The following is a 227,202-nucleotide window of genomic DNA, read 5'->3' as shown; positions in this document are numbered from 1 at the left end:
CGTGGCCGCTATCCGCAGCAAGCACCAGCAGCAGCTGGCGGCAGTGATTGCCGAAGTGAAAAAAGCCAGTCCCAGCAAGGGCATCATTCGTGCCGATTTCGATCCGGCCGCGATCGCCCGCAGCTACGAGGCTGCCGGTGCCGCCTGCCTGTCGGTGCTGACCGACGCGCCCTACTTCCAGGGGCACGAGGACTACCTGATCGCCGCCCGCGCCGCCTGCAGCCTGCCGGTGCTGCGCAAGGATTTCATGGTCGATCCGTACCAGATCTACGAAGCGCGCGCCATCGGCGCCGACTGCATCCTGCTGATCGCGGCGGCGCTGAGCCTGTCGCAGATGCAGGATTTCGAGGCGCTGGCCCATGAGCTGGGCATGGCGGTGCTGGTGGAAGTGCACGACGCGGCGGAGCTGGAAGCGGCGCTGCAACTGCGCACGCCGCTGGTCGGCGTCAACAACCGCAACCTGCGCACCTTCGAGGTCAATCTCGACACCACGCTGCAATTGCTGCCGATGATCGGTAATGACCGCATCGCCGTCACCGAGAGTGGCATCGTCACCCGTGACGACGTGCAGCGCATGCGCGACCACGAGGTGCACACCTTCCTGGTCGGCGAGGCCTTCATGCGCGAAAGCGACCCCGGCGCCGCGTTGCAGCAGCTGTTCGCCTGAAGCGCAGCACGACACCAAAAACCGGCTCCACGAGAGCCGGTTTTTTTATGGCGTGTTGCCCGGAGTCGGTGGCTGTGCCGATGGATGCCGCCCCCGAGTCCTGGCGGTGGCTCCTGTCCACGCAAACCATGGCGAGAAGCGGGCGCGCTGCCGGTCGGTTCTTTCTGGCGTTGCCGACATTACTTTCGACGCATGCCGTGACTTGCGGCCAACGTTGGCCGCAGACTCATGAGTTGCCGGATGGCGCGGCGGCCTCGTCCGTGCCTGCCTCTGCCCCGCCATCGGTCTCCGTTGCAGGGGCTGGCTCCTCGCCCGCCGTAACCGCCGGTGCCGCACTGGCTTGCTGCAATAGCTGCCACACCTCTTCGCGACTGCTGACCGCCTGCTCCAGGCGTTCGTTCAGCACAGCCAGCAAGCGCTCTTGCTCCACCACCCTTGCCTGCAACCCTGCCATGATCTGTGCCTGCCGTGCCTGTTCCTGCTCCTGCTGTCGCAGGGCGCGACTGGCGGCCAGCAACTCGGCGCCGGTGCGGGCGCTGTCCTGATACAGCCGCGTCAGCTCGTCCTGCTTGACGATCAACGTCTGGCCAAGGGTACGCAGCTCGGCTTGCAATTGTTGCACCTGCTGTTCGTGGCGGCGCTGCTCCTGATCGCGCTGCTCCTTCACCGACTGGCGGTAGTGCTCCAGCGCTTCGCGCGCGTGTTGGTGCTTTTCCTCCAGTGACGCGCGGTGCGCCTGGTTTTCTGCCAGCCGTTCCTGCAGGCCGATGATCTGCTGTTGCTGCTGGCCGTCTCGCAGTTGCGCCGCCTGCAGTGCTTCGCGGGCGGCGGCGTGCTGCTGCTGTTCGGCTGCCAGGGTCTGGCTCAGCTGCTGCAGCTGCTGCTGGCTGTTCTGTGCTTCCAAGGTGATCTGTGCCAGCTGCTCGCGACATTGCGCCAGCTGCGCGGCCGATTCCGCCGCCATTGCGGCAATGCGCTCATCGGCCTCTTCGTGCAGCTGGGCGGCCAGCCGGCCGACCAGCTCCTGAATCGCCTCGCTGACGGCGATCTTCGCGCCGCTGCCGGCGCCCTCTTCCTCTTCCAGCTCTTTCAGGTAGCGATGAATGGTGGTCTTTGAGCCGGTGTTGCCAAGCTCGGCGCGGATGGCGTCAATCGACGGATTGCGTCCCTGTGCCAGCAGATTGTCCCGTGCCCGCAGGACTTCCGATTTGTAGATTCCGCTTCTGGCCATGTTGTGCTCCGCTGAAATTTGATACGTATTACGTACTATGATAATACATACCAATTAACAAATTAATACTTTCAACTTTGTAAAAATAAAAAGCGTGATAATCACGAATTATCACGCCTTGAAGTTGCTGTGCTGCCAGAGTCAGCCGAATGGCGTACGTTTCACTACCGGACCACCTGTACAGCCAAAATTGCCTCAAAAAAATGCACCACGCGTCCGGCGGCAAAGCTGGTCATCCATCGGGTCATTACCACCTGCGGCCAACCCTTGCGCAGCCACAGCCGGCAGCGCTGCTATAATTCGCAGCCGGCCCCGGTTGCCGCGTCAACCGCACTTGCACCCAAGCAGCAACAGCCTGTCATTTCCCGAGCCCGTCGTTACCATGGAAAAAATCGCCCACTATCTCGCCGCCGCCACCCGCGACAACACGCGGCGCAGCTATGCGGCTGCCATTCGTCATTTCGAGGTGGAATGGGGTGGTTTTCTGCCGGCCACCGCCGATAGCATGGCGCGCTATCTGGTGGACCATGCCGAGACGCTATCTGTGAGCACGCTGAAGCAAAGGTTGGCCGCACTGGCGCAGTGGCACCAGCAACAGGGCTTTCCCGACCCGACCAAGGCGCCGGTAGTACGCCAAGTGCTGAAGGGCATTCGCGCGCTGCATCCGGCACAGCAGAAACAGGCGCTGCCGCTGCAAATCCGGCAGCTGGAACAGCTGGTTGCCTGGCTGGATGCCGGCATCGAACAGGCGGCGCTGCAGCAGGATCACGCAGCCAGCCTGCGCTACCGCCGCGACAAGGCCTTGCTGCTGCTCGGTTTCTGGCGTGGGTTTCGTGGAGACGAATTGCTGCGGCTGCAGATTGAAAACATCGAGCTTGTCGCCGGCGAAGGGATGAACTGCTTCCTCGCACAATCGAAGAGCGACCGCCAGTTGCAGGGGCGCGTGTTCCGGGTGCCGCAGCTATCGCGGCTATGCCCAGTCAGCGCCTACGGCGAGTGGCTGGCCGACAGCGGGCTGCGCGAGGGTGCGGTGTTTCGCGGCATCAGCCGCTGGGGCATGATCGGTGAGGACGGCCTGCACATCAACAGCCTGATCCCGTTGCTGCGCCGCCTGTTTGCCGCCGCCGGACTGGCGGAGGCGACACGCTTCAGCGGCCACTCCTTCCGCCGCGGCTTTGCCAACTGGGCCAGTGCCAGCGGCTGGGATCTCAAGACACTAATGGCCTACGTCGGCTGGAAGGATATCCAGTCGGCGATGCGCTATATCGACGCCGCCGATCCGTTTGCACGGCAACGCATCGAAAACAGCCTGCCGTCACCGCTGACTTTGCCACCACAAGCAGACTGAGCCGGCGCGCAGGTAAGAAAAAAGCGGACACCTCGGTGTCCGCTTTTTGCTGTGGCTGCCGTGTTGCTCAGCGCGATTTCACGAACGGCACGCCGATCGCCTTCGGTGCCACCGCCTTGCCCATGAAGCCGGCCAGCAGTACCACGGTCAACACGTACGGAATCGCCTGGATAAAGGCGTCCGGGATGCTGCCGATCAGCGGCAGCGCCGAGCCTTGCAGCCGGATCTGGATCGCGTCGGTAAAGGCGAACAGCAGGCAGCCGGAGACCGCCGCCCACGGGCGCCACTTGCCGAAGATCAGCGCCGCCAGCGCAAGATAGCCCTTGCCGGCAGTCATATCCTGGATGAAGGCACCGGTCTGCGCCAGCACCAGATAGGCACCGGCCACGCCGCACAGGGCGCCGCTGATGCTCTGCGCCAGATAGCGCACCAGCTTGACGTTGATGCCGGCGGCGTCGGCGGCGTGCGGGTTTTCACCCACCGCGCGCAGGCGCAGGCCGAAGCGGCTCTTGTACACCACCCAGCTCACCACCACGATCACCAGCACGGCCAGATAGACCAGGATGTTGTGGCCGAACAGCGCCTTCAATGGCGCCGAGGCGGCAATGGCATCGGCAAACGGCAGCTCGATGCTGCGAAAGCGCGCCGCGTCGTCCAGCGTCGGGGTGCGGCCGCCCTGCTGGAACCAGGCCAGCGCCAGCACCGGGGTGAGGCCGGACACCATCATGTTGAGCGCGACACCGGAAATCAGCTGGTTGCCGTTATAGCCGATCGACACGATGCCGTGCAGCAAGGCCACCATCACACCGGCGGCCATGCCGGCGGCAAGACCGGCCCACGGCGACTGCATCATGTAGGCAACGCAGGCAGCGGCAAACGCGGCGGCCAGCATCTTGCCTTCCAGCGCCAGATCGACGATACCGGAGCGCTCGGAAAACAGGCCGGCCAGCGCCGCCAGCACCAGCGGGGTGGCGACGCGGATGGTGGCGTCCAGCACACTGAAAAAGCTATCCATGTCAGTGTCTCCTTATCGTTTCGTCATCTGTTTGAACGCCAGCGCCAGCGGGGTCTGGAACAGGTTTTCCAGCGCGCCGCAGAACAGGATGATCAGACCTTGGGTCAGGATGATCATCTCGTGGGTGATCGCTGGTTTCTCGAAGGACAGGTCCAAGCCGCCCTGGGTCAGCGCGCCGAACAGCAGTGCCGACAGCAGGATGCCGAACGGGTGGTTGCGCCCCATCAGCGCCACCGCGATGCCGACAAAACCGATGCCGTTGGTGAACGCCAGGTTCATGCGGTGGGTGGAGCCGAGCAGCTCGTTGACCGCGGCGAGGCCGGCCAGCGCGCCGGAGAAGCACATCGCCACGATGATCACCTTGGACACTGGCATGCCGGCATAGCGCGCCGCTTTCTCGTTGAGGCCGACGGTGCGCAGCGCATAGCCCCAGCGGCTGCGCCACACCATCAGGTAGAACACCACCAGCGAAATCAGCGCCAGGAAGAAGGTCGCGTTCAGCGGCGTCTGCGGCAGCTCGATGCCAAGGTTGGCCGCAAGCTCGTGCAGCATCGGGATCCACGCCGATTCGGCGAACAGCCGCGTCGCCGGTGTCTGCGAACCGGGCATGATCAGCTTGTCGACCAGCAGCCAGGTCATCAGCGCGCTGGCGATGAAGTTGAACATGATGGTGGTGACCACGATGTGGCTGCCACGCTTGGCCTGCAGGTAGCCGGGGATGAACGCCCACGCCGCGCCAAACACCATCGACGCCAGCAGCGCCAGCGGGATCACCACCCAGCCGGGCAGGAAATCCAGCCCCAGGCAGACCAGCGTCACGCCGAGGCCGGCGAGATACATCTGCCCCTCGCCGCCGATGTTGAACAGGCCGGCGTGGAACGCCGCCGCCACCGCCAGGCCGGTAAAGATGAAGCTGGTGGTGTAGAACAGCGTATAGCCGATGCCTTCCGGATAGCCGAAGGCGCCGTTGATCATCAATTGCAGACACTCGACCGGATCTTCGCCGATCAGCGTGATCACCAGCCCGGACACCAACAGTGCCGCGAACAGGTTGAGTACCGGCATCAGCCACAAGGTGGCCCAGCGCGGCAGGTTACTTGGCTGGCTCATTTATGCCCCCCCATCAACAGGCCCAGTTCGGTGGCCGTGGCTTGCGCCGCCGGCAGCTCGCCACTGACGCGACCGGCGTTCATCACGATGATGCGGTCGCTCAGCGCCAGAATCTCGTCCAGCTCCACCGAAACCAGCAGCAACGCCTTGCCGGCATTGCGCAGGGCCATGAGTCGTTTGTGTATGAATTCGATGGCGCCGATGTCGACGCCCCGTGTCGGCTGGCCGATCAGCATCAGCTGCGGATCGCTGTCGATCTCGCGCGCCAGGATCACCTTCTGCTGGTTGCCGCCGGAGAACAGGCCACTGCGGCGAAAGGCGTTGGCCGGGCGCACGTCGAACTCGCTGATGAAACGGCGGCAGCGCTCGATGATGGCCTTGCGGTTGAACAACAGTCCGCGCTGGATCGCCGGCTGGTCGTGATAGCCGAGAATTGCATTTTCAAAGGTGGAAAAATCCTTGACCAACCCTTCGCGCGAACGGTCTTCCGGCACATGGGCGATGCCGAGGCGACGATACGCGGCCGCCTTCGGCTCGCGCGTTGGCAGCGTGGTCAGCTCGGTGCCGTTGTAGCGCACCGAGCCGGCGCTGGCCTCGCGCATGCCGGACAGGATTTCCAGTAGCTCGGACTGGCCGTTGCCGGAAACGCCGGCAATACCGACGATCTCGCCCTCGCGCAGCTCGAAGCTGACGTCGTCCAGCAGCTTGACGCCACGCGCGTCGGTCAGCGACAGATTGCTCACCTGCAGCACCGTCTTGCCCGGCGTGGCCGGCGTCTTGTCCAGCTGCAGGTTGACCTTGCGGCCAACCATCAGGTCGGCGAGGTCTTCCTTGCCCACTTCGGCGGTGACGACATTACCGACGATCTCGCCGGCACGCATCACGGTGACGGCGTCGGTGATGTCCAGCACTTCGCGCAGCTTGTGGGTGATCAGCAGCACCGTCTTGCCCTGCGCCTTGAGCAGGCCGAGGATGCGGAACAGGTCGTCCGCTTCCTGCGGCGTCAGCACCGCGGTCGGTTCGTCGAGAATCAGCACGTCGGCGCCGCGGTACAGCGCCTTGAGGATTTCCACGCGCTGCTGCTCGCCCACGCCCAGCTCGCCGACGATGGCGTCCGGATCGACCTGCAGGCCGTAGTCGCGGTTCAGCGTGGCCAGGTGCGCGCGGGCGGCCAGCAGGCTTTGCTTCAGCGCCAGCCCCTGCTCGGCGCCGAGCACGATGTTTTCCAGCACAGTAAAGGTGTCCACCAGCATGAAGTGCTGATGCACCATGCCGATGCCGCGGGCGATGGCGTCGTGGCTGTTACGGATACGCACTTCCTGTCCGTTCAGGCGGATGCTGCCGGAGTCGGCCTGGTAGTAGCCGTACAGGATGCTCATCAGCGTCGACTTGCCGGCCCCGTTTTCGCCGATGATGCCGTGGATGCTGCCCTTGGCGACGGCGAAGGAGATGTTCTTGTTGGCGTGGACTTCGCCAAAATACTTGTTGACGCCAGTCAGCTCGATAGCGAGTTCGGCCATATTGATTCAGCTCTCGATCAACACTCATCCCGGCATGGCCTGCAAAACGGCAGCACACGAAAGAGCGCGGCAAGCAGGAAACCTGCTTGCCGCGCGGGTCGTCCGGGATTCAGACGATTAATAACGAATGGTTACTGTACCGGGCAGCTGTTGCCAGCACGGTAGTCGACCACCTTGATCTTGCCAGCCACGATGTCTTTCTTGGCCTGGGTGATCTTGGCTTCCATGTCCTTGGAGATCAGCTTGCGGTTGTTGGCATCCACCGCCCAATCCACGCCGCCTTCCTTCAGGCCCATGGTCACCAGACCCGGCTTCCAGCTGTTGTTCTTGCCGGACATCATGATGTCGTAAACGGCATTGTCAACGCGCTTCAGCATCGAGGTCAGCACGAAGCCCGGGAACAGGTGGTTCTGGTTGGAATCCACACCGATACCCAGCTTGTTCTTGTCCTTGGCCGCCTGCAGCACGCCCATGCCGGTGCCGCCGGCTGCGTGGAAGACCACGTCGACGCCACGGTCAAACTGGCTGCGTGCCAGCTCGCCGCCGCGTGCTGGATCGTTGAACGCCTGCGGCGTGGTGCCGGTCATGTTGGAGACCACTTCCACCTTTTTGTTGGCCGCCTTGGCGCCCTGGGTGTAGCCGCAACCGAAGGCACGGATCAGCGGTACGTCCATACCGCCGATGAAGCCGACCTTCTTCGACTTGGAGGCCATGCTGGCCGCCATGCCGACGAGGTAGGAGCCTTCCTGTTCCTTGAACACGATCGACTGCACGTTGGCGCCCTTGGCCACGTCGTCCACGATGGTGAACTTCACTTTCGGGAACTCGGCGGCAACGGTCTGCACCGCCTGGGTAAAGGAGAAACCCACGGCCACGATCAGGTCGACATTGCGACGCGCCAGGTTGCGCAGCACCTGTTCTTTTTGCGCTTCGTTGGCGATCTGGGCTTCGCGGTAGGCGATGCCGGTGGCCTTCTTGAAGCGTTCGGCGCCGGTGTAGGCTGCTTCGTTGAAGCTCTTGTCAAACTTGCCGGCCTGGTCGTAAACCACGGCCGGTACAAATGCCCAGCTTGCGGATGCCGTCATCAGCATGACAGCAGCGGCAATACCCCGTTTTTTGGAAATTTGCATGAGATGTTTCCCTCAATGTGCGTGTAGTTACAACGAACGGGCCATGGTAACCATAATTGGTTCGGCATGTGCGCGCCATTCGTTGTGCATGTCGGCGAGCGGAGGCGCCGGTGTCGGCCGGCCGCTGCCCGATTTGCGACAGGGGCGTGATTATAAGCACAGTCACAAAAAGTTATTAGCAAAAAAACGGCCACCGCGGGCAGATTACGCGCAATGCGTAAAACGGCGCGGCCGGCACGCCACATTCACAACGCCAATTGCGCGCAAAGTGTAGACAGCGCGCTGCACACCGACTGCTGGCGGATGGCGGCGCGATCGCCGGCAAAGTGTTGCGTGTACGTCAGTGGCTGCGGCAACGCCAGCCCGGCCAGTGCAAAACAGACGGTACCGACCGGCTTGTCGGCGCTGCCGCCGTTGGGGCCGGCAATGCCGCTGACCGCCAGTGCCCAGTGGCAATCGGCCAGCCGTAGTGCACCGCTGGCCATCGCCGCCGCTACCGGCTCGCTGACCGCGCCGTGCTGCAGCAACAGCTGCGGCGGCACCCCCAGCAGGCGCTGCTTGGCGTCATTGCTGTAGCTGACGATGGCCATGTCGAACCAGCCGGAACTGCCGGCGATGGCGGTAATCGCCTGCGCGATGCCGCCGCCGGTGCAGGACTCGGCGGCGGTCACCTTTTCGTCGCGCGCCAGCAACAGCTCGCCAAGACGGGCCGCCAGCTGTAATTCATCCATGAAAGCGCTCCTGGAAATGTCGCATCAGTCCGCTGGTGGAGGCGTCATGGGGGGCGGAGGCCTTGCCGTCCATCTCCGCCAGCAGCTGTGCCGCCAACTGTTTGCCGTACTCCACGCCCCACTGGTCGAAGGAGTTGACCCCCCAGATCACGCCCTGCACGAACACCTTGTGCTCGTACAGCGCCAGCAGCATGCCTAGTGTATAGGGGGTGAGCTGGTCCAGCGCCAGGGTGTTGGACGGCTGGTTGCCGGGAAACAGCTTCTGCGGCAGCAGCATGTCCAGTTCGTCGCCCGGCAGGTGGGCCAGCTCGCGCAGCACCTCGGCCTCGCTCTTGCCGCGCATCAGTGCCTCGGTCTGCGCCAGACAGTTGGCAACCAGCACCCGATGCTGGTCGCCCTGCGGGTAGTGCGAATTCAGCGGCAGGATGAAGTCGCAAGGCACCAGGCGCGTGCCCTGATGCAACAGCTGGAAGAAGGCATGCTGGCTGTTGACGCCCTCCTCGCCCCAGATTACCGGGCCGGTGTCGAAATCCAGCCGCTCGCCGCAACGACCGACGCGCTTGCCGTTGGATTCCATGTCCAGCTGCTGCAGATGCGCCGGCAGGCGGCGCAGACCGTGGTCGTAGGGCATGATGGCGTGGGTATGCGCACCATAGAAGGTGTTGTACCAGATGCCGAGCAGCGCCAGCAGCACCGGCATGTTGCGCGCGAAAGGCGCGCTGAAGAAGTGTTCGTCCATCGCCGCGCCGCCGGCCAGAAACTGGCGGAACTGCTCCGGCCCGATCGCCAGCATCACCGGCAGCCCGATCGCCGACCACACCGAGTAGCGACCGCCGACCCAGTCCCAGAAGCCGAACATGTTGGCCGCATCGATGCCGAACGCCTGCACCGCCGGACGGTTGGTCGAAATCGCCACGAAGTGCCGCGCCACCGCCGCGTCGCCACCGGCCGCCACCAGCCAGCGGCGGGCGGCATGGGCGTTGAGCAGCGTTTCCGGGGTGGTGAACGATTTGGAGGCGATGATGAACAGCGTGGTCGCCGGCTGGCACTGTTCCAGCGTTTGCGCCAGGTGCTGGCCGTCGACATTGGACACGAAGTGGACGTTCAGCCCCGCCTGGCAGTACGGGCGCAGTGCCTCGTGCACCATCAACGGGCCAAGATCGGAGCCGCCGATACCGATGTTGACCACGTCGCGGATAGCCTGGCCGTCATGGCCGCGCCAGACGCCGCCGCGCACCTGCTCGGCAAAGCGGCTGCACGCCGCCAGCACCTGCTGCACCTCATCCACCACGTTGACGCCGTCCAGCAGCACGCTGTTGCCGGCAGGCTGGCGCAGCGCGGTGTGCAGCACCGCACGGCCCTCGCTGACATTGATGCGCTCGCCGTCGCGCATCCACTGCAGCCACTGCTTGAGGTTGGCCGCATCGGCCAACTCCAGCAGCAGCTCGACGGTGCGATCGGTGATGCGGTTCTTGGAGTAGTCCAGCAGCAGGCCGTCCAGCTCCAGCGAATAGCGGTGAAAGCGCTGCGCATCCTGCTCGAACAGCTCGCGCATGTGCACGTGGCGGGTGGCGCGCTGGTGCTGGTGCAGGCGCGCCCACACCGGTGTGCTGTTGATCGCGGCATGGCGCTGCTGCGCCATCTGTTCGAGGAAACTGCTCATTCCGGCCATCGCCTTACACTTTGAGGAAGTGTTCGCGGTAATAGCGCAGTTCCTCGATCGATTCGAGGATGTCCGCCAGCGCTTCGTGCTTGCCCTTCTTCACCACGCCCTTGGCGATGTCCGGGCGCCAGCGCTTGCACAGCTCTTTCAGCGTCGACACGTCGAGGTTGCGATAATGGAAGTAGCGCTCCAGCTCCGGCATCCAGCGTGCCATGAAGCGGCGATCCTGACCGATGGAGTTGCCGCACATCGGCGACACGCCCTTGGCGATGTGTTCCTGCAGGAAGGCCAGCAGCTGCTGCTCGGCCTCGGCCTCGCTCAGCGTCGACGCCTTGACGCGGGCGGTGAGCCCGGTCTTGCCGTGAGTATTGGTGTTCCACTCGTCCATTGCGGCCAACGTTTCGTCGCTCTGGTGCACGACCAGCACCGGCGATTCGGCGACCACGTTCAGCTGGCTGTCGGTGACCACCATCGCGATTTCGATGATGCGGTCGGTGTCTGGTTCCAGCCCGGTCATTTCCATGTCCAGCCAGATGAGATGCTTGGGATCTTGCGGCATAATGCTCGTCTCTAACGAAGATGCAGGCATTTTCCTTTAATAACCGCCCTTGGGCAAACCCGGCTCGCCATGAATCTATTCACCTGGTCTTTCCTGCTCGCCGTGCTGCTGTCGCTGGCGCTGCGGCTCTACCTGTCGCAACGCCAGATCCGCCATGTGCAGCAGCATGCGGCCGAGGTGCCGGCCGCCTTCCGTGACCGCATCACGTTGCAGCAGCACCAGCTGGCCGCCGACTATTGCGTGGCGCGGCAACGCCCCGGGCAGTGGCAGGCGGTCGCCGACAGCGCGCTGCTGCTGGCGCTGACACTGGGCGGCGGCCTGCAGTGGTTGTGGCAGCTGCTGGCCGAGCGCGGTCTGGGTGGTGTGTGGCAGGGCGTGGCGCTGATCGGCGTGCTGGCGCTGCTCAGCAGCGTGCTCAGCCTGCCGTTCAGCCTGTATCGCACCTTTGTTACCGAGAAACGCTTCGGCTTCAACCGCACCAGCTGGCCGCTCTATGTCGCAGACATGGCCAAGGGCGGTGCACTGGCCGCCATCGTCGGTGCGCCGCTGGTTACGCTGATCCTGTGGCTGCTGCACGCCGCCGGCGACTGGGCGTGGCTGTGGGTGTGGTGCAGCTGGACGCTGTTCAGCCTGGCGATGCTGTGGGCGTACCCGACACTGATCGCGCCGCGTTTCAACCGTTTTACGCCGCTGGCCGATCCGGCGCTGCGCCAGCGCATCGACGACCTGCTGGCGCGCACCGGCTTTCACAGTGACGGCGTGTTCGTGATGGACGGCTCGCGTCGCTCCAGCCACGGCAACGCCTACTTCACCGGTTTTGGCAAAACCAAGCGCATCGTGTTCTTCGACACCCTGCTCACCCAGCTGGACGAGGGTGAGGTGGAGGCGGTGCTGGCGCACGAACTGGGCCACTTCAAGCACGGCCACATCCGTCAGCGCATCGCCACCACCTTCTTGCTGTCCTTCCTCAGCCTCTACCTGCTCGGCTGGCTGCTGACGCTGCCGGCGTTCTACAGCGGCCTGGGCGTTGCCGATACCGCGCCGGCGCTGGGGCTGGTGCTGTTCATGCTGGCGGCGCCGGCGTACACCTTCCCGCTGACGCCGCTGTTCAGCCAGCTGTCGCGGCGTCACGAATACCAGGCTGACGACTTCGCCGCCCGCCACAGCAGCGCCAGCGAACTGATCAGCGCGCTGGTCAAGCTGTACCGTGACAATGCCAGCACACTGACGCCAGACCCGCTACACTCGCGCTTTTACGATTCCCATCCACCGGCGAGCCTGCGCATCGCCCACCTGGAAAGGCAAGCACAATGAATCTGCAACACATGCACTGCGAGGCCCAGCACGGCCTGCACTCCCTCAGCGAACAGACCCGCGCCGAGCTGCTGGCCCACCTCGACGGCTGGGCGGTAGAGGGCATCGAACTGGTCAAGACCTTCCGCTTCGACGACTACTACCGCACCATGGCCTTCGTCAACGCGCTGGCCTTCATCGCCCACCAGCAGGATCACCATCCCGACCTGTCGGTACACTACAACCGCACCGTGGTCCGCTTCAGCACCCACGACGCCGGCGGCCTGACCCTCAACGATTTCATCTGTGCCGCCAAGACCGAAGCACTGGCGGCCGGCAAATGAAGCAGCAAGGTCAGATCATCCGCAGTTACGGCCGCCGCTTCATCGTCGAGTGCGACGGCCAGCAATACGATTGCACCACCCGCGGCAAGCGCGTCGATTACGCCTGTGGCGATCACGTCGAACTGTCGATCATCAACGGCGAACAGGCGGTGATCGAAAAGGCCTGCGAACGCAAGAGCCTGCTCTACCGCCAGGACGACTGGCGCACCAAGCTGATTGCGGCCAACGTCACGCGCATCGTGTTCGTCACCGCCGCGGTGCCCTCGCCCAACGAAGAGCTGCTCAACCGCTGCCTGCTGGCCGCCGAGGCCGCCGACATCGAGCCGATCATCCTCGTCAACAAGTGCGACCTGCCGGAAACCGCCGACTGGCTGGCCAAGCTGCAGCCGTACCGCGAACTGGGTTACACCCTGGTCACCGTCAGCGCCCTGCACGACATCAACGAGCTGCTGCCGCTGGTCAAGGGCCAAACCTCGGTTTTTGTCGGACAGTCCGGCATGGGCAAGTCGACACTAACCAATGCACTACTCCCCGCCGCCGAGGCGCGCGTCGGTGATATTTCCATCGCGCTGGATGCCGGCCGCCACACCACCACCCATGCCGCGCTCTACCATCTGGACGAAGACAGCCACCTCATCGATTCGCCCGGCCTGCAGGAATTCGGCCTCAGCCACCTAGCAGCCACCGAGCTTGCCGGCCTGTTTCCGGAAATGCGCCCCTATATCGGCCACTGCCGCTTCCACAACTGCACCCACCGCGCCGAGCCAAACTGCGCGATCAAGGGCGCCTGTGATGAAGGCCGCATACGCCCGGCCCGACTGGCTTTGCTGCAGAAACTGACGAATCAGCTAGTTAATGCCTAACGAATAAAATTTTCGCGTAACAAGCCGTTTACATTTCCTGGTGATGACCCTAATCTGTCATGAAATGACAACAAGGGGGCGCTAGCATCCCCCTCATTCCGACAAAAAGACAAGGAGTCAGCATCATGAGCAAGCGAATCGCGTTGGTTACCGGGGGCATGGGCGGTATTGGCACCGCCATCTGCAAGGCACTGGCCGACAGCGGCCACATCGTGGCCACCACCTACAGCAAGCCGGGCAAGGATCAGGCCTGGCTGGCGGACATGAAGGGCCAGGGTTACGACTTCCACGCCTTCCAGTGTGATGTCAGCGATTTTGATTCGTGCCAGCAGGCGGTTGCCGCCATCACCGAGCGGCTTGGCCCGGTGGACGTGCTGGTCAACAACGCCGGCATTACCCGCGACGCCAGCTTCCGCAAGCTGGGCAAGGCCGACTGGGACGCGGTAATCAGCACCAACCTCGATTCCGTATTCAACGTGTGCAAGCCGGTAGTGGAATCGATGCTGGAGCGCGGTTTCGGTCGCGTGATCAACATCTCGTCGATCAACGGCCAAAAAGGCCAGTTCGGCCAGACCAACTACTCCGCCGCCAAGGCCGGCATGCACGGTTTCACCATGGCGCTGGCACAGGAAGTGGCTCGCAAGGGCGTGACCGTCAACACCATCAGCCCGGGTTACATCGGCACCGACATGGTGATGGCGGTACCGGAAGACGTGCGCAACAAGATCATCGCGCAGATCCCGGTCGGCCGCCTGGGCCAGCCGGAAGAAATCGCCGGTCTGGTCAACTACCTGGCCTCCGATCTGGCCGGTTTCATGACCGGTGCCGACTTCGCCATCAACGGCGGTCAGCACATGATGTAAGCGCGTCCGCCGCAAGGTTGGCCGCACGCAAAAAGCCGGGATGCATTCCCGGCTTTTTTGCTATGCTGCGTTCCCCTTTTTACACTGATGGAGTCCTGCCATGGCAGAACAGCTGCTGATCGCCGAAGGCTCGCGCGAGGCGCAATACCAGGCCCTGTTACCACAGGTGCTGGCACTGATCGAATCCGAGAGCGACATCGTCGCCGCCATGGCCAACTGCAGCGCCGCGATCCAGCAGACCTTCAACTGGCTGTGGACCGGCTTTTATCTGGTCAAGGACGAACAGCTGGTGCTGGGGCCGTTCCAGGGGCCGATCGCCTGCACCCGGATCCCGAAGGGCCGCGGCGTGTGCGGCAGCGCCTGGGCGCAGGCACGGACGCTGATCGTGCCGGACGTGGACGCCTTCCCCGGCCACATCGCCTGCTCGTCGGCGGCGCGCTCCGAGATCGTGCTGCCGGTGTGCGATGCCGCCGGCACGGTGGTGGCGGTGCTGGACATCGACGCCAGCGAACTGGCGCAGTTCAGCGACCTTGACCAGCGCTACCTGGCGCCGGTGTGCGCCGCGCTGGGCAAGCTGTTCAGCCAGCCAGCAAGCGCCTGACCTGCTCCGCCAGCTGCGGCGCCGGCATCGCGCCCAGCTGTGCCTGCTCGGCCTGCAGCCACAGCAGCAGGTGCGGCAGGCGGTGCTGCAGCAGTAGCGCCTGCTCCTGCTGCAGTTGCTGCAGCGCCGTGCTGTGCTGCTGCTCGGTGGCGGCCAGTTCGGCGTGACGTTGCTGCCACTGCTGCCGCAGCGTGTCGCTGTCCGCCAGCTGCCCCTGCACCGCCGCCAGTTCTGCGGCCAACCTGCCATTCTCCTGCGCCCGTTGCGCCAGCTGCTGCTGGCTGCTGTCGCGCAGCGCCGCCAGTTGCTGGGCCAGCTGTTGCCGTTCCGCCTGCCACTGTTGCTCGCGCTGGCGCAGCAGCGTGCGCTCGTCCTCCACCTGCTGGTACAGCTGGATGCGCATGCCTTCCAGCCGCTCGTAGGCCAGTGCCTCGCGCCGCTCACCATCCTGCTGCAATTGCTGTAACTGCACCGCATGGCGCGCTTCCAGCGCCTCGACGCGCTGGTCGGCGGCCTGCTGCGTGGCGATGATCTGGCTGCGCGCCTGCTGCAATGCCGCTTCGCTGCTGAGGGCGCGCGCCTCCTGTGCCGCCAGCGCCTGCTGCAACTGTGTGAGGTTGGCCGCCAGCTGCTGCTGCGCCTGCTCGGCGCTGTCGCAGCGCTGGCTCAGCGCCAGTTGCTGTGCGCTGGCGGCGGCCAGTTCGCGCTGCGCCTGCGCCAGCTCGGCGACCAGCCGTGCCACTTCCTGCTGCGCTTCTTCGCGCAAGCCGGCTAGATTCTGCTCCGCCTCACCGCAGGCCTGCTGCCAGACCTGGGCGAAGGCCTGCGCCAGCGCCGGCGACCACTCCGGGTGGCGGGCACTGGTCGCCATCTTGCCGAGGAATTCCTGCCGCCACTGACGCAAGGTGTTGTTGATGGTGGTATTGGAACCGGTGCCCAGCCGTGCGCGCACCTCCTGCACCGTCGGCCACACGCCGGCGCTGACCAGTTCCAGCGCCATGTCGCGCACTCGTGTATGAATATCCATGCTTGTTTACCTGCTGGCTGTCTGCCTTGTTCTGCGTCGGCACAACACGCCGATTTCTGCAGCGGTGCTTATAACACTGCCAGCCCCACCGCGGCCAGTGCCGGCTCGCACGGCAGCCACACGCTGAACACCGCGCCGCCCTGCGGCTGGTTGGCGGCCTCGATCACGCCGCCACTGCGCTCCGCCAGCCCCTGGCACACCCATAGCCCGAGGCCGGTGCCGTCGTGCTTGCTGGTGAAGAAGGGATCGAAAAGCCGCGCCATGTCGGCCTCGGCGATGCCGCTGCCGTTATCGGCCACGCTCAGGCGCAGTCCGGGGCGGCCGTCGCTGCCGGGTGCGTCGTGTACCGACAGCGTCAGCACCCCGCCCTGCGGCATCGCCTGGATCGCGTTCAGGATCAGGTTGATCAGGATCTGCTGCAGCTCGAAACGGTTGGCCAGCAGCGTGGCACGGCTATGCCACTGTTTCACCACCGCGATATTGCCGCGGTTCATCTGGTAGCCGACCAGCAACAGGCTGTCCTGAAACACCTCCTGCGGCTGCACCTGCTGCAGGTCGCCGGCGTATTCGCTCGGCCGCGCGTACTGCAGCAGCTTGGCCACGATCAGCTGGATGCGTTGTACCTGCTCGCGCATCAGGCGGATTTCCGGCAACACCGGTGTCGCCGCCTCGCCGAGCAGCTCCTGCATCAGCTCCAGATTGCCCTGGATCACCGCCACCGGATTGTTGATCTCGTGCGCGGTGCCGGCCGCCAGCTGGCCGATGGCGGCCAGTTTTTCCGACTTGAACAGCTGCTGCTGCGCGCTGAGCAGGGTATGGTTGGCCGCCGCCAGCTCACGCGTGCGCTCCGCCACCTTGTCGTCCAGCTCGCCGGCCCAGCGCAGCATCGCCTGATTCTGCAATTCCAGCCGCGCCAGCAGCGCGTCGAAATGCGCGGCCAACAGGGCCAGCTCGTCCTGCTGCGGCAAGGCGCCGACGCGGGCATCCAGCCGGCCGGCGGCCACCGCGCTCATGGTCTGGCGCAGGCGCTCCACCGGGGCTATCACCGAACGCGCAAAGCGCCAGCTCACCCACGTCGCCGCCGCCATGGTGATGGCGAACAGCACGAACAACACCGCCAGCGCCATCCACTTGGCCAGCACGAACGGCTGCTCCAGAAAACCGACGTACAGCATGCCGATACGTTGGCCGCGGCTGTCCAGCAGCGGCTGGTAGCCGGACACATACCAGTCGCCGATCACCCGCGCCCGGTTCAGCCACGCCTGACCGCGGCCCAGCACCTGCTCCGACACCTCCTGCGACACGCGGCTGCCGATGGCGCGCCCGCCGCGCGGGTAGGTCACCGTGGTGGCGATGCGGGTGTCGTCGAGGAACAATGTGGCCGAGCCGCGGCTGCGGATCGGCAGCGAACCCTGCGGATACACCAGATGGCGGATGCGGTCGATGAACTCGATGTTGCGGTTCAGCAGCACGCCGCCAACCAGTACCAGCGGCTGCCCCGGCACCTTGGCCGCGGCGTGCAGCAGCAGGCCGTTGTCACTGACATTGCGCCGGCTCGGCCGCGCGCCGGGCGTCGCAAGCAATTCGATGTGCGAGCGCGCCTGCAGCAGCGGCGACAGCGCGGCCAGCTGCGCCGGGTTGAACACGTCCAGCGTGGCGCGCTGCGTGCCGCTGCTGGCGGCCAGCACCACCGCCGGCTGCGGGTAGCGCAGGCCGTGGCTGGCCGGCAGCGAAGCGGCCACCACCTGCTGGCGCGCGTCCAGCAACAGCAGGTAGTCCAGCCCCAGGCTGCGCGCGCGTTCGCGCAACAGCGCGTCGGGCGAAGTTGCGCGCGGCTGGCGGCGGGTATCGGCCAAGGCCTCGGAACTGGCCAGTGCCTCGATGCTGCGGCCAACGTCGCTCTGCACCCGCTCGAAATAGGTGGCCGCCACCGCCAGATCGCTGCGCACCTTGAAAACCAGCAGCTCCTCGAACGCTGCCCCGCCCCAGCCGGCCAGCAACAGCAGCAGCACCGGAAAGCCGACTACCAGCGGCAGCAGCGCGAGGGTGACGAAGCGGGTGCGTACCGAACGGTTCAGCGGCTGCAGCAGGCGTCGCCACAGGCCGGCTACTCGCCCCAGGACAGGCATTTGCGCTCCAGGGTCTTGCGGGAAATGCCGAGCCGACGCGCCGCTTCCGACTTGTTGCCGGCGCAGGCGGCCAGCACCGCGCGGATATGGCGGGTTTCGACCTGGCTCAGGCTTTCTTCCGCCGGCACCGCCCCGGTTGCCAGCTCGCCGACGGCCGGCGGCAGTCGCGTCGCCGGCAGGTCCTGCGGCAGATAGCCGAGAATCAGCGAGCGTTCGATCAGGTTTTTCAGCTCACGCACATTACCCGGCCAGTCGTAGGCGGCCATTGCCACCAGCAGCTCCGGCTCCACCTCCACCGGCGCCACCCCCAGCGCCGGGCTGAGCAGGTCCATGAAGTGCGCCACCAGCTCCGGCAGGTCCTCGGTGCGCTCGCGTAGCGGCGGCAGCGCCAGCTCCAGCACCTGCAAGCGGTAGTACAGGTCGGCACGGAAACGGCCGGCGGCGACCTCGTCCGCCAGCGGCTTGTTGCTGGCGGCGATCACCCGCACGTCGACCTTGATTTCCTGCTCCGAGCCGACCGGGCGGATGCTGCGCTCCTCCAGCACCCGCAGCAGCTTGGCCTGGATCGCCAGCGGCAACTCGGCGACCTCGTCCAGGAACAGCGTGCCGCCGCGCGCGTAGTAGAACAGCCCGTCGCGGCTGGCGGCGGCGCCGGTATAGGCGCCCTTGAGATGGCCGAACAGCTCGCTCTCGATCAGCTCCTGCGTGATCGCCGCGCAGTTGACCGGCACGAAGCTGGCGTTGGCGCGCGGGCTGAGCTGGTGCAGCGCGCGCGCCACCACCTCCTTGCCGGTGCCGGATTCGCCCTGGATCAGTACCGTCGACGGCATCGGCGCGAAGCGCTGCAACAGGCCGCGCAGCTCGGTGATCGCCGCCGAGTGCCCGATCAGACCGTCGCGGCTGACCTTGCTACGGCTGGCGTGCGACGCCACCTCGCGGCGCAGCACCCAGTTTTCCGCCTCCAGCCGCGCACGCTCGAAGGCACGCCTGGCGGCGTTGATCAGCTGCGCCAGCGAGAACGGCTTGAGCAGGAAATCCGACGCGCCGGCACGCAGCGCGTCGATGGCGGTTTCCACGTCGGCAAACGCGGTCATCAGGATCACTTCGCTGTTGACGCCGCGTTCGCGCAGCTGCTTCAGCCAGTTGACGCCGGAGACGCCGGGCAGCGAAATGTCGAGCACGATCAGGTCGAAGCGCTGCTGCGCCACCAGCGGCTCGGCCGCTTCCACGCTGCCGGCGGTGTGCACGCTGCCGCAGCGCGATTCCAGCGCCCGCTTGATGAAATTGACCATGCCCGGCTCGTCATCGACCACCAGCACGCTGTAGCTGTCCCATTGCTTGGCTGCCGCATTTTTGCTTGCGGCCAACGTTTCGTCTTGCTGCAAAAGCTTGTTCCCCTTATGGACAAATTGACCCAGAGCGCGCAGCGGCGTTGCGACTATTTGTCCGTTCAAGCCGGGCTTGATTGCCGGCATTCATGATGCAAGTGATTGTTTGTACTGGGTATTGGCAAAAACCCTACCACGGGCACGGCAAATGCTATGCCAAGGCTATTGCGCGGGCCCGCCCGCGTCAAACGCGACAACCCAAAAACAAGAGGAGAGCCATGATGGAAGTGAACCGGCGGCAGTTCTTCAAACTGAGCGCGGCGCAGATCGGCACCGCCAGCCTGGTGGGCATGGGCTTCAGCCCGAGCCAGGCGCTGGCCGAGGTGCGCCAGTACAAGCTGATGGGCGCCAGGGAGACACGCAACACCTGTACCTATTGCTCGGTCGGCTGCGGCGTGATCCTGTACAGCCTCGGCGATGGCGCCAGGAACGCCAAGTCGGAGATCTTCCACATCGAGGGCGATCCGGATCACCCGGTCAGCCGCGGCTCGCTGTGCCCGAAAGGCGCCGGCCTGCTCGACTTCATCCACAGCCCGAAGCGGCTGCAATACCCGGAAGTGCGCGAGGCCGGCAGCAGCGAGTGGAAACGCATCGACTGGCATGACGCCATCCACCGCATCGCCAAGCACATGAAAGCCGACCGCGACGCCAACATCGTCGAGAAAAACGCCGACGGCGTGCCGGTCAACCGCTGGCTGACCACCGCGATGCTGACCGCCTCCGCCGGCTCCAACGAGACCGGCATCATCACCCAGAAATTCCTGCGCAGCCTGGGCATCATCGCCACCGACGCGCAGGCGCGCGTCTGTCACGGCCCGACGGTGTCGGCGCTGGCCTCCACCTTTGGCCGCGGCGCGATGACCAACAGCTGGGTCGACATCAAGAACGCCGACTTCATCCTGGTGATGGGTGGCAACGCCGCCGAGGCGCACCCGGTCGGCTTCAAGTGGGCGATCGAGGCCAAGAAGACGCGCGGCACCAAGCTGATCGTGGTCGATCCGCGCTACAACCGCACCGCCGCGGTGTCCGACCTCTACCTGCCGATCCGCGCCGGCGCCGACATCCCCTTCCTGGGCGGCGTGATCAACTGGCTGATCGCCAACGACAAGATCCACTGGGACTACGTGAAGGCCTACACCAACGCCAGCTTCATCGTCGGCGACGGCTTTGCCTTCGAGGACGGCCTGTTCAGCGGCTACGACGAGGCCAAGGGCAAGTACGACCGCAGCAGCTGGAGCTACGCGCTGGACGAGGCCGGCAACGCCAAAACCGACCCCACGCTGCAACACCCGCGCTGCGTGTGGCAACTGATGAAGGCGCACTTCGCCCGCTACACGCCGGAAGTGGTCACCAACCTGTGTGGCACGCCGGTGGATGGTTTCCTCGAGGTGTGCAAGCAGCTGGGCGAAACCGCGCGGCCGGACAAGGTCGGCACCATCCTGTACGCGCTGGGCTGGACGCAGCACACCGTCGGCGCGCAGAACATTCGCACCATGGCGATGATCCAGCTGCTGCTGGGCAATATGGGCATGCCCGGCGGTGGCGTGAACGCGCTGCGCGGCCACTCCAACATCCAGGGGCTGTCCGACCTCGGCCTGCTGTCGACCAGCCTGCCCGGCTACCTGACGCTGCCCAACGAAAAAGACCACCCCGACTTCGCCAGCTATCTCGCCAAGACCACGCCCAAGCCGCTGCAGCCGGGACAGATGAACTACTGGGGCAACACGCCGAAGTTCTTCGTCAGCCTGATGAAGTGGCTGTGGGGCGACAACGCGCGCCAGGACAACGACTGGGGTTACCACTGGCTGCCGAAATGGGACAAGCTGTACGACGTGCTGCACATCGTCGAGCTGATGCACCAGGGCAAGATGAACGGTTTCATCGTGCAGGGCTTCAACCCGTTGGCGTCGTTCCCCGACGCCAACAAGGTCACCGAATCGTTCTCCAAGCTGAAATACATGGTGGTCATCGACCCGATCGCCACCGAGACCTCCACCTTCTGGCAGAACCACGGCGACAGTCACGACGTCGATCCGGCCAAGATCCAGACCGAGGTGTTCCGCCTGCCGTCCACCTGCTTTGCCGAGGAAGACGGCGCCATCGTCAACTCCAGCCGCTGGCTGCAGTGGCACTGGAAAGGCGCCGATGCACCGGGCGAGGCCAAGGGCGACAACGAGATCATCGGCGAGCTGTTCACCGCGCTGCGCGAGCTGTACCGCAAGGACGGCGGCAAGGTGGCGGACCCGATCCTCAACGTGGCGTGGCACTACCGCGACCCGGCGGCGCCGTCGCCGGAGGAGCTGGCAAAGGAAATGAACGGCAAGGCGCTGGCCGACCTGATGGACCCGGCCGACCCAAGCAAGGTGCTGGTGAAAAAAGGCGAGCAGATCCCCGGTTTTGCCGTACTGCAGGACGACGGCAGCACCAGCAGCGCCTGCTGGATCTTTGCCGGCTGCTGGACGCAGGCCGGTAACCAGATGGCGCGTCGCGACAACAGCGACAGCGGCCTGGGCAACACCCCCGGCTGGGCCTGGGCGTGGCCGGCCAACCGCCGCATCCTGTACAACCGCGCCAGCTGCGACCCGGCCGGCCAGCCGTGGGACGCCAAGCGCAAGCTGATCGGCTGGAACGGCGAAAAATGGAGCGGTGCCGACATCCCCGACTTCAAGGCCGATGCCGGCCCGGATTCCGGCATGAACCCGTTCATCATGAACCCGGAGGGCGTGGCGCGACTGTTCTGTACCGACAAGCTGGCCGACGGCCCGTTCCCCGAGCACTACGAGCCGATGGAAAGCCCGATCGGCACCAACCCGCTACACCCGAAAGTGGTCAGCAGCCCGGCGGTACGCATCTTCAAAACCGACCGCGAGCGCCTGGGCACCCATCACGACTACCCGTACGTCGGCACCACCTATCGCCTGACCGAACACTTCCAGTTCTGGACCAAGTCGGTGCTGCTCAACGCCATCGCGCAGCCGGAGCAGTTTGTCGAAATCGGCACGGCGCTGGCCACGGAAAAAGGCATCGCCCAGGGCGACACGGTGAAAGTTAGCTCCAAGCGCGGCTTCATCAAGGCCAAGGCGGTGGTCACCAAGCGGCTGATGGCGCTGCAGGTCAACGGCCAGACCGTGCACCAGATCGGCATTCCGCTGCACTGGGGCTGGGAGGGCGTGGCACAGAAGGGTTACCTCACCAATGCGCTGCCGCCGGCGGTGGGCGACTGCAACACGCAGACCCCGGAATACAAGTCTTTCCTCGTCAACCTGGAAAAAGCATAAGGAGCGCCGGACATGGCATTGCAATCCCTGGACATTACCCGCCGCTCCGCCAGCCCCACGGCCAGCCCGCAAGCGCGCAAGACCATCGAGATCGCCAAGCTGATCGACGTGTCCACCTGTATCGGCTGCAAGGCCTGTCAGGTGGCGTGTTCGGAGTGGAACGACATCCGCGAGGAAGTCGGCCACAACATCGGCGTCTACGACAACCCGACCGACCTCTCCGCCGACGCGTGGACGGTGATGCGCTTCGCCGAGGAAGAGAGCAACGGCAAGCTGGAATGGCTGATCCGCAAGGATGGCTGCATGCACTGCGCCGACCCCGGCTGCCTGAAGGCCTGTCCGTCGCCGGGCGCCATCATCCAGTACAGCAACGGCATCGTCGATTTCCATCAGGAAAACTGTATCGGCTGCGGCTACTGCGTGTCCGGCTGCCCGTTCAACGTGCCGCGCATCAGTCAGAAGGACAACAAGGCCTACAAGTGCACGCTGTGCTCGGACCGAGTTGCCGTTGGACAGGAGCCGGCCTGCGTCAAGACCTGCCCTACCGGCGCCATCCAGTTTGGCTCCAAGGAAGACATGAAGCAGGTCGCCGCCACGCGGGTCACCGATCTCAAGCAGCGCGGCTATGACAACGCCGGCCTGTACGACCCGCAGGGCGTCGGCGGCACCCACGTGATGTACGTGCTGCACCACGCCGACAAGCCGGAGCAGTATTCCGGCCTGCCGAAAGACCCGCAGATCAGCACCACGGTGCAGCTGTGGAAAGGCTGGCTCAAGCCACTGGCCACCATCGGCATCGCCGCCGCCGGCCTGTTCGGTTTCTTCCACTACATCACCGTCGGCCCCAACCGCGCCGACGACGAGGACGACAGCGCGGCCAACGTTGGCCGCAACGAGGAGGACAAGGCATGAAACCGCAACTGATCCAGCGCTACTCGGCACCGGAACGCATCAACCACTGGATTGTGGCCGTCTGCTTCATCCTGCTGGCGCTGTCCGGACTGGCGTTTTTCTACCCGGCGTTTTTCTGGCTCACCGGCGTGTTCGGCACACCGCAGCTGGCGCGCATCATCCACCCCTTTGTCGGCGTGCTGATGTTCGTTGCCTTTGCGCGGCAATTCTTCCGCTACTGGCACCACAACCTGCTGACGCGTGACGACATCCAGTGGATGAAGTCGGTGAAAACGGTGATGCAGGGCCACGAGGTCGGCGACACCGGCAAGTACAACGGCGGCCAGAAAGGCATGTTCTGGATGATGTGCGCCTGCATGCTGGTGCTGCTGGTTTCCGGCATCATCGCCTGGCGCCCCTACTTCGCCATCCACCTGCCGATTCCGCTGATCCGCGTCGCGCTGCTGGCGCACGCCTGTGCCGCCATCGCACTGATCGCCAGCATCATCGTGCACGTGTACGCCGCGTTCTGGGTGAAGGGCACCATCCGCGCGATGGTGGAAGGCGTGGTTACCCACGGCTGGGCGAAGAAGCACCACCCGCGCTGGTATCGCGAAGTAACGGGCAAGCCGAAATGAGCGGCCACTGCCCGTTACCGCTGGCGGCCGACGCGCAGCCGGCCAGCCGCCGCCTGCCGGTACTGCGGCTGGCCGGCGCGGCGGCCAAGCTTGCCGAGGACCAGCTGATCGAGGAAGTGCCGGTGGCGATGGTGTACAACGGCGTGTCGCACGCGGTGCTGCTGGCCACGCCCTGTGATCTGGCCGACTTCGCGCTCGGCTTTTCGCTGAGCGAGCACATCCTGCACACCCCCGGCGAGCTGTACGACTGCGAGATCGTCGCCGGCGAGCACGGTGTCGAGCTGCGGCTGGAGATCGCCAGCGCCCGTTTTGCCGCGCTGAAGCAGCGCCGGCGCAGCATGGCCGGCCGTACCGGCTGCGGCCTGTGCGGCGTCGACAGCCTGGACGCAGTGGCGCAGACCATCGCGCCGCTGCCGTTGCGGCCAACCTTGCATGCCGCCGCGGTCGCCCGCGCGGTGGCGGAGCTGCCGCACTGGCAGCCGTGGCACCACGCCACCGGCGCCGCCCACGGTGCCGCCTTCTGCAATGCCGACGGCGACATCCTGCTGGCGCGCGAGGATGTTGGCCGCCACAACGCGCTGGACAAGCTGATCGGCGCGCTGCGCCGCCAGCGGATCGACACCGGCGACGGCTTTGTGCTGGTTTCCAGCCGCGCCAGCTACGAGATGGTGCAAAAGACCGCCAGCGCCGGCATCGCCGCGCTGGTGGCGGTATCGGCGCCGACCGCCTACGCCGTGGCGCTGGCCGAATCCTGCGGTCTGCTGCTGGCCGGCTTTGCCCGCCCCGGACGGCTGGTGGCCTACAGCCAGCTGCCGCGCCTGATCTGCCCCGAATTGACGAGACCTCACCATGACCCCGTTTGTTGATGCCGCGGCCCCCGCCGCCACTCCGGCGCTGCGCCTGGCCGGCATGACCGTGTTCAGCCGCCGCGCCGAGCGCCTGCTCGCCCTCGCCGATGGCCACCCGATGCGCGATTTCCTGCTGTTTTGTGCCGCCCTGGCGCGCGCCCAGCACGCCTGCCTGGCTACCCGGGTGGAACACGCGGTGGCCGACAGTGCCAGCCTGCGCCAGCTGCTGACGCTGCTGCAGCGCCATCTGGATGTCGAGCTGCCGCCCGACAGCCACAGCGCGCTGCTGTGCCTGCTGGCGCTGGACGATGCCGCGCTGCAGGTGCTGGCCGACGCATTGCGCCACGGTCAGTACGACGCGCACAGTCCGCTGGCCGCCGCCTGGCCCTTGCTTGGTGCCGCGCTGCAGGTGCAGGCCACCATCGTCGTGCGGCAGCAGGACATTGCCGCGCTGACGGCCAGCGAGACGGCATGCTGCCCGGCCTGCGGCGGCCTGCCGGTGGCGTCCGTGCTGCGCCGTGGCGACAGCGGGCACGCCGTGCGCCACGTCTGCTGTTCGCTGTGCGCCAGCGAATGGCACGTCAGCCGCGTCAAGTGCGTCGCTTGCGGCAATACCCGCCAGCTGCAGTACCGCAGCCTCGCCGACCGTGATGCCGCCGCGCCGCAGCCGGACCGCAAACAGCCACACGCCCATCGCGGCACGCAGGAGCTGGAATGCTGCGACAGCTGCCACGGCGCGCTGAAGGTGGTGTCGCGCCTGCAGGATGCCCAGGCCGATGCCTTTGCCGACGATGTCGCATCGCTGGCGCTGGACCTGCTCGCCGGTGACGCCGGCTATGGCCGCATCGGCTTCAATCCCTACTTCCTGCCGGCCCAGGACTGAGCCGCGCCACCGCCGGCAAACACGCCGGTTCGCCACGAGCTGTAAGCTGCAGCGCCCTGCCACGACCAAGTGTCAGGGCGCCGCCCTAGTTCTTACGATCTAGCCGCGATAATGCTTTGTGTGACTGGCAGGCTGTTTGCTAGTGAGTAGAATGAGTCATACCCCCCACTTAACGGAAGGACGCCGCATGTTGTCAGACCGTTTCGGCCGCACCATCGACTACCTGCGTATTTCAGTCACCGATCGCTGCGACCTGCGCTGTACCTATTGCATCCCCAAAGGCTTCAAGGGCTTTGAGGAACCAAGCAACTGGCTGACCTTCGACGAGATCACCCGCGTGGTCGCCGCGTTCAGCCGCCTGGGCACCCGCCGCTTCCGCCTCACCGGCGGCGAGCCGCTGCTGCGCCGCAATCTGCCCGCGCTGGCCGCCAGCCTGTCGGCGCTGGAAGGCGTCGATGACCTGTCGCTGACCACCAACGCCACCCAACTCAGCCTGCAGGCGCAGGCGCTGCGCGACGCCGGCGTCAACCGCATCAATGTCAGCCTCGATTCGCTGCGCGACGACTGCGTCAGCCGCATCACCGGGAGCGACTGCTTGGACAAGGTGCTCGGCGGCCTCGCCAGCGCCAGCCAGGCCGGCTTCGACAGCATCAAGATCAACATGGTGCCGATGCAGGGCATCAACGACGGCGACATCGAAGCCATGGTCGCGTTCTGCATCGAGCACGGCTTCATCCTGCGCCTGATCGAGGCAATGCCGATGGGCAGCACCGGCCAGCACACCGCCGGCCTCGACCTGCAGAAGCTGCTGGCACAGCTGCAGCCGCGCTTTGGCCTGCTGCCGTCGGACCAGCCGCTGGGCGGCGGCCCGGCCCGCTACTGGCGCACGCCGGACGGCCGCTTCACCCTCGGCCTGATCACCCCGATCTCGCAGCACTTCTGTGCCAGCTGCAACCGCGTACGACTGTCGGTGGATGGCACGCTGTACATGTGCCTGGGGCAGGAAGAACGCTTCGAACTGCGCCCGCTGCTGCGTGCCGGCTGTAGCGATGCCGAGCTGGAGGCCGCCATCCGCGACGCCATCGAGCTGAAGCCGGAAAAGCACGAATTCCTCGAACAACCGACGCGCATCGTGCGCTTCATGTCGATGACCGGAGGCTGACATGCCACTGGCCGACCCGCTGCTGGAAGGTTTTCGCCGTTTCCAGCAGCAGTATTTCTCCCCCGAAAACGACCTGTTTGCCGCGCTGCGCCACGGCCAGCACCCGGTCACGCTGGTGATCGCCTGTTGCGATTCGCGCGTGCACCCGCCAGCGCTGATGGGCAGCCAGCCCGGCGAGATGTTCGTGATCCGCAACGTGGCCAACCTGGTGCCGCCCTGTTCGCCGGACAACCAGCACGCCAGCGTTGCCGCGGCGCTGGAATTCGCGGTGCTCAACCTGCAGGTGGCACGCATCATCGTGATGGGCCATGCCGGTTGCGGGGGCATTCGTGCACTAATGCAGCGCAGCACGCCCCAGGACAGTGCATTGACGCGCTGGCTGGACATCGCCGCCCCGGCGCGCGAGCTGGTCTACCGCCACCACGCGGCAGAGGACGAGGCTACCCGCCTGCGTCGTTGCGAACAGGCCGGCATCCTGGTGTCGCTCAACAACCTGCTGACCTATCCGTGGCTGGCCGACAAGGTGAAAGCCGGCGAAGTCGCCCTCGACGGCTGGTATTTCGATCTTAACGACGGCACGCTGTGGGGGCTGGACGCACCGTCCAACCAGTTCGTGCCGCTGGTCTGCCCGCTCGGCCAGCAATAAGCCCGTCCCTTGCATGCGATATGGTGCCCTGGTGGCGCCATATTTGCGTCTGCTGCAAGCCAGTTCGGCTTGGAAAAAGGACACCCCGCTCGCCATCAGTCCCTGTCTCGATTGTCACGCAATGACGGTCGGCTCGGCCCCCGAGGCGCATCTGGCGCAACCGCGGCAGTGCGTCACCGCCAGCAACCGACGCCTGGACAAACGGCGAACTGCCGCTGGCAAAACATTGCGGCCAACCTTGTGCAAGGTTGGCCGCAATGCGTGCCGGAACCGGCTCGCGGGAGCGCGTCAGGCTACTGGCCGAGCTGGGCCAGCGACTGCGGATCGTTGAGATTGCTGAAGGCGCGGGTGTCGTCGAAGTTGACGATGCGGCAATCCAGCAGCGCGAGAAAACCGCGCAGGCTGCGCCCGCCGCTGGCCAGATAGTCCGGCAGGCGCGCCAGCGCGCTACGGCGCAGCAGTGCACACACCGGTTGCGGCCCGTTGATGGTGTAGGGACAGCAGGCGTCGGCGCGACGCTCTGTCTGCAGGATGGCCAGCTGTCGCGCCACCAGATCGGCCGGCAGCAAGGGCGCGTCGCACGGCACCAGCTGCACGTAGTCGATGCCGTCCGGCAGCTTGTCCGCCAGCGAGGCAACCCCGGCCAGTGGCCCCATGCCCTGCCATGCCGACTCGTCGGCAAACACGGCATGGCCGCTGGTGGCGTAGTCGTCCAGATGACGGTTGGCGCTGATCGCGAGCCAGCCGGCCTGTGGCGCCAGCCGCGCCAGCACGTGGCGGTATAAGGGTTGGCCGCACCACGGCAGCAAGCCCTTGTCCTGACCGCCCATGCGCCGGCCTTCACCGCCGGCCAGCAGCAGCACTGCCACCTGTTCAGTCATGCCAGCGCCCGCATGCCGCATCGTCGCTGGCCTTGGCTTCGACCCAGCGGCTGCTGCCGTCGACAAAATCCTCGCGTTTCCAGAACGGGGCCTGTGTCTTCAGGTAGTCCATCAGGTATTCGGCGGCGGCAAAGGCACCGGCGCGGTGGCCGGCGGCGATGAGCACCAGCACGATGGGCTCGCCCGGCGCCAGCGCCCCGACGCGATGGATGACGCGACAGGCGCTCACTGGCCAGCGCGCGGCGGCCTGCTCGGCGATACGGCGGATCTCGGCCTCGGTCACGCCGGGGTAGTGTTCGAGAAACAGCGCCGCCAGCGGCACGGCTTCGTCGTGGGCGCGCACCATGCCCTGGAAGGCCACCAGCGCCCCGGCGTCGCCGGCGTGCGCGCGCAGCGCCAGCTCTTCGGCGCCAAGGTCGAAGGCGGCGGTTTGTACGGTGATGTCGCAGTACATGTCAGCCCCCGGTCACGGGTGGCAGGATGCCGACTTCGGCACCGTCCGGAATCGCCGCGTCGCCGCGCACGATCTGCTGGTTGACCACCAGGCGGAACACCTTGCCCGGTGCCAGCGCCAGCGCCCAGTCCTCGCCGCGGCAGCGCAGCAAGTCCAGCAGGGTGGCGGTGGTGCCGCCGTCCCAGGCCAGCGTTTCCGTGCTGCAGCCCAGCGTGTCCTTGAGGACACCAAAATACAGTAGCGTGATGCTCATGCAGAATCCTTCAACCAGTTGGCAATAAAATCGGCAATCGCGGCGTGGTCGTCCAGCGGCAATTGCGGCAAATCGGTTTCGGCGGCGCAGTCGCTGGCCAGCGCGATCACGAACGGGTCGTCCGGGTACAGCCACGGCTTGGCGCAGGCGCTGCGGTGTACTTCGATGCGCGGCACCGGCAACGTTTTCTGGCCTTCCAGCAGCACCAGGTCGACTGCGGCCAACCTTGACAGCTGCTGCGCAAGCGTGAGCGGCTGCGGCGTCTCGACAAACAGGCCGAAGCGGTAGGGCGACACCACCATCACCTCGTGCGCGCCACTGGCGCGGTGGCGCTGGCTGTCCTTGCCGGCCACGTCCAGTTCGATGTCGTGATGGCTGTGCTTGATCACCGACACCGTCAGTCCGCGCGCGGCCAGTAGCGGCAACAGCGCGCCGATCAGCGTGGTTTTGCCACTGCCGGACCAGCCGGCAATGCCCAGCACTTTTTGCATACCCTCTCCCTTTGGTGGATTGTGGTCTACGCCATACGGCGCTATCGTTCAACCAGACTCCACACTCGATGATCCAGATGAATCCGCTTACCCATTTCAATGCCGCCGGCCAGGCCCACATGGTCGATGTCGGCGACAAGCCGGAAACCCGCCGCGTGGCGGTGGCCACCGGCCATATCACCATGCTGCCGGCCACCTTTGCGCTGCTGCAGGGCGGCAATGCCAAGAAGGGCGACGTCATCGGCATCGCCCGCCTGGCCGCCATCCAGGGCACCAAGCAAACTGCGAACCTGATCCCGCTGTGCCACCCGCTGGCGCTGACCCGTGTCAACGTCGATTTTAGCGTGGATGAGGCGCTGTCGCGGGTACACATTTTCGTCACCAGCGAGACCGTGGGCCGTACCGGCGTGGAAATGGAAGCGCTCAGCGGCGTGATGGCCGGCCTGCTCACCGTCTACGACATGCTGAAGGCGGTAGACCGCGGCATGCAGATCGACGGCGTGCGCCTGCTGGAAAAACAGGGCGGCAAGAGCGGCCACTGGCAAGCCGACAGCAACGATTCTGCGCTGCGCGACCAGTGCTGACCATACGCCGGACGACCTAAGCCATGCCCCTGCCCGCCCCCCCCTCCGTGCGCAGCCTGTCCAGCAAGCTGCTGATCCTGACCATCGTCTGGCTGGTGCTGGCGATGACCTCCATCGGCTACACCCTGGTGCTGTCGTGGAAACTGGAAGGCGGCGCCGCCGCCATCAACGACGCCGGCAGCCTGCGCATGCGCAGCTATCGTGTCGCGCTGCTGGTCAGCGAAGGCGCCGATCCGGCCCAGGTCCAGCAGGAAGCCGCCCAGTTCAGCGACACCATGGCGCGACTGCGCAAGGGCGACCCGGCGCGGCCGCTGTTCCTACCCGACAATGTCGAAGTGCGCTCGCAGGCGGCGGAAATCGCCCGCTACTGGCAGCACGAGATGTTGCCGAAGCTGGAACAGGTACAGCTCGACCCGCGCCGCAATACCACCCGCGTCGACCTGGGCGCCTTCGTCAACCGCATCGACAAGCTGGTACGGCTGGTGGAAGAAGACAACGCGCGCAATACCACGCTGCTGCGCTTCTTCCAGATGACGCTGATGGCGATGGCCATCATCGGCGCCATCACCATGATGTACCTGATGTTCCTGCTGATCATCCGCCCGCTGAACGAGCTGGGCGACGCCATCGTGCAGGTGCGCGACGGCGAGCTGGCGACCCGGGTACCGGTGGTCGGCAACGACGAGTTCGCCATCCTGTCCGCCGGCTTCAACCAGATGGCCGGCCGCCTGCAGGAGCTGTACGCGACGCTGGAAGACAAGGTGCGAGACAAGACGCGCTCGCTGGACGAGAAAAACCGCCAGCTGACCACGCTGTACGGCGTCACCGCCTACCTGCACGAATCGCACGACCTCAACACCATGTGCAAGGGCTTTATCGAGCGTCTGATCCAGCTGACCAATGCCGACGCCGCCAGCGTGCGTATCGTCGACAGCAAGCGCGGCAAGCTGGAGCCGGTGGCGCAGATCGGCCTGCCGGACGGCATGATCCACACCCACGACTGCGCCCACATCGACAGCTGCTACTGCGGCGCCGCCGTCGAGCAGCCCAGCTCGGTGATCCGCCTGTTCCGCGAGCTGCCGCAAAAGGAACAGAAACACTGCGAGCGCGCCGGCTTTCGCAGCGTGTCGATCTTCCACATTCGCGTCAACCAGCAGAACGTCGGCATCTTCACCCTCTATTTCCGCGACGACACCCGCCTCAGCGCGCAGGAACAGTTCCTGATCGAGACGCTGGGCAGCCACCTCGGCGTCGCCATCGAGAACCTGCGTCTGGCCGCCCGCGACCGCCAGTTTGCGGTCTCGGAAGAGCGCAACCTGATGGCGCAAGGCCTGCACGACAGCATCGCGCAGTCGCTGTCCTTCCTCAATCTGCAGGTGCAGATGCTGGAAAGCGCGCTTGGCGACACCCAGGACGAGCAGGCGCGCGAGAACCTGGCCTTCATCAAGACCGGGGTGCAGGAGTGCTACGAGGATGTGCGCGAACTGTTGCTCAACTTCCGCACCCGCATCAGCAAGGAAGACTTCCCCGACGCGGTCAACACCCTGCTCAAGCGCTTCGAGCAGCAGGCGGGGGTGCTGACCCAGTACCAGCTGCGCGGCAACGGCCTGCCGCTGAACCCGGAACAGCAACTGCAGGTGATCTTCATCCTGCAGGAGGCGCTGTCCAACGTGCGCAAGCACGCGCAGGCGCACCGCGTCGACATCGACATCGACAACCACGACGACTTCGTGATGCGCATCAGCGACGACGGCTGCGGCTTTGACGCCGCGGTGCTGGCCGCGCGCCAGGCACGCCACGTCGGCATGTCCATCATGCAAGAGCGGGCATCGCGCATCAACGCCCGCATCCAGATCGAAAACCGGGACGGCGGCGGCACCACCGTCACCCTCACCCTGCCGCACACAGAAAGACAAGCCGCATGAGCACTGCCATCCGTATCTTACTGGTCGACGACCACACCCTGTTCCGCAGCGGCCTCAAGGCGCTGCTGCAACGCCAGCCGGATTTCGAGGTCATCGGCGAGGCCGCCGACGGGCTGGAAGGCGTGAAGCAGGCCGAACTGCTCAAGCCCGACGTGGTGCTGCTGGACCTGGACATGCCGGTGATGCACGGCCGCGACGCGCTGTCGCAGATCCTGGTCACCCAGCCGCAGCTGGCGGTGCTGATGCTGACCGTGTCCGAGGACGGCGAAGACCTCGCCGAGTGCATGAAGAGCGGCGCGCGCGGTTACCTGCTGAAGAACATCAATGCCGACTTCCTGCTCAGCAGCATCCGCCGCGCGGTGGACGGTGACAGCGTGCTGTCGCCGGAGATGACTGCCAAGCTGGTGGCGCGCCTGCGCGCTCCGGTCGCCGAGCCGCGCAACCAGGAGCTGGACAGCCTGACGCCGCGCGAGCGCGAAACGCTCAGCTACCTCGCCTCCGGCGCCAGCAACAAGGAAATCGCCCGCGCGCTGGATCTGGCGGAAAGTACCATCAAGGTGCACGTGCAGAACATCCTGCGCAAGCTGAGCTTGAGCAGCCGGGTGCAGGCGGCGGTGTATGCGGTGGAGCACGGCCTGGACAAGGCCTAATACCGCGCGTCATGACAAGGGGCTTGCGTGGCCCCTTGTTTCGCGCTAACGTTATCCCGTTTTTGAATAGCGAAAGAATAGCGATGAGCGAATTGCTGCATCCCTTCGCCGGCAAGGGCACCGGCCAGCGCATTGCACTGTTGCGCGCCATCCGTGAGCACGGTTCGATCAGCGCCGCCGCGCGGCAGTGCCAGCTCAGCTACAAGGCGGCGTGGCAACACATCGACAACATCAACAACCTCAGCCCGCAACCGCTGGTGGCGCGACTAACCGGCGGCAAGGGCGGCGGCGGCACACGGCTGACGGCGCTGGGCGAACAGCTGCTGGACGCGTGGGAGAAAACCGGCGTCGCGCTGCAGGCCGGATCCATGCAGGAGCGGCAGACGCTGGCGCTGCTGGGCCGGCTGGCGGTGCGCACCTCGGCGCGCAACCAGCTGGCCGGCGAAATCAGCCACATCCAGCGCGGCGCGGTCAACGACACCATCACCCTGCGCCTGCCAGGCGGCAGCCAGCTGCAGGCACAGATCACCCGCGAAAGCTGCGACGAGCTGGCGCTGCACGAAGGCGGCCACGCCATCGCGCTGATCAAGGCGTCGTGGATCACCCTGGCGCTGCCGCAGGCGGCGGCGCAGGTCGCCATCGCCAACCGCCTGCCGGGCAAGGTTGGCCGCATCACCGCCGGCCTGGTCAACAGCGAGGTGATCGTCACCCTGCCCGGCGGCTACAGCCTGTGCGCGATGGTCGACAACGACAGCCTGACCAGTCTCGCCATCGCGGTGGACGACGCAGTGTGCGCGCTGTTCTCGTCCCAGAGCGTGATTCTGGGCATTCTCGACTGAACGGAAACCCGATGAAACCTACCCTGCTGTGCAGTCTGCTGGCGCTGTGCGCCGCCTCTTTCGCCAACGCCGCCCCGGTACAGGTGGCGGTGGCGGCCAACGTGCAGTACGCCTTTGCCGACATCGCCGCCAGTTTCAGCCGCGATACCGGCATTGCGGTGCAGCCATCGTTCGCCTCCTCCGGCAAGTTCGCCACCCAGATCATGAACGGCGCGCCGTTCGAGCTGTTCCTGTCCGCCGACAACGAGTTCCCGCAAAAGCTGGCGCAGGCCGGCTTTACGCTGCAGGCACCGAAAAGCTACGCGCTGGGCGCGCTGGTGCTGTGGTCGAAAGACCCGCAGTTCAACACCAAGCAGTGGCAGCAGTGGCTGGCAGCCAGCCGCGGCAAGATCGCCATCGCCAATCCGCGCACCGCGCCCTACGGCAGCGAGGCGCTGCGGGTGCTGGACTACTACCGGCTGAGCGACAGCGTCACGCCGCGGCTGGTCAGCGGCGACAACATCGCGCAGGCGGCGCAGTTCGTCGACAGCGGCGCGGCCCAGGCCGGCTTTGTCGCCAAGGCGCTGGTGCTGGCGCCGCAGATGAAGGGCGTGGGCCGCTGGGTCGACATCCCCGCCGCCAGCCACCAACCCATCGTGCAGGACATGGTGTTGCTGAAGCCGGCAGCGACCAATCCGGACGCCCGCAAGCTGTTCGACTACCTGTCCGGCCCGGCCGCGCGGCAGATCCTGCAACGCTACGGCTACCGCCTGCCATGAACCGGTTGCCGGCCACCATCCACGCCCTGCACAGCGCCGACGGCCTGCACCTGCTGGAGCTGACGCTGTGCGGCCAACCTTGCACCGCGTTTGCCAGCGCCGCGCTACCGCCGTGGCAGGCCGGGCAAACGGTGGAGGTGCTGTTCCGCGAGCTGGACGTGGCACTGTCCACCGCGCCCTGCCCGACGCTGAGCATCCGCAACAGCCTGCCGTGCCGCATCGTGGCCATCCGCCACGGCGAGCTGTTCAGCGATGTCACGCTGCACAGCGCCGGCGCCACACTGCACGCGGTGATTACCCGCCGCTCCTGCGACTCGCTGGCGCTGCATGAGGGCATGACGGTGTACGCGCTGATCAAGTCCAATGCGCTGCAACTGCTGGAGCCGGCACCATGAGCGGACTCGACCTCGCCCCGCTGTGGCTGACCTTCCGCCTGGCGGCGACCACCACCCTGCTCCTGCTGCTGCTCGGCCTGCCGCTGGCGGCGTGGCTGGCGCACAGCCGCTCGCGGCTGCGGCCGCTGGTGGACACGCTGGTGGCGATGCCGCTGGTGCTGCCGCCGTCGGTGCTCGGCTTCTACCTGTTGCTGGCACTGTCGCCGGCCAATGCGCCCGGCGCTTGGCTGCGTGAGCTGTTCGGCGTCAACCTGGTGTTTTCCTTTGCCGGGCTGGTGATCGGCTCGGTGCTGTTCAGCCTGCCGTTCATGGTGCAGCCGGTGGCGGCGGCGCTGAGCGGCTTGCCGCCCAGCCTGCGCGAGGCGGCCTGGACCATGGGCAAATCGCGGCTCTCCACCCTGCTGCGCGTCGAGCTGCCGTGCGTGCGACCGGCGCTGGTGGCCGGCGTGGTGATGAGCTTTGCCCACACCGTCGGCGAATTCGGCCTGGTGCTGATGATAGGCGGCAACATCCCTGGCGTGACACGGGTGGCGTCGATCGCGGTCTACAACGAGGTCGAGGCGCTGAACTACCCGGCCGCCCACGCCTACGCCGCCATCCTGTGCGCGTTCTCCTTTGCCGTGGTGTTGCTGGTCAACCTGTTGCGCCGCCGCGCGGAGCGTATCGCATGATCGAATTTTCGCTGCAAAAAACCCGCCACGGCGCCAACGGCCAGCTACGGCTGGATGTCGCTGCCACGCTGGCCGCTGGCAGTTTTACCGTGCTCAGCGGCGCGTCCGGCGCCGGCAAGACCACACTGCTGCGGCTGCTGGCCGGGCTGGAAGCGGCCGATGGCGGCTGGCTGCGGGTGAACGGCGCCGACTGGCTGCGCGGCGGCCACAGCCTGCCGGTGCAGCAGCGCCGCATCGGCATGGTGTTCCAGGATTACGCGCTATTCCCGCACCTCAGCGTGGCGGACAACATCGCCTTTGGCGCCGCGCGCGGCGAGCGCGCCCTGGTGCAGGAGCTGCTGGAACTGTGCGGGCTGGCGGCGCTGGCGCGGCAGTATCCGGCACAGCTGTCCGGCGGCCAGAAGCAGCGCGTGGCGCTGGCGCGGGCGCTGGCGATGCGGCCAACCTTGCTGTTGCTGGACGAGCCGCTGTCGGCGCTGGATCACGGCCTGCGCCGCGAGCTGCAGCGGATGTTGCGTGACATGCACCAGCGCTTTGCGCTGACCACGGTGATGGTCAGCCATGATCTGGGCGAGATCTTCGCGGTGGCCGACCAGGTGCTGCAGCTGGAGCACGGCCGCATCAGCGCGCAGGGCACGCCGGCGCAGGTGTTTCTGCAGACGCCGCGTGACAGCAGCCGCATCGCGCTGCACGGCGAGGTGCTGGCCTGCCAGCCGGCCGACGTGATGTGGCGGGTGACGGTGCTGGTCGCCGGCGAGCTGGTGGAAGTGCTGCTCAGCGCGCAGGACGCCGCCACGCTGAGCGCAGGGCAACGCATCCGGCTGTCGGCCGGCGCCCTGCAACCGGGCTAGCACGGGGTCGTTGATATCGCCAAACGCGATTAGCAATACAGTTTTTCTTGGTTTGTTTGCATAAGGGCGCCCGCTACAGTGGTGCCATCACTGCACGCACACAAGGAAACCATCATGTCGTTCTCGTCCCGCCAGATCATCGCCGCCCTGCTGCTGGGCAGCGCCAGCTTCGCCTACGCCGACGTCAGCCTGCTGAATGTGTCCTACGACCCGACGCGCGAGCTGTACCAGGATTTCAACACCGCCTTTGCCAAGCACTGGAAGGCCAAGACCGGTGAAACCGTCACCATCAAGCAGTCGCACGGCGGCTCCGGCAAGCAGGCGCGCGGCGTGATCGACGGCCTGGAAGCCGACGTGGTGACGCTGGCACTGGCCTACGACGTCGACGCGCTGCACACCGAGGCCAAGCTGATCCCTGCCAACTGGCAGAAACGCCTGCCGAACAACGCCGCGCCGTACACCTCCACCATCGTATTCCTGGTGCGCAAGGGCAATCCGAAAGCGATCAAGGACTGGAACGACCTGACCCGCCCTGGCGTGGAAGTGGTGACGCCGAACCCGAAAACCTCCGGCGGCGCGCGCTGGAACTACCTGGCGGCCTGGGGCTACGCGCTGAAACAGCCGGGCGGCAACAACGCCAAGGCACAGGACTTCGTGAAGAAGGTGTTCCAGAACGTGAAGGTGCTGGATTCCGGCGCCCGCGGCTCGCTGGTCAGCTTTACCCAGCGCGGCATCGGTGACGTGCTGCTGTCGTGGGAGAACGAAGCCTACCTCGCCACCAAGGAACTGGGCCCGGACAAGTTCGATATCGTGACCCCGTCGCTGTCCATCCTGGCCGAACCGCCGGTCAGCGTGGTGGACAAGGTGGTCGACAAGCGCGGCACGCGCAAGGTGGCCGAAGCCTATCTGCAATACCTGTACAGCCCGCAAGGCCAGGAACTGGCGGCGGCCAACTACTACCGTCCGCGTGACGCCAAGGTGGCCGCCAAGTACGCCGACAAGTTCAGCAAGGTGAAGCTGTTCACCATCGATCAGGTATTCGGCGGCTGGACCCGCGCGCAGAAGACCCACTTCGCCGATGGAGCGATCTTTGACCAGATCATTGCCCGTTGAGCCTGCTGCCGCGCTGAGCACGCTGCTGGTGCTGGCCGACGCCCACGAGGCGGATGGCCACACCCTGCTGCGGCTCGGGCACCAGCAGAACGCGCTGTTGCTGGCGCGCGCAGCCGAGCTGGACGAGTGGCTGCACAGCCACGGCAAGAGCGTACTGCTGCTGGCCGCCGGCGAGCTGTGCCTGCCGGCACTGGCGGTGCTGGCGCGCCATCCGCAGCGCGCCCTCGCCGCCCTGCTGCTGTCCCCCAGCGGCGATCTGGCCGCCGCCGCGCCGCTGCCCTTCCCCAGCCTCACCGTCTGCCACCCGCCGCAGGCGCACTGGCCGCGACTGACCAGCACCGTCGCCTTTGCCAGCCGCTGGGGCAGCCGGCTGCACACCCTGCGCGGCGAAGGCGATGCCGCGCTCGGCGAATTGCGCCTGCTGCTGCAACAGCTGCGCCAGCAGGTGGAAGGTTGGCCGCAAGGCAACCTGTAGTCCGCGCGCCGCCTGGCACCCGGCCGCTGGCACGACCGTTCCCTCTCTCCCCGATCTGCTTTCCCTGACGGCACGCGTACTGCGACCGTTGTCCGGCTGGCCGCGGCCGCCGCTCGCCGGCTGAAGATTTGCCCGCTCGCGCCCACCCCGTTCCCGCTGCCGGCTTTTTCGCTTATTGAATAAGCAACGAAGAATTCCTTATTTTCGGAATAAGGTCGCCGGCAATATCCTGTTTGCAGTTATATAAAAACAGGATGCCGCGATGCCTACTACCCATGACGGAGGTGCTCCATGACCAAAGCGCCGACCCTGCCCCGCGTGTTACCCGGCTTCGGCCTGTCGCTGGGCTTCACCCTGACCTATCTGTCGCTGGTGGTGCTGATTCCGCTGGCGGCAGTGTTCATCCGTGCCAGCAGCCTGAGTCTGGAAGCGTTCTGGGACGCGGTGACCGCACCGCGGGTGCTGGCTTCCTACCAGCTCAGTTTCGGCATGGCGCTGCTGGCCGCCGCCATCAATACCGTGTTCGGCCTGCTGCTGGCGTGGTCGCTGGTGCGTTACCGTTTTCCCGGCAAGAAGCTGGTCGACGCGCTGGTGGACCTGCCGTTCGCGCTGCCCACCGCGGTGGCCGGTATCGCGCTGACCGCGCTGTACGCCGGTAACGGCTGGCTGGGGCAATACCTGGAGCCGCTGGGCATCAAGGTGGCGTTCGGCCCGCTGGGGGTGCTGGTGGCACTGGTGTTCATCGGCCTGCCCTTCGTGGTGCGCACGGTGCAGCCGGTGCTGGAAGACCTGGAAACCGAGCTGGAGGAAGCCGCCACCAGCCTTGGCGCGCACCGCTGGCAGACCTTCCGCCACGTGATCCTGCCGGTGCTGCAGCCGGCGCTGATGACCGGCTTCGCGCTGGCGTTTGCCCGCGCCGTCGGCGAGTACGGCTCGGTGATCTTCATCGCCGGCAACATCCCGATGGTGTCGGAAATCACCCCGCTGATGATCATCAGCAAGCTGGAGCAGTACGACTACGCCGGCGCCACCGCCATCGCCAGCGTGATGCTGGTGGCGTCGTTCCTGCTGCTGCTGGCCATCAACGGCTTGCAGGCGTGGCAGGCACGCCGTAACGGGAGGAGCGAATAATGGCCGCCATTACTGCCAATCTGTATGCCCAGCACGACCGCGCCGCGCTGCTGGAAAGCCGTCAGGCCACGCGCGAGGCGCGCTGGGTGAAGTACACCATCCTCGGCACCGCGCTGACTTTCTTCGCCATCTTCCTGCTGCTGCCGCTGGCGGTGGTGTTTGCCGAGGCGCTGGCCAAGGGCTGGCACACCTATCTCGATGCGCTGGTGGAGCCGGACGCATTGTCGGCGGTCAAGCTCACCCTGCTGGCGGCCGTGATCTCGGTACCGCTGAACCTGGTGTTCGGCGTGGCGGCGGCGTGGGCGATCACCCGCTTCGATTTCCGCGGCAAGCAGCTGTTGATCACGCTGATCGACCTGCCGTTTTCGGTGTCGCCGGTGGTGGCCGGCCTGATCTACGTGCTGGTCTTCAGCAGCCACGGCTGGATCGGCCCCTGGCTGCTGGAACACGACATCAAGGTGATTTTCGCGGTGCCGGGCATCGTGCTGGCCACCGTGTTCGTGACCGTGCCCTTCGTGGCGCGCGAGCTGATCCCGCTGTTGCAGGCGCAGGGCCGCGAGGAGGAAGAAGCAGCGGTGGTGCTGGGCGCACGCGGCTGGCAGGTGTTCTGGCACGTGACATTGCCCAATGTGCGCTGGGCGCTGCTGTACGGCGTGATCCTCAGCAATGCGCGGGCGATGGGCGAATTCGGCGCGGTGTCGGTGGTGTCCGGCCATATCCGCGGCGAGACCAACACCCTGCCGCTGCACGTGGAGATTCTCTACAACGAGTACCAGTTCGCCGCCGCCTTCGCCGTGGCCTCCCTGCTGGCGCTGCTGGCGCTGGTGACGCTGGCGGTGAAGAGCTGGATCGAATGGCGCGCCGCACAGGCGCATGACTGATCGCGACCGGCTGGCCGTTGCGGCCAACCTTGCCCCAATTTGAACGGGCCGCGCATGACGCGGCCACGGAGAAAAAGATGAGCATCCAGGTACAGAACATCCACAAGGCTTTCGGCGACTTTATCGCCCTCGACAATCTGACGCTGGACTTCCCCAGCGGCGAACTGGTGGCGCTGCTCGGCCCGTCCGGCTGCGGCAAGACGACGTTACTAAGGGTCATCGCCGGGCTGGAGCAGGCCGACAGCGGCCGCGTACTGCTGGACGGTGACGACGCCTCCGACACCCACGTGCGCGAGCGCCAGGTCGGCTTCGTGTTCCAGCACTACGCGCTGTTCCGCCACATGACGGTGTTCGACAACGTCGCCTTCGGCCTGCGCATGAAGCCGCGCAGCATCCGCCCGTCCGAGGCCGAGATCAAGCGCAAGGTGCACGAGCTGCTGCAACTGGTACAGCTGGACTGGCTGGCCGACCGCTTCCCGGCGCAGCTGTCCGGCGGCCAGCGCCAGCGTATCGCGCTGGCGCGGGCGCTGGCGGTGGAGCCGCGCGTGCTGCTGCTGGACGAGCCGTTCGGCGCGCTGGACGCCAAGGTGCGCAAGGAGCTGCGCCGCTGGCTGCGCCGCCTGCACGACGAGCTGCACATCACCTCCATCTTCGTCACCCACGACCAGGAAGAAGCGCTGGAAGTGGCCGACCGCGTGGTGCTGATGAATCACGGTCGCGTCGAGCAGATCGGCAGCCCGTCCGAGGTCTACCAGCAGCCTGCGACGCCGTTCGTGTACGGCTTCCTCGGTGCGGCCAACCGCTTCGAAGGCCACAGCGGCGCCGGCGGCATCGCCATCGGCAACGCCACCCTCACCGCCGAGCAGAACGGCCAGCACGGCGAGGTGATCGCCTTTGTGCGCCCGCACGAGCTGGACATCGTGCGCCACGAATTCGGCCACGGCATTCCGGCGCGCATCAGCCGCGTGCTGACGCTGGGCGCGCTGACCCGCGTGGAGCTGGAGGGCCGCGACGACGTGGCCGGCCAGCATTTCGATGTCGAACTGCCCGCCAGCCACCCGCTGGCCGGCAGCCTGATCGCCGGCGAGCCGGTACGCCTGCAACCGCGCAGCGTGCGCGTGTTTGCCAACCCCGAAACGGCAGGTGCCGCATGAACTTCCAGCAACTACGCATCATCCGCGAAACCGTGCGGCAGAATTTCAACCTGACCGAGGTCGCCAACGCGCTGTTCACCTCGCAGTCGGGCGTGTCCAAGCACATCAAGGACCTGGAGGACGAGCTGGGCGTGGAGCTGTTCGTGCGCAAGGGCAAGCGCTTTCTCGGCCTGACCGACCCCGGCAAGGAGCTGCTGACCATCGTCGAGCGCATGCTGCTGGACGCCGGCAACATCAAGCGGCTGGCCGAGCAGTTCAGCCAGCGCGACGAGGGCCAGCTGACCATCGCCACCACCCACACCCAGGCACGCTACGCGCTGCCCAAGGTGGTGACCGCATTCAAGAAATCCTTCCCCAAGGTGCACCTGGTGCTGCATCAGGCCAGCCCGGACGAGCTGGTACGGCTGCTGCTGGCCGGCGAAGCCGACATCGGCATCGCCACCGAGGCGGTGGCCGAGGTGCCGGAACTGGTGTCCTTCCCCTACTACAGCTGGCACCACGCGGTGATCGCGCCGCCGGCGCACCCGCTGCACCAGCAGCCGCTGACGCTGGAAACGCTGGCCGATTACCCGATCGTCACCTACCACCACGGCTTTACCGGCCGCGCGCAGATCGACCGCGCCTTTGCCGATGCCGCGCTGGCGCCGGACATCGTGATGGCGGCACTGGACGCCGACGTGATCAAGACCTACGTCGAGCTGGAGCTGGGCGTCGGCATCATCGCCTCGATGGCGGTGGACCCGCAGCGCGATACGCAGGTGCGGGTGGTGGAAGGCGCACCGCTGTTCGGCCACCAGACCACCCGCGTCGCCATCCGCCGCGGCCACTACCTGCGCAGCTACGCCTACCGTTTCATCGAGCTGTGCTCGGCGGCGCTGGACGAGGACACCGTGCGCCGGGCACTGTCACCGGTGGCGCAGGACTGAGAACCGCCGCTTACCCGCGCCCAAAACAATGCGGCCAACCTTTTTCAAGGTTGGCCGCATCGTCATTGCCTGGCGAAAACTGCGACTCAGGCTTGCGAGGTGTGCTTGAAGCGGTCGACCTGCGCCACCAGTTCGGTCGCGGTCTGGTTCAGCTGCGCGGACAGCGCTGCCGCCTCGTCGACGATCAGCGCATTATCTTCGGCCAGCGAGGCGATGCGGCTGATGTTGACGGCGACTTCGTTACTGGCCGCGGCCTGCTGCTGCATCGCGGCGGCGGTGTCCTGGCTCTTGGCCGCGGTCTGGTTGGCCTCGTCGTGAATGCCGTTGAGATCCTGCAAGGTGGCCTGCACCAGGTCGAGGCCGCTTTCCATGCGCGTGCGCGCGGTGCGCATCTGGCCGGCGGCGTTGGCGGTCTCGTTGGTGATCACCTCGATCAGCTGGGTGATTTCCACGGTTTCCTTGCCGGTACGTTCCGCCAGCTTGCGCACTTCATCGGCGACCACGGCAAAGCCGCGGCCCATTTCCCCGGCGCGGGCGGCTTCGATCGCCGCGTTCAGCGCCAGCAGGTTGGTCTGGTCGGCGATGTCGCGGATCGCGGTGATGATCTGGCGGATGCTCTGCGACTTGTCGGCCAGGCTGACGATCACCTCGCCGGCGCTGTCCAGCGAGCCAGCGGTGTGCTGCATCGCCTGGGTGGTTTCCTGCATCCGCTCGCGGCCGGCGTTGACACCCTGCTGCATCTGTTGTGCCACGGCCAGGTTGTCGTGGGTGTTGTCGCGCACCGAGGCGATGCCGACGGTCATTTCTTCGACCGCCGCCGCGATCTGGGTCGACGATTCGCTTTGCGCTTCCGCGGCGGAGGCGGCACGGGCCGACACCGTCTGCAGCGCTTCGGCGGCGCTCATCAGGCTGTGGGCATTGCTCTTCACCACCTTCAGGGTGCCGGCAAAGGCATCGACCAGCTCGTCGAAGGCACGGCCCATGCGCGCGATCTCGTCGTCGCCTTCCAGCTTCGCGCGTGGCGCCAGATCCAGGTTGTGGCTCATGCTGGTCATCAGCTGCTCCAGGCGCATCACCGGCTTGCGGATGCTGCGGTACACCGCCAGGCCGCCGATCAGCAGCAGCAGCGACAGCAGCAGGGTGCCGCCGAGGGTGATCATCAGGCTCTGCCAGGCTTCGTCGATATTCTGTGCCACCACGTCATCCAGTTGCTGCAGCAACTTTTCCTGTGCCGTTTTCAGCTGGCCGATCTGCGCCGAGGTGGCGGCAAACCATTGTTCCGGCGTCACGCTCGGCGGCGTGCCCGGCTCGGCGCCGTAGATATTGCTGCGCAGCTGTTTCAGGGTGGCGGCGGCATCGGATTGCAGGAAGGGCTGCAGCGATTGCGCCAGCTCTGGCGGTGCCAGCAGCAGCAGCTGTCCGGCGCAGGCATCCTGGCGTGCCTGCAGGCCGATGGCCTGGCCGAGGCTGGCCTGGGTCAGGCCACCGCCGGCCAGTGCGCCGTTGACGAAGCCGCGCTCGCGGCCGGCGTATTCCTTGGTGCACAGCAGGTTGGACAAGGCGGTGCTGAAGCGGATGACATCGCCCTCGTCGGAAGCGGTGCCGAGGCTGGCGACCAGCGCGATCTGCGCTTCGATCTGCTGGCTGTAGGCGGCAAAGGCGGCCGGTGCCGCCAGGCTGCGGCCGTCAATGGCGCCACGCTGGCCCAGCAGGCCACGCACGCCACCGGCCACGGTATTGACGCGCTGTTTGACTTCGCCCTCCGGCAGTGCCGTTGCGGTGCTTTCCAGCGCCTTCAGTGCGGCGTCGGCCTTGCTGCGTGCCTCGCTCAGGTTAGGCGGCAATGCGCCCTGCCCGTTCAGATAGCCGTTGCTCAGGCCGCGCTCGGCCTGCAGCGTGTCCACCAGCGTCGAGGCCAGTGTCGAAACCGATACCAGATGCCGGGCTTGCTGCATGTCGCCGAGGAAGCTGTAGCGCTGCAGTGACAGCGTGGAGGCCAGAAAAAAGGTCATCAGACCAAACGGCAGGACAAGCAGGATCAGCTTGTGACCAATACTGAGGCGGGAAAGCATGGCATTGACTCCGGTGGGTAGAGAAATCTTGTCAGGCACGTTCTAAAACCGTTGCGGCCCGGTCATGTTTTATTTTGTATAGGCATCAAGCATAGTGTATTGCCGGCTGATTGTGCGGCCAACATGTTGCACTGCAATCACGGGATCGGCTTGATTCGCCGTCAGTATTGCAGTGCGCCGCAACATCCGCGTTGATTAAGCACAAAAAAGGCCTGATTGCGAAATCAGGCCTTTTTTCAACAACCATGCTTGTTAATGGCGCGGCCGTACCAGCTGCCAGGTGCGACCAAGGTAGGTCACGGCACCAAAACCGCTCCACACGTGCACCAAACGGGTGAACGGGAAGATCACGAACAGGGTCATGCCCATGAACAGGTGCGCCTTGAACATCGGCGACACGCCGGCGACAAAGGTGGCGGCATCGCCACGGAAGGTGATGATGTGCTGTGCCCAGCTCATCAGCAACACCATTTCGTGACCGTCCAGATGACCGGCCGATACCGCGATGGTGGACAGGCCGAGCAGCAAGGTGGCCAGGATCCACAGCAGCACCAGTTTGTCGCGCCAGGTGGTGTTGGCCGTCAGGCGGTCGTTGGAGAAGCGGCGATGCAGCAGCAGCAGTACGCCGATCAGGCACAGGGTCCCCATGATGCCGCCGGCGGTCATCGCGAATACCTGCTTGAAGCTGTGCGTCACGCCCAGCGCATCCCACACCGCCACCGGCGTCAGCAGGCCGACGGCATGGCCGAAGAACAGGCCGATGATGCCGAGGTGGAACAGGATGTTGCCCAGGCGCAGGCTACCGCGATGCAATAGCTGGCTGGATTCGCTCTTCCAGCTGTATTGCTCGCGCTCGAAGCGCATCAGGCTGCCGAGCAGGAAAATGGCCAGCGCGATGTAGGGATAGATCCCGAAAACGAATTGATGCAAGTAGTCCATGTCTTTCTCCTTGCGGCCAACGGGTGCGCGCCAGCGCTCACCCGGACCGTCAGCGGATTAATGGCAGGCGGCCGGGCCGCTACCCTTGGGATAGAAATTGACCGGGGCGATCTGCGGCAGCGTCGGCTTCAGCAGCGGCTCGACACCATCGGCACCGGGGCCGAAGGTTTCCAGCGCCTCGTCCATGTCGCGGATCGGCGGCACCGACAGCGGCTCTGGCGCCACCGGCGACAGCGAGACCAGCGCCTGCAGCACGCCGGCGTAGTCGCTGCCGCTCTCCACCAGCCGGCCGGCGACGTGGGCCAGTACGTGCACCGCATCACCCAGCAGGCGATTGGCTTCGTCGGCCTCGCACAGCGACAGGAATTCCAGGAACAGCGGCACGTAGTCGGGCAGCTCTTCGCTGACCGGCTCGAAGCCGTGCGCCTTGTACTCCTCGATCAGGTCTACCATCGCCTGACCGCGGGCGCGGTCCTCGCCGTGGATGTGCTCGAACAGGTGCAACGAGTGCGACGGGTTGCGGTCGAAGATCTGCACGTAGTCCTGCTGTACCTCGATCAGCTCGCCTGCGGCCAACCTTTGCAGCAGCGGCTCGACCGCGGCCACCAGGGTGGCGTCGTCGGCCAGCACCGCGCGGATTTCCGGCAGCGCAGCGATCAGGTCGGGCTGCGGGTAACCCAGCAGCGCCGCCAGCGCACGATAAATCATCGGGTTGTGCATGCTCATTCTCCGGCGTTGGCCTTGCGGTCGCGACGCATGTCGTGGAACACGATGGGGGATGCCTTCTTCTTGCCGAACAGGCTAGGCTCGGACGTGCCGCTGGAGCAGCCGTTACCGAAGGTGAAGCCGCAGCTGGCCTTGTCGTCGAAGGTGTTTTCCACCATTTCCTTGTGGCTGGACGGAATCACGAAGCGGTCTTCGTAGTTGGCAATCGCCATCACCTGGTACATCTCTTCCACTTGTGCGGCCTTGAGATGGGTGCCCTTCAGCGTGCTTTCGTCGATGACCTTCTCCACGCTCTTCTTGCGCATGTAGCGGCGCATGGCGACCATGGTTTCCAGCGCTTTCACCACCGGCTCTTCCTTGCCGGCAGTCAGCAGGTTGGCCAGGTACTGGATCGGGATGCGCAGGTCTTTCACGTCCGGGATGATGCCGTTCTCGCCGATCAGGCCATTTTCCAGTGCAGACTGGATCGGCGACAGTGGCGGGATGTACCACACCATCGGCAGCGTGCGGTATTCCGGATGCAGCGGGAACGCCACCTTCCATTCCATCGCCATCTTGTAGACCGGCGAATTCTGCGCGGCCAGCAACCAGCTGTCGGCGATGCCCTGCTTCTTGGCTTCGGCGATCACTTCCGGTGCGTTCGGGTCGAGGAACACGCCCAGTTGCGCTTCGTACAGGCTCTTCGGATCTTCGACGCTGGCCGCGGCTTCGATCTTGTCGGCGTCGTACAGCAGCACGCCCAGATAGCGGATGCGGCCAACGCAGGTCTCGGAGCACACCGTCGGCTGACCGGCTTCGATACGCGGGTAGCAGAAGATGCACTTCTCGGCCTTGCCGGTGGTCCAGTTGTAGTAGATCTTCTTGTACGGGCAACCCGACACGCACATGCGCCAGCCGCGGCACTTGTCCTGGTCGATCAGCACGATGCCGTCGTCTTCACGCTTGTAGATGGAGCCGGACGGGCAGCTGGCGACACAGGCCGGATTCAGGCAGTGTTCGCACAGGCGCGGCAGGTACATCATGAAGGTGTTCTCGAAGGCCGAGTACATCTCCTTCTGGATGCCTTCGAACAGCGCGTCCTTGGAACGCTTGCTGAATTCGCCGCCGAGGTCGTCTTCCCAGTTCGGGCCCCACTCGATCTTGTCCATCTTCTTGCCGGTGAGTACCGAGACCGGGCGTGCGGTCGGCGGCGTGATCATTTCCGGCGCGTTCTGCAGATGCTCGTAGTCGTAGGTGAACGGCTCGTAGTACTCGTCGATCGCCGGCAGGTTCGGGTTGGCGAACACGTTGGCGAGGATCTTCAGGCGGCCGCCCTGGCGCGGCTCCAGCTTGCCGTTGGGCTTGCGCACCCAGCCGCCCTGCCATTTTTCCTGGTTCTCCCAGTCCTTGGGATAGCCGATGCCGGGCTTGGTCTCGACGTTGTTGAACCACGCGTATTCGACACCGTCGCGACTGGTCCACACGTTCTTGCAGGTTACCGAACAGGTATGGCAACCGATGCACTTGTCGAGGTTGAGCACCATACCGATTTGGGCACGGATTTTCATTGTGATACTCCTGTTTTTTGCGACAAACCCCGCGCACGACACCTTACAGCGTCACTGCATGCCGGCGCGGGCTTCGCGGCCAAAAGGGTTTAGGCGTTATCAGCCAGCGGCTTGTCCAGCCAGTCCACGTTCTTCATCTTGCGTACGATCACGAATTCGTCGCGGTTGGAGCCGACGGTGCCGTAGTAGTTGAAGCCCCACGACAGCTGGGCATAGCCGCCGATCATGTGCGTCGGTTTGGTGACCGCCCGCGTTACCGAGTTGTGGATACCGCCGCGCTTGCCGCTGGTTTCCGCGCCCGGCACGTTCACGATCTTCTCCTGGGCGTGGTACATCAGGGTCATGCCTTCCGGCACCCGCTGCGACACCACCGCACGGGCAGTCAGCGTACCGTTGACGTTGAACACCTCGATCCAGTCGTTGTCGACGATGCCGGCCTTCTTTGCGTCGATCTCGGACACCCAGACGTGCGGGCCGCCACGCGACAGCGTCAGCATGCGCAGGTTGTCGGAGTAGGTACTGTGGATGCCCCACTTCTGGTGCGGCGTAATGAAGTTGAGGACGATCTCGGCGTTGCCGTTCGACTTCTTGCCCAGTACCGCCGCGGTAGTCTTCAGATCGACCGCCGGTTTGTACACGCACAGCCCTTCGCCAAACGAACGCATCCACAGGTGATCCTGGTAGAACTGCTGGCGGCCGGTGATGGTGCGCCATGGAATCAGCTCGTGCACGTTGGTGTAGCCGGCGTTGTAGCTGACTTCTTCGCTTTCCAGGCCCGACCAGGTCGGCGAGGAAATGATCTTGCGCGGCTGCGCCTGCACGTCGCGGAAGCGGATGGAGTCATGCTCGCGCGGCAGGGCCAGATGGGTATGGTCGCGACCGGTGATCTTGGACAGCGCGCCCCAGGCCTTCACTGCCACGTGGCCGTTGGTTTCCGGTGCCAGCGTCAGGATCATCTCGGCGGCGTCGATGGCGGTATTCAGCTTCGGCTGGCCGGCGGCAACCCCTTCTGCCACGGTCTGGTTCAGGCCGCGCAGCACGTCCACTTCGTGGCCGGTCTTCCAGGCGATGCCCTTGCCGCCGTTGCCCACTTTTTCCAGCAACGGGCCGATGGAGGTGAACTTGTCGTAGATCTTGGTGTAATCGCGCTCCACCACCGTCATCTTCGGCATGGTCTTGCCCGGAATCGGCTCGCACTCGCCTTTTTTCCAGTCGCGCGGGTCGAATGGCTGGCCCAGCTCTTCCGGGGTGTCGTGCATCAGCGGGGTCAGGACCAGATCCTTCTGCACGCCGAGGTAGTCGCCGCCCACTTCCGAGATCGCCTTGGCGAAGCCCTTGTAGATTTCCCAGTCACTCTTCGCCTGCCACAGCGGCTGTACCGCTTCCGACAACGGGTGGATGAACGGGTGCATGTCGGAGGTGTTGAGATCGTCCTTCTCGTACCAGGTCGCGGTCGGCAGCACGATGTCGCCGTACAGGCAGGTGGTGGACATGCGGAAGTCCAGCACCACCAGCAGGTCCAGCTTGCCTTCCACCGCCGGACGCACGGTGATTTCGCTCGGCTTGATGCAGCCTTCTTCGCTGTTCATCACCGCGTTCTGGGTGCCGAGCAGGTACTTCAGGAAGTACTCGTGGCCCTTGCCGGAGGAACCCAGGATGTTGGAACGCCACACGAACATGTTGCGCGGGAAGTTCTTCGGGTTGTCCGGGTCGTTGCAGGCCATGTCCAGCTTGCCGGACTTCAGACCTTCCACCGTGTAGGCGATCGGGTCCTTGCCTTCGGCCGCAGCAAGACGGGTGATGTCCAGCGGGTTGGTGGTCAGCTGCGGTGCCGACGGCAACCAGCCCATGCGCTCGGCCTTGGCGTTGTAGTCGATCAGCGCCATGTTGGCCATGCTGCCGTTGGCAGTCGGGCACAGGATCTCGTTGACGCCCAGTTTCTCGTGGCGCCACTGACTGGTGTGCGCGTAGAAGAAGCTGGTGCCGTTCATCTGGCGAGCCGGACGGTTCCAGTCGGCGGCGAAGGCCAGTGGTGCCCAACCGGTTTGCGGACGCAGTTTTTCCTGGCCGACGTAGTGGCACCAGCCTCCGCCGCTCTGGCCGATACAACCGCACATCATCAGCATGTTGATGATGCCGCGGTAGGTCATGTCCATGTGGTACCAGTGGTTCAGCGCCGCGCCGACGATCACCATCGACTTGCCGCGGGTCTGGTCGGCGTTCTGCGCGAATTCGCGCGCCACCTGGATCACCATCTCCGGCTTCACGCCGGTGTGTTTCTGCTGCCAGGCCGGGGTGTACGGTACGTCGTCGAAGTAATCCTTCGCCACGTTGCCGCCGCCGAGGCCACGGTCGATGCCGTAGTTGGCCGCCATCAGGTCGAACACGGTGGCCACCAGCGCCTGCTTGCCGTCGGCGAGGGTGATGCGCTTGACCGGCACGTTGCGGGTCAGCAGTTCGTCATGTTCGGCCGCGAAGTACGGGAAGGCCACGCCTACCACGTCGTCACGCTGTTCGATCAGCGACAGGCGACCCTTGACTTCGTTGCCGTTGCCGCCGTCCTTCTCTTCCAGGTTCCACTTGCCGGCTTCGCCTTCCGGCTGTGTCCAGCGGAAACCGATGGAGCCGTTCGGTGCCACGATCTTGCCGCTGAGCTCGTCGATGATCAGCGTTTTCCATTCCGGATTGGTGTTCTCGCCCAGATTGGCTTCCAGGTGCGAGGCACGCAGGAAGTAGTCCGGCACGTAACGGCCGCCATCCTGGCGCAGCGTCACCAGCATCGGCATGTCGGTGTACTGACGGATGTAATCGGTGAAGTAGGCCGACGGATTGTCGAGGTGGAATTCCTTGAAGATGACATGGCCCATCGCCATCGCCAGCGCGGCGTCGGTGCCCTGCTTCGGCGCCAGCCAGATGTCGCCGAACTTGGCCATTTCGCCGAAGTCGGACGATACCGCCACGGTCTTGGTGCCCTTGTAGCGCACTTCGGTATAGAAGTGGGCGTCCGGGGTACGCGTCATCGGGACGTTGGAGCCCCATACCATCAGGTAGGTGGAGTTGTACCAGTCGGCCGATTCGGCCACGTCGGTCTGCTCGCCCCATACCTGCGGCGAGGCCGGCGGCAAGTCGCAGTACCAGTCATAGAACGACAGCGGTACGCCACCGATCAGCGACAGGTAGCGGCTACCGGCGGCGTAGGACACCATCGACATCGCCGGAATCGGCGAGAAGCCGACTACACGGTCAGGGCCGTAGTTCTTGATGGTGTAGGCATTGGATGCCGCGATGATTTCATTCACTTCATCCCAGCTGGCGCGCACGAAACCGCCCTGGCCACGCTTGGATTTGTACTGTTTGGCTGTTTCCGGGTTCTGGCTGATCTGTTCCCAGGCGTCAATGGCGCCCATGGTCTTGCGGGCTTCGCGCCACAGCTTCATCAGGCGGCCGCGCACCATCGGGTATTTCACGCGCTGGGCGGAATACACGTACCAGCTGTACGACGCACCACGCGGGCAGCCGCGCGGTTCGTGGTTAGGCAGGTCGGGACGGGTACGCGGGTAGTCGGTCTGCTGGGTTTCCCAGGTAATCAGGCCGTTTTTGACATACACCTTCCAGCTACAGGAGCCGGTGCAGTTCACGCCGTGGGTGGAACGCACGATCTTGTCGTGCTGCCAGCGTTGACGGTAGCCGTCTTCCCACTTGCGGTCTTCTTTTACCACCGCACCGTGGCCATCGGCGAAGGTGGATTTCACCTTGCCCAGAAAATTCAGTCTGTCGAGAAAGTGGCTCATTTTGCCTCCGTATTTTTGCCGCCATCGCGGCCCGCAAAGGTTGGCCGCAAGCGAATGCGGATACCTGTGGTCACGGTTGACAGAATAGGAAAACGGGGCAATGGCGCCCATTCGCCACAGGTGGCAGCGATGCGGCGCAGAGGGAGGAAGGCGACTAGTTCGAAAGAGGTAGACGGCTCCGGCGTTGGGAGGTATCCGCCTCGTGATGCGGTGGCGCGACGACCATGAAAAAGCCGCTCCCAAGGGAGCGGCTTCAGCGCGGCCAAACGACCATCAGCGTGGTTTGTGACCGGCAATACCGTAGTAGAAGATGAACAGGTAGCACAGCAGCGGCACCACGAACGACAGCAGCAGTCCGAGACTGTCCGCCAGCGATGCCTGCAGCAGTGGCATCAGCGCCCCGCCGACAATCGCCATGCACAGCACGCCGGAACCGGCACTGGTGAAGCGCCCCAGCCCGTTCAGCGCCAGCGAGAAGATGGTCGGGAACATGATCGAGTTGCACAGCCCGACCGCCAGCAGGCTCCACATCGCCAGCTTGCCGCCACACAGCACCGCCACGGCGATCAGCAGCACGCTGAGCAGCGCGTTGCAGGCCAGCACCTTGCTGGCGGCGACGTGGCGCATCACCACGCTACCCAGGAAGCGGCCAACCATGGCGCAGCCCCAGTACACCGCCAGCAGGCGGCCGGCCGCGGCCTGGTTCAGGCCGCCGATATCCGGCAACTCCATCAGGCTGACCAGGAAGCTGCCGATACTGACCTCGGCGCCGACGTAGACGAAGATCGCCACCGCGCCCAGCAGCAGATGGCGGTACTGCCACACGCTGTGGCGCACCACCTCGCCGGCGGCGGCCGCCTGCTGCGGATGCTCGTCCTTGATTGCCGGCAGGCGCAGCAGTGCGAACACCACCGCGATGGCGAACAGCAGACCGGCCAGCACCAGATACGGCAGTTGCACCGCGCTGGCCTCGGCCACCGCGCCGTCGTGGCTGTCGACCAGGATCAGCATCGCGCCCAGCAGCGGCGCCACGGTGGTGCCTAGTGCATTGAAGGCCTGGGTCAGGTTGAGGCGGCTGGACGCCGTCTTCGCCGGCCCCAGTCGCGTCACGTAAGGGTTGGCCGCAACCTGCAGCACGGTGATGCCCGCCGCCAGCACGAACAGCGCACCGAGAAAGGCCGGATACGACAGGCTGGCTGCCGCCGGGTAGAACAGCAGGCAGCCGATGCCGGCGGTGCACAGCCCGGCGACAATGCCGCGCTGGTAGCCACAGGCCTGCACCAGCCGCCCAGCCGGCAGCGACACGATGAAATAGGCGGTAAAGAAGCTGAACTGCACCAGCGCCGCCTGCACATAGCTCAGCGCGAACACGCCCTTGAGATGCGGCACCAGGATGTCGTTGAGCGAGGTGATCAGACCCCACATGAAGAACAGGGAAGTCAGCACCGCCAGCGGCTTCCCGTATTGTGGTGTATGGACATGCTGTGGCATGTGACTAGGGCTCCGTGTGTTGTTATGCATGGGAGCGGTAGTCTAATGACAATGCGGCTTGTACTCGATTACTTTCACCATTCTTACAACAATTAAGCGGCAGTCATTGCGGTGGCCGTATTTTTTCCTGTTGATTTTCATGGTCTTGAAAAAATACGGCGCTGCTACCACGGCGGCAACGCCCACATACACCATTCATTAAATGTAAGTTTCATGTAAGAAAATTACCGTTACCCATCAAGATGGCGACCACCCTGTCCGCTGCGGCTCCGGCTCAAGTGGTGTAACAGGCCACGTCGCGACGCATGTTCTGCGCCAGCTCGTGCAGGCGCAGCGCATTGAGCGCGGTGCTTTGCGCCGCGGCGCTGCTCTCCTCGGCGATCTGGGCGATGCCTTCCACCTTCTGCGAGATGCGGCCGCTGGCTTCGCTCTGCTCGTGGATGGCCGTCGCGATCTCCGCCACCTGCTGCCCGACCTGCCCGGCCAGGGTGCGCAGCTCGCCGATGGCGACACCGGCCTCGCGCACCCGCGCCACGCCCTGCTCGACGCGGCCAACCACGTCGCCGATCAGGTGCACGGTGGCGGTCGAACCTTCGCGGATGCTGGACACGGTGGCGTGAATCTGCCCGGTGGACGCGGTGGTGCGCTCGGCCAGCTTGCGTACCTCGTCGGCAACCACGGCAAAGCCGCGGCCGGATTCGCCGGCACGGGCGGCCTCGATCGCCGCGTTCAGCGCCAGCAGGTTGATCTGGTCGGCAATCTCGCCGATCACGTTGACCACCGAACCGATCGACTCGCTGCGGCTTTGCAGCTCCTGCACATAGCGCGCGGTGTCGTTCACCGCACTGGCGATGCTCTCGATCTCGGTCACCGTGTCACGGATCATCCGTTCGCTGTGCACCACCTGCTGCCCGGAGGCCGTCGCCAGCCGGTCGGCATCGCGGGTGCGCTCGGCAATGTGGCCGATGCTGATGGTAACCGCCTCCACCGCCGCCGCCATTTCCGTGGCCGACACGCTGGCATGGTGGGCGCCGCTCTTCACCTGGTCGGACGCCACGCTGAGGTCTTCCGCCGCCACCGTCACCGCGTGCGAGTGATGGCCGATCTGGTGGATGGAATCGCGCATCTTGCCCAGCAAGTGGTTGAACGCCTTCAGCAGGCCGCCGATCTCGTCATTCTTGTGCACCACCACGCGCTGCGACAGGTCCTGGCGGTCGGAAATGCCGCGCACCGCCAGCACCGCCGACTGCACCGGGCGGTTGATGCTGCGCAGGATCAGCCAGCCACAGCCGAACAGCAACACCATGGACAGCAGCAGTGACACCGCAAACGCCAGCTTGGCGGAGGCCATTTCCGCCTCGGCCTGCGCCCGGTTGTGGCGGCCCTCGTCCAGCACATCGTTGACGATGGCCGTCACCGAGCTGCCCAGCTCGGTGCCCACCTGGCGCCACGGCTCCATCGCCGCCGACAGTTGCGGCGGCGTCATTCCCGGCGCCACCCGCACCGCGTGCACCCGGTCCAGCAGCAGCAGGTATTGCTCGAACAGCGTGTCAAAGCGTTGCAGGTTGGCCAGGTCCTCGGGATGACGCAGTTGCGACTTCAGCTGCCGCAGCAGCTGGCGCAGCTTGTGCGAGGTTTCGCGGGTACGCAGCCGCGCCTGCAGCTGGAAGCTGCCGTCCTGCTCGTACACCTGCAGGATGTCGTCGATACGCAGATCCTTGAACGTGCTGCGGATATTTGCCACCAGCCCCAGCCGCGGGATGATGGTTTCATTGACCACGTCCAGCTTGGCATCGGCCGCCCGCAAGGCGTTCAGGCCCACCATGCTGGGCACCAGCGCCGCCAGCAGGGCCAGAACGGTAAAACACAACAACTTCAGTTTGATGGTCATCGTCACACTCCAGAAGAGGGGTCAAGCCGGTTAACGTCGTGGGCATTACGCTTGCTGGATTTCCTGTCATTGCGTGCGGGTGGCCGCCTGCGGGCGGCTCGTATGGTGATGCGGCAAGGTGTGCGCTATCCCGCCACCATTGCTGATGCGCATGACGTATAGCCGGCGGCGCCCTGTGTCAGCCTTGATCCACATCTAGCAATTCACGATGGCGCGCGGTTCGGCGGGATCGCCACCGCCGCCGCGGCGCAAAAAAAAAGCGCCCCGAGGGGCGCCGAAGAAGATTGCAGAAAAAGTCCGCAAACTTGGAGAAGTCGTCAGCAAGGCACTTCCGCGTTCTTGCGGGCGTAGTACCAGCCGTTGATCAGCAGGCAGCTGACGTAGAAGGCGATGAAGGCGTACAGCGCGGCATCGACACCGCCGGTCAGCGCGATCGAAGTACCGTAGCTTTTCGGGATGAAGAAGCCACCGTAGGCACCGATGGCACCGGAGAAGCCCAGTACCGCCGCGGCTTCCTTGGTGGCGTCGGCGACCGCTTTTTTCTGCGCCGCGTCGCCCTTGCCAGCCATGCGCTGGTGCAGGGTCAGGAAGATGGCCGGTACCTGCATGAAGGTGGAGCCGTTACCGATACCGGTCAGCGCGAACAGGCACAGGAACATGGCGAAGAAGCCCTGGAAGTTGCCACCCTGGCCGCCGTGCGGCAGGAAGTTGAGCACGCCGAATACTGCTGCGATCATCAGTGCGAACACCACTTGGGTCACCTTGGCGCCGCCCATCTTGTCCGACAGCCAGCCACCAACCGGACGCGCCAGCGCGCCAACCAGCGGGCCGAAGAACACGTACTTGCTCGGGTCAACATCCGGGAACTGGCCTTTCATCAGCAGCGGGAAGCCGGCAGCAAAACCGATGAAGGAACCGAAGGTGCCGATGTACAGCCAGCACATCAGCCAGTTGTGCTTGCGCTTGAAGATCACGGCCTGGTCGGCAAACGAGGCCTTGGCCGAGGCGATGTCGTTCATGCCGAACCATGCGGCCAACGTCGACAGCACGATGAACGGCACCCACACGAAGCCGGCGTTCTGCAGCCACATCTGCTTGGTGGCCTCGCCCTTGACCCAGGTCTGTGGCTCGCCGCCGAAGCCGCCAAACAGGCCCATGGTGATCACGATCGGCACCACGAACTGCACCACCGACACGCCGAGGTTACCCAGGCCGGCGTTCAGCCCCAGCGCGGTCCCCTTCTCTGCCTTCGGGTAGAAGAAGCTGATGTTGGACATCGAGGAGCTGAAGTTGCCGCCACCGAAGCCGCACAGCAACGCCAGGATCAGCATGGTCACGTAACTGGTGTTCGGGTCCTGCACCGCGAAGCCGATGCCGATCGCCGGGATTAGCAGGCTGGCGGTGGAGATGGCTGTCCAGCGACGACCGCCGAAGATCGGCACCATGAAGGAGTAGAAAATGCGCAGCGTGGCGCCGGACAGCGCCGGCAAGGCCGCTAGCCAGAACAGCTGGTTCTGGGTGTAGCTGAAGCCGATGTTGGGCATGTTCAGCACTGCCACGCTCCACACCTGCCAGATGATGAAGGCCAGCGTCAGCGCCGGGATGGACAGCCACAGATTGCGGCGGGCGACGGCTTTGCCGTCTTGCTGCCAGAAGCTGGGGCTTTCCGGCTCCCAGCGGGTCAGAACATGAGACGAACTTTGTGACATTTTGTCATCCTCCCTGAAGGGTGGCCCCTGCCACCCCTTAAATTTCATTACGACACATCACCCGGCGCCAGCCGGATATCAACGTTCCGCCATGGTCAGCTTTGCGCTCTTGGCAAACGATGCCTCGGCCGCTTCCTCTTTCTGGCGCACGGCGCGGAAGGAGAAGTGCATCCAGATCAGCGACACGCAGACGGTGCCGTACAGCAGCATGAAGGAGCTGGAGCGCACCCCGGTCAGGTCGACCAGCGCACCGAACATGATCGGCAACAGGAAGCCACCCAGGCCACCGGCGAGGCCGACCACGCCGGACACCGCACCGATGTTGTCGGGGAACTCGTCGGCAATGAACTTGAACACCGAGGCCTTGCCGATTGCCATCGCCACGCCGACGGCGAACAGGATCACCGTGAACATGGTGGTACCGAGGCCGAGGTGGAAGCTTTGCGGGCCGTTGATGGTCTGGATCACGAACGCGGTCTGCGGGTAGGACAGGATGAAGAAGGCCACCCAGCACACCCACATCACGCCCCAGGTCACCTTGTAGGCGCCGTACTTGTCCGACAGCCAGCCACCGACCGCGCGCAGCACACCGCCGGGCAACGAGAAACAGGCGGCCAGGAAGGCGGCGTGCTTGATATCGAAGCCGTATTCGCCGACGTAGTACTTGGTCATCCACAGCGCCAGCGCGACATAGCCGCCGAACACCACCGAGTAGTACTGGCAGTAGCGCAGCACCGCCGGGTCTTTCATCAACGCCCACTGCTGTGCCAGCGAGGTCTTGCTGGTCACCAGGTGCTTGGGGTCGTGGAAGGAGAAGAACCAGAACAGGATGGCGGTAATCAGCATGATCACCGCGTAGACGGTCGGTACCATCTGCCAGCCGGCGGCGGCGATGATGCCGGGCGCGATCAGCTTGGTCAGCGAAGAACCGGCGTTACCGGCGCCGAACACGCCCATCGCCATGCCCTGCTGCTCCTTGCGGAACCAGCGCGCCACGTAGGGGGTGCCCACCGAGAACGAGCCGCCGGCGAGACCGACGCAGAGGCCGATGGCGAGGAAGTGCCAGTAGGCGGTGGCAAACTGCATCGCGTAGATCGGGATCACGCAGGTCAGCATCAGCAGGAACAGGACGATGCGGCCGCCGAAGCGGTCGGTCCAGATGCCCAGCGGCACCCGCACCAGCGAACCGGTCAGCACCGGCGTTGCCGCCAGGATGCCGAACTGGGTTTCCGACAGGCCGAGCTGTTCCTTGATCGGAATGCCCAATACCGCAAACATCATCCAGATCATGAAGCACACGGTAAACGCCACCGTGCTGGAGGCCAGCACAGCGTATTGCTTGTAAGTATTCGAAGCCATGGTGAGCTACCCGCGCGATTAGTACAGCTCACACCTTACGCCGCCGCGCATGCGGCCAACATTCGCCACAGGGTTAAACCCTACAACGATTAAGGGTTAGCCGCACAAGGCCGTTTGGCGGGGGAAACTAGTTCGAAAGGAGGAGTTGGCCGCCAGCGGACAAACGGCGGCCGGCTGCCCGCCATCGCGCGAATCGGCTATGATGAAGACATCGTGATGCTGCCTGCCGCCGCATCACGTTTTGCATTGTGCGGGAGCCTCCCGCCAGACCCATTGAAGGAGCGACCATGAGCAGCCTGCCGGCGATCACCCTGTCCAGCCTGGACCACTTGCGTCTGACCAACCTGATCGAACGGGTTTCGGTCAAGGATTTTCCGGGGGTGACCGCACTGGAAGCAGAGCTCGACCGCGCCGAGGTGGTCGAACCTCGGGACATGCCGGCCGATGTGATCAGTATGAACAGCCGCGCCAGCATCCGCCTGCACAACAGCGGCGAGGCGCGCGAGATCACGCTGTGCTACCCGGCCGACGCCGATGCCGACAACGGCCGCATTTCCATCCTGGCGCCGATCGGCAGCGCGCTGCTGGGGCTGGCCGTCGGCCAGCAGATCGACTGGCCGCTGCCGGATGGCAGCCACACCCGCATCGAGGTGCTGGCGGTCAGCTACCAGCCGGAAGCCGACGGCGACTACCTGCGCTGACACCGACGCAGGCAAAAAACAAAAACGTTGGCCGCAATCGCGAGATTGCGGCCAACGTTTTGTCTTGCGGCAAACCGCCACGGTTTACCAGCAGCGCTTGATCAGCCCCGCCAGCTGCACCAGCCGGCCGTGGAAGAAGTGACCGGCCTCCGGCAGTACGATCACCGGCAGATGTTGCGGCCGCGCCCATACCATCACGTTTTCCAGCGGCACCACCTCGTCCGCCTCGCCGTGGATCACCAGCGTATCGGCCGGCACCTCCGGCGTCGGAATCTCGTACTTGCCCACCGCCGGCCCCATCAGCAACAGCTTGTCGGCGTCGATACGGGCACGGGTGCGTGCTGCGACGAAGCCGCCGAAGGAGAAGCCGGCCAGTGCCAGCGGCAGCGCGCCGTGCTGCTGGCGTGCGTAATCGACCACCGCGATCACGTCGTCGACCTCGCCGATGCCGTGATCGTGGTTGCCGCCACTGCTGCCGACGCCGCGCAGGTTGGGCAGGTAGCAGGTATAGCCCAGCTGCGACAGCGCCTTGGCCGCGGTCTGGATCACCTTGTTGGTATTGGTGCCGCCTTGCGTCGGATTGGGGTGGCACACCACGGCGATGCCGGTCTGCTCGCCCGCCGCGGGGATGACGATGGTTTCGAGCGCGCCGACCGGGCCGGCGATGTCGATCTTCTGCATCGCTTTCAGCATCAGATTTTCAGCCTTTCCACGATACGGCCATGGACCATGTGCTCTTCGACGATCTCGTCGATGTCGGCCTTGTCGATGAAGGTGTACCAGGTCTCCTGCGGGTACACCACCAGCACCGGGCCTTCGTCGCAGCGGCCGAGACAGCCGGCCTTGTTGACGCGAATCTGGCCGCTGCCGTTGAGGCCGCGCGCCTTGATCTGGTCTTTCATATAGCCCAGCAGCTCGCTGGAACCGAAGTTGTTGCAGCACATTTCGCCTTCGGCGCGCTGGTTACAGCAGACAAAAACATGTTTGTCGAAAAAGCTCATCGGGATTCCCTGTCTAGACCTGCGGCCAAGCTTGCAAGGTTGGCCGCAACAAATGGCTTAACCGTCGGCGTCGGCCCAGCCGGTGACGCCGTGTATCGCCGCGTTGTCGAATTTGGCGTGCATGCCCAGCCACGCCAGCCGCACCTTGCCGGTGGGGCCGTTACGGTGCTTGCCGATAATGGCTTCCGCCAGGCCCTTGTCCGGCGAATCGGGGTTGTAGTACTCGTCGCGGTACATGAAGATGATGATGTCCGCATCCTGCTCGATGGCGCCGGATTCGCGCAAGTCGGACATCATTGGCCGCTTGTCGGTACGCTGCTCCACGCTACGCGACAGCTGCGACAGCGCGATCACCGGCACCTGCAGCTCCTTGGCCAGGCCCTTCAGGCCGCGCGAGATCTCGCCCAGCTCGGAGGCGCGGTTGTCGCTGCGGCCGGAGCCCGACATCAGCTGCATGTAGTCGATCACGATCAGGCCGAGCTTGCCGCCGTGCTGGCGCGCCAGCCGCCGCGCGCGCGCGCGCAGCTCCAGCGCGGTCAGCGCCGGGGTTTCGTCGATGTACATCGGCGCATCGGACAGCTTGCCGATGGCGTAGGTCAGCTTCTGCCAGTCCTCGTCGCCGAGCTTGCCGGTACGCAGGATGTGCTGGTCCAGCCGGCCGACCGAACCCAGCATCCGCATCACCAGCTGGGTGCCACCCATTTCCATCGAGAACACCGCCACCGGCAGGCCGGCCTCGATCGCCACGTGTTCGGCAATGTTCATCGAGAACGCGGTCTTGCCCATCGACGGACGGCCGGCGACGATTACGAGGTCCCCCGGCTGCAGGCCGGAGGTCTTGGCGTCGAGATCGGTAAAGCCGGTCGGCACGCCGGTGACCTCGTCCGGATTGTCCCGGCTGTACAGCATGTCGATGCGCTCGACCACCTCTTTCAGCAGCGCCGGCATTTCCAGGAAGCCCTGCTTGGACTTGGCGGTGGATTCCGCGATCTGGAACACCTTGCCCTCGGCCTCGTCCAGCAGCTGCGCCGCATCGCGGCCCAGCGGGTTGTAGGCCGATTCGGCGATCTCGGTGCCGACCAGTGCCAGCGAGCGCATCACCGAGCGCTCGCGCACGATCTCGGCGTAGCGGCGGATGTTGGCCGCCGACGGCGTGTTCTGCGCCAGCATCGCGAGGTAAGCCAGGCCGCCGACGCTGCCCAGCTCGGCATTCTTGTCCAGGCTTTCGGAGACGGTCACCACGTCCGCCGGACGCGCGATGTCGACCAGTCTGGCGATGTGCTTGAAGATCACGCGGTGATCGTGGCGGTAGAAATCGGCCTCGGTCAGCAGATCGGCAATCTTTTCCCAGGCGCTGTTGTCCAGCAGCAGGCCGCCGAGTACCGATTGTTCGGCCTCGATCGAGTGTGGCGGCGTGCGGATGGCCGCCACCGAGGAGTCGTTGAAATCGTAGTCGCTCATAAAGCTTGGGGTATCCGGTGATGCCATTTAGCCGTGGCGCGGCCGACCACGGGTGCGCGCGAGCGCACACCACAAGGTTGGCCGCTGCCAGGCAGGAGAGAGCGTGATTCTAACAGTTTTTGCCGGCGACAAAGCCGGAAGACCACGCCCACTGGAAGTTATAACCGCCCAGCCAGCCGGTGATGTCGACCACCTCGCCGATGAAGAACAGCCCCGGCACCTCATTCGCCATCATCGTCTTGGACGACAGTGCCTTGGTGGACACCCCGCCGCGGGTGACCTCGGCCTTCTTGTAGCCCTGGGTGCCGTTGGGCAGCACGCGCCAGTTGTGCAGCGTCTCCGCCAGCTGGTGGCGCTTTTTCGGTGACAGGTCGCGGCCACGCACATTGGCGCCCTGCCCGTCCAGCCACGCCTCGGCAAAACGCTTCGGCCAGCCCAGCTCGCCCATGGCGTTGGCCAGTAGCTGTTCGCTGCCGGCGCGTTCTTCCAGCCACGCCTCGGCATCCAGATCCGGCAGCAAGTCGATGACGATCTCCTGCCCCGGCTGCCAGTAGCTGGAAATCTGCAGGATGGCCGGCCCGGACAGGCCCTTGTGGGTGAACAGCACGTTTTCGCGGAAGCGCACCTTGCCGATGCGCACCTCGGTATCCAGCGATACCCCGGCCAGCGGCGCAAAGCGGGCCGCATCCTCGACGTGGAAGGTCAGCGGCACCAGCGCCGGATCGAGCTTTGTTACCGGCAGGCCGAACTGCTCGGCGATCTGGTAGCCGAAGGCGGTGGCCCAGATCTGCGGGATCGACAGCCCGCCGGTGGCGATCACCAGCGATTCGCAACTGAAGCTGCCGGCGCTGGTTGCAAGCTGGAACGCCTCGTTGCGGCCAACCTGGTGCACGCTCACGCCCATGCGGCGGTCGACGTTGGCCGCACGGCACTCGGCATCGAGCATGTCGATCAGTTGCTGGCTACTGTCGTCGCAGAACAGCTGTCCCAGCTTTTTCTCGTGATAGGCGATACCGTAGCGCTCCATCAGCGCGATGAAATGCTGCGGCGTGTACTGTGCCAGTGCCGAGCGGCAAAAATTCGGATTCTCCGACACATAGCAGTCATGACGGGCGTGCACATTGGTGAAGTTGCTGCGCCCGCCACCGGAAATGCGGATCTTCTCCGCCAGCTTGGCGGCGTGATCCAGCAGCAGCACGCGGCGGCCGCGCTGACCGGCGGTGGCAGCACACATCATGCCGGCGGCGCCGGCGCCGATCACAATTACGTCGAAATGCACAAAGCGAACCTTTAGTGTAGTGATTTAGTCAAGAATTGGCGCATTCGCACAATTACAGTAAACTTCATTGGTCGAACAGCGCATGCTGTTTTACTTTTTAACTCTGGAGAGCACGATGGAACACAAACTGCCCGAACTGCCGTACGCGCTGGACGCCCTGGCACCGATCATTTCCAAGGAAACCCTGGAATTCCACTACGGCAAGCATCACCAGACCTACATCACCAACCTGAACAACCTGATCAAGGGTACCGAGTTCGAGAACGCCTCGCTGGAAGAAATCGTCAAGAAATCCTCCGGTGGCATCTTCAACAACGCCGCCCAGGTGTGGAACCACACTTTCTACTGGTTCGGTCTGGCACCGAACGCCGGTGGCGAGCCGACCGGCGCGCTGGCTGACGCCATCAACGCCAAGTGGGGTTCGTTCGACGAATTCAAGAAAGCCTTTGCTGCCTGTGCCGTTGGCACCTTCGGCTCCGGCTGGGCCTGGCTGGTGAAAAACACCGACGGCAGCCTGGATCTGGTTTCCACCAGTAACGCCGCTACCCCGCTGACCACCGACAAGCAGCCACTGCTGACTTGCGACGTGTGGGAACACGCTTACTACATCGACTACCGCAACAGCCGTCCGAACTACCTGGAAGGCTTCTGGAAGCTGGTGAACTGGGACTTCGTGGCGAAAAACTTCGCTGCCTGATCCCTGCCCTGAGGGCAAAACCAGAAAAGGCCCCTTGCGGGGCCTTTTTGCTTGCTGCCGGTTTACTGATCCGCCGGCTGCTGGCTGATCATCACCTTGTCGCGATTGCGCAGCTCATCCAGGTAGGAGATCAGCACCGTATTGGCCGACATCTCGCCCAGTACGCCTTTCAGCTGCGCCAGTTCCGGCGCCGAAGCGGTCGGTGCCTTGTCGACGCTGTCGATGCGATAGATCACGTAGTCGCCATTGTCGCGACGGGCACCGGCAAACGCCGGCAGCTTGCCAACGTTGGCCGCAAACACCGCGCGCAGCTCCGGTACGGCCATGCCGTTGGCGGCACGACGCGACACCTTGCGCAACGCGCCCCAGCTCTGGCCATCCAGCCCCTTGCCGGCCTTGAAGTCGGCCACCAGTTGCAGGCCGCGCTTCTCGGCACGGTTGGCCGCCTCACGCGCGGTCAGCTCGGCGCGCACTTGCGCCTGCACCTCGGTCAACGGCTTCTGGCGCTGCGGCTGGTACTGCTTCACGCGCAGTACCACCGCATTGCTGGCCGACAGTTCCACCGGCTCGCTGTTGTGCTTCTTCTTCAGCACATCGTCACCGTAGACCGCTTCCAGCACCTTGGCATTGCCCAGCACCGCGTCACCGGCGATACCGCTGCGGCTCATCGCCGGCCCGGTTTTCACTGTCAGCTTCAGCTGTTCGGCCAGTGCCTGCAGCGAGTCCGGCTGCTGGTAGGCAAGATCACCCATCTTCTCCAGCTGTGCACGATAGCTGGCACCGGCCTTGTCACGCTTCAGCTTCTCGATCACCGCCGCCTTCTGGCCGGCGAAATCGACCGCCTTCACTTCATCCAGTTTCAGGATGTGGAAGCCGAACTCGGTTTCCACCACGGCACTGATCTGGCCCGGCTGCAGCGCGAAGGCGGCCTCCTCGAATGGCTTGACCATCGCGCCACGGCCGAAGAAGCCGAGGTCACCGCCCTGCTCGGCCGAGCCCGGATCCTGCGAACGGGCCTTGGCCAGCGCGGCAAAGCCGGCCGGATTGGTCTTGAGCTGCTGCAGCAGCGCTTCCGCCTGCGCCTTCACCGCCGCCTTGGCTTCCGGCTTCGCCGCCGCATCCACGGTCAACAGGATATGCGACACGCGGCGCTCTTCGCTGCCGAATTCCGTCTTGTGCTTGTCGAAGTATGCCTGCGCCTCGGCATCGCTGACCATCTGCGTCGCCGCCACCTCATCCAGCGACAGCGACACGTACTCGATCACCGCCGATTCCGGCTCCAGGTAGCGCGTCTTGTTGCTGTCGTAGTAGGCCTTGACGGCAGCGTCGTCAATCTTGACGTCGGCGGCAAAGCCGGCCGGCGTGATCAGCACTTCGCGCACTTCACGCGATTCGCCGAACAGCGCGCCCATGCGGGCGAGCACGCTGGACGACACGAAATGGGTATTCAGGTACGGCGTGATCTGCGTCTGCAGCATCAGGTCGCGGCGGACGTCAGCTTCGAAATCCTCTGCCGAGCGGTAGCGGCTCTTGATGAATTCGGCGTAACGGGCCTGACTGAACTTACCGTTTTCCTGGAACGTCGGAATGGTGGCAATCGCCTGGCGCAGCTGCTCCACGCTCGGCGTGATGCCGTTGCGCTCAGCCGCAGCAATCAGCAGTTGCTGGCGAATCAGGTTCTCCAGCACCGCCTGGCGGGTCGCGGCGTTGGCCGGCTGGCCTTCCAGCTGGCGCTCGACATCGCGGGCAAAAATCTTGTTGTCGCCGACTTTGGCCAGGAAAGGCTCGTCAACGGCAGCGGTATAGCTACCAACGCCAAAGCCGACAAAGGTCAGCGCTACCGCGCCAAGGATGACTTTGATCGCCGTTTGATTGTTCTGGACAAAATTGAACATGGATTCGGTTTGTTACCAAAAAAACAAGGTGAACGGTTTTGCCGTTCACCTTGTTGTTTGTCTGGCGGAGTCTGCGGCCGGGGCCGCAACACTTGCTGCCTCAAGCCTTCAAGTGCACTCCCCTCACAATACGACAGGACGGGAACCAACCTGTCTCCCGGTTACCCGGGAATGTGCACTCTTACAGCGCGTCTTTCAGTGCCTTGCCGGCACGGAATTTCGGAGACTTGGCAGCAGCGATAGTGATGGTTTCGCCCGTTTTCGGGTTGCGGCCACTACGCTCTGCGCGTTCACCAACATAGAAAGTACCAAAGCCTACAACAGTAACGGTATCGCCAGCCTTCAGCGCGTCAGTTACGGCATCGATCATGCCATCCAGCGCTTTGCCAGCAGCTGCTTTAGAAATGTCTGCTTTGGCGGCAATCGCGTCAATCAGTTCAGACTTGTTCACGTTAAGTCCCCTTTCGTCGTTCTCGGTGTACGTAGTACTGAAATAAACCGCTAGCTTTATAACAAGGCCAAAAACCTTGTGTCAAGCGGCTTCCAGCTGGGGTCAAGCCTGAATCAACCCCTTCTGGAAGCCGATGCTAGCGCGCTTTTCCAGCTAAATCAAAACAAAGCGTCATCAGTGCGTTACAACAGGGGCATTTTGCACATCATCCGCCGCCGGATTTGCAACAGTCGGTGCGGCATCGGCCAGTGGCTCCGGCGCATGCTCCAGCGCCAGCGCCAGCACCTCGTCAAACCACTTCACCGGATGGATTTCCAGCTTGCTCTTGATGTTGGCCGGGATCTCGGCCAGATCCTTGACGTTGTTCTTCGGAATCAGCACGTGCTTGATGCCGCCACGCTGCGCCGCCAGCAGCTTTTCCTTGAGACCGCCGATGGGCAGCACCTCGCCACGCAGGGTGATCTCGCCGGTCATCGCCACGTCGGCACGCACCGGGATACCGGTCAGCACCGAAACCAGCGCGGTGGCCATGGCAGCGCCCGCAGAAGGGCCATCTTTTGGGGTCGCCCCTTCTGGCACGTGAATGTGCATGTCGTGCTTCTCGTAGAAGTCAGGACGGATACCCAGTTGCGCGGCACGACTGCGCACCACGGTCAGCGCCGCGGTAATCGACTCCTGCATCACCTCGCCCAGCTGGCCGGTACGGATGATGTTGCCCTTGCCCGGCAATGCCGCCGCCTCGATGGTCAGCAATTCGCCGCCAACTTCGGTCCACGCCAGACCGGTAACCTGGCCGATGCGGTTCTGCTCTTCGGCGACGCCGTATTCGAAACGCTGCACCCCCAGATACTTGTCGAGGTTCTTCGGCGTGACCGTCACCTTGCTGGTCTTGCCGTCCTTCTTCAGTGACTGCTGGGTCACCACCTTGCGGCATATCTTGGCAATCTCGCGGTCGAGACTGCGCACCCCGGCCTCGCGGGTGTAGTAACGCACGATGTCACGGATCGCGGCCTCCTGGATCACCAGCTCGCCTTCGGCAACGCCGTTGGCCTTCACCTGCTTGTCGACCAGATACTTGACGGCGATGCTGACCTTCTCGTCCTCGGTGTAGCCGGAAAGACGGATGATCTCCATGCGGTCCAGTAGCGCCGGCGGAATGTTCAGCGAGTTGGCGGTTGCCACGAACATCACGTCGGACAGGTCAAAGTCGACCTCGGCGTAATGATCGACGAAAGCGTGATTCTGTTCCGGATCCAGCACTTCCAGCAGTGCCGACGACGGATCGCCACGGAAATCGGCGCCCATCTTGTCCACTTCATCCAGCAGGAACAGCGGGTTCTTCACGCCGGCCTTGCTCATGTTCTGCAGCACCTTGCCCGGCATCGAGCCGATATAGGTACGACGGTGACCACGAATCTCGGACTCGTCACGCACGCCGCCCAGCGCCATGCGCACGAACTTGCGGTTGGTGGCGCGGGCAATCGACTGCCCCAGCGAGGTCTTGCCTACACCGGGCGGCCCGACCAGGCACAGGATCGGCGCCTTGAGCTTGTCGACACGCTTCTGCACCGCGAGGTATTCCAGGATGCGCTCCTTGACCTTTTCCAGGCCAAAGTGGTCTTCGTCGAGGATGGCTTCGGCGGCATCGATTTCCTTGCTGACCTTGGTTTTCTTTTTCCACGGCAGATCAAGCAGGGTTTCGATGTAGTTGCGCACCACGGTGGCTTCGGCGGACATCGGCGACATCATCTTGAGCTTTTTCAGCTCGGCCATCACCTTGTCCTTGGCCTCTTTCGTCATGCCGGCCAGCTTGATTTTCTTCTCAAGCTCGTCGATCTCGCTGGCTTCGTCGTCCTCGCCCAGTTCTTTCTGGATCGCCTTGACCTGCTCGTTCAGGTAGTACTCGCGCTGGCTCTTTTCCATCTGGCGCTTGACGCGGCCGCGGATGCGTTTCTCCACCTGCAGGATGTCGATCTCGCTTTCCATCAGCCCCAGCAGGTGCTCGATGCGGACCTGGATGTCGAACATCTCCAGGATTTCCTGCTTCTGCTCCAGCTTCAGCGGCAGGTGCGCGACGATGGTGTCGGCCAGACGGCCGGCACGGTCGATGCCATTCAGCGAGGACAGGATCTCGCTCGGGATCTTCTTGTTCAGTTTGACGAACTGCTCGAACTGGGCCAGCAGCGCACGACGCAGCGCTTCCACTTCGGCGGTGTCGGCGCCGTCCAGAGCAACCGGCGTGATGTCGGCGGTGAAATACTCGTCGGCATCGCCATGCACCAGATCGACCTTGGCACGCTGCCGGCCCTCGACCAGCACCTTGACCGTGCCGTCGGGCAGCTTGAGCATTTGCAGAATGGTCGCCACGGTGCCGATGGCATGCAGATCCTCGGCAGACGGTTCATCCTTGGAGGCCGAGCGCTGGGCTACCAGCAGGATTTGCTTGCCATCATCCATCGCCTTTTCCAGCGCACGGATGGACTTGGCACGCCCGACAAACAGGGGAATGACCATGTGGGGGAAGACAACGACATCGCGCAGCGGCAGCAGCGGCAGCGTGGCTTTATCAATGAGTTCGGTGGTTTGGGGCATATCACCTAACCTTAACAGGGAGGAATTCAGTTGCGATTACAGATAAGGGCATGTTGACACTTATCAAGCATGCTAATGCAGATCGCTGCACTTTTAAAATAAAAAACCGCCGGTAACGGCGGTTTTCGGGGAGCGCAGAGCAATCAGGCGGACTGTGCCGTCTGGTCGTCAGTGTCCTGATAGATGAACAGCGGCTTGTCGCCCTTCTCGATCACCTTTTCGTCAACCACCACGCGGGTCACGCCATCCAGCGACGGCAGCTCGTACATGGTGTCCAGCAGCGCACGCTCCAGAATAGAACGCAGACCACGGGCGCCGGTCTTGCGGATCAGCGCCTGCTTGGCGATCAGCCGCAGTGCGGAAGGACGCACTTCAAGATCAACCTTCTCCATCGAGAACAGGCGCTGGTACTGCTTGATCAGCGCATTCTTCGGTTGGGTCAGGATATTGACCAGTGCCTCTTCGTCCAGCTCTTCCAGCGTCGCGACCACCGGCAGACGGCCGATCAGCTCCGGAATCAGGCCGAAACGGATCAGGTCTTCCGGCTCGACATCCTGGAACAGCGCCGACAGCGATTTGCCGCCATCCTTGGAGGTCACTTCGGCACCGAAACCGATACCTCCCTTTTCCGAGCGACGGCGGATGATCTTTTCCAGACCATCGAACGCGCCACCGCAAATGAACAGGATATTGGTGGTATCGACCTGGATGAACTCCTGGTTCGGATGCTTGCGCCCACCCTGCGGCGGCACCGAGGCAACCGTACCCTCGATCAGTTTCAGCAAGGCCTGCTGCACGCCCTCTCCCGATACGTCGCGGGTAATGGACGGGTTTTCGGACTTGCGCGAAATCTTGTCGATTTCATCCAGATACACGATGCCGCGCTGCGCCTTTTCCGGGTCGTAGTCGCACTTCTGCAGCAGCTTCTGGATGATGTGCTCGACATCTTCACCGACATAACCCGCTTCGGTCAGGGTCGTGGCATCGGCAATCACAAACGGCACGTCCAGCAACCGCGCCAGTGTTTGCGCCAGCAGCGTCTTGCCAGAACCGGTCGGACCGATCAGCAGGATGTTGCTCTTCGCCAGTTCGACGTCGTCCTTGCTACTCGCCGTGTACAAACGCTTGTAGTGGTTGTACACCGCAACCGACAGGGTTTTCTTCGCTTGTTCCTGGCCGATGATGTGCTGGTCCAGGCTGGCGCGGATTTCCTGCGGCGTCGGCAACTTGGCCGCCACCTCTTCCGGCGTGGCCGCATCGCCCAGCTTGGCTTCCAGCTCTTCGTGAATGATGTCGGTACACAGGTCGACACATTCATTGCAAATGTAGACCTGTGGCCCGGCGATCAGACGCTGCACTTCGTGCTGGCTCTTGCCGCAGAAAGAGCAGTAAAGCAGTTTTTCGCTGTTTTTGTCAGCCATTCACACCATTCCCGAATTAGGCAGCCACTTCGGCACGCGAAGTCAGCACTTTGTCGATCAGACCGTAAGCCAGCGCCTGCTCCGCGGACATGAAATTGTCGCGCTCGGTATCGGCCTGGATCTGTTCCAGCGCCTGACCAGTATGCTTGGCCAGCAATTCATTCATCAGCAACTTGGTTTTCACCAGTTCGCGCGCATGAATCTCGATATCGGTCACCTGACCGCTCAGACCGCCGCCGTACAGCAACGGTTGGTGAATCATCACCCGGCTATGCGGCAGCGTGAAACGCTTGCCCTTGGCACCGGCGGACAGCAGGAATGCACCCATGCTGGCGGCCTGGCCAATGCAGAGGGTCGAAATATCCGGCTTGATGAAGTTCATCGTGTCGTAAATCGACATGCCGGCGGTAATCGACCCCCCCGGGGAGTTGATGTACAGATAGATGTCCTTGTCCGGGTTCTCCGACTCCAGGAACAGCATCTGTGCCACGACCAGATTGGCCGACTCATCGGTGACAGGCCCGACCAGGAAAATGATACGTTCCTTGAGCAGGCGGGAGAAGATGTCATAGGCGCGCTCGCCACGACCGCTCTGCTCCACCACCATGGGCACCAGCCCCAAACCTTGCGGTTCAATCATCGATTTCATCGACCTCTCCGGATTACAGTTGATTATTGGCCGTTATTGCCCATCAAGGCATCAAACGACAGTTCCTTCTCGACAACATTGGCACGGGACAGCACAAATTCAACCACGTTGTCTTCAAGAACCATCGAAGTCGGGCCTTCCAGGCGGTCCGGGCTGGCGTAGTACCAGCTCAGCACGTCTTCCGGCTGCTCGTAGCTGTCGGCGAACTCTTCGATCATGGCCTTGACTTGCTCAGGCTTGGCTTCCAGCTTGTTGGCTTCCACCACTTCCGCCAGGATCAGGCCCAGAGCCACGCGGCGCTCGGCTTGCTGGGTGAACAGGTCGGCCGGCAGCGGCATGTCTTTCATGGCCATGCCGCGCTGTTCCAGGTCCTTGCGGGCCTGTTCCATCAGGCGGCCAACTTCCAGCTCGACCAGCGACTTCGGCAACTCGATGGTGGTCGCATCCAGCAGCACCTGCATTACCGCTTCCTTGTTGCGGGCGGTCAGGCGACGCTTGACTTCACGCTCGACGTTCTTGCGGATTTCAGCGCGCATTTTGCTGATGTCGCCGTCGGCGATGCCCAGCTGCTTGGCCAGCTCTTCGTTGACTTCCGGCAGTTGTGCTTCGGCAACGCTCTTCAGGGTGATGTCGAAGACTGCAGTCTTACCGGCAACATCCTTGCCATGGTAATCCTCTGGGAAGTTCACGGTCACGCTGACGGTTTCGCCTTCCTTCAGGCCTTTCACGCCGTTTTCGAAGTCAGCCAGCATCTGGCCCTGGCCGATCATGAACGGGAAGTTTTCAGCGGAGCCGCCTTCGAAGGCCACGCCGTCGATGCTACCCTTGAAGTCGATGATTACGCGATCGCCTTCGGCAGCCGCACGTTCAACGTGATTGAAGCGGGTGCGTTGCTTGCGCAGGATGTCGATGGTCTTGTCAATTTCGGCGTCGGTTACTGGGGTGTTCGCCTTTTCAACGTCCTTGCCGGCCAGTTCGCCCACCACAACTTCCGGATAAACCTCGAAAGTAGCGGCAAACTTGAAGCTTTCGGCGTCGCCAGCGGCATCAACCGATTCAAAACGCGGGTAACCGGCTACGCGCAGCTTTTGCTCGACGGCAGCCTTGTAGAAACCTTGTTGCACTTGCTCGCCCAGCACTTCTTCACGAACCTGCGCGCCATAGTTCATTTCAACGATCTTGGCCGGGGCTTTGCCTGGACGGAAACCCTGAATTTTGGCCGTGCGTGCCACGCGCTTCAGGCGCTCGGCAACTTGTGCGTCGATTGCCGCCATTGGCAAGGCAATGCTCATGCGACGCTCAAGGCCGCTCAACGTTTCCAATTGTACTTGCATGTCCAATCCTTAGATTTAAAGGTGTGGGAGATTAAAGCCAGAGACAAAAAGCAAGATGGCGGAACATTTTACAAGAACCGGCTGAATCTGCTTTTTGCACCAATTCAGAGGTATTGCCGAAGGCGGATCAGTCAGGGCGCCGCCCCGCTCGCCCGCATTCTGGCGACAAAAGCAAGGGATGAGTATAGCACGCAGCCACCAAATGAACAGTGCATCGCGCTTGCGGCCAAGTGCGCACCAATCCAGGTGCGTAAAAACAAAAAACCGCCGAAACCTTTGCTGTGCTTGGGTTTGAGCGGTTTAGTGTTTTCCATGAAGCAATGTAGTGGTGCGAAAGGAGAGACTCGCGAACCCGCTTGACACAAGGCAACCGGCTGATTTTGGGACACTTATGGGACACTGGCTCAACAGCCAGCCACTCCGCAGGCACTCCATCATCACTGCTCAAACTCAGGCATCAAGACAAGACCGGGCAGCCTTGTAAATATTCCTTTATATACATCCCGGGATGGGACAAACAAGCTGGGACGAATTGTACCGCCTATCGCCCCACGAACCAAGGCTTCGCTTCAGGCCAAGGCGCGTGACACACCCTAACCTTTCTTGCCAAAAATCTCAATACGAGATAAATTGACCATATGCGGGTAATCTCAAACAAAGCCTTGTTGGTCTTTTCTGCGGCCCACCAGCCCGCGGCAGAACCACTGCAAGCATGGCGAACCGTGATCGAGTCTCGACCCTTCGCCAACTTTGCCGATCTGAAGTCGGCCTTCAACGCCACGGACAAAGTCGGGGACTACTACGTTTTCGACATTGGCGGAAACAAGTACAGGGTAATCGCTGCCATCCATTTCAACCGGCAGATGCTGTACGTCAGGCACGTTTTCACACACAAGGAGTACGACAAATGGAAACCATGAACATTGCCGAGATCGCCGCCCACTTTGGCGCGCTGAGCCGTGCAGTGCCTCTGCGCCCCATCCGTACCGAGGAAGACTACGACCACGCCGTATCGGTGATGAATGAGCTGCTGGATGCCGGCGCCGCCGACGAAGCCCACCCCCTGGCCGACTTGGTGGCCACCTTGGGCGAGCTGATCGGCGACTATGACGACCAGCACTACCAGCTGCCGGATGTAACCGGGGTGGATGCACTGCGCATGCTCATGGCCCAGCACCACCTTACCCAGTCCGACCTGCCAGAGATTGGCACGCAGGGCGTGATCTCGGAAATACTGCGCGGCAAGCGCGATCTGAACGTGCGGCACATCCGCGCCCTGGAAACCCGCTTTCACGTACCGGCCGCGGTGTTCCTGTAACTCGGCCGCGGACTGACGCAGAAAAGCCGCCCAAGGGCGGCTTTCTTATTTAGCCTACGGCCATTACGGCCAAGACAGCCCTCTTCACCTACCCCCGCCGCGCCAGCCTGGCCATGGCGGCGGCGCCGATGGCGTGCAGATCGTCGCGGGTCCACATCACATCCGGCGCGGCAAGCTGCTTGGCCAGCTCCGCCGCTGTCGCCACAAACGCCTCGGTCGGTACCGGCTCCGCCTGCAGCACGCCGCGATGGTTCATGCTCAGCAACACCCGCCCGCCCCTCGCCAGATCAGCCGGTGACACCGGCCAAGGCATCGACGCCCCTGGCGCCTGCACAGCCGTGGCGGCAGACACTGGCGCGATAGCCGATGGAGCCGCCTCGCCCCGCAAGTATGCCTCCACCGCGGCCAACCCTGCCTTGCCCTGTGCCGGCGCAAAGCACGCCGCGTGCATCTGAGCGCCCGCCTCTGTCCATACGATCATGCTGCGGCCGAAGTTACGTGACACCTCGCCTGTGTGCAGGTTGGCCAGACCGAAGCGGCGCAGCGCGTCACCCTCCAGCCGGAACCAGTGCACACCGTGGACAAACCGCTCCGGGAACAACTCGCGGTTGCGCCGGATCGGATCGATGCTCATGCCGAAGCATGCGGCCAACCTTTGCATGGTCAGCACCGGCACATCGTCCAGCATCGCTACGCCAGGCGCCGCAACGTTGGCCGCAGTCGACGGCAAGGCGTAACTGCCAGACTTGCGCAGTGACGGCAGCACCTCGTGCGTCACCCAACGCTTGAAGGGCTTCGCTTCCGGTTTGCGGCTTTTAAGGATCGCGGAGTACATGCCGGATTCGTTGATGATGACCAGCGTCTGTTCGCCACCAGGGGTACGCACAATGTGCGTACCCTTTTCGTCTTCATCCAGAGAGCGCGTCATATCGGGCGCATTGCGGTAATCCAGCGCGGCAGCAACGTCAGACGCAACAAACCACACCTCACCTTCACGATCGAAGGTGCGGACATCAAAGGAACCAAAAGAGAAAACAGCAGGTGCGGACGAGCCGAGGGATTGAATGTGAGCAGTCATTTCTAACTCCTGTGATGGCGGTTTTTCCCCGCCACCCCCGCGGCCAAGCAAGGGTGGCAGACCAAGGTGGGGTTGGCCGACCGGCTCACAGGACACCGGCACACCCGAAGGTGTCCCCACCCGGCCCGCCATAAACTGCGCGCACGAGTGCATTCAAACAAAAAGCCGCAATGACGGCGGCTATTCTGTTCGCCTGTGATTACACGGGCGGCCAAGCCCGTTCACGCTATTGAACGTGATAATTGCATATTAAGAACATCGTATCACACTGTCAATAACGCATTCACACACTCGCTCACAACGTGTGCGGCCATCAAATTAAAAAACCATGGTAGCCCGCAGTCCAGTGTAACCATATGCCTACATGGCATCAAAGAATAGCACCTCGGACAAGCGACAATTGAACAGGGCAGTTGATAAGCACACCACCGGTCCGTTGCCACCGGTTGGAGCCCCAATAGAAGTGGGTTTTCTTGGGGTGCGGTTGATAGTCAATAACCATCCGTCGTAAATGGCTGCCACATGAATTTAGACCGCTCGGCTTTAATGGAAATAAAGAGTTTACCGAGAAAGACCAACAAACCAGTATATTAATACCAGGCAATAACAATATTTACCGGGACCTTTCTCACGCCCCATTCTTAATGCAATTAATTTATCATGACTCTCGAATTGGTGTTAGACACCCACCTCGAACATTAACACGAATGTCATCACCCTTAAATATAGTCTTATTGACCTTATCATGTATTTCAAGACTTCGACCATCCAAAACCCAGACAGGATTAATTTTTCGAGGTGAACGACCGCGTTGCGCATAAAGCCCTCTAGTATATTCCTCCAACCCTCCATTATATTCTTCAATAAGTTTAATAATCTTGTAAGTGCCAGTGTGAAAGAATGTGGATTCTACGGAGCTCCCTGCAAGATTTTGCATTCCTCCGCCTGGCCCACCTATGAAAAACCCACCAGCCGGAGCAAGCATTCGAGAATATTTTTCCAAAGCAGATTCATAGCTCGCCCTCACCGAACTCAAACAATCATCATCAAATATAGCATGAGGAAATACCCCAATAACATCCATGCGAGAGCGAAAAACTTTTGCAATAATTAGATAATTGGTTCGACCTGGATAGGGTTCCAAATGAAGGTGGTGAAACCCTTCACACACAAGCATCCGATCTCTAGATCGCATGAAGTCCCTATCTGCTTTAAAAGCCTCCACATCTAGAGCCCTGCTATGAACCTTTTCGGAGAGATAGCAATTTATATCGCCACCACCTCTTACGATTGTCATTAATTTATTTATCTTTTCTTTATTGTTTATATATGCAGTAGAGTTCCTAATCCAGCTTGCAATTTCAACCTCTCTTGGCCTGATTTCTATGAGGCGATGCCGCCAAAAATCATGCATATGAATAAGCATATCAACCCCAAGGCTCAAAAGAAAATCTTTGGCTTCTTTGTTTTTGGGAACGTATGGAATTAATTTTACAAGATCTTTCTTGAAACGCTGTATTGTCGCAAGCATGTCTAACTCAAAATTCATTCTGGAATCGGACGAGACATTCATTATAAATCCTATTTGAAATTATAGTTTTGTAAATTATACCAAGCCAGTCAATCCGCAACAAAAACACTTCCAAAATTACGTGCCTTCATACTCCCACCTAATTGAGAGAGGGTAGGCAGGCACTCTAGCAGAGCCGGTCAAGCACCTGCTTTGGACTGCACTTCTGACTGCCTTAACTAACCGCTCTGGGTCAATAGCGACGTCTAGAGTCTTTGTTCCGACTAGAAGCTCGAACTACTACTTTTGCCTGCATAAAGGCCATAAAAAAACATCACTTAAATTTTTATCTGTTACCACCACGGCCACGGCAAGCCTGTCGGCTCAACCCAAGGCGTCCAGGAGAAGGCATAGGCTGGTAGCAGCAGCGTGAACCAGCCAAGTGCGGAGCTGGCTAACACGCCGGCGGCAACTAGCCGCAGTGCAATGTGACGGCCATAGCGTGCAAGCAGCCCGCCAAGCAGCACACTCCCCGCTAGCAACGCGAGTACGCCCCACCCGCCCGCCCAGTCGTACAGGCTCAGCAGCACAAAGGGGATCCACATGATTTCGTTGGAGGCCATGGCAGCGCCTTGCGTGTGGTTGACGATGTATTCTGGTATGGCCACTTTTTTATTTCAATGACATTGCGCAGATTTGTGCTTGCCGTTTGGCCGGTGGCTGCTACATCTAGGGAATAGCAGGCCCTGGCGTTTGCCGGCGCTGCGCCTGTCGTTGTTTCCGGCAGGTGAAGGAGTGCGTGATGGCTAAAGGTGGCGGTGGTTCAGGAGCAGGTAAAGGCGGCGGGACATCCGGCGGGAGAGGCACCAGCGGCGGGCGTGGCCAGTCCAGCCACCCGGGGCCGGGTGGTAACTGGCCGAGCACGACAGGCAGCCCGTCCGGCACCGGCCGCGGCAATGCGCCGCCCGGCAGCGGGACGCCGAGATGAGGTGTGAGGGTGGTTCGTGACAAGGGCAAGCCGCGTGGCTTGCCCTTTTGCTTTGCGGCTGACGTTGGGGGTGGCCAGGTGCGGCGGTTTATTTTGCGAGGCTGGATTCAAGGACGTTTTTCTTGCCCTCTTCTTCCGAGACTTGCTTGACGTTGGCACCACCGACAAAGACGCCCATGCGGATGTATTGTTCTACAAAGTAGTTTTTGCCGCCTTCGGTAATCAGGTTGATTTCGTTGTCACTGAATTCGGATTCGGTGGAGATTTTGTTTGTGCCGGGTGGGACCTGACGGTAGAAGTAGACTTTGTTGGCCGACTCACCCACCAGTTCGCCATTGACGTAGACGTTTTTCTTCAGTGCCTGGCCGACAAAGGTATTGCGGTAAATGTAGACGGCGGCTTTGTCTGCTGGTGGTGCGGTGAAGGTTTTGAGTGCGGCGTCTTGTTCTTTCGGCGCCAGTGCTACGGATGCGCAGCCGGTGAAGATGGTGCTCGCGGCGAGAATGGCGATGGCGAGTGTTTTGTTCATGGGTTTCTCCCTGTTCGTTTGGCGACTATTTTTGTGTAGCGCCAGCCAAGCTTGGCACTTGGCTGACGGGGTGGTGTTCTTTATGCGAGGTTGGCCGCGACCAATCTTTTTCGCGTTGGACGCTTAAACCGGCTGGCCATAATCGTTGCGGTGCGGATCGCCTTTGCTGCACATCCAGATCAGGAGCGGGATAAGGCCAATGACGGTGATAGCAAGCAACTGCCACCAGCCACTGCGGTTGCCATCGTGCAGTCGACGCGTTGCAGCTGCCAAGGACGGCAGGAAGAAAACCAGCGTCAGTATGTTTGCGAGCACTTCGGAAGGGTCAATGATGAGGGCGACGAGGGACACCAGGCAGGTAAACAGGATAAACCACCAGTATTCCGCCCGTGTTGCGCGTCCTTTGAAGTCGGCGTACTTGGACAGGCAAGTGGAGATTGCCTTGCCAAAAGTCATCTGGTCCGGCATCGGACCTGCGCTAAAGGTCATTTCACTTGGCATCGCCACACTGCCAAGGCTGGTGCCACAGCGGCTGCAGAATTTGGCCAAGTCTTGATTGTTCTGGCCACATTTTTGACAAAACATGCTCATCTCCCTTTGACTGGAAACCGTTATCCAGTTGCAATGACATGGGATTATTACGCACTTTGTGAGTGTTTTACCATGCCATAAAGATGGTTTTGTCACACTTGGCATAAAGTCCGGAGGTGCTGGCGAGCGAGCGAGCTACAAGCATCGACACCGACGGGACTGGCTTTGCCAGAATTGACATGGTTCTGGCATGATCCGGCCATGAAACTGTTATCTATTCTCTCTTTTGTTCTTGCGGCCAACGTGATGGCCGCGGATATCTCGTGCAAGGTGGTGGGTGTGTCGGATGGCGATACGCTGACTTGCCTGGCTGCCGGCAATCAATCCATCAAGGTGCGCCTGGCGCAGATCGACGCGCCGGAGAAAAACCAGCCGTTCGGCGAGCGGTCGAAACAGGCTCTGTCGGCGATGGTGTATGGCAAGCAGGTGGTGCTGCAGCCGGAGACGCGCGACCGCTATGGCCGGACGGTGGCAAAGGTGTTTTTAGGGGATCTGGATGTGAACCGCCAGCAGCTGCGCAAGGGCATGGCGTGGGTGTACCGGCAGTATTCGCGTGACAGTGGCTATGACGGCGCGGAGGCTTTCGCGAAGAGCTACGGCACGGGGCTGTGGGCTGACCCGAATCCGGTGGCACCGTGGGTGTGGCGCCACGAGAAACGACAGATGCCGGCGACGTCTGCGCCTTCCCGCCCGATTGCCCTGCCCGCACCAAGCGCCCCTGCTTCATCGGTGCCCGATCCAATCCTGAAGCCGCGCCGTTCTGCCGCGGGTTTCAGCTGCTCGGGGAAGGTACATTGCAGCCAGATGGTGAGCTGCGAGGAGGCAAAGTATTACCTGCGGTATTGCCCGAACGTGAAGATCGACGGGGATCACGATGGCGTGCCGTGCGAGAAGATGTGCCGGTGAGTGTGAAAAGCCATTCAATGGTGTGACCTGTTGTTGCGGGCACTGGTGGTCGCACCTGACCAGAGCACTGGTGCCCACTGGCCAACGTAGTGCAGACATACTTTGACGAGGATGTGTGCTTCTGCAATCGACCCTGAGCAGACGTTTGCCTACAAGGAAAGCGGACCACTAACAACTGAATTCAAAATGATCTAGGCGTTAGCCATGTACAAACACCTTGTAGTTCTTGCCCCTGTCATCAGAAGTGGCAACGATAACTTCGCGACCATCTCTTACCAGGCGAAATCTGAGATGCACCTCTGACAATGCAGAGGGATTGATTCTGTGATGCTCCATGTGCTTGGGTAACCATTCTTTCCAGTAACCAATAGACTTGTAGAGCCTTACCGGATATTCACCAGACGGTGAAATGTGCCCCGTAGAGAAATTAATTTCGAGTTCATGCCCAGGAACTTGAAAGGCCAGCTCGGTCAACACGTCAATAATGTATTCGTCATCGACGTAATTCATGGAGCTTATGAAGGAGTGGCCAAAGTTGTGAAGCATGGAATTAATGTGCTTGTACTTCATTGAATTATTATCTCTACATACTGTGAATGCCTGCTAATCACGACATGCACCAAATGGCTGCTTCTGGCCGAAGTGCGACACAGCAAGCCATCTATCTTGCCGATAGCATATCAATCGAAAGCGATCTCCACCAGCGCTGGTTCCATGAAACGGAAAGAGTGCGCCGGCACCAGTGGTCAGCTGCGCAGGCATCCGCAGTTTTCCGACGAAGCCATTTTCCCTAACTGCCCTCCTCTTTTATTAAAAGCCTTTCGTTCATATCCACCCTATCCGCACATCGGTTCAACTCTACGGCGACTGCGTCGGCTTCGGCGGCGAGGCCGACAAGAAACTCTGCAGCCTCGTTAGAAAGTTCGGCGCGTGGCGCTGGATCGGCGCCGTCGCCGGCAAGGTTGGCCGCAGGGCTTGCAGCTGTGCAGCTGGCAGCTTTGACAGGGACTGACAGCCGGGCAGTGCCAGCAGCATGACCAGCAAGAATGCGGGCTTTTTGCGTTTGAACATCTAACAGACCTTTCTGGTAGCGGGTTTCGGCGGCCAGCAACTGGCTGGCGCCGGCGGACTCGGCTCGGCGCAGCTGCTGCTGCAGGTCGTTGATCGCGGCGTTATCGTCACGCTCGCGAGTGACCGCGGCGAGCTGCTGGTCTTGTCGCTCGGCAGACTGGCCAGACCAGTACGCGAGGCCGTGCGACAGCCCGAGCAGCACCACCACAACGATGATGGGAACGAGTTTGCTATTGATCATGCCAAGCGACCTCCTGCCGTCGCATACACGGCCAGTAGTGCTTCGGCGCTGTGCTCGTTCTGGCCATAACCGGCACCCGGCAGCGATGCCCAGCGGCTGCGGCACTTGCTGATGGCAGTGGCGATGTTGCCGCGCTGGATGTCGTCCAGTGCGCGGCACTCGCGGATCAGCTGCAGCGCGATGCGGTCCTGATTGATGGCGCCGAAGTTGCTGAGGGCCAGCTGCTTGCGGTAGGCGTCGTAATAGCGCGCCAGGATCTGGTAACGGCCGGCGGCGCTGGACTTGATGCCCAGCTTCGGCAAATCAATGACACGCCGCGGGTGATCGCTATAGCTGCTGAACAGCAACGGTGCCTTTACGGTGCTCCCGACGATGACGTTGTAACCGTCATCGCTGGTGGTGAGCAGGCCACGCCCCAGCTCGGACACGGCGATCATGTCGAGAAAGGCAAGGACATTGCGGCCACCGGCCTCTTGTTCCGAAATGCGAGCCATGTGACTCCTTCCATAAAAAAACCCGCCTCATGGGCGGGTGTGGTCGTCGGCGGTAATGGTCAGGCAGAAATCTTGTCTGCGCGGCGCTTGAGCCAGGCTTCCAGGTACTGGGCACCAACAATGCCCAGCCCGGCGCCAATTCCCACCAGCGCCGGCATCGGTAGCGCAGGAAACTGCATCAACGCAACGCCAGCGATGGTGGAGGTACCGGCACCCAGAATGGCGCGGCCAAAGATCAGACGCGTGGTGATGGCTTCATCACTGGACAGCAGCTTGCCCAGCCCGATCAGCGCCCCCACACACAGCAACCACAACAGTCCTTTTTCATGTTCCTGCATTACAACCCCCTAAAAAGTGAACCCCGCGAAATCGCGGGGCTGGAGTGAAACAAGTCACGGCGCCAATGCCACCAGCGCCTTGGGTTTTTTCTGTCCTGCTTTCTTCTTCCCCTTCTTCGCCGGCTCGGCTTTCTTATTCAGGATCAGTTCCAGGCTGGTTTCCCAGCCGCCACTACTGAATTCGTGCGTCACGCTGTCGATGGTCCAGAGGTGGTCGACGCCGTCCTTGATTCCCTGCGTGCGCAGTTTGCGCTCGGCAACGATGTCGGCGCGGCCGGCCATGGTGATACTCATGGTGATTTCCGACCGTGCCGCGCGGTTGCTGGCTGCCTTGGCTGCCGCCGCCGCCGTACCTTTGCTACTCGCCGTGTGACGGATCACCCGCGGCGGCGCACTCGGGTTGTCCGGATTGGGCACCAGCACCGATTGCGTCTTGCCGGTGGCTTTGTCGTGGTGGCGAACGATGGCGCCACCAGAGGCGTTGCGATCACTGGACTTGAAATGCCAGCCCTTGATGTCCTTGCGATGGAGCACCAGCGTGGGCAGCGTCTTACCGGTGACGCTGGCAGCCTGGCCGCCACGCGGCAGCACCAGGATCTGCCCGCCCTTCACTGTCGCGGTGGCGTCGTACTGGCCAGCCAAGCGGGTGATGAAGTGAAGATCGGATTCGTTCATCTGATCAGCCCGGGCAACAGTGGCCTTGACCTTGCACACCGCCTTGAGCTTGTTGCGGGCGGCAATGTCCTTCACGACCTGCTCCAGTGTGGCGCCCTCCCACGAGTGGCGCCGGGGCTGCTTGATCTTGCCGGACATGTCCGCCGGCCGACCACGAAACACGACAATCTGCGGCGGGCCGCTGGACTCGACTTCGTCCACCCGATATTGCCCGATGCGGGTCAGCCCGGTTTCGACATAACCCAGGCTGACATCGAGCATAGCGCCGCGCGGCGGCAGGCCGACTGCGCCGTTTCGGTCGTCCAGGGTAACGGTCAGCTCGTCGGAATCCAGCCCGGCCTTGTCGGTAATGCTGATCGAGATCAGGCGGTCTTGCAGGGTCGCGGTAATGTCCTGACCATTGGCCAGGATACGAAAGGTCGGCCGCATGGTTTACTCCCACAGCGTGACGGTTTCAGTTGTGGCGCTGGCAATGTCCGGCATGGCGATATAGATGCCCTGAGGATACGGCTGTGCCTGCCCGGCCAGATCCACGTTGGCGGCCAGCACCGCCTCAACAGTACCGTTGAGGTGGCCATAGTGCGCGTGGCAGAGACTGTCCAGGCAGTCTCCGTCAGACGTTCTGATAATCTTCGCCATAGCGAGACAGCTCCAGCGTGAAGGCCTGCTTGCGCGGTGCACCGTCGACAAACAGATACGCCTGTTCTTCGTTCAATTGCGCCAGGTACCAGCGCCCCAGGTGCTCACCGTAACCAGTGGTCAGTGTCAGCGGCTGCAGCGCATCACCCAGCTCGCGCAGGCGGTCGATGTGTCCGGCGCCATGCTGCGCCAGGAAGATCGCCCCCTTCAGCGTGATGCGGTCACCGCCCTTGCTCACCGCCTGCTCTGCCGCGCGCCGCGTCAGCCGTTCCTGGCTGGCGATGTTGAACTGGGTGGCACGGGACAGGGTGTCAAACGCGGCCTGCCCCAGGGCAAAGCGGAACGGCACGCCCAGCTCCGGCGCCAGCTCCAGCAGGTAACCCCGTGCCGGTGCGCCACTCATGTCCAGCCCTACCGCCAATGCCCCGCCGAATGACTGCACCAGCGAGGCGACACTGCCGCCGCCCATACGCATGGCGAGGGCGCGCGCATCTTTCGGCAGTCGCGCGTAGGCGGTAAGCGAGTAACCCAGCGCCTGTTTCAGCTTGCTGTTGCTGGCCGCCAGCGCCCTACCCGCCGCCTGCAGCAAGTTATTGCTGGAGCTGGTCAAGTCCTTGGCAGCCAACGTCAGCAGCCCGGCCGCACGCTGCACCGTTCTGCTGCTGGCGCCGGTCAACGGTGCACCGGCCGACAGCAGCGCGGCGGCCTTTTCTACCTGCACCGCCGCGCCGGTGGCACTCTTCACCGCCGACGTGACATCGGCCACCGCCCGCGGCAAATTGGCGACGCCGGCGGCGCGGCTGGCGCCATCAACGGCCAACCGCAATACTGTTTCAAGCTCCATGTCACCCTCCTACCGGGTCGTACAGACCGCCGCCGCTTGACTTGGCTTTGGCGGACCATTGGTCAAACAACCGCTTCAGGTGCGGCGCCAGCTGCGCGGCGATCTCTGCCGGGTTCTTGGCATCACCCAGCACTTTGACGTCGATTTTTGGTGAGAAGGTAAAGTGCTGCACGACGGGCGGCGGTGGCGCCTTGGCCGGCGCCGGCTTGGCCGCGGGTACGGCAGCCGGTGCTTTGGCTGCCGCTTCCGGCTTCGCTGTCGCCCCAACCGCAACAGGCCGCTTAATGACTGTCGGCGCCAGCAGCTTGGCCTCCTCGTCACCATGCAGCTTGTCGTACAGCCAGCCGCCCAAGGTCTGCTTGCGGCCACCGTTGGCCGCCGTCAGACCGGCGGTAATGCCGGCATTGATCGCGGTACCGACGCCGTAGCCAGCCACGCCCGCTGCGGCAACCATGCCGGTAGCGGCCGCCGCTGTTGCGGCACCGCCTGTTGCTACGGCACCCAGCGTCGGAGCGGCCATCGCGGCACGACCTGCCGTCACCGTCCCGCCCAGCGCACTACGTACCGCGGCACCGACACGCGTCAGCTTGCCCGACGGTTTGCCTTTGCTGTCTGGCGCTCCCGGCAAGTCCGGCAGGCCGCCACGCGGCATGTTGGTGACGAATACCTGCTGCACGCCGGCGCCAGGCTTGCCGCCACCCAGCACCTCAGACAGCACACCGGGCAGACCGCCCTTGCCTGCCGCCGCCGCCCCGGTCTTGCCACCCAGCGTGGTCAGCACCTTGCCGGCGCCCCACTGCACGGCACCACCGACAATGCGCTTGGCCGCAATGCCCAACGTCACCACGCCAGCGGCCAGCCCCAGCGTCGATGCTTCCGGATGATTCTGCGCAAAGCCGGTACCGAGCTGCAGCAGCGATGACGCCAGATCGGCCGCACCGTTAGTCACGGGCCGGATGGCATCCCCGACGGCGATCATGCTGGCGTTAAAGTCCGCCGCCACCGCCTCCCAGCGGCTGTTCGATGTGTCGTCGCGAGCGGCTTTGTCCCCTTCCAGTTTCTTGCCACCATCCGTGCTCTGGATCTTGGTCAGGTCGCTCTTGATCTGGCCACCGTACTTGATCTGTGCCAGCGCACCGGAGCGCGCCTGCTGGTCGGTCAGGATGTCGGCCAGACCGGCCATTTTCAGGTAGGCGTCCAGCGCCTCGTTCTCTTGCTGCTTGTTGCCGCCACTGTTCTTGATCCTGGCTTTCAGATCCGCCAGCTTCTTCGCCTGCGCCGGGTCCTGCTTGGCGGTGAGCTTTTCCGTCAGCGCGATAAAGGCCTCGACCGGGTTGTAACCGGCCTTCATGTACGCCTTCATCGACTCCTGCAGGCTGACGCCAGCATCGGCAAACTTCTTGTCGGTGTCCGGCGCGGTGATCTTGGCCAGCAGGTTCTTGAAGTTGTTGGCGGCACTGTCCGGGTCACCCGTCAGCTTGACCTGCGCCTGCAGGCTGGCGGCGATGTAGCGCACCGCGTCCGGGCCCTGGAATCCGAGCGCGCCGGTAGTGGCCAGCAGCTCCGGCATGAAGCGGGCCATCTTGTCCGACTCGAACGCGCCCAGATCGCCGGCGACAGCCACCTCGCCCATGGTCTTGCGCATGTCTTTCTGCGACACGCCGTTCTGGCCGAAGGAGTAAATCAGCTTTGAGGCGTCTTCCGGTGCCATCTTCTGGCCTTTGACCAGTTCGGCCAGCAAGCTGCCGTGACCGATGGCCTCCTGCCACCCCATGCCTTGCGTCACCAGACCATTGATGGCCTGTGCCAGTGCGGTACGGTCCATCTTCTGGTCGGCGGCAATCTGCATGATGCCGCTGACCAGCTCCTTCTCGCCGGCCTTGTTGGCGATACCAGACTTGATCGCGATGTCGCGGGTCTCTGCCTGGAAATCACCGCTGATCTTGGTGGGCACGGCGGCGGCACCAATGGTGGTCACCCCGGCGGTTTTGCCCAGCTCGATGCCGGACTGAATCTGGCCGAGGCCGTGCTGCTGCCACTGCATGCCCTTTTCGGTCTGCTGCAGCTTGCGCATGGCCTTGTCGAGGTTGCCGACCTCGATGCCCATGTCGCGCAGCTTGGCGGTGTTCGCCGCCAGCTTGTCGCGCAACGGCACGTTGGCCAGCTGCTGCTGCCCCTGGGCGGCCTGTTTGGCCGCCTCCCCTAGTTTGACGGTCTGGCGGGTTGTATCTCCGACTGCGGTACCGGTATTGCGCAGCTCGCTGCGGGTAGCCTGCAGCGTGGCACGCTTGCCCTCGAACGCCGCTTTGGCCGCAGCGGCAGCGCGCTGTGCCTTGCCCAGCTCGCTGGTCAGCCGAGCTTCTTCCGATGTGGCCGCCTTGGCCGCATCGATCTGGGCTTTCTTGGCAACGACCAGCGCCTTGGCCTGCTGAGAGGCACCGCGGGCGGCATCGGCCTCGCCCTTCAGCGCCAGCACCTGCTGGCGGGTCAAGGCGCTGTTGTTCTTGCCGTCCTGCCACGCTGCACGCTTGATGTCGGCATGCGCCGCGGCCAACCTTGCCGACTCCGACAGCGCACGGTGTTCGGCCTCCAGGGCCGGCACCGCCGCGGCTTGGCCGGCGGCAGCCTGCTTAGCGGAGTTCAGCGCCCGGGCCAGCTCGCCGACACGGGCGGTGGACGCCTGCCAGTCTTTCTCCAGCCCGCCCAGCTCGCCCCGCAATTGGCGTACGCTTTCCAGCCCGATCCGGCGCCCGGCCTTGTCTGCCTCGGCCAGTTCGCGCTGCAGGCGTTGGGTCTCACCAATCAGACTCTTGATGCCCTTGGTGTCCGCCATGCCCTTTTGCAGGCCTTCCACCGATTTCTGCGTCTTGCCGACGGCGGCGCCCAGCGTTGCAGATACGGCGCCACCGATTACAATACCAATGGCAACATCTTTAGACATACGGGCCCTTCAATGCACGCAGGCAAATGGTTTGATCTGATCGGAACGGCAGTGGTCTTGCTGATGGCCGCCGGTGGCGCGCTATACGGCATCAGCCAGCACGGGCTATCCACCGCGACCGTGTTGTATGGCGCCATGGCCGGGGTGCTGGTGGGCTGCACCCCGATCGTGGCCATCGCCTTGCTGCTCTACTGGCTGTCCCGCCGCTAATCCGGCGGCTCATCCACTGCCAGCCACTGCGCGAGCTCAGACACGGGTACCGCGCGGATCTCGTCCCGGCTCCAGCCGTAGCGCTCAGCCAGCCGGCGTGACCACAGCCACCACAGCGGACTGTTTCCCGTCGGCAGCTGGTTCTTCCGCAGACAGCCGAAGATAGGCTTTCTGCAACTTGCCGTAATCGCGCAGCGTCACCTGGCGCAGATCGTCCGGTGCGCAACCGGCCATATTCGCCAGCATGGTCATTTCAAACTTCGCGTCATCGTTGCCGGCCAGCTGGCGGGCATCGAGCTGATCGCCGACCGTCGGCTCACGAAAGATGATCTGATTGGTTGGCAGCTGGTTGAGGGTAATCGGGGTCGACAGCTTGATGGTTTCGTTCATGGGGTTTTCCTGAAATGACAACGCCCCGCACAAGGCGGGGCGTCAAAGGTTGGCCGCGAGGGTTACAGGCCCAGCGCAGCACGTTCGGCAGCAAGTTCGTCCACACCATCAATGATGCGGATCAGGCCAACCGGATCGATCTCGTACACCACGGCGCCATCGACTTCCAGCTTGTAGTAGTCCGGCGTGAGGGTGTACTTGGTTTCGTTCTTTTTGCCGGCCTCCCAGTTGCCCATGTCGACTTCGGTGAGCAGGCCGCGCAGGGTGCAGACAGCACCAACGACCTTCCCCTTCCTGTCGGTAAAGGCGCCGCGAAAGGTGCCATTGAAGGCGCTGCCATCGGCCAGACCGAACATCGCCAGCGACGCCTTGTCGATACCGGTCAGCGTAAAGCCGGCTTCCATTTTTTCCAGCCCAATGGCAAAGTCGATTTCGGCATCCATGCCACCGCCGCGCCAGGGCTCGGTCTTGCGCTTGAGCTTGGGCAGCTGCACCTGCGAGGCCTTGCCGGCGTAGCTGGTGCCCCCCAGGGCTAGGGTGAAGTTGGTGAGTGTTTGCGGAACCATGATTTTTCCTTATTAAGCAGCCAGCACTTCGGTGATCCACTGGTTCGTCACTTCCACGCGGAAGATCGGGTTCTCAGCCGGTGGCACGTCGGTAAAGCGGATGTTCCAGTACACCTTGCCCTCTTCCAGCTGCGAGGCCGTATTCAGTACCGGATCCGGGTAGACCTCGAAGTTGATGATAGCGCCGGCCTTGCGCAGGTCGCCCATGAACGCATCCAGCCCTACGGTCACATCGTGCACATAGGTCTTGGTGATGCCCTTGTCCACAGCCCACTGGTGGCCGCGCAGGATGGCATCCATCACCATGTCGGTGGTGCGTACGCGGGTGACGAAAGACCATTTCGGATCGGCCGACAACGTGCGGTTACCCCACAAGCGGAAGCCGCCCTCGCGGATGATGGTGGACACATACGCCTGGTTCAGCAGGTTGGCGCGGCAGGTCGGATCGCCATACAGGTATTCCACCGGACGGCCGGTGCCCAACACTTCGGCAAACTCGGTGTTGGATGGCGACGCCCAGAAACCGACCTCGGCATCCTTGGCTGCGAACAAGCCGGCAACGGCACCCGACGATGGCAGCAGAATTTCGCTGCTACTGGTGGTATCCCACACCTTGTTGCCGCCGGCATCGACCAGGTACAGCCGCTTGCTGCCAAAGTTGGCCGCGTAGGCAATAGCAGCCTCGTCGGTGGTGTTCGGACCGTCGATGATGCCGATGGCGCGCAGCTTCCCGGCCAGGCTATCGATGGCGCTGGCTACCGCCTGCGTCGACGAGTGGCCCGGCGCCACCAACAGCCGCGGCTGCAAATTGACTGCCGACTTACCATCCAGCAGCGCCTGCAAGCCAGTACGCACCCCGCCGGCTGTCACACCGCCGATGATGGCGCTGGTCTGCAGCGCGGGATCGGCATTGGCTTCGACACCGACAGCGACGATGGCCGCGCGGGTCTTGCTGTAGATGGCCTTGAGCTGGCGGAACATCGGACTGTTCACGCCAAACGCGGCGGCAGCCTCGCGATCATTGGTGATCTTCACCGGCTGGTTTGGCGTCGCCAGGCCAGCTCCCGGCGTGAAGGTATCGGCGATACCGATAACCGACGACGACGGCAGCGAGATAGTGCGCGGCCCGCTGTCGACCAGTACAACTTCGGCGCCGTGGAACAACGACTCGTTAGGCATATTTCCTCCCAAATGGGCGTAAAAAAACCCGCCAGTGGCGGGTACATATGGTTGGTTGGTGTTTAGCTGGGTCAGCCTGTTTCTATTCAGCGATCCATCGCTATCGTGTCACCTTCATCGGCTTCGATGCTTTTCTGGCAGTGCCGAGGGTCGATCTTGTCGAGCACGCGGCACAGCAGGCACCAGTGCCAGACGCCACGTCGCGCGCCCTTGCCGGCGCGGCTGCTGATGGTCTCGTCCTCGCTACCGCCTAGCGCGGCGTTGAGGGTCTGGTCGGCGCCGACGGCGATACGTACCGTGCGTGGGGAGCCGGCCAGCGCGGCAGGCAGTCCCCACAGCAGCGCCAGCAGCGCGGCCAACGTTGCGGCCAGCCACAGCCCGAGCAGGATCAGGCGCCGCCTCATGCCGTCCCTCCCGGCCAGCCGGCCTGAATGTCGATCTCTGCCAATGCGATGTCATCCATCGCCGCTTCCACGGCAGCCTTCAGGTTACGGGCGTGAGCGTGCAGCGCGGCGGCATGCTGAGCCAGCGCCACCGGCATACCGATCACCCCGACTGCATCAAGGGACAGCGTGCTGTTGTCGGCGCAGGTCCAGTCGAGGCTGAACGGCTGACCAGCCGCCAGCGCAGTCTGAGCGGCCAGCGCGGCGGCGGTGATGCGCTGCACACTACGCGGGGTGGAGTCGAGTAGCTTGCCGCGATACGGGAAGCCCGCCTCTTCGTGCTGGTCACGCTCGGCGGTGATGGCGGCCAGTAGCTCGGTGCGGCGGGCGGCGAAATACACAGCCTTGTCAGCGGCACTGAGGGTCCATGCCTCGCCATCCCACGCATGCAGCGAACTGGGCGGCTCCGGCACCTCAATAATGCCGAGTGCGGCACGCTCCCCGGTGGTGGCGAGCGCCATCCAGCCCGGCGGGTAGGTCACATCCTGGTGAGTAAACCCGGTGTCAAAAATAGGTTGTCCGTCTCTCAGAAACACAATGCATCCTCCGTTTGTTATGGTGCTGCGCCGTAAAGCGTGCCGCGTGCAATATAGGAAACCGATCCGCCGGCGACGGCGATGGCCGCGCCAGCCGCACCGCCTGCACCGGCGGCGTCACCAGATGTCGCGCCAAAGTCCTGTGGTCGTTTGCCGGCGGCGCCAGCCACACCCAGTGCTCCGCCCAGACCGCCGGCGTTCGTATAGGTAGCGCTGTTACCCGTCGTGGTACCGCCACCGCCGGCCGTGGTTTGTGTGGCCGTGGCGCCGGACGTTGGCGTGCCGCTGCTCGATCCGTTACCACCACCACCCGCACCGCCGCCGCCGCCACCACCGCCGGCGATGACCCCCGTGTTGCTGACTTGCAGCGGCACCGCCGTTTGCACCGCGACACCACCGGCGCCACCCGGCTTGCCCACTGTCGAGCCGGTGTTCGCTGTACCGCCAGCACCCAGCGGTACACCGCCACCACCGCCACCACCGCGGTACACACCGGTACCGCCCTGACCACCGGTACCACCACGGCCGTACACCGTGCCCTGGTTATCGAAAATCACGGTATTGCCGGCAAACTCGGTACCGAACGAGAAGCACGCGGCGGCAGCGGATGCTGCGATCAGGGTCACCCCCGGCAGCACTTTGACGCGGATGACCGCGCCGGTTCGCCAACTCCCTCCCAGTGCCGCCAGCACTGCCGTATTGAGTGCGGAGGGGCTGAGCGCCAGATCAGTGGTTGCAAACAGCACCAGTACCTCGGCACCGGCCAGCAGCGGCGCCGCCAAATTAGCCGGGACGGTCATTTCACATCCTTCACTGCGGAGATAAACACACGGGTTGCCATCTCGACGTAGTACGCCAGGTAGTCGACCGAGCTGGCGGCCGTGGACAGCGCCGGCGCGGTACCGCCGGCAAACTTCCAGTTGGCACCGAAGGCCAGCGTGCGCGAGCCGGTGGCATCTTGCGTCACGGCGATGATGCCGCTCTGGCCGGCAACAGCATTGGTTGGCGTGCCGAGCGTGCGGTTACCCGCCAGCGTGAGGCTGTAGTTGTTCGAGAGGGCCAGATCCACGGCGATGGTGGCGGCATCGGTCAGTGCTGCTACGGTGCCGCGCTGCGCAGCACTCCAGCCTTGAACCCGATCGATCTCAGCAACCAGATCGGTGCCGCTGGTGATCTTGCTCCAGTCCAGCGCAGGGATGTCGGCGGCGGTCAGCGCTGCCCCAGCGGTGACGCGACCGTAGGTGTCGACGGTGACCTTCGGATAGGTGCCGGCACCAACACCGCTGGCGGCCAGGGCGAAGGTCGGGTTGCCGGCAAGGCCGTCGGCGTTGCTGACGGTCAGGCCGGCACCGGCTGCCATCGAGCGCGCCACCAGGGCGCCCGCGCCGGTGCGGATCACCATGCCGGTGCTTGCCAAGTTGTGCAGTGCGAGCACATTGCTGCCGGCGGCGAGCGCCACCTGGTTGCCAGATACGGACAGACCAGTCCCTGCGGTGACCGTGCCGGCGCCGGCGAACTGCGTCCAGCTGACGCTGGTGGCGCCCAGCGTGCCGCCCGGATCGACGGTGCACACCCAGCCGCTGTCGGCGTTGCTGGTGCCGCTCTCGACAAATACAAAGGCACTGACCAGCTCGTTCCATACGTCGGTGTCTGTGGTGCGCGTCCAGGCACCGGCCGCGATAACGTAGAGGCCGTTCTGGCTGGCAGTGGCCTGGTTCTTGACCAGCACGCGGTCACCGGCAACCAGTACAACGCCGTCGATGGTCTGCGTGCCGGACAGCGCAATGTTGGCCGTGGTGGCGGCACGCACCGAGGTTTTGACCTCAAGCCCGGCTGCCATGTTGTCGACGTATTGCTTGGTGGCCGCATCGAGCGCGTTGGTCGGGTCGGCGGCGAGGGCGACCTGGGCAAACGATGGTTTGGCGGCGCTGTGGATCGCCTGCGGCAGCGACAGCGTGATGCCACCCGTCGACGCCGACACGCTGACCTGGTTGGCGGTGCCAGTCAGCGAGGTGACACCGGTGTTGGTAATGACCGGGTTGCCGGCGACGCCATCGCCGTTGCTGACACTGACGCCGGTACCGGCGGTCAGCGTGCGGGCAGCAACAGTGCCGACGCCGGTGTTGACGTAGAGGCCGGTGGTGACGAGCGCGGCCAGTGCGGTCAGGTCAGAGTTGAGCGGCTGCGCGTCGGTGATGCCGTAGCCGGCCAGCGTGGTCGGGTTGCTGCCGCCGGTGACACGCCCCTTGGCATCGACGGTGACGCTGCGGTAGGTGCCGGCACCAACACCGCTGGCGGCCAGCGTCATCGCCGAGGTGACGTTGCCGTTGCCGTCGAACGATACCGACCAGGTTCCGTCGCCGGTCATGGTGATGGTGCGGGCCGTCTTGAGGCGGTTGGCGTACATCACGGTCAGCGCGCCGCTGACGGCATCGTCGAGCTGTTTTTTCAGGAAGGCGGTGCGCTCTACCAGCTGTTCTGCCTGCAAGTTGGCAATGCCGCCGGCGCCACCCTTCACACGGTCAGCCACCTCGATCTGGTAAACATTGGGAAAGCCTGGATTGACAGGCGTGGGCAAAGTGGCCATCACGCGATTCCGTAGGTGTAGCTGCCATCAAAGGCAGCCATGTCGTTGTAAATCAGCTCGGCATTGGTGAAGTCGATGCCCCAAAGATGGCAGCGCGCTGGCGCGACAGCGGCAAGCAAGCGTCGGGCGCCTTCGGCCTGAGCAACAGATAACAGCTTGTCGATACGAATCCGGTATTCAGCCCAGCCAGCAGGATCGTCATAGCTGCCGAATCCGTCGTAGCTGAGCGCGCCGTCGTAGCAATAGCCGTTGGTGCCCTCGTCGATGGATATCTCGCCGAGACCAAGGGTTCGAAACACTTGGCGCACTGCGCCGACGGTGCCTTTGTGGCGGTGCACGTCGATGGATGAGCGGATCAGTGCGCGCTGCTGCTCTTCTGTGGCCGCCGCATCAAAAAGCTCCACCGAGCGCGCCCAGGCGAGCCACGGCAGGAAGGCTGGTGGGCAGCGGTTGGCATCGGCTAGCCAGCGCAGCGGCGTCGGGTCGAGGTCGAACTGGCCGGCATCGGCCATTGCCGCCTCAAGCGGGCTGCGGTTCGGCGGTAGCAGGTGGCGGCTCATGGCATCAGCTCAGGTTGATGGCAGTGCATTGCGGGAACTGGCCTTCGCCGCACTCGATGTCGACGGTGGGCGAGGTCAGCCGAATGCGGCGGATGCCGGTTGTTTTCAGGGCGCCGTAGATGTCATCCAGCGAGACCAGTCCCGCCAGCTTCCTGCGTTCGTCCAGCATGGTTTCCAGCCGTGCCTGTGCTGCCGGCAACCCGCCAGTTGCTGCAATGAGGCCGCCTTCAAACTCAATCGTGGCCGTGACGGCAAACTCCAGTGGCTGACCCGCGATCACTTCCACGCTGTCACACAGCGGGATCACCGTCTCCGACGACAGCGCCGCCAGCACGATATCGAGCAGCGGCTGATCCGGCACGCCATTGCTGCGGCGATCCAGAATGTAGGCACGGACCAGGCCACCTTGCGGTGACACGATGTTGGCGTGCAGCACGTTGGCAGAGGCCGTCAGGGTATGGAACAGGTAGGCGCCGCGGCTACCCGCAACGGACAGCCCTTCCAGCGCCAGCTGGCAGCGGTACCGCAGGCGGTCGTCGCCTTCCCATACCGCCTCGATCGGCGGCGTGGCGTCAGGGTCGGCCGGGGTGACCAGCAGGCGGGTGACGCCGTAGTCGGCCGCGCGGTTGTCGAGATCGGCGCCGGTGGCGTAGGCCAGCATGGAGGCCTTCGCGGCATCGTTGATGCGGGCTCGCAGCATCATTTCGTCGTACGCCGCAAGCTCCAGCAGTTTCACGACCGGGTCGGACTCCAGCGCCGCACTGTAGTCGGGGTATAGCGACTGAAACCGCGCCAGCTTGTTGGCATAGATGGTTTCAAAATCGAGTTCCTCGATCACCGCAGGTGCGGGCAGTTGGGTCAGGTCAATCATGCTGTCACGTCCAGTATCTGGGTTTCACCGATGTAGTCGCCTTCGATGCGGAACACCGGGCGCCCATCGATCAAGGAGATCAGCGACACGCGCTTGAGCTTGATCCGCGGCTCCCAGCGGGCAAGCGCCCGGGCCGCCTCGCTCTGCACTGCAGCGATCCAACCGGGATTGACCGGCTGGTCGACCATGCGCGGGATGTTGCTGCCGTACTCTGGCCGCATCCGCCTGCTGCCGATCGGGGTGCTCAGGATGTCAGCCAGCGACTGCCGCAGGTGCTCGATGCCGCTCACCGGCTGGCCGGTGTCCCGGTTCATGCCAGTGAGGCTCATCGGGTTTACTCCGCAGCGCTGTCAGCCGTTGCCGGCTGACGGGCAAAGTCGGCGTGGCTATCCAGAAACGCAATCACGTCCTTGTCGGACGTGGTCACGGTGTAGTTTTCTACCGGTACCGCGCGGCCATCTTTCAGGACCAGGGTGCGCGACTTGAATGCCTTGTCGCGGAAGACTTGCTCGGCAACAGTGACTGGCGGGGTTGGTTTACTCATGACGGCTCCAGAAATGAAAAAACCCGCCAGTGACGGGTGGGTGATTCAATTGCAAACGGGTAAATCATGTCGGCGGGCCAACTGGTGCGCCATCGCCCTGCTCTACGTGGCTATGCCCACCCAAACTGATGTCACCAGCGGTGACGTCAGCATCGGAGTGGATATCGCCCTTGGCCTCAATAGCGCCGCCAAAGCTTGCCTTGGCGCCACCATTGGCCAAGTGGTTGATGGCAGCGCCGACGGTCAGGTTGTTGGTCACCATGACGTCCTGCGCATCCAGCGTGATGGTGGTGGTCTTCACCGTCACGCTGTCGGCCGCATTCACGTTGACGGTTTTGACACCGTCCACCAGCAGTGCGCCAGCGGCGTGGTCGTACTCCATCACCGCACCGTCCGGCATCAGCCAGCCAACCACGTCGGGGCGACCATCGCCATCAAACTCACCAGTGTAGAAGCCGATGATGGCGATACCCTGTGCCGGATCACCGGACGGGTTCAGCAGCACAGCCTGTTCGCCGATGCTGGGCGGCCGCCAGTGGCGGGCGCGCCCTGCTGCTACGGCGCTCCACATCACCCAGTCCGATGTCCAGCCGTCGGACTCGATGCGCACCCGCGGCGGCTTCATCTGCACCGCCGCTACATTGCCGAGCATGATCAGGCTGGAGAGCTGCCGATCCATTTCCGACTGTTCATAGCTCATGGCGTCACTACCGACTCTGTATCGCCGTCGACGGACCACTGCACCTCGCGCGGTACAAACGACGGCATTGCGATGTCGGAGGGTTCGCCGACTTCCAGCTCGTGCACCCACTCCACCAGCCACACCAGGTAGCCATCCAGCTCGGCATGGTGAAAACCGTCCGGCCCGATCTGCCTCAGTTTGGCGGGTGTCACGGGTTGGTCGAAAGTCGTGGCCGCGTGTACCTGCGCCGCCACGCGCGCGGCCAGCTGACGCACAGCCAGCTCGGCATTAGCTTCGGTCGGATCGCACACCACCCGGGCCTGCATGATGGCAACCAGTGCCAGCTCGCCGGTGCCGGGGTCGGTGCCAGCTTCGAATTCGGCCAGCTCAAGCACCAGCAATGGCAGGCTGACGCGCTCGCCCAGCTCCGGGTAAAACTGAACATCCACTTCTGGCAGGGCTGCGACCAACCTTTGTTCGATGGCGTCGTGTAGTGCTTCAATCATCTGAGGTGTCCTATTTCGTCAGCTTGCTGACTTCCCAACGCAGCTCCTGCTCCAAGATCTCGAACAGCCGAGCCTGCGCACGGGCAGCGACGGCGCGGAAGGCACGCTCGCCAGCCTCGTCCCACTCAAACCGTACCTGCTCGTAAGGCGTACGCGCGCGGCCAACCCGGCGGAACACACCGCCATCGTTCTGGCTGCCGCGTTTGCTGCGATACAGCCACGCGCCGTCAAAGCGGTGCCGGCCGACCGTGACGCCACGCCGGGTCTGCCGAGCCTTTCCCAAGCGCGCGGCCTCGATCGCGTTGATACCCAGCCAGACCTTGCCCTCCTTCGCCGAGCGCAAGAAGAAGTACAGCCGCTGCTTGAGCACCTTCTGCGGCACCTTGATCTCGCTGGAAAGCGAACGGGCGACATGGGTTTTAATCCAGTCGCCCGTCTTGCGCAGTGCCCGCCGCCAGGCATTGCTGACCGCCGCTTGAGACAGCCCGTTGACCAGCTGCAGCACGGGGCGGATGTCAATTTCGGCCTTGATCGCAACTGGCATGCTCTCTCCTGCTATTTGGCTCGCAGTACCAGCGTGCTGCGGCCGGTACCGTCCGGCTCGATGCTGACGACGGCGTAGTCACCCTGCCCCATAACCTGTACCTCGGCGCCCTTGCTCACCCCGACAGCATCGGCATCCAGCACCACCAGATGTGGCTCACGGATGCTGGTATTGAGCTTGCCCAGTGCCGGCTGCAGCCACGGTGCGTAGAACATGCCGGAGACCGGCTTGCCCTGCACTGTGGCGGCATCGCCCAGGACGTCGAACACCGTATTGTCGATGTCGGCCATCAGGTCACGGAACATGTCAGGCTGCTTTCAGTTTCAGGCGGATTACGGCTGCCGGGCGGGTGTTCAGGTTCAGTACGTTGGACTGGGACAGCATGTCCACGCCCTTGCCGTGCCTCAGCAGCTCCAGCGAGGTGTAATACGGCAGGCCCATGGTGCCAACGGAATCGACATGGTCAGCCGGCGCGAAACGGGTAATGAACATGTCCGGTACGCCCTCCGGTACCACGTACGCCAGGTCCGGATCGATGAAGGCGATGGTGCCGACCTTGCCGGTATAACGCTCCCACACCATGCCACCAAACTCGATGGTGTCACGCGGATCGCCGCGCAAAGCTGCCGCCTGCGGACCGTATTTGAAGGTTTCTTCCAGGTACTTGTTGGCCACCAGCGCAGCCCAGATGTTCTTACCGCAGAACACGCGCACGCCGGTGCTGGATGCCGAACCCAGCGCCTCTTCGACGGCTTCCACTACTTTCAGGCACTGGCCACGCAGATTCGGACCTGTCGCGCTCAGATCAATCTCGATCTCGTCCTGCTCGATCTGGAAGTGATGGTAGATATCCAGCAGTACACGCTGGCCGTCGGCATCCATCACCAAGCCCTTGACGGCACCGATGCGGTGATACTCGGTGGTAGCATCCAGCTGGCGCTTGTGCTTGTTCAGTCGCTTCGACACCACTGCCTGCACCGTTTCAACCTCGGTTTCACTGCCGAAAGCGCGCAGGTTGGTCACTTCGTCGGCGCGGATGACACTCTGTTGCGGCAGATGGATGGTGCTGAAGTTCAGCAGGCTGCGCTTGTCACCCCCGACCTGTTGGCCGGAGCCGCCGCGCTCACCGGCCGCCACCAGCGACAGGGTATTGCCCTCCTTCTCAATCTCCACCGTGGTGGAGGTGATCCCTTCTTCCTCAAACAGCCCCAGCGCAGCCAGGCGGCCTGGGGTTTGGGGGCCTTCGTTGATCGCGACAGTCAGCGTCGACAGCGAAAAGGCGTCATCTTCAAAAATGGCAAGGCTAGGCATGGTTCAGCTCCTGAAATGCAAAAGGCGCCGACCTTGCGGGCAGCGCCTTGAATGATGGGTGGCGGATGGTTTAGCGGACGACGATGAACAGACTGCCAAAATCGGCACGGGCTTGTGCATCCAGACCAGTGAGCATATCGCCCTGCACCTCAGCCAGACGGCCGGTGACGACCACGCGGGTGACTTCGGTACGGGCCGGTGCCGGGGCATACAGCACGGCAGCCGCGACACCGGCAGTTGCGCTGCCGTTGTCGTAGGGCACATACAGTTGCTGCACCGAGTCGTAAGCCAGCACCTGGCCGGCGGGCAACGCGGCACCGGCAGCCAGGTCGACAATGTCATTGCTGATCTGGCCAACGGTGGAAATCAGGTGTTCGCCGGTCCGGCCTGCTTGATGAAGGGTGCTCATACATTACCTCGCTGTGGGTTGGCCGCACGGGCACGGCGGCTTGCATAAATGTCGCGGGCCGATGGGCCCTTGTTTTTCGGGGTGGACGGATCGTCCGCCGGTGGCAGGTTGTCCAGCTCTTCGCCGGCGCCGGCCACCATCTTGTCAAACAGCCGCGCTCGAGCAGATTCCACATCCAGCCCACTGGCGATCAGGCTGTTGGCCAGATCCGGCAGCTTGGCGGTCTTGCACAGGTCGCGGATCTCGGTGGCCTGGGCCACTGCGCTGCGGATGGCACTGTCACTGGCCAGGGCGCTGACGGTGATCACACTGTCAACGGCAACGGCCGGCAGCGAGGCCTCGTTGCACAGTCGCGCCGCCAGCTTCGCCATCGCCACCGGGTCTGCCGCGGCGGGTGGCGCCGGAGCAGGTGCTGGTGCTGGTGCTGGGGCCGGGGCCGGATCAGCGGGCGGTGTAGCGGGCTCGTCCAGCGCCTGCAGCAGGGCTGGCGGTGCGTTCTTCAGCCGGCCCAGACCGGCGCGCAGGTTGGCGCTGGCTTTTAGTGGCACAAGGTCGGTGACTTCGTCCACCAGCCCCAGCGCCAGCGCTTCTTGCGCGGTCAACCAGGTGGTGTCGTCCAGCATCTTGACCAGTTCGTCGGCACTCAGCGCCGGTGCCTTGGCGCGATAGCAGCCAACCAGGTTGTCGCGCACCTTGTCCATCATGTCGGCGGTGGTGCGCAGGTCCTCGGCCTCGCCCATGGCAAACGTCCACGGGTTGTGGATCATCATCATGCTGTTGGCCGGCATCACCACGCGGTGTGCGGCGACGGCAATGATGCTGGCGATACTGGCCGCCACGCTGTCGATGCGGACTGTGACGCGATTACCCAGGCGGCGCAGGGTGTTGTGGATGGCAATGCCGTCGAAAACATCGCCGCCAAGACTGCTGATGGCGACCACGATGTCACGCTGGCCATCGTCGGCGGCCTTCAGGTCACGGATGAAGTCGGCGGCACGGATGCCCCAGGCGCCGATCTCGTCGTACAGCTCGACTTCCAGCGCCTGATCAGCGGCAAGGTTGGCCGCATTGTTGATGCGGTACCAGTGACCGCTGGCTGCCGGCGCAGGTGCCGGGCCGTTGAAAATGCGGGGGGTTGCAGGGTTCATGGTTGTTCCTTTTTTGCGTCGTCATCACGATCATCGACGATGATTTCGCCCTGGTCGTCACGCTGGCGCGGGTCGGAGTCGTAGGCCAGCCCCAGCCCGTCGGCGCGGGCGTTATCGGCGGCGTTTTCGGTGTCGATCGTTTCGGCATCTGCGCCACGCTTGAGCGCGACTTCGCTGCGGCTGGTGAAGCCGCTGCGCACGGCCAAGCGATCCGCCTGCACGTCCTGCACCGGATGGATATACGCCCAGCCCTGCGGAACCCAGCGCGCGCGCTGGAACGGTCGAGGGTTGGCCGCATAGCCTGGCAGGCTGATGGCGCCGGAAAGCACCGCCATATTCAGCACCGCACGCCATACCGGCTTGCACAGCTGGTGCACAAAGATGGCGTGCTGGCGCTGCTCTACGCGGCGGCGGAACTCGTTCAGGATGACGCGGATCACGCGGTCGCTGATGTTGCGCAGGTCGCCGGTCAGCAGCTCGTACGGCAGACCCATGCCGGCGGCGATGGCCGCCAGCTGCTGCCGCATGAAGTCCTGATAGTTGTTGCCGGCATCAGGCGGGTCGCTGAACTCGACTTCCTCGCCCGGTGCCAGCTCCTGCATGGTCCCCGGCTCCAGCCCGACCAGCGGTGCGAAGTCGGCGACAACCTGCTGCCCCGGCTCGCCGGGGAATGCGGCGTCTTCGCTCGGTTTGCGGATGAAGCCGGCAAACAGGTTGGCGACTTCTTGCCGGAACAGCACCGCATCATCGAACTCGTCCAGCGTCTTGAGGCGCAGCAGCACGGTGGCCAGCATCGGCACGCCGCGCAGCTGGCCGGGGCGGGTCGGCTCGTACACATGCAGCACCTGTTCTGCCGGCACCCGCACCAGGCTGTTGTAGGAGCCTTCCCCAGCACGCTCACCGGGGTGGCTCTTGTACATCCAATAGGCGACACGCTTGCCGATGGCGTCGAACTCGATGCCCTGGCGGATGCGGTTGCCGTTCGGCGCGGTACCGGTCTTGTCGTGAGGCACGAACTCAGGCTCCAGCAGCTGGATCTGCAGTGGCACGGCCAGGCCGTCTTCCAGTCGGCGCGGCCGCAGCCGGACGAAACACTCGCCGCTTTCAAACAGGCCTTGCGCGACCAGTGCCTGCTGGCCGTAGAAATTCAGCACGCCATCCGCATCGGACTCCTCGCACCAGTCGTCCCATACCTCCTGCAGCATTTGCCGGATGTCGGCATCCGGGTGACGCGGTTTGGGGGCGATGCCGGTACCGATGTGGTTGGAGACCTGCGTGTCCAGCGCCTTGAAGGCATACGGGTCATTGCGTGCAGCGTGGCGGCTACGGTTGCGCAGGGTTTGCAGGCCGCTGCCGGTGGTGCTGACCGGCCCACTACTGCCGGGCTGCCAGTTGTTGGCACGCCGTCCCTGCCCCGCGCCCTCGTAGCTGTTCTTCAGCCGGGTCGGCATCAGAAAGCCGCGGCCACGCAGTGTCGGGAAAGCGCTCATCTGATCCCCTTTCCTGCGTGGTACAGCCGATGGCTGCGGCTACGTGACTGGCCGTTCTGCTGCGACAGATCGCGCTTGATGGTGTTACGCAGCTCGATCAGCTCCGCAACGCTGCGGTACTCGACGCGCCGGTCAGCGTATTGCACGACACGTTCGCCCCGTGCCAGGGCTTTTTCGATCGCGTCCAGCTGGGTTTGAGTGAATGCCATGTCATCGCCGTTTCAGGTAGCCCGACTGCGCCCGGCGGCGCTGTGGGGCGGGTAAAGCAGAAGACCCCGCTTTGGGGGCGGGGTCTTTTGCGGTTGCAGGGTTGGTCACAGTGGGCGGCGCCTGATCAAACAGGCCGGTCTGCGCGTACTTGATCTTGAGCCGTTCCCAGTCTGCCGCCTGATAGCGATGCAGGCCCAGGTAGTGCGCCATAGCCAGGTTGTAAACGTTCAAGTCCAGCACCTCGTTGCGCTCGGACTTCGGCTTGACCCAGTCAGTCACGGCACGGCCTTTGACGTAGCGGATCAGCTTGCGCTCGGCGGTAAGCTGATCGAAGTGCTCGGCCGGCAGGTCTTTGCTGAAGTGCTGCGCTCCCGGGCCTTCCAGTAGCTTGAAGCGGTTGTAGAGCCAGTCCTTGGCAGTATCGGTGCCGATCAGCCACAGCTCACAGCCGCCCTTTTCGGTGGTGCCACGCCAGGTGACATCAACCTTGCTGGGGCGCTGGGGCAGCACCGGCTTGCCGCGCTTGGATTCCCCCTTGATCGCCAGAATATGACGCCAGCGTCGCAGGCGGCAGAACTGGTAGACCTCTTGCGTATGGTTACCACCCGAGTCTACGGCGCCGGCCGCAATGGTCATGCGGCGGCCCGACGGGTGGATGAACTCGGCCTTCAGCTCTTCGTCCAGTGTGTCCCAGGTGCGCTGCTCGGCAGGGTCGCCCATGATCACGCGGTGGTCGATGGTCCAGCTTTCCAGCCCTTCGCCCCAGCCCTTGATCAGCAGCTCCAGGCGGTTCGCCTGGGTATCGACCGCCGCCGTCAGCATCAGCACACCGGCCGGGATCGTACGCAGGGCATAGTCTTCAACGCGAGCGAGCAGATCGGCACCGCGGGTGCGTTCCTGGGCGTTGTCCCACACTCTGGACAGCCGGGTGTTGTAGAACACCTGCATCGGCTCCGGATCACCCTTCTGCAAGGCGACTTCGGCTTTCTCGTGCTGTTTCAGCAGCGCGGCCCACGATACCCAGCCCAGCGGCATGTACAGCGCCGAAATGTGGTACGACTCGGTTTCGCCATCGCCCTCGGCCGTTGCTCGCCAGTCATCGCTGGCCAGCATGGTGCTCTTGTGGTGCTCCTCGATGCAGCATCCGTTCTCGATGCAGACATAGTGTGCGGCAGTGCGATCCGCATTCCATTTCAGCTGCTCGAACTCCAGCGTCTGGCTTTCGCCGCAATGCGGGCATGGCACGTAGTAACGCTGCTGGTTGCCTTCCTTGTACAGTTCGGCAATCCGGCTGGCACCGTCGACCGTCGGCGAGCTGGAGTAGTAAATCTTGGCGTTGCGGCCAAAGGTGGAGGTTCGCGCTTCAGCCAGCACAACCGGATCGCCCTCGTTATTGACGTTGCGATCCCATCGATCGATCTCATCGCCGTACAGGTAGCGTGCGGACACCTCTGCCAGGTTGGCCGCAGCACCAGCCGTGGTGATCATCAGCGTACCGCCGGTGAATTCCTTGGTGTCGATCGTGTTGCGGCTGTCACGGCTGCGCGGTGCCGCAACGCGGTCGCGTAACACAGGGATAGCATCCAGATTTTTACCAATGCGCCCGGACAGTCGTTTGGCCAGATTAAGCGAAGGCTCCAGCGCCAGGATGTTACTCGGTGCCATATGAATCAACGCACAGATCCAGTTCAGGAAAACTTGCGTCTTCAGCATCTGCGAGGCCCCCATCACCACTACGCGGCGGCAGGGGTGCTCCGGCGACAATGCCCGCATTACGCCGCGCGCATAGGGCGTGCGGTCAGTTTGGTATTTGCCTGGTTCTGCTGCACCTGCGTCGGCAGGAATGCGCTGATGCTCATCGGCCCACTGATCAATCCAAAGCGCAGGATCAGGACGCAAACCAGAAACAAAACCCTTCACATACGCGACAAAGCCGCTTGCATATTTCATTCTGTCATCGCCTTGTTCAGGTCATCTTCGCCCAGCTTGGTGACATCCTCCAGCATCTTGCGCAGGCGGTCGCTCAGCTCGCGTTCCAGCTTCCATGGATCGGAGATCGCAGCCAGGTCGGACGATATCTGCTTGGGCAAACCCATCACCGAATCACGCAACAACCTGGCGTAGCGGTATGTGGCCTCTTCGACGACCTGCCGCTCCACCGTGTTGCCGCAGACCTTGTCATATTCAGCCTGTGCCAGGAGCGCCAGGTATTTCTCGCGACTAGCCTTGTGCGTGTAGTAGTCGGAGCTGCCGCCCTGCGACTCGGCTGTGTCCGGTGCATCCGCAGTCACCTGGCTGCGGACATCACGCTGCGTGCGGGTGTCGACATGCCGCTGGCGAACACCTTCTTTTGATGGGTCGGCGGTCTTGCCGAGTTTGGCCAGCGTTGCGTCAACATCGACTGACTTGCCATCCGGCGACATGATCAGCCGCCCCTGTGATCCCAGCTTGGTCACATAGCTGGGCGACCAACCCTGCGAATCCGCAAAGGCCTTTCTGCTCAAATATGTGCGCATGGTTTCACCATCATTTCACTAGATTTCACCGTGGGTGAATTTCACTAACTTCACAGCGCAGCCACTAAAAAAGAATCGCGAGTCTCCAGCCTCGTACCGGGCGCAGAATCGCTAGGGTCCCCGTCTCTCCCAGATCGGCAGTACAAAAAGACAGCGCCCCGATCAACAGACCGGGGCGCCGAAAGCACAACACAGAGGAGAAACGACCACGCAAACACCGCAGAAACGCAAAAAGCCCGCTTTCGCGGGCTCTTGACGGAATTTTCAGCTGTATCTGAAAACGGATATTAGTCCGGTCAAACCGGACAGTCAACACACAGCTTCAACTTCCTGGCAATGATCGATATAACCCGACGCGATCAACCGGTCAGAAATCTTTGCCTGCGCCGCGTGCTCCACCGCCCGCAAAACCCCGGCCACCTTATTGTTGATTTTGCGGACCTGATCAGCCGAACAACCATACCGGCCACCAAGCATCTCGAACGTCAAACGTTTATCGCCAAAATGCCGCATCGTCAGATCAAGCGCCAGCTTCTCATGACATGAACTGGCGGCCCCCATCGCCACACCAGACAACAACACGCAGCACCCCAGCCACTCGGCAGCCGGCGCATCCGCCATGCAGCAAGGACACGCCGCCACCCGTTCGCTGAATCGTGCCTGCAATGCTGCCGCCTGCACCTTCGGCAGATCCCCGATCAGCCGTTTGATATTGCCGGCCTCGCCCGCACCATCCAGCCCGACCAACCCCCGGCCAGACCCGATAGACACCGTCCCTGGCACAGAAGCCCCCTTCACAGACGCCTTGAACAAAAAGGCAAACCGCAGCGCCTGACCTACCGAATCAAACAAAACATCACCAGCAACAGACATAAATTTCCCGATCACCCCTGACCGGATACCACACCAAAGCGCGGCGGCCTCTGCGGGCCTGCTCAGCGCACCACAACCAACACCTACGCGAAATCCACCACCCCGCGGCGATACTCCGCCTCAGACAAACCAGCCAGCGAAAACACCTCCTGCTTCCACAGCCCAAGAGGCACCCCCGGAGGCGGCGCAAAACCCAGCTCCTGCGCCTTCAGCTCGATCCCCTTCGCCGTCAGAAACCAAGGCCGGCCATTTGACACCCCTGCAGACCGCGCCGCAGGCGCCAAACCCTTCGCAGACACACGGCTGCCAGAAGCCGCACGGAACTGCACCGCATTAACCAACCACTTGCGGAACCTCGCCTGCCAATCAGGCGACAACACCGGCCTGCTGCAGCCCAGGTAATACGACACAAACCCCACCTGCTCCGTCGCCACATCCAGCCCATAGCCCTTGGCCAGCGCCACCGCCTGCTCATCGGCCACAAAATCCACCGGCACGCGAGAGCCACGCGCCGCAGGCCGCGACACAGCACCAGCCTTGCCGCCAACACACTCACGCTTTTTACGGATAACCGGAGAAGCGGAAGTGTGCCCCTCATCAGCACCACCACCGTCAACCATCACCCCGGCACCACCCTCAACCGCAACGTTGGCCGCAACCTCCAAAACCTTACCAGCACTGGCTTTCCAGCCATTCGAAACCGGCCGCTGAACACCACCGCCAGCCGTACGCTCATTGGCCCCAGATTGGCCCCTCATGTTTTGGACAAGCTTATCCGTTAACGCGCAAGGCAACTCGAAAACGAAGTTCCCGCAATCCACCAGCAAGCCCAGCGAACACAACCGCGCAATCGCAGCACGCCAACGCTTGCGCGTCACCGGTGGCGGCGTATGCCGGCCACGCACCGCATCCACCGTCAGCAAGTCACGGAACACCTGCTCCTTCAGACGCGTCACCAAGCCCACCACACCAGATGCAAAATCCATCCGGCGGCGCAGCCCCACATACAGCTTAAGCAGATCCCCCGGCTCACCCGCCAGGCAATCCCACTCAGCATCCGTCAACACAATAGAAGGCATCACCCACCCCGAACAAAAGGCCGCGTCGCCACCCGGCGAACAGCCAAATCCAATCCCAACGCCTGCAAACGCAGCCCCAGCGCCGCCATATACTCATCCCCATACAGCGACCTCAACCGACGCTCCTCGCGGCGCTGCAACTCCAGCCAACCCGCAGCGGACAACGCCGCCAAAAACGCCGCATCACTCGGCAACCTGCCGCTCTCCTGCAGCCACTCCAACACCACCAGAGTCATTGCGGCCAACCTTGCTATCCAGCAAACGGATCAACGTCTTTAACAAAACAGCACCGGCCGCATGCCGATCATCCGGATGCGCACAACGCACCCGATAAGCCTTGCGCTGCAACACCTGCAACACCGGATCAGGCCGGCGCATGGCAAACACCCCGGCGACGCGCCGCACGCAGCGCACCCGCCAGCGCATGCAAACGCGTAACGTTGGCCGCAATCGCATCCTCGATCGCATCCATCTCCGACGCACTCACCCGGCCATCCGCCAGCGCAGACGCCACCTGGGCGCCCACATCACCATGCGCCTCCATCAGCGAAGACAACCCCATCAGCGGCGACACCTCCGAAACGGCACCATCGCAAGGCATGCACACAAAACCGCACTCGCTCGCAAACGAAAACAGCATCCGGAAATCACCCGACAACTGGCTGATCCGCACCGCAGACAACAACCCCAACACATGCGTCGGGATATTCGGATTCACCTGGCTGCGCAACGTCGAAGCCGCCATGCCCAGCCGGACAGCCAATGCCTCCGCACCGCCCGGATAGTCATGCACCACAGAATGAGCAACATCCAAAACAGACATGATCGACTCCCGCCAAAACGACCGTGGACGACGCGGCAACCCCGCACCTAGACTCACAGCCAGACCAAACAAATAAAAAACGCCCGGCCCAACACCGGGCAAACCCAAGCCATCAGGGGTATTGGCCTGAACAAAAACCTACTCATCACCAAAATCCAGCGACAACGACAAAGGAGCCGACCCGCGTAACACACCCCACTCCACCCCAGGGTGCATCCGCTCGCACTTCCAGCGGCCATGCGTCAGCCGCTCCAGCGTCGGGCAATACTCGACAGGAATTCGCTCCCGGCTAACCCAGTTGCCAACAGCGCTCGACTTCACACCGCAAGCCGCCATCACCACACTGCGGCCGCCCGCATCTTCAATCAGTCGAAGGATCTGGTTTGCATTCATGCGCCCATGATAAACACGATTCGTGGTCTTTGTCACACGATATGTGCAAATACATCAACACATAAAGTGTTAATCTGTCATAAAACAACACGGTAAAAAGGAACGCCATGCTCAAACTCGGCAAACGCATCAAGGCCCTGCGTGAAGCACAACACCTCAACCAATCCGAGCTGGCCCGCCGCTGCGGCTGGGACAGCCCAAGCCGCATCGGCAACTACGAACAAGAAACGCGCGAGCCAAAGCTCGCCGACCTCGAACACATCGCCAAAGCCCTCGGCCTCACCCTGCAAGAGCTCATGTTCGGCACCGACGGCGACAGCCCCAGCAGCCTCGGCCGCGTCGTGGAATGGGAAAAACAGGAAGAACTGGCAGAAGAAGGCTACGTCTTCATCCCCCGCTACGATCTAAACCTCTCCGCCGGCTGCGGCACCATCGCCTGGGTCATCCACGAAGAAGACCCCCTCGCCTTCCGCAGCCGCTACATGCAAGCCAAAGGCTACAACCCGGACAACCTCAAGGCCCTCTACGTCCGCGGCGACAGCATGGAGCCCTACCTGCAAGACCGCGACACCGTGATGATCGACATCAGCGATACCACGCCCAAGGATGGCGAGGTCTACGCCGTCTGCTATGACGACGAGTGGTACATCAAACGCTTATTCAAGGTGCCGGGCGGCGGGTTGCTGCTGCAATCAGATAATCCGCGCCACAAGGACATGGAAGTCAGTCCCGAGCGGATTGAGGTGGTGAGAATATTTGGTCGCGTTATTTGGCGCGGCGGCTAACGAAAAAAGGGAAAACAATAATGAGCAAATTTATCCAAAATCCAGAAATGCAAAGTAAATTCAAAAAATTATTTAACGACATAGAAATAACAGCAGACGATAGATTCAATGCAGATAGAAGATTACAAGCACTTGACAAATCATCAATGCTTGCACTCTGCTCAGCATCCACATCCCTAATTCTTTTGTCTATCATTCCTCTTATTCAAATTCAAGACAAAACTAACGCTGGCACCACGTCCCTTGCTATTCCATACGACATAAAACCATTATATGATTTTATTCAAATATGCATGCCTATAATACTGCTAGCTCTTTCTATTGCAGTTTCTTTTACAAAGTATGGTGCAAGAGCAGCAAACATGCATGCCTGCGCATTAGAAATAAACAAATTAAGAAAAAGCATTTTGGTTATGGGCAGTTATAGACCATTAAGCAAAATGCAAGAAATATCGAATGATTACAACACCATTCTAGATAAGTATGAAAACCATGATCAAATTGATCACAACTACACTAAGCATCAAAGAAAAGCAAAATCACAAGAAGTTTGCAAGCGGCACTCCCTATATTATTTCTTATTCAAATTTGGATACAACATATATTTTTACCGAGTCATCACAGCCGCATCATTTCTCTGGACGGTATATGTATTAAACCAAACCATCAAAACAGTTCTTTGAGAACATCGCCATGCTCAATCAAGAATTTAATGTAAAAAATCTACTATACCTAACAACAATAAAAGACATAATAAAGTTTAAACTTGGAAAAAAAAGGGAAGACTACCAAAAAAACTTAGAAGCTGCAGTTGAAACAATCAACTCCGATCATTTTTCATTTCAAGACTTAGGAAAAATAGAAACAGATAAAAGATCAATATTCGTATGCAACAAAACAGAAAGTCACTATGCGCTAAAAAAAATATCAGACAACTTGGTTCGACTCTACAGAGTCAAGTTCTCTAACAGGTTCGATATTAGCTCTCAAGTACTAACCCTACTAAAAGAGACTTCCGATTTTTATATCATCAGAACCGATATAAAATCATTCTACGAAAGCGTAGAAAGAGAAAGATTAATAAAATCAATTAATGACAAAAGACTTCTTTCTTATAAATGTCGAAAATTACTAACAGTACTATTTAACCACAAGAGTCTTACATCCGAAAAAGGACTCCCGCCAGGACTAAGCATAAGCGCACCGCTTTCTGAAATATATCTAGAAGATTTTGACAGGCAGATACGCTCCATTCCTCAAGTATACTTCTACGCTAGATATGTTGACGACTTAATCATATTTTGCTCATCAAATCACGAGCAAGTCATAAAAACAATTAACGAAAAATTATCTGAAGTAAATTTAAACATAAACAAAAAGAAAACTAGCTTTAGACACTTTAAAAACTGCAACTCCAACATAGAAAACTTGGCGGATAGCTTTGAATTTTTAGGGTACAAGTACTCTGAATCAAAAACCCCCGCAGGACAAGAAAGAAGCATATCGATTAGCTTGTCAGAAAAAAGAATACGCAGGATAAAAACCAGAATTGTTCTTGCCATACTAGATTACAAAAAAAATTCAGATTACGAATTACTTCTGGATAGAATAAAATTTCTGACCAGCAATTTCTCTCTATTCAAAAACAACGAATCATCGAACTTAAAAGCAGGAATATACTACAGCTACATATTGATAAACCAATATGACCAACTTAAAAGCTTAGATAATTTTTTAAGGAAGTTAATTAATACAAAAAAAGGCCCCGGCAGTGCACTAGCTATTCTTCACGCCACGAGAAAAGGCAAATTAACAGCGAATTCTTTCCTTATTGGCCATCGATTTCGGAAAGAATTCATTTTTGATAAAAACAAATTTTCGAAAATTGTAAAGTGCTGGAAAAATGAAAATTAAACTAGAGAAAACTGATTACCGTAGGATTTTGCTAACAGAAGTCCTACCATATGAAATCCCTATAATTTACACAAACATTGGCCTATACGAATACAATGACAACAAAGAAAAATCTGTCATTGCAAAAACAGTATTTTCCCAAAAAGAAACCATCCCATTTTCCTATAAAATAATTAAAAATGCAGACTCATATCGGACATTACATTTAATTCATCCGGCAAATCAAATCTCATTTGTGAAGTTTTATAGCGACTATAAAGACCTAATAACCAGTCTCTGCTCAAGATGTACAACAAGCTTAAGAGCACCCAGCTCCGTCGCAACTCATTTCTATGAAAAAACAAGAAAGAAACCCAACAAAATCGACAAGCTAAAAGATGAAGACATTGAAATTGAACCAGAAACAAAAATTGAAAAGGAACCAAACCACGCAAGCTCATTTTTCTCGTACAGAAAATACTCTTTCCTATACAAATTCTATGATTCATATGAATTTCACAGATGCGAAAAAAAATTCTCAAAACTACGAAAATTTGACATTTCAAAATGCTTCGATAGTTTATCTACTCGCTCGCTTGGCATATCAATCAAAGACGAAATTTATCAAAAAATAAACTCCGGATCGATAACTTTCGAAGATAAATTCTCCACACTGATGGAAAATGCAAATTTTGGAAGAAAAAATGGCATCGTAATTGGCCCTGAATTTAGCAGGATATTTGCAGAAATAATTCTGCAAAGAATAGATCAGTCCGCAATAAATATTCTCTCCCAAAAAAAACCCCCATTAGTTCACGAAGTTGATTTCTCCATAAGACGATACGTTGATGACTACTTCTTATTCTACAACAATGACGCCGTAAAAACCGAAGTTTATGCCACCTTTACTGATGAGTTGGAAAAATACAGACTATTCATTAACCAATCAAAAATCAACGATTCTGAAGTGCCCTTCATAACTGGAACCACAGTTGCAAAAAAAGAGATTCAATCTATTTTTGACAACATATTTCCAATGCTCGACTCAAAAAAAGAGCCATCAGATGAAGACTCCGAAAGCAGTACAGACTTAAGTAAATTAGAGCAAGAAGACGAAAACAAAGAGCCTCCATTAGATTTATCTAAAATCCACATCAAAGCATGCAAACAACCGTCTCAACTAGCTAATAAAATAATCAGAGACATCAAGTGCATCATTAAAAACAATGAAATTTCATACTGGGACATTACTGGATATTTCCTCAGCGGGATCAAATCAAAAATATCTCGATATGATTCTAATAAAATCAATGGAAGTTTCGAACAAAAAGATGCACTTTATCGATTTATGATGTTTCTATTGGATGTACTATTTTTTGTGTATGCCAACGACATTAGAGTAAGAAGCACTTACTTAGTCAGTCAAATAATTTTGACCATGAAGCGCATTTCAGAAAAACTCGATCATGAACACATGGATGGCATTCAAAAGAAGATTGAGGATGAAGTCTCGTTGGTTTCGAAGAAAAAAACCGCAGACCCTAGAACTTCCGGAGTGGAAAACTTAAATCTTATTCTAGCAATGAGTGAGATTTTCCCATCAAACAAAATGACCAATGACGATTTATCAAAATTTGCCACCGGCTTTGTTTTTGGCGAACTAAAAAACAACAAAATTCTTAACTATTTTCAAATCATATCCATTCTATATTATATAAAAAACGACGGCGTTTACGCTGAGTTGCATAATTTCATTATTCACTCATCAAAAGTAATGCTTGAAAAGAACTGCATTACTATGCATGCGGAAAGTGCACTACTCTTCTTCGATCTAATGAGTTGCCCTCACATAACCAACGAATCAAAAAAAATAATCATAGAAACAGTCTGCAATAAAGCACCTGCTTTTTCTCACCTTAATGTTGATAGTGAATTCAGTTATTTGACAAATAGAAAATGGTTCACAGAGTGGGACCCAAAAGTGAGCATCGAGCGTCTATTAATGAAAAAAGAGTTGAAAACCCCTTACCCATGATGGCATAATCATATGCGTTAGGCAGTGATGCCGCTTTTGTCGCATGACTTAAGCACACTCCCATTACGAAGTTTGTAATGGAAAGCTATTTACCTAGTGCAGCATGACTGGGCACACACTACACACACTGCCTAACTCTTTTCTCATTCGTTCCACACGACACAAAGCATCCCGAAATACGTTGGTTTGCCCGCAATAGGCAAACCAACGCATCAGCGGCGTGGGGGCACCCTTAGTTACGGGACAAAAGGCGGGGCGGCAGGCTCTGTGTGCGGCTGGCCGTTGAATAGTTTGGTGTTTGTGACAATTCCCCAGACCAGCGACAGTTCGTGGGCATAGGTGTAGAGCCTCACGCCATCCGGTACGCCCAACGTACTCAACGGGCCATACAGCCGGTATGAACACGCCTTCCAGTCCGTCAGGAGTTGGCGGAGCTGTTCAAGGCGATCCTTGCGGATAGCCACATGGTCGGCAGGCAGTGCCCGCTGCTCGTTCAAATGCGCTTCCATAGCATTGAATGCCTCGATGTAGCGCAGCTTCCATTGCAGTGCCTGCTTGCCGGTGAAGCCCATCGCCAGCAGCGTGAAGCCGTCGCGGGTGATTTCAAACCCGGGATCAACACGCTTGCGTCCCATACCAAGATCAACCTCAATTTGTATGGGCGCAAAATTGCGCTGATACCAATCGCTTGGCAAGTCAGGCGATAACGTCTCGATCTTGCGCAGAACATCCTTGTGCTGTTTGTGGAAGTAGTCAGCCACCGCTTTGCTGGTAGTGGTGGTTTGACCATTGGAAATGGAAACGACAGGCGCGCTGAGCGCAAGGGATTGAGCAGCCATGATGGCCTCCGAGAGAAGCGGTATGTTAACCGCCACCCACGACGCCAATCGGGGGTGGCAGACCGAAGCGGGGTTGGCGTGCCGGTCTCTCGAACCGGTGAGCCCGAAGGCTCCCCCACCCGGCCCGCCATAGAAGGGCGCGCACGAGCGCGTGCGAACAAAAATAGCCGCAGGGCGGCTTGTTCGCCGAGAGAAACCGGGACGCCAATCCCGGCCGCGCTATTGAACGCGACATCACGATGATAGGCCGCACCCCCACCCCCGTCAATTGCAAAAGTAATAATGCGCGATAGCCGCGCACCCGCGAGGTGTTGTTGCCCGATCTGCCGGAGGAGTTTCGTCAGCGCAATTTTGCGCCGACGATCGAAACCCGCACCAATCCTGGTAGTGGCGCACCGGACGCTCCCTCGCATTGCGCCCATCAGCCTGCGCGGCGCTGCCATCGCTTTGTATGGGCTGAAAACTCAGCTCATACCAACCTTGCGGCAGAAAAGAACCAGCCACCCCAACGTTGGCCGCACCCATCGCCAGCGCACCGCAGCTGCCCGCTGCCGCCGGCATGCGCGTGCTGACGAACTTCCCCAAAGCCACCGCCCTGGGCGATGCCATGCCGGATCTGCTCGCCCTCACCCGGCGCCACGGTGTCGAGCTGTCCATCAGCGGAGCGACATCATGACCCCGCGCAACCTCCCCGCCCTCGATGCGGCCAACCTTGGGCTGGAGTTCATCCACCACTACGCCACCCCACTGGCCACGGCCATCGAGCACCTGCCGGATTGCCCACCCAACATCACCGCCCTCTGCCGCCTGCTGCTGGAGAAAACCGAAAACTTCCAGGATTTGTTGCAGGACGCCAAAGAGCAAGCCGAAGGCTAGACGCAAAAAGACCGGGCAGCTCTCGCTACCCGGCCTTTTCATGGCTCGGCAATCAAACCGTCAGCCAAGCCCCTTCTGAATGACGCAACCGATCAGGATGCTACAAACTACGATGACTTCTTGGCATAAGGGCCGAATTCCTGAAGCACTGCTCTTGCGTCGTAACTTTGATCTCCTTGCCCTTGCGGTGCGCCCCCGTGCATGACAATTACGTATTTCACTGATCTGAAGCCTCCCATCGAAGATATAGGCTGTCGACCGTAGCCTCTCGTTATTTGAAAACCGTCATAGCCCTTCTCAAGCGTCAATTCCGCGCAACGATAAAGCAGCAGGGTATTTAGCGTTTCCATCGAAGTAACGTGATTTCCGTAATACGAAACCTGATAGGTCGCCACCCCGACTTGACTCTCGGTGTACCCACCGGTGCCGAACAACTGAAAGGGCTGATAGGTCGTAGCGCATGCACTCAGGAAAATGACGCAGATAAACAAACTCAGGGCATTTCTCATCTAGACATCTCCTTGACTTGAAGTTACTCCCATGGCATTTGCCAGGTGTAAGGCAAAATTCCCAACCCGGCTACCAGCAGGATGACGAAGCGAAGGATCGCCAGGTACGCGTTTTCAAGTTTGTGCCGTATGTCAGCCGCATGGGTGGTGAACGAATCAAGCAATATCCTATCATCATTAATGAAAAATTATAAATTTGTCATTTGAATGGCGGGCTGATGGCGACAGCTTAATCCCCCAGCGTAGGGCCCCGAAATCAACGCCTAAGTCAGCAACAAAAAGGCCGGCATCCGCCGACCATCTATGCTGCTTGATTCAGACCAGCTCCCAAGGCAAATCACGCCGCCCGTTCACTGGTTTCAGTACACCCTCGTTGCGCAATGCTTGTGCGGCCCACCGGACATCATATTGCCAGGTGTAAAGAAAATCGCCGGATGCTTTGAGCTCTTTCTCGTAGCCATCCCAGATAAACTTGGCCACATCCTTGGGCCAGCTCTTGCCGCCGGCGGACCTGATCGCCTTGATAACCAGTTCTTTCATGTCGTCACGTTTGAGCAAGGTTTCCTCCTGTAGAAACAAGGGCTTTGTCAGGCATCCGCCACCGCATCATGAAAGTCGTTTTCGTGTACCAGCAGGATGTGGGCCCCCTTCTTGCGCAGCTGCACGGCTTTCTCGACCTTACGGCCATAGCAAGCGTATGCCCAGCAAGGGTTCCCGTCCGCGCCGATGACCAGATAGTCCACCCGGGAGGAGACATCGTTGACGACCTCACCACCCAGCCCCTGCACAATCTCGGCAATCTCTGTGCGCTTGTACCGGCTGGACGCACCAGTGAAGCAGAACTTGGCACCCTGAAATACAACTTCAGGGCACACGGAGCACAAGCCGCTGATTTCGCCCCTTGCCTCCACCATAGGGCTGACAATCGTGGTGTTATCAAGAAAGCCGATGAACTCCGCAAAGAAGCTTCGCAGCATCTTTTGCTCCTGCTCATCGATCTTCTTGTCAGCCATTACCGTGACAATCAGGCTGTCTATCTCATCGTATGGCCAGCAACGCTTCAGGTGCTCATGATCCGCCATCCAGGCTGATAGCCCTCTGAGCTCAGCTTCGGTAATGACACCATCGGCCAGAATAGCGCCAAGCAGTGCGTGCAAACGCTGCAGATCAGCAGTCACCTCATCGTAGTAGCCGGTTGAGCGCAGCTGATTGCACAGCCAGAGAATGTCGTCACGCTCGTCCGCAGTCAGCACCCCATCTTCCAGCGCTGCCATCACGACTGGCATCAACTCGTTGTAAGGATGACGCCCTTGCAGCTCGGCATGCTCGCTGACCCAGTCTTGCAAGAACCGTACTTCGCGGGCATTGATCTCCTGGTCAATGGCAATGCCTTCCACGATGCCAATCAGCGAGTTGATGGACTTGTCCAGCCGAGAGCGACCGGTAAACGGCAGGTAGGATTTATGGTCGTAATGCACGGCAACTCCTTGCTGGAAGTGATGGCGATATATCCGTTTAGGATATTCCTCTTGGCAATGCGTGTCACATACAACTTCCTCACGCATGGGCCTGCCACATCAGAAAATCGCTGGCCCGGCTATCGAACACTCCCCCTCCTGACTACACTTAACCACTCTCCCTGTCCCCTTGTAGCAACACAAAAAGCATAGCAATCCATCAAATAACACAATATGTGTTTTTAATGAGTGCATGGCGTGTTAGTGTGACCACTACCAGAAGGATGAGCTTAAGGCTGTGACAGGCTAGGGAAGCAAGACAGTCCATGTGGGCATTTCGCCATTTTATGGCATGACATGAGTAAATTTTCTTCTTAACGAAAAAAATACGCCTATAATTCCGGTTGGCACCAATCTCGCCACCGCAATTTCTTTGTTTACGTATTCTTTTCTCTAGAAGGAAATGGTTATTTTGACTACCATGCACGCCGATCTGGCTTCCAAGGTCATGCAGCTCGCTGTTAGCGACCTCGGGTTGGACTTTCTGTTACGCGCGGATGAGAACATCTTGTCTGACTTGGATGCTCTAAAGTGGACGGTTGAGAAGCAACACTCGGACAGACAAATTCGGCGCCAAGCATTTGCCGCTGCCATCCCTTCAGCAATTGCTACAGCTTGCTTGAAAAGTGCCGAGCAATCTGGGCTAGCGTACATCACGGAAAGCACAGCCAAGCCAGGGTACCACTACCCCAAAATTTTGACGGCATCCTTTGTCATAACGACAAGGAACAAAAATTCAACTTCTTTTGTTAATGCTGATTACAGCAAAACATTAGGAAAGCAGAATGGGAGGTTGGAGCCTTACAACTTGGACCTATTTGAAGTAGTAGACCGGTCTTCCTTACCGCTGGACAAGCTGTTTGCAGTTATCTCCGCCAAGGCTGACTACTTGTCTATCGAAAACTCAGTTGTCACAGTTGATATTCCATTCCCATCACTAAAAAATTGCTTTGCCGAGTACCGGCTCAGTGAACTTTTACAGCTGGCAAAGGAACCACCAGTTCCACCAGCACCAATCGATCCAGCCCCAATTTTGCTCAAGCGACTGGGTCAAATCGAATTGGAAAATGCAACAAATTAGGAAGTAAGAATGCGCACAGGTGTAGCAGGTTTTCAGGGGGGGCGATTGATTCAGGCACGGGCTGCCCGTGGTATGACTCAGTCCGCTCTATCCGAACTGTCCGGGGTGTCTAGCCCATCCATTTCCAAATGGGAACGAGGTGAGCAATTTCCGGAGCCTGCCGCACTGGAAAGGGTGGCGACAGCACTTGAGCTGCCAGCCACCTGGTTCTTGCGTCCCATGCCTGACTTTGGCAAGTCGGGATACTTCTTCCGCTCCAATACATCCCTCACCAAAGCCGCTCGCACTATAGCTAGCATCCGGCTTGAATGGCTTCATGAGCTTTCAGCTTCGATTCAGGAGTGGATAGGTTGGCCAGCTGTAAACCTGCCCGTATCGTTGTCTCGCGAAGAAGCACTACTTCTTACTGATGAAGAGATAGAAGACATTGCCACACAGTGTCGCCAGCATTGGCGCTTGGGCATGGGACCAATCGATGATGTGATCCGGGTAATGGAAAGCGCGGGGATAATTACCACTCGAGAACCACTGGGCTACATCAAAATGGATGGCGTTTCGCGTTGGTTTGATGTAGACAATCGGCCCTATGTGTTTCTGGCTGCAGACAAGGCAAGCGCTGTGCGTAGCAGGTTTGATGCGGCCCATGAACTTGGCCACCTGATCTTGCATCGCCATTTGACCAAGGCCGACGAAGAAGAGCGCTATAGCGAACTGGAACGCCAAGCGCATCTATTCGCAAGTGCCTTCCTGATGCCTGCAGAAAGCATTTCCCTGGAACTGGCCCATCCAACACTGGATACATTGCAGGTTCTAAAACGCCGCTGGAAAGTGTCGATCGGTGCCATGATCATGCGCGCATCGACACTTAACCTGATTGGCGAAGCCTACACAACCCGCCTCTGGAAAAACTACAGTGCACGTGGCTGGCGCAAAGGTGAACCGCTGGATGATGTTTTGGAACCGGAATCTCCGCGACTGATGCCCCGGGCCATCAAGATGCTGCTGGAACAAGGTGGCTTCACCAAGCCTTATCTGATCGAAACAATCGGTTTGCCTGCTGCGGACATCGAGCGACTGTGTTCCTTGCCAGAGGGTTACATGACTGGCGAGATGGCCTCCGTCATCCAGCTCAACTCTCCCGTCTTCCGCCCTGCTCAAACATCTACAACAGTGACCAACCCCGAGCCGGCACGAGTCATTTCCCTACCGTCTCGCAAACGGATGTAACAAAGAAAAGCCGACAGCAAACACTGTTCGGCTTTTCTCCTAAAATATAGTCCAAATTCTTCAGTTCGAATTTTTGCGCATCAACTGCAAGCTATCTTTCCGCGCAACAATAACGAGCCCTTCCTTCTTATACATTGCAATACCTCTGTCACTCACACCAACAAGTATCCCTTGATGGGCAATCGCCCCTCTTTCATCCAAAATGACAAAGCAATTGTTCCATTTGGTTTTTTTCTCAAGAACACAGCCACTCTTGTGAAAGAAATCAATGCGCTCCCTTGCATTGTCAGCTCCCTTCGCCTGTGATGCCACAGGAATAATCCACCAAAAGACTGCGATTGCGGCAAAACCAATACTCAGCGCAACTACACCATAGGAAGCGAAGAAGACAATAAAAACGGCCTTAATACCATCATTGGCATGGGGGTTTAACCACCTCAAGGTACGGGCAAAGCGCCCATTGGCCGCGACTGCCCCTACCTTAATCTTGCGCCTTCCCTTAAGCCCTAAGTAGACCACCAGCACAAAGCCCGCTAGCAGTACCAACGTGTAAAGCACATCAGGAAAGTCGAAGAGCGAGTTAACCCACTTAGCTAAGACCTCACCCACTGCCAACAGAAAATAGCCAACGACACTATATGAAAGAACGTAGACATTTGACGTTGCCATGGGTAGTTCATCAGGTGACAGCCCAAATGCAGAGAGATAGCCTTCGTAATAATGGGAACCGATCAGGAACGCACCCGGGGTGACAATTGCAGCAAAAATCGCCCATACCTTGGCTTGCAATAGAAGGCTAGATTTTTCAGTATCTTTACTGGATTTATCTGTCATTTCATTTATTTCAAAAGATTTTTTAATTCAGTCACAACCAAGACCATCCGCATGGTTGATATTCGGCATGCAATTACTCAAACTATTTGGGAATTAAATTCTCGGCCAACCCTTTCAGTTCAAGCCATAGAGGCTGCCCGACCCCCTCGCAAAACAAGCCGCACTTTTCTAGCTGCTCCAGGCTGTTTGCCACTTGGATCGCTATCTCAGCCAGCCTAACTACTTCTTCGCAATTCGCAGACTCCATCTTCACCCCCAAAATTATTCTTGCTCACCAAACCACATTACTTTTGGCACAACCGCCCCATACAAGTGACTTGGGATAGATCGTAGATGATGTTGCCTCATCTTGATATGTGAATCACCCACCCAGTTTCACAAATCACAGTGGGTGACTGAGCACAGACCAACGGCCTCTCTCATGCACTTGGTCAGCTTTCCGCCACACTTTCCTCGTCACCTCAAATAAATACACCATTTGTGTTGACACAATTTGTGTTTATGTCATTATTTACACATATTGTGTTGTTTTGATATTTGCAACACGATTTGTCTGCAACCCATAACACCCCTTCAGCCAGGGCAGACGCTGCGCCTCATTGCGCCGCGCGGAGGTGGACTAGCCAACCCCACCCGCCCTCGCCCATGCCGTGCACGCATCACCGCACCGCGCCGAAGGGGACACCAACAAGGAGGCCGCCATGTCCCGAATTTGTCTGCTGTTACTGCTGTGCCACCTGCCCAGCCTTAGCCATGCAGAGTGGAACAAGCGCGCCGTGCGCATCAAGGCGCCAACAGCGCAGAGCCTGACGAATGAGCAGCCTGCTCGCGGTGAATATCGCCAGATCGTGGCGGAGCGCCGGCCAGCCGTCTCATGCCTGGAAATTTTGACGCCAAGTGCGGGCAGCACGCCTGTCTGGGCATGTCCTTGAAGCAAGGAAAACAGGGAGAGCAATGATGCAACCGTCTTTCAAAGAAACCCTGATCGGCCATGTGCCGGAGGCGCTGGCGGAGCAGTTCCGCGAGCGGGGTTACAGCCTGCGTTTCATCGGCTGGGGCATGCTTGGCCTGCCGGTGCACGAGGTGCGCAAGCTCCAGCGGCCACAGCCGGCCGGAAAGGTGGCGTGATGCGCTCGGAACTTAAGCAGGATCTGCTGGCCATGGGAAAAGCCTTTGCACGCGGCATAGGCGCCTGTGCGGCATTCATCGCCCTGTTGACCTTGGCTGAATGGATTGCGAGATGAGCACGCTACATGTCGACACCCTGATCCGGCTGGGCGAGCAGTTCGCCCACGCTGTAGCCACGCTAGCAGTCCACAGGAAGGACTTTGACCGCGCAGACCAGCTAGTGGACCACCTGTCGCTCTGCGGCGTGCCAGCGGTCGCTGTGCCGCCCAGCTGGCCACTAACTGCCTACGCACCGCTGATCGTCGTCAACAGCATCGAGCATGCCGTGCCGGCGATAGAGGCCACCGGCCACATTGTCATCAACAACCAGGGCAAATACCTGATCAACCCGCCGGAGGGTGCCGCGATCGACGCATTCACCTTCCGGCTAGAACAACGCACCTAACAACAGGAGAACACCATGAACTTTGCCACCATCGCCGACCCTCGCGAGATCCGTCACAACCTTGGCCTGAACCAGAGTGAATTCTGGAGCCGCGTCGGCGTTACCCAGTCCGGCGGCTCTCGCTACGAATCCGGCCGCAACATGCCAAAAGCCGTCCGCGAGCTGGTACGCCTGGTGCACGTCGAGCAGATCGATCTGGCCAAGGTGAACAACACCGACCTGGCCGTGATGGAGTACCTGAAGAAAAGCCACGCCGATCTGTACCAGAGCCTGAAGAAAGCCGTCCAGGCACAGCAATCAACGGCGGGCAGCGTGGCATGAGCCGCGACCCGCGCAAGCAACCACAGCAGGGAGACGTGCTGCGCCGCTTCGGTGTAACGCGACACGTCACCGGCGTGCTGCAGAACCAGCGCGGCACGCTGACCCACGTGCAATTCAATCAGGATCAGCAAACCACGATCAGCGCCTGGCGCAGCTGGGCAAATCAGGATTGCGAAGTGTTGGGTTAACGGCCGGCACGCCCCGCAACCAACTTGGAAAGGAAAGCAGAATGAATTCGACGATCGACACGGCCGAGCTGGTGCAGAGCATCAAGCAGCTCATCTACACGCTGGCCACACCGCGGCCGGTGATTCCGGCAGACAAGCAGCTTTGGGACGCCGCGGCTTGCGCCGAATACCTGGGCGTCAGCTCGCAGCACTTCATGCAGCGGATCGCCGTCAGCCCCGACTTTCCGCGAGCGATCAACATCGCCACCGGCACCAGCCGCAACCGCCGCTGGAAGGTCGCCGAAATCATGCGCTGGGCAGATGCCCGCCAGGAAAAGAAGCGCGCCTAATCCAGCAGCGCCACCACGTCGGCCATGTCCGGCGCGTAGTAAGTGTTCTGCAGTATCCGCAAGTCACGATGACCACTGATTTTCGCCAGGGTCATCACATCCACTTTCTTGGCCAGCCGGGTCAGTGCCTCACGCCGGCTGTCATGAAAGTGCAGATCCTCGATCAGCGCCTGCGCCTTCGCCTTCCTGAACAGCGAATCCAGCAACGATGGCCGCAGGCCGAACACCGGCCCATCCGGTACCGCCTCCATCACCTGCCTCAGTAAGCGCACCGCCTCGACAGATAGCGGCACATCCCGGGCATGGCCATTCTTCGTCATCGCCAGGTGCGCCAGACGCCGATCAAAATTGATCGCCTCCCGCGTCAGGCCGCAGATCTCGGAAGCCCGCATACCGGTCTCGATCGCAAACAACCACGCAGCACCAACCCGGGCAGTCATCAGAAATGGGGGCATTTCGTGGTGATAGCCGGTGGCCAGCAAAATTGCCTCCGACTCCAGATCAGTCGGCCGGCGAGTACGCGCCTTCGCCGCCGCCGGCTTGGTCAGGGAATCCAGCGGGCTCGACTTGATCCAGCCCCACTCCTTCACCGCGATATTCAGCGCGTGCTGCAGCAGCGCCCATTCGCGACGAACACTGGCCGCGCTGACCATCTTCAGCCGCTGATCACGCCAATCGGAAAAGTGATGATTGCTGAGGCTGGCCAGCTTCACCGCCATCAACACCGGGAACTCGCGCTGGTAGAGCGCGATGCGCATCTGCTCCGCCCGCTCGCCCCGCTTGCGCGGTGATACCTCCTCAGCGTAGCGCGCCAGCAACTCGCCAAAGGTTTTGTCCGGGATCAGGCCCGCGGCCTGCGCAGAGATTTCGGCTTCTTTCTTCACCGCCCAGGCTTCCGCCTCGCGCTTGGTGCGGAAACCTGATTCAGACAGGCTTACCCCGCCCTTGCGAATCTTGACGCGCCACGCGTCACCACGTTTCTCATACGTCGCCATGGGACAAACCTCGGGACAAATATGGGACACATGGTAGCGTTAAATTGTATTTTCTTGGGGGATTTTGCATTTTGAGTAGACAACAAAAAACCGCCGAAACCTTTGCTGTGCTTGGGTTTGAGCGGTTTAGTGTTTTCCATGAAGCAATGTAGTGGTGCGAAAGGAGAGACTCGAACTCTCACGCCTCGCGGCGCTGGAACCTAAATCCAGTGCGTCTACCAATTCCGCCACTTTCGCGACTCACTGCCTTGCTTCAGCAGAGTGCGCATAATAGTAGACAAGCCCACGCTAGGCAAGATCCCGCTCCAAATATTTTTTGATGGCGAAACTATCCTACAGGTATATTGTCCATGACCTGCATTACCCAAACAACAACAGCAAGGAGTCTCTTCGCCATGCAACCCAATTTGCACACCGCCTACCAAAGCACTGCACTGAGTGGCAGCCGTCACAAGGTGCTGCGCAATACTTACGCCCTGCTCGGCCTATCGATGATACCGACCGTCATCGGCGCGGCAGTGGGCGCCAACATGAGCTTCGCCTTCATGGCGGGCAGCCCGATCATGAGCATGATCGCCATCCTGGCGCTGTTCTACGGCCTGACCTTCGCCATCGAAGCCAACCGCAACAACGCACTGGGCGTGCCGCTGATGCTGCTGTTCACCCTGCTGATGGGCGTACTGCTCGGCCCCTTGCTGCAAGCCGCGTTCAAGCTGGCCAATGGCTCGCAGCTGATCATGGTTGCGGGCGGCGCAACCACGCTGGTTTTCGCCGTGATGGCTGGCATCGCCACCACTACCAAGCGTGACCTGAGCGGCATGGGCAAATTCCTGATGGTCGGCGCCGTCGTGCTGATGGTGGCCGTGGTTGCCAACATCTTCCTGCAGCTGCCGCTGATGTCGCTGGTGATTTCCGCCGCCTTCGCGCTGTTCAGCTCGCTGATGATCCTGTGGCAAGTCAAAACCATCGTTGACGGTGGCGAGACCAGCTACATTTCCGCGGCGCTGGGCATCTACATCAGCATCTACAACCTGTTCACCAGCCTGCTGCACCTGCTGATGGCTTTCGCTGGCGACCGCGACTAACCCCGCCCCGCCGACAACAACGCCGGCCATGTGGCCGGCGTTTTTTATTGCGGCCAACCTTGTGTCATCGGTAGGCACCATAAAAAAACACCCCGCCGTGGCGGGGTGTTTTGTCTGCTTTTCAGCGAATTGCTTAGCCGATCCAGCGACGGGCACTGGCGAACATGCGGAACCAGGCGCCGTTTTCGTCCCACTCCGCCGGATGCCAGCTGTTCTGCAGCGTGCGGAACACGCGCTCAGGGTGCGGCATCATGATGGTGAAGCGACCGTCCGGCGTGGTAACGCCGGTGATACCTGCCGGCGAGCCGTTCGGGTTCATCGGATAGGTCTCGGTCGGCTGGCCGTTGAAGTCCACGTAGCGCAGCGCGGTCAGCACCTGCTCCTGTGCGCCCGGGGCAAACACCGCGCGGCCTTCGCCGTGCGACACCACCACCGGCAGCTTGGAGCCGATCATGTCCTGCAGGAAGATCGATGGCGATTCGGTGACTTCCACCATCGCGAAACGGGCTTCGAACTGCTCGGAAGCGTTGCGGTTCAGCTTCGGCCAGTACTGCGCGCCCGGAATGATGTCCGATAGGTTGGACATCATCTGGCAACCGTTGCACACCCCCAGTGCGAAGGTGTCGCCGCGACCGAAGAAGGCCTCGAACTGCTCGCGCGCCTGCGCGTTGAACAGGATGCTCTTCGCCCAGCCCTCGCCGGCGCCCAGCACGTCGCCGTAGCTGAAGCCGCCGCACGCCGCCAGACCCTTGAAGTCGGCCAGCTGGATACGGCCGGCGATCACGTCGGACATGTGCACGTCGACCGCTTCGAAACCGGCGCGGGTAAACGCAGCACCCATCTCGATCTGGCCGTTGACGCCCTGCTCGCGCAGGATGGCGATGCGCGGACGTGCGCCGGTAGCGATGAACGGCGCCGCCGGATTGTCCTTGGTGTCGAAAGTCAGCTCGGCAAACAGGCCGCGCGAGGCGGTGTCGGCGATCTGCGCATACTCGCTGTCGGCGCCGGCAGGGTTGTCACGCAGGCGTTGCAGACGGTAGCTGGTCTCGGACCAGGCTTGCTGCAGCGCGACGCGCGACTCGGCCAGCACCACTTCTTCGCCATGCAACAGGGTCAGGGTGTTGTCGTCGGTCGGCACGCCGATGACGCTGGTTTCGGCGCCGAGACCGGCGGCGGCAAAGCGCGCCAGCACTTCGTCGATCTGGTCAACGGCAACCTGCATCACCGCGCCCAGCTCTTCGTTGAACAGCACCGCGTTAACGTTGGCCGCAGTGTCGTCGGTCAGCACCGACAGTTCGACTTGCGCACCAAGATGACCGGCGAAGCACATTTCCGCCAGCGTGGCGAACAGGCCGCCGTCGGAGCGGTCGTGGTAGGCCAGCAGCAGTTCATCTTGTACCAGCGACTGGATGGTATGGAAGGCAGCAGCCAGTTTGGCAGCCTGATCCACGTCCGGCGTCTGGCCGTTCATGTCGTTCCACACCTGGCCGAAGATCGAACCGCCGAGACGGTTGCGACCAGCCCCCAGATCCAGCAGCAGCAGCGCGCTGTCGGCGGCCTGCAGCTGCGGCGTCACCGTCTTGCGCACGTCGGCCACCGGGGCAAACGCGGAGATGATCAGCGACAGCGGTGCGGTCACCGATTTCTTCTCGCCCTGGTCTTCCCATACCGTCTTCATCGACAGCGAATCCTTGCCTACCGGAATGCTGACGTCGATGTCGATACAGATGTCGGACACCGCTTTCACGGTGGCGTACAGATTGGCATCCTCGCCCGGGTGACCGGCAGCGGCCATCCAGTTGGCAGACAGCTTGACGTTGCCCAGCTCGCCAACGTTGGCCGCAGCCAGGTTCAGCAGCGACTCGCCCACCGACATGCGGCCGGCGGCCGGAGCGGAGAACAACGCCGCCGGCGTACGCTCGCCCATCGCCATCGCCTCGCCCTTGGTGGTGTTGAAGCCCATCGCGGTCACGGCCACGTCAGCCACTGGCACCTGCCACGGGCCGACCATCTGGTCGCGCGCGGTCATGCCGCCCACGGTACGGTCGCCGATGGTGATCAGGAAGGACTTGTCGGCCACGGTCGGGTTGCGCAGCACGCGGTACGCCGATTCCTTGGTGTCGTATTGCGCGGCGTCGAAGGCGTCGGTCACCACGACACGGGTAGTCACGTCGCGGGTCATGCGCGGCGGCTTGCCCAGCAGCACTTCCAGCGGCATGTCGACCGGGTTGTTGTCGAAATGATCGTCACGCACCTGCAGGTGGCCGTCATCAGTGGCCACGCCCAGCACCGCGAACGGGCAACGCTCGCGCTCGCAGATGGCGGTGAACAGCTCCAGATCGGCCGGCATCACGGCCATCACGTAGCGCTCTTGCGATTCGTTGGACCAGATCTGCATCGGGGTCATGCCTTTTTCTTCCAGATGCACCTTGCGCAGATGGAAGATGGCACCACGACCGGCGTCGTTCACCAGCTCCGGGAAGGCATTGGACAGGCCACCGGCACCGACGTCGTGAATCGACACGATCGGGTTGGCCGCGCCGCGCTGCCAGCAGCGGTCGATCACTTCCTGGCAACGGCGTTCGATTTCCGGGTTGCCACGCTGCACCGAATCAAAGTCCAGGTTTTCGCTGTTGGCACCGGTGTCCATCGACGATGCCGCACCGCCGCCGAGACCGATCAGCAGGCTCGGGCCGCCAAGCTGGATCAGCAGCGCGCCTTCCGGAATCTCGTTCTTGAAGATCTGCTGTTCCTGGATGCTGCCCAGGCCGCCGGCGATCATGATCGGCTTGTGGTAGCCGCGACGCTCGCCTTGGAAGTTGTCTTCAAAGGTGCGGAAGTAGCCGGCCAGGTTCGGGCGGCCGAATTCGTTGTTGAACGCGGCGCCGCCGATCGGGCCTTCGAGCATGATGTCGAGTGCCGAGGCGATGCGACCCGGCTTGCCGTAGCTGGCGTCTTCCCACGGTTGCTGGAAGCCGGGAATGTTCAGATTGGAGACGGTGAAACCGGACAGGCCGGCCTTCGGGCGCGAGCCGCGACCGGTAGCGCCTTCGTCACGGATCTCGCCACCGTTACCGGTCGAGGCGCCGGGGAACGGCGAGATCGCGGTCGGGTGGTTGTGCGTTTCCACTTTCATCAGAATGTGGGTCGGCTCTTCGCTGTAGGCGTAGGTGTTGCTGTCCGGCTGCGGATAGAAGCGCTCGATGGTGGCGCCGTCGATTACCGAGGCGTTGTCCTTGTAGGCCACGCGGGTGCCTTGCGGATGCGCGTCGTGGGTGTCGCGGATCATGCGGAACAGCGACTTGCCCTGCTCCACGCCGTCGACGATGAACTGCGCATTGAAAATCTTGTGACGGCAGTGCTCGGAGTTGGCCTGCGCGAACATCATCAGTTCGACGTCGGTCGGGTTGCGCTCCAGCTTGATGAAGTTTTCGACCAGATAGTCGACTTCATCCGGCGACAGCGCCAGACCCATGTCAAGGTTGGCCGCATCCAGCGCCGCCTTGCCGCCGCCGAGGATGTCGACGGTGGACAGCGGTTGCGGCTCGATGTGCACGAACAGGCGCTCGGCATCGGCCAGCGACGGCAGCACGGTTTCGGTCATACGATCGTGCAAGAGGCCCGCCAGACGTTGACGAGCCTCTTCGGTCAATGGGGTGGCCGCGGTGATGTGGAAGGCAATACCGCGCTCGATGCGCAATACCTGCTCCAGACCGCAGTGGCGTGCGATATCGGTAGCCTTGGAAGCCCATGGCGACAGCGTGCCAAGACGCGGCGTAACCAGGAAAAGATCGCCGGTAGGCTGCTGCGCCAGCGGCGGTTCGCCGTAGGTCAGCAATTTTTCCAGCACGGCGACTTGCGCCTCGCTCAGTGGCGCTTCACTTTCGGTAAAGTGCCAGTACTCTGCCGCAATAGTCAGATCGGGTAGACCTGCTTCGCGAGCAGCAGCAAGAAGTTTATCGAGTCGGAACTGGGACAGGGCGACACCGCCCCGCAGCTTGAGAACGTGCGACATTGGATACCCGCAACAATGAAGACAAGGATCAGGGAAGCGCGTCATAATACACGAAACCCCCTGTCTTTATAAGGCCAGAATTCGTATTTTGTCTGACAGCAGGCGCCGTTCGAACGCGCTTACCCGCAAAAATTCAAGGAGTTACTTCAATGAAGAAAGTCGAAGCGATCATCAAGCCGTTCAAACTGGACGAAGTGCGCGAAGCGCTGTCCGAAATCGGCATCAATGGCCTGACCGTCACCGAGGTCAAGGGCTTCGGCCGCCAGAAGGGACACACCGAACTGTACCGCGGTGCCGAGTACGTGGTCGACTTCCTGCCCAAGGTCAAGATTGAGGTGGTCATCGCCGATGATCTGGTGGAACGCGCCATCGAATCTATCGTCAGCACCGCCCGCACCGGCAAGATCGGTGATGGCAAGATTTTCGTGACCGCGGTGGAACAGGTGGTCCGTATCCGCACCGGCGAAACCAACGAAGACGCTGTATAAGCCACTGACACAGCAATGAAAAACGGCACCCGAGGGTGCCGTTTTTTCATGATATCAAGGTTGGCCGCAAGGGCATCAACCCCAGAACTTCCACCACGACTGCTCGCGCACCTGCCACGGTGTCTGCAGATAGTTGCTCTGCGGGAAGTTCAGCTGCAGCACGCGACGGGCATCGGCCGCCATGTCCTTCATCCCCAGCTGCTCGTAGGCCACCACGATGATGGCCAGCGCCTCTTCATTGTGACCGGTGTTGGCGTACTCCTTCACCACCGTCTGCGCGCGGTTGATGGCTGCCAGCCAGGCGCCACGCTTCATGTAGTAGCGGGCGACGTGCACTTCGCTGGCACCCAGCGCGTTGATCAGGCGCACCATCTTCTCGGTGGCATCTACGCTGTACTGACTCTGAGGGAAGCGCGCCACCAGTTCCTGGAAGGCCTGGTACGATTCGCGCGCAGCTTTCGGATCGCGTTCGCTCATGTCCTGACCGGACAGGCGCGACATCCACGAGCTGTCCTCGTTGAAGTATACCAGGCCCTTCAGGTAGTACATGTAGTCCAGGTTCGGATGCGACGGATACAGGCGGATGAAGCGGTTGGCCGAGGCAATCGCCAGCTCCGGCTCGGCATCCTTGTAATGGGTATAGGCTTCGTCCATCAGCGCCTGCTGCGCGTAGCGCCCGTACGGGAAGCGCGCCTGCAAGGTTTCATACAGTTTCAGCGAACGCTGATAGTTGCCACCATCCAGCTCTTCGCGCGCCGTGGCGTAGATGCGTTCTACTGTCCAGCCGCGGGTTTCATCTTTGGTGTCCACCGTGGCGCAACCTGCCATCAACACGACGGCCAGCAAGGCTACAAAACTATTTTTCATGAGGTGTCCTTGTTTGACTGCCGTCGATTATAACCAAAACAGCATTTTGCGCACCCCCGCCGTTTAGGGCGGCGCGCAAACAGCAACGGGACAATCCCGCCCGACTCCTTTAAAATCACCCGATTTACCTCACGCCAGCAAAGACATGAACGAACACGACACCCATCCCGACGAGCTACTGGACGACGAAACCCTGGATAGCGAAGCGGAAACCGGCGGCGAGGCCAAACAGTTTACCGTGCCTTACGAGCTGTCCGGCGAACGCCTGGACGCCGCACTGGCCAAGATGCTGCCGGACTACTCGCGCAGCCGCATGACCCAATGGATCAAGGACGACAAGGTCAGCGTCGACGGCAAGCACGTACCCGGCAAGACCAAGCTGCTGGGCGGCGAGATCGTGCGCGTGGAAGTGGTCGCCGCACCGGAAGCACTGTCCTACGTGCCGGAAGACGTACCCTTCCCGGTCATCTATGAAGACGAACACCTGCTGGTGGTCAACAAGCCGGCCGGCATGGTGGTCCATCCGGCAGTCGGCAACTGGAGCGGCACCCTGCTCAACGGCCTGCTGTTCCGCCATCCGGAACTCGCGCACATCCCGCGCGCCGGCATCGTGCACCGCCTCGACAAGGACACCTCCGGCCTGATGGTCGTCGCCAAGACGCTGCAGGCGCAGACCGACCTCGTGCGCCAACTGCAGGCGCGCACCGTGAAGCGCATCTACCGCGCGGTCGCCACCGGCGTGGTGCCCTACGACGGCAAGATCGAAACCCTGATCGGCCGCGACCCGCACAACCGCCTGCGCATGGCGGTGGTGCGCTTCGGCGGCAAGCCGGCGATCACCCACCTGCGCGTACTGGAACGCTACGACGACTTCAGCTACGTGGAATGCAAGCTGGAAACCGGCCGCACCCACCAGATCCGCGTGCACATGAAGGAAGCCAAGCATCCGCTGGCCGGCGATCCGCTGTACGGCAACGCCCGCCATCACGGCAGCGAAGCCGTCGACGAAGCGGTGCGCAGCCTCGGCCGCCAGGCGCTGCACGCCTACAAGCTGTCGCTGGTGCACCCGGTTACCGGCGCCACCCACAGCTGGAGCGCGCCGCTGCCGGACGACATGAAGGCGCTGCTGGCGATCCTGCGCGACGAGCGCGAGATCAAGCTGAACAAGGCCAAGGCGCAGACGCCGTTCGGTGCGGCAATGGAAGACGACGACGATGACTGGGACGAGGACGACTACGATGTGGAAACCCATTACATCCGCTGACACCCCCGCCGAGCCGCTCGACCTGTCGTGGCGCGAGGCCGGCTGGCCGCTGGCCGGCAAGGTCGGCACGCTGATCACCAGCCGTGACGGCGGCGTCAGCCCGCCACCCTACGCCAGCCTGAACCTGGGCGACCACGTCGGCGACACTGCGGCCAACGTGGCAGCCAACCGCGCCCGCGTGCGCGAACGGCTGCCGGCGGAACCGGCCTGGTTGCAGCAGGTGCACGGCATCGCCGTGGTCGACGCCGCCAGCGTCACCCCCGGTCAGCCACCGCAGGCGGACGCCAGCTTCAGCCGCACCCCCGGCGCGGTGTGCTGCATCATGACCGCCGACTGCCTGCCGGTACTGCTGGCCGATCGCGCCGGCAGCGTGGTCGGCGCCGCCCACGCCGGCTGGCGCGGCCTGCTGAACGGCGTCATCGAAGCCACCGTCAGAGCAATGAACGAGCCTGCGGCCAACCTTGTCGCCTGGCTCGGCCCCGCCATCGGCCCGGACGCGTTCGAAGTGGGCGCCGAAGTGCGTGACGCCTTCCTCGCCCACGACGTGCACGCGGTGCAGGCGTTCGACCCGATCGGCGACGACAAATACCTGGCAGACATCTACCTGCTGGCACGGCAACGGCTGGCGGCCATCGGCATCACGGAAGTCTACGGTGGCGACGAGTGCACGGTGATCGACCGCGAGCGCTACTTCTCCTATCGCCGCGACGGCGTCACCGGCCGCATGGCCAGCCTCATCTGGCTCAAGCCGTAAACAAAAACACCAGATATTGTGGTCAACGGGCAGCTGCGGCTGCCCTTTTTCTTTGGCAAAACGTCGCATCCATGCCACATCGCTATGATGTTGCAATGAAATGACAGCCGGCGCGGCAGCGGCAAACCCTTGTCTTTGCAAGGCATCCGCCAGCGGCGCCACAAGTGCCGAAAATTCCCGAAAATATTTCTGCCACCGCAAAGCCAATAACGGCGCGGGTTTGCGCGTTTCCGTCGCCTGTCAAGACTTGTTCGGCACCGCCTTAACCACTAGAATTTGCGCCATTCTCGCGTCACGACAGTACATCTTGTGTTTGTACACAGCTCACGCACAGCTTTTCAACAGAGTTGTCCACAGCCGTGACAAACCCGAGCAACGCGGGCCACCCACCCGGCCAACCCGGGGCCGTCCGCTGTTGCAAGGCAGGCCGCAGGGTCATCCGAACAACCCCACCCCACCACGAGGGAAACATGACAATGCAAACCACTACTTTTGACGGGCAAATGGCTGCCGAACTGGGCCGCGCCGCCGCTCCCCAGGACGACTACAGCCAGTACAAGACCATCCGCCGCAACGGCGCCGTGGTCGCGTTCGAGCCGGTCAAGATCTCCATCGCCATGACCAAGACCTTCCTCGCGGTAATGGGCGCCCAGGGTGCCAACTCCGCCAGCATCCGCGACAAGGTCGCGCAGCTGACCGAAGGCGTGGTCAGCGCGCTGATGCGTCGCAAGCCGGAAGGCGGCGCCATCCACATCGAAGACATCCAGGACCAGGTTGAACTGTCGCTGATGCGCTCCGGCGAACACGACGTCGCCCGCGCCTACGTGCTGTACCGCGAGCAGCGCACCCAGGAGCGAGCCGCCCGTGGCGAAGCACTGCACCAGATCCAGATCAACGTGATCCGCAAGGACGGCCGCAAGCAGCCGCTGGACGTGGCCCGCCTGCGCGCCAGCATCGAATCCGCCTGCCAGGGCCTGGCCGCCACCGACGTGGACGCCATCCTGTCCGAGACGCTGAAGAACATCTACGACGGCGTGCCGGAAGAAGAAGTCAACAAGTCCGCCATCCTCGCCGCCCGCGCGCTGATCGAGCAGGACCCGGCCTACGACTACGTGACCGCCCGCCTGCTGCTGGGCAACATCCGCCTGGAAATCCTCGGCGAAGCCATCGCCCAGGAAGAAATGGGCAGCCACTACCCGCTGTACTTCCCGACCTTCATCAAGAAAGGGATCGAGGCAGAACTGCTGGACGAAAAGCTGGCCGAATTCGACCTAAAAAAACTCGGCGCCGCGCTGAAGCCGGAGCGCGACCTGCAGTTCGGCTACCTCGGCCTGCAAACCCTGTACGACCGCTACTTCCTGCACATCGACGGCACCCGCATCGAAATGCCACAGGCGTTCTACATGCGTGTCGCCATGGGCCTGGCGCTGAACGAAGTGGACCGCGAAAACCGCGCCATCGAGTTCTACAACGTGCTGTCCAGCTTCGACTTCATGTCGTCGACCCCGACCCTGTTCAACGCCGGCACCCGTCGCAGCCAGCTGTCCAGCTGCTACCTGACCACCATCGCCGATGACCTCGACGGCATCTACGAAGGCATCAAGGAAAACGCGCTGCTGTCCAAGTTCGCCGGTGGCCTCGGCAACGACTGGACGCCGGTGCGCGCCATGGGCAGCCACATCAAGGGCACCAACGGCAAATCGCAAGGCGTGGTGCCGTTTCTGAAAGTGGTCAACGACACCGCCGTGGCGGTCAACCAGGGTGGCAAGCGCAAGGGCGCGGTATGTGCCTACCTGGAAACCTGGCACGCCGACATCGAGGAATTCCTCGAACTGCGCAAGAACACCGGTGATGACCGTCGCCGCACCCACGACATGAACACCGCTAACTGGATTCCGGACCTGTTCATGAAGCGGGTGATGGAAGGTGGCGAGTGGACACTGTTCTCGCCGTCCGAAACCCCGGACCTGCACGACCTGTTCGGCCAGGCGTTTGAAAAAGCCTACGTCGCCTACGAAGCCAAGGGCCGTCGCGGCGAGCTGAAAGTGTTCAAGCAGATCCCGGCGCTCACCCTGTGGCGCAAGATGCTGACCATGCTGTTCGAGACCGGCCACCCGTGGGTGACGTTCAAGGATCCGTGCAACATCCGCAGCCCGCAGCAGCACATGGGCGTGGTCCATAGCTCCAACCTGTGCACCGAGATCACCCTCAACACCAACGACGACGAAATCGCCGTCTGCAACCTGGGTTCGGTCAACCTGTCGCGCCACATGAAGGACGTGGGCGGCAAGCTGGAGCTGGACACCGAGAAGGTGGCCCGTACCGTGCGCGTGGCACTGCGCATGCTGGACAACGTGATCGACATCAACTTCTACCCGGTGAAGAAGGCGCGCAACTCCAACCTGAAGCACCGTCCGGTCGGCATGGGCATCATGGGCTTCCAGGACTGCCTGCACCAGATGCGCATCGCCTACGCCTCCGACGCGGCGGTGGAATTCGCCGACGTATCGATGGAAGCCGTCGCCTACTACGCCTACCTCGCCTCCACCGAGCTGGCCGAAGAGCGTGGCCGCTACCCGTCGTACAAGGGCAGCCTGTGGGATCGCGGCATCCTGCCGCACGACAGCATCAACCTGCTGGCGGCCGAACGCGGCGGCTACCTGGAAGTGGACCGCAGCGAGCGCATGGACTGGAGCGTGCTGCGCAAGCGCATCGCCGAACACGGCATGCGTAACAGCAACTGCCTGGCTATCGCCCCGACCGCGACCATCGCCAACATCATCGGCGTGTCCGCCTCGATCGAGCCGACCTACCAGAACCTGTTCGTGAAATCCAACCTGTCCGGCGAATTCACCGTCACCAACGAATACCTGGTGCGTGACCTGAAGAAACTGGGCCTGTGGGACGAAGTGATGGTCGCCGACCTGAAATACTTCGACGGCAGCCTGGGCCGCATCGACCGCGTACCGGCCGAGCTGAAAGCCATCTACGCCACCGCGTTCGAAGTGGACCCGAAATGGCTGGTGGATGCCGCCTCGCGTCGCCAGAAGTGGATCGACCAGGCGCAATCGCTGAACCTGTACCTGGCCGGCGCATCGGGCAAGAAGCTGGACGAGCTGTACAAGTACGCATGGATTCGTGGCCTGAAGACCACCTACTACCTGCGCACCCTGGGCGCCAGCTCGGCGGAGAAATCCACCGGTCGTGGCGGCGAGCTGAACGCCGTGGCCTCGGCCCCGGTTGCTGCGGCAGCCGAAGTGGACAACACCCCGGCCACCGACGCCAAGTTCTGCTCCATCGACAACCCTGACTGCGAGAGCTGCCAGTAAGTTGTCCCCGCGTGGGCACGGCCGCAAGGCTGTGTCCCGCCCAAGGTTGGCCGCATGCGGCCAACCTTCATCCCTCAGCCGCTTCCCGCGAGGCGGCTGAGGAATGAGCCGAACCCGGCAAGCTGTCGTCCAGTCCAAGCAGCAGGAACAAGTCGTCAAGGAGAGCACCATGCGCCACTTACCGACACTATGTGCCGTCGCCCTGCTGGCAGGCTGCACCACCATGGCCGACACCCTGCACGGGTCGCTGACGCCGCCCGCGGGCCTGGGCTACGCCGTGTTTTCCATGACCGTGCGCACCTACAACCCTGGCTACGCTACGGCCAACCTGAGCTGGCGCGGGCTGGACAACGGCCAGCACGGCATCGTGTACGCCAACTTCGGCACCGATACCGTATTTGGCGAAGAAGGCATGACGCCGGTAGACGGCAAGCTGCAAATGCTAGCGCTGCCACCGGGCCGCTACCAGCTGCAAACCGGCTACGCGCGCTGGAACGACGATCCGGGCGACGACCTTGTGTTCAATTACAAGGGCTACGCCAGCTTTCGCCTCGACAAGCCGTTTGAAGTACGCACCGGCGAAACCGTCTACCTCGGCCAGCTGCGCTTCAATCTGGACTACCGGCCGGACGTGGAATTTGGCGACGAGCAAAAACGCGACTTCGGCCACATGCGCCGCGTGTGGAAGATCAATGACCTGAGCGCCATCCGCCTGCAGCCATTCAGCGGCAAGGCCGGGCGCAGCAACTGAATCACCGGTGACAGCCGTGCGCTGCCACCTGAAAAACAGGCGGCCAACCCAAGGTTGGCCGCAAACAATACGTGAACACCTGAAATATTACTGGAGCCTACATGCTGAGCTTTGAAGACCCGATCCCGACCGCAACCCCGGCCAACACCCTGGACACCCACGGCACCAAGCGCGTCAGCGCCGCCGACAAGCGCGTGATCAACGGCACCACCGACGTCAACCAGCTGGTGCCATTCAAGCACAAATGGGCGTGGGAAAAATACCTGGCCCAGTGCGCTAACCACTGGATGCCACAAGAAGTGAACATGCAGCGTGACATCGAACAGTGGAAAACCGGCCAGCTGACCGAAGACGAAATGCGCATCGTGAAGCGCAACCTCGGCTTCTTCGTCACCGCCGATTCGCTCGCCGCCAACAACATCGTGCTCGGCACCTACCGCCAGATCACCAGCCCGGAATGCCGCCAGTTCCTGCTGCGCCAGGCCTTCGACGAAGCCATCCACACCCACGCCTACCAGTACATCGTGGAAAGCCTGGGTCTGGACGAAGGCGAAGTGTTCAACGCCTACAACGAAATCAAATCCATCCGTGACAAAGATGAATTCCTGCTGCCGTTCATCAACGTGCTGTGCCATCCGGAATTCAAGACCGGCACCCTGGAAACCGACCAGACCCTGCTCAAATCGCTGATCGTGTTCGCCTGCATCATGGAAGGCCTGTTCTTCTACGTCGGCTTCGTGCAGATCCTCGCGCTGGGCCGCCAGAACAAGATGACCGGCGCCGCCGAACAGTACCAGTACATCCTGCGCGACGAGTCCATGCACTGCAACTTCGGCATCGACCTGATCAACACCATCAAGCTGGAACAGCCGGAAGTGTGGACCGAAGAATTCAAGGCCGAGATCACCGAACTGTTCAAGCACGCGGTCGAGCTGGAATACGCCTACGCCGAAGACACCATGCCGCGCGGCGTGCTGGGCCTGAACGCCAGCATGTTCAAGGAATACCTGCGCTTCATCGCCAACCGCCGCATGCAGCAGATCGGCCTGGAACAGCTGTTCCCCGGCGTGAACAACCCGTTCCCATGGATGAGCGAGATGATCGACCTGAAGAAAGAGAAGAATTTCTTTGAGACGAGGGTGACTGAATATCAGACTGGCGGGGCGCTGAGCTGGGATTAATTTTTAAGGCATGGGAACCCCATGCCTTTTTTTGCCTACATGAATATAGAATATTATTAGTACAATGTTATATTGTTTGGCATTTTGCTAAATTGAGAAGCTTGCGTTGATTCAGTGCCAATTTTTCAAAGCAAGGGAGTGATAATGTCTACATCGACTATGTTTCAAGACTTTCTAAGTAATATCCAGATCAATAATGCTGAGGATATTAGTTATCGCTATGGCGAGATCACTTCCAGCCTAAATCAAAAATTTCGTGACACCGATTCAAAAACGGCCAACAGCCTTCAGGTTGGATCATATGGCCGGCACACCGGCATCAAGGGCATTTCTGATTTAGATATGCTTTACATTATGCCGAAAAGCGAGTGGGAAAACTACAAAGGAACTGGCGGCCAGACCAAACTACTGAACGACACAAAGAATGCAATCAAAGATCGATATCCCAAGACAGATATTCGTGTAGATCGCTTAGTTGTTACCGTTACCTATACTAACTTCCATGTTGAAGTTCAGCCTGTTTTTGAAGAGTATGATGACAAAGGTCAGAGCTACTTCAAATATCCAGACACCTATAACGGTGGCAGCTGGAAGAACACCAAGCCAAGACAAGAAATCGCAGCAATGACGGAATTTGTCAATCAAAAAAACAAAAACCTTCGTAAACTTTGCAAAATGATGAGATCTTGGAAAAACAAGCACGGTGTTGGCATGGGAGGGCTTTTAATTGATACTTTGGCATATAATTTCTTAAAATCCACCAATGAATACGATGATAAGAGCTACGCCTACTACGACTGGATGAGTCGCGATTTCTTCAAATACTTAATGGATCAACCCAATCGAGATCACTATCAGGCGCTAGGTAGTGGTCAAGATGTAAAAGTGAAAAAGCCATTTCAAAAGAAAGCTAAGAAAGCATACGAAGCTTGCCTAGCGGCTATTGAAGCAGACGGCACTGATGCCGCTTACGAAAAATGGAAAAAAGTATATGGAAGACCATTCCCTACCAAGCCTGCAGTCACAACAGAAAGTGCAAGGGCGAGGTCATGGAACAACACTGAAGAATTTATCGAAGATCTTCACCCTATCGATGTCCGTTACGAAATAAATCTTGATTGTGACATATCTCAGAATGGTTTTCGTGAACACCCACTGAGCTATTGGCTCACGCGAAAAATAGCTTTAAAACCAAATAAAAATCTAAAATTCACTGCTGAGCCAATAAACATACCGCACCCATACACTTTAAAATGGAAGGTGCTAAATAGAGGCACAGAAGCTCAACGCCGAAATTGCATTCGCGGGCAGATTCAACTGGACTCAGGCAACCTACAGAAAATTGAAAATAGTGACTTCAAAGGCGAGCACATTGTTGAGTGCTATATTGTCAAAAACAATGTAGTTGTTGCCAGAAACAGGATCGATGTTCCAATTGAGTGACCATCATGAATAAAGACGATCTTTTAAAACACATTGCACAAACTGCATACAACGTCGGTTTCGGTGCAAAAAAGAATTTTGCCACCTATGATATTGTAGCCAAAATGCCTGGTCTAATTGGATTTATATCATTGGTATTTGGTATTTATGCATTGATATTTGAAGCATTAAATGCCAAATTCTTTTCAGCCACATTCATTATTTTGGGCGTGATAGGTATGTACATAACCGTATACGACCCAAAAAAATCGGAATATGCAAACGCAGGAAAACACCTAACTAAACTATTTAACGCACTAAAAATTCTTCATGGAAAGGTACGCGCAGAGCAAGGTCCACTTGATGCTTACGTAGCTGAACTTGATCAACTGGAAAAGGAGTACAACAATACCAGCATGCATCATCAAATTATGTTTAGCAATTGGTATGCCCACTATAAATTTTTTTGGGAACATCAGATTGACTGGATTGATGATCATTTGAAGTTCAAACTCCTAAGAGACAAAATACCTTTATCATTCCTGCTTTCTGCTGTCGCCATTTTAGGCATGTTGATATTTTTTGGATCATCTGCCATCGGAAAGCCGGCCTGCTGAACTAGCCCAGCCGTACCGCGCGCCACCCCGTAGAGTACCGTCACCCGGCCAGCCGGGCGACGCACCTTTATTTATACCACCACGGATGCCACCACCCTTAGCCGCAAGCCCTCCTGCAGCACACACTGTTCTGTATCGCGCCACTGACCGCGCCTTTAATTGTCGCCCGCCAGCCCCATCTGTCCAGCATGTGGCGGCCGTGGCCGCCTTTCCTTCCCCGCCCTTAGCGGCACACCGACAGGACTTCTGCTCATGAGCGAATCGCGCTACACCCCGCCCCGCGTCTGGACATGGGATCAGGCCAATGGCGGCCAGTTTGCCAACATCAACCGCCCGATCGCCGGGCCGACCCACGAGCAGGCGTTGCCGGTGGGCGAGCACCCGCTGCAGCTGTATTCACTGGCCACGCCCAATGGCGTGAAGGTGACCATCATGCTGGAGGAGCTGCTGGCGCTGGGCCATCGCGGCGCCGAGTACGATGCGTGGCTGATCCGCATCCACGAGGGTGAGCAGTTCGGCAGCGGCTTTGTCGGGCTGAACCCGAATTCGAAAATCCCGGTGCTGCAGGATCGCAGCGGTGCCGAGCCGCAGCGGGTGTTCGAATCCGGCGCCATCCTGCTGTATCTGGCGGAGAAGTTCGGCGCGCTGTTGCCGCAGGATCTGGCGGCCCGCACCGAATGCCTGTCGTGGCTGTTCTGGCAGATGGGCAGCGCGCCGTTCCTGGGCGGCGGTTTCGGCCATTTCTACGTCTACGCGCCGGAGAAGTTCGAATACGCGATCAACCGCTTCGCAATGGAGGCCAAGCGGCAGCTGGACGTGCTGGACCGGCACCTGGCGAAAAACCGCTGGCTGGCGGGCGACGAGTACAGCATTGCCGATATCGCGGTGTGGCCGTGGTATGGCGAGCTGGTGCGCGGCAACCTGTATGGCGCGGCGGAGTTCCTGCAGGTGCAGGACTACCCGCACGTGCTGCGCTGGGCAAACGAGATGGCGGCGCGGCCGGCGGTGCAGCGCGGGCGCATGGTGAACCGCCTGCGCGGCGAATTGAGCGAGCAGCTGCACGAGCGCCACGCCGCCAGCGATTTCGATACCCGCACCCAGGACAAGCTGCAGGCGCAAGAGGCCGCCACGCCGGCCTAAGAACCTGTTTACGATCTGCTGCGCTTCGGCGAAACGGCGTTAAAAACGCCTTCGGAATGCTCATTTACGACTTGTAAACTCCGCTTCCTCAGTCGTTTTTTCCTTGTCTCGCTCTAGCTCGCGAGATCGTAGACAGGTTCTGATCGCACGCTAGTCCGATACGCTTGCGGCCAACGTTGGCCGCAAGCGCAGCCCGCCCGCCAATCCGTAATCCCCCGCCCGTTCTACCCCGCCTTGCTGTACCCTGTGCGCCTTGTTTTCCAACGCGCGGCCAGGCTTGCGCGGCTTTACAGAACCGATCCCATGCGACTCCAGGAATTCCACCAAGCCCTCGCCGATCTCGGCGCCCGTCCCTGCCATATCGGCCGCATCAACCGTGCGTGGCTGAAAGGCCAGCCGCTGGATAGCGGCACCCGTCACCAGAAGGGCGAGCACTACTTTCCGCTGGCGGTACGTAACGGCCTGCCGCCGCTCACGGCGCAGCTGGATGGGCTGGCGCGCATCGAATCACAACACCCGGCGGCGGATGGCTCGCTGCGGCTGCTGGTGGCGCTGAATGACGGCCAGATGGTGGAAAGCGTGCTGCTACCGCGCGACGGGCTGTGCGTGTCCAGCCAGGTGGGCTGTGCGGTGGGCTGTACCTTCTGCATGACCGGCAAGAGCGGGCTGCTGCGCCAGCTGGGCAGCGCCGAGATCGTGGCGCAGGTGGCGCTGGCGCGGCGCATCCGCCCGGTAAAGAAGGTGGTGTTCATGGGCATGGGTGAGCCGGCGCACAATATCGACAACGTGCTGGACGCCATCAACCTGCTGGGCACCGACGGCAATATCGGCCACAAGAATCTGGTGTTCTCCACCGTCGGCGATCCGCGCGTGTTCGAGCGCCTGCCACAGCAGCAGGTCAAGCCGGCGCTGGCGCTGTCGCTACACACCACCAATGCCGAGCTGCGCGCGCAATTGCTGCCGCGCGCACCGCGTTACGAGCCGGCGGAGCTGGTGGCGCTGGGCGAGGACTACGCGCGCCGTGTCGGCTACCCGATCCAGTACCAGTGGACGCTGCTGGCCGGCATCAACGACACACAGGAAGAAATGGACGCCGCGGTGCAGCTGCTGCGCGGCAAGTACGGTGTGCTCAATATCATCCCGTACAACAGTGTGGACGGCGACCACTACCAGCGCCCGTCCGCCGAACGCATCCAGCAGATCAAGCGCTACCTGCACGACAACGGCGTGCTGACCAAGGTGCGCGATTCCGCCGGCCAGGATATCGACGGCGGCTGCGGCCAACTGCGTGCCCGCGCCGCCGACGTCATCGACCACAGCCGCCTGCTGCGCCGCAATCGCAGCGACCAGGCCAGGCAAGCGGACTGAGCAACCCGCCTGGCGGTATGGTTGCTGCCGCCATATGATGAAGCAGACTCTGACCGGAATGCCTCGCCATGCGCAAGCTTGCCCACCGGGTACTACTGATACTGGCCGCTTGCTGGGCCGCCACCGCACTGGCGGCGGAAATCGTTCGCTTTCCCGACTATCCGGACCCGAACAAGCGCTTCTTCCGTGCCGCGCTGCAACTGGCACTGGATAAAAGCGGCCAGGCCTATACGCTGATGCCGGTCTTGCCGCAGATGCTGCAAGGGCGGTCGATTGCGCGCGCCATGGGCGCTGGCGGCGACATCGACGTGTTGTGGACCATGACCACCCGCGAACGCGAAGCCTTGCTGCTGCCGGTGCGCTTTCCCGTGGACAAGGGCCTGCTGGGTTGGCGGATAGCCATCGTGCGGCAGGACAAGGCGGCACAGTTTGCCAATGTGCAGACGGTGCAGGACTTGCGCTACTTTACCGCCGGCCAGGAGCACGACTGGCCGGACACCCGCATTTTGCGGGAAAGCGGCCTACCGGTGATGACGGCCAGCCAGTACGACTCGCTGTTCAGGATGCTGGTGGTCAAACGCTTCGACTACTTTCCGCGCGGCGTGGCCGAGGCCTGGGCCGAGGTGGATGCGCGCCCCGAACTCGGCCTGACGGTCGACCGTTTCATCGTGCTGCGCTACCCGGCCGCCGAATACTTTTTTGTCACGCCGCGCAAGCCTTATCTGGCCGAACACATCTGGCAGGGCCTGCTCCGCGCCCAGGCCGACGGCAGCTTCGACCGGCTGTTCCATGCCCACTTCGACACGCTGCTGCAGCGGGCCAGGCTGTCGCAGCGGCGCGTCATCGAGCTGGATAACCCGATGATCGATGCGGGCAGGCTGCTGCCGGCCGATTCGCCGTGGTGGTATCGCCCGCTGCCGGCCGCCAACTAAACCAGACATGTCCGCATCTGTCCCAGAAAAAACCGCCAGCCGTTAACGGATGGCGGTTTTTGTGGCGCCCTGTGGTCTGCCGGCTGGGTGCGAGTCAGCGCCGTGGCTCGGCGGCAGCGGCCAGCAGGTTTTGCACGCCCTGCCAGCGCGCCTGCATACGCGGTAGCAAAAATGCCCGCAGCGCCTGCGCCAGCGTGCCGGACGCGCGGCGGTCGGCGCAGATCAGCCATAGCGGCGCCGCCTCGCCCTGCCAGTGGGGACACAGCGGCAACAGCCGGCCGGCAAGCAGGTCGTCGGCCACGTCCAGCATCGACTTGTAGGCGATGCCCTTGCCGGCCAGCGCCCAGCGCCGCACCACATCACCGTCGTCGGCCATGCGCTGGCCAGGCAGCGTGATGCTTTCCTGTTGCCCGTCGCGGTCAAACGACCACTGCTGATGCAGGCTATCGCCCAGCATGTAGCTGAGACAGACATGACCATTCAGGTCGGCCGGCGTACGGGGCGTACCGTGGCGTGCAAGGTAGTCAGGAGCCGCACACAGCACGCGGCGGTTGTCCGGCAGCAGGGGCAAGGCCACCAGCGAGGAATCGGCCGGCGTGCCGTAGCGGATGGCCAGATCCACCGGCTGGCGATACACGTCGGCCAGCCGGTCACCCATCTGCAGGCGCAGCGACAGTTGCGGATGCTGCACCAGGAAATCGTCCAGCCACGGCAACAGCACGTTGCGGCCAAGGTCGGAGGGCAGCGACAACTGCAGCAGGCCGCGCAGCGCCGCCTGACCTTGCGCCGCCTGCTGTGCCGACGCCCACAGCGCCAGCATCTGCTGCGCCTGCGGCAGGAACTGTTCGCCCTGCGGGGTGAGCCGCAGATGGCGGGTGGAGCGCACGAACAGGCGCGCGCCCAGCTCCGCCTCCAGCCGTTTCAATGCGGCACTGGCCGCCGCCGGCGTCAGCCCCAGCGCGTGCGCGGCGGCGGTCAGACTGCCGGTTTCGGCGGTACGCACCATGATGTCGAGAGGATGCAGTGCTTTCATATTCAAATTTTATTTGATAGTTATGCAAATCATACGCTGTTTATCAAATAAATTTTCACAAGCATGATGGCACGCACACTGACAGCAAGGAGTCATCATGCACATCGCCGATCTGGTCCAAACCCGTTACACCACCAAATCCTTTGATCCGTCATTCCGCCTGACTGCCGTACAAGCCGCCGACATCGAGAGCCTGCTGCGCTTCAGCCCGTCGTCCACCAATGCCCAGCCGTGGCACTTCGTGCTGGCCGACAGCGCCGAGGGCAAGGCGCGTGTCGCGCAGGCGACGCAAGGTTTCTACAGCTTCAATGAAGGCAAGATCCTGAACGCGGCGCGGGTGGTGGTGTTCTGCACCCGCGCCCAGCTGGACGACGCCCATCTGGCCACCCTGCTGGAGCAGGAAGACCGTGACGGCCGCTTTGCCAATGCAGACATCCGCGCCGGCCAACACCGCGGCCGCAGCCACTTCGTCAACCTGCACCGCTACGAACTGCGGGACGCCGCGCACTGGATGGAAAAACAGACCTATCTCGCCGCCGGCACCCTGCTGCTGGGCGCTGCCGCCATGGGGCTGGATGCCTGCCCGATAGAGGGTTTCGATCAGCAGGCGCTGTCCGGGGCACTGGATCTGCGGGCGCAAGGGCTGGTGCCGTCGCTGATCATCGCGCTGGGACGCCGTGCTGCCGACGACTTCAACGCCACACTGCCCAAGTCGCGGCTACCGGCCGCGCAGACCATCACCCGCCTGTAAGGCTTTGCGGCCAACCCTGCCGCAAGGTTGGCCGCATTGCCCTAGCCCACCACCTGCAGGCTGGACTGCCCCAGCCCGCTGCCCTTCTTCACCACGATCTGCACCGCGATGCGCTGCTGCATGCCCGTCACGTGGCTGATGACGCCGATGGATTTGCCACTGGCGTTGATGCTGTCCAGCGCGTCCAGCGCCACTTCCAGCGTGTCGCCGTCCAGCGTGCCGAAGCCCTCATCGAGGAACAGCGAGTCGATGGAGGTCTTGTGGCTCACCAGGTCGGACAGCGCCAGTGCCAGCGCCAAGCTGACCAGAAAGCTCTCGCCGCCGGACAGGGTGCGGGTATCGCGGGTGGCGTCGGCCTGCCAGGTGTCGACGATCGCCAGTTCCAGCTCGCCGCCGACCTTGCGCTGCAGCAGGTAGCGGCCGTGCAGGCGCGCCAGATGGCGGTTGGCGAGGTGCATCAGGTGATCCAGCGTCAGCCCCTGCGCAAACTTGCGGTACTTGTCGCCCTCTTTCGAACCGATCAGGCTGTTGAGCCGCTGCCAGATGTCGGCATCGGCGCTGTGCTGCTTGATCTGCAAGAACAGCGCCTGCTGGTTGTCGCGGCGCTGCGCGTCGTCGTGCAGCAGCGCCTGCAACGCGCCCTGCTGGCCGGACAGCGCCTGGCGCTGTGCATCCAGCGCCGCCAGTGCGGCGTCCAGCTCGGCCAGCGACAGCGGGCTAAGCGCCTGTTGCTGCAGCGATTTCAGCGCGGAGAGTGCGGTTTGCCGCACCGCCTGGCTGCGTTGCAGCGCCTGTTCCAGCTGTTGCTGCTGCGCCTGTAGCCGCTGGCGCTCCTCCGCCGGCAACAGCGCCTGCAGGAAGGCGGCCGGATCGGCAAACGGGCTGGCGGCCAGTGCGGCCAACCATGCCTGTTCGGCGCGCTCGTGCTGCTGCTGTTGCGTCTGCCGATCGGCCGCCAGCTGCGCCTGCTGCCCCTGCAGGCTGGCAATCTGCGCCATCAGCTGCTCCACTTGCGCGGCGAAGTGCGCCAGTGCCGGCTCATCGCCGGCGACCGCGTCGCTGTCCGCCGGCGCGGAGGCGGCCAGCTTGTCCCAGCGCGCCTGCCAGCCTTGCGCCACCGTGGCGGCCTGTTCGCTGCGCGCCTGCTGTTGCAGCAGCGCGCCCTGTTGCTGCTGTTGCGCCTGCTGCTGCGCCTGCCAGCGTTGCCAGTCGAGCTGGCGGGCGGCCAGCCACGCCGCCATGTCGTCATCGGTGGCAGACCCGTCGGCGCTAAAACCGGCGGCGGCGATGGCCGCGGCCAACGTTGCACCGGCCTGTTCGACGTGTTGCGCGGTGGCGGCCAGCTGGCGCTGCAGCTCGGCCACGCCTTGTTCCGCATGCGCCTTTTCCTGCAGCAGCAACTGGTGCTGCTGGCCGGCTTGCTGCAATTGCGCGGCCTGCTGTGCCTCTTGCTGACGGGCGGTGGCCAGGCTTTGCTGCGCCAGCTCCGCTTGTTGCAGCGTGCGGTTGAGGGCGACGTCGTGCTGCTCGGCGCCGAGCAGCCCTTGCTGCAATGGTTCCTGCTGCGCCCAGCCGCTGTCATCCAGCCCCAGCGGCGCGGCCTGTGCCTGCCAGGCGGCTTGCGCTTGCTGCCGGTTGTCGGCCAGGGTGTCCAGTGCGCCCTGCAGCTGGACAAGGCGTTCTTCCAGCTTGACCAGCTCACCGTTGACGGCGCGGCCCTGCTCCTCCAGCAGCTGCAGCGCGGCTTCCTTTTCCTGCAGCGCGCGGGCGGTGTCGGAGACGGTCAGCGCTTGATAGGCGTGAATGCCGGGGTGTTCCAGCGAGCCGCACAAGGGGCAGGCCTCGCCCGGCTGCAGCGCGGCGCGGTGCGCTTCCAGGCTCTGGATACGCTGTTCCAGCAGCAACAGCCGGCGCTTGTCGTCCACCTGCTCCTTCAGCGTACGGTAGTCCTGCCGCAAGCCGTCGCGCCGTGCTTGCTGCGCCGCCAGCTGCTGACGGGCATCGGCCAGCGCGCCTTGCAGCTGCGTGTCTTGTGCGGCGTGCTGGCGCAGCTGGCTGGCCAGCTGGCCCAGCTGCCGCCACGATTGCAGCTGTTGCTGGCCAAGTTGCCAGCGCTCGCGCAGGCTGGCCAGCGTCTGGCCCTGCAACAGCTCGGCCGCCGCGTGCTCGGCCGCTTGCGTGGCGTGCCGGCTTTGCTGGTGCTGGATAGTCGCGTGCTGCAGCGCCTTGTCCAGCTCGCCCAAGCGGCGCTCGGTGGCGGCCAGCCCGTCCTGCTGCGCCTGCCGCTGGTTTTGCAGCTGTCGCAACGTCTGCTGCGCCTGTTGCAGCTGCTTGTGCTCGCTGTGCCAGCCGCTGAGGCGTTCACCCAGCACCGCAAAATGGGCGTGCTGCGCCAGCCACGCCTGCCGAGCCTGCAACTCCTCCTGCAGCACCTGGCACTGCAGCCGGGCGCCGGAGGCCAGCGCGGCGGCGATGGCCGTGGCCTGCCAGTGGGCGGCGACCGACTGCTGCCGGCTGTCGGCAAGCTGCGCCTGCAAGCTGTCGCCGGCCGCCCGGGTTTGTTGCTGGCGCGCGGCGGCGTCCTGCCAGGCCTGATAGAGCGGCTGCAGCGCCGCCGCCGGCTCGCTGTGCTGCAGGCGCTGCAAGGTTGGCCGCGCCTGCTCGATCGCCTGCTGCGCCGCCTGCTCGGCAAGCTGCGCCTGCTGCTCGGCCAGTTCGGCCTGCGTCAGCTCATGCCGCCACTGGCGCAGCACCTGCGTCTGCTGCTGTTGCTGCTGCAATGCGGCCAGCTGCGACGTCAATTCCGTGGTCTGCTGCTGCATCGTCTGCCGCTGCGCTTCCGGCAGCAGCTCCACGCCGTCGGCGCGGGCCTGCAATTGCTCCAGCGCCTGCTTGGCATCGCGCGCCTGTTCGAACACGCGCTGCGAAATCTGGCCGTAGATGTCGCTGCCGGTCAGCTCTTCCAGCAGCTCGGCGCGCTCGTTGGCGCTGGCATTCAGGAATGCGGCAAAACCGCCCTGCGCCAGCAGCATCGACTTGGTAAAGCGCGCGAAATCCAGCCCGGTGATCGCCTCGATGCGCTTCAGCTTGTCGTTGATGTGGGTGGTGAGGATGGTGCCGCTGGCGTCGGCCAGCTCCACCTTCGGCGCCTGCAGCTGGCCGTCGGCCTTGTCGCGCGCGCGGCGCTGGCTCCAGAACGCGCGGTACAGCTGGCCCTTGACCTCGAACTCCACCTCGGCCAGGCAATCGGCGGTGTGGCGGCTCATGATCTCGTTGCTGCTGGCGGAGATGGTCTTCAGCCGCGGCGTTTCGTGGTACAGCGCGAGACAAATGGCGTCCAGCAGCGTGGATTTGCCGGCGCCGGTGGGGCCGGTGATGGCAAACAGGCCATTGTCCTTGAATGGCGGCCGGGTGAAGTCGATCTTCCACTCGCCTTGCAGCGAGTTGAGGTTCTTCAGGCGCAGGGTCAGTATCTTCATGCCTCGCCCTCCTGCAGGCTGGCGACAATGTCGCGGTAACACGCCTGCAGCTGTGCGGCCAACGTTTCGTCCAGCGTTTCCAGTTGCAGCCGCTTGTCGAACACGTCGAACGGCGTCAGCTCGTCCAGTGTCTCGCGCGCAGCGGCCTGCAGCGTGGCCGCGGCATTGCCGCGCTCGCGGCGGATGCGCAGCACCTCGACCGGCAGCTCGGCGGTGATGCTCTGGATGCGCGCCTGCAGATCGGACAGGTAATCGTCACCCTGCACCAGCACCTCCAGCCACACCGGCTGCACGGCGCTGCCCAGCGTGGCGGCCTCGGCGATGGCGGCGGTCAAGGTTGAGAGATCCCCCTTCACCGACACCAGCTGCTGGAAGCGCGGCACCGGCAGCGGCGTCACCCCCAGCAGGCCGATGGCGTCCACATCCACCAGCAGCACCTGCTTCTGCTGGCCGGCTTCGTCGAAGCTGAGCGGGATCGGCGAGCCGCTGTAGCGGATGTGTTCCAGCCCACCCACCTGCTGCGGGCGGTGGATGTGGCCCAGCGCGATGTAGTCGGCCGGCGGAAAGGCACTGCTGGGAAACGCTTCCAGCGCGCCAACGTAGATCTCGCGCACCGATTCGCTGGCGCTGGCGCCGACGGTGGTGAGGTGGCCGGTGGCGATGATGGGCAGCGGCAACTGCAGCGCGTCGCGCCGGGCGCAGGCCAGCCGGTACAGCGCCTGATAGTGCTGGTGGATGGCCTCCTGCAGCGTGAGCTGCTTTTCCTCGGCGCTCTGTCCGGCCTGGCTTTGCATCACGTCGCGCGGACGGATGAACGGGATCGCACAGACGATGGCGCCGGGCATGCCGTCGCGCTGCGGCAACACCAGCACCTGCTGCTCAAGGTCGGCCTCCACCGCCGGGATGACGTGGGTGCCCAGGCAAGTCAGCAGCGGCCGGCTTTCCGCCAGCGTCGCCACCGAGTCGTGGTTGCCGCCCAGCAGCACGAGCGCGGTGCCGCTGCCGTGCAGCGCCACCACCAGCCGGTTGTACAGCTCGCGCGCGTAGCTGGGCGGCGCACCGGTATCGAACAGGTCGCCGGCGACGATGACGGCGTCGACGGCGTGCTCGCGCACTTGCCGCAGCAGCCAGTCGATGAAGGCCTGATGCTCTGCCTGGCGGGTCTTGCCCATGAAGTGCTGGCCGAGGTGCCAATCAGAGGTGTGAAGAATGCGCATGAGGGATACGGGAGCGGTGGCAATGTGGCCGATTGTAGCAAGCCCGCCGTGCCGGCAGCATGGCGGCAGACGGATTGCCCGCCTGCCGCCAATTTATTCAGGATCAGGCACCGGCCTTTGCCACTTGCGGGGCAGCCGCTACCGGCACCCGCTGCAGCCCCCACACGTTGGCCGCAATAATCAGCAACACGCCCAGCAGCTGCCAGCCATCCAGCAACCGGCCGTAGGCGAGGTAATCCACCAGCAGCGCCACCACCGGGTAACTGAAACCGAGCAGGCCGATCCAGTGGGTGGGCAGCTGGCGGAAGGCGGCGTACATGATGATGTACATCAGCGTGGTGTGCACCAGCCCCAGCGTGGCCAGATAGCCCCAATGGCTGCCGGCCACCCACAGGCTGGCGTTGTCCAGCAGCGGCCACAGCAGCAGCACGCCGGTCAGCGTCTGCACGCAGGCGATGTGGGTGGGCGCCAGCGTCTTCGGCAGCTGTTTGCTGATCAGCGTCACCACCGCGTACAGCATGGCGGCGCCCAGCGCCAGCAGGATGCCCAGCAGCCCGCCGCCGGCACCCTGCCCCGGCTGCACGATCAGCAGCATGCCGGCAAACGCCACCGCCACCGCGGCCAACTTGCGCACCGTCAGCGCCTCGCCCAACAGCAACCGACCCAGCAACAGCAGCCAGAACGGCTGGGTGTGATACACCACGGTGGCGATGCCGATCGAGCTGTAGTGATAGGCGTTGAACAGCAGCAGCCAGTTGCCCACCAGCGCCACGCCGCCGGCAATGCACCACAGCAGGCTGGCCCGGGTAAACGGCCACGTTTGCCACAGCCCGCGCCACCAGGCGTACAGGCCCAGCCCCAACGCACCCAGCACGCAGCGCACGAATACCACGTTCCAGACCGGCTGCCCCGACTGCAGCACGAACCAGCCGATGGTGCCGGACAGGGCCATGGCGGCCAGCATCTGCAGCACGCCGGTGCGTAAATTTTGTTGTGTCATGATCAGGTTCTCCTTGCAGGCTAGTGTGCTACAGCATACGCAGCTCGCGCAGCCGGTTGAATGGGCTTTGCAAGGCAAAAACCGCCTGCTACCTTGTAAATATCGCCAAATCGACAGGATTGCCTGCAATGAAAGACTGGATCGACGTGCAGCTGGTGGGGCTGCTGCAACAGGACGCGCGGCAGAGCATTGCCGAGCTGGCTCGGCAGCTGAAGATGTCCGGCCCCAGCGTGTCGGAACGGCTGAAGCGGCTGGAGGAACACGGCGCCATTCGCGGCTACACGCCGGAGCTGGACTGGCCGCAGTGGGGCTACACCCTGCAGGCCATCGTGCGGCTGCGCCCGCTGCCGGGCCAGCTCAAGGCGCTGGAGGCGCGCCTCGTCGCCACGCCGCAGTTCACCGAGTGTGACAAGGTCACCGGCGAGGATTGCTACATCGCCCGCCTGCTGCTGCGCGACATCGGCCAGCTGGACGAGATCCTGGACGGCTTTGCCGAGCTGGCCACCACCGCCACCAGCATCGTCAAGGCCAGCCCGGTGCTGCGCCGGCTGCCGCCGCTGCTGCCGTAGCAGAACGCAGCCACGCAAGGTTGGCCGCAGCGCGTATCGCTCAGTCGGAGACGGGATGAATCTCGATGCCGAGCGCGCGCCCAAGGCCCGCCGGCTGGATCAGCAGATCGGCCAGGGTGTGGCGTGACAGCTCGCCGTAGAAGGCCTCTTGCGCGGCGTGCAGCACGCGATACAGCCGACAGCACGCGGCAATGCGGCAGTGCGAGTGCTGCGCGTCGAAACACTCGACCAGCACGTTGTCTGCCTCCGCCGCCCGCACCAGCTGGCCGAGGTTGACCTGCTGCGGCGCGTGCGTCAGGCGCATGCCGCCGCCCTTGCCGCGCACCGTGGTGAGATAGCCCTGCTGCCCCAGAAAATGCACCACCTTGGTCAGGTGGCTGGCGGAAATGTCGTAGGCGTGGGCGATCTCGCCGATGGTCACCAGGCGCTCGCCCGCCAGCGCGCTGTACATCATTACCCGCAGGCAGTAGTCGGTAAAGGCGGTCAATCGCACGGTCGGGACCATTCCATAGTGTTGTTCAATCCGGCGGCTTATGCAGTCGGACTCGGGCCGCCATTCTACCCTGCCGGCCAGCGCCCGGTTGCGGCGGTTTGCGTCACGCCGGCCTGCCGTTGCGGTAAAAGCCGGCCGGAAACGCGCGTTCTTGATGCGCCTCAAGCGAATGGACTTTGCTCGATAACATTCATTTTCTATGAATGTTATCGGGTATAAGATTCATCTCAGACGAATCTTATACCCCCTCAAGGAGCATCACCATGGCTTTCACCGTCAAGAACAATATCCGCTGGGTCGGCAAACAGGACTGGGAGCTGCGCGAATTTCACGGCAGCGAATACAGCACCCACCGCGGTTCCAGCTACAACAGCTACCTGATCAAGGAAGAAAAGATCGCGCTGATCGACACCGTGTGGGCGCCGTATGCCGAAGAATTCGTCGCCAACCTGGCAAAAGAAGTCGATCTCGGCGCCATCGACTACATCATCGCCAACCACGGCGAGATCGACCACAGCGGTGCCCTGCCGGCGCTGATGGCGCGCATCCCCGACACCCCGATCTACTGCACCGCCAACGGCGCCAAGTCACTGCGCGGCCACTATCACCAAGACTGGAACTTCAAGATCGTCAAGACCGGCGACAGCCTGGATCTTGGCAACGGCAAGCAGCTGGTATTCGTCGAGATGCCGATGCTGCACTGGCCGGACAGCATGGCCACCTATATGACCGGCGACGCCGTGCTGTTCAGCAACGACGCCTTTGGCCAGCACTACGCCAGCGCGCAGATGTTCAACGACCAGTGCGACCCGGTCGAGCTGCAGGAAGAGTGCATCAAGTATTACGCCAACATCCTGACCCCGTTCAGCGCGCTGGTGACCCAGAAAATCCACGAAGTGCTGGCCTTGAATCTGCCGATCGACATGATCGCCACCAGCCACGGCATCATCTGGCGCGACAAGCCGACCCAGATCGTCGAGCAGTACCTGAAATGGGCTGACGACTACCAGGAAAACCAGATCACCCTGGTCTACGACACCATGTGGAACGGCACCCGCATGATGGCCGAGGCAATTGCCGAGGGCATCCGCAACGCCGATCAGGATGTCGTGATCAAGCTGTTCAACCTGTCCAACAGCGACAAGAACGACGTGCTCACCCACGTATTCAAGTCCAAGGCCATCCTGGTCGGCAGCCCGACCGTCAACAACGTGATGCTGCCGCACGTCGCCGCCCTGCTCGAAGAAATGACCGGCCTGCGCTTCAGGAACAAGGCGGCGGCGGCCTTCGGCACCCACGGCTGGAGCGGCGGCGCGGTGGAACGCATCGCCAAACGCCTGGACGACGCTGGCTTCCGTGTCCTTAACCAGGGCATCGCCGCGGAATGGCGACCAACCGACGATGCGCTCTCGCAGGCGGTGCGCTTTGGCGAGGCCTTCATCGGGCAGCTGGGCCAGCGCGAGCCGCTGGCGGCGAGTGATACCGGCAGCTGTGGCAGCGGCAAGATGCGCTGCAAGACCTGCTCGTGGGCCTATGACCCGCAACAGGGCGAAGCCTCGCAAGGCGTGGCCGCCGGCACCGCCTGGCCGGATGTCGCGGAGAGCTTCCTGTGCCCGGTGTGCTTCATGGGTAAGAGCGACTTTGTTCCCGCGTAAACAACCGTCCCCGGAGATTCCTGATGAAAAAACCCCTCGTCATCATCGGTAGCGGCCACGCCGGCTACACCCTGGCCCGGGCGTTCCGCCAGCTTGATACCAGCACCCCCGTCATCATCCTGACCCAGGACGGCGGCGAGCAGTATCCCAAGCCACAGCTCAGCCACGGCTTCGGCCGACAAATGGCAGCCGAGCAGCTGGTGCAGCAGCACGCCACCGCCGTCGTCGCCGAGCTGAAAATCATGGTGCGCCCCAATACCCTCGTCACCGCGATCGACTTCGACGCCAGACTCGTCCACGCCGGCGACGCGCGCATCCCCTACAGCGACCTGGTGCTGGCGGTGGGCGCCGAGCCCTTCGTGCCGGCCATACGCGGCGACGCGGTGCAGGACATCCTGACCCTGAACAACCTGGAGCAGTACCGCCGCTACTTTGCGCAGCTTGAGCGCAGCGAGCGCGTGCTGGTCATCGGCGGCGGCCTGATCGGCACCGAGATCGCCCACGACATCGCGCGCCACAAGCAGGTAACGCTGGTGGACATCGGCAGCCGGCTGCTGGAGCGGCTGGTGCCCGAGGTGGTCAGCCAGCGCCTGCACCATGCCATGGCGCCGGTGACGATGCGTTTCGGTACCGCAGTAGACCGCATCGACCGCGCGGCGACGGGTTACCACGTGAAGCTCAGCAATGGCGAAACCCTCAGCGTGGACGCCGTGATCTGCGCAGCGGGGCTGAAACCGCGGCTGGAGCTGGCCGGCGGGCTGGCGACAGGGCGCGGCATCACCGTCGACCGCTATCTGCGCACCTCGCAGGCCAATGTCTATGCGCTGGGCGACTGCGCCGAAATCGAGGGCCAGATCCTGCCCTACCTGCAGCCGATCACGCTGTCGGCGCGGGCACTGGCCAGCACCCTGGCCGGCACGCCGCAGCCGGTGCGCTTCGGCCCGCTGCCGGTGGCGGTGAAAACGCCGCACTATCCGATCCAGCTGGCGGGCGTCACCCACGGGCCGGCGCTGGACTGGCAGATCAGCGAGGGCGACGACGGCCTCACCGCGCTCGCCCATCGCGACAGCAAGCTGGTCGGCTACGTCACCACCGGCAGCCGCAACGGCTTCAGCCTGCTGCCTAGCCTGGCCGGCTGAACCGGTCGCGCCGGAGCGGCCGGGGCAGACAGCGTGCCGGCCGGCGGCTGGCGTCCTGCCCCAGGCCAACATTGCCCGCAGGCAAGCGGCAAAAGGTTGGCCGCAATGGCGCACCGGCAGGTAGCCACTACCTCGCTGCGCCCACCCGGTAGCCGGTACTGGCAAAAGCAGACTCATTCACTAAGATGCAAACACACCAGCTTCTGGTGACACGCTCCGCATTCCTCTCACCACCAGCAAGAGGTACGCAATATGAAGACACTGCAAGCATCCGCCAGACCGGCAACACCGGCCTGGCTGGCCGTCGTGGTGATGGCCGCCAGCCCGCTGCTGGCCAGCGCCGGCGACCTGTCCGCCACTTACCGCGGCAAGCCGGTGCCCTTCGGCCAGGGCCAGGCGCACACCGAAGTCCGCACCGACGCCGCCGGCAAGGCGGTCGCCGTCAGCATCGTGTTCAGTGAACAGGCGCTCGCCGGGCTGCCGGGCGCCGCCATGGCACCGGCCTACCTGCTGCGCATGCCGGCCAAGGGGCCGCGCACGGTAGTCGACCACGTGGTCATCAACTGGGAAGCCGTCGGCCACCCGCCACCCAAGGTCTACGACGTGCCGCATTTCGATTTCCACTTCTATCTGGTAAAACGGGCGGAGACGATGAAGGTGCATTTCAACAGCGACGCCGAATCGGCCGATCCGAGCCAGCAACCGCCGGCCGAGCTGCTGCCCGCCGGCTACATCTTGCCGCCGGGCACGGCCGTCCCGAAAATGGGCGTGCACGCCATCAACCCCCAGGCGGCGGAATTCCAGCAACCGCCGTTCACCGCCACGCTGATCTACGGCTACCACAACAAGAAGCAGACCTTCATCGAGCCGATGGTGTCACTGGCTTTTCTGCAGTCGAAGCCGGTATTTTCCGCACCGGTGGCGCGCCCGGCCCGCTACAGCAAGAGTGGCAGCTACCCCGCCGGCTATCGCGTGAGCTACCGCCCCGACAGCCAATCGTACGAGGTGGCACTGACCGAGCTTCAATGACGGCGCCCCTGGCGGGCGGCGGACGACACCTGACGCGGCCAACCCTGGCCGCTTTTCTTTTGTCCGCCACTTGACGCCGCCCTGCCTGCTGCGGCACAAACAGCGCCTTGCTTGAGAGGCGACAGATGAACCACCTGCAAACCATTTACCACCTGCAACCGACGCCGACTGCGCGGGTGCAGCAGCGGCTGGCGGTGCGCGGCATCGTGGCGCGCGGACGCGAGCTGTTGCTGCTGTATACCGGCCGCTACGACGACTACAGCCTGCCGGGCGGCGGGGTGGAGGCAAACGAGGACCACGCGCTGGCGCTGGCACGCGAGCTGGCAGAGGAAACCGGCGCCCGCGATGTCCGCATCCTGCGCCCGTTCGGGTTGATCGACGAGTTCCGCCCGCCGCGCGGCGACTACGACGTGCTGCACATGCTGTCCTACTGCTATGTGTGCCGCATCGCGGCCACGTTGGCCGCACCGCAAATGGAAGCCTACGAGATCAACAACCGCATGCAGCCGCGCTGGCTGGACGTGGACGCCGCCATTGCCCACAACCAGGCGGTGCAGGCGCGCGGCGCGGCCGGCATGGGGCTGTCTATCGTGCGCGAGACCGCGCTATTGCGGCGCATCGCCCAGGCGCTGGACGCCGGCGAGCTGTAAGCGCACGGCACACAGCCCGCGCCGCACCGGGGTGCGCCCGCGTTGCCGGATTGAAGGGCCGATGGCCAGACGGGCACGCCGCAACGGCCACTGCCTGCCCGCCTGCCATCACCCATCGCATACGGTCGCTTAGTCCACCGGGATCATCAGGTGCTGGTAAGGCGTACCCGGCCACATCACGTACGGCACGCTGGTATCCGGCGTGGCACTCTTGGGGTACATGTCATAGAACGCCGGCTCCGCGCCGACGATCATCACGTGCGGCCCGGTCTTGACCCAGTGGTTGCCGGCATCCGGCTTCGCCGCGTACGGGTCGGTATTGCTGGCATCGGTGCCCCCCGACAGCATGTACATGAAACCGATCTGGCCGGCGACCGGTGTGGTGTGGCCAATCCAGGCCATCGCCCACGCCATCGCCGCCTTGTCCATGCACATCGGGTCCGGGCCGGGGGTGGCCGGGTTGTCCGGCATGCAGGTGAAGCCGTTACTGCCCTGGCGCAGGGTGCGCATCTTGCCGTCGGCCTCCATGGCGACGACGGTCGCCGCGGCGCTGACCTTTTTCGGGGCGGCGCTCATCGCGCTCTTGATCATTTGGGTATCGCTGGCGGCCATCACCGCCGGCACCTGGCCGATGACGGCGAGCGCCATGGCGATGGTCAGACAACGGTGTGTCAAGGTCGATGTCGACATGATCACTCCTTCTTGCAATGCAACGGGTGTCTACCCGGCTGCCGCAATGTCTGCGTATGACACCTGGCGGGTGAGAACAAGGCGGCAAGCTGTCGCTGTTGCCCGCTGACAGCCGGGAGCGGGCAAACACAAGGCGCGGCAGCACAGCCGGTGTGCCCTAAGTGTAGGAGACGGCCCGGCAACCGCAACCGGCGGCCGGCCGGGCGCACCGGGCAAGCACCCGCTGCGCCGGCGCGGCTGTTGTACCCACGGCACGGCGCGCGCCCTGCCGTACCACATATGCAAATTGTATTGCTTGATCTCGGCCAAAATGACGTTGATTAAGGCCATGCCCGCACAATGCCGATGCTATGCTAGGTGGCTGTCTGCTTGCCCCAACCGCTTTGCCAGGAACCCCCGCACGTGCACAGTCCCACCCTTGTCGCCATTGCCGCAATCCTCATGGTCGTGATGACCCTGATGCTGGCCGCTGCCTGGCGCTTCAACCCGCGCATCGCCGGGCTGGGCGCCTGGACGCTGTCCTATTTCTTCGGGCTGCTGGTCTGCGTCAACCTGCTACTGCGCGCGGTGGCGCCGGAACTGCTGCTGGTGCTGCTGGCGCAGCTGTCGGCCTACCTGATGGCGTGGCTGAACTGGGTGGGCACCCGTGCCTATGTCGGCGCCGCACCGGTGCCACGGCGCTACGGCGTGCTGGGTGCCGCCCTGCTGCTGGCGGCCGCGGCCTGGTTTACCGTGGTGCAGCCGGAGCAGACGACCCGCTTCACGCTGATGAGCCTGGTGGTGGGCACGCTGTTCCTGCTGTGCGCACGCACCATCGCCCAAGGCCGGCTGCAGGATCACCCTGCCCGCTACCTGTACGCGCTGGCCAGCGGCGGGCACGGGCTGTTCCTGCTGCTGCGCCCGTGGCTGTTCCGCGTCGGCAACCACGGCCTGTTCGACGCGCAGCACGCCATCGCGGTATCGCACCTGGTGGTGGTGGAATCCATCGTCGCCATCGTGCTGATGGCGTTCGGCATCGTGATGCTGGCCAACGAGCAGGTGACGCTGGAGTTGCGCCGCATCGCCGACCGCGACCCGCTGACCGGCGTGTTCAACCGCCGCGCTTTCCTCGCCCTGCTGGACAAGGGCAGCCACTACGCCGAACGCATGGCGTTTCCGCTGTCGGTACTGCTGATCGATCTGGACCACTTCAAGAAGATCAACGACAGCTGGGGCCACCAGCTCGGCGACCGTGCGCTGCACCATTTCGTGACGGTGGTACAAGCCTGCCTGCGCGATGGCGACGTGACCGGCCGTCTCGGCGGCGAGGAATTTGCGATTTTCCTGCCCAACGCCCGGCTGGCACAGGCCGAAACCATCGCCAGCCGCCTGCGCAGCGCACTGGAAATGCAGCCGCTGCGCCACGGCGAGGCCGCCATCGCTCTGACCGCCAGCATCGGCGTGGCGCAACGCCAGCCGCAGGAAGCGCCGCAAGCGCTGCTGCATCGCGCGGACGAGGCGATGTATCTGGCCAAGCACAAGGGCCGCAACCGCATCGAACTGGCCGCGAGCAGCCCGCCACCTGCCGACAGCACAGCGGCGCCGGCACTGCCGTAAGCCGTTGCCGCCTGCGGCCAACGTTGGCCGCAGCCGTCGCGGCGGAACCATAGCCCGCCGCCGCGGTCTGTGACACACCGGCGCCAAAGTGGCGGCCGGCACCATCAACAAGGAGAACAGCCATGCAGTGCCCGGTTTGCAAGGATACGACGCTGGTGATGAGCGAACGCCAGGGGATCGAGATCGACTACTGCCCGCAGTGCCGCGGCGTGTGGCTGGATCGTGGCGAGCTGGACAAGATCATCCAGCATTCGCTGGGCAATATGGCCGCCGCCACTGCCGCGCCACAAGCCGCGCAGCCGGTCGCAGCACAGACCACCCAGCCCAGCTACCCGCCACGCCAGCCGCAGCAACAGCCCTATCAACAACAGCCTTACCCACAGCACGACAAGTACGGCGACAACCGTCACTACAAGCGCAAGAAGAGCTTCTGGGAAGAACTGTTCGATTAAGCAGCGGCAACGGATAGCTCTGCGGCCAACCTTTGAAGGTTGGCCGCGTTGTTTTTGCGCTTGCCGCCCGGCCGCCGCACACAACCGAGCCAGCCCCGGACTCAGCCCGGCAACAGCCGCAGCAGCTGGCCGTTGTCCTCGTCGGTGAGCAGGTAGATGAAACCGTCCGGGCCTTCGCGCACGTCGCGGATGCGCTGACCAAGGCCGGTGAGCAGCTTTTCCTCGCGCAGCACGCGCGTGCCGGCCAGCTCCAGCCGCAGCAGGTAGCGGAATTTCAGCGAGCCAAGCAGCAGGCTACCCTGCCACGCCTTGCCGTAGCGCGTGCCGCGCACGAAGGCCATGCCGGATGGCGCGATCGACGGCGTCCATTGCCACAGCGGCTGCTCCATACCCGCCTTGCGGGTAAGGCCGGCGCCGACCGGGCCGCCGCCGTAGTTTTCGCCGTAGGTGATCACCGGCCAGCCGTAGTTCTTGCCGGCCTCGGGGCGGTTCAGCTCGTCGCCGCCCTGCGGCCCGTGCTCGTGCGTCCACAGCCGGCCAGCCGGCCCCAGCGCGGCGCCCTGCACATTGCGGTGGCCAAGGCTCCAGATTTCCGGACGCGCGCCGGCACGGCCGACGAAGGGATTGTCCGCTGGAATGCCGCCGTCCTTGCGCACACGCACCACCTTGCCGTGGTGGTTGTCCAGCGTCTGCGCGTCGGCCATGCGCTGGAAGCGGTCGCCCAGCGTCAGGAACAACATGCCGTCGGCGGCCTCGACGATGCGGCAGCCGAAGTGGGCGCGGCTGCTGAATTTCGGCTGCTGGCTGAACAGCACCTTCACCTGCTCCAGGCGGCTGGCGTCGTCCGCCAGCCGGGCGCTGGCCAGCGCGGTGGAATTGCCGTAGCCGCTGGAGGCCGGCTCGGCGTAGCAGAAGTACAGCGTGCGGTTGCGGGCGAAGTCGCGGTCGGTGATCAGATCCAGCAGGCCGCCCTGCCCGGCGGCGTCGATACGCGGCAGCCCGGCCAGCGGCTTGCCCAGCTGCCCACCGGCACTCACCAGCCGCAGGCGACCAGGGCGCTCGGTGACCAGCATGCGCCCGCCATCGATGAACGCCACCGCCCACGGGTGTTCCAGTCCGCTGGCGACCAGCTCCGCCCGCGGCGCGGCCTGCGCCGGATTGGTCAGCGCCAGCAGCGCCAGCGCCCACGCTGGCCATCGTGCTTGCTTGCTCATGCCTGTTTCCTCCACGTTGACGACGCGCTGCGGTCTACAGCAGGCGGTAGCCGACGCCGGTTTCGGTGCGCAAAAAGCGCGGCTGCGCCGGATCGGCCTCCAGCTTTTGCCGCAGGTGTGCCATATAGATGCGCAGATAGTGGCTGTGTTCCACGTAGCCGGGGCCCCACACCTCCTGCAGCAGCTGGCGGTGGGTCAGCACCTTGCCGCGATGGGCCAGCAGCGTGGCCAGCAGCCGGTATTCCAGCTGCGTCAGGTGCAGCGGCTCGCCGTCGCGGCTCACGCTGCGGTTGGCCAGGTCCACCGTCACCGTATCGCCCAGGCGAACCAGGCTGCCGTTGCCCTCGCCGGCGTCGCCGCTGCGCCGCCGCTGCAGCGCGCGCACCCGTGCCTGCAGCTCGCCGACGCCGAACGGCTTGGTCAGGTAGTCGTCGGCGCCGGCGTCCAGCGCCGCGATCTTGTCGATCTCGTCCACGCGCGCCGACAGCACGATCACCGGCACCTTGCTCCAGCTGCGCAGGTCCAGCAGCAGGCTGACACCGTCGCCATCGGGCAGGCCGAGGTCCAGCACCAGCACGTCCGGCTTGCGGGTGCCGGCCTCGATCAGGCCGCGCGCCACGGTGTCGGCCTCGAACACGCGGTAGCCCTCGTCTTCCAGTGCGCTTCTGACGAAGCGGCGGATGGCGGCTTCGTCCTCGATGATCAGTGCCGTCAGGGCGTGCATCAGGGCAGGTTCTCCAGGTCAAAATCCAGTGCCGGCGGCGGACGCAGCGGCAGGGACAGGGTGAAACAGGCGCCACCGTCGTGGCGGTTGGCCGCGCTCAGGCGCGCGCCGTGGACATCGGCAATGGTACGGCAAATCGCCAGCCCCAGCCCGACGCCGCTGATCGCCGACTCGCGCTCGCCGCGGCTGAAGGCGTCGAACAGCCGCGCCGGATCGCCCGGCGGCAGGCCGGGGCCGCGATCGGCGACGCGCAGCAGGATGCGGCCGTCCTCGGCGGCGGCGCTGATGCGGATAGGGCTGCCGGCCGGGCTGTACTTGGCCGCGTTCTCCAGCAGGTTGACCAGCAGCCGCTCCAGCAGGATGGCATCGCCGTACAGCATCGGGCAGGCCGGATCAATGTCCAGCTGCAGCGGGTGTGCGTCCAGCGTGTTGCCCAGCGCCGCGATGGCGGTGCCAATCACCTCGTCCGCCGGCAGCCAGTCCTGGTGCAGGGTGACGCCGCCCGCCTGCAGCCGCGCCATTTCCAGCAAATTGGTCACCAGCCGCGTGATGCGCTGCGACTGCGCCAGCAGCAGCGCCGCCTGCTCCTGCTCGGCGCGGCCGCCGCGCTGCAGGGCCAGCAGCAGGGTCTCGGCGTTGCCGGACAGCGCGGTCAGCGGCGTGCGCAGGTCGTGCGACAGCGCCGCCAGCAGCGAATGGCGCAGCCGTTCCGACTCCATCGACAGCAGCGTCTGCTGCGCCACTTCAATATAGTGCAGCCGCTCCAGCGTCTGCGCCGCCAGCGCCGCCACCGCCTCGCACAGGCGGCGGTTGTCCGGGTCGGCCAGTGCCAGCACGTCTGGCACCGCCACCACCAGCACGCCGCGGGTGCGCATCGGCGCCTGCAACGGCAGGTACAGCTGCGGTGCATCCGGCAGCGTGTGCGTGCCCTGCCCGGCCGCCTGCTGGTGGTCGAAGCACCAGCGCACCAGCGCCGCGTCCACCGCCAGCGGCGTGTCCGGCAGCGCCTCCAGCTGTTCCTCCGCATCCGGCAGCCACAGGCTGATCTGCGCGTTCAGGCTGGCCTGCAGGAAGCGGCCGGTAATCTCGCCGACCTGCTCCGGCATGAGCGCGCTGCCCAGCTCGCGCGCCATCTCGTACAGGTAGCGAGTGTGCGCCTCGCGCTGACGCGCCTGCGCCGCCGACTGCCGCTGACTGGCAACCAGCTGGCCGGCAACCAGCCCCACCGTCAGCATCACGGCGAAGGTGATCAGGTACTGGATGTCCGACACCGCGAACGACCAGTGCGGCGCGACAAAGAAGAAATCGAACAGCGCCACCGACAGCACCGCCGCCCACGCCGCCGGCGCGCGGCCGTAGCGCACCGCCGCCAGCAGCACCAGCAGCAGGTACAGCATCACCAGGTTGGCCGCATCCAGCACACCGCGCAGCGGTAGCATGGCCGCGGTGAGCGCGAGGCTGGCCAGCGTGGTTTGCCACCAGCCGCCACCGGCACCCGCACGCGGCCAGCGCCAACCGGCCGTGGCGGCGGGCCTGCGTTCGCCGGCGGCCAGGATCAGGCAGTTCAGCTCCGGCGCGCGTTGTGCCAGCTGCTGCTGCAGGCTGGTGCGCCAGAACCAGCGCGGCCGGTTGCCGCGCTGGCTCAGTGCCAGCAGCGACAGATTGTGGCGCCGCGCGTAGTCGGCGATCAGGCTGGCCGGTGCCGGCCCGGCCAGCACCAGCGTGTGCGCGCCCTGCTCCGCCGCCTGTGCCAGCGCCGCCAGCACGCTACTGCGCGCCGCCGCGCCGGCATGGCCGCGATCGACCCACACCGCGTGCCACGGCGCCGACAGCGCGCGCGCCAGCCGCGCCGCCTGGCGCACCGCACTGTCTTCGTCGCCGTGGCCCAGCACCAGCAGCACGCCCAGCGAGGTGGCCCACACCGGCGCGCGGCTTTGCACCTCGCGCTGCGCGCGCATCTGGCCGTCCACACGGTCGGCCAGCCGGCGCAGTGCCAGCTCGCGCAGCGCGATCAGGTTGCCCTTGCGGAAAAAATGGCCGGCGGCGCGTTCCGCCACTTCCGGCAGGTACACCTTGCCGGCGGCCAGGCGCAGCAGCAGGTCGTCCGGCGGCAGGTCCACCAGCCGCACTTCGCTGGCGCGGTCGAACACGTGGTCCGGCACCGTCTCCGCCACCGCCACGCCGGTGACGCCGCTGACCACGTCGTTGAGGCTGTCCAGGTGCTGCACGTTCATCGCGCTGTACACGTCGATGCCGGCGGCCAGCAGCTCGTCGACATCCTGCCAGCGCTTGGGATGGCGGCTGCCGGGTGCATTGCTGTGCGGCAGCTCGTCGACCACCACCAGCGCCGGCCGGCGCGCCAGCACCGCGTCGATATCGAATTCCGCCACCTGCTTGCCGCGGTAAGCGATCTGCTTGCGCGGCAGCACGTCCAGCCCGGCCAGCAGCGCCTCGGTCTCGGCGCGGCCGTGGGTATCGACCCAGCCCACCACCACGTCCAGCCCGGCGGCGCGCTTTTCCTGCGCCTCGGCCAGCATGGCGTAGGTCTTGCCCACCCCCGGCGCGGCACCGAAGAACAGCTTCAGCTTGCCGCGCGGTGCCGGCAGCGCCGCCAGCAGCGCGTCCGGATCGGGCCGCAAATCGTCATCCATCATTCATTGCTCCAGCGTGCCACAAGGTTGGCCGCAACGATTGCGGCCAACCTTGCGGCGGTCAAGAGGGGTGCGGCCGCCGGGGCGGCGGCCGCGATCAAACAAGTGTTAACAGGTCCTAGCCCGCCGCCAGCCTGCGCAGCGCCAGATTCAGCTGTAGCACATTGACGCGCGCCTGCTGCGCGCTGCCGAACCAGCCCTGCTCGCGCTGCGCGGCGATCAGCGCCTCGACCTGCGGCAGCGGCCACTTCAGCTCGCGCGCCACGCGCGGCGCCTGATACAGCGCGGCGGCCAGGCTGATGTGCGGGTCCAGCCCGCTGGCCGAGGCGGTAACCAGGTCCAGCGGCACCGGGCCCTGCTGCCCGGGGTGGGCGGCGCGCAGCGCGGCGATGCGCGCGGCGACCGCCTGTTGCAGCGCAGGATTGCTCGGCCCCTGGTTGCTGCCGCCGGAGGCGGCGCCGTTGTAGGCGCTGCCGCCGGTGGCCGACGGGCGGCTCCAGAATTCTCCGCGGCCGTGGAAGGCCTGGCCGATCAGCGCCGAGCCGACTACCTTGCCGTTTGTGTCGCGCAGCAGCGAGCCGTTGGCCTGTGCCGGCAGCAGCCATTGCGCGAGGCCGGTGACCGCCAGCGGATAGAGCAGCCCCAGCAAGAGGGTGAAAAACAAGAGCAGGGTCAGCGCCGGGCGCAGCACTGCCGCGCGTGGCAGCGTGACGGCGGCTGCGGGATGATAAGTCGTGGTGGCCATAATGGCACTCCTTGGTTACGGTTGCCGGGCGTTGTTGACCGCCCGGCAGCAGGGTCAGACCAGTCCCAGCAGGGACAGCAGCATGTCGATCAGCTTGATGCCGGCAAACGGCAGCAACAGCCCGCCGACACCGTACAGCAGCAGGTTGCGGCGCAGCAGTTCGGCCGCCCCCAGCGCGCGGTAGCGCACGCCTTTCAGCGCCAGCGGGATCAGCGCGATGATGATCAGCGCGTTGAAGATCACCGCCGACAGCAGCGCCGAGGCCGGGCTGGCCAGCTGCATCACGTTCAGCGCGTTCAGCTGCGGATAGGTGACGGCAAACGCGGCCGGGATGATGGCGAAGTACTTGGCCACGTCGTTGGCCAGGCTGAAGGTGGTCAGCGCGCCGCGCGTCATCAGCATCTGCTTGCCGATCTCCACCACCTCGATCAGCTTGGTGGGGCTGGAATCGAGGTCCACCATATTGGCCGCCTCGCGCGCCGCCTGGGTGCCGCTGTTCATCGCCACCGCCACGTCGGCCTGCGCCAGCGCCGGCGCGTCGTTGGTGCCGTCACCGGTCATCGCCACCAGCTGGCCGCGCGCCTGGTAGTCGCGGATCATCGCCAGCTTGTTTTCCGGCGTCGCCTCGGCCAGGAAGTCGTCCACCCCGGCCTCGGCGGCGATGGCGGCGGCGGTCAGGCGGTTGTCGCCGGTGATCATCACCGTCTTGATGCCCATCTGCCGCAACTGGGCAAAGCGCTCGCGGATGCCGGGCTTCACCACGTCCTTCAGCTCGACCACGCCCAGCACCTGCGCGCCCTCCGCCACCACCAGCGGCGTGCTGCCACGGCTGGCGATGGTGTCGACCTGTTGCAGCAGGCTGCGCGGCACGCTGCCGCCCAGCGCCTCGACATGGCGGCGGATCGCGTCGGCGGCGCCCTTGCGGATGTGACGACCGTCGAGGTTGATGCCGGACATGCGCGATTGCGCGGTGAACGGCACGAAGCTGGCGCCCGCCGGGGTCAGCCCGGCGTGCAGGTCGGCCAGCGGCTTGCGGCCAACCTTGGCGTCGTCACCGAGATGGCCGCCGGCGCCGTCGGTCAGCCGCTGCGCCAGCACCACGATGCTCTTGCCTTCCGGGGTGTCGTCGGCCAGCGAGGCCAGCCACGCCGCCTCGGCCAGTGTCGCCTGGCTGACGCCGGCGGCGGCGACAAAGGCGGACGCCTGACGGTTGCCGAAGGTGATGGTGCCGGTCTTGTCCAAGAGCAGCACGTCCACGTCGCCGGCGGCCTCTACCGCGCGGCCAGAGGTGGCGATCACGTTGGCCGCCATCAGCCGGCTCATGCCGGCGACGCCGATGGCCGACAGCAGGCCGCCGATGGTGGTCGGGATCAGGCACACCAAGAGCGCAATCAGCACCGGCAGCGACACCACTTCGCCGCTACCGGCCGCGTTCACGCTGTAGGCGGAAAACGGCAGCAGGGTGACCGTCACCAGCAAAAAGATCAGCGTCAGCGCCAGGAGCAGGATGGTCAGCGCGATCTCGTTCGGCGTCTTGCGGCGCTTGGCGCCCTCCACCATCGCGATCATGCGGTCGATGAAGGTCTCGCCGGGGTTGACGCTGATGCGCACCACGATCCAGTCCGATAGCACGCGGGTGCCGCCGGTGACCGAGCTGAAGTCGCCGCCGGATTCGCGGATCACCGGTGCCGATTCGCCGGTAATCGCCGACTCGTCGACACTGGCGATGCCCTCGATCACCTCGCCGTCGCACGGGATCACGTCGCCGTGCTGCACCAGCACCACGTCGTCACGGCGCAGGTCAAACGACTCCACCATGGCGAACTCGGCACCGTAACGCTGCGGCGCGGCCAGCTTTTTCGCCCACGTCGATTTCTGCAGGCCCTTGAGGCTGGCCGCCTGCGCCTTGCTGCGGCCCTCGGCCAGCGCCTCGGCGAAGTTGGCAAACAGCACGGTGAACCACAGCCACACCGCGATGCTGCCGGTCAGCCACGCCGGCGCCTGGCCGTGGCCCAGCAGCGCCTGCACCCACAGCACGCTGCACAGGATGCTGCCCAGGTACACCACGAACATCACCGGGTTTTTCAGCTGCGCACGCAGCCCGAGCTTGAGAAAGGTGTCGCGCAGCGCCGGGCGCAGCAGTGCGCCGTCCAGCAGCGGCAAGACCATTTTTTTATGATGGGACATATTGTTCTCCTAGTGGGTCGCCCAGATCGCCAGATGCTCGACCACCGGCCCCAGCGCCAGCGCTGGCAGGTAGGTCAGTGCACCGACCAGCAGCACGCTGCCGATCAAGAGGCCGATGAACAGCCCGTCGTGGGTCGGCATCGAGCCCAGAGTCGGCGACAGCCGTTTTTTCGCCGCCAGCGAGCCGGCCAGCGCCAGCACCGGCACGATCACCGCGAAGCGGCCCAGCCACATCGCGATGCCCAGCATGGCGTTATAGAACGGGGTATTGGCCGACAGCCCGGCGAAGGCGCTGCCATTGTTGTTGGCCGCCGACGAAAACGCGTACAGCACCTCGGAAAAACCGTGCGCGCCCGGATTGGCCAGGCCAGCCAGCCCCGGTGCCACCACCACCGCCACGGCGGTACCGGCCAACACCAGCAGCGGGGTGACCAGGATGGTCAGCGCCACCATTTTCATGTCGAACGGTTCGATCTTCTTGCCCAGGTATTCCGGGGTGCGGCCAACCATCAGCCCGGCGACGAACACCGCCAGCACCGCGAACACCAGCATGCCGTACAGGCCGGAGCCGACACCGCCGAACACCACCTCGCCCAGCTGCATCAGCAGCATTGGCACCATGCCACCCAGCGCGGTGAACGAATCGTGCATCGCGTTGACCGCGCCGCAGCTGGCGGCGGTAGTGACGGCGGCAAACAGGCTGCTGCCGGCGATACCGAAGCGCATGTCCTTGCCTTCCAGGTTGCCGCTGCCGCCGTCGGCGCCCAGTGCGGCCAACAGCGGATTGCCCTGCGCCTCGAACCAGGCGATGGCGCTGGCGGCGACGACGAACAGCACGCTCATCGCGATGTAGATCGCCCAGCCCTGGCGGCGATCGCCGACCACGCGGCCGAAGGCATGGCACAGCCCGGCCGGGATCAGGAAGATGGCCAGCATCTGCAGCAGGTTGGACAGCTCGGTCGGGTTCTCGAACGGATGCGCGGAGTTGGCATTGAAAAAGCCGCCTCCATTGGTGCCCAGCAGCTTGATCGCCTCCTGCGACGCCACCGGCCCCATTGCCAGCGTCTGCCCGTGGCCGGCCAGCGCCTCGAAGCCGAGGTAGCCGGACAGGTTCTGCAGCACGCCCTGGCTGACCAGCAGCAGCGCCAGCACGATGGACAGCGGCAGCAGCAGGTACAGCGTGATGCGCAGCACGTCGGCCCAGAAATTGCCGATGTCGCCGCTCTCGCGCCGCGCAAAGCCGCGCATCAGCGCAAACGCCACCGCGATACCGGTGGCCGCGGACAGGAAGTTCTGCACCGCGAGGCCAGCCATCTGCGTGAGATAGCTCATGGTCGTTTCGCCGGCATAGCCCTGCCAGTTGGTATTGGCGACAAAGCTCACCGCGGTGTTGAACGCCGAACCGACCTCCACCGCGCCCAGCTGCTGCGGATTGAACGGCAGCGCACCCTGCAAGCGCTGCAGGCCGTACAGCAACACGGCGCCCAGCACATTGAACGCCAGCAGCGCCAGCGTGTAGTCACGCCAGCCCATGCCGGCATCGTTCAGCCCCAGCCGGCGCAGCAAGGCGGCGTCAAACGCCTGCCAGCGACGCGGCAAGCTGCCGCTGGCCAGCGGTGCCAGCCAGGCACCCATCGGCCGCACGCTCAGCGTCAGCAGCAGCATGAACAGCGCCAGCAACCAGAAAAAAGCGGTCATCATCACATCTCCTCCGCATGCAGCAGCGCGAACAGCAGCCACACCGCCAACAGCAGCGCCACCAGCGCGCACAAACTCGATAGCACGCTCATCGCGCCACCCCCTGCGACGTGGTCGCATACAGCCGCAGCAGGCCGAGCACTGCCAGATACAGTGCGGCCAACCCTGCCAGCCAGATCAGGTCTTGCATCACATTCCCCTTGTTGGTCACAGACACTGCCACTGTAGGTTTTGCGGTGCAAAAAAGCGGTTAAAAGGCCGGGCGGCGGTATAAACGGGATATAAAAATATGATGCTTTTGGCGTAGCCGGCGGGGTATCGGGGGAAGCGGCGGTCGGAACAAGGCGCGATCCGGCCGCAGTGCATCTCGGCCGGATCGGTCCGCATCCTGGCGTAGCCAGCCAGTGGCAAGCGCCATGACTGCGCGGACAATGGCGGCATTGGTCAGCCCGCACAGGAGAGCAACATGAACACACAGCACATCCGCCCCGCCGGTTTCACCGCCGAGCGCGCCTGGGGCGCGCGCACCATCGCCTGCATGAACGGCATCAGCACCCGCCTGCACTGGACCGACCAGCCCTACCGCTGGCACATCAACGACGGCGAGGAAGTGTTCGTGCTGCTGGACGGGGCGGTGGACATGCATGTGCGCGACGCGGACGGCAGCGTGCGGGTGATCGCGCTGCAGTGCGGCGACATCTTCTACGCCGGCGCCGGCTGCGAGCACGTCGCCCATCCGCACGGCGAGGCGCGCATTCTGGTGATCGAACAGGAAGGCAGCGTCTAGCCGCGTCGGCGTGGTGGATGCTGGGTTTGGCACCGAACCGCCACGCTCACGCGGCCGGCACGGTGCCGAGCCGGCTTGCGGCCAACGTTGGCCGCAAGCCGGTTTCAGCAGCCGGTTTCAATCCAGCGGCGTGTTCATCAGCGCGATCGATTGCCCGATCATGCGCGCCTTGCGCAGCCATTCGTCGGCGTCGGGCGAGGCGACATGGCGGCGTACGATGGGCTCGAACAGCGCCAGCCACTCGTCGACCAGCGCCGGGGTGACGCCGATGTCGAGGTGTTTGCGCGCCACGTTGTACTGGGTGTCGAGGTAGGCGTCGCCGCCGAGCAGCGTCCACCAGAAGTGGCCGATGTGCGCCTCGTGCTGCGGCCAGTCGTGCACCACCGCGAAGATCGGCGCCAGCTGCGGATGGACGCGGATCTGCGCGTAAAACTGGCGGCTGACGGTGTCGATCGTCTCGCGGCCGAGGCGCTGGGCGATGCTGCTCATGGCGTCGCCTTCTGCCAGTAGTTTTCGAACAGCATGTTGCCGCTCAGCCCGCGCCGGCACGGGGTGAAGCCGCGCTCGTTGAGCAGCGCGCGCATGTCGGCGGTGAAATCGGGGTTGCCGCACACCATCACCCGGTCACGCTGCGGATCGAGCGGCGTCATCGCCAGATGCTGTTCCAGCGCGCCGCTCTTCAACAGTGTCGGGATGCGCTCGTGCAGGCCGCCGGCCACCTCGCCGCGCGTCACCACCGGTACGTAGTGGCAGTGCGCGTGTTGCGCCGCCCAGGCGCGGCATTCGGCGTCGTAGGCCAGATCCGCCGCCTCGCGCACGCTGCACACCAGGTTGACGCGGGCAAAGCGCTGCAGCACGCCCTGCTGCCGCAGCATGGCCAGATAGGGGCCGATGCCGGTGCCGGTGGCCAGCAGCCACAGCACCTCGCCGTCGGCCAGGCTGTCGGCCAGGAAGAAGCCCATCGCCGCCTTCGCCATCAGCACCGTGTCGCCCGGCTGCAGCGCGCCCAGATGCGGCGACAGCGCGCCGCCGGGGATGACGGTAAAAAAGTATTCCAGCCACGGCTCGTGCGGCGCCGACACGATGGAATAGGCGCGCCACACCGGCTCGGCCAGTGCCGGCACCGACAGCCGCGCGTAATGTCCGGCCTGGAAGGCAAAGCCTTCCGGCTTGCTGGTCAGCAGGGTGACGCCGCGCGCGGAGCAGTGCTGCACGCGGATCACTTCCGTTTCTACGATGTTCATCTTGATTTCCCGTCACGGCCGGCTAATTGAAGATGTTTAAAATATACACTTTAACCATCACAATAAAAACGCTGACACGAGCAGGGACAAGCCGCCCGCTCCGCTTGTTGCCGGCAGCAAAACGCCCCGCGCAGGCGGGGCGTGACGGCAAACGCGGCATCAAGCCGCAAAGGTTCAGAGCCTGTTCACGATCTCGCACGCTCACGCGAGACAAGGCGAAAACGGCTGAGGAAGCGGCGTTGAGCTGGATATAAACAAGCATGCCGAAGGCGTACTCACCATGTAACGTTTCACGAAGCGCAGCAGATCGTGGACTGGCCCTCAGGCCGGCGGCGCGGCCTCCTCCGCCGGCTCTTCCGCCCGTTCCCGCGGCGGGATGAAGAACGCCTTCGGCCCGCGCAGGAAGCGCTTGAGCACCGCCGGCAGCAGCGGCAAGGCGTCGCTGCCGCGCAGCTTGCGCGAGCGCAGTGCCACCCACAGCGCCAGGCTGAAGCTGACCAGCAGGTTGGTCATGCCGATCAGCGCCACCCCAGCCACCGACCACAGCACCGTCGCCAGCGGCAGCGCGTAGTCGTAGGTGACTGCGGCGTAGGACAGATAGGCCGAGGAGAAGGTGATGTGGCGGATATCCAGCGGCAGGCCAAGCAGAAAGCCGATGGTGCCGGTGACGCCGAGGAACATGCCGAAGTAAAAATTGCCGGCCAGGCCGCCGAGGTTGTGCTCGACATAGTGGGCAAAGCGGCGGGTGCGCACCTCGCCCAGCAGCCGGTTCAGCCACGGCACCGCGGCCAGCCGCTGCGGGATCTGGCGGTAGATCGCCTTGTTGTCGTAGTAGCCGGCGATCAGGCCGGACAGGAACAGGTACACACCGGCAATGGCGGCGTGGAACAGCGCCAGGCTGGACAGCGGATGCAGGTCGTGCAGCAGGTGCGCCGCCTTGCCCTCGTTGATCACCGGTGTGCCGGCCAGCCACAGCCAGGCCTCGGCGATCGCCCACGCCACCGGGATGGCCAGCAGCACGTTGCCGAGAATGGCCACGAACTGGGTGCGCATCACCTTCACCACCAGCTCGGCCAGTTCGGCCATGTCGGCCTTGCCGCCGGCCTCGTGGATGGCGGCGGCGATGCGTGCCGCCGTCATCGCCGGCTGCTTGGTGGCGATGGTGAAGTGCAGCACGTGCACCAGCATGAAACCCAGCGAGTAGTTGAGACCGAAGGCCAGCGCCTCCCAGATCAGCGGCAGGTGCAGCGTGGCGATCAGCAGCTTGAACAGCGCCATGAAGCCGACGATGACGCCGGCGCCCATCGCCGCCTTGCCCATCGCCAGCCACTGGCTGCGGTTTTCCGCGATGTAGTGCTCGCCGTGGCGGCCGGCGTGTTCGGTGACCTGCCGCGCCAGCAGCTCGGTATTGCTGGCGAACACGTCGCGCAGGCTGTACTTGCGGTTTTCCGCGCGCACCAACTCGGCCAAGAGGTGAAACAGCGTGGCGTCGCGCGCCGGGCTGCGCTCCGGGTCCAGCAGTGCCAGCAGCGTGCGCAGGCGCTGGATGTGCTGGCGCAGGCGGGTGACGTGGTAGGTCAGGCTCACCGACACGCCACGGTTGGCCGCCGCCTTGCGCAGGCGGGCGATCACGTCCTCGCACTGCTCCAGCAGCACCAGCATCTGGCGGTCGTCCTCGTCGGGGCAGGTCTCGTCCACCATCGCCGCGCGCGCCGATTCGACATAGCGCTGCGCCTCGGCGGACAGGTGCAGGAACGGCGACTCGAAGCGCTCGATGTCGGGATAGGTCTTCACCAGCTCCGGCTCCAGCCCGATGGCGGTAATGCGCGCCGTCAGCACCTGCACCGCCTCCAGCAGCTGCAGCCGTGTCGGGTTGGCGACTATCTGCCGCTCCTCGTCCCACGCCAGCGCCTGCCACAGCTCCTGCCACACTTCCTGCGACAGCGCGGCCACCCAGCGGTAGTCCTCGCGCTGGCAGAAGATCACGCCGAACTGGTCGGCCAGGTGGGCGCCTGAGCGTGCCGGCGGCAGCAGGCGCTCGCCGATGCGACGGCGCAGCGCCTGGGAAAAGGTCTCGTTGGACAGCGTGCCGGTATCGGTATACAGCTGCACCTGGCGGGTGGAGCCGAGCAGGTCGATCAGCGCCTGGCGCAGACCGGCGCGGTAGCTGGCGTGGCGCGACAGCAGATAGGTCAGCGCGCGTAGATTGCTGGTGGCCTGCACGAAATCGCCGGCGTCTTCGGGGCGGACCTGCGCCACCAGCCGCGCCAGATACGGTACCGGCGGGGCATCACTGTGGCGGTTGGCCAATTGGGAAAGTATTTGATCCATAAGTCATCCGTTGGACAGTTTGCGTCACGTTTGACACGTTGCGATGGGAGGGTGCCGCGGCGGGCAATGGCGGCACGAACTGCAGGGTATAACAGCGTCTGACCGCGCGTCGCGTCAAAAAATTCCAGCAGGATAGCGGCCCGCCCGCTAGGAACGCCAATCAAAATCAGGATTTTTTATTTTTAATCAATCACATAGTGCGGCACAACATTTTTTGCAATGCAGCAACAATCGCTCCCCGCCTCCATCAGGCTCAAGCCAGCGCCTCGGCCAGCGCGGCGGTGGCGTGCGTCAGCTCGGCGACCACCGCATCGGCAAAGGCACCGGTCAGCGGCGTAGCCGGGCGGAACTCCGGCAGCACCAGGCTGACGCGGAACGGCACCGACACCGCGAAGCGGCGCAGCTGCACCCCCTGCCCGGCCAGCGACAAGGCGGTCAGCGGGTTGACGATGGCCACCCCCAGCCCAGCGGCCACCATCGCGCACACCGCCACCGCGCTGTGCGTCTCCAGCAGCATCTGTCGCGCCACGCCGGCATCGGCAAACACGCGATCCAGCTGCACGCGGTAGGGATCGTCCGGCGACAGGCTGACAAAGGCCTGGCCGGCAAAATCCTGCGGCGCCAGCACCGTGCGCGCCAGCAGCGGATGGCCGTCCGGCAGCACGCACACCTCGTCGGCCAGCCATTGCGCCTGCAGCCGGGTGCCCGGCGGCGCGGCCTCGTGCTCGGTCAGTCCCAGATCGTAGCGCTGCGCCGACAGCCATTCTTCCAGCAGCGGCGACTCCTGCGGCGTGATGGCGATGCCGACGCCGTGGTGGCCGGCGGCAAAGCGGCGGCACACCGCCGGCAGCAGCGCGTGGGCGAACGCCGGCAGGCACAGCAGCGACAGCTGCCCGCGATCCTGGCGCCCAAGGTTGGCCGCCACGCCGGCGATGCGCTCCAGCCCGATATAGGAGCGCTGCACCTCGTCGAACAGCGCCAGCGCCGGTGCCGTCGGCTGCAGCCGGCCACGCTGGCGCTCGAACAGCGCAAAGCCCAGCAGCTGCTCCAGCCGTGCCAGCTCGCGGCTGACCGTCGGCTGCGAGGTGTACAACAGGCTGGCGGCGCCGGTGACGCTGCCGCTGGTCATCACCGCGCGGAACACTTCGATGTGACGATGGCTGATGCTCACGGCGCACTCCATATCAAAAATGAATTACCAGGCAAAATATTAGCATTTTACTGAATCACCCACCAAGGGCATGATGCCGCTAACGGTGGAGCACGCAGCGCGGCACAGACCGCAATCGTGTTCCCTTGCGGCCAACCCTGGCGCAAGCGCAACAGGCCGCCAAAACGCCGACGAGACAGAAGGCACCCTCAGCCTGGCGGGACGTACCCGCAGTTTGCCCCCGCCAGGCCCCCGATACCGCCGCCCCGCACCGCACGGGCCGGCTCCCAATCGCCAAGGATCATACAGAGATGCAGACCCCCGACACCGACCGCCTCGCCGCCATCGCCCAGCACTACGGCACCCCGCTGTGGACTTATGACGCCGCGGTCATCCGCCAGCGCATCGCCGCGCTGCGCCAATTCGACACCATCCGTTTTGCGCAGAAGGCGTGCAGCAACACCCACATCCTGCGCCTGATGCGCGAACAGGGGGTGAAGGTGGACGCGGTGTCGCGCGGCGAGATCCTGCGCGCGCTGGCCGCCGGCTATGACGCCGCCGGCGAGCCGTCCGGCATCGTGTTCACCGCCGACCTGATCGACCGCGACACGCTGGCGACGGTGATCGAGCACCGCATTCCGGTCAACGCCGGCTCCATCGACATGCTGCACCAGCTGGGCGCCGCGTCCCCAGGCCACCGCGTGTGGCTGCGCATCAACCCCGGCTTCGGCCACGGCCACAGCAACAAGACCAATACCGGCGGCGAGCACAGCAAGCACGGCATCTGGCACAGCGACCTGCCGGCGGCACTGGACGTGATCCGCCAGCACGACCTGCAGCTGGTCGGCCTGCACATGCACATCGGCTCCGGCGTCGACTACAGCCACCTGCAGCAAGTGTGCGGCACCATGGTCGAGCTGGTACAGCAGGTGAAAGCCCACGGCCACGACCTGCACGCCATTTCCGCCGGTGGCGGGCTGTCGATCCCGTACCGCGACGGCGACGCCAGCATCGACACCGACCACTACTTCACGCTGTGGGATGCCGCGCGGCAGGACGCCGCCGCCGTGATCGGCCATCCGCTGGCGCTGGAGATCGAGCCGGGCCGCTATCTGGTGGCCGAATCCGGCAACCTGCTGGCCGAGGTGCGCGCCGCCAAGGACGCCGGCAGCAACCACTTCGTGCTGGTCGACGCCGGCTTCAACGAGCTGATGCGGCCGTCGATGTACGGCAGCTACCACCACATCACCGTGGTACCGCAGGACGGCGTGCAGAAGCCGGAAAAAGACACCGTGGTCGGCGGCCCGCTGTGCGAATCCGGCGACGTGTTCACCCAGGGCGACGGCGGCGTGGTACTGCCGCGCCGCCTGCCGGCGGCCAATGTCGGCGACCTGCTGGTGTTCCACGACACCGGCGCCTACGGCGCGTCGATGTCCAGCAACTACAACACCCGCCCGCTGATCGCCGAGGTGCTGGTGGATGGCGATGCCGACCGCCTGATCCGCCGCCGCCAGACAGTGGAAGAGCTGCTGGCGCTGGAACAGCTGTAAGCCCGGCAGCAGGCAAATAAAAAGGTTGGCCGCATCGCTGCGGCCAACCTTTTTTCATGCCTGCGCCGATGGCTCAGCGCACGTGGATCTTCGCCTCGCCCTGCTGCAGGCTACCGATGATGCTGGCGTAGCCGAAGCCGGTGGCATGGAACTGCGCCAGCACGCTGTCGGCCGCTTCCGGCGCGACCGCCACCAGCAGGCCGCCGCTGGTCTGCGCATCGGCCAGCACCCGCAGCTGCCACTCGGCCACGCTGGCGGCGCAGTGCACGTCCTCGCCAAAGCTGGCCAGGTTGCGCTCGATGGCGCCGGGGCCGTAGCCTTTTTCCGCCCACGCCTGCGCCTCGCGGATCACCGGCACCTGCGCCATGTCCAGATGCGCGGCCAGTTGCGAGCCGCGGCAGATTTCCAGCAGGTGGCCGAGCAGGCCGAAGCCGGTGACGTCGGTCAGCGCGTGCACCTCGGGCATGGCCGCCAGCTGGCTGCCGACCTTGTTCAGCTGCGTGGTGGAGGCGATCAGCGCCTGATAGCCGGCGTCGTCCAGCTCGCCCTTCTTCATCGCCTGCGCCAGGATGCCGACGCCCAGGCCCTTGCCGAGGATCAGCACGTCGCCGTCTTTTGCATCGCAGTTGCGCTTGATCTGCTCGGGATGCATCAGCCCCATCACCACCAGGCCGTAGATCGGCTCCGGCGCGTCGATGGAGTGGCCACCGGCGATGGGGATGCCGGCCTCGCGGCATACCGATTCGCCGCCCTGCAGGATGTCGCGGATGGTTTCCACCGGCAGCGTGTTCACCGGCATGCCGACGATGGCCAGCGCCATGATCGGCGTGGCGCCCATCGCGTAGATGTCGGAGATCGCATTGGTGGCGGCGATGCGGCCGAAGTCGCGCGCGTCATCGACGATAGGCAGGAAGAAGTCGGTGGTCGCCACCAGCGCCTGGCTGTCGTTGAGGCGGTATACCGCGGCGTCGTCGCTGGTTTCGGCGCCGACCAGCAGCTCCGGGTACGGCAGCTTGTCGCGGGCGCCGGACAGGATCGCCTGCAATACCGACGGTGCAATTTTGCAGCCACATCCGCCACCGTGCGACAATTGCGTCAATCTGATTCCTGTCATGGCCCACGCCTTCCTATCTATGTTTTTCAAGCTCGCGACCGTAGCACAGCGCCACCAATTTGACGAGATCATCGACGTGCGCACCCCGGCAGAATTTGCCGAAGACCACATCCCCGGCGCCATCAACTGCCCGGTGATGAGCGACGAGGAGCGCGTGCGCGTCGGCACCCTGTACAAGCAGGTGTCGCCGTTCGAGGCGCGCAAGGTCGGCGCCGCCATCGCCGCGCGCAATATCGCGCGCCACCTCGACGAGCAGTTCGCGCGCCACCCCAAGTCGTGGCGGCCGCTGGTGTACTGCTGGCGCGGCGGGCAGCGCTCCGGCTCGATGGCCATCATCCTGGCGCAGATCGGCTGGGCCGCGCACCAGCTGGAAGGCGGCTACAAGGCCTATCGCCACCAAGTGCTGGAAGATCTCGCCACCCTGCCGCAGCAATTCCGTTTCCGCGTGATCAGCGGCCCCACCGGCAGCGGCAAGAGCCGGCTGCTGGCGGCGCTGGCGGCACAGGGCGCACAGGTGCTGGACCTGGAAGGTCTCGCCGCGCACCGCGGCTCGGTGCTGGGGCGGCTGCCGGACGTGATGCAGCCGTCGCAAAAGCGCTTCGACAGCCTGCTCGATGTCGCGCTGCAGGCTTTCGACCCGACGCGGCCGGTGTTCGTGGAGGCGGAAAGCAAGAAGATCGGCTTCGTGTCACTGCCGGACGCGCTGTACGGCCGCATGCACGACAGCGAGTGCCTGCAGCTGGAGGTGCCGCTGGCGGCGCGGGTGGAGTTCCTCAAGCGCGACTACGACTTCTACCTCAGCGAGCCGGAACGGCTGGTGACCCAGCTGGGCTTCCTGCGCAATGTGCACGGCAAGGCACAGCTGGAGGCGTGGGCGGCGATGGCACGCGGTGGCGATTTCGACACCCTGGTCGGCGAGCTGCTGACCGGCCACTACGACCCGCTGTACCTGCGCTCGCAGGGCAAGCACTACACGCAGGCGGTGCAGCCGCTGACGGTACCGGCACTGGACGACGCCACGCTGCAGCAGGTGGCCAGCCAACTGGCCGGCTGAGGCCGCCCCCGGCCGCAAGGTTGGCCGCAACGCGTCAAGCTTGCGGCCAACCTTGGTGATTTGCCGGCCATGAACACCCGCCGATTGCCGGCAGCATCCCTTACCATCACCGCATCCCGCCTTTGCAAACGGCCGCATGAAACTCGATCTCTACACCCTGTATGTCGGACACGTCACCACCTTTGTGCTGATGACCACCATCCTGCTGCTGATCGGCCTGCGCTATCGTCAGGAGCAGGCGCTGCGCATCTGGGGCGTGGCCGGCGTGCTGGCCTGCGCCGGCATCGCGCTGATCGCGCTGCGCCCCTACCTGTCGCCGTGGCTGGGCGTCGGCCTCGCCAACTGCCTGCTGTTTTTCTCGCTGATGCTGACCTGGGTCGGCGGTGTGGCGCTGGAGCACACGCGGCTGCCGTGGCGGCCGGGACTGCTGCTGGCGGGCGCGGTCAGCGGTGTGTTCCTGCTGCTGCCGTTCGGGCCCGAGGCCTTCGCCTGGCGCATCCTGCTGTTCAGCGCCGCCTACCTGCTGTTCCACGCGCTGCTGTGGCGCAGCCTGCGCCGCAGCCCGCACCAGGCGCGGCTGGGCTACCGTCTTGGCCGGCTGATCGTGCTGCTGCTGATGCTGACCTACAGCGTGCGCCTGCTGTACTCCAGCGCCGTCAGCAGCGGCTGGCTGGCCAATTCGGCGCTGTTTGCCTACCTCGACTACCAGGCGATGTGGCTGGAGTATGCCAAGCTCCTGTGCTTCATCTTCATCTGCTTTGAGCGGCTGGAAATCCGCCTCTACCAGCAGGCGATGCTGGACAGCCTGACCGGGCTGGCCAACCGCCGCGCCTTTCACGAGCAGGCCGAGCAGCGGCTGGCGGCCAATCCCGATGCGCCGGTGGCGCTGCTGGTGATGGACCTGGACTGGTTCAAGCGCGTCAACGACAGCCACGGCCACCTCGCCGGCGACGAGGTGCTGGTGCACTTTGCCGCGCTGCTGGATCGCCACTTCGGCCATTTCGATGCGGTGTACGGCCGCAACGGCGGCGAGGAATTCTCGGTGCTGCTCAGCGGCAGCGCGGTGCCGCACGCGCCGGTGCTGGCGGAAACGCTGCGCCAGACCCTGGCCGCCGAGCCGATCACCACCAGCGACGGCAACACGCTGCAGCAGACGGTGAGCACCGGGCTGGTGGTCGCAGCGCGCGGCCGCACCCCGCTGCGCGAGCTGTTCCTGCAGGCCGACCTGCAGCTGTACGCGGCCAAGGAACAGGGCCGCAACCGGGTCTGCGTCAGCGCGCTGTAACGCTGAGCGCGGCGGCGGACGATGGCGCCAGTGCCAGCGGCGCCGAGGCCAGCGCCGCGGGCGGCGGCAGCCGCAACCAGCCCAGCACCCGCTCATCGGCCAGCCACAGCCGCGCGCCATGGCGCCGGTACGGAAACGCCTCGCGCGACGACAGCAGCGGCCCGGCGTTCTGCTGCACCACGATCACCGCGTGGGCATTCACCTCCGCCACGATGGCGACATGGCCGTAGGGATTGAACAGCGACGGGCCGAACACCAGGATGTCTTCCACCCGCGGCGGCTCGCTGCCGTCATTGGCAAACTGCAGCAGGCCGCGCTGGCGGTTGAGCGCGCCGCTGGCCAGCCCCGGCTGGAAGAACGCCTTCGCGTGGCCGTAAGCGTCCGCCATGCGGTGGCCGAAGCGGGCGTGGTAGTAGCGTTTCACGAACTCCACGCACTGGTACTTGAGGCCGAGATTGTAGCCGTCGGCCGTCAGATGGCGGCCGTGGGTTTCATTGACGCCACCGTTGTAGTACACCGCCACGCCGTTGAAGCTGTCGATCACCGCGCCGCGCGCCGCCTTGGCGTTCAGCGCCATCCGTGTCAGCGCGTACTGCGCGCCGAACAGCAACGCCGCCAGCAACAGCAGCGCCAGCCCCAGCCTGATTGCCCTCTTCACCCGCCACCCCCGTCCGTGACTGCGGCCAACGTTGGCCGCAAAGCCGGCAAGCATCGCGGGTTTACGATGCAAAATCAATATCACGTTCAAATAGCGGCTGAGCCGGCGGCAGCGCGGGCCTGGCGTGACCGGCAGGCAGCGCCGCGGCTAGCGGCATGAAAAGACCCCTGTCCGGACTGGCAACAGGGGTCACGCCACCCGGAGGTGGCCGCGGACGATGTTTACTTGACCTGCATGTCGTCTTTGACCGACTTCACGCCACTGATGCCACGGGTCAGCTGCACCGCCCGGTCGGCATCCGCATCCGAACGTACAAAGCCGCTCAGCTGCACACGCCCCATATAGGTTTCGACGTTGATTTCGGTCACTTTCAGCACCGGATCGTTGAAGATCGCGGTTTTCACGCGGCCGGTAATCACGCTGTCGTCCATGTACTGGCCGGTGCTTTGATGTTCGCGGGTCGCGGAACAGGCCGCCACCGACATCAGCGAGGCGACCACGAAAAACGCGGACAGATACTTGTTTAATGCTTTCATGATGGATGCTCCACAATGGTTGCGCGTGCCGGCGGCGTGTTGCTGGCCAGCCGGCCACCACTGCCGCCATCCGCGGCTCAATAGCGCGCGGCGGGCAGCAGTTTGCAGGGTTTAACGCGGCGGGGCGGCAGCGTTGCCACTCGCCGCCGCCGTCGGCATCAAGACTCGGAATCGGAGTCCTTGTTGCTTTCCTCGAAACGGCGGATCTGATCCTCGGCAGCCTGCTTGGAGATGCCGTAGGCTTCCTGCAGCTTGCCGGCGAGGATGGTCCGTTTGCCGGCAATCACATCCAGATGATCATCGGTCAGATCACCCCACTGTTCGCGCACCTTGCCTTTGTACTGTTTCCAGTTACCTTCGATGATGTCCCAGTTCATGACTTGCTCCTTTTGACGCCGGATGCGGCTGACAAGATGGTCAAGTTGGCATCCGCTGCCCCCGGCACCGGCAGCGCGCACTACGTTCGTGCTGGGCCGCATCCGTACCGGACAGTGTCACCATGTTGCGGCCACGGCGCGGTGCTGTCGGTACGCTGCGCCACATTGTGGCCACACCGCTGCAACCGGCCACCACGGCCGCCGGCAGCACCGCGCGGCGGCGTGCCGTAACGGGCAGCCTGCCCGTCAGGCGTAGCTCCCTGTGCTGGCGCAGTGACGGGGCATAAATCGGCGGCGGCTGATCTATATTGCTTTTATGAGGGTCACCACCATCAGGAGCCGGCCATGTTCGCGACCATCACGCCACAGCAAAACCACCTGCTGGGCGCCCTGCCGGCAGAGGTGCTCGAGCGCCTGCTGCCCCATTTCGAGCTGATCGAGCTGCCGCTGGGCAAGGTGCTGTACGAATCCGGCGACGCCTTGCGCCACGTGTTCTTTCCCACCGATGCCATCGTGTCGCTGCTATACGTGATGGAAAGCGGCTCCTCGGCGGAAATCTCGGTGGTCGGCAACGAGGGCATGGTCGGCATCGCGGTGTTCATGGGCGGCGAAAGCACCCCCAGCCGCGCCATCGTGCAAAGCGCCGGCTACGCCTTCCGCTTGTCCGGCAGCCACTTCAAGAACGAGGTCAACCGCCACGCCGAGCTGCTGCAGCTGATGTTGCGCTACACCCAGGCGCTGATCACGCAGATGGCGCAGACCGCGGTGTGCAACCGCCACCACTCCATCGACCAGCAGCTGTGCCGCTGGCTGCTGCTGTCGCTGGACAGGCTGCCCAGCAACCAGCTGACCATGACCCAGGAACTGATCGCCAACATGCTGGGCGTGCGCCGCGAGGGCGTCACCGACGCCGCCGGCAAGCTGCAAAAGCTGGGCGTCATCGAATACAGCCGCGGCCACATCACCGTGCTGGACCGGCCGCAGCTGGAGCAGCTGTGCTGCGAGTGCTACGCGGTGGTCAAGAAGGAAACCGACCGCCTGCTGCCCTACACCGTCACCCCGCACCGCTAAGGCCACACGTCGCCGTCACGGCGTGCCGGACAGCGTTTCGTCGACAAAGCGCAGCAGCGCCGCCATCACCGTCAGCAGCACCGGGCCGATGATGATGCCGATCATGCCAAAGGCGGACAGGCCGCCGATCACGCCGATGAACACCGCCAGCATCGACACCGGCTCCCGGCTGGAAATCAGCAGCGGCCGCAGCAGGTTGTCGGATACCGACACCCCCAGCCCCCACACCAGCATGAAAATCGCCCAGCCCCACTGCGACATCAGCGCCAGCGCCAGCACCGCCGGCGCCCACACCAGCGCCGCGCCGCCCATCGGCAGCAACGCCAGCGAGGCCGCCAGCACGCCGAACACCACCGGCGACGGCAGGCCGCTGATGGCAAAGCCGATGGCGACCAGCACACCCTGCGCCAGCGCGGTCAGGCCGGTGCCGTAGACCACGGCGCGGGTGGTGTTGCCGATCAGCTGCAGCAGGCGGCCGCGCCGTTGCGGCTCCATCGGTACCAGCCGCACCGCGCGATTGAGCAACACGCGGCCGTCGCGCAGCAGGAAGAACAGCAGGAACAGCATCATGAAGAAGTGGATCACCATGTCGAGGGTGCCGAGCACCACCTGGCCGCCGGTGCTGGCCAGCGACTGCAGCAGCAGCCGGGCGCCGCTGTCCAGCCAGCCCTGCAGCTGATCGTGACTGGTGGTGAAATTGTGACGCAGCCACGCCGACAGGCTGCCGAGCAGCGGATAGCGCTCCAGCTGCATCAGCAGGTCGAGATCGAAACGCAGCGGCTGTTTTTGCAGGCGGGTGACCAGCTCGGCAAACTGGTTGGCAAAGGCCACGCCGAGGCTGACCAGCGGCCCGGCCAGCACCAGCGGCACCAGCACGGTGATGATGCCGGCGGACAAGCCGTCGCGCCCGCGCAGCTTGTGCGTCAGCCAGCGCTGCAACGGCGCCAGCAGAAAGGCCAGACAGATGCCCCACGCCAGCGCATCCCAGAACGGCGCCAGCATCCAGTACAGCGCCAGGCCGCACAGGGTGGCGACCGCGATGACAAAACCCTTGAGATAGAGATCCACGCTCGCTCCTCTGTGACGCCGGTGGCTCACCGCGGGCTGCAATTGACAAGCCGGACAGCGGGCGCGCGGCTGCGGCCAACCTTTGGCGGCTGAACCGCAGCGGCGCGCACCGCGTGCCGCGGCTTAAAGACGACCGGTGGTCAGCCGCACCAGGAACATCACGACGGCGATGACCAGCAAGATGTGAATGAAACCGCCGAGGGTGTATGACGACACCAGACCCAGCAACCACAGAATCAGCAGGATCACTGCAATGGTGGTAAGCATGCTTCGTACTCCTTTTCCGGCGCCGGCCCGCCAGCCGGAGCCGGCAACTCGGTTGCCGCCCCGGCGCAGTGCTCGGCGCATTGCCCTTTACTTCAGGAACCGGCCATGCTGCTGCCGTTCAAAACGCTTGATCAGCTGCTCGGCCTCGTTCCGGCTGATGCCGTAGGCCTCCTGAAGCCTGCCCGACAACGCCACGCGTTTGCCGGCAATCATGTCAAGACAATCGTCGGGCAGATTGCTCCACTCGGCTTTCACCTTGCCCCTGAATTCCTTCCAGTTTCCCTCTACCCTGTTCCAGTCCATTATTGTTCCTTCCGCATGGTGCCCGGATGCTGGCATCGCCAGTCAGGCCGCCAATGATGCAGCCGGCCGTGCACCGCGGGTGCACTCATGCAAGGACAGGATACTGCGGCCAAGGTTGGCCATCGTTTGTGCTGCGCTGATGGATAAGCCGGTTACAGGTTCAAGGATAGTCAGCGCCGGCGGCCCTGTCGGTACGCTGGCAGACATAGTTTGATGATAGTCCGCCACGCGCTGCCTGCTGCGGCTCAAGGCTCGGCCGCCGGTGCCGGCACCACGACCACCACATCGCCCCCCGTTTTGCCGCGCTCGCCAGTGTCACCGGTCGCACCGGTATCTCCTGTCGCGCCGGTATTGCCCGTCGCGCCGGCACCGCCGGTGGCGCCGGTATCACCCGTGGCGCCGGTATCACCCGTGGCGCCGGTGTCGCCGCTATAACCGATGGCACCGGCAGGCCCCGAGGCGCCGGCCGGGCCAGCCGGCCCCGGCACCACCACGGTCGGCGCCGCCGGTTGGGTCACCACCACCGGCGTCGGCCGTTCGCAGGCGGTCAGGGCCAGCACCATCAGTGCCCCTGACATCTTCATCGAATTTTTCATGATCATTCCTTCGCTTGGGTTAAGGACAAGCCCAGGCGTGGACCAACCGCCGGCCTTGTCAGTCCAAGCTACGCTGTCGCGGCGGCGGCCACCGTTCGCTGGCATACATACCGCCACCGCGTGTGCTGTGGCGCGAATGGCCGATACTGATGGTGTGGATGGCGCCGACGGCGTTGGGTGCGCTGGCGAACAGACGGCGGCGCCGGTTGTCGTAGCATGGAATGGCACGCCCAAGGTTGGCCGCAGACGCCGGCCGTGCGCGGTGCACGATTGCAAAGGAGCGGAATATGCAACTCGGCCTGCTTGATCTGCCCTGGTGGGGCACACTGCTGGTCACGCTGGGACTGACCCACGTCACCATTGCCGCGGTGACCATCTTCTTGCACCGCCACCAGGCGCACCACGCGCTGGCGCTGCACCCGGTCGTCAGCCACCTGTTCCGTTTCTGGCTGTGGCTGACCACCGGCATGGTCACCCGCGAGTGGGTGGCGATCCACCGCAAGCACCACGCCGCCTGCGAAAGCGCGGACGATCCGCACAGCCCGCAGGTGTACGGCCTGCGTACGGTGTTGCTGCAGGGCGCCGAGCTGTACCGCCGGGCCGCCACCGACCCGGCGCTGCTGGAAAAGTACGGCCACCACACCCCCGACGACTGGATCGAACGCCACCTGTACGCCCGCTACAGCGCGCTGGGCGTGAGCCTGATGCTGGTCATCGACCTGCTGCTGTTCGGCCCGCTCGGCCTCAGCGTGTGGGCGGTGCAGATGTTGTGGATCCCGTTGTTTGCCGCCGGCGTCATCAACGGCGTCGGCCACTACTGGGGCTACCGCAATTTCGCGCCCGACGACTGCTCACGCAATGTCGTACCGTGGGGCATCCTGATCGGCGGCGAAGAGCTGCACAACAATCACCACGCCTATGCCGCCTCTGCCCGGCTGTCCAGCCGGCGCTGGGAGTTCGACATCGGCTGGCTGTACATCCGCCTGCTGGCCGCGCTGCGGCTGGCCACCGTGCACAAGCTGGCGCCGCCGCTGCGCTACAACCGCGCCAAGACGGCGTGCGATGCCGACACGCTGCAGGCGGTGATCGTACATCGCCATCACGTGCTGGCGCGCTTTGCCCGCCTGCTGCACCCCGTCGCCGTCGCCGAACTGGGCAGCGGTGCGGCGCTGCCACCGCCACTGCCGCACGCGGCGGTGCGCCAGTGGCTGCAACGCGGCAGCCGCGCCCTGCCGTTGCCGCAGCGCGCCGCGCTGGAACAGGCGCTGCGCCACAACCGCAAGCTGAACACCATTGAACTGATGCGACAGGATCTTACCGCCCTGTGGCGCCGTTCCGGCACCTCGAAGGAGCAGCTGCTTGCCCAGCTGGAAGACTGGTGCCGCCGCGCCGAGGGAAGCGGCATTGACGCGCTGCGGGAATTCTCCCGCGCGCTGCAAAGCTACGACTTATCGTTAGGAGAGACAAAATGAGCTTAGGAACCATACTGCTGATCGTGGTGGTGATACTGCTGATCGGCGCCATTCCCAGTTGGCCGCATAGCCGCAGCTGGGGTTACGGCCCCAGTGGCGGGCTTGGACTGGTCTTGCTGGTGCTGCTGATCCTGTGGCTGATGGGGCGCTTGTAGCCCGCCGGCCACCCCAGCCAGACAAAAGCGTCCCCGCACCGAGGTGCGGGGACGCTTTTTTGGGTGGCAGTCACCGTGGTTAAGACATCGTGGTACCGCGCACCAGCACCACCACGCGACGGTCCGGTGCCAGACAGGCAATCAGCGCGGCACGGTTTTGCAGTGCATTGCACTGCGCGCCGCTGACCGGCATCGCCTCACCGGCGCCCTCGACCGTAACCAGATTGCGCGGCACGCCGTTGCTGACCAGGAAATCGGCCACCGTCTGCGCCCGGCGACGGGACAGGTCAAGGTTGTACTGGTCGCTGCCGAGACGGTCGGTATGGCCGACGATGGACAGGCTGGCATCGGTCGCGGCTTCGGCACGGATCTGCCGCATCAGCGCGAACAGCGCCTGTTCGGCCCCCGGCCGCAGCAGCGCTAGGTCAAAGTCGAACAGGGTGTCGGCATTGAGCGTGAACGCGCGCGCCTGCGGCACCACGGCGGCCACTGGGGCCGGTGCTGGCGGCGGGGCCGGCTCCGTCATTGCCACCGGTGCCGGTGCCGCACGCGGCGTGCCGCCGAACTTGTACAGCACGCCCAGCGCCAGCTGGCCGTTGTTGGCACGCACGCCGGCGTCGTCCTTGCTGCCCAGTCGCCCGACCCACTGGTATTCCAGCCGCGTCGCCCAGTTGCGGTTGAGCGCGTATTCCAGCCCGACGGCAGCCAGCGGGGCGGTACGGTGCATATTGTCCCCGTTACCGCTCATGCGGCTGGCCATCACCCCGAGGCGGGTGTAGACATCAAACGACTCCGACACCGGCATGCCCAGCTTGGCCGCCAGCTGCAGGCCCTGCACCTTCAGGTCGGCATGGTTGGCCGCGCCGAAATCGAACTTGAGCTTGCCCAGATAATCGTAACCGGCCTCCACGCCCAGCCAGTCGTTGAACTGGTAGCCGAGGAACAGCCCGCCGGCGACGCCGGATTTGTCGACATGGCGCGGATTCATCACGCTGTCGCCGTACTTGATGCCCTGGAATTCGCCATGGCCGGCCTTGGCGCCGAAATACCACGGTTCGTCGGTCGAGGCGGCGACCGCACTGCCGGCAAGGCCAAGCAGCGCCAGTGCCACGGGAAGTTTTTTCGGTAGCATGTTGTTATTCCTCATTACTTTGAAACCATCAACAGCAGGCGGGCCCCGGCCGGCAATGCGACAAGCGCAACGCAATGGCAAGACCCATGGCGACGACACCGCGGCGGCGGCTGGCAGCAGGCTGCCTGGCAAAGCCACCAGCCGTGCTGGCGTCGTGAAGGAAACCACCCGCAACGGGTGGCCTCAGGGAAGGACGGCGCCGGCGCAATGACTGCGCCGGCGCCGGAATCGGCGACGCTGCCCGGCCACGACGGCCGGGGCAGGCCGTTCAGTTAACGGCGGTCATCCATTTCATGGCCGATGACACCGCCGATGGCGGCGCCACCCAGGGTACCGAGCGTACTGCCACCGGTCAGCACTGCACCGCCGATAGCGCCCACGCCAGCACCGACGGCGGTGTTCTGCCCTTGGCGCGACATGCCGGCACACCCACCCAGGCTCAGCAGCATGGCTACGCTGACTGCACCGAGTGTCAATCTCTGCATTGTTTTCATGGGGTTACCTTTTTCCTGAACAGGGTGTTTCGGGTGAGCCGCAGCGGCATGGACGTCGCTGACGTCCTGGCCGGGCTGACCGGCACCAGATGCGGGCCGCGGCTCACGTTGACTCCTTTGCGTGAATGGGCAGTGCCATGCCGGCAGGAGCCACCGCACGCACTGCTCGTCGCCAGCACCATGCGGCCGTCAGGCCGGTATGGCTCGCTGCAACAGGTGCAGTGGTATTGGCGCCAATGGATACAGCTTAAAAGCGCCACCTACAGGCCGTCTGTCTGCTAGCACACAGACAAGGGGAATCGCCACGGCATGACCGGCAAGTGGCTGGCCGCATGCGGTGCGGCGATCAGGAAAGGGAACGCGCGGGGAAAACGGAAGGAGGGCCGGCCGCGGGCGCCGGTCTGGCGCTTGGGCCCGGTTACGACATCAAGTGCCCCATCTCGTGGCCAGCAGCGGTCAGGCAGCTATGTATGGCAACGAACAGACTGCGGCCAACCCTGGCGCGATGATGATCCTGTCCGCGCCACAGCAACGCCGGCACAGGCCGCGTGGCCAGGCGCACCATCAGACAACCCCGGCATGCCACGCCACACCGCAATCTTTCAAGCCCTACCCCGCCCGCAGCGCCAGGCGCGACCGGACACCCCGGGCCAGCCCCGCCGTCGTCCACCTGCCCCCGGCAGACGCAGCCGCCCGCAGCGGGCCACAGGAGAGTCAACATGAAACGTATTCTGCTTGCCACGGCCATTGCCGCCGTCACCGTCATCGCCACCCCGGCCCTTGCTGCCGACGTTGGCGTCTCGATCAGCATCGGCCAGCCCGGCTTCTACGGCCGCCTCGACATCGGCGGCTACCCGCCGCCGCGCGTGCTCTACCGCGAGCCGATCGCCATCCGCCGTGTCCCTGTCGCCCGCCCGCCGATCTATCTGCGGGTACCGCCGGGCCACGCCCGCAACTGGGCGCGCCATTGCCGTACCTACAACGCCTGTGGCGAACGGGTCTACTTCGTGCAGGATCGCTGGTACAACAACGAGTACGTGCCGCGCTACCAGCGCTATCAGCGTGATCGCCAGCACCAGCGCCGCCAGCGCCAGGACCAGTACCGCTACGACAACAACCCGGACAACCGCGACTACCGCCAGCAAGGCACCGCGCCCTGGTACAACAACAATAACGACGGCTACCAGAACGACCGCTAAGCACCCTGCCGGCGGCATTGCCGCCCGGCGCTCCTGACCCTGCCGACCTCCTCGCCCGCGAGCAGGTCGGCAGCCGTTTGTGCCCGCCCCGTTGGCCAGTCCGGCTTCAGCCGCCGCGCAAGCGTGCCAGCCGTGCCAGCAGCCATTGCCGGCTGGCAACCGTGGCCTGTCCCGGGCAGCGCACCCGGTAGGCGTTGCCGCTGAAGCTGCTGCGGCTGGCCGCCTGCTCGATGAAGTCTTCGGTGCGCTTGAGCGGCCGGCGGGCCTGCAGGTACTGGTACTTGTCGCGCAAATGGCGCGCCGCCGCCGTCGCGTCGTACCAGCCGCCATTGCGGTAAAACTCGCAGCCGCTGGCCGCCACCTCGGCCAGCAACAGGCTGACCTCCTGCTGCACCAGCGGCTGCGGCTGCGCCTGGCTCATCGCCGCCAGCCACGGCAGCAGTAGCCACCACCCGCGCCGCGTCACAGCTCTTTGTCCAGCGGCAGCAGCGACAGCAGCCGCACCGCCAGCCGCTGCCAGTCGCTGCGCGCCGGCTCGCGCCGGTATTCGACAAGCTCGCCGTTTTCCCGTGTCCGCCACACCAGTTGCGGCGCACCGCCCGCCGCTGGCGGCCGCAGCAGCAACTGGTAGGCGTTTTCCGGCTGCGCCATCGCCTCGAAGCGCGCGGCCACCTGCTGCGCCAGCTGCGGGCTGTCGATGATCAGGCCGATCTCGGTATTGAGGTGCATCGAGCGCTGGTCAAAATTCATCGACCCGACATAAAGCCGCTGCCGGTCGAATACGAACAGTTTGGCGTGCAGCGAATAATTGCCGTGCCGCGAGATGGCGTGGCTCTGGCCGCTACCCTTGCTATTGCCCAGCAGCGCGCGGATTTCGTGCAGCGCGACGCCATCCTGCAGCAAGGGCCGCCGGTAGTGCATGTAGCCGGAATGCGCCACCAGCACCGTGGTCGATTCCAGCGAGCTGGTCAGGATGCGGACCTGCACCTGGCGCTGGCGCAGCGCACTGAACAGTTGCATGCCCTCGTGGCCGGGGATCAGGTACGGGGTCACCATCAGCAGCTCGCGCTGCACCGCCAGCGTGGCGCCGGCCACCTGGCGCTGCATCAGCCGCCCCACCATCGCGCCACTGAGCACCTTCTTCTTGTCCGGGCTGTCGTAGACCAGCTGCGCAGGCGCCCAGACCAGCGGCAAGCGCCCGCTCACCATCGCCGCGAACGGCTCGCCGCTGGCCAGCCGCGCCACATAGTCGACGCCCGCGGATTGCGACTGGCGGTGCTCCGCCTGCAGCTGGCCGCGGTGTTCCTGCAGCTCGGTGTGCGACGATCCGCCGCCGGCCAGCGCCTCTACCGGGATAGCCAGCGCGCTGTTCCAGAACTCGTCGAAGCTGGCCGACAGCGGCCGCACGATGGGGCCGCCGGCAAACACGTCGTCGTCGGCAAACTGTGATTCGGGATCGATCTGGAAGTACTGGTCGCCGATATTGCGCCCGCCCAGCAGCGCCGCGGCGTTGTCGACCACCAGCAGCTTGTTGTGCATGCGGTAGTCTAGCCGCGCCGCGTTGAACATGAACTCGACCGCCTTCAGCGCCAGCGAGTGGCCACGGTAGGCGAACGGATTGAAGATGCGCACCTCGATCATCGGGTGCGCGGCCAGCTTGATGATCTGCTCGTCGCCGGCCTCGGTTTCGCCATCGTCGAGCAGCACCCGCACCCGTACGCCACGGTCGGCAGCGCGCAGCACGGCACCGGTCAGCAGGCGGCCGGTGTCGTCACCACGGAAGATGAAGTACTGCAGGTCGAGCGCCCGTTCCGCGGCGTTGATCATCTGCATGCGCAGCAGGAAACCATCGGCGCCGACCGGGATGATGCGAAAGCCGGACTGACCGTCGTGGCCGCGCGCCAGCGCGGCAAACTGCCGCCCCAGCTGCGTCGTTTCCGGTGCAGCCAGCGCCACCGACGGCGTTTTGGCGTAGTCGGCCCCCGGCGGCAGCGACGCGCAGCCGGCCAGCAGCAACGCCACCGCCAGCAGCCAGTGCCGGCACAGCCGGCCAATTGCGGGTGAATACTCCATGCTGCTGCCTCCGGTTGCCGGGCAAACGGCCACGGCGCAGGTCCGGGCCGGCACCGGGCGTGCGGCCAACCTTGGCACGCCGGTGTCTCCATCAACATTAGCCGTTCATGGCCAAAACGCACGCTGCGGCCAACCCTGGCTCAGTCCAGCGGCCGGTACAGCAGCAGCAACAGCGCCGCCAGCAGCAAGCCGGACAGCAGTGGCCCCGCCAGCCGCCGCCAGCGCGGCACCCCGTGCCGTGGGCCGTCGGTCAGCAGCAGCACATCCCAAAAGCGGCTGGTGACGCCGTAACACACGGTCGGCGCGCTGCCGAGATGATGACGGGCGTGCCGGCACTTCAGCCGATACAGCGCACCGTGGTCGCGGCGCAGGTGATGCAGCGCGTGATGGGTCAGCGCATAGCCGACATAGCCCAGCAGCACGCCCAGCGTCAGCGCACTGGCACGACGCAGGTCGCCCAGCCACCACACCGGCAGGAACACCAATAATGCAAACAGCAAGCCGCTGAGCAGCGTCGGGGTATAGATCAGCGCCGCCGGCCGCCGGTGATGCTCGGCATGCCAGCGCGAGAACGGGGCGATACCGTGCAGCACAAAGCGGTGCGACGCATACTCCAGCGCGCTCCATACCAGCAGGCCGGCGATCACCAGCACCGTGCTGTCCAGCCGGTGGCCACCGCTGCCGCTCAGCAGCAGAAACAGCAGCAGCGCGCCAATCGCCACGCCGTACAGCGCAAAATCGATACGGTAGGCCGCTTTTTCGTGTTCCAGGACAAACAGCTTCATGGCAGGGCGCTCCGTGGCTGGATGCCCGGCGGCAGTCGCACGGGCAATAAGGCATGCTAGCCAGCACCGCGGCGGCGGTCGGTACGCCATCGTACACAGCCATGCTTGCGGCCAACCTTGCGTCATCAGGCCCTAGGGCGCGGGCGTCCAGTTCACCTGCAGCAGGTGCGGCTGGCCGTCATCCTGCAGCAACACCTCGTCGCCGGCCTGCGGCACGCCATCCAGCGTGATGCCCGCCACCGCCGCGCGCTGCACCTCGATCCGGTACGGGGTGTCGTGATAGCGGTACGTCAGGGTATAGCCCGGCCACGCCGGCGGCAGGCACGGCACGATGCGCAGCCGGGCGCCGTGCAGCGTCAGCCCCAGCACCGATTCCAGTATCAGCCGGTACATCCAGCCGGCAGAGCCGGTATACCAGCTCCAGCCGCCACGGCCGGTGTGCGGCGCCATCGCGTACACGTCCGCCGCCATCACATACGGTTCCACCTTGTAGCGCTGCACCTCCGCCGCGTTGCGGCTGTGCTGCAGCGGGTTGATCATCGACAGCAGCGCCCACGTCCGCTGCTGATCGCCCTGCGCGGCAAACGCCATCACCGCCCAGATCGCGCCGTGGGTGTACTGGCCGCCGTTCTCGCGCACGCCCGGCACATAGCCGCGGATATAGCCCGGATACAGGCTGGAGTGGTCGAACGGCGGATCGAGCAGCTGCACCAGCGCCGCCTCCGGCCGCACCAGCTGGCGGTAGACCTCGTCCATCGCCTGCCGGCCGCGCACGGCATCGGCCACGCCGGACAGCACCGCCCAGCTCTGCGAGATGGAATCGATGCGGCACTCCTCGTTGCTGGCCGAGCCCAGCGGCGTGCCATCGTCAAAGTAGGCGCGGCGATACCAGGCGCCGTCCCAGCCGTGCGTCGCCAGGCTGGCGGCCAGTTGCGCGCGCTGTGCCTCGCACTCGTCGGCAAAGGTGGCGTCGCCCTGCCCGCGCGCCAGCGGCGCAAACTGGCGCAGCACCTCGCACAGGAAAAAGCCGAGCCACACGCTCTCGCCCCGGCCCTGCACCCCGACGCGATCCATGCCGTCGTTCCAGTCGCCGGAGCCGATCAGCGGCAGGCCGTGCGCGCCCAGGCGCCAGCCGTGGCGGATCGCCAGCACACAGTGCCGGTACAGGCTGGCCGCCTCCACCCCGCCGCCGGGCAGATCGTAGTAGGAGTCCTCTTCCGCCGTCAGCGGCCGCCCTTCCAGGAACAGCACCGATTCGCCCAGCAGCGCTGCATCGCCGGTCACCGCGACATAGCGGCACACCGCCAGCGGCAGCCACAGGTAGTCGTCCGAGCAGCGGGTGCGCACGCCGCGCCCCAGCGGCGGATGCCACCAGTGCTGCACGTCGCCCTCGCGGAACTGGCGGCTGGCGCACAGCAGCAGGTGCGCACGCACCCGCGCCGGCGCCGCGTACACCAGTGCCATCATGTCCTGCAGCTGGTCACGGAATCCGAAGGCGCCGCCGGACTGGTAGTAGCCACTGCGCGCCCACACCCGGCACGCCAGCGTCTGGTACAGCAGCCAGCCATTGGCCAGCACGTTCAGCGAGGCATCCGGCGTCTGCACCTGCAGCACGCCCAGCGTCTGCAGCCAGTGGCCGCGCACCGCATCCAGCGCCAGCCTGGCGGCGTCACTGCCGCGATAGCGCTGCACCAGTGCCGCCGCCTCCTCGCTGCTGCGGCCAACCCCCAGGCGGAAGATCACCTCGCGCCCCTCGTCCGCCTGCAGCGTCAGCTGCAGCTGCATCGCCGCGCACGGATCCAGCCCGGCGCCGACCTTGCCGGACAGCGTGCTGCGCTGCAGCGCCGCCGGGTGGCGCAGGCAGCCGTTGCGGCCGAGGAATTCGCCGCGGTCGGCGGTGAGCTTGCGCGTGCTGTCGTCGACATCGAAAAACGCCACCAGCGCGGCAAACTCGCTGTTGTAGACATTGCGCGCGTACAGCGCCCCGCTTTGCGGCGCGATCTCGGTGGCAACATGCAGCGCCGACTTGGCGCGCAAATCGCCCAGCACCCACTCCACGTAGCCGGTCACCGACAGCCGCCGCGCACGGCCGGAGACATTGCGCAGCTTCAGCACCGAGAACTTCACCGCCGCGTCGCTGGCGACATACACCCACAGCGCCGATTCGATGCCGTCCGTCACCGTCTCGAACACGCTGTAGCCAAAGCCGTGGCGGATGACGTAGGGCAAGGGCGTGCACGCCGGCAGCGGCGTCGGCGACCAGAAGTGGCCGCTTTCCTCGTCGCGCAGGTAGATCGCCTCGCCGCTGGCGTCGCTGACCGGATCGTTATGCCACGGCGACAGCCGGTATTCGTGGGCATTGCCGTACCAGGTGTAACCGGCGCCGCTTTCCGACAGCACGGTGCCGAACTGCTCGTTGGCCAGCACGTTGGCCCACGGCGCGGGCGTGCTCTGCCCGGCGCGCAGCCGGATCACGTACTCGCGGCCATCGGCACTGAAACCGCCGAGGCCGTTGTCCAGCAGCAGTTCGCGCGGCGGCGGCTCCGGACTGGCCGGCAGCACCGGACGGTAGCGCTGCGCCGGCAACAGCGGCGCCGGCAGCGGCAGCCGCGCCGGAATCTGCTCCAGCTGCTCGGCCAGCGTGCCGCGGCTGTCGCTGAGCACCACCCGCGCCACGGCCTGCAGCAGGATGCGGTCTTCGGCGGAGATATGCTCGGCCGAGCGCACGAAAATGCCGCCGGGACGGTCGATCACGCTGGCCTCGACCCCGGCGGCGATCAGCCCGAGGATCTGCTCCTGCAATTGCTGGCGATAGCCGGCGTGGTCTTCGTTCCAGATCACCAGATCCACCGGCAGCCCTTTCAGCCGCCAGTAGCTGTGGGCCTGCACCAGCTGCCGCACCAGCGCAATGTTGGCTGCATCGGCAATCTGCAACAGCACGATGGGCAGATCGCCGGAAATGGCGTAGCCCCACAGCCCGGACTGGCTGCGACGGTTGCTGGCCAGGATCGCCGGGCTGGCGCGCAGCGCGCCATGGGCGTACAGGATGGCGCCGGCCAGCCGCCCGTACAGCTGCGCCTCGGTCTCGCTGGCATTGAGCTGGCGCAGCATCACCTGATTGTGCGTCCACGCCAGGTCGAACACGCGGTCGGCCAGATGCCGGTCCTGGTATTTGTCGATCAGCGCCTCGGCCGCGCTGCGGCTGTCGGCCATGCCGGTGACCAGATCGACGGTAACCGCCTGCTGCGGCGCCAGTACCAGGCGACCGCGGATGGCCACGATCGGGTCCAGCACCGCGCCGTCGCTGCCGGACAGCGGCGCGGTGCCGTGCAGCGCCGCCGGCGACACCGTGCTGCGGCCGCGGCCGATAAAGCGCAGGCGGTCGGTTTCGTAGGACATTTCCGCCGCCACGCCGTGCACCTGCATCAGGTGCAGCAGGTACGGCACCGCCTCGTCCTGCGCGCGCGGCCGGCGCGTGCACAGTATCGCGTGGCGCGCGGCGAGGATCTCGCTCTGCACGAACAGCTTGCTGAACGCCGGATGCAGCGCGTCGGCGACCGGCGGCGCGATCACCACCTCGGCGTAGCTGGTGATGTCCAGCTCGCGCGGCTGTGCCGAGCGGTTGGTGATGCGCAGGCGGCGCAGCTCGATATCGTCTTCCGGCGACACCACAATCTCGGTATAGGTTTCGAAGTGGCCCTCGTTGGCGCCCAGCGTGTCGTGGCGGCGGTATTCGGCGCGGCCTTCGGAAAAGATCGCCTCGAACTGCTCCGGCTGCTTCAGCGTCGGCTGGAAGCCGCCGGACCAGAACACGCCGCTGGCCAGATCGCGGATGTAGCAGAAGCTGCCCCAGTTGTCGCAGGTGGGGTCCTCGTTCCAGCGGCTGACCGCCAGCCCTTTCCAGCGGCTGTAACCGCCGCCGGCCTGGGTCAGCATCACGTGGTAGCGGCCGTTGGACAGCAGCTGCACCGCCGGCGCCGGGGTCTGCGGCGAGGTGAAGTGCCGCGTCGGGGTCTGCGCCGGCTCCGCCACCGCCACCGCGTCGAAACGGCGGACGTGGTGGGCAAATAGCGCCGTGGCCTTCGGCACCCGTTCCTGCAGCAGCAGCAGACTGGACTGCAGCAGCGGATCGGCGACAAAGCGGCGCTGCATCGGCTGTGCCAGCAGCCAGTGCGCCAGCGCCAGCAGGCTCATGCCCTGATGGTGGGCCATGAACGAGCGCACCACCGTGCGCGTCTGGCCGCGCAGCTGGCGCAGCGGGGTGTAGTCCACCGCCTCGAAAAAGCCGTCGCGGCCAAGCACGCCTTCTGCGGCCAACCTTTGCAGGTTGCTGCAGGCCGCCTCCGGCGCCACCATCAGCGCCATCACCGCGGCGTACGGTGCGATCACCAGATCGTCGGCCAGGCCGCGCTTCAGCCCCAGCCCGGGCACGCCGAAGGCGTGATACTGGTAATTGCGCTGCGGATCGACCGCGTTATAGCCGGATTCGGACACCCCCCATGGCACGCCGCGTTGTGCGCCGTACTGGATTTGCCGCGCCACGGCGCCCTTGCAGGTCTGGTCCAGCAGGGTGTGCTCGTAGCTGGGCATCACCAGCAGCGGCATCAGGTATTCGAACATCGAGCCGCTCCACGACAGCAGCACCGGCTCGCCGCTGCTGCCGGTCAGCAGCCGCCCCAGCGCAAACCAGCTGTCCTGTGGCAACTGCCCCTGGGCGATGGCGACGAAACTGCTCAGCCGCGCCTCGGAGGCGAGCAGGTCATAAAAGCCGGCATCGCTGCGCCCGTCGCTGACGTTGTAGCCGATGCTGAGCAGCTTGCGGGTGGGGTCGAACAGAAAGTCGTAATCCATCTGCGCCAGTTCCCCGGCCAGCTGCGCCAGCTGGTTGGCCTGCTGCAGCTGTAGCGCGGCGCGCTGCCGGCCGGTGACCAGCGCCTGCTGCAGCTCGGCCAGCCAGTTGCGCTGGACCGGGGTGGCCGCCTCCGGCAGGCGGATGTCCTGTTGCGGTGTCGCCAGTTGCTGCAGCGTGCTGGCGGTGGATGGCAGCTCCACCTCGTCCAGCCCGGGTGGCGGCGACGGCAGTGCCAGCCACGGCGCCAGCCACAGCAGCTGGTCGTGTGCCTGCTGGCATTGCTGCTGCAGCGCCAGCGCCCAGTCGTGCGCCTCGTTGCCGGCGTCGATATCGCTGCCGCTGCCCAGCTCGCGCGCCGCCAGCGCCACCAGCTCGTCGGCCTCCCCCTGCAGGTGTTGCAGCCGCTGCTGCAGGGCGCCCAGCGGGGTGTTGGCGGTCAGGGGGCGATCATCCAGCGCCTGGTACAGCTGGCCGGCCCGTGCCGCACTGGCGCCGCTACCGCTGCCGGCCAGCAGCAGCAAGGTGTCGCCGAGGCCGTCCAGCAGCCGTGGCGACAGCAGCGGTGCATCCGCCAGCGCCAGCAGCCCGGCGCGCAGTACCAGCAGATGCGCCGCCAGATTGCCGCTATCGACGCTGGACACGTACAAGGGCGGCAAGGGCTGCAGCGTCTGCGTGTCGTACCAGTTGTAAAAATGGCCGCGATGGCGCGCCAGCCGGAGCATGCTGCGCAGGGTGTTGTCGCTGCGCTCCAGCAGCACGCTGGTGGGGATGTAGCCAAAGTCATGCGCCGCCAGGTTGGCCAGCAGCGCCAGGCCGATATTGGTCGGCGAGGTGCGGTGCGCGATGGCGTCGGCCCGCGACGCCTGCACATTGTCCGGCGGCAGCCAGTGATCGGCGGCGGTGACGTAGCGCGCAAAAAACGCCCAGGTCCGCCGCGACAGCTGGCGCAGGAAGCGGGTCTGCTCGGCCGTCAGCTGCGGCGGCTGCGTCGACAACGGCCGGCTCAGCCACCACGCCAGCAGCGGTGCGGCCAACCATAGCAGCAGCAAGGGCAGCGCCACCGGCAGCACCGCCGGGTTCAGCCGCAGCAACAGCGCCGCCACCAGCAGCGCGCTGCCCGGTGCCTGCCACATGCTGCGATAGCTGGCCGCAAGGCTGCTGCGGTCGCGCGTCGCCAGCAGGCGCTCGACCTCGCTGGACGGATTCCATTCCAGCAACCGCCGCCGCGACACCAGTACCCGCCACAGGGTGCGCGTGGCGGCACCCAGGCTGTAGGCGGCCTCGAACGGCAGGCAGGCCAGCTCGAATGCCACCTGCTGCATGTGGCGCAGCGCGACGCGTACCACCGCCTGCAGATGCTGGCGCAGCAGCACATCCTGCGGCTTGCGGAACAGGTCCAGGATCGCGGCGCTGAGCGAGGTCACCAGCATCACGCCGATTACCGACAGCGTCCACAGCCCGGCCGCCGGCAGCAGCAGCCAGCCGAACAGCAGCAGCAACATCAGCCCGCCCGGGGTCAGGCTGCGGCGCAGGTTGTCCAGCAGCTTCCACTGCGACAGCACCGACAGCGGGTTGGCCTGGCAGGGCCGCCCCTTGCCGCTGCAGCTCGCCTGCGTCGCGTCCGGCACCTTGCGCCGCAACCACGACACCAGCTGCCAGTCGCCGCGGATCCAGCGGTAGCGGCGGCTGACATCGGCGCTGTAGCGCGCCGGGTAGTCCTCGTACAGCTGCACATCGCTGAGCAGGCCGGCGCGCAGGTAGCAGCCTTCCAGCAGGTCGTGGCTCAGCACCCGGTTTTCCGGAAAGCGGCCGTCCAGCGCCAGCGCGAACATGTCCACGTCGTAGATGCCCTTGCCGATGAAGGAACCTTCGCCGAACACGTCCTGGTACACATCCGACACCGCGCGGGTGTAGGGATCGATGCCGGTATCGCCGCCGTACAGCCGCGCATAGCGCGAGCGGTTGGTGCTGGGCAGGCTCACCGCCACCCGCGGCTGCAGGATGCCGTAACCGGCCACCACGCAGCGCTTGCGCGCGTCGTAGTGCGGCTGGTTGAGCGGGTGCGCCATCGCCGCGACAAACTGCTGCGCCGCGTCGCGCGGCAGCTGGGTATCGGTGTCCAGCGTGATCACATACTTGACGCTGTTCAGCACCTGGCGCACACCTTCCACCAGCGCAAAACCGCTGTCGGCCACCGATGCCGCGCTGCTGCGCAGCAGGGTGTTCAGGTCCGCCAGCTTGCCGCGCTTGCGCTCGTAGCCCATCCACACCCCGGCCTCGGCATTCCAGCGCCGCGGACGGTGAAACAGGAAGAACAGCTCGCCCGCCTCGCCCTCGCCCTCGGTCGCGGTGGCGGTGGCGGTGGCGGTGGCGGTGGCGGTTGCGTAGCGGTGGTTGAGGGCGACGATGCCGGCCTGCGCCCGGGCGATCAGCGCGGCATCGCCAGGCAGCACTTCCGATACGGCATCGCACAGATCGGTGAGCAGGCCAAAGTGCAGATGTGCGCTGCGGTTGGCAAGAAAGCGCACCTCCAGCCCTTCCAGCAGGCTGTCGACGCCGGCGTCGTTGCTGAGCATGGTCGGGATCACCACCAGCGTGCGCGCCGTCGGTGGCAGGCCGTGGCTGAAATCCATGCGCGGCAGCAGGTGCGGCGTCACCGTCAGCGTCGCCAGCCAGTTCATCAGCGTGACCGCCAGCTGGCTGGTGGACAGGGTCGCCAGCAGCCCCAGCAACAGCAGCGGCCACAGGCCGAGGCCGCTGGCCTGGGCCTGCCACAGCAGTAGGCCGCTGAACAGCGCGGTCAGCAGCGCGATGCCGCCCAGGAACAGCGGCAGCGCGTGGCGGAAGCCGGCGTGGCACACTGCGGCCAACAGGGAAAAGCGCACCGCGGCCGCCCGTTCCAGCTGCGGCAGCCCGTTGCCGATCAGGTAATAGCCGACATGGCTGCTCGGCTCGCTCAGCCGCCGCCCCAGATCCTCGACCGCGACGCCGCGTGCCAGCGTCACCACCAGTTGCGCCACCGCCACTTCGCTCAGCGCACTGCGTTTGGCGATGGCCTCGACCGCGTGGCGATATCGGTCGCGGGTGGCGAAGTCCATCAGCCCGTACACGCCATACGGGTCCTGCTGCAGCACCTGCTCCACCGCGCTCATGCTCTCGACAAAGTCGCGCCAGTTCAGCGCCCCCAGCGCGCGCAGGCTGCCGATGCTGTTGCTGATCGTCACCTGGTCGGCCGCCTGCTGCTGGTTTTCCGACTGCACCAGCTGCTCGATGGTGAAGCCGGATTCACTCAGCCGCTGCGCGATCCAGGTCAGCGGCAGCGCCAGCGCCGGGCCGCGCCCCTGCAGCCGGCGTGCCAGTTCGGCGACAAAGGTGCTGATCATCGGCGGATTGGAACGCGCCATGTCGGCGACCACCAGGATCAGGCTTTTCGGGTCCTTTTCCGCCGCCTCGCGCATCTGGTCGGCCCAGGAATCGGCCAGATTGCGCGCCGACCAGCCGGCGGCAATGCGCACCGCGACACGGCGCAGGTTCTCGATCACCGCCAGGCGCAGCATGATCGGGATCGCCCACAGCTCGCCCAGCTGCAGCGGCGTCACGCCCTGATAGGCGGCGACAAAGCGGCGCAGGCTGTCGCCATCGACACGGCTGTCGCTGTGGGTGACGATTTCCAGCGCGATGTCGTAGACACGGGGGTGGCAGCTGGCGGCGGCGTTGCCGGCGGCCAGACACGGCAGCTCGCGGCTATAGCCTTTGGGCAGATGGCGGCGCGCGGTGCGGATCTGTTCTTCGATCAGGTAGAAGTTGTCGAGCAGCCATTCCGCCGCCGGCGAGATGCGATGCCGTGCCGAGACGGTAATGGTCAGCAGCTTGCAGACTTCGAGCAGGGTTTCCTCGTTGGCGGCCAACCTTGCCAGCAGCGGATCCGGCGTGCGCACGGCGGCCAGCTGGTGCGTTGCCGCCAGCTGCCGGCCGTACTGCGCCATCTGCTCGGCACTGAACAGCTCGGCGCGCAGCGGCGCCTCGTCCTCCAGCGGAAACTCCGGCATGCCATGGCGCTGCAGCGTCCAGCGCCAGCCGGCCAGAGGCGTCAGCAGCCGGCGCCAGGCAGCAAGATCAGGCAGCCATTGTCGGAACGAAGTGCGCATGAGAAATACCTGCCGGCCCTCGGCAAGCGGCACCGGGACAGGCGAAAGACAGCAGCAGCGGACTGGCGGCGGGCCGCACCATGTCGCAGCCCCTACTCCAGAACCATAGCAGCGCGTGCCGGGATCGGTGCCGGCAGTCGCGGCATGGCCGCGAAAAATCCGCGGCCGCCCGGCCCATCGCGCCGCAAGCGTGTCGCCAGTATGCGCAAGCCTACCGCCGCGCTCCGTTCCGCAGCACACATAGGCAAAATGCTTAAGCTGGCGTTCTGACCCAGCGAGGTGATGTCAATGGCAAGGCGGCTTGCCGCAGCGGCGACGCGGGCCACAAACGTTGGCCGCAAGCACCGACGCCACCTCGGAATCAAACATTTGTTTCAGCGCCTGTGCCACGCGCCGCCAAACTGACTATCATGAACACCCCCACCGCAAGGAGCGACCATGATCACGCTGCACCACCTGGAAAACTCGCGCTCGCAGCGCATCCTGTGGCTACTGGAAGAGCTGCAGCTGCCGTACCAGATCAAGCGCTACCAGCGCAACGCCACTACCCTGCTGGCGCCGCCGGAGCTGAAAGCGGTGCACCCGCTGGGCAAGTCGCCGGTGATCAGCGATGGCGACATCACCGTCGCCGAATCCGGCGCCATCATCGAATACCTGCTGGCGCGCTACGGCAACGGCCAGCTGCAGCCGCCCGCCGACAGCGAGGCGGCTCGGCAGTACCGCTACTGGCTGCACTACGCCGAAGGCTCGGCGATGCCGCCGCTGCTGATGCACCTGGTGTTCAGCCGCCTGTCGCTGCCGCCGATGCCGTGGCTGCTGCGGCCGCTCGCCGGCGCCATCGCCAAGGGGGTGCAGAAAAGCTACCTCGGGCCGCAGATCCGCCAGCACGTGGCGTTCATGGAAGCGGCGCTGGCCGAGAGCGGCTGGTTCGCCGGCGACACCTTCAGCGCCGCCGACATCCAGATGAGCTTCCCGCTGGAGGCGGCACAAGCACGCGGCTTTATCGATGCGCGGCAACCGCGGCTGCTGGCCTGGCTGCAGGCGATCCACGCCCGTCCGGCCTACCAGCGCGCGCTGGCACAAGGCGGGCCGTACAGCCTGCTGCGCTAGCACGGCGGCAACGGCGGGCGCGGCGCCGAGCTGCCGGCACCATGAAAAAAGGCTGCCCGATGGGCAGCCTTTTTGGTGACAACGCGCGGCAATCAGTCGCGGAAGTTGTTGAATTGCAGCGGAAAATCGGTCACTTCCTTGCGCAGCAGCGCCATCACCGCCTGCAGGTCGTCGCGCTTGGCGCCGGTCACGCGCACCGCTTCGCCCTGGATGCTGGCCTGCACCTTGAGCTTGGCATCCTTGATCAGCTTGACGATCTTTTTCGCCAGCTCGGTCTCGATGCCTTCCTTGACGGTCACGGTCTGGGTGGCCTTGTTACCGCCGACCTGCTTCACGTCGCCGTACTCCAGGCAGCGCACGTCGATGCCGCGCTTGGCCAGCTTGCCCAGCAGGATGTCCATGATCTGCTGGATCTGGAATTCGGCGTCACCGTGCAGGGTAATCACTTTTTCCTTCAGCTCCAGGCTGGCGCTGGTGCCCTTGAAATCGTAGCGGGTCGCCACTTCCTTGCTGGTCTGGTCGACCGCGTTGCGAACTTCAACGGTATCCACTTCGGAAACGGTATCAAATGACGGCATCACATCTTCCTTATCAAAATTGCCGCTTATTCTAGCGCCGCGCCCGGCAATTGTCAGCGCAGCAACGCCAGCAGCCGCTCGCCCTGGTACAGGCCGCAGCCCAGCAGCGCGCCATTGCCCAGCACCGTCGCCCAGAACCAGCGGCGGAAGGCCGGCTTGGTCGACTTGTGGCGGAACCAGTATTGCGCCAGCATTGCGCCCGGCCAGCCGCCGAGCAGCGCCAGCCAGTGCAGCGTGCGCTCCGGCGTGCGCCAGCGGTTGCGCAGCGCCGCCGCCTTGTCGCGGTGGTAGACCAGCACCGTCAGCACGCTGATCACCGCGTACAGCATCAGCACGTCGCGCGGCAGCAGGCCGCGCACGTACAGCGCGCACAGTACGATCACGAACAGCACCGCCAGCCACGGCCGCGGCGTGTTGTCCGGCAGCGCCCGCGCCGTCACCGCCTGCTGCGGCACACCGGCGAACGCGGCCCAACTGGCGCGCGGCTTGCCCTTGTCGTCCCGCGCGCGCAGGAAATACACCGCGTCCCCCACCGCCGGCCGTCGTGGCGTGGCGGCAAAGGCGCTGACGTGCACAAACAGCGCCGCGCCCTGCTCCGGCTGGATGAAGCCGAAACCGCGCTCGTCCTGCCAGCGGCTGATGACGCCCTTTTCCTGTCGCGCGCCGCCGCTCATTTCATCACCAGGAATTCAACCAGGATGTTCTTGAACACGAAGCCCATCACGCCAAAGCCCAGCACCACGAACAGCGCGATCATGCCGGTCTTGCCGGCGCCGGATTTCTTGCCCAGATCCCAGATGATGAAGCCCATGAAAATGATCAGGCCGGTGAGCAGGATGCCCATCGACCAGTTGGTGAATTCTTCTTCGCTCATGCTGTCCCCTGCATACGGATCGGTAAGGTTGGCCGCAGATTATAAAAGCGGCAATAAAAAACCGCACCCGAAGAGGTGCGGTTTCATGAGCCAGATCAGTCCGGCTTACTTGTTCATGCGGCCGGCAATGCGCATGCGCAGTGCGTTCAGCTTGATGAAGCCGCCGGCGTCGGCCTGGTTGTAGGCACCGCCGTCGTCGTCGAAGGTCGCGATGTTCATGTCGAACAGCGAGTTGGTCTTCGAGTCGCGGCTGACCACGATCACGTTGCCCTTGTACAGCTTCAGACGCACCCAGCCGTTGACGCTCTGCTGGGTGTAGTCGATCAGGGTCTGCAGCGCCTTGCGCTCCGGTGCCCACCAGTAGCCGTTATAGATCATGCTGGCGTAGCGTGGCATCAGGTCGTCCTTCAGGTGTGCCACTTCGCGGTCCAGGGTGATCGACTCGATGGCGCGGTGCGCCTTGAGGATGATGGTGCCGCCCGGGGTTTCGTAGCAGCCGCGCGACTTCATGCCGACGTAGCGGTTTTCCACCAGATCAAGACGGCCGATACCGTGCTTGCCGCCCAGCTCGTTCAGCTTGGCCAGCACTTCGTGGGCCTTCAGGCGCACGCCGTTCAGCGCCACGATGTCGCCGCGCTCGAATTCGACGTCCAGGTATTCCGGTGCATCCGGTGCCGCTTCCGGCGACACGCTCCAGCGCCACATCGATTCCTCGGCTTCGGCCGACGGGTTTTCCAGGTGACGGCCTTCGAAGGAGATGTGTAGCAGGTTGGCATCCATCGAGTATGGCGCGCCACCGTTCTTGTGCTTCATGTCGACCGGAATGCCGTTCTTCTCGGCATAGGCCAGCAGTTTTTCGCGGGATAGCAGGTCCCACTCGCGCCACGGCGCGATCACTTTCACGTCCGGCTTCAGGCCGTAGTAGCCCAACTCAAAACGCACCTGGTCGTTACCCTTGCCGGTCGCGCCGTGCGATACCGCGTCGGCACCGGTCAGGTTGGCGATCTCGATCTGGCGCTTGGCGATCAGCGGACGGGCGATGGAGGTACCCAGCAGGTACTCGCCTTCGTACACGGTGTTGGCACGGAACATCGGGAACACGAAGTCACGCACGAATTCTTCGCGCAGGTCGTCGATGAAGATGTTTTCCGGCTTGATGCCGAACTGCAGCGCCTTCTGGCGTGCCGGTTCCAGTTCTTCGCCCTGGCCCAGGTCGGCGGTGAAGGTCACCACTTCGCACTGGTAGGTGTCTTGCAGCCACTTCAGGATCACCGAAGTATCGAGGCCGCCGGAATAGGCAAGTACGACTTTGTTGATATCAGACATCGTTTTCTCTTTCAGATACGCTTGGGTTGCCGCCGGATCAGTCGTCAATACGACCCAGCATCAAGTATTCAATCAGGGCTTTTTGTGCGTGCATGCGGTTTTCTGCCTCGTCCCATACTACGCTTTGCGGGCCGTCAATGACAGCGGCAGCCACCTCTTCGCCGCGGTGCGCCGGCAGGCAGTGCATGAACAGCGCGTCAGGGTTGGCCGCAGCCATCAGCTCGCTGGTGACCATGAAACCGTCAAATGCCTGGCGGCGCGCCTCGGCCTCGCCCTCGTAGCCCATGCTGGTGAACACGTCGGTGGTCACCAGATCGGCGCCGCGCGCGGCGGCCAGCGGGTCGTGCGACGCCGCGAAGCAGTCCGCGCCGTAGTCCTGGCCGTCCAGCACCGTCAGCTCGTAACCAACCGGAGTGGCGATCTGCAGCTTGAAGCCTAGCAGCTTGGCCGCCTGCAGCCAGGTGCGGCTCATGTTGTTGCCATCGCCGATCCAGGCCACGGTTTTGCCGCGGATGTCACCACGGTGTTCAATATAGGTCAGGATGTCGGCCAGAATCTGGCACGGATGGTATTCGTTGGTCAGGCCGTTAATCACCGGCACGCGCGAGTTGGCGGCCAGCGTTTCCACCATGTTCTGCTCGAAGGTGCGGATCATGATGATGTCGCTCATGCGCGACAGCACGCGCGCGGTGTCTTCCACCGGTTCGCCGCGACCGATCTGCGAGCTCTTGCCGTCGAGGAACATGGCGTGGCCGCCCAGCTGCGACATGCCGGCCTCGAACGACACGCGGGTGCGCGTGGAATTCTTCTCGAAAATCATGGTCATGACCTTGCCCAGCAGCGGACGGTACAGCTCGCCAGAGACATGTCGTCGCTTCAGAACCTGTGCTCGGTGGAAGATGTGCTGGCACTCTTCGGCTGTCAGGTCACTGAATTGTAAAAAATGTCTGGTTTTGGTCATGTTGAATTCCGGAAAAAATGAATGCCACGGCAGCGTGAAAACGTGGCGTTTTCATGCGCAGTGGCACATTACTACACGCAAACTGGCGTTGCCTGGCTCGGATTGTCGCAATATCTGCCCATGTCCATTTCATGTTTTACAGAATTGCGACATGGTTATATGTATCCGAAATCCAATCTGGTGACAAGTCTGTGTGGCATTTACGCGCCAGCGTTCGCACGCATTTTTTCAAAAAAACCTATATGAATCAGACGGCTAGACAATTTCCGGTGTTTAGCATAATCAACACGACAGCGCCGGCGCTCATTCTCGCGCCGCTGCACTAGCCTGCCCCGGCAATGCTGCCAGTTCCGCCGCCGTCAGCACCCGCACCCGGTACTCGCCACCCTCCTCGTCCAGACCATGCATCTCGATGCGCTTCTGCGTTTTCAACAGCCGCGCCAGATAGGCGATGATGCCATCGTCGATCACCTGCCCCGGCACCAGCACCGGAATGCCCGGCGGATAGGGCACGATCTGGTCGCAACAGACGCGACCGGTCAGCTGCGGATTGGCCCGTCCCTCGTCGTCGAACAGCGGCAGACGTTCACCTGTTTCGTAGAAGGCATCGCGCGGCAGACAGGCCAGGCGGGTAAAACCGGGGATCTCCGGCATCCGCCCCAACAGTCGCGGCGGGCGCTGCTCCTTGGCCAGTCGCAGCAGCGCATCGAACAGCCGCGACACCTTGCTGCGCGTGGTGCCCACCGTCAGCAACAGGGTGATGGTATTGAACGTGGACTTCTCGAACTGGATATTGAAGCGTTCGAACAGCGCGCGCTGCAACTCGTCGGCACTGTAGCCGGCTTGCGAGATGTCCACCGTCAGCTTGGTCGGGTCCAGCCGGATGCCGTCACCGCATACGCTCTGTGGCAGCAGGTCTTCCAGCTCCAGCACGCGGAAGGCGCCGGTGGAGTTGATCTTCTGCCGCAACTCCTGCGCCAGCTTCAGCGCGCGATCGAGCAGGCGGAAGCCCTCGGTCACCGCCTGCTTGCGCGCCACGTCGAGGCTGGCGATCAGGTTGTACTGCGGGCTGGTGGAGGCGTGCATATTGAAGTTTTCGCGGAACAGGTGCTCGTCGAAAGCCGGGTCGTTGACGTGGATCATGCTCGCCTGCGAGAACGCCGACAGCACCTTGTGCGTGCTTTGCGTGACATAGTCGGCGCCGGATTCCAGCGCTGTTGGCCGCAGCGCGTGGTGAAACCGGGCGTGACCGTACCAGGCCTCGTCAACGACCACCTTGATGCCGGCGGCGTGGGCGGCGGCGATGATGGGCGGCAGGTCGTAGCGCAGGCCGTCGTAGGTGCAGGAAGTCAGGATCAGCACCCGCGCGTCAGGGTTGGCCGCAATGGCGTCGAAGATCACCGTCTTGGGCACCGGCCCGAAGATGCCGTAGTGGCGGTTGACCGAGGAGTCGAGATACAGCGGCAGCGCACCGGACAGGATCACGCCGTGGTGCACCGATTTGTGACAGTTGCGGTCCAGCAGCAGCTTGTCGCCCGGCGCCAGCAGCGTCTGGAAGATCACCTTGTTGGAGGTGGAGGTGCCGTTGGTGGCGAAATAGGTCTTGCGCGCGCCAAACGCCTTTGCGGCCAACGTTTGCGCGTCGGCGATCACCCCGGTCGGGTGCAGCAGCGAATCCAGCATCGGCACCGATACCGACAGGTCGGCGCGCAGCATTTCCTCACCGACGAAATCGTAGAAATCGCCCACCCACGGGCTGTTCTTGAACGAATCGCCGCCGGAGTGACCGGGGGTATGCCACGAGTCCTTGGCCATGCTGACGTACAGCTTGAGGCGGTCGTAGAACGGCGTCGCCGACTTCTCCGCCAGCTCGGCGGCGAGGATGCGGAACCAGCCGTGAAAATCCTGCTCGTCGCGGTAGAAATAACCGTCAACCGCATGGCTGGCCAGCGTCTCCATCAGCACCTTCTCGTCGTCGTCCTGCAGCAGGATGTACAGCGACAACTCCGGCCGCAGCGCGGAAATCTGGTTGGCCAGCTCCACCGCCGGCTGCGTCAGCCCCTGCTCCTTCATGCCCTTGTCCAGCAGCACGAACTGCAGCTCGCCGTCGTGCGCCACCTGCGCCAGCGCGTCGCTGCTGCAGGCGACGCTGGCGAAGCACAGGCCCAGCGGATTGTGCAGTCTGGCGGCGGCGGCGTTCAGCCCCGCCAGCACGCTGGCCTGCCAGCGTGCGTCGTTGCTGACGATCAAGACCCGGCTTACTGGTGTCATGGTTTTCTCCTGCGGCGCCGGCCGTGTTCCCAGTCTAGCCGCCCCGATGACAGGCTGCTAAGCGGCATGCAGCGGCGATGCCAGATGCCCGTGCCGGCGACGCGGCAAAGCAGGCGGGCGGCCAATCCGCTACAATGCGCGGATGCTGACCGACGCCGAAAAAGATTCCCTGCGCGAGTACTATCGCGCCATTGCCGACAACCTGCCGGGCTTCCGCCCGCGCGCCGCCCAGCGACAAATGCTGGCCACCGTCGCCAACGCCTTTGGCAGCACCCTGAGCAAGGCCGAGGACAGCGACGACGCGCCGGAGCGCAACGGCGAGAGCATCGCCGTGATCGAAGGCCCGACCGGCGTCGGCAAGAGCCTGGCCTACCTGCTGGCCGGCGGCGTGATGGCCAAGTCGCGCGGCAAGAAGCTGGTGGTCACCAGCGCCACCATCGCGCTGCAGGAACAGCTGGTCAATCGCGACCTGCCGTTCGCCATCGAGAAAAGCGGCCTGCCGGCCACCTTCGCACTGGCCAAGGGCCGCGGCCGCTACCTGTGCCCGTACCGCCTGTACCAGCTCACCGCCGACAACGCGCAGGGCGAGCTGATCGCGCAGGACCCGGCGCTGGCGCTGTGGGAGCGCAAGCCGGAACAGGGCGAGATCGAGGCGCTGCGCCAGCTGGCCGACGCGTTTTACTACCGCAAGTGGAACGGCGACCGCGACAGCTGGCCGGAAATGATCAATGACGAGCTGTGGCGCCGCGTCACCAACGACCGCCACGGCTGCCTGAAAGCCGGCTGTCCCAACCGTCCGGAGTGCCCGTTCTACCTGGCGCGCGAAACACTGGAAACCGTCGACATCGTGGTCGCCAACCACGACCTGATGCTGGCTGACGTGGCGATGGGCGGTGGCGTGATCCTGCCGGCGCCGGAAAACAGCTTTTACTGCATCGACGAGGCGCACCACCTGGCCAAGAAGGCGGTCAACCAGTTCGCCGCCGAGCACAGTCTGGCGCAGGCGATGGCGTGGCTGGACAAGGTCACGCCGCTGGCGACCCGCGTCGAGAGCCTGATCGACAAGCCGGAGCTGGCCAGCAACGCCTGCGAGGCGGCGGCGGCCTGCATGGAAAGCCTCACCGAATGGCTGTGGCTGCTGCAGACCGAGCCGTCGCTGGAAGCCAGCAGCGACAACCTGGAACCGTCGTGGCTGGTCGAGGACGGCGTGCTGCCGGAATCGATGAAGATCCCGGCGGCCAACATGGCGCTGTCGGCACGCATGCTGTACAAAAACCTGACCGGCATGAGCGATGGCCTCGGCCAGTTGCGCAAGGACAAGCAGCAGGAGACGCTGCTGATCGACAAGACCAGCTCCGATGTCGGCTTCATGGTCGGCAAGTGCGAACAGCTGATGGCGCTGTGGGACCTGTTCGAGAAGGAGCCGGAAGAAAACGCGCCGCCGATCGCCAAGTGGGTGACCCGCCGCGCCGACGGCAAGGGCGACTACCTGTTCTCCGCCTCGCCGGTGAGCGCGGCAGGCAGCCTCGCCGCCACGCTGTGGCGCCGTGCCGCCGGCGCGGTGCTGACCTCGGCCACGCTGCGCTCGCTGGGCAGCTTCGACCTGCTGCTGTCGCAGACCGGCCTCAAGTGGCTGGAGCAGGTGCAGACCGTGGCGCTGGATTCGCCGTTCAACTTCAGCGAACAGGGCGAGCTGTACGTGCCGCCGCTGCTCAGCACCCCGAAAGACCCGGCCGGTCACACCCGCGAAATCATCGACTGGCTACCCAAGCTGGTCGACCTCAACGAGGCGGTCGGCACGCTGGTGCTGTTCACCTCGCGCAAGCAGATGCAGGAAGTGGCGGAAGGGCTTGCGGCCAACCTGCGCGAACGGGTACAGATGCAGGGCGAGCTGCCCAAGGCGGTGCTGCTGCAGAATCACCGCGACGCACTGCAGGCCGGCCGCGCCAGCGTGCTGTTCGGGCTGGACTCGTTCTCCGAGGGGCTGGATCTGCCGGGTGAAGCCTGCGTGCACGTCATTATCGCCAAGCTGCCGTTCGCGATGCCGGATGATCCGGTCGGCCGCACCCTGTCGCGCTGGATCGAAAAACGCGGCGGCAACCCGTTCGTGGAGCTGACGGTGCCGGAGGCGTCGATCAAACTGATCCAGGCCGTCGGCCGCCTGATCCGTACCGAACAGGACTATGGCCGCGTCACCATCCTTGACACCCGCATCGTGCGCCAGAACTATGGCAAACGCCTGCTGGCCGCCCTGCCACCATTCCGCCGGATTTGATATTGGGGAAAGCCGCCATCCTGCCGCCACCGCGCAGGATGATGCCCACCCGGTTTTACGGTAGAATGGAGGGTAAACCCGAACCGTGACTGACATCGCAGAACTGTTTGCTCTGCCACATAACAATTCAGCACAGGGCAAGAGACCACACCCACTCAAAAGAACGCGCCCGGTTAAGCCATGATCTGTAATCCATACGAAATCGTTATCCAAGGCCTGACATCCGAAGGCCGCACGTTCCGCCCCAGCGACTGGGCCGAACGTCTCGCCGGCATCCTCTCGTCGTTTGGCGACGACCAGAAGCTGGCCTATCACCAGTTTGTACGCCCGATGATGCTGGACAACGTCCGCTGCGTCGCAGTGGACAAGAAGCTGGAAAAAAACCAGCCGCAGGTATTCCGCTTTCTGATGGATTTTGCCAAGGACAACGATCTGCGCATCGTGGATTGCCGCACCTTGATCGACGAAATCTACCCGAACCAGTTTCTGGCCTGACATGCTGGCAGCACGCAGCAGACGGCGCGGGTCGTCCGCTAACGTGATGTTTGCTATCATGACGGCTTGAACCCATCAAGCGATGAACGCATGTCCACACTGATCAAAAGCCAGCAAGATATCGAAAAAATGCGCGTTGCCGGACGGCTCGCAGCGGAAGTGCTCGACTACATTACGCCCTTCGTCAAACCCGGCGTCACCACCAACGAACTGAACCAGCTCTGCCACGACTACATGGTCAATGTGCAGGGCACCATCCCGGCGCCACTGAACTACGCGCCGGATGGCGGCATTCCGTATCCGAAATCGATCTGCACCTCGATCAACCACGTGATCTGCCACGGCATCCCCGACGACAAACCACTGAAAAACGGCGACATCCTCAACATGGACATCACCGTGATCAAGGATGGCTACCACGGCGACAACAGCCGCATGTACTACGTCGGCCAGGTCAGCGACTTTGCGCGCCGCCTGTGCAAGGTCACCTACGAGTGCATGTGGAAGGGTATCGAGAAGGTCAAGCCGGGCGCTCGTCTCGGTGACATCGGCAACGCCATCCAGCGCCACGCCGAAGGCGCCGGCTACAGCGTGGTGCAGGAATTCTGCGGCCACGGCATCGGCACCAAGTTCCACGAAGAGCCGCAAGTGCTGCACTACGGCCAGCCGGGCACCGGCATGGAACTGAAGGCCGGCATGATTTTCACCATCGAGCCGATGATCAACCAGGGCAAGCGCCACCTGCGCCTGCTGGCCGATGGCTGGACCGTGGTCACCAAGGACCGCAGCCTGTCGGCGCAGTGGGAACACACCGTGCTGGTCACCGAAACCGGCTACGAAATCATGACCACCTCCGACGGCACCCCGCCGAAACCGGTGTGGAAATAAGCTGCAGCAGCGTTAACGAGGCCGGACTGAATGTCCGGCCTTTTGCGTGAATATGCACATTCCCGCCAAAAAGCGGCCAGTCCCCCTTTTTTTCCGCCACTAAGCAGGCACAATGCCCTGCAGCCGGCGCGCCCAGAGCACGCCCCCCTCCCCACCTCCCAAGCTAGTGCGTTGAATGTGCTGACCCTCGTCATGGCCATCGATCTGGCCGAAGCAGTCGAATTTGCCGACCTGATGCGCGCCAGCGGCGAGCATGCCCGCGAGCACGGCGCGCGGCAGACCCTTGCCGCCGCCGAGACCCTGCTGCGCGAGCTGCATGCCACACTAACCGGCAACAGCACGTCCCTGCTGCCGGCACAGCGGGCCCAGGCCGACAGCCTGCTGCCGGCCCTGCTGGAACTGGCCCGCCGTCTGGATGCCTCGCAGCCGCAGCAGGCATTGTTCGCCATGGTGCTGGCCCAGGCGCTTGCCACCAGCCTGCTGCACCAGGCAAAACGGGGACTGCAGCAGGAAGCGGGCCGCAACGGCTTTTTCAGCAGCAACAAAAGCAAGATCGACTCCTGCGCCGACTGCCTCGCCTGTGCCATCGAAGTGCTGCGCACCCATGCACTAGGCTACAGCAGCCTGCCACCCGGTTTCTGGCAGGATTGCCACCGCCTGTACCGCTACCTGCTGGATGGCGGCTGGGAAAGCAAAACTGCCGCCGGCAAGAACGATACCCTCGGCGCGCTGTACCGCCAGCTGCTGCTGCTCGGCGTCACCGCCAGCAACCGGCTGGATCCGGCGCGCATCGAGTGCCTGGTGCGGCTGGTGCGCGAAGGCGGCAAGCATGCCCAGCTGCTGCCACTGGCGTCGGCAGTGGACGGTAACGGCTTCATCGTCGACCTGGCGCGCGATGCCGCGCCGCGTCACAGCAGCATCCGCGGCAAACCGGGGCAGGAGCATGCCCAGCTGCTGCTCGGCGTGCACCGCGTGCTGCAGAGCTGGGAAGAAAAAAGCCAAGCCACCCCGCAACTGGATGCCGCGGCACAGCTGGAGCAGCAGCTGATCCTGAAACTGCGCCAGGAACTGGTCTATCCGCCGCAGCGGCGCTACCTGCGCCTGCACAGCAAGAGCGAAGAGTTCGTGCAGCTGCACGCCACCCTCGACCACTGCTGGCAGGCACTGCAAGCCGACAGCGACGATACACCACCGCCAGTGGCGCAGATGCAGGTGTGCAATATGAGCGCCAGCGGCTACCTGCTGCGCGGCCAACTGCCGACCATGCCGCTACGCAGCGGCGAGCTGGTGCTGATCCGCCGTCCCGGCCGCGACCCTTTCCTCGGCGTGGTGCGCTGGATCAACCGCCACAGCCCGTGCGGCGATACCGAATGCGGTATCGAGATCGTCGGCAAGAACCCGGAAGCGATCCAGGTGAAGCCGGTGGTCACCTACGCCACCGAACAGGCGCAAAACGCGATCCGGCTGGCCGCCAATGCCCGCCTCAACCCGCAGGACGTGCTGGTGATGTACGGCAAGCCGTACCAGGCGCTGCGCCAGTTCGAGATCCACCAGCCGCAGGGCGTACTGCCGGTCAAGGCCACCCGCCTACTGCTGCAGACCGCCTACTACCAGCTGATCAACGTCCGCGCCGAACGTCACTGAGCCATTCCGGCGGCAAGGCCTTGCCACTTTCGGCGCCGCGTTTGCATAAAACCCTTGAGCGTCAATGGGGATTTTACTAGTCTGTAGCTCTCCAACTGTCGCCCAGAGCGCCCCATGGCCACCGTCCGCTTCCACCCCGCCCTGCTGCACACCCTGCGCCGCTACGACAAGGCCACCTTGCGCCAGGACCTGATGGCCGGCATTACCGTCGGCATCGTCGCGCTGCCACTGGCGATGGCGTTTGCCATTGCCAGCGGCGTGCCACCACAGGCCGGCATCTTTACCGCCGTCATCGCCGGCTTCCTGACCTCACTGCTCGGCGGCAGCAAGACCTCGGTCAGCGGCCCGACCGGCGCCTTCATCGTCATCATCTACGGCATCGTGGTCAAATACGGCATCGCCAACCTGATCATCTGCACCTTCATGGCCGGGGTAATGCTGGTGCTGATGGGGCTGCTGCGACTGGGGCAGGTGATCAAGTTCTTCCCGATGCCGCTGATTACCGGCTTCACCAACGGCATCGCGGTGCTGATCCTGCTCACCCAGCTGAAGGATTTCTTCGGCCTGCCGATCGGCAGCATGCCCAGCGGCTTCTTCGCCGTCGTCGACCTCCTGCGCCACACCATCAATCAGCTCGATCCGCTGACGCTGGCCGTCTCCGCCGCCTCGCTGCTGCTGATCCTGCTGTGGCCGAAATCACTGAACCAGAAGCTGCCGGGGCCGTTCGTGGCGCTGGTGCTGGCCACGCTGACCGTCAGCCTGTTCTCGCTGCCGCTGGCCACCATCGGCAGCAAGTTCGGCGGCATTCCGCAAGGGCTGCCCGAGCTGCACGGCCTGGCCTTCGACCCGGAACACCTGTCCGACCTGCTGGCCCCGGCCTTCACCATCGCGCTGCTCGGCGCCATCGAGTCGCTACTGTGTGCCGTGGTCGCCGACAACCTGACCGGTGACAAGCACGACGCCAACCAGGAGCTGATCGCGCAGGGCATCGCCAACATGGTGGTGCCGTTCTTCGGCGGCATTCCCGCCACCGGCGCCATCGCCCGCACCGCCACCAACATCAACAACGGCGGCAAGACGCCGGTGTCCGGCATCGTGCATGCACTGTTCCTGCTGCTGGTGATCCTGATCGCGGCGCCGCTGGCGGCCTACATCCCGCTGGCGGTGCTGGCCGCCATCCTGATCGCGGTCGCCATCAAGATGGGTGACTGGGACATCCGCAAGGCGGCGCAGTTTCCGAAGCGCGACACGCTGGTGCTGGTGGTGACCTTCGCGCTGACGGTCATCTTCGACCTCACCATCGCGGTGCAGATCGGACTGATGATGGCGGCGGTGTTCTTCATCCAGCGCATGGCCGGCAGCACCAGCGTGCAGGAGCTGAAAGCCGAACATCAGCAGCTGTACGAACGCCACTCCATCGCCGGCAAGCACATCCCCGACGGCTGCATCGCCTACCGCATCGAGGGCGCGCTGTTCTTCGGCGCCACCGACCGCATCGAGGCCATCGCCAACGCCCATCCCGAGGCGCGGGTCATCATACTGCAACTGCACCGGCTGGTGATGCTGGACACCACCGGCCTGCTGGCGCTGTCGGCGCTGAACCGGCACCTGAAGACGCAGGGGCGCACGCTGATCCTGTGCGGTGCCGGTACCGAGGTGATGCAAATGCTGAAACAGGCGCGCCTCGCCCGCGAGATGGGCAATCGCAACATCCAGCCCGATCTGACCACTGCGCTGCAGCACGCAGAAGAGGTGCTCACCGCCGGCGTGGTGTGGGCCTGAGCTGCAATGCCTCGACGCACCGCGCAGCAATCGGCCTAAGCGTGAAAGTAGCCGTAAAGTAGACGTGAAAAAGGGCAGCCGTTGGCTGCCCTTTTCTCTTGCTGCGGACGGGTTAACCTCGCCCGGACTCAGCAGGCCTCGCCCACCGCCGGCCCGGCCAGCGCATCCTTGGGCATGCTCAGCTGCTGCACCGCCGCGCGCGCCTGCGCGAAGCTGTCGGTAGCCAGCAGCGCCTGCCAGTCCGCCTGCGCGCCCCGCCCGGCCATTTTCTGCAACCGTGCGGCCAACCCTGGCAGCTGCGGATCGGCCAGCTCGGCCAGCAGCTGGTCGGCCAGATCCGGACGGTTGCACACCAGCGCCATGTCGCAGCCAGCGTCGAAGGCGGCACGAGCACGCTCGACGATGTTGCCGACGCCGGCGGCGCCTTCCATGGTCAGGTCGTCGGAGAAGATCACGCCATCGAAGCCCAGCTCGCCGCGCAGGATGTCCTGCAGCCAGACTTTGGAAAAGCCAGCCGGCTGCGCATCCACCGCCGGATACACCACGTGCGCCGGCATCACCGAGGCCATGCCGGCCGCCGCCAGCTGCGCAAACGGTTGCAGATCGTCGGCCTGCAATTGTGCCAGACTGCGCTGATCGACCGGAATCACGTGATGGCTGTCGCCCTCGACAAAGCCGTGCCCCGGAAAGTGCTTGCCGCAACTGCTCATGCCGCCACGCTGCAGGCCATGTTGCAGCGCCAGCGCCAGATCCGACACCACTGCTGGGGCGCGATGGAAACTGCGGTTGCCGATCACCGCGCACTGCCCCCAGTCCAGATCCAGCACCGGCGTGAAGCTGAGGTCGATACCACAGGCACGCAGCTCGGCGGCCAGCACGTAGCCCACGTTCTCAGTCGCCGCACGGCCGACCGAGACACCCTCATGCTCCCACGCCTCGCCCAGCACCCGCATCGGCGGCAGGCGGGTGAAGCCGTCGATGAAGCGCTGCACGCGGCCGCCTTCGTGATCGACGGCGATCAGCAGCTGCGGCTCGCGCAGCGCGCGGATCTCGGCGGTCAGCGCCTGCAGTTGTTCGATATTCTGGAAATTGCGACGGAACAGGATCACGCCGCCGACCAGCGGGTGGCACAGGCGCTCGCGCTCGGCAGCGGTCAGGGTAAAGGCCGCGACGTCGATCATCACAGGGCCGCGAGGCAATTGCAGGGGAAGCTTGTTCATAAAGAAAACGCCATCAAGGGTTGGCCGCAAGCGCGCTTTCGCAGACCACGAAAGCGAACGCGTGTTGTTGTTCATCGCTGATCGACAGGTGCACCGCGCAGATGCCACGCTGGTGCAGGAAAGCCTGCAGCGGATCGGAAAAGGCAAACATCGGCTTGCCCAGCGCATCGTGCACCACGGCAATCGCCGTCAGCAGCACCGGCGCGCGCACGCCGGTACCCAGCGCCTTGCCCAGCGCTTCCTTGGCGGCGAAGCGCTTGGCGAGAAAGCGCGCCGGCTGTTTCGCCTGCGCCAGTTCGGCCCGCTCGGATTCGGCCAGCAAACGTTGGCCGCAACGCAGGCCGTGACGTGCCAGCATCGCGTCGAAGCGCTCGATGCGCGCCATGTCGGTGCCGATGCCGTAAATCATTACAGCCCCTGACGACCTTCGATCATCAGCGCCTTCATCTGGCGCACCGCCTCGGCAAAGCCGACAAACAGCGCATGGCTGACCAGCGCGTGACCGATGTTCAGCTCGGCGATCTCCGCAATCGCGGCGATCGGTTTCACGTTGTGGTAGTTGAGGCCGTGGCCGGCGTTGACCACCATGCCGAGATGGCTGCCGAACACCGCCGCCTCGCGGATGCGCGCGAGCTCAGCCTGCTGCTCGTCATGCTTGAAATCGGCGTGGGCGTAGGCGCCGGTGTGCAGCTCGATGACACGGGCACCGGCATCGAACGCGGCCTGGATCTGCTCGCGGTCAGGATCGATGAAGATCGACACCCGACTGCCGGCGGCCGTCAGCTGGCGGGTGAAGTCGCGCACCTGGTCAAAGTAGCGGATCACGTCGAGGCCGCCCTCGGTGGTCACTTCCTCGCGCTTTTCCGGCACCAGGCACACGTCTTCCGGCTGCACGCGCAGCGCATTGGCCAGCATCTCGTCGGTCAGCGCCATTTCCAGGTTCATGCGCGTCTTGATCACACGGCGCATGGTGTCGACATCGTGGTCCTGGATATGGCGGCGGTCTTCACGCAGATGCAGCGTGATCAGGTCGGCACCGCTGGATTCGGCCACCAGCGCCGCTTCGATCGGGCTGGGGAAACGGGTACCGCGCGCCTGACGCAGCGTCGCCACATGATCGATGTTCACACCTAGCAGTATCATTCTGTATCTCCGGCAAGGCGCGCCGTCAGTCGGACAGCGCGTAGAGGGTAGTCAGCAGTTCGCGCGAAGCCAGCGGCTCCGGGCCCAGCAATTCATCCAGCAACAGCCGCAACAGCAGGCGCGCTTCGCGCCGGGTTTGCGGCTGCTCGAAATCGGCGGCGGCCAGCGCCAGCAAGGTGGCGCCGCTGACGTTGGCCGCACCGCGTGGCGCCTGCTCGCCGTCGGTGGGCTCCGGCGCGGCTCCGAAGCGGCACAGATAGCGCGCCTGCGGTGCAATGGCCTGCGCCAGAGTATCCTGCGTCAGCGCCGGCGCGTAGCCCAGCTCTTCCAGCAGCGCCAGCTCAAAGCGGCGCAGCACGGTGGCAGTCAGCGCATGGTCGACCAGGCTGCGCACCGCGCGATCGTACAGTTTGAACAGCGCCGGCGACGGGTCGTCGCGGGCCGCCAGGCGCAGCACCAGCTCGTTGAGATAGAAACCGGTCACCAGCCGCGCGCCGGCAAACTGTGGCACACCGCCGCGCCAGTCGGCGGTGTGCAGGGTGCGCAATTCACCCTTGCCGAACCAGGCCAGCTGCAAGGGCTGGAACGGCAGCAACAGTCCACGCAAGTCGGAACGCGGCCGCCTTGCGCCGCGCGCCACCAGCGTGAAACGGCCGTAATCGCGGGTCAGCACTTCCACCAGCAGGCTGGTCTCGCGGTAGGGCTGGGTGTGCAGCACGTAGGCCGGCTGGCGATCAACCCTGCCCTGCTGCATCCGTCCCTGCCTGCGGCTTGCGCCAGCTGTGCACGCGGCCAACCTGCGCCACGCGCAGCTCGAAGCCGGCGTACCACTGCGCAAAACCCTGCCGCTGCGCCAGCTGGTGCTCGCTATTGGCCTTCCACGCCGCGATGGCCGCCTCGCTGTCCCAGTACGACACGGTGATGCCGAAACCGTCGGCATCGCGCACGCTTTCCACGCCGAGAAAGCCGGGCTGCTCGGCCGCCAGCTCGACCATGCGCTCGCCCATGTCGGCGTAGCCCTGTTCGACAGCGCTGCGCTGGCTGCTAAAAATCACCGCCCAGTAGGGCGGTGTCGGGGTACGGGCAAACATGCGGCCAACCTTTGCTCAGTCTCAGTTCAGGCCGAAATCGCGCAGGAAGCGCACGTCGTCGGCCCAGCCGGATTTCACCTTCACCCACACCTCGAGGAACACCTTGCAGTCAAACAGCTGCTCCATGTCGAGACGGGCCTCGGTAGAAATCTTCTTCAGTTTCTCGCCACCACGGCCGATCACGATCGGCTTCTGCCCTTCCTTGTCCACCAGAATGGCGACGTGGATGCGGAACATGTGACCGTCGACCTCGAACGCCTCGACTTCCACGTTCATCTCGTACGGCAGCTCTTCACCCAGGTAGCGGAACAGCTTCTCGCGCACGATCTCGGCGGCGAGGAAGCGCTGGCTCTTGTCGGTGATCATGTCTTCCGGGTACAGCGGCACCGAGGCCGGCAGGTGCGGGCGCACCTTGTCCAGCAGCTCGGCCAGGCGCTGGCCGTGCTTGGCACTGACCACTTCGGCATCGGCAAACTCGAACTCCTCACGCACCTGCTGGATGAAGGCGTTCAGCATCAGGCTGTCCTTGGCCTTGTCGACCTTGTTCAGCACCAGGATTACCGGCGTATTCTTCGGCAGCAGCGCCATCACCTCGCGGTCGGCGTTGGACAGCCGCATCGCTTCCAGCACGAACAGCACGCAATCGACGCTGCCCAGGGTGTCTTTCACCGACTGGTTCAGCGTGGCATTGAGCGCGCCCTTGTGAAAGGTCTGGAAGCCGGGGGTATCGACGAACACGAACTGCGCGTTCGGCTCGGTATGGATGCCGTTGACGCGGTGGCGCGTGGTCTGCGCCTTTTTCGAGGTAATGCTGATCTTCTGGCCGATGAGATGGTTCATCAGCGTGGATTTGCCCACATTGGGGCGGCCAACGATGGCGACAAAGCCACAGCGGAAATCGGTATCGGTCATGGCTTATTTCTTGCCTGCGGCAAAGTGTTGTTCAAGCAGCAGCAGTGCAGCATCGGCCGCCTGCTGCTCTGCCCCGCGACGGCTGATGCCGTCACCGGTGGTAATGATGCTCAGCTCGGCCAGATCGCACTGCACGCGGAAGCTCTGCTCGTGCGCTTCGCCGCTCTGCGACAGGATACTGTAACGCGGCAGTGACAGCCGGCGCGCCTGCAGCGCCTCCTGCAACCGGGTCTTGGCATCCTTGGCGTGCTTGCTGGGGTCGATGGCGACCACGCGCTCCTGGTACAGGCGGCGCACTACACGCTCCGCCGCCATGAAGTCGGTATCGAAGCTGATGGCGGCAAAGATGGCCTCCACCGCATCGGCCAGGATCGACGGCCGGTTGAAACCGCCGCTCTTCAGCTCGCCCTCGCCCAGGTACAGGTAATCGCCCAGCTTCAGCTGCTGCGCGATCTCGGCCAGCGTGCTCTGGTTTACCAGGTTGGCCCGCAAGCGCGACAGCTCGCCCTCCGACAGTTTCGGAAAGTGATCGAACAGCATCTTGGCAACGGTGTAGTTGAGAATGCTGTCGCCAACGAACTCGAAACGTTCGTTGTTCGGCGCGCCAAAGCTGCGATGGGTCACCGCCTGACGCAGCAATTCGAAGCGGCTAAAAGAATAATCCAGCGCCGTACACAGGCGCCGGAAACGTTGATCAGACTGATTCACTATATTTAGGGATTCGATTCCAGGACAGGGGTACCTGCCTCATGTTCAAAAGAAAGGATCAGGCCGAGATGATCGACCAGGGGCACTTCGCGGCGATAACGCACGCCGATGCCGACCGCGGTCGGTGTCGTCAGGATCAGCAGGTCCTCCGGCTTGATCGAGACAATGCCGTGCACCGTGGTGCGGTCCCTGAATTCGCGGCGCAATTCACCTTCGGTTTTACCCGGGGTCACCACCATTTCGTCGATCGTTTTCTTGATCGCAAAATACTCGGTATACACCGGCAGCAGCTTGAAGAAGGCCAGCAGCACCACCGACAACACGATGGCCAGCGCCAGCACCACCAACAGGGAAAAACCACGTTGCTGCTTCATATCATGCTCCTGCACCCGGATTAATGGATGGATTTGCCAATACGCGAGAAGTCACCAAGGTTCAGCCAGATCAGGAACGCCCTGCCAACCAGCAAGCGGTCCTCGACAAAGCCCCAGTAGCGGCTGTCTTCGCTGTTGTCGCGGTTGTCACCCATCATGAAATAGTGTCCCTGCGGCACCTTGCAGCTGAAGCCGTCATCACGGTATTCGCAATTTTCGCGCAGCGCGAAGGAACGCACACCGGCCGGGTTGTAAACCGGCGCCTCCGGAATGACCAGCGTATCGTAGCTGACCTTGCCCAGGGTTTCGGTATAGCGCTGGTTCTGCACCAACATCAAGCCCTGTTCCAGGTAGCTGTGCTCGCCGACGCTCAGGCGCGGCAGCGGCTTGCCGTTCACCGACAGCTGCTTGTTGCGATATTCCACCGTGTCACCCGGCAAACCGATGGCGCGCTTGATGAAGCTGACCTTCTCGTTTTCAGGATAGGTAAACACCACCACGTCGCCATGTTCGACCGTGCCGACCGGCACGAACACCTTGTTCAGCACCGGCACGCGCAGGCCGTAGCCGAACTTGTTGACCAGGATGAAGTCACCAACCACCAGTCCCGGGCGCATCGAGCTGGAAGGGATCTGGAACGGCTCCACCACGAAGGCACGCAGCAGGAACACCACCGCGATCACAGGGAAGAAGCCGCGCGGGAAGTCGATGTAGTGCGGCACCACCACGCCCGGCTGCCGGCGCTTGGCCAGCACCAGCTTGTCGAACAGCCACACGCCACCGGTCACCACCACTACCAGCAGCATCACCGCGGTGAAGCTCATGTGGTCGGAGAGCAGGCCGAAAGCCCCGCCCAGAATCGCCAGATATCCCCACTCGATGGATGAAGCGTGGGTACCGTCATCACGCTTGCCGCCAAACGCGATCAGCATCACGCCGACCGCCAGCAGCACCATCCATACCCAGAACAGGTTTGCCCCCATTTATTTGTCCCCAACTTGCAAGATCGCGAGGAAGGCTTCCTGTGGAATCTCCACGTTGCCGACCTGCTTCATCCGCTTCTTACCGGCCTTCTGCTTTTCCAGCAGCTTTTTCTTACGGGTAATGTCGCCACCGTAGCACTTGGCCAGCACGTTTTTGCGCAGCGCCTTCACCGTTTCACGGGAGATGATGTGGCCGCCGATGGCCGCCTGCACCGCGATGTCGAACATCTGACGCGGAATCAGCTCACGCATCTTCGACACCAGCTCGCGACCGCGGTACACGCTGGTGGCGCGGTGCACGATCAGGCTCAGTGCATCGACTTTTTCGCTGTTGACCAGCACGTCCAGCTTCACCAGATCCGAGGCCTGGAATTCCTTGAACTCGTAATCCAGCGAGGCATAGCCGCGGCTGGTGGACTTCAGCTTGTCGAAGAAATCCATCACCACTTCATTCATCGGCAGATCGTAGGTCAGCATCACCTGACGGCCCATGTACTGCATATTGCGCTGCACGCCGCGCTTCTGGTTACACAGCGTCATCACCGAGCCGACATAGTCCTGCGGCACCAGAATGGTGGCGGTGATGATCGGCTCGCGCAGTTCTTCGTACTTGCCCGCTTCCGGCATCTTCGACGGGTTGGACACCTCGCTGATGGTGCCGTCCTTCATCACCACTTCGTAGATCACCGTCGGCGCGGTGGTGATCAGGTCCATGTCGAACTCGCGTTCGAGACGTTCCTGCACGATTTCCAGGTGCAACAGGCCGAGGAAGCCGCAACGGAAGCCGAAGCCCAGCGCCTGCGACACTTCCGGCTCGTACTTGAGCGAGGCATCGTTCAGCTGCAGTTTTTCCAGCGCATCGCGCAGCGACTCGTAGTCGTGGCTTTCCACCGGGTACAGGCCGGCAAACACCTGCGACTGTACCTCCTTGAAGCCTGGCAACGGCGCATCCGCCGGCTTGTTCACCAGAGTAATGGTGTCGCCGACCTTGGCCGATTTCAGCTCCTTGATACCGGCGATGACAAAGCCCACTTCACCGGCGTTCAGGCTCGGGCGCTGCACCGACTTCGGCGTGAACACGCCGACCTGTTCGCACAGGTGTTCGGCCTGGGTGGCCATGAACTTGATCTTGTCTTTCGGCTTCAGCTGGCCGTCAATCACGCGCACCAGCATCACCACGCCAACGTAGTTGTCGAACCACGAGTCGATGATCAGCGCCTTCAGCGGGCCGTCCGGATTGCCTTCCGGCGGCGGAATCTTGCTGACCACGGTTTCGAGGATGTCCTCGATGCCGATGCCGGATTTGGCCGAGGCACGCACCGCGTCCACCGCCTCGATGCCGATGATGTCCTCGATTTCCTGCGCGATGCGGTCGGGATCGGCCGCCGGCAGGTCGATCTTGTTCAGTACCGGCACCACTTCCACGCCCAGTTCGATGGCGGTGTAGCAGTTGGCCACGGTCTGGGCCTCGACACCTTGCGAGGCATCGACCACCAGCAGCGCGCCTTCGCACGCCGACAGCGAACGGCTGACTTCGTAGCTGAAGTCAACGTGTCCCGGGGTGTCGATCAGGTTCAGGTTGTAGACCTGGCCATCACGCGCCTTGTAGGTCAGCGCGGCGGTTTGCGCCTTGATGGTAATGCCGCGCTCTTTTTCGATGTCCATCGAATCGAGCACCTGCGCACTCATTTCACGCATGTCCAAGCCACCGCAATACTGGATAAAGCGGTCGGCCAAGGTCGATTTGCCATGGTCAATATGGGCAATGATCGAGAAATTTCGGATATTTTTCATCAGAATCCAGCAAAAATTAAGGGCACTGGTTTGTGCCCTTGATAACTCACACTGGCGCGGATTTTAGCCGATTTCGCCTGGCTGTGCAGCCAATCGTGCAAGCAGTCGCGGCAGGTCGAGATGCCAGTGGCAGATTTCGGTCGCCCCTTCCATCAATACCGGCACCAGCTCGTTGTACTTTTCTTCCAGCAGCGGGTCGGCATCGACGTCGACGACGTCCAGCGCAAAGCCATGTTGCTGCTGCAGCGGCTGCAGCTGTGCCAGCATGTCGTGGCACAGACTGCAGTATTCGCGAAAATAGAGTGTCAGCTGCCTCATTGCGTTTTTTTCTCCGGCACCAGCGCCACGAACAGCGGATTACCTTGTCGCAACAGGCGCATCGGCAGCGCCTGCCCCGCCGGCGTCGCCGCGATGGCATCCTGCAGCTGCTTGACGCTGGTAAGCTCGCTGCCGGCAACACCAATGATCACGTCACCGACCACGATGCCGGCCCGTTGCGCCGGACCCTCGACCTGGCGCACCTGCAGCCCGAACTTGACGCCCAGCTGCTGCGCCAGCTGCGGCGCCAGCAACTGCACCGACAGGCCGGTGCGGTTCATCGCGTCACCGTCCTGCTGCTGGTGTCCGTGATAAGCACGGTCGACGGTACGCGGGTCCTCTTCCTGCAGCGCGACGGTCAACACCGTCACCCGTGACAGCGCACGGTTACGCCACACGCCCAGCTCTACGCGCGAGCCCGGCTTGATCGCGCCGATCAGCCGCGGCAGATCGGCCGAGGCCTGCACACTGTCGCGGTTGACGCTCAGCACCACGTCGCCGGCACGCAGGCCGGCCAGCTCCGCCGGACCGCCCTTCTCCACCGAATTGATCAACGCGCCCTGCGGCTCTTTCAAGCCGAACGAGGCGGCCAGTTCACGCGTCAGCTCCTGGATGCTGACCCCAAGGCGGCTGCGGTTGACCTTGCCGTCCTTTTTCAGCTGTTCGGCGACATTCAGCGCGACATCGATCGGAATGGCAAAGGAAATACCCATGAAACCGCCGGAGCGGCTGTAGATCTGCGAATTGATACCAACCACCTCGCCGTCCAGATTGAACAGCGGGCCACCGGAGTTACCGGGATTGATCGCGGCATCGGTCTGAATGAACGGCACATAGCTCTCGTCCGGCAGCTGGCGCCCCTTGGCCGAGACGATGCCGGAAGTCACCGTGCTCTCGAAGCCGAAGGGTGAGCCGATTGCCAGCACCCACTCACCGACCTTCAGCTTTTCCGACCTGCCGAGTTTTACCGTCGGCAGGTTAGCCGCATCGACCTTCAGCAGCGCGACATCGGTACGCGCATCCGAGCCGATCAGGCGCGCCTTCAGCTCACGCTTGTCGCTGAGGGTGACGATCATCTCGTCCGCCTCGGCCACCACGTGGGCATTGGTCAGGATGAAGCCATCGGCCGACAGGATGAAACCGGAGCCCAAGCCGCCGGTGCGGTATTCACGCAGCTGCGGCGGCGCAAAACGGCGGAAGAACTCGGCAAACGGATCGTTCTGCATCCCCTCCGGGATCTGGCGCACCATCTCACGCACCGTCTGCACGGTACGGATATTCACCACCGCGCGCCCGTGCTGCTCGACCAGCTGGGTAAAGTCGGGCAGTACCTGCGGCGCAGCCAGCGCGGGCGCCGTGGCACCCAATGCGGCCAACATGGCAGAACACAGGATCAGTTTCTTGAACGGCATGTTTCTGTTTTCTCCTGAATGATCAGTGACGGATCGACCCGGCGCACGATGCTGGGCATGAAGAACTGCCGGGCGGTCACGACTGCGGCATAGCGTTTGACCCACCACAAGGTCAGGGCAAACAGGGAAAAAGCCAAGAGCACCGACGACAACTCGCCCAGCGCCCGCCCCAGCACCGCCCCCGCCAGCAGCGCCAGCAAGGGCAGGCAGTACAACAGGGCAGTCGACACCAGCAGCGCGCGCTCGTGCACGGCGACGATCACCTTGTCGCCGACACCGGCCGCGGACGGATTGCGCACGCGGAACAGCGGCTCGCGCAGCACAAACATCCGCGCCAGCGACAGCGAACGGCAGCCGTGCACCGGATCGCACTGCCCGCACGGGGAATGCGGGGTTGGCCGCACCATGGCTTCGCCGCCATGGAGGGACACCACCTGGGCTTCGGTTTCCAGCATGCTTATTTCTTGATTACGCGCACGGTGTTGATCACGTTTTCCAGGCCCTGCTCCGGCAGATCACCGACCACGGTCAGCACCTGGTTGCCCAGCCGGCGCGACGCCAGCCCCAGCCCACCTGGACCGATCACCGCCGGATGCGAATCGGCCTCGCCCTTGCCGGCCTCGACAAACAGCGACAGCTTGGCCAGACCATCGGTATAGACAAAATGTGACACCGGGGAGTCATGTCCCGGCAACTGGCGGGTCGCGTAGCGCAACAGGCGGAAGCCGGTCGGCATGCCACGGATCTCGAAATCGGCCGGCACCACTTCCTGCGGCGCGCTGACCGCGGCGCCCAGTGCCAGACTGTACTTGAAGCGCGGCCGCAACAGGGCGCGCTCTTTCGGGTTGCCCAGCGTCAGGTCGCTGAAGGCAAACTGCTCGATCACCGCGCCCTTGGCATCGTGGGTCACCGTCTTCAGCGGCAAGGCGCTGGCCGGGTCCACGCACACCTTCAGGCCGTAGCGCAGGTTGGCCTCTTTCGGCGTCAGCAACAGCCACTGGCAATCGCGGCGCGCGACACGGTCCAGCTTGCCGCGGCTCAGCACATAGGCCGACTTCAGGTCTTGCGAACGCTCCGGCAGGATCGCCGGAAACAGCTTGATGGCATTGACCTTGGCCGCACTCAGCGCCTTGGTGTCCGGCGCATAGCAGGTCAGCTCGTTGTCGTCGCGCACCAGTTCGCGCGGCATGCCGTCCATCGACTCGCGCCGCTCGCGCACCACACCACCTTCCTGCGCGCGATACAGGCGGAAGGTTTCCAGCTCGTCATCGACGTGATGGGTATAGCTACCGCTCAGCGCCTGGTGACGGCCCGCCTGCGCGGCTTTTTGCAACAGATCCCAATCCGACTCCGCGGCCGCCAACAATGGAATGCCCAGCAACAGATAACCGGCAAACTTGACCATCAGCGCGCCACCCCCGACACCGGTTCCGCCAGATTGACACGTTCCAGCCCTTCGGCGGCCATCATGTCGCGATGAGCCTGCAAATAGGAGTTGCGGGTGGACGCCTGCTCGGCCGATACCTGCACCGCCCCGCCCTGCGGCGTCGACACCGCCTGTGCCATCAGGCCCGGCACCGGTTCCGGCTGGCTCTGCCACACCGCCCAGCCGACCACCCCGGCCAGCGCGAAGGACGCCGCCATGGCGTAGCGCATCAGGCCCGATGCCGAACCGCGCTTGGGCTTGGGCGCCAGCACCGTCGGCTCCTGCTGCAGCGCCTGCCCGACTTCGGCACGCACATCGACAGACAACAGCGCAGAGCCGCGAATTGCATCACCAATCAGATGGTATTCATTCCATGCCGCTTTCAACTCCGGATCAGCGTCCAGCGCACGAATACACTGAGTGGAAGCCGCGTCGTCCAGCTCCCCATCCATCAAGGAAGAAAGGTTTTGTTTCATAATCGGTTCACCATCTTTTGTTTTTTGCCGTATCCAGCAAGGGACGCAACTCTGCCGCGATCGCTTCGCGGGCACGGAAGATCCGCGACCGCACGGTACCGATTGGACAGTTCATGGCACTGGCAATTTCGTCGTAGCTGAGACCTTCCATCTCGCGCAGCGAAATGGCCGTGCGCAACTCTTCCGGCAGCCGCTCCACCGCGGCATTGACCGCGGCGAGGATCTGCTGGTTCATCATCTCGGCTTCCGGCGTGTGGTAATCCGGCACCTGCGAGGCCATGTCCAGGCTTTCGCCGTCCTCATCCTCGAACTCGGCGCTGATTACCGGCCGGCGGCCGGCGGAAGTCAAAAAGTTCTTGGCCGTATTGATGCCAATACGATATAGCCAGGTATAAAACGCACTTTCACCGCGAAACGAAGGCAGTGCACGATAGGCCTTTACAAACGCTTCTTGCGTCACATCCTCAATATCCGCCGAATCGCGGATAAAGCGTGACAACAGGCGGGAAAGCCGTCGCTGGTACTTTGCCACCAACAGATCGAACGCGCGTTTTTCACCACGCTGCGCGCGCTCGACCAATTGCTGATCGATATCACGATCACTCATCGTTGCCGTTATCTCCCTGATTCGTCCTGCTTGTTTTTGTTGTGGCCAACGCTGGGCCAACACAGGACAGAAACTGTGACCTGCCTTGTTCAGGATAAGTTCACCGTACAAGCCGTTGCACTTATAACAAAGCTGTCTGCATCTAGCAAAAAAGCGCGCAGAAATTCGTTTACCAATTTACCAAGCACTTGCTAGAATATGAACAACCACTCCAGAACACAAAACACCAGAACCTCACACCCGAACCCGAAGACAGGAGAAACCCGATGACGACACCCGGCCAACGTTTCCGCGATGTAGTTGCCAACGAAAAACCCTTGCAAGTCGTCGGCGCGGTCAATGCCTACGCCGCCCGTCTGGCCGAGCACAGCGGCTTCAAGGCGCTGTACCTGTCCGGTGGCGGTGTCGCTGCCTGCTCCTGCGGCATCCCCGACCTTGGCATCACCACGCTGGAAGACGTGCTGATCGACGTGCGCCGCATTACCGACGTCACCGAGCTGCCGCTGTTGGTGGACATCGATACCGGCTGGGGTGGCGCCTTCAACATCGCCCGCGCCGTGCGCAACCTGGAAAAAGCCGGTGCCGCCGCGGTGCACATCGAAGACCAGGTGCAGCAGAAACGCTGCGGCCACCGCCCGAACAAGGCCATCGTCAGCCAGGAAGAAATGGTCGACCGCGTGAAGGCCGCAGTAGACGCCCGCAAGCACGGCATGGTGATCATGGCGCGTACCGACGCGCTGGCGGTCGAAGGGCTGGAGGCAGCGATCGAGCGCGCGGTGGCTTGCGTCGAAGCCGGCGCCGACATGATCTTCCCGGAAGCAATCACCGATCTGGCGATGTACAAGCAGTTCGCCGAAGCGGTGAAGGTGCCGGTGCTGGCCAACATCACCGAATTCGGCGCCACCCCGCTGTACACCACCGAACAGCTGGGCGCCAACGGCGTCGGGCTGGTGCTGTACCCACTGTCGGCGTTCCGCGCCATGAGCCAGGCGGCACTCAATGTCTACGGTGCCATCCGCCGCGACGGCACGCAGCAGAACGTGGTCGACACCATGCAGACGCGGATGGACCTGTACGAACACCTTGATTACCACGCCTACGAGCAGAAGCTGGACGCCCTGTTCAGCCAAGGCAAGTAAGCGGCCTGGCAAGCGGCGCGGCGGCGTACACCATGCCCAATCTGCTAGCGGACATTCCGGCCGATCTGCCGCAAGAGCTGTTCCAGACGCTGTTCTCCGGCAGCGCCGGTTTTCGCGTGGAACGCATCGTGTCGCGCGGGCACGCCTCACCCGAGGACTTCTGGTACGACCAGGACGAACACGAGTGGGTGCTGTTGCTGGCCGGCGCCGCAGAACTGGCGTACGCCGACCCGCCCCGCCGCCAGCAGCTGGCCCCCGGTGATGCGGTGCTGATTCCGGCCCATTGCCGTCACCGCGTGGCGTGGACCACACCGGCACAGGACAGCGTCTGGCTGGCCATTTTTTTCAGCGAAAAATAATCCGATAACGCACAACCCAGTCAATACCAGCAGCAGGAGAAGAGAAGAAATGACCGAATCACTCCAAGTGCTTCCCAAAGCCAAGAAATCCGTCGCCCTGTCCGGCGTCGCCGCCGGCAATACCGAGCTGTGCACCGTTGGCCGCAGCGGCAACGACCTGCACTACCGCGGCTACGACATTTTGGATCTGGCCGCCGATACCGAATTTGAGGAAGTGGCCTACCTGCTGGTACACGGCAAGCTGCCGAACCAGGCCGAACTCACCGGCTACAAGAAGAAGCTGAAATCGCTGCGTGGCCTGCCGGCGTCGGTGAAAGCGGTGCTGGAAGCGCTGCCAGCCGCCTCGCACCCGATGGACGTGATGCGCAGCGGCGTGTCGGCACTAGGCTGCACGCTGCCGGAAAAGGACGACCACAACGTGCCGGGTGCACGCGACATCGCCGACCGCCTGATGGCATCGCTGGGTTCGATGCTGCTGTACTGGTATCACTTCAGCCACAACGGCAAGCGCATCGAGGTGGAAACCGACGACGACTCCATCGGCGGCCACTTCCTGCACCTGCTGCACGGCCAGAAGCCGTCCGCACAGTGGGTGCGCGCGATGCACACCTCGCTCAACCTGTACGCCGAGCACGAGTTCAACGCCTCCACCTTCACCGCCCGCGTCATCGCCGGCACCGGCTCCGACATGTATAGCGCCATCACCGGCGCCATCGGCGCGCTGCGCGGCCCGAAACACGGCGGTGCCAACGAGGTGGCGTTCGAAGTGCAAAAGCGCTACGAAAACCCGGACGAAGCCGAGGCCGACATCAAGGCCCGCGTCGAGCGCAAGGAAGTGGTGATCGGCTTCGGTCACCCGGTGTACACCATCAGCGACCCGCGCAACAAGGTGATCAAGGAAGTGGCGCGCGAGCTGTCCAACAGCGCCGGCGACAGCAAGATGTTCGACATCGCCGAGCGTCTGGAAAGCGTGATGTGGGACATCAAGAAGATGTTCCCCAACCTGGACTGGTTCAGCGCGGTGAGCTATCACATGATGGGCGTGCCGACCGCGATGTTCACCCCGCTGTTCGTGATTGCCCGTACCAGCGGCTGGAGCGCACACGTGATCGAACAGCGCATCGACGGCAAGATCATCCGCCCGAGCGCCAACTACATCGGCCCGGAAGACCAGGAATTCGTGCCACTGGCACAGCGCTGACGCACCCCCCCCTGCCGGCAGCGACCGGCAGGTGATCACCATAAAACAGGAACGGCGCCCTGCGGCCAACGTTGGCCGCAGGGTGATCTCCAACCTCACCCTCGTGCCCACGCCATGAATAGCCAATACCGCAAGCCGCTGCCCGGCACCCGCCTTGACTACTTTGACACCCGCGCCGCGGTGGATGCCATCAAGCCCGGTGCCTACGCCACCCTGCCCTACGTTTCCCGCGTGCTGGCCGAACAGCTGGTTCGCCGCTGCGAGCCGGCGCTGCTCACCGACGCGCTGACGCAACTGATCGAACGCCGCCAGGACCTGGATTTCCCGTGGTATCCGGCACGAGTGGTGTGCCACGACATCCTCGGCCAGACCGCGCTGGTGGATCTGGCCGGCCTCCGCGACGCCATCGCCGACAAGGGCGGCGACCCGTCGCAGGTCAACCCGGTGGTGCCGACGCAGCTGATCGTCGACCACTCGCTGGCGGTGGAGTGCGGCGGCTTCGACCCCGATGCCTTCGCCAAGAACCGTGCCATCGAAGACCGCCGCAACGAGGACCGTTTCCACTTCATCAACTGGACGCGCACCGCGTTCAAGAACGTGGACGTGATCCCGGCCGGCAACGGCATCATGCACCAGATCAATCTGGAGAAGATGTCGCCGGTGATCCAGGCGCGCGACGGCGTCGCCTTCCCCGACACCTGCGTCGGCACCGACAGCCACACCCCGCACGTGGACGCGCTGGGCGTGATCGCCATCGGCGTCGGCGGCCTGGAAGCCGAAACCGTGATGCTGGGCCACCCGTCCATGATGCGCCTGCCCGACATCGTGGGCGTAGAGCTCACCGGCCAGCGCCAGAGCGGCATCACCGCCACCGACATCGTGCTGGCACTGACCGAGTTCCTGCGCAAGGAGCGCGTGGTCGGCGCGTGGGTGGAGTTCTTCGGCGAAGGCGCCGACAGCCTGTCCATCGGCGACCGCGCCACCATCTCCAATATGTGCCCGGAGTACGGCGCCACCGCCGCCATGTTCTACATCGACGGCCAGACCATCGACTACCTGAAGCTCACCGGCCGCGAACCGGAACAGGTGGCGCTGGTGGAAAACTACGCCAGACTCACCGGCCTGTGGGCTGACGACCTGGCCACCGCGCAGTACCAACGGGTGCTGGAATTCGACCTGTCGAGCGTGGAGCGCAACATGGCCGGCCCGTCCAACCCACACAAACGCCTGCCGACCTCGGCACTGGCCGAGCGCGGCATTGCGGCCAACCTTGCCGCGGCGCGCGAGCAGGAAGCGCAAGGGCTGCTGCCGGACGGCGCGGTGATCATCGCCGCCATCACCAGCTGCACCAACACCAGCAACCCGCGCAACGTGGTCGCCGCCGCGCTGCTGGCCAAGAAGGCTAACCAGCTGGGCCTGACGCGCAAGCCGTGGGTGAAGACCTCGTTCGCCCCCGGCTCCAAGGTGGCCAAGCTGTACCTGGAAGACGCCGGCCTGCTCGGCGAGCTGGAGCAGCTCGGCTTCGGCATCGTCGCCTACGCCTGCACCACCTGTAACGGCATGTCCGGCGCGCTGGATCCAGCCATCCAGCAGGAAATCATAGACCGCGACCTGTACGCCACCGCGGTGCTGTCCGGTAACCGCAACT

220 protein-coding genes, 1 tRNA gene and 1 pseudogene (2 of these 222 cut by a window edge) are annotated in these 227,202 nt (G+C 63.5%); 86 read left to right on the top strand and 136 right to left on the bottom strand.

What is annotated here, in order from left to right; translation table 11 throughout:
• Positions 1-667 carry the 3' portion of an indole-3-glycerol phosphate synthase TrpC gene (trpC, locus tag NOM55_RS02775; protein ID WP_255907390.1) on the top strand. It extends 125 nt beyond the left edge of the window, so only the last 667 of its 792 coding nucleotides appear in the window; its start codon lies off the left edge, out of view; it ends in the stop codon at positions 665-667.
• Positions 668-893: 226 nt separating this feature from the next.
• Here trpC and NOM55_RS02770 read toward each other — a convergent pair whose 3' ends face one another.
• Positions 894-1,898 (bottom strand): DNA-binding protein, encoded by a 1,005-nt coding sequence (locus NOM55_RS02770; protein ID WP_255907389.1) that lies wholly within the window; start codon positions 1,896-1,898, stop codon positions 894-896.
• A gap of 382 nt (positions 1,899-2,280) precedes the next feature.
• Here NOM55_RS02770 and NOM55_RS02765 point away from each other — a divergent pair, with 382 nt between their 5' ends.
• Positions 2,281-3,246, top strand: a complete 966-nt coding sequence (locus NOM55_RS02765; RefSeq protein ID WP_255907388.1) for a site-specific integrase — start codon at positions 2,281-2,283, stop codon at positions 3,244-3,246.
• A 67-nt stretch (positions 3,247-3,313) separates the two neighbouring features.
• Here the strand turns inward: NOM55_RS02765 and NOM55_RS02760 are convergent, their stop codons facing one another.
• From NOM55_RS02760 to orn, 7 genes are all read right to left on the bottom strand, one after another.
• Positions 3,314-4,261: an ABC transporter permease gene (locus NOM55_RS02760; protein ID WP_255907387.1), complete on the bottom strand. Its 948-nt coding sequence runs from the start codon at positions 4,259-4,261 to the stop codon at positions 3,314-3,316.
• A 12-nt stretch (positions 4,262-4,273) separates the two neighbouring features.
• Entirely contained in the window at positions 4,274-5,371 is a 1,098-nt protein-coding gene (locus NOM55_RS02755; protein WP_047965394.1) for an ABC transporter permease, read from the bottom strand.
• Positions 5,368-6,891 carry an ABC transporter ATP-binding protein gene (locus NOM55_RS02750; protein ID WP_255907386.1) on the bottom strand — a complete coding sequence of 508 codons (1,524 nt, stop codon included), beginning with the start codon at positions 6,889-6,891 and terminating at the stop codon, positions 5,368-5,370. The genes NOM55_RS02755 and NOM55_RS02750 overlap by 4 nt, the downstream gene beginning before the upstream one ends.
• A gap of 131 nt (positions 6,892-7,022) precedes the next feature.
• On the bottom strand, positions 7,023-8,021 hold the full coding sequence (locus NOM55_RS02745; protein WP_047965396.1) for a BMP family protein: 999 nt from the start codon (positions 8,019-8,021) through the stop codon (positions 7,023-7,025).
• Positions 8,022-8,266: 245 nt separating this feature from the next.
• The gene (locus NOM55_RS02740; protein WP_255907385.1) at positions 8,267-8,752 is read right to left on the bottom strand and encodes a CinA family protein; all 486 of its coding nucleotides are present in this window, start codon (positions 8,750-8,752) and stop codon (positions 8,267-8,269) included.
• The gene (gene pgi, locus NOM55_RS02735) at positions 8,745-10,394 is read right to left on the bottom strand and encodes a glucose-6-phosphate isomerase (RefSeq protein ID WP_255907574.1); all 1,650 of its coding nucleotides are present in this window, start codon (positions 10,392-10,394) and stop codon (positions 8,745-8,747) included. The genes NOM55_RS02740 and pgi overlap by 8 nt, the downstream gene beginning before the upstream one ends.
• A gap of 34 nt (positions 10,395-10,428) precedes the next feature.
• Positions 10,429-10,974 (bottom strand): oligoribonuclease, encoded by a 546-nt coding sequence (gene orn, locus NOM55_RS02730; RefSeq protein WP_047965398.1) that lies wholly within the window; start codon positions 10,972-10,974, stop codon positions 10,429-10,431.
• 69 nt (positions 10,975-11,043) lie between these two features.
• On the opposite strand from orn, the gene NOM55_RS02725 reads away from it, so the two are divergent.
• From NOM55_RS02725 to NOM55_RS02705, 5 genes are all read left to right on the top strand, one after another.
• Positions 11,044-12,288: a M48 family metallopeptidase gene (locus tag NOM55_RS02725; RefSeq protein ID WP_255907384.1), complete on the top strand. Its 1,245-nt coding sequence runs from the start codon at positions 11,044-11,046 to the stop codon at positions 12,286-12,288.
• Positions 12,285-12,611, top strand: coding sequence for a 4a-hydroxytetrahydrobiopterin dehydratase (locus NOM55_RS02720; protein WP_047965400.1), 327 nt, complete (start codon positions 12,285-12,287; stop codon positions 12,609-12,611). Before NOM55_RS02725 ends, NOM55_RS02720 begins: the two co-directional genes overlap by 4 nt.
• The gene (rsgA, locus tag NOM55_RS02715; RefSeq protein ID WP_255907383.1) at positions 12,608-13,474 is read left to right on the top strand and encodes a ribosome small subunit-dependent GTPase A; all 867 of its coding nucleotides are present in this window, start codon (positions 12,608-12,610) and stop codon (positions 13,472-13,474) included. Before NOM55_RS02720 ends, rsgA begins: the two co-directional genes overlap by 4 nt.
• A 125-nt stretch (positions 13,475-13,599) precedes the next feature.
• On the top strand, positions 13,600-14,337 hold the full coding sequence (locus NOM55_RS02710; protein ID WP_255907382.1) for a beta-ketoacyl-ACP reductase: 738 nt from the start codon (positions 13,600-13,602) through the stop codon (positions 14,335-14,337).
• A 100-nt stretch (positions 14,338-14,437) separates the two neighbouring features.
• Positions 14,438-14,938: a GAF domain-containing protein gene (locus tag NOM55_RS02705; RefSeq protein ID WP_255907381.1), complete on the top strand. Its 501-nt coding sequence runs from the start codon at positions 14,438-14,440 to the stop codon at positions 14,936-14,938.
• Here the strand turns inward: NOM55_RS02705 and NOM55_RS02700 are convergent.
• From NOM55_RS02700 to NOM55_RS02690, 3 genes are all read right to left on the bottom strand, one after another.
• A complete protein-coding gene (locus tag NOM55_RS02700) occupies positions 14,916-15,965 on the bottom strand; it encodes a DNA-binding protein (RefSeq protein WP_255907380.1) in 1,050 nt (349 codons plus the stop codon). The genes NOM55_RS02705 and NOM55_RS02700 overlap by 23 nt on opposite strands.
• A 68-nt stretch (positions 15,966-16,033) precedes the next feature.
• Positions 16,034-18,094: a cache domain-containing protein gene (locus NOM55_RS02695; RefSeq protein ID WP_255907379.1), complete on the bottom strand. Its 2,061-nt coding sequence runs from the start codon at positions 18,092-18,094 to the stop codon at positions 16,034-16,036.
• Entirely contained in the window at positions 18,073-19,461 is a 1,389-nt protein-coding gene (locus tag NOM55_RS02690; RefSeq protein WP_255907378.1) for a sigma-54 dependent transcriptional regulator, read from the bottom strand. The genes NOM55_RS02695 and NOM55_RS02690 overlap by 22 nt, the downstream gene beginning before the upstream one ends.
• Positions 19,462-19,703: 242 nt before the next feature.
• On the opposite strand from NOM55_RS02690, the gene fdnG reads away from it, so the two are divergent.
• From fdnG to NOM55_RS02655, 7 genes are all read left to right on the top strand, one after another.
• Complete coding sequence (gene fdnG, locus NOM55_RS02685; RefSeq protein WP_255907572.1) at positions 19,704-22,760, top strand: formate dehydrogenase-N subunit alpha; 3,057 nt, start codon at positions 19,704-19,706, stop codon at positions 22,758-22,760.
• A gap of 12 nt (positions 22,761-22,772) precedes the next feature.
• Positions 22,773-23,672, top strand: a complete 900-nt coding sequence (gene fdxH / locus NOM55_RS02680) for a formate dehydrogenase subunit beta (RefSeq protein WP_047965406.1) — start codon at positions 22,773-22,775, stop codon at positions 23,670-23,672.
• Positions 23,669-24,289 carry a formate dehydrogenase subunit gamma gene (locus NOM55_RS02675; RefSeq protein ID WP_255907377.1) on the top strand — a complete coding sequence of 207 codons (621 nt, stop codon included), beginning with the start codon at positions 23,669-23,671 and terminating at the stop codon, positions 24,287-24,289. Before fdxH ends, NOM55_RS02675 begins: the two co-directional genes overlap by 4 nt.
• The gene (fdhD, locus tag NOM55_RS02670; RefSeq protein WP_255907376.1) at positions 24,286-25,155 is read left to right on the top strand and encodes a formate dehydrogenase accessory sulfurtransferase FdhD; all 870 of its coding nucleotides are present in this window, start codon (positions 24,286-24,288) and stop codon (positions 25,153-25,155) included. Before NOM55_RS02675 ends, fdhD begins: the two co-directional genes overlap by 4 nt.
• Positions 25,139-26,020, top strand: coding sequence for a formate dehydrogenase accessory protein FdhE (gene fdhE, locus NOM55_RS02665; RefSeq protein ID WP_255907375.1), 882 nt, complete (start codon positions 25,139-25,141; stop codon positions 26,018-26,020). Before fdhD ends, fdhE begins: the two co-directional genes overlap by 17 nt.
• A 187-nt stretch (positions 26,021-26,207) precedes the next feature.
• Complete coding sequence (moaA, locus tag NOM55_RS02660; RefSeq protein WP_255907374.1) at positions 26,208-27,182, top strand: GTP 3',8-cyclase MoaA; 975 nt, start codon at positions 26,208-26,210, stop codon at positions 27,180-27,182.
• 1 nt (position 27,183) lies between these two features.
• Entirely contained in the window at positions 27,184-27,828 is a 645-nt protein-coding gene (locus tag NOM55_RS02655) for a carbonic anhydrase (RefSeq protein ID WP_255907373.1), read from the top strand.
• A 293-nt stretch (positions 27,829-28,121) separates the two neighbouring features.
• On the opposite strand, the gene mobA is transcribed toward NOM55_RS02655, so the two are convergent.
• Genes mobA through mobB form a run of 4 tightly spaced genes read right to left on the bottom strand, consistent with a single transcriptional unit; the run spans position 28,122 to position 29,907 of the window.
• A complete protein-coding gene (gene mobA / locus NOM55_RS02650) occupies positions 28,122-28,709 on the bottom strand; it encodes a molybdenum cofactor guanylyltransferase MobA (RefSeq protein ID WP_255907372.1) in 588 nt (195 codons plus the stop codon).
• A complete protein-coding gene (locus NOM55_RS02645) occupies positions 28,702-29,163 on the bottom strand; it encodes a molybdenum cofactor biosynthesis protein MoaE (RefSeq protein WP_255907371.1) in 462 nt (153 codons plus the stop codon). Before NOM55_RS02645 ends, mobA begins: the two co-directional genes overlap by 8 nt.
• A gap of 1 nt (position 29,164) precedes the next feature.
• The gene (locus NOM55_RS02640; protein WP_255907370.1) at positions 29,165-29,416 is read right to left on the bottom strand and encodes a MoaD/ThiS family protein; all 252 of its coding nucleotides are present in this window, start codon (positions 29,414-29,416) and stop codon (positions 29,165-29,167) included.
• Entirely contained in the window at positions 29,413-29,907 is a 495-nt protein-coding gene (mobB, locus tag NOM55_RS02635; protein ID WP_255907369.1) for a molybdopterin-guanine dinucleotide biosynthesis protein B, read from the bottom strand. Before mobB ends, NOM55_RS02640 begins: the two co-directional genes overlap by 4 nt.
• A gap of 77 nt (positions 29,908-29,984) precedes the next feature.
• Between mobB and moaC the strand changes: the two genes are divergently transcribed.
• From moaC to NOM55_RS02565, 14 genes are all read left to right on the top strand, one after another.
• Positions 29,985-30,491, top strand: coding sequence for a cyclic pyranopterin monophosphate synthase MoaC (moaC, locus tag NOM55_RS02630; RefSeq protein WP_120810102.1), 507 nt, complete (start codon positions 29,985-29,987; stop codon positions 30,489-30,491).
• Between the two features lie 23 nt (positions 30,492-30,514).
• Positions 30,515-32,416 (top strand): type IV pili methyl-accepting chemotaxis transducer N-terminal domain-containing protein, encoded by a 1,902-nt coding sequence (locus NOM55_RS02625; protein ID WP_255907368.1) that lies wholly within the window; start codon positions 30,515-30,517, stop codon positions 32,414-32,416.
• On the top strand, positions 32,413-33,066 hold the full coding sequence (locus NOM55_RS02620) for a response regulator transcription factor (protein WP_120809926.1): 654 nt from the start codon (positions 32,413-32,415) through the stop codon (positions 33,064-33,066). Before NOM55_RS02625 ends, NOM55_RS02620 begins: the two co-directional genes overlap by 4 nt.
• 83 nt (positions 33,067-33,149) lie before the next feature.
• Complete coding sequence (locus NOM55_RS02615) at positions 33,150-33,905, top strand: TOBE domain-containing protein (RefSeq protein ID WP_255907366.1); 756 nt, start codon at positions 33,150-33,152, stop codon at positions 33,903-33,905.
• A gap of 11 nt (positions 33,906-33,916) precedes the next feature.
• Positions 33,917-34,663, top strand: coding sequence for a molybdate ABC transporter substrate-binding protein (gene modA, locus NOM55_RS02610; RefSeq protein ID WP_255907365.1), 747 nt, complete (start codon positions 33,917-33,919; stop codon positions 34,661-34,663).
• Complete coding sequence (locus tag NOM55_RS02605; RefSeq protein WP_255907364.1) at positions 34,660-35,058, top strand: TOBE domain-containing protein; 399 nt, start codon at positions 34,660-34,662, stop codon at positions 35,056-35,058. Before modA ends, NOM55_RS02605 begins: the two co-directional genes overlap by 4 nt.
• The gene (modB, locus tag NOM55_RS02600; RefSeq protein WP_120809930.1) at positions 35,055-35,729 is read left to right on the top strand and encodes a molybdate ABC transporter permease subunit; all 675 of its coding nucleotides are present in this window, start codon (positions 35,055-35,057) and stop codon (positions 35,727-35,729) included. The genes NOM55_RS02605 and modB overlap by 4 nt, the downstream gene beginning before the upstream one ends.
• Complete coding sequence (locus NOM55_RS02595; protein WP_255907363.1) at positions 35,726-36,580, top strand: ABC transporter ATP-binding protein; 855 nt, start codon at positions 35,726-35,728, stop codon at positions 36,578-36,580. Before modB ends, NOM55_RS02595 begins: the two co-directional genes overlap by 4 nt.
• Positions 36,581-36,694: 114 nt before the next feature.
• Positions 36,695-37,693 (top strand): sulfate ABC transporter substrate-binding protein, encoded by a 999-nt coding sequence (locus tag NOM55_RS02590; protein ID WP_120810103.1) that lies wholly within the window; start codon positions 36,695-36,697, stop codon positions 37,691-37,693.
• Positions 37,671-38,168 (top strand): hypothetical protein, encoded by a 498-nt coding sequence (locus NOM55_RS02585; RefSeq protein ID WP_255907362.1) that lies wholly within the window; start codon positions 37,671-37,673, stop codon positions 38,166-38,168. The genes NOM55_RS02590 and NOM55_RS02585 overlap by 23 nt, the downstream gene beginning before the upstream one ends.
• Before the next feature lie 291 nt (positions 38,169-38,459).
• On the top strand, positions 38,460-39,299 hold the full coding sequence (gene cysT, locus NOM55_RS02580; protein WP_120809933.1) for a sulfate ABC transporter permease subunit CysT: 840 nt from the start codon (positions 38,460-38,462) through the stop codon (positions 39,297-39,299).
• A complete protein-coding gene (gene cysW, locus NOM55_RS02575; RefSeq protein ID WP_255907361.1) occupies positions 39,299-40,180 on the top strand; it encodes a sulfate ABC transporter permease subunit CysW in 882 nt (293 codons plus the stop codon). The genes cysT and cysW overlap by 1 nt, the downstream gene beginning before the upstream one ends.
• Positions 40,181-40,257: 77 nt before the next feature.
• On the top strand, positions 40,258-41,334 hold the full coding sequence (locus NOM55_RS02570) for a sulfate/molybdate ABC transporter ATP-binding protein (protein WP_255907360.1): 1,077 nt from the start codon (positions 40,258-40,260) through the stop codon (positions 41,332-41,334).
• Positions 41,331-42,260 (top strand): CysB family HTH-type transcriptional regulator, encoded by a 930-nt coding sequence (locus tag NOM55_RS02565; RefSeq protein WP_120809935.1) that lies wholly within the window; start codon positions 41,331-41,333, stop codon positions 42,258-42,260. The genes NOM55_RS02570 and NOM55_RS02565 overlap by 4 nt, the downstream gene beginning before the upstream one ends.
• Positions 42,261-42,346: 86 nt before the next feature.
• Here the strand turns inward: NOM55_RS02565 and NOM55_RS02560 are convergent, their stop codons facing one another.
• The 9 genes from NOM55_RS02560 to NOM55_RS02520 all read right to left on the bottom strand — a co-directional run bounded on the left by NOM55_RS02560 (position 42,347) and on the right by NOM55_RS02520 (position 57,785).
• Positions 42,347-44,332, bottom strand: coding sequence for a methyl-accepting chemotaxis protein (locus NOM55_RS02560; protein WP_120809936.1), 1,986 nt, complete (start codon positions 44,330-44,332; stop codon positions 42,347-42,349).
• 252 nt (positions 44,333-44,584) lie between these two features.
• Entirely contained in the window at positions 44,585-45,271 is a 687-nt protein-coding gene (gene narI / locus NOM55_RS02555) for a respiratory nitrate reductase subunit gamma (RefSeq protein ID WP_047965428.1), read from the bottom strand.
• A 57-nt stretch (positions 45,272-45,328) separates the two neighbouring features.
• Positions 45,329-45,991 (bottom strand): nitrate reductase molybdenum cofactor assembly chaperone, encoded by a 663-nt coding sequence (gene narJ, locus NOM55_RS02550; RefSeq protein WP_369793019.1) that lies wholly within the window; start codon positions 45,989-45,991, stop codon positions 45,329-45,331.
• A gap of 2 nt (positions 45,992-45,993) precedes the next feature.
• On the bottom strand, positions 45,994-47,544 hold the full coding sequence (gene narH / locus NOM55_RS02545) for a nitrate reductase subunit beta (protein WP_047965429.1): 1,551 nt from the start codon (positions 47,542-47,544) through the stop codon (positions 45,994-45,996).
• Positions 47,545-47,633: 89 nt separating this feature from the next.
• Positions 47,634-51,335, bottom strand: coding sequence for a nitrate reductase subunit alpha (locus NOM55_RS02540; protein WP_047965430.1), 3,702 nt, complete (start codon positions 51,333-51,335; stop codon positions 47,634-47,636).
• Positions 51,336-51,608: 273 nt separating this feature from the next.
• The gene (locus NOM55_RS02535; RefSeq protein WP_255907359.1) at positions 51,609-52,826 is read right to left on the bottom strand and encodes a sugar MFS transporter; all 1,218 of its coding nucleotides are present in this window, start codon (positions 52,824-52,826) and stop codon (positions 51,609-51,611) included.
• 274 nt (positions 52,827-53,100) lie between these two features.
• Positions 53,101-54,717, bottom strand: coding sequence for a methyl-accepting chemotaxis protein (locus tag NOM55_RS02530; protein ID WP_255907358.1), 1,617 nt, complete (start codon positions 54,715-54,717; stop codon positions 53,101-53,103).
• 317 nt (positions 54,718-55,034) lie between these two features.
• Positions 55,035-56,426 carry a NarK family nitrate/nitrite MFS transporter gene (locus NOM55_RS02525; RefSeq protein ID WP_255907357.1) on the bottom strand — a complete coding sequence of 464 codons (1,392 nt, stop codon included), beginning with the start codon at positions 56,424-56,426 and terminating at the stop codon, positions 55,035-55,037.
• A gap of 78 nt (positions 56,427-56,504) precedes the next feature.
• A complete protein-coding gene (locus NOM55_RS02520; RefSeq protein ID WP_255907356.1) occupies positions 56,505-57,785 on the bottom strand; it encodes a nitrate/nitrite transporter in 1,281 nt (426 codons plus the stop codon).
• A gap of 287 nt (positions 57,786-58,072) precedes the next feature.
• Between NOM55_RS02520 and rnk the strand changes: the two genes are divergently transcribed.
• The gene (gene rnk / locus NOM55_RS02515; RefSeq protein ID WP_255907355.1) at positions 58,073-58,486 is read left to right on the top strand and encodes a nucleoside diphosphate kinase regulator; all 414 of its coding nucleotides are present in this window, start codon (positions 58,073-58,075) and stop codon (positions 58,484-58,486) included.
• A gap of 84 nt (positions 58,487-58,570) precedes the next feature.
• Here the strand turns inward: rnk and NOM55_RS02510 are convergent, their stop codons facing one another.
• The 4 genes from NOM55_RS02510 to NOM55_RS02495 all read right to left on the bottom strand — a co-directional run bounded on the left by NOM55_RS02510 (position 58,571) and on the right by NOM55_RS02495 (position 62,227).
• The gene (locus tag NOM55_RS02510) at positions 58,571-59,179 is read right to left on the bottom strand and encodes an alpha/beta hydrolase (RefSeq protein WP_255907354.1); all 609 of its coding nucleotides are present in this window, start codon (positions 59,177-59,179) and stop codon (positions 58,571-58,573) included.
• Entirely contained in the window at positions 59,179-59,487 is a 309-nt protein-coding gene (locus NOM55_RS02505; RefSeq protein WP_047965436.1) for a ferredoxin, read from the bottom strand. Before NOM55_RS02505 ends, NOM55_RS02510 begins: the two co-directional genes overlap by 1 nt.
• Before the next feature lie 57 nt (positions 59,488-59,544).
• Complete coding sequence (gene dnaB / locus NOM55_RS02500; RefSeq protein ID WP_047965437.1) at positions 59,545-60,948, bottom strand: replicative DNA helicase; 1,404 nt, start codon at positions 60,946-60,948, stop codon at positions 59,545-59,547.
• A gap of 109 nt (positions 60,949-61,057) precedes the next feature.
• Entirely contained in the window at positions 61,058-62,227 is a 1,170-nt protein-coding gene (locus tag NOM55_RS02495) for an NAD(P)/FAD-dependent oxidoreductase (protein ID WP_255907353.1), read from the bottom strand.
• Between the two features lie 115 nt (positions 62,228-62,342).
• Between NOM55_RS02495 and sodB the strand changes: the two genes are divergently transcribed.
• Positions 62,343-62,924 (top strand): superoxide dismutase [Fe], encoded by a 582-nt coding sequence (gene sodB, locus NOM55_RS02490; protein ID WP_120809945.1) that lies wholly within the window; start codon positions 62,343-62,345, stop codon positions 62,922-62,924.
• A gap of 62 nt (positions 62,925-62,986) precedes the next feature.
• Here sodB and NOM55_RS02485 read toward each other — a convergent pair whose 3' ends face one another.
• The 6 genes from NOM55_RS02485 to tig form a co-directional block, all read right to left on the bottom strand.
• Positions 62,987-64,819, bottom strand: a complete 1,833-nt coding sequence (locus tag NOM55_RS02485) for a SurA N-terminal domain-containing protein (RefSeq protein ID WP_255907352.1) — start codon at positions 64,817-64,819, stop codon at positions 62,987-62,989.
• 181 nt (positions 64,820-65,000) lie between these two features.
• Positions 65,001-65,270 carry an HU family DNA-binding protein gene (locus tag NOM55_RS02480; RefSeq protein WP_017509554.1) on the bottom strand — a complete coding sequence of 90 codons (270 nt, stop codon included), beginning with the start codon at positions 65,268-65,270 and terminating at the stop codon, positions 65,001-65,003.
• A 174-nt stretch (positions 65,271-65,444) separates the two neighbouring features.
• On the bottom strand, positions 65,445-67,862 hold the full coding sequence (lon, locus tag NOM55_RS02475) for an endopeptidase La (protein WP_255907351.1): 2,418 nt from the start codon (positions 67,860-67,862) through the stop codon (positions 65,445-65,447).
• 143 nt (positions 67,863-68,005) lie between these two features.
• Positions 68,006-69,283, bottom strand: a complete 1,278-nt coding sequence (clpX, locus tag NOM55_RS02470; protein WP_047965441.1) for an ATP-dependent Clp protease ATP-binding subunit ClpX — start codon at positions 69,281-69,283, stop codon at positions 68,006-68,008.
• A 16-nt stretch (positions 69,284-69,299) separates the two neighbouring features.
• A complete protein-coding gene (clpP, locus tag NOM55_RS02465) occupies positions 69,300-69,932 on the bottom strand; it encodes an ATP-dependent Clp endopeptidase proteolytic subunit ClpP (RefSeq protein WP_047965442.1) in 633 nt (210 codons plus the stop codon).
• A 23-nt stretch (positions 69,933-69,955) separates the two neighbouring features.
• Positions 69,956-71,266, bottom strand: a complete 1,311-nt coding sequence (tig, locus tag NOM55_RS02460) for a trigger factor (RefSeq protein ID WP_047965443.1) — start codon at positions 71,264-71,266, stop codon at positions 69,956-69,958.
• Between the two features lie 638 nt (positions 71,267-71,904).
• Between tig and NOM55_RS17405 the strand changes: the two genes are divergently transcribed.
• Both NOM55_RS17405 and NOM55_RS02455 read left to right on the top strand, forming a co-directional pair.
• Positions 71,905-72,186, top strand: coding sequence for a type II toxin-antitoxin system HigB family toxin (locus NOM55_RS17405; protein ID WP_370687853.1), 282 nt, complete (start codon positions 71,905-71,907; stop codon positions 72,184-72,186).
• Positions 72,174-72,584: a type II toxin-antitoxin system HigA family antitoxin gene (locus NOM55_RS02455; RefSeq protein WP_255907350.1), complete on the top strand. Its 411-nt coding sequence runs from the start codon at positions 72,174-72,176 to the stop codon at positions 72,582-72,584. The genes NOM55_RS17405 and NOM55_RS02455 overlap by 13 nt, the downstream gene beginning before the upstream one ends.
• 88 nt (positions 72,585-72,672) lie before the next feature.
• Here the strand turns inward: NOM55_RS02455 and NOM55_RS02450 are convergent, their stop codons facing one another.
• From NOM55_RS02450 to NOM55_RS02430, 5 genes are all read right to left on the bottom strand, one after another.
• Entirely contained in the window at positions 72,673-73,662 is a 990-nt protein-coding gene (locus NOM55_RS02450; protein ID WP_255907349.1) for a BRO family protein, read from the bottom strand.
• Between the two features lie 658 nt (positions 73,663-74,320).
• Positions 74,321-75,235 (bottom strand): hypothetical protein, encoded by a 915-nt coding sequence (locus NOM55_RS02445; protein WP_255907348.1) that lies wholly within the window; start codon positions 75,233-75,235, stop codon positions 74,321-74,323.
• A 290-nt stretch (positions 75,236-75,525) separates the two neighbouring features.
• Entirely contained in the window at positions 75,526-75,795 is a 270-nt protein-coding gene (locus tag NOM55_RS02440) for a hypothetical protein (protein ID WP_255907347.1), read from the bottom strand.
• A 453-nt stretch (positions 75,796-76,248) separates the two neighbouring features.
• Positions 76,249-76,689, bottom strand: a complete 441-nt coding sequence (locus NOM55_RS02435; RefSeq protein ID WP_047965447.1) for a DUF2846 domain-containing protein — start codon at positions 76,687-76,689, stop codon at positions 76,249-76,251.
• Positions 76,690-76,812: 123 nt separating this feature from the next.
• Positions 76,813-77,274: a DUF805 domain-containing protein gene (locus tag NOM55_RS02430; protein WP_156167832.1), complete on the bottom strand. Its 462-nt coding sequence runs from the start codon at positions 77,272-77,274 to the stop codon at positions 76,813-76,815.
• Positions 77,275-77,481: 207 nt separating this feature from the next.
• Here NOM55_RS02430 and NOM55_RS02425 point away from each other — a divergent pair, with 207 nt between their 5' ends.
• Positions 77,482-78,186: a thermonuclease family protein gene (locus NOM55_RS02425; RefSeq protein ID WP_255907346.1), complete on the top strand. Its 705-nt coding sequence runs from the start codon at positions 77,482-77,484 to the stop codon at positions 78,184-78,186.
• A 198-nt stretch (positions 78,187-78,384) separates the two neighbouring features.
• Here NOM55_RS02425 and NOM55_RS02420 read toward each other — a convergent pair whose 3' ends face one another.
• The 8 genes from NOM55_RS02420 to NOM55_RS02385 all read right to left on the bottom strand — a co-directional run bounded on the left by NOM55_RS02420 (position 78,385) and on the right by NOM55_RS02385 (position 85,429).
• Positions 78,385-78,696, bottom strand: coding sequence for a hypothetical protein (locus NOM55_RS02420; protein WP_255907345.1), 312 nt, complete (start codon positions 78,694-78,696; stop codon positions 78,385-78,387).
• Positions 78,697-78,976: 280 nt separating this feature from the next.
• Positions 78,977-79,498, bottom strand: coding sequence for a lysis system i-spanin subunit Rz (locus NOM55_RS02415; RefSeq protein ID WP_255907344.1), 522 nt, complete (start codon positions 79,496-79,498; stop codon positions 78,977-78,979).
• Positions 79,495-79,992, bottom strand: a complete 498-nt coding sequence (locus tag NOM55_RS02410) for a glycoside hydrolase family 104 protein (RefSeq protein WP_255907343.1) — start codon at positions 79,990-79,992, stop codon at positions 79,495-79,497. The genes NOM55_RS02415 and NOM55_RS02410 overlap by 4 nt, the downstream gene beginning before the upstream one ends.
• 59 nt (positions 79,993-80,051) lie before the next feature.
• Positions 80,052-80,330: a phage holin family protein gene (locus tag NOM55_RS02405; RefSeq protein ID WP_255907342.1), complete on the bottom strand. Its 279-nt coding sequence runs from the start codon at positions 80,328-80,330 to the stop codon at positions 80,052-80,054.
• Between the two features lie 54 nt (positions 80,331-80,384).
• A complete protein-coding gene (locus NOM55_RS02400; RefSeq protein ID WP_120809961.1) occupies positions 80,385-81,434 on the bottom strand; it encodes a phage late control D family protein in 1,050 nt (349 codons plus the stop codon).
• 3 nt (positions 81,435-81,437) lie between these two features.
• On the bottom strand, positions 81,438-81,644 hold the full coding sequence (locus NOM55_RS02395) for a tail protein X (protein ID WP_047965453.1): 207 nt from the start codon (positions 81,642-81,644) through the stop codon (positions 81,438-81,440).
• Positions 81,619-82,488 (bottom strand): phage tail protein, encoded by an 870-nt coding sequence (locus NOM55_RS02390; RefSeq protein ID WP_255907341.1) that lies wholly within the window; start codon positions 82,486-82,488, stop codon positions 81,619-81,621. The genes NOM55_RS02395 and NOM55_RS02390 overlap by 26 nt, the downstream gene beginning before the upstream one ends.
• A gap of 1 nt (position 82,489) precedes the next feature.
• Positions 82,490-85,429: a phage tail tape measure protein gene (locus NOM55_RS02385; RefSeq protein WP_255907340.1), complete on the bottom strand. Its 2,940-nt coding sequence runs from the start codon at positions 85,427-85,429 to the stop codon at positions 82,490-82,492.
• Between the two features lie 51 nt (positions 85,430-85,480).
• On the opposite strand from NOM55_RS02385, the gene NOM55_RS02380 reads away from it, so the two are divergent.
• A complete protein-coding gene (locus NOM55_RS02380; RefSeq protein WP_255907339.1) occupies positions 85,481-85,639 on the top strand; it encodes a hypothetical protein in 159 nt (52 codons plus the stop codon).
• Positions 85,640-85,723: 84 nt separating this feature from the next.
• On the opposite strand, the gene NOM55_RS02375 is transcribed toward NOM55_RS02380, so the two are convergent.
• The 27 genes from NOM55_RS02375 to NOM55_RS02245 all read right to left on the bottom strand — a co-directional run bounded on the left by NOM55_RS02375 (position 85,724) and on the right by NOM55_RS02245 (position 105,299).
• A complete protein-coding gene (locus NOM55_RS02375; RefSeq protein ID WP_255907338.1) occupies positions 85,724-86,029 on the bottom strand; it encodes a phage tail assembly protein in 306 nt (101 codons plus the stop codon).
• A gap of 62 nt (positions 86,030-86,091) precedes the next feature.
• Positions 86,092-86,595 (bottom strand): phage major tail tube protein, encoded by a 504-nt coding sequence (locus tag NOM55_RS02370; protein WP_255907337.1) that lies wholly within the window; start codon positions 86,593-86,595, stop codon positions 86,092-86,094.
• A gap of 12 nt (positions 86,596-86,607) precedes the next feature.
• Complete coding sequence (locus tag NOM55_RS02365; RefSeq protein WP_255907335.1) at positions 86,608-87,774, bottom strand: phage tail sheath family protein; 1,167 nt, start codon at positions 87,772-87,774, stop codon at positions 86,608-86,610.
• Positions 87,775-87,860: 86 nt separating this feature from the next.
• Entirely contained in the window at positions 87,861-88,178 is a 318-nt protein-coding gene (locus NOM55_RS02360; RefSeq protein ID WP_255907334.1) for a hypothetical protein, read from the bottom strand.
• Positions 88,175-88,753 carry a DUF4376 domain-containing protein gene (locus tag NOM55_RS02355; RefSeq protein WP_255907333.1) on the bottom strand — a complete coding sequence of 193 codons (579 nt, stop codon included), beginning with the start codon at positions 88,751-88,753 and terminating at the stop codon, positions 88,175-88,177. The genes NOM55_RS02360 and NOM55_RS02355 overlap by 4 nt, the downstream gene beginning before the upstream one ends.
• Before the next feature lie 17 nt (positions 88,754-88,770).
• Positions 88,771-89,553, bottom strand: a complete 783-nt coding sequence (locus tag NOM55_RS17330; protein ID WP_305118820.1) for a hypothetical protein — start codon at positions 89,551-89,553, stop codon at positions 88,771-88,773.
• Positions 89,550-91,340 carry a hypothetical protein gene (locus tag NOM55_RS02345; RefSeq protein ID WP_255907332.1) on the bottom strand — a complete coding sequence of 597 codons (1,791 nt, stop codon included), beginning with the start codon at positions 91,338-91,340 and terminating at the stop codon, positions 89,550-89,552. The genes NOM55_RS17330 and NOM55_RS02345 overlap by 4 nt, the downstream gene beginning before the upstream one ends.
• Positions 91,340-91,900 (bottom strand): phage tail protein I, encoded by a 561-nt coding sequence (locus tag NOM55_RS02340; protein ID WP_255907330.1) that lies wholly within the window; start codon positions 91,898-91,900, stop codon positions 91,340-91,342. Before NOM55_RS02340 ends, NOM55_RS02345 begins: the two co-directional genes overlap by 1 nt.
• Before the next feature lie 4 nt (positions 91,901-91,904).
• Entirely contained in the window at positions 91,905-92,771 is an 867-nt protein-coding gene (locus tag NOM55_RS02335) for a baseplate J/gp47 family protein (protein ID WP_255907328.1), read from the bottom strand.
• Positions 92,768-93,100 (bottom strand): GPW/gp25 family protein, encoded by a 333-nt coding sequence (locus tag NOM55_RS02330; RefSeq protein ID WP_047965460.1) that lies wholly within the window; start codon positions 93,098-93,100, stop codon positions 92,768-92,770. The genes NOM55_RS02335 and NOM55_RS02330 overlap by 4 nt, the downstream gene beginning before the upstream one ends.
• A 5-nt stretch (positions 93,101-93,105) precedes the next feature.
• Positions 93,106-93,315, bottom strand: a complete 210-nt coding sequence (locus NOM55_RS02325; RefSeq protein WP_255907327.1) for a hypothetical protein — start codon at positions 93,313-93,315, stop codon at positions 93,106-93,108.
• 64 nt (positions 93,316-93,379) lie between these two features.
• Positions 93,380-94,015 carry a phage baseplate assembly protein V gene (locus NOM55_RS02320; protein WP_255907326.1) on the bottom strand — a complete coding sequence of 212 codons (636 nt, stop codon included), beginning with the start codon at positions 94,013-94,015 and terminating at the stop codon, positions 93,380-93,382.
• Entirely contained in the window at positions 94,012-94,503 is a 492-nt protein-coding gene (locus NOM55_RS02315) for a hypothetical protein (protein WP_255907325.1), read from the bottom strand. The genes NOM55_RS02320 and NOM55_RS02315 overlap by 4 nt, the downstream gene beginning before the upstream one ends.
• Positions 94,504-94,513: 10 nt before the next feature.
• Complete coding sequence (locus NOM55_RS02310; protein ID WP_255907324.1) at positions 94,514-95,047, bottom strand: phage tail protein; 534 nt, start codon at positions 95,045-95,047, stop codon at positions 94,514-94,516.
• Positions 95,048-95,058: 11 nt separating this feature from the next.
• Positions 95,059-95,352, bottom strand: a complete 294-nt coding sequence (locus NOM55_RS02305; RefSeq protein ID WP_255907323.1) for a hypothetical protein — start codon at positions 95,350-95,352, stop codon at positions 95,059-95,061.
• Position 95,353: 1 nt separating this feature from the next.
• Entirely contained in the window at positions 95,354-96,358 is a 1,005-nt protein-coding gene (locus NOM55_RS02300) for a major capsid protein (RefSeq protein WP_255907322.1), read from the bottom strand.
• Between the two features lie 70 nt (positions 96,359-96,428).
• On the bottom strand, positions 96,429-96,767 hold the full coding sequence (locus tag NOM55_RS02295) for a head decoration protein (protein ID WP_255907321.1): 339 nt from the start codon (positions 96,765-96,767) through the stop codon (positions 96,429-96,431).
• Complete coding sequence (locus NOM55_RS02290) at positions 96,764-97,915, bottom strand: head maturation protease, ClpP-related (RefSeq protein WP_255907319.1); 1,152 nt, start codon at positions 97,913-97,915, stop codon at positions 96,764-96,766. Before NOM55_RS02290 ends, NOM55_RS02295 begins: the two co-directional genes overlap by 4 nt.
• Entirely contained in the window at positions 97,912-99,405 is a 1,494-nt protein-coding gene (locus NOM55_RS02285; RefSeq protein ID WP_255907318.1) for a phage portal protein, read from the bottom strand. Before NOM55_RS02285 ends, NOM55_RS02290 begins: the two co-directional genes overlap by 4 nt.
• Positions 99,402-99,614, bottom strand: coding sequence for a phage head-tail joining protein (locus NOM55_RS02280; RefSeq protein WP_047965470.1), 213 nt, complete (start codon positions 99,612-99,614; stop codon positions 99,402-99,404). The genes NOM55_RS02285 and NOM55_RS02280 overlap by 4 nt, the downstream gene beginning before the upstream one ends.
• 1 nt (position 99,615) lies before the next feature.
• The gene (locus NOM55_RS02275) at positions 99,616-101,565 is read right to left on the bottom strand and encodes a phage terminase large subunit family protein (protein ID WP_255907317.1); all 1,950 of its coding nucleotides are present in this window, start codon (positions 101,563-101,565) and stop codon (positions 99,616-99,618) included.
• Positions 101,562-102,131, bottom strand: a complete 570-nt coding sequence (locus NOM55_RS02270; protein WP_047965472.1) for a hypothetical protein — start codon at positions 102,129-102,131, stop codon at positions 101,562-101,564. The genes NOM55_RS02275 and NOM55_RS02270 overlap by 4 nt, the downstream gene beginning before the upstream one ends.
• A gap of 309 nt (positions 102,132-102,440) precedes the next feature.
• Positions 102,441-103,004, bottom strand: coding sequence for a hypothetical protein (locus NOM55_RS02265; protein WP_255907316.1), 564 nt, complete (start codon positions 103,002-103,004; stop codon positions 102,441-102,443).
• Between the two features lie 83 nt (positions 103,005-103,087).
• Positions 103,088-104,083, bottom strand: coding sequence for a hypothetical protein (locus NOM55_RS02260; protein ID WP_255907315.1), 996 nt, complete (start codon positions 104,081-104,083; stop codon positions 103,088-103,090).
• Positions 104,083-104,319: a hypothetical protein gene (locus tag NOM55_RS02255; RefSeq protein ID WP_120809981.1), complete on the bottom strand. Its 237-nt coding sequence runs from the start codon at positions 104,317-104,319 to the stop codon at positions 104,083-104,085. The genes NOM55_RS02260 and NOM55_RS02255 overlap by 1 nt, the downstream gene beginning before the upstream one ends.
• A gap of 128 nt (positions 104,320-104,447) precedes the next feature.
• A complete protein-coding gene (locus NOM55_RS02250) occupies positions 104,448-104,906 on the bottom strand; it encodes a phage regulatory CII family protein (protein WP_255907314.1) in 459 nt (152 codons plus the stop codon).
• 138 nt (positions 104,907-105,044) lie between these two features.
• Positions 105,045-105,299: a YdaS family helix-turn-helix protein gene (locus tag NOM55_RS02245; protein ID WP_255907313.1), complete on the bottom strand. Its 255-nt coding sequence runs from the start codon at positions 105,297-105,299 to the stop codon at positions 105,045-105,047.
• Positions 105,300-105,406: 107 nt separating this feature from the next.
• Here NOM55_RS02245 and NOM55_RS02240 point away from each other — a divergent pair, with 107 nt between their 5' ends.
• From NOM55_RS02240 to drt3b, 4 genes are read left to right on the top strand one after another with little or no spacing between them, the layout of a single operon-like run.
• A complete protein-coding gene (locus tag NOM55_RS02240; RefSeq protein WP_255907312.1) occupies positions 105,407-106,084 on the top strand; it encodes a LexA family transcriptional regulator in 678 nt (225 codons plus the stop codon).
• A gap of 20 nt (positions 106,085-106,104) precedes the next feature.
• The gene (locus NOM55_RS02235; RefSeq protein ID WP_255907311.1) at positions 106,105-106,767 is read left to right on the top strand and encodes an SLATT domain-containing protein; all 663 of its coding nucleotides are present in this window, start codon (positions 106,105-106,107) and stop codon (positions 106,765-106,767) included.
• A gap of 10 nt (positions 106,768-106,777) precedes the next feature.
• Positions 106,778-107,998 carry an antiviral reverse transcriptase Drt3a gene (drt3a, locus tag NOM55_RS02230; RefSeq protein ID WP_255907310.1) on the top strand — a complete coding sequence of 407 codons (1,221 nt, stop codon included), beginning with the start codon at positions 106,778-106,780 and terminating at the stop codon, positions 107,996-107,998.
• On the top strand, positions 107,988-110,012 hold the full coding sequence (gene drt3b, locus NOM55_RS02225; RefSeq protein WP_255907309.1) for an antiviral reverse transcriptase Drt3b: 2,025 nt from the start codon (positions 107,988-107,990) through the stop codon (positions 110,010-110,012). Before drt3a ends, drt3b begins: the two co-directional genes overlap by 11 nt.
• A 236-nt stretch (positions 110,013-110,248) precedes the next feature.
• Here drt3b and NOM55_RS02220 read toward each other — a convergent pair whose 3' ends face one another.
• Complete coding sequence (locus NOM55_RS02220) at positions 110,249-110,851, bottom strand: Rha family transcriptional regulator (RefSeq protein WP_255907307.1); 603 nt, start codon at positions 110,849-110,851, stop codon at positions 110,249-110,251.
• A 511-nt stretch (positions 110,852-111,362) separates the two neighbouring features.
• On the opposite strand from NOM55_RS02220, the gene NOM55_RS02215 reads away from it, so the two are divergent.
• Both NOM55_RS02215 and NOM55_RS02210 read left to right on the top strand, forming a co-directional pair.
• The gene (locus NOM55_RS02215; protein WP_255907306.1) at positions 111,363-111,527 is read left to right on the top strand and encodes a hypothetical protein; all 165 of its coding nucleotides are present in this window, start codon (positions 111,363-111,365) and stop codon (positions 111,525-111,527) included.
• Complete coding sequence (locus NOM55_RS02210) at positions 111,524-111,727, top strand: hypothetical protein (protein WP_255907305.1); 204 nt, start codon at positions 111,524-111,526, stop codon at positions 111,725-111,727. Before NOM55_RS02215 ends, NOM55_RS02210 begins: the two co-directional genes overlap by 4 nt.
• A 107-nt stretch (positions 111,728-111,834) precedes the next feature.
• Here NOM55_RS02210 and NOM55_RS02205 read toward each other — a convergent pair whose 3' ends face one another.
• The 3 genes from NOM55_RS02205 to NOM55_RS17400 all read right to left on the bottom strand — a co-directional run bounded on the left by NOM55_RS02205 (position 111,835) and on the right by NOM55_RS17400 (position 113,714).
• On the bottom strand, positions 111,835-112,236 hold the full coding sequence (locus NOM55_RS02205) for a hypothetical protein (protein WP_255907304.1): 402 nt from the start codon (positions 112,234-112,236) through the stop codon (positions 111,835-111,837).
• Between the two features lie 315 nt (positions 112,237-112,551).
• Positions 112,552-112,794 (bottom strand): hypothetical protein, encoded by a 243-nt coding sequence (locus NOM55_RS02200; RefSeq protein WP_255907303.1) that lies wholly within the window; start codon positions 112,792-112,794, stop codon positions 112,552-112,554.
• Positions 112,795-112,823: 29 nt separating this feature from the next.
• Positions 112,824-113,714 carry a BRCT domain-containing protein gene (locus NOM55_RS17400; protein WP_255907302.1) on the bottom strand — a complete coding sequence of 297 codons (891 nt, stop codon included), beginning with the start codon at positions 113,712-113,714 and terminating at the stop codon, positions 112,824-112,826.
• A gap of 451 nt (positions 113,715-114,165) precedes the next feature.
• Between NOM55_RS17400 and NOM55_RS02190 the strand changes: the two genes are divergently transcribed.
• Together NOM55_RS02190 and NOM55_RS02185 are read left to right on the top strand one after the other, a co-directional pair.
• Entirely contained in the window at positions 114,166-114,834 is a 669-nt protein-coding gene (locus NOM55_RS02190; RefSeq protein WP_255907301.1) for a hypothetical protein, read from the top strand.
• Between the two features lie 9 nt (positions 114,835-114,843).
• Positions 114,844-116,061 carry an ImmA/IrrE family metallo-endopeptidase gene (locus NOM55_RS02185; protein WP_255907300.1) on the top strand — a complete coding sequence of 406 codons (1,218 nt, stop codon included), beginning with the start codon at positions 114,844-114,846 and terminating at the stop codon, positions 116,059-116,061.
• 60 nt (positions 116,062-116,121) lie between these two features.
• Here NOM55_RS02185 and NOM55_RS02180 read toward each other — a convergent pair whose 3' ends face one another.
• Positions 116,122-116,895 carry a hypothetical protein gene (locus NOM55_RS02180; RefSeq protein WP_255907299.1) on the bottom strand — a complete coding sequence of 258 codons (774 nt, stop codon included), beginning with the start codon at positions 116,893-116,895 and terminating at the stop codon, positions 116,122-116,124.
• 701 nt (positions 116,896-117,596) lie between these two features.
• Between NOM55_RS02180 and NOM55_RS02175 the strand changes: the two genes are divergently transcribed.
• The 6 genes from NOM55_RS02175 (at position 117,597) to NOM55_RS02150 (ending at position 119,306) form a co-directional block, all read left to right on the top strand.
• On the top strand, positions 117,597-117,827 hold the full coding sequence (locus tag NOM55_RS02175; RefSeq protein ID WP_255907298.1) for a hypothetical protein: 231 nt from the start codon (positions 117,597-117,599) through the stop codon (positions 117,825-117,827).
• Positions 117,828-117,849: 22 nt separating this feature from the next.
• Positions 117,850-118,023 carry a hypothetical protein gene (locus NOM55_RS02170; RefSeq protein ID WP_156167841.1) on the top strand — a complete coding sequence of 58 codons (174 nt, stop codon included), beginning with the start codon at positions 117,850-117,852 and terminating at the stop codon, positions 118,021-118,023.
• A 112-nt stretch (positions 118,024-118,135) separates the two neighbouring features.
• Positions 118,136-118,468, top strand: a complete 333-nt coding sequence (locus tag NOM55_RS02165) for a hypothetical protein (RefSeq protein ID WP_255907297.1) — start codon at positions 118,136-118,138, stop codon at positions 118,466-118,468.
• Between the two features lie 15 nt (positions 118,469-118,483).
• Positions 118,484-118,789: a DNA-binding transcriptional regulator gene (locus tag NOM55_RS02160; RefSeq protein WP_047965480.1), complete on the top strand. Its 306-nt coding sequence runs from the start codon at positions 118,484-118,486 to the stop codon at positions 118,787-118,789.
• Positions 118,786-118,977, top strand: coding sequence for a hypothetical protein (locus NOM55_RS02155; protein ID WP_255907296.1), 192 nt, complete (start codon positions 118,786-118,788; stop codon positions 118,975-118,977). The genes NOM55_RS02160 and NOM55_RS02155 overlap by 4 nt, the downstream gene beginning before the upstream one ends.
• A gap of 41 nt (positions 118,978-119,018) precedes the next feature.
• Positions 119,019-119,306 (top strand): AlpA family transcriptional regulator, encoded by a 288-nt coding sequence (locus tag NOM55_RS02150; protein WP_047965482.1) that lies wholly within the window; start codon positions 119,019-119,021, stop codon positions 119,304-119,306.
• Here NOM55_RS02150 and NOM55_RS02145 read toward each other — a convergent pair.
• The gene (locus NOM55_RS02145; protein ID WP_255907295.1) at positions 119,303-120,301 is read right to left on the bottom strand and encodes a site-specific integrase; all 999 of its coding nucleotides are present in this window, start codon (positions 120,299-120,301) and stop codon (positions 119,303-119,305) included. The genes NOM55_RS02150 and NOM55_RS02145 overlap by 4 nt on opposite strands.
• 152 nt (positions 120,302-120,453) lie before the next feature.
• Positions 120,454-120,538 (bottom strand) — tRNA-Leu (locus tag NOM55_RS02140).
• Positions 120,539-120,696: 158 nt separating this feature from the next.
• Here NOM55_RS02140 and NOM55_RS02135 point away from each other — a divergent pair.
• Positions 120,697-121,386 (top strand): Bax inhibitor-1 family protein, encoded by a 690-nt coding sequence (locus tag NOM55_RS02135; protein WP_255907294.1) that lies wholly within the window; start codon positions 120,697-120,699, stop codon positions 121,384-121,386.
• Between the two features lie 133 nt (positions 121,387-121,519).
• Here NOM55_RS02135 and purL read toward each other — a convergent pair whose 3' ends face one another.
• On the bottom strand, positions 121,520-125,401 hold the full coding sequence (gene purL / locus NOM55_RS02130; RefSeq protein ID WP_255907293.1) for a phosphoribosylformylglycinamidine synthase: 3,882 nt from the start codon (positions 125,399-125,401) through the stop codon (positions 121,520-121,522).
• Between the two features lie 149 nt (positions 125,402-125,550).
• Between purL and NOM55_RS02125 the strand changes: the two genes are divergently transcribed.
• The gene (locus NOM55_RS02125) at positions 125,551-125,889 is read left to right on the top strand and encodes a P-II family nitrogen regulator (RefSeq protein ID WP_047965486.1); all 339 of its coding nucleotides are present in this window, start codon (positions 125,551-125,553) and stop codon (positions 125,887-125,889) included.
• A 75-nt stretch (positions 125,890-125,964) separates the two neighbouring features.
• Here NOM55_RS02125 and NOM55_RS02120 read toward each other — a convergent pair whose 3' ends face one another.
• Complete coding sequence (locus NOM55_RS02120; RefSeq protein WP_255907292.1) at positions 125,965-126,756, bottom strand: outer membrane protein assembly factor BamD; 792 nt, start codon at positions 126,754-126,756, stop codon at positions 125,965-125,967.
• 145 nt (positions 126,757-126,901) lie between these two features.
• Between NOM55_RS02120 and rluD the strand changes: the two genes are divergently transcribed.
• The 10 genes from rluD to NOM55_RS02070 all read left to right on the top strand — a co-directional run bounded on the left by rluD (position 126,902) and on the right by NOM55_RS02070 (position 139,514).
• Complete coding sequence (gene rluD / locus NOM55_RS02115; RefSeq protein WP_255907291.1) at positions 126,902-128,020, top strand: 23S rRNA pseudouridine(1911/1915/1917) synthase RluD; 1,119 nt, start codon at positions 126,902-126,904, stop codon at positions 128,018-128,020.
• Positions 127,995-128,774: a peptidoglycan editing factor PgeF gene (gene pgeF, locus NOM55_RS02110; protein ID WP_255907290.1), complete on the top strand. Its 780-nt coding sequence runs from the start codon at positions 127,995-127,997 to the stop codon at positions 128,772-128,774. Before rluD ends, pgeF begins: the two co-directional genes overlap by 26 nt.
• Positions 128,775-129,244: 470 nt before the next feature.
• On the top strand, positions 129,245-132,103 hold the full coding sequence (locus tag NOM55_RS02105; RefSeq protein ID WP_255907289.1) for a ribonucleoside-diphosphate reductase subunit alpha: 2,859 nt from the start codon (positions 129,245-129,247) through the stop codon (positions 132,101-132,103).
• Positions 132,104-132,272: 169 nt separating this feature from the next.
• Positions 132,273-132,854 carry a hypothetical protein gene (locus NOM55_RS02100; protein ID WP_255907288.1) on the top strand — a complete coding sequence of 194 codons (582 nt, stop codon included), beginning with the start codon at positions 132,273-132,275 and terminating at the stop codon, positions 132,852-132,854.
• A 101-nt stretch (positions 132,855-132,955) separates the two neighbouring features.
• Positions 132,956-134,035: a ribonucleotide-diphosphate reductase subunit beta gene (locus NOM55_RS02095; RefSeq protein ID WP_120809995.1), complete on the top strand. Its 1,080-nt coding sequence runs from the start codon at positions 132,956-132,958 to the stop codon at positions 134,033-134,035.
• 144 nt (positions 134,036-134,179) lie between these two features.
• On the top strand, positions 134,180-135,478 hold the full coding sequence (locus NOM55_RS02090) for a hypothetical protein (RefSeq protein WP_255907287.1): 1,299 nt from the start codon (positions 134,180-134,182) through the stop codon (positions 135,476-135,478).
• A 5-nt stretch (positions 135,479-135,483) separates the two neighbouring features.
• A complete protein-coding gene (locus tag NOM55_RS02085) occupies positions 135,484-136,074 on the top strand; it encodes an SLATT domain-containing protein (RefSeq protein WP_120810105.1) in 591 nt (196 codons plus the stop codon).
• Between the two features lie 252 nt (positions 136,075-136,326).
• Positions 136,327-137,214 (top strand): glutathione-dependent disulfide-bond oxidoreductase, encoded by an 888-nt coding sequence (yghU, locus tag NOM55_RS02080; RefSeq protein WP_120809997.1) that lies wholly within the window; start codon positions 136,327-136,329, stop codon positions 137,212-137,214.
• Positions 137,215-137,517: 303 nt separating this feature from the next.
• On the top strand, positions 137,518-138,582 hold the full coding sequence (locus tag NOM55_RS02075; RefSeq protein WP_120809998.1) for an RNA methyltransferase: 1,065 nt from the start codon (positions 137,518-137,520) through the stop codon (positions 138,580-138,582).
• A gap of 68 nt (positions 138,583-138,650) precedes the next feature.
• Positions 138,651-139,514, top strand: a complete 864-nt coding sequence (locus tag NOM55_RS02070; RefSeq protein ID WP_120809999.1) for a hypothetical protein — start codon at positions 138,651-138,653, stop codon at positions 139,512-139,514.
• A gap of 94 nt (positions 139,515-139,608) precedes the next feature.
• On the opposite strand, the gene NOM55_RS02065 is transcribed toward NOM55_RS02070, so the two are convergent.
• Positions 139,609-140,547 carry a LysR family transcriptional regulator gene (locus NOM55_RS02065; RefSeq protein WP_245961074.1) on the bottom strand — a complete coding sequence of 313 codons (939 nt, stop codon included), beginning with the start codon at positions 140,545-140,547 and terminating at the stop codon, positions 139,609-139,611.
• Positions 140,548-140,644: 97 nt separating this feature from the next.
• Here NOM55_RS02065 and nfsB point away from each other — a divergent pair, with 97 nt between their 5' ends.
• Positions 140,645-141,298 carry an oxygen-insensitive NAD(P)H nitroreductase gene (nfsB, locus tag NOM55_RS02060; protein WP_255907286.1) on the top strand — a complete coding sequence of 218 codons (654 nt, stop codon included), beginning with the start codon at positions 140,645-140,647 and terminating at the stop codon, positions 141,296-141,298.
• A 41-nt stretch (positions 141,299-141,339) separates the two neighbouring features.
• Here nfsB and NOM55_RS02055 read toward each other — a convergent pair whose 3' ends face one another.
• The 3 genes from NOM55_RS02055 to NOM55_RS02045 form a co-directional block, all read right to left on the bottom strand.
• Complete coding sequence (locus tag NOM55_RS02055; protein ID WP_255907285.1) at positions 141,340-144,777, bottom strand: SbcC/MukB-like Walker B domain-containing protein; 3,438 nt, start codon at positions 144,775-144,777, stop codon at positions 141,340-141,342.
• Positions 144,774-145,994, bottom strand: a complete 1,221-nt coding sequence (gene sbcD / locus NOM55_RS02050; protein ID WP_255907284.1) for an exonuclease subunit SbcD — start codon at positions 145,992-145,994, stop codon at positions 144,774-144,776. The genes NOM55_RS02055 and sbcD overlap by 4 nt, the downstream gene beginning before the upstream one ends.
• A 103-nt stretch (positions 145,995-146,097) precedes the next feature.
• On the bottom strand, positions 146,098-146,994 hold the full coding sequence (locus NOM55_RS02045) for a DMT family transporter (RefSeq protein ID WP_255907283.1): 897 nt from the start codon (positions 146,992-146,994) through the stop codon (positions 146,098-146,100).
• 128 nt (positions 146,995-147,122) lie between these two features.
• Between NOM55_RS02045 and NOM55_RS02040 the strand changes: the two genes are divergently transcribed.
• Complete coding sequence (locus NOM55_RS02040; RefSeq protein ID WP_047965499.1) at positions 147,123-147,563, top strand: Lrp/AsnC family transcriptional regulator; 441 nt, start codon at positions 147,123-147,125, stop codon at positions 147,561-147,563.
• Between the two features lie 40 nt (positions 147,564-147,603).
• Here NOM55_RS02040 and NOM55_RS02035 read toward each other — a convergent pair whose 3' ends face one another.
• Positions 147,604-148,056, bottom strand: a complete 453-nt coding sequence (locus tag NOM55_RS02035) for an Rrf2 family transcriptional regulator (protein ID WP_255907282.1) — start codon at positions 148,054-148,056, stop codon at positions 147,604-147,606.
• A 263-nt stretch (positions 148,057-148,319) separates the two neighbouring features.
• Between NOM55_RS02035 and norV the strand changes: the two genes are divergently transcribed.
• From norV to NOM55_RS02015, 4 genes are all read left to right on the top strand, one after another.
• A complete protein-coding gene (gene norV, locus NOM55_RS02030; protein WP_255907281.1) occupies positions 148,320-149,711 on the top strand; it encodes an anaerobic nitric oxide reductase flavorubredoxin in 1,392 nt (463 codons plus the stop codon).
• A 23-nt stretch (positions 149,712-149,734) separates the two neighbouring features.
• Entirely contained in the window at positions 149,735-150,850 is a 1,116-nt protein-coding gene (locus tag NOM55_RS02025; RefSeq protein ID WP_255907280.1) for an FAD-dependent oxidoreductase, read from the top strand.
• Between the two features lie 252 nt (positions 150,851-151,102).
• Positions 151,103-151,879, top strand: a complete 777-nt coding sequence (locus NOM55_RS02020; protein ID WP_120810008.1) for a DUF5602 domain-containing protein — start codon at positions 151,103-151,105, stop codon at positions 151,877-151,879.
• Positions 151,880-152,004: 125 nt separating this feature from the next.
• Positions 152,005-152,529: an NUDIX hydrolase gene (locus NOM55_RS02015; protein ID WP_255907279.1), complete on the top strand. Its 525-nt coding sequence runs from the start codon at positions 152,005-152,007 to the stop codon at positions 152,527-152,529.
• Positions 152,530-152,658: 129 nt separating this feature from the next.
• On the opposite strand, the gene NOM55_RS02010 is transcribed toward NOM55_RS02015, so the two are convergent.
• Positions 152,659-153,219, bottom strand: coding sequence for a hypothetical protein (locus NOM55_RS02010; RefSeq protein ID WP_202902676.1), 561 nt, complete (start codon positions 153,217-153,219; stop codon positions 152,659-152,661).
• 402 nt (positions 153,220-153,621) lie between these two features.
• Between NOM55_RS02010 and NOM55_RS17395 the strand changes: the two genes are divergently transcribed.
• Together NOM55_RS17395 and NOM55_RS02000 are read left to right on the top strand one after the other, a co-directional pair.
• Positions 153,622-154,815, top strand: coding sequence for a GGDEF domain-containing protein (locus NOM55_RS17395; RefSeq protein WP_255907278.1), 1,194 nt, complete (start codon positions 153,622-153,624; stop codon positions 154,813-154,815).
• Between the two features lie 122 nt (positions 154,816-154,937).
• The gene (locus NOM55_RS02000) at positions 154,938-155,267 is read left to right on the top strand and encodes a zf-TFIIB domain-containing protein (RefSeq protein ID WP_255907276.1); all 330 of its coding nucleotides are present in this window, start codon (positions 154,938-154,940) and stop codon (positions 155,265-155,267) included.
• A 101-nt stretch (positions 155,268-155,368) separates the two neighbouring features.
• Here NOM55_RS02000 and NOM55_RS01995 read toward each other — a convergent pair whose 3' ends face one another.
• From NOM55_RS01995 to kdpA, 6 genes are all read right to left on the bottom strand, one after another.
• Positions 155,369-156,481 carry a PQQ-dependent sugar dehydrogenase gene (locus tag NOM55_RS01995; RefSeq protein ID WP_255907275.1) on the bottom strand — a complete coding sequence of 371 codons (1,113 nt, stop codon included), beginning with the start codon at positions 156,479-156,481 and terminating at the stop codon, positions 155,369-155,371.
• A gap of 34 nt (positions 156,482-156,515) precedes the next feature.
• Positions 156,516-157,205 carry a two-component system response regulator KdpE gene (gene kdpE / locus NOM55_RS01990; protein ID WP_255907274.1) on the bottom strand — a complete coding sequence of 230 codons (690 nt, stop codon included), beginning with the start codon at positions 157,203-157,205 and terminating at the stop codon, positions 156,516-156,518.
• Positions 157,205-159,859, bottom strand: coding sequence for a DUF4118 domain-containing protein (locus tag NOM55_RS01985; protein WP_370687852.1), 2,655 nt, complete (start codon positions 159,857-159,859; stop codon positions 157,205-157,207). The genes kdpE and NOM55_RS01985 overlap by 1 nt, the downstream gene beginning before the upstream one ends.
• 115 nt (positions 159,860-159,974) lie before the next feature.
• Positions 159,975-160,601, bottom strand: a complete 627-nt coding sequence (gene kdpC, locus NOM55_RS01980; RefSeq protein WP_255907273.1) for a potassium-transporting ATPase subunit KdpC — start codon at positions 160,599-160,601, stop codon at positions 159,975-159,977.
• Between the two features lie 54 nt (positions 160,602-160,655).
• Positions 160,656-162,788 (bottom strand): potassium-transporting ATPase subunit KdpB, encoded by a 2,133-nt coding sequence (gene kdpB / locus NOM55_RS01975; RefSeq protein WP_255907272.1) that lies wholly within the window; start codon positions 162,786-162,788, stop codon positions 160,656-160,658.
• A gap of 9 nt (positions 162,789-162,797) precedes the next feature.
• On the bottom strand, positions 162,798-164,489 hold the full coding sequence (kdpA, locus tag NOM55_RS01970; protein WP_255907271.1) for a potassium-transporting ATPase subunit KdpA: 1,692 nt from the start codon (positions 164,487-164,489) through the stop codon (positions 162,798-162,800).
• Positions 164,490-164,952: 463 nt separating this feature from the next.
• On the opposite strand from kdpA, the gene NOM55_RS01965 reads away from it, so the two are divergent.
• Positions 164,953-165,273, top strand: coding sequence for a cupin (locus tag NOM55_RS01965; RefSeq protein ID WP_255907270.1), 321 nt, complete (start codon positions 164,953-164,955; stop codon positions 165,271-165,273).
• A gap of 117 nt (positions 165,274-165,390) precedes the next feature.
• Here NOM55_RS01965 and NOM55_RS01960 read toward each other — a convergent pair whose 3' ends face one another.
• The 5 genes from NOM55_RS01960 to NOM55_RS01940 form a co-directional block, all read right to left on the bottom strand.
• Complete coding sequence (locus NOM55_RS01960) at positions 165,391-165,762, bottom strand: group III truncated hemoglobin (RefSeq protein ID WP_255907269.1); 372 nt, start codon at positions 165,760-165,762, stop codon at positions 165,391-165,393.
• Positions 165,759-166,517 carry a ferredoxin--NADP reductase gene (locus NOM55_RS01955; RefSeq protein WP_255907268.1) on the bottom strand — a complete coding sequence of 253 codons (759 nt, stop codon included), beginning with the start codon at positions 166,515-166,517 and terminating at the stop codon, positions 165,759-165,761. The genes NOM55_RS01960 and NOM55_RS01955 overlap by 4 nt, the downstream gene beginning before the upstream one ends.
• Positions 166,518-166,539: 22 nt before the next feature.
• Positions 166,540-166,779 (bottom strand): hypothetical protein, encoded by a 240-nt coding sequence (locus tag NOM55_RS01950; protein ID WP_255907267.1) that lies wholly within the window; start codon positions 166,777-166,779, stop codon positions 166,540-166,542.
• Between the two features lie 59 nt (positions 166,780-166,838).
• The gene (locus NOM55_RS01945) at positions 166,839-168,848 is read right to left on the bottom strand and encodes a site-specific recombinase (RefSeq protein WP_255907266.1); all 2,010 of its coding nucleotides are present in this window, start codon (positions 168,846-168,848) and stop codon (positions 166,839-166,841) included.
• Positions 168,849-169,101: 253 nt separating this feature from the next.
• Entirely contained in the window at positions 169,102-170,019 is a 918-nt protein-coding gene (locus NOM55_RS01940; protein ID WP_120810109.1) for a LysR family transcriptional regulator, read from the bottom strand.
• Between the two features lie 290 nt (positions 170,020-170,309).
• Here NOM55_RS01940 and lysA point away from each other — a divergent pair, with 290 nt between their 5' ends.
• Positions 170,310-171,548, top strand: coding sequence for a diaminopimelate decarboxylase (gene lysA / locus NOM55_RS01935; RefSeq protein WP_255907265.1), 1,239 nt, complete (start codon positions 170,310-170,312; stop codon positions 171,546-171,548).
• 73 nt (positions 171,549-171,621) lie between these two features.
• Here lysA and selD read toward each other — a convergent pair whose 3' ends face one another.
• Positions 171,622-172,662: a selenide, water dikinase SelD gene (selD, locus tag NOM55_RS01930; RefSeq protein ID WP_255907264.1), complete on the bottom strand. Its 1,041-nt coding sequence runs from the start codon at positions 172,660-172,662 to the stop codon at positions 171,622-171,624.
• Between the two features lie 19 nt (positions 172,663-172,681).
• Between selD and mnmH the strand changes: the two genes are divergently transcribed.
• Positions 172,682-173,716 carry a tRNA 2-selenouridine(34) synthase MnmH gene (mnmH, locus tag NOM55_RS01925; protein WP_255907263.1) on the top strand — a complete coding sequence of 345 codons (1,035 nt, stop codon included), beginning with the start codon at positions 172,682-172,684 and terminating at the stop codon, positions 173,714-173,716.
• Positions 173,717-173,852: 136 nt separating this feature from the next.
• Entirely contained in the window at positions 173,853-175,001 is a 1,149-nt protein-coding gene (locus NOM55_RS01920; protein ID WP_255907261.1) for a GGDEF domain-containing protein, read from the top strand.
• On the opposite strand, the gene NOM55_RS01915 is transcribed toward NOM55_RS01920, so the two are convergent.
• The 3 genes from NOM55_RS01915 to NOM55_RS01905 form a co-directional block, all read right to left on the bottom strand.
• Positions 174,988-175,659 (bottom strand): CHAP domain-containing protein, encoded by a 672-nt coding sequence (locus NOM55_RS01915; protein WP_255907260.1) that lies wholly within the window; start codon positions 175,657-175,659, stop codon positions 174,988-174,990. The genes NOM55_RS01920 and NOM55_RS01915 overlap by 14 nt on opposite strands.
• Before the next feature lie 221 nt (positions 175,660-175,880).
• Positions 175,881-176,195: a BON domain-containing protein gene (locus NOM55_RS01910; RefSeq protein ID WP_120810026.1), complete on the bottom strand. Its 315-nt coding sequence runs from the start codon at positions 176,193-176,195 to the stop codon at positions 175,881-175,883.
• Between the two features lie 158 nt (positions 176,196-176,353).
• Complete coding sequence (locus NOM55_RS01905; protein ID WP_047967535.1) at positions 176,354-176,572, bottom strand: CsbD family protein; 219 nt, start codon at positions 176,570-176,572, stop codon at positions 176,354-176,356.
• 345 nt (positions 176,573-176,917) lie between these two features.
• Here NOM55_RS01905 and NOM55_RS01900 point away from each other — a divergent pair, with 345 nt between their 5' ends.
• Positions 176,918-177,643 carry a Crp/Fnr family transcriptional regulator gene (locus NOM55_RS01900; RefSeq protein WP_255907259.1) on the top strand — a complete coding sequence of 242 codons (726 nt, stop codon included), beginning with the start codon at positions 176,918-176,920 and terminating at the stop codon, positions 177,641-177,643.
• Between the two features lie 15 nt (positions 177,644-177,658).
• Here NOM55_RS01900 and NOM55_RS01895 read toward each other — a convergent pair whose 3' ends face one another.
• The 4 genes from NOM55_RS01895 to NOM55_RS01880 all read right to left on the bottom strand — a co-directional run bounded on the left by NOM55_RS01895 (position 177,659) and on the right by NOM55_RS01880 (position 179,877).
• Positions 177,659-178,711, bottom strand: coding sequence for an AI-2E family transporter (locus NOM55_RS01895; RefSeq protein ID WP_255907258.1), 1,053 nt, complete (start codon positions 178,709-178,711; stop codon positions 177,659-177,661).
• Between the two features lie 123 nt (positions 178,712-178,834).
• On the bottom strand, positions 178,835-178,978 hold the full coding sequence (locus tag NOM55_RS01890) for a lmo0937 family membrane protein (protein WP_156168028.1): 144 nt from the start codon (positions 178,976-178,978) through the stop codon (positions 178,835-178,837).
• 87 nt (positions 178,979-179,065) lie between these two features.
• Positions 179,066-179,281 (bottom strand): CsbD family protein, encoded by a 216-nt coding sequence (locus NOM55_RS01885; RefSeq protein ID WP_255907256.1) that lies wholly within the window; start codon positions 179,279-179,281, stop codon positions 179,066-179,068.
• A gap of 245 nt (positions 179,282-179,526) precedes the next feature.
• The gene (locus tag NOM55_RS01880; protein WP_255907255.1) at positions 179,527-179,877 is read right to left on the bottom strand and encodes a hypothetical protein; all 351 of its coding nucleotides are present in this window, start codon (positions 179,875-179,877) and stop codon (positions 179,527-179,529) included.
• Positions 179,878-180,164: 287 nt separating this feature from the next.
• Here NOM55_RS01880 and NOM55_RS01875 point away from each other — a divergent pair, with 287 nt between their 5' ends.
• Positions 180,165-181,349 carry a fatty acid desaturase gene (locus tag NOM55_RS01875; protein ID WP_255907254.1) on the top strand — a complete coding sequence of 395 codons (1,185 nt, stop codon included), beginning with the start codon at positions 180,165-180,167 and terminating at the stop codon, positions 181,347-181,349.
• On the top strand, positions 181,346-181,504 hold the full coding sequence (locus tag NOM55_RS01870; protein ID WP_120810032.1) for a DUF3309 family protein: 159 nt from the start codon (positions 181,346-181,348) through the stop codon (positions 181,502-181,504). The genes NOM55_RS01875 and NOM55_RS01870 overlap by 4 nt, the downstream gene beginning before the upstream one ends.
• A 79-nt stretch (positions 181,505-181,583) precedes the next feature.
• Here the strand turns inward: NOM55_RS01870 and ompA are convergent, their stop codons facing one another.
• Together ompA and NOM55_RS01860 are read right to left on the bottom strand one after the other, a co-directional pair.
• Positions 181,584-182,636: a porin OmpA gene (gene ompA, locus NOM55_RS01865; RefSeq protein ID WP_255907253.1), complete on the bottom strand. Its 1,053-nt coding sequence runs from the start codon at positions 182,634-182,636 to the stop codon at positions 181,584-181,586.
• Positions 182,637-182,908: 272 nt separating this feature from the next.
• Positions 182,909-183,130, bottom strand: a complete 222-nt coding sequence (locus NOM55_RS01860) for a glycine zipper 2TM domain-containing protein (RefSeq protein WP_047967529.1) — start codon at positions 183,128-183,130, stop codon at positions 182,909-182,911.
• Positions 183,131-183,849: 719 nt separating this feature from the next.
• Between NOM55_RS01860 and NOM55_RS01855 the strand changes: the two genes are divergently transcribed.
• Positions 183,850-184,329, top strand: a complete 480-nt coding sequence (locus tag NOM55_RS01855) for a hypothetical protein (RefSeq protein ID WP_047967528.1) — start codon at positions 183,850-183,852, stop codon at positions 184,327-184,329.
• 106 nt (positions 184,330-184,435) lie between these two features.
• Here the strand turns inward: NOM55_RS01855 and NOM55_RS01850 are convergent, their stop codons facing one another.
• The 4 genes from NOM55_RS01850 to NOM55_RS01835 all read right to left on the bottom strand — a co-directional run bounded on the left by NOM55_RS01850 (position 184,436) and on the right by NOM55_RS01835 (position 196,187).
• A complete protein-coding gene (locus NOM55_RS01850; RefSeq protein WP_255907252.1) occupies positions 184,436-184,795 on the bottom strand; it encodes a DUF5329 domain-containing protein in 360 nt (119 codons plus the stop codon).
• Complete coding sequence (locus NOM55_RS01845; protein WP_255907251.1) at positions 184,792-186,402, bottom strand: phospholipase D family protein; 1,611 nt, start codon at positions 186,400-186,402, stop codon at positions 184,792-184,794. Before NOM55_RS01845 ends, NOM55_RS01850 begins: the two co-directional genes overlap by 4 nt.
• A 140-nt stretch (positions 186,403-186,542) precedes the next feature.
• Entirely contained in the window at positions 186,543-187,187 is a 645-nt protein-coding gene (locus NOM55_RS01840) for a sterol desaturase family protein (RefSeq protein WP_255907250.1), read from the bottom strand.
• Positions 187,188-187,319: 132 nt separating this feature from the next.
• The gene (locus NOM55_RS01835; protein WP_255907249.1) at positions 187,320-196,187 is read right to left on the bottom strand and encodes a GH36-type glycosyl hydrolase domain-containing protein; all 8,868 of its coding nucleotides are present in this window, start codon (positions 196,185-196,187) and stop codon (positions 187,320-187,322) included.
• A gap of 438 nt (positions 196,188-196,625) precedes the next feature.
• Between NOM55_RS01835 and NOM55_RS01830 the strand changes: the two genes are divergently transcribed.
• Positions 196,626-197,297 carry a glutathione S-transferase family protein gene (locus NOM55_RS01830; RefSeq protein ID WP_255907246.1) on the top strand — a complete coding sequence of 224 codons (672 nt, stop codon included), beginning with the start codon at positions 196,626-196,628 and terminating at the stop codon, positions 197,295-197,297.
• Between the two features lie 92 nt (positions 197,298-197,389).
• On the opposite strand, the gene NOM55_RS01825 is transcribed toward NOM55_RS01830, so the two are convergent.
• From NOM55_RS01825 to NOM55_RS01800, 6 genes are all read right to left on the bottom strand, one after another.
• A complete protein-coding gene (locus NOM55_RS01825; protein ID WP_047967524.1) occupies positions 197,390-197,875 on the bottom strand; it encodes a YajQ family cyclic di-GMP-binding protein in 486 nt (161 codons plus the stop codon).
• Positions 197,876-197,928: 53 nt separating this feature from the next.
• The gene (locus NOM55_RS01820) at positions 197,929-198,549 is read right to left on the bottom strand and encodes a DUF1294 domain-containing protein (protein ID WP_047967523.1); all 621 of its coding nucleotides are present in this window, start codon (positions 198,547-198,549) and stop codon (positions 197,929-197,931) included.
• Positions 198,546-198,749, bottom strand: coding sequence for a DUF2788 domain-containing protein (locus NOM55_RS01815; protein ID WP_120810039.1), 204 nt, complete (start codon positions 198,747-198,749; stop codon positions 198,546-198,548). The genes NOM55_RS01820 and NOM55_RS01815 overlap by 4 nt, the downstream gene beginning before the upstream one ends.
• A gap of 105 nt (positions 198,750-198,854) precedes the next feature.
• A complete protein-coding gene (locus NOM55_RS01810) occupies positions 198,855-200,075 on the bottom strand; it encodes an argininosuccinate synthase (RefSeq protein WP_047966258.1) in 1,221 nt (406 codons plus the stop codon).
• Positions 200,076-200,112: 37 nt separating this feature from the next.
• Positions 200,113-201,036, bottom strand: a complete 924-nt coding sequence (gene argF / locus NOM55_RS01805) for an ornithine carbamoyltransferase (RefSeq protein ID WP_255907245.1) — start codon at positions 201,034-201,036, stop codon at positions 200,113-200,115.
• 303 nt (positions 201,037-201,339) lie between these two features.
• Entirely contained in the window at positions 201,340-203,307 is a 1,968-nt protein-coding gene (locus tag NOM55_RS01800) for an aminotransferase class I/II-fold pyridoxal phosphate-dependent enzyme (protein ID WP_255907244.1), read from the bottom strand.
• A 142-nt stretch (positions 203,308-203,449) separates the two neighbouring features.
• Between NOM55_RS01800 and dinG the strand changes: the two genes are divergently transcribed.
• From dinG to NOM55_RS01775, 5 genes and pseudogenes are all read left to right on the top strand, one after another.
• The gene (dinG, locus tag NOM55_RS01795) at positions 203,450-205,582 is read left to right on the top strand and encodes an ATP-dependent DNA helicase DinG (protein ID WP_255907243.1); all 2,133 of its coding nucleotides are present in this window, start codon (positions 203,450-203,452) and stop codon (positions 205,580-205,582) included.
• Between the two features lie 180 nt (positions 205,583-205,762).
• Positions 205,763-206,050: pseudogene (locus NOM55_RS01790) on the top strand (DUF3579 domain-containing protein); the annotation flags it as partial.
• 117 nt (positions 206,051-206,167) lie between these two features.
• Positions 206,168-206,965 (top strand): type I methionyl aminopeptidase, encoded by a 798-nt coding sequence (gene map / locus NOM55_RS01785; protein WP_255907239.1) that lies wholly within the window; start codon positions 206,168-206,170, stop codon positions 206,963-206,965.
• A gap of 177 nt (positions 206,966-207,142) precedes the next feature.
• On the top strand, positions 207,143-208,609 hold the full coding sequence (locus NOM55_RS01780) for a hypothetical protein (protein WP_255907238.1): 1,467 nt from the start codon (positions 207,143-207,145) through the stop codon (positions 208,607-208,609).
• 114 nt (positions 208,610-208,723) lie between these two features.
• Entirely contained in the window at positions 208,724-210,391 is a 1,668-nt protein-coding gene (locus NOM55_RS01775; RefSeq protein WP_255907236.1) for a SulP family inorganic anion transporter, read from the top strand.
• A gap of 128 nt (positions 210,392-210,519) precedes the next feature.
• Here NOM55_RS01775 and nagZ read toward each other — a convergent pair whose 3' ends face one another.
• The 16 genes from nagZ to rpoE all read right to left on the bottom strand — a co-directional run bounded on the left by nagZ (position 210,520) and on the right by rpoE (position 222,855).
• Entirely contained in the window at positions 210,520-211,611 is a 1,092-nt protein-coding gene (nagZ, locus tag NOM55_RS01770) for a beta-N-acetylhexosaminidase (RefSeq protein WP_255907234.1), read from the bottom strand.
• Between the two features lie 13 nt (positions 211,612-211,624).
• On the bottom strand, positions 211,625-212,020 hold the full coding sequence (acpS, locus tag NOM55_RS01765) for a holo-ACP synthase (protein ID WP_255907232.1): 396 nt from the start codon (positions 212,018-212,020) through the stop codon (positions 211,625-211,627).
• The gene (gene pdxJ / locus NOM55_RS01760; protein WP_120809737.1) at positions 212,020-212,754 is read right to left on the bottom strand and encodes a pyridoxine 5'-phosphate synthase; all 735 of its coding nucleotides are present in this window, start codon (positions 212,752-212,754) and stop codon (positions 212,020-212,022) included. The genes acpS and pdxJ overlap by 1 nt, the downstream gene beginning before the upstream one ends.
• 25 nt (positions 212,755-212,779) lie before the next feature.
• Positions 212,780-213,508, bottom strand: a complete 729-nt coding sequence (recO, locus tag NOM55_RS01755; RefSeq protein WP_255907231.1) for a DNA repair protein RecO — start codon at positions 213,506-213,508, stop codon at positions 212,780-212,782.
• A complete protein-coding gene (locus NOM55_RS01750) occupies positions 213,489-213,845 on the bottom strand; it encodes an antibiotic biosynthesis monooxygenase (protein WP_255907230.1) in 357 nt (118 codons plus the stop codon). The genes recO and NOM55_RS01750 overlap by 20 nt, the downstream gene beginning before the upstream one ends.
• A 21-nt stretch (positions 213,846-213,866) precedes the next feature.
• A complete protein-coding gene (gene era / locus NOM55_RS01745; RefSeq protein ID WP_047966271.1) occupies positions 213,867-214,757 on the bottom strand; it encodes a GTPase Era in 891 nt (296 codons plus the stop codon).
• A 3-nt stretch (positions 214,758-214,760) separates the two neighbouring features.
• On the bottom strand, positions 214,761-215,465 hold the full coding sequence (rnc, locus tag NOM55_RS01740; RefSeq protein WP_053068071.1) for a ribonuclease III: 705 nt from the start codon (positions 215,463-215,465) through the stop codon (positions 214,761-214,763).
• Between the two features lie 5 nt (positions 215,466-215,470).
• Positions 215,471-215,839, bottom strand: coding sequence for a DUF4845 domain-containing protein (locus NOM55_RS01735; RefSeq protein WP_047966272.1), 369 nt, complete (start codon positions 215,837-215,839; stop codon positions 215,471-215,473).
• Positions 215,840-215,859: 20 nt separating this feature from the next.
• On the bottom strand, positions 215,860-216,822 hold the full coding sequence (gene lepB, locus NOM55_RS01730) for a signal peptidase I (RefSeq protein WP_255907228.1): 963 nt from the start codon (positions 216,820-216,822) through the stop codon (positions 215,860-215,862).
• The gene (lepA, locus tag NOM55_RS01725; RefSeq protein ID WP_047966274.1) at positions 216,823-218,616 is read right to left on the bottom strand and encodes a translation elongation factor 4; all 1,794 of its coding nucleotides are present in this window, start codon (positions 218,614-218,616) and stop codon (positions 216,823-216,825) included.
• Between the two features lie 63 nt (positions 218,617-218,679).
• Positions 218,680-218,934, bottom strand: a complete 255-nt coding sequence (locus tag NOM55_RS01720; protein ID WP_255907227.1) for a glutaredoxin family protein — start codon at positions 218,932-218,934, stop codon at positions 218,680-218,682.
• Positions 218,931-220,346 carry a DegQ family serine endoprotease gene (locus NOM55_RS01715; RefSeq protein WP_255907226.1) on the bottom strand — a complete coding sequence of 472 codons (1,416 nt, stop codon included), beginning with the start codon at positions 220,344-220,346 and terminating at the stop codon, positions 218,931-218,933. The genes NOM55_RS01720 and NOM55_RS01715 overlap by 4 nt, the downstream gene beginning before the upstream one ends.
• The gene (locus NOM55_RS01710) at positions 220,328-220,801 is read right to left on the bottom strand and encodes a SoxR reducing system RseC family protein (RefSeq protein ID WP_047966277.1); all 474 of its coding nucleotides are present in this window, start codon (positions 220,799-220,801) and stop codon (positions 220,328-220,330) included. Before NOM55_RS01710 ends, NOM55_RS01715 begins: the two co-directional genes overlap by 19 nt.
• A 2-nt stretch (positions 220,802-220,803) precedes the next feature.
• Positions 220,804-221,751 carry a MucB/RseB C-terminal domain-containing protein gene (locus NOM55_RS01705; protein WP_047966278.1) on the bottom strand — a complete coding sequence of 316 codons (948 nt, stop codon included), beginning with the start codon at positions 221,749-221,751 and terminating at the stop codon, positions 220,804-220,806.
• Positions 221,751-222,248, bottom strand: a complete 498-nt coding sequence (locus tag NOM55_RS01700) for a sigma-E factor negative regulatory protein (RefSeq protein WP_120809730.1) — start codon at positions 222,246-222,248, stop codon at positions 221,751-221,753. Before NOM55_RS01700 ends, NOM55_RS01705 begins: the two co-directional genes overlap by 1 nt.
• A 7-nt stretch (positions 222,249-222,255) precedes the next feature.
• The gene (gene rpoE / locus NOM55_RS01695) at positions 222,256-222,855 is read right to left on the bottom strand and encodes an RNA polymerase sigma factor RpoE (RefSeq protein WP_047966280.1); all 600 of its coding nucleotides are present in this window, start codon (positions 222,853-222,855) and stop codon (positions 222,256-222,258) included.
• Between the two features lie 266 nt (positions 222,856-223,121).
• Here rpoE and prpB point away from each other — a divergent pair, with 266 nt between their 5' ends.
• From prpB to acnD, 4 genes are all read left to right on the top strand, one after another.
• Positions 223,122-223,994 (top strand): methylisocitrate lyase, encoded by an 873-nt coding sequence (gene prpB / locus NOM55_RS01690; RefSeq protein WP_255907225.1) that lies wholly within the window; start codon positions 223,122-223,124, stop codon positions 223,992-223,994.
• Between the two features lie 32 nt (positions 223,995-224,026).
• Entirely contained in the window at positions 224,027-224,353 is a 327-nt protein-coding gene (locus NOM55_RS01685) for a cupin domain-containing protein (RefSeq protein WP_255907223.1), read from the top strand.
• A 49-nt stretch (positions 224,354-224,402) separates the two neighbouring features.
• Positions 224,403-225,554 (top strand): 2-methylcitrate synthase, encoded by a 1,152-nt coding sequence (prpC, locus tag NOM55_RS01680; protein WP_047966283.1) that lies wholly within the window; start codon positions 224,403-224,405, stop codon positions 225,552-225,554.
• A 114-nt stretch (positions 225,555-225,668) separates the two neighbouring features.
• Positions 225,669-227,202, top strand: partial view of a Fe/S-dependent 2-methylisocitrate dehydratase AcnD gene (gene acnD, locus NOM55_RS01675; protein ID WP_255907222.1) — the 5' portion only. The gene runs 1,067 nt beyond the window's last position; 1,534 of the gene's 2,601 nt are visible here — the first part of the coding sequence; the start codon lies at positions 225,669-225,671; the stop codon falls past the right edge of the window.

The sequence above is a fragment of the Vogesella sp. AC12 genome, from assembly GCF_024437575.1.
Classification (GTDB): domain Bacteria; phylum Pseudomonadota; class Gammaproteobacteria; order Burkholderiales; family Chromobacteriaceae; genus Vogesella; species Vogesella indigofera.
Note: the sequence above shows the minus strand (reverse complement) of the source record. Positions and strands in the feature narration are given on the sequence as shown.

Coding starts and splice junctions, on each gene's coding strand:
- NOM55_RS02770 (WP_255907389.1), bottom strand. CDS start 1,898: ATGGCCAGAAGCGGAATCTACAAATCGGAAGTCCTGCGGGCACGGGAC.
- NOM55_RS02765 (WP_255907388.1), top strand. CDS start 2,281: ATGGAAAAAATCGCCCACTATCTCGCCGCCGCCACCCGCGACAACACG.
- NOM55_RS02760 (WP_255907387.1), bottom strand. CDS start 4,261: ATGGATAGCTTTTTCAGTGTGCTGGACGCCACCATCCGCGTCGCCACC.
- NOM55_RS02755 (WP_047965394.1), bottom strand. CDS start 5,371: ATGAGCCAGCCAAGTAACCTGCCGCGCTGGGCCACCTTGTGGCTGATG.
- NOM55_RS02750 (WP_255907386.1), bottom strand. CDS start 6,891: ATGGCCGAACTCGCTATCGAGCTGACTGGCGTCAACAAGTATTTTGGC.
- NOM55_RS02745 (WP_047965396.1), bottom strand. CDS start 8,021: ATGCAAATTTCCAAAAAACGGGGTATTGCCGCTGCTGTCATGCTGATG.
- NOM55_RS02740 (WP_255907385.1), bottom strand. CDS start 8,752: ATGGATGAATTACAGCTGGCGGCCCGTCTTGGCGAGCTGTTGCTGGCG.
- pgi (WP_255907574.1), bottom strand. CDS start 10,394: ATGGCGCAGCAGCGCCATGCCGCGATCAACAGCACACCGGTGTGGGCG.
- orn (WP_047965398.1), bottom strand. CDS start 10,974: ATGCCGCAAGATCCCAAGCATCTCATCTGGCTGGACATGGAAATGACC.
- NOM55_RS02725 (WP_255907384.1), top strand. CDS start 11,044: ATGAATCTATTCACCTGGTCTTTCCTGCTCGCCGTGCTGCTGTCGCTG.
- NOM55_RS02720 (WP_047965400.1), top strand. CDS start 12,285: ATGAATCTGCAACACATGCACTGCGAGGCCCAGCACGGCCTGCACTCC.
- rsgA (WP_255907383.1), top strand. CDS start 12,608: ATGAAGCAGCAAGGTCAGATCATCCGCAGTTACGGCCGCCGCTTCATC.
- NOM55_RS02710 (WP_255907382.1), top strand. CDS start 13,600: ATGAGCAAGCGAATCGCGTTGGTTACCGGGGGCATGGGCGGTATTGGC.
- NOM55_RS02705 (WP_255907381.1), top strand. CDS start 14,438: ATGGCAGAACAGCTGCTGATCGCCGAAGGCTCGCGCGAGGCGCAATAC.
- NOM55_RS02700 (WP_255907380.1), bottom strand. CDS start 15,965: ATGGATATTCATACACGAGTGCGCGACATGGCGCTGGAACTGGTCAGC.
- NOM55_RS02695 (WP_255907379.1), bottom strand. CDS start 18,094: ATGCCTGTCCTGGGGCGAGTAGCCGGCCTGTGGCGACGCCTGCTGCAG.
- fdnG (WP_255907572.1), top strand. CDS start 19,704: ATGGAAGTGAACCGGCGGCAGTTCTTCAAACTGAGCGCGGCGCAGATC.
- fdxH (WP_047965406.1), top strand. CDS start 22,773: ATGGCATTGCAATCCCTGGACATTACCCGCCGCTCCGCCAGCCCCACG.
- NOM55_RS02675 (WP_255907377.1), top strand. CDS start 23,669: ATGAAACCGCAACTGATCCAGCGCTACTCGGCACCGGAACGCATCAAC.
- fdhD (WP_255907376.1), top strand. CDS start 24,286: ATGAGCGGCCACTGCCCGTTACCGCTGGCGGCCGACGCGCAGCCGGCC.
- fdhE (WP_255907375.1), top strand. CDS start 25,139: ATGACCCCGTTTGTTGATGCCGCGGCCCCCGCCGCCACTCCGGCGCTG.
- moaA (WP_255907374.1), top strand. CDS start 26,208: ATGTTGTCAGACCGTTTCGGCCGCACCATCGACTACCTGCGTATTTCA.
- NOM55_RS02655 (WP_255907373.1), top strand. CDS start 27,184: ATGCCACTGGCCGACCCGCTGCTGGAAGGTTTTCGCCGTTTCCAGCAG.
- mobA (WP_255907372.1), bottom strand. CDS start 28,709: ATGACTGAACAGGTGGCAGTGCTGCTGCTGGCCGGCGGTGAAGGCCGG.
- NOM55_RS02645 (WP_255907371.1), bottom strand. CDS start 29,163: ATGTACTGCGACATCACCGTACAAACCGCCGCCTTCGACCTTGGCGCC.
- NOM55_RS02640 (WP_255907370.1), bottom strand. CDS start 29,416: ATGAGCATCACGCTACTGTATTTTGGTGTCCTCAAGGACACGCTGGGC.
- mobB (WP_255907369.1), bottom strand. CDS start 29,907: ATGCAAAAAGTGCTGGGCATTGCCGGCTGGTCCGGCAGTGGCAAAACC.
- moaC (WP_120810102.1), top strand. CDS start 29,985: ATGAATCCGCTTACCCATTTCAATGCCGCCGGCCAGGCCCACATGGTC.
- NOM55_RS02625 (WP_255907368.1), top strand. CDS start 30,515: ATGCCCCTGCCCGCCCCCCCCTCCGTGCGCAGCCTGTCCAGCAAGCTG.
- NOM55_RS02620 (WP_120809926.1), top strand. CDS start 32,413: ATGAGCACTGCCATCCGTATCTTACTGGTCGACGACCACACCCTGTTC.
- NOM55_RS02615 (WP_255907366.1), top strand. CDS start 33,150: ATGAGCGAATTGCTGCATCCCTTCGCCGGCAAGGGCACCGGCCAGCGC.
- modA (WP_255907365.1), top strand. CDS start 33,917: ATGAAACCTACCCTGCTGTGCAGTCTGCTGGCGCTGTGCGCCGCCTCT.
- NOM55_RS02605 (WP_255907364.1), top strand. CDS start 34,660: ATGAACCGGTTGCCGGCCACCATCCACGCCCTGCACAGCGCCGACGGC.
- modB (WP_120809930.1), top strand. CDS start 35,055: ATGAGCGGACTCGACCTCGCCCCGCTGTGGCTGACCTTCCGCCTGGCG.
- NOM55_RS02595 (WP_255907363.1), top strand. CDS start 35,726: ATGATCGAATTTTCGCTGCAAAAAACCCGCCACGGCGCCAACGGCCAG.
- NOM55_RS02590 (WP_120810103.1), top strand. CDS start 36,695: ATGTCGTTCTCGTCCCGCCAGATCATCGCCGCCCTGCTGCTGGGCAGC.
- cysT (WP_120809933.1), top strand. CDS start 38,460: ATGACCAAAGCGCCGACCCTGCCCCGCGTGTTACCCGGCTTCGGCCTG.
- cysW (WP_255907361.1), top strand. CDS start 39,299: ATGGCCGCCATTACTGCCAATCTGTATGCCCAGCACGACCGCGCCGCG.
- NOM55_RS02570 (WP_255907360.1), top strand. CDS start 40,258: ATGAGCATCCAGGTACAGAACATCCACAAGGCTTTCGGCGACTTTATC.
- NOM55_RS02565 (WP_120809935.1), top strand. CDS start 41,331: ATGAACTTCCAGCAACTACGCATCATCCGCGAAACCGTGCGGCAGAAT.
- NOM55_RS02560 (WP_120809936.1), bottom strand. CDS start 44,332: ATGCTTTCCCGCCTCAGTATTGGTCACAAGCTGATCCTGCTTGTCCTG.
- narI (WP_047965428.1), bottom strand. CDS start 45,271: ATGGACTACTTGCATCAATTCGTTTTCGGGATCTATCCCTACATCGCG.
- narJ (WP_369793019.1), bottom strand. CDS start 45,991: ATGCACAACCCGATGATTTATCGTGCGCTGGCGGCGCTGCTGGGTTAC.
- narH (WP_047965429.1), bottom strand. CDS start 47,544: ATGAAAATCCGTGCCCAAATCGGTATGGTGCTCAACCTCGACAAGTGC.
- NOM55_RS02540 (WP_047965430.1), bottom strand. CDS start 51,335: ATGAGCCACTTTCTCGACAGACTGAATTTTCTGGGCAAGGTGAAATCC.
- NOM55_RS02535 (WP_255907359.1), bottom strand. CDS start 52,826: ATGCCACAGCATGTCCATACACCACAATACGGGAAGCCGCTGGCGGTG.
- NOM55_RS02530 (WP_255907358.1), bottom strand. CDS start 54,717: ATGACCATCAAACTGAAGTTGTTGTGTTTTACCGTTCTGGCCCTGCTG.
- NOM55_RS02525 (WP_255907357.1), bottom strand. CDS start 56,426: ATGTCACAAAGTTCGTCTCATGTTCTGACCCGCTGGGAGCCGGAAAGC.
- NOM55_RS02520 (WP_255907356.1), bottom strand. CDS start 57,785: ATGGCTTCGAATACTTACAAGCAATACGCTGTGCTGGCCTCCAGCACG.
- rnk (WP_255907355.1), top strand. CDS start 58,073: ATGAGCAGCCTGCCGGCGATCACCCTGTCCAGCCTGGACCACTTGCGT.
- NOM55_RS02510 (WP_255907354.1), bottom strand. CDS start 59,179: ATGCTGAAAGCGATGCAGAAGATCGACATCGCCGGCCCGGTCGGCGCG.
- NOM55_RS02505 (WP_047965436.1), bottom strand. CDS start 59,487: ATGAGCTTTTTCGACAAACATGTTTTTGTCTGCTGTAACCAGCGCGCC.
- dnaB (WP_047965437.1), bottom strand. CDS start 60,948: ATGAGCGACTACGATTTCAACGACTCCTCGGTGGCGGCCATCCGCACG.
- sodB (WP_120809945.1), top strand. CDS start 62,343: ATGGAACACAAACTGCCCGAACTGCCGTACGCGCTGGACGCCCTGGCA.
- NOM55_RS02485 (WP_255907352.1), bottom strand. CDS start 64,819: ATGTTCAATTTTGTCCAGAACAATCAAACGGCGATCAAAGTCATCCTT.
- lon (WP_255907351.1), bottom strand. CDS start 67,862: ATGCCCCAAACCACCGAACTCATTGATAAAGCCACGCTGCCGCTGCTG.
- clpX (WP_047965441.1), bottom strand. CDS start 69,283: ATGGCTGACAAAAACAGCGAAAAACTGCTTTACTGCTCTTTCTGCGGC.
- clpP (WP_047965442.1), bottom strand. CDS start 69,932: ATGAAATCGATGATTGAACCGCAAGGTTTGGGGCTGGTGCCCATGGTG.
- tig (WP_047965443.1), bottom strand. CDS start 71,266: ATGCAAGTACAATTGGAAACGTTGAGCGGCCTTGAGCGTCGCATGAGC.
- NOM55_RS17405 (WP_370687853.1), top strand. CDS start 71,905: ATGCGGGTAATCTCAAACAAAGCCTTGTTGGTCTTTTCTGCGGCCCAC.
- NOM55_RS02455 (WP_255907350.1), top strand. CDS start 72,174: ATGGAAACCATGAACATTGCCGAGATCGCCGCCCACTTTGGCGCGCTG.
- NOM55_RS02450 (WP_255907349.1), bottom strand. CDS start 73,662: ATGACTGCTCACATTCAATCCCTCGGCTCGTCCGCACCTGCTGTTTTC.
- NOM55_RS02445 (WP_255907348.1), bottom strand. CDS start 75,235: ATGAATGTCTCGTCCGATTCCAGAATGAATTTTGAGTTAGACATGCTT.
- NOM55_RS02440 (WP_255907347.1), bottom strand. CDS start 75,795: ATGGCCTCCAACGAAATCATGTGGATCCCCTTTGTGCTGCTGAGCCTG.
- NOM55_RS02435 (WP_047965447.1), bottom strand. CDS start 76,689: ATGAACAAAACACTCGCCATCGCCATTCTCGCCGCGAGCACCATCTTC.
- NOM55_RS02430 (WP_156167832.1), bottom strand. CDS start 77,274: ATGTTTTGTCAAAAATGTGGCCAGAACAATCAAGACTTGGCCAAATTC.
- NOM55_RS02425 (WP_255907346.1), top strand. CDS start 77,482: ATGAAACTGTTATCTATTCTCTCTTTTGTTCTTGCGGCCAACGTGATG.
- NOM55_RS02420 (WP_255907345.1), bottom strand. CDS start 78,696: ATGAATTACGTCGATGACGAATACATTATTGACGTGTTGACCGAGCTG.
- NOM55_RS02415 (WP_255907344.1), bottom strand. CDS start 79,498: ATGATCAATAGCAAACTCGTTCCCATCATCGTTGTGGTGGTGCTGCTC.
- NOM55_RS02410 (WP_255907343.1), bottom strand. CDS start 79,992: ATGGCTCGCATTTCGGAACAAGAGGCCGGTGGCCGCAATGTCCTTGCC.
- NOM55_RS02405 (WP_255907342.1), bottom strand. CDS start 80,330: ATGCAGGAACATGAAAAAGGACTGTTGTGGTTGCTGTGTGTGGGGGCG.
- NOM55_RS02400 (WP_120809961.1), bottom strand. CDS start 81,434: ATGCGGCCGACCTTTCGTATCCTGGCCAATGGTCAGGACATTACCGCG.
- NOM55_RS02395 (WP_047965453.1), bottom strand. CDS start 81,644: ATGGCGAAGATTATCAGAACGTCTGACGGAGACTGCCTGGACAGTCTC.
- NOM55_RS02390 (WP_255907341.1), bottom strand. CDS start 82,488: ATGGAGCTTGAAACAGTATTGCGGTTGGCCGTTGATGGCGCCAGCCGC.
- NOM55_RS02385 (WP_255907340.1), bottom strand. CDS start 85,429: ATGTCTAAAGATGTTGCCATTGGTATTGTAATCGGTGGCGCCGTATCT.
- NOM55_RS02375 (WP_255907338.1), bottom strand. CDS start 86,029: ATGAACGAAACCATCAAGCTGTCGACCCCGATTACCCTCAACCAGCTG.
- NOM55_RS02370 (WP_255907337.1), bottom strand. CDS start 86,595: ATGGTTCCGCAAACACTCACCAACTTCACCCTAGCCCTGGGGGGCACC.
- NOM55_RS02365 (WP_255907335.1), bottom strand. CDS start 87,774: ATGCCTAACGAGTCGTTGTTCCACGGCGCCGAAGTTGTACTGGTCGAC.
- NOM55_RS02360 (WP_255907334.1), bottom strand. CDS start 88,178: ATGAGGCGGCGCCTGATCCTGCTCGGGCTGTGGCTGGCCGCAACGTTG.
- NOM55_RS17330 (WP_305118820.1), bottom strand. CDS start 89,553: ATGACCGTCCCGGCTAATTTGGCGGCGCCGCTGCTGGCCGGTGCCGAG.
- NOM55_RS02345 (WP_255907332.1), bottom strand. CDS start 91,340: ATGGCCACTTTGCCCACGCCTGTCAATCCAGGCTTTCCCAATGTTTAC.
- NOM55_RS02340 (WP_255907330.1), bottom strand. CDS start 91,900: ATGAGCCGCCACCTGCTACCGCCGAACCGCAGCCCGCTTGAGGCGGCA.
- NOM55_RS02335 (WP_255907328.1), bottom strand. CDS start 92,771: ATGATTGACCTGACCCAACTGCCCGCACCTGCGGTGATCGAGGAACTC.
- NOM55_RS02330 (WP_047965460.1), bottom strand. CDS start 93,100: ATGAGCCTCACTGGCATGAACCGGGACACCGGCCAGCCGGTGAGCGGC.
- NOM55_RS02325 (WP_255907327.1), bottom strand. CDS start 93,315: ATGAGTAAACCAACCCCGCCAGTCACTGTTGCCGAGCAAGTCTTCCGC.
- NOM55_RS02320 (WP_255907326.1), bottom strand. CDS start 94,015: ATGAGCTATGAACAGTCGGAAATGGATCGGCAGCTCTCCAGCCTGATC.
- NOM55_RS02315 (WP_255907325.1), bottom strand. CDS start 94,503: ATGATTGAAGCACTACACGACGCCATCGAACAAAGGTTGGTCGCAGCC.
- NOM55_RS02310 (WP_255907324.1), bottom strand. CDS start 95,047: ATGCCAGTTGCGATCAAGGCCGAAATTGACATCCGCCCCGTGCTGCAG.
- NOM55_RS02305 (WP_255907323.1), bottom strand. CDS start 95,352: ATGTTCCGTGACCTGATGGCCGACATCGACAATACGGTGTTCGACGTC.
- NOM55_RS02300 (WP_255907322.1), bottom strand. CDS start 96,358: ATGCCTAGCCTTGCCATTTTTGAAGATGACGCCTTTTCGCTGTCGACG.
- NOM55_RS02295 (WP_255907321.1), bottom strand. CDS start 96,767: ATGAGCACCCTTCATCAAGCAGGCCGGACCGGCGAACACCTGATTTCC.
- NOM55_RS02290 (WP_255907319.1), bottom strand. CDS start 97,915: ATGAACCCTGCAACCCCCCGCATTTTCAACGGCCCGGCACCTGCGCCG.
- NOM55_RS02285 (WP_255907318.1), bottom strand. CDS start 99,405: ATGAGCGCTTTCCCGACACTGCGTGGCCGCGGCTTTCTGATGCCGACC.
- NOM55_RS02280 (WP_047965470.1), bottom strand. CDS start 99,614: ATGGCATTCACTCAAACCCAGCTGGACGCGATCGAAAAAGCCCTGGCA.
- NOM55_RS02275 (WP_255907317.1), bottom strand. CDS start 101,565: ATGAAATATGCAAGCGGCTTTGTCGCGTATGTGAAGGGTTTTGTTTCT.
- NOM55_RS02270 (WP_047965472.1), bottom strand. CDS start 102,131: ATGCGCACATATTTGAGCAGAAAGGCCTTTGCGGATTCGCAGGGTTGG.
- NOM55_RS02265 (WP_255907316.1), bottom strand. CDS start 103,004: ATGTCTGTTGCTGGTGATGTTTTGTTTGATTCGGTAGGTCAGGCGCTG.
- NOM55_RS02260 (WP_255907315.1), bottom strand. CDS start 104,083: ATGCCTTCTATTGTGTTGACGGATGCTGAGTGGGATTGCCTGGCGGGT.
- NOM55_RS02255 (WP_120809981.1), bottom strand. CDS start 104,319: ATGACTCTGGTGGTGTTGGAGTGGCTGCAGGAGAGCGGCAGGTTGCCG.
- NOM55_RS02250 (WP_255907314.1), bottom strand. CDS start 104,906: ATGTCTGTTTTGGATGTTGCTCATTCTGTGGTGCATGACTATCCGGGC.
- NOM55_RS02245 (WP_255907313.1), bottom strand. CDS start 105,299: ATGAATGCAAACCAGATCCTTCGACTGATTGAAGATGCGGGCGGCCGC.
- NOM55_RS02240 (WP_255907312.1), top strand. CDS start 105,407: ATGCTCAAACTCGGCAAACGCATCAAGGCCCTGCGTGAAGCACAACAC.
- NOM55_RS02235 (WP_255907311.1), top strand. CDS start 106,105: ATGAGCAAATTTATCCAAAATCCAGAAATGCAAAGTAAATTCAAAAAA.
- drt3a (WP_255907310.1), top strand. CDS start 106,778: ATGCTCAATCAAGAATTTAATGTAAAAAATCTACTATACCTAACAACA.
- drt3b (WP_255907309.1), top strand. CDS start 107,988: ATGAAAATTAAACTAGAGAAAACTGATTACCGTAGGATTTTGCTAACA.
- NOM55_RS02220 (WP_255907307.1), bottom strand. CDS start 110,851: ATGGCTGCTCAATCCCTTGCGCTCAGCGCGCCTGTCGTTTCCATTTCC.
- NOM55_RS02210 (WP_255907305.1), top strand. CDS start 111,524: ATGACCCCGCGCAACCTCCCCGCCCTCGATGCGGCCAACCTTGGGCTG.
- NOM55_RS02205 (WP_255907304.1), bottom strand. CDS start 112,236: ATGAGAAATGCCCTGAGTTTGTTTATCTGCGTCATTTTCCTGAGTGCA.
- NOM55_RS02185 (WP_255907300.1), top strand. CDS start 114,844: ATGCGCACAGGTGTAGCAGGTTTTCAGGGGGGGCGATTGATTCAGGCA.
- NOM55_RS02180 (WP_255907299.1), bottom strand. CDS start 116,895: ATGACAGATAAATCCAGTAAAGATACTGAAAAATCTAGCCTTCTATTG.
- NOM55_RS02175 (WP_255907298.1), top strand. CDS start 117,597: ATGTCCCGAATTTGTCTGCTGTTACTGCTGTGCCACCTGCCCAGCCTT.
- NOM55_RS02170 (WP_156167841.1), top strand. CDS start 117,850: ATGATGCAACCGTCTTTCAAAGAAACCCTGATCGGCCATGTGCCGGAG.
- NOM55_RS02165 (WP_255907297.1), top strand. CDS start 118,136: ATGAGCACGCTACATGTCGACACCCTGATCCGGCTGGGCGAGCAGTTC.
- NOM55_RS02160 (WP_047965480.1), top strand. CDS start 118,484: ATGAACTTTGCCACCATCGCCGACCCTCGCGAGATCCGTCACAACCTT.
- NOM55_RS02155 (WP_255907296.1), top strand. CDS start 118,786: ATGAGCCGCGACCCGCGCAAGCAACCACAGCAGGGAGACGTGCTGCGC.
- NOM55_RS02150 (WP_047965482.1), top strand. CDS start 119,019: ATGAATTCGACGATCGACACGGCCGAGCTGGTGCAGAGCATCAAGCAG.
- NOM55_RS02145 (WP_255907295.1), bottom strand. CDS start 120,301: ATGGCGACGTATGAGAAACGTGGTGACGCGTGGCGCGTCAAGATTCGC.
- NOM55_RS02135 (WP_255907294.1), top strand. CDS start 120,697: ATGCAACCCAATTTGCACACCGCCTACCAAAGCACTGCACTGAGTGGC.
- purL (WP_255907293.1), bottom strand. CDS start 125,401: ATGTCGCACGTTCTCAAGCTGCGGGGCGGTGTCGCCCTGTCCCAGTTC.
- NOM55_RS02125 (WP_047965486.1), top strand. CDS start 125,551: ATGAAGAAAGTCGAAGCGATCATCAAGCCGTTCAAACTGGACGAAGTG.
- NOM55_RS02120 (WP_255907292.1), bottom strand. CDS start 126,756: ATGAAAAATAGTTTTGTAGCCTTGCTGGCCGTCGTGTTGATGGCAGGT.
- rluD (WP_255907291.1), top strand. CDS start 126,902: ATGAACGAACACGACACCCATCCCGACGAGCTACTGGACGACGAAACC.
- pgeF (WP_255907290.1), top strand. CDS start 127,995: ATGTGGAAACCCATTACATCCGCTGACACCCCCGCCGAGCCGCTCGAC.
- NOM55_RS02105 (WP_255907289.1), top strand. CDS start 129,245: ATGACAATGCAAACCACTACTTTTGACGGGCAAATGGCTGCCGAACTG.
- NOM55_RS02100 (WP_255907288.1), top strand. CDS start 132,273: ATGCGCCACTTACCGACACTATGTGCCGTCGCCCTGCTGGCAGGCTGC.
- NOM55_RS02095 (WP_120809995.1), top strand. CDS start 132,956: ATGCTGAGCTTTGAAGACCCGATCCCGACCGCAACCCCGGCCAACACC.
- NOM55_RS02090 (WP_255907287.1), top strand. CDS start 134,180: ATGTCTACATCGACTATGTTTCAAGACTTTCTAAGTAATATCCAGATC.
- NOM55_RS02085 (WP_120810105.1), top strand. CDS start 135,484: ATGAATAAAGACGATCTTTTAAAACACATTGCACAAACTGCATACAAC.
- yghU (WP_120809997.1), top strand. CDS start 136,327: ATGAGCGAATCGCGCTACACCCCGCCCCGCGTCTGGACATGGGATCAG.
- NOM55_RS02075 (WP_120809998.1), top strand. CDS start 137,518: ATGCGACTCCAGGAATTCCACCAAGCCCTCGCCGATCTCGGCGCCCGT.
- NOM55_RS02070 (WP_120809999.1), top strand. CDS start 138,651: ATGCGCAAGCTTGCCCACCGGGTACTACTGATACTGGCCGCTTGCTGG.
- NOM55_RS02065 (WP_245961074.1), bottom strand. CDS start 140,547: ATGAAAGCACTGCATCCTCTCGACATCATGGTGCGTACCGCCGAAACC.
- nfsB (WP_255907286.1), top strand. CDS start 140,645: ATGCACATCGCCGATCTGGTCCAAACCCGTTACACCACCAAATCCTTT.
- NOM55_RS02055 (WP_255907285.1), bottom strand. CDS start 144,777: ATGAAGATACTGACCCTGCGCCTGAAGAACCTCAACTCGCTGCAAGGC.
- sbcD (WP_255907284.1), bottom strand. CDS start 145,994: ATGCGCATTCTTCACACCTCTGATTGGCACCTCGGCCAGCACTTCATG.
- NOM55_RS02045 (WP_255907283.1), bottom strand. CDS start 146,994: ATGACACAACAAAATTTACGCACCGGCGTGCTGCAGATGCTGGCCGCC.
- NOM55_RS02040 (WP_047965499.1), top strand. CDS start 147,123: ATGAAAGACTGGATCGACGTGCAGCTGGTGGGGCTGCTGCAACAGGAC.
- norV (WP_255907281.1), top strand. CDS start 148,320: ATGGCTTTCACCGTCAAGAACAATATCCGCTGGGTCGGCAAACAGGAC.
- NOM55_RS02025 (WP_255907280.1), top strand. CDS start 149,735: ATGAAAAAACCCCTCGTCATCATCGGTAGCGGCCACGCCGGCTACACC.
- NOM55_RS02020 (WP_120810008.1), top strand. CDS start 151,103: ATGAAGACACTGCAAGCATCCGCCAGACCGGCAACACCGGCCTGGCTG.
- NOM55_RS02015 (WP_255907279.1), top strand. CDS start 152,005: ATGAACCACCTGCAAACCATTTACCACCTGCAACCGACGCCGACTGCG.
- NOM55_RS02010 (WP_202902676.1), bottom strand. CDS start 153,219: ATGTCGACATCGACCTTGACACACCGTTGTCTGACCATCGCCATGGCG.
- NOM55_RS02000 (WP_255907276.1), top strand. CDS start 154,938: ATGCAGTGCCCGGTTTGCAAGGATACGACGCTGGTGATGAGCGAACGC.
- NOM55_RS01995 (WP_255907275.1), bottom strand. CDS start 156,481: ATGAGCAAGCAAGCACGATGGCCAGCGTGGGCGCTGGCGCTGCTGGCG.
- kdpE (WP_255907274.1), bottom strand. CDS start 157,205: ATGCACGCCCTGACGGCACTGATCATCGAGGACGAAGCCGCCATCCGC.
- NOM55_RS01985 (WP_370687852.1), bottom strand. CDS start 159,859: ATGATGGATGACGATTTGCGGCCCGATCCGGACGCGCTGCTGGCGGCG.
- kdpC (WP_255907273.1), bottom strand. CDS start 160,601: ATGGCCACCACGACTTATCATCCCGCAGCCGCCGTCACGCTGCCACGC.
- kdpB (WP_255907272.1), bottom strand. CDS start 162,788: ATGTCCCATCATAAAAAAATGGTCTTGCCGCTGCTGGACGGCGCACTG.
- kdpA (WP_255907271.1), bottom strand. CDS start 164,489: ATGATGACCGCTTTTTTCTGGTTGCTGGCGCTGTTCATGCTGCTGCTG.
- NOM55_RS01965 (WP_255907270.1), top strand. CDS start 164,953: ATGAACACACAGCACATCCGCCCCGCCGGTTTCACCGCCGAGCGCGCC.
- NOM55_RS01960 (WP_255907269.1), bottom strand. CDS start 165,762: ATGAGCAGCATCGCCCAGCGCCTCGGCCGCGAGACGATCGACACCGTC.
- NOM55_RS01955 (WP_255907268.1), bottom strand. CDS start 166,517: ATGAACATCGTAGAAACGGAAGTGATCCGCGTGCAGCACTGCTCCGCG.
- NOM55_RS01950 (WP_255907267.1), bottom strand. CDS start 166,779: ATGCTTGTTTATATCCAGCTCAACGCCGCTTCCTCAGCCGTTTTCGCC.
- NOM55_RS01945 (WP_255907266.1), bottom strand. CDS start 168,848: ATGGATCAAATACTTTCCCAATTGGCCAACCGCCACAGTGATGCCCCG.
- lysA (WP_255907265.1), top strand. CDS start 170,310: ATGCAGACCCCCGACACCGACCGCCTCGCCGCCATCGCCCAGCACTAC.
- selD (WP_255907264.1), bottom strand. CDS start 172,662: ATGACAGGAATCAGATTGACGCAATTGTCGCACGGTGGCGGATGTGGC.
- mnmH (WP_255907263.1), top strand. CDS start 172,682: ATGTTTTTCAAGCTCGCGACCGTAGCACAGCGCCACCAATTTGACGAG.
- NOM55_RS01920 (WP_255907261.1), top strand. CDS start 173,853: ATGAAACTCGATCTCTACACCCTGTATGTCGGACACGTCACCACCTTT.
- NOM55_RS01910 (WP_120810026.1), bottom strand. CDS start 176,195: ATGAAAGCATTAAACAAGTATCTGTCCGCGTTTTTCGTGGTCGCCTCG.
- NOM55_RS01905 (WP_047967535.1), bottom strand. CDS start 176,572: ATGAACTGGGACATCATCGAAGGTAACTGGAAACAGTACAAAGGCAAG.
- NOM55_RS01900 (WP_255907259.1), top strand. CDS start 176,918: ATGTTCGCGACCATCACGCCACAGCAAAACCACCTGCTGGGCGCCCTG.
- NOM55_RS01890 (WP_156168028.1), bottom strand. CDS start 178,978: ATGCTTACCACCATTGCAGTGATCCTGCTGATTCTGTGGTTGCTGGGT.
- NOM55_RS01885 (WP_255907256.1), bottom strand. CDS start 179,281: ATGGACTGGAACAGGGTAGAGGGAAACTGGAAGGAATTCAGGGGCAAG.
- NOM55_RS01880 (WP_255907255.1), bottom strand. CDS start 179,877: ATGAAAAATTCGATGAAGATGTCAGGGGCACTGATGGTGCTGGCCCTG.
- NOM55_RS01875 (WP_255907254.1), top strand. CDS start 180,165: ATGCAACTCGGCCTGCTTGATCTGCCCTGGTGGGGCACACTGCTGGTC.
- NOM55_RS01870 (WP_120810032.1), top strand. CDS start 181,346: ATGAGCTTAGGAACCATACTGCTGATCGTGGTGGTGATACTGCTGATC.
- ompA (WP_255907253.1), bottom strand. CDS start 182,636: ATGCTACCGAAAAAACTTCCCGTGGCACTGGCGCTGCTTGGCCTTGCC.
- NOM55_RS01860 (WP_047967529.1), bottom strand. CDS start 183,130: ATGAAAACAATGCAGAGATTGACACTCGGTGCAGTCAGCGTAGCCATG.
- NOM55_RS01855 (WP_047967528.1), top strand. CDS start 183,850: ATGAAACGTATTCTGCTTGCCACGGCCATTGCCGCCGTCACCGTCATC.
- NOM55_RS01845 (WP_255907251.1), bottom strand. CDS start 186,402: ATGGAGTATTCACCCGCAATTGGCCGGCTGTGCCGGCACTGGCTGCTG.
- NOM55_RS01840 (WP_255907250.1), bottom strand. CDS start 187,187: ATGAAGCTGTTTGTCCTGGAACACGAAAAAGCGGCCTACCGTATCGAT.
- NOM55_RS01835 (WP_255907249.1), bottom strand. CDS start 196,187: ATGCGCACTTCGTTCCGACAATGGCTGCCTGATCTTGCTGCCTGGCGC.
- NOM55_RS01830 (WP_255907246.1), top strand. CDS start 196,626: ATGATCACGCTGCACCACCTGGAAAACTCGCGCTCGCAGCGCATCCTG.
- NOM55_RS01825 (WP_047967524.1), bottom strand. CDS start 197,875: ATGCCGTCATTTGATACCGTTTCCGAAGTGGATACCGTTGAAGTTCGC.
- NOM55_RS01820 (WP_047967523.1), bottom strand. CDS start 198,549: ATGAGCGGCGGCGCGCGACAGGAAAAGGGCGTCATCAGCCGCTGGCAG.
- NOM55_RS01815 (WP_120810039.1), bottom strand. CDS start 198,749: ATGAGCGAAGAAGAATTCACCAACTGGTCGATGGGCATCCTGCTCACC.
- NOM55_RS01810 (WP_047966258.1), bottom strand. CDS start 200,075: ATGTCTGATATCAACAAAGTCGTACTTGCCTATTCCGGCGGCCTCGAT.
- argF (WP_255907245.1), bottom strand. CDS start 201,036: ATGACCAAAACCAGACATTTTTTACAATTCAGTGACCTGACAGCCGAA.
- NOM55_RS01800 (WP_255907244.1), bottom strand. CDS start 203,307: ATGACACCAGTAAGCCGGGTCTTGATCGTCAGCAACGACGCACGCTGG.
- dinG (WP_255907243.1), top strand. CDS start 203,450: ATGCTGACCGACGCCGAAAAAGATTCCCTGCGCGAGTACTATCGCGCC.
- map (WP_255907239.1), top strand. CDS start 206,168: ATGTCCACACTGATCAAAAGCCAGCAAGATATCGAAAAAATGCGCGTT.
- NOM55_RS01775 (WP_255907236.1), top strand. CDS start 208,724: ATGGCCACCGTCCGCTTCCACCCCGCCCTGCTGCACACCCTGCGCCGC.
- nagZ (WP_255907234.1), bottom strand. CDS start 211,611: ATGAACAAGCTTCCCCTGCAATTGCCTCGCGGCCCTGTGATGATCGAC.
- acpS (WP_255907232.1), bottom strand. CDS start 212,020: ATGATTTACGGCATCGGCACCGACATGGCGCGCATCGAGCGCTTCGAC.
- pdxJ (WP_120809737.1), bottom strand. CDS start 212,754: ATGATACTGCTAGGTGTGAACATCGATCATGTGGCGACGCTGCGTCAG.
- recO (WP_255907231.1), bottom strand. CDS start 213,508: ATGCAGCAGGGCAGGGTTGATCGCCAGCCGGCCTACGTGCTGCACACC.
- NOM55_RS01750 (WP_255907230.1), bottom strand. CDS start 213,845: ATGTTTGCCCGTACCCCGACACCGCCCTACTGGGCGGTGATTTTTAGC.
- era (WP_047966271.1), bottom strand. CDS start 214,757: ATGACCGATACCGATTTCCGCTGTGGCTTTGTCGCCATCGTTGGCCGC.
- NOM55_RS01735 (WP_047966272.1), bottom strand. CDS start 215,839: ATGAAGCAGCAACGTGGTTTTTCCCTGTTGGTGGTGCTGGCGCTGGCC.
- lepB (WP_255907228.1), bottom strand. CDS start 216,822: ATGGGGGCAAACCTGTTCTGGGTATGGATGGTGCTGCTGGCGGTCGGC.
- lepA (WP_047966274.1), bottom strand. CDS start 218,616: ATGAAAAATATCCGAAATTTCTCGATCATTGCCCATATTGACCATGGC.
- NOM55_RS01720 (WP_255907227.1), bottom strand. CDS start 218,934: ATGAGGCAGCTGACACTCTATTTTCGCGAATACTGCAGTCTGTGCCAC.
- NOM55_RS01715 (WP_255907226.1), bottom strand. CDS start 220,346: ATGCCGTTCAAGAAACTGATCCTGTGTTCTGCCATGTTGGCCGCATTG.
- NOM55_RS01710 (WP_047966277.1), bottom strand. CDS start 220,801: ATGCTGGAAACCGAAGCCCAGGTGGTGTCCCTCCATGGCGGCGAAGCC.
- NOM55_RS01705 (WP_047966278.1), bottom strand. CDS start 221,751: ATGGTCAAGTTTGCCGGTTATCTGTTGCTGGGCATTCCATTGTTGGCG.
- NOM55_RS01700 (WP_120809730.1), bottom strand. CDS start 222,248: ATGAAACAAAACCTTTCTTCCTTGATGGATGGGGAGCTGGACGACGCG.
- rpoE (WP_047966280.1), bottom strand. CDS start 222,855: ATGAGTGATCGTGATATCGATCAGCAATTGGTCGAGCGCGCGCAGCGT.
- prpB (WP_255907225.1), top strand. CDS start 223,122: ATGACGACACCCGGCCAACGTTTCCGCGATGTAGTTGCCAACGAAAAA.
- NOM55_RS01685 (WP_255907223.1), top strand. CDS start 224,027: ATGCCCAATCTGCTAGCGGACATTCCGGCCGATCTGCCGCAAGAGCTG.
- prpC (WP_047966283.1), top strand. CDS start 224,403: ATGACCGAATCACTCCAAGTGCTTCCCAAAGCCAAGAAATCCGTCGCC.